The organism is Blautia sp. JLR.GB0024 (genome assembly GCF_037000545.1).
GTDB classification, from domain to species: Bacteria; Bacillota; Clostridia; order Lachnospirales; family Lachnospiraceae; genus Blautia; species Blautia celeris.
Window position 1 is genome coordinate 346,029 of record NZ_JBANBF010000002.1, and the last position, 230,686, is coordinate 576,714.

Annotated in this window: 219 protein-coding genes, 1 tRNA gene and 1 riboswitch (2 of these 221 only partly in view); of the genes, 164 read left to right on the forward strand and 56 right to left on the reverse strand. The window is 47.5% G+C overall.

Annotated features, from left to right (window positions below; all coding sequences use genetic code 11):
- The 7 genes from V8Q34_RS05655 to V8Q34_RS05685 all read left to right on the forward strand — a co-directional run.
- Positions 1-344: the 3' end of a LacI family DNA-binding transcriptional regulator gene (locus V8Q34_RS05655; protein WP_033142924.1), read on the forward strand. It extends 667 nt beyond the left edge of the window; the window shows 344 of its 1,011 coding nt (coding positions 668-1,011); its start codon lies off the left edge, out of view; the stop codon is at positions 342-344.
- Between the two features lie 143 nt (positions 345-487).
- A complete protein-coding gene (locus V8Q34_RS05660) occupies positions 488-1,753 on the forward strand; it encodes a 6-phospho-beta-glucosidase (RefSeq protein ID WP_033142923.1) in 1,266 nt (421 codons plus the stop codon).
- A 15-nt stretch (positions 1,754-1,768) separates the two neighbouring features.
- Positions 1,769-2,761, forward strand: a complete 993-nt coding sequence (locus V8Q34_RS05665; RefSeq protein WP_033142922.1) for an N-acetylglucosamine kinase — start codon at positions 1,769-1,771, stop codon at positions 2,759-2,761.
- Positions 2,762-2,780: 19 nt separating this feature from the next.
- Positions 2,781-4,121, forward strand: coding sequence for an extracellular solute-binding protein (locus tag V8Q34_RS05670; protein WP_227246873.1), 1,341 nt, complete (start codon positions 2,781-2,783; stop codon positions 4,119-4,121).
- Between the two features lie 28 nt (positions 4,122-4,149).
- The gene (locus tag V8Q34_RS05675) at positions 4,150-5,028 is read left to right on the forward strand and encodes a carbohydrate ABC transporter permease (protein ID WP_033142920.1); all 879 of its coding nucleotides are present in this window, start codon (positions 4,150-4,152) and stop codon (positions 5,026-5,028) included.
- Between the two features lie 11 nt (positions 5,029-5,039).
- Positions 5,040-5,876, forward strand: coding sequence for a carbohydrate ABC transporter permease (locus V8Q34_RS05680; protein WP_033142919.1), 837 nt, complete (start codon positions 5,040-5,042; stop codon positions 5,874-5,876).
- A 114-nt stretch (positions 5,877-5,990) separates the two neighbouring features.
- Positions 5,991-6,812, forward strand: coding sequence for a glucosamine-6-phosphate deaminase (locus V8Q34_RS05685; protein WP_335835046.1), 822 nt, complete (start codon positions 5,991-5,993; stop codon positions 6,810-6,812).
- On the opposite strand, the gene V8Q34_RS05690 is transcribed toward V8Q34_RS05685, so the two are convergent.
- Positions 6,786-7,088 carry an AraC family transcriptional regulator gene (locus V8Q34_RS05690; protein ID WP_335835047.1) on the reverse strand — a complete coding sequence of 101 codons (303 nt, stop codon included), beginning with the start codon at positions 7,086-7,088 and terminating at the stop codon, positions 6,786-6,788. The two genes, V8Q34_RS05685 and V8Q34_RS05690, sit on opposite strands and share 27 nt — an antisense overlap.
- Positions 7,089-7,094: 6 nt before the next feature.
- On the reverse strand, positions 7,095-7,625 hold the full coding sequence (locus tag V8Q34_RS05695; RefSeq protein WP_335835048.1) for an AraC family ligand binding domain-containing protein: 531 nt from the start codon (positions 7,623-7,625) through the stop codon (positions 7,095-7,097).
- A 202-nt stretch (positions 7,626-7,827) separates the two neighbouring features.
- Between V8Q34_RS05695 and V8Q34_RS05700 the strand changes: the two genes are divergently transcribed.
- Both V8Q34_RS05700 and V8Q34_RS05705 read left to right on the forward strand, forming a co-directional pair.
- On the forward strand, positions 7,828-10,914 hold the full coding sequence (locus V8Q34_RS05700) for a glycoside hydrolase family 2 TIM barrel-domain containing protein (protein WP_256129840.1): 3,087 nt from the start codon (positions 7,828-7,830) through the stop codon (positions 10,912-10,914).
- 162 nt (positions 10,915-11,076) lie between these two features.
- Positions 11,077-11,886, forward strand: coding sequence for a tyrosine-protein phosphatase (locus V8Q34_RS05705; RefSeq protein ID WP_227246868.1), 810 nt, complete (start codon positions 11,077-11,079; stop codon positions 11,884-11,886).
- A gap of 176 nt (positions 11,887-12,062) precedes the next feature.
- Here V8Q34_RS05705 and V8Q34_RS05710 read toward each other — a convergent pair whose 3' ends face one another.
- Both V8Q34_RS05710 and V8Q34_RS05715 read right to left on the reverse strand, forming a co-directional pair.
- Entirely contained in the window at positions 12,063-12,899 is an 837-nt protein-coding gene (locus V8Q34_RS05710; protein ID WP_052099644.1) for an alpha/beta fold hydrolase, read from the reverse strand.
- An 18-nt stretch (positions 12,900-12,917) separates the two neighbouring features.
- Entirely contained in the window at positions 12,918-13,502 is a 585-nt protein-coding gene (locus tag V8Q34_RS05715) for a sugar O-acetyltransferase (RefSeq protein WP_054350398.1), read from the reverse strand.
- A gap of 199 nt (positions 13,503-13,701) precedes the next feature.
- Between V8Q34_RS05715 and V8Q34_RS05720 the strand changes: the two genes are divergently transcribed.
- From V8Q34_RS05720 to V8Q34_RS05760, 9 genes are all read left to right on the forward strand, one after another.
- A complete protein-coding gene (locus V8Q34_RS05720) occupies positions 13,702-14,034 on the forward strand; it encodes a PadR family transcriptional regulator (RefSeq protein WP_148391949.1) in 333 nt (110 codons plus the stop codon).
- Positions 14,031-14,723 (forward strand): hypothetical protein, encoded by a 693-nt coding sequence (locus V8Q34_RS05725; RefSeq protein ID WP_335835049.1) that lies wholly within the window; start codon positions 14,031-14,033, stop codon positions 14,721-14,723. Before V8Q34_RS05720 ends, V8Q34_RS05725 begins: the two co-directional genes overlap by 4 nt.
- 357 nt (positions 14,724-15,080) lie before the next feature.
- Positions 15,081-17,687, forward strand: a complete 2,607-nt coding sequence (locus V8Q34_RS05730; protein ID WP_033142914.1) for an HAD-IC family P-type ATPase — start codon at positions 15,081-15,083, stop codon at positions 17,685-17,687.
- Positions 17,688-17,715: 28 nt separating this feature from the next.
- Positions 17,716-18,861 carry an AI-2E family transporter gene (locus V8Q34_RS05735; protein ID WP_033142913.1) on the forward strand — a complete coding sequence of 382 codons (1,146 nt, stop codon included), beginning with the start codon at positions 17,716-17,718 and terminating at the stop codon, positions 18,859-18,861.
- Positions 18,851-19,615 carry a TatD family hydrolase gene (locus V8Q34_RS05740; protein WP_033142912.1) on the forward strand — a complete coding sequence of 255 codons (765 nt, stop codon included), beginning with the start codon at positions 18,851-18,853 and terminating at the stop codon, positions 19,613-19,615. The genes V8Q34_RS05735 and V8Q34_RS05740 overlap by 11 nt, the downstream gene beginning before the upstream one ends.
- Before the next feature lie 182 nt (positions 19,616-19,797).
- Positions 19,798-20,379: a TetR/AcrR family transcriptional regulator gene (locus tag V8Q34_RS05745; protein WP_033142938.1), complete on the forward strand. Its 582-nt coding sequence runs from the start codon at positions 19,798-19,800 to the stop codon at positions 20,377-20,379.
- Positions 20,380-20,454: 75 nt separating this feature from the next.
- Positions 20,455-21,825 carry an alpha-amylase family glycosyl hydrolase gene (locus V8Q34_RS05750; protein ID WP_335835050.1) on the forward strand — a complete coding sequence of 457 codons (1,371 nt, stop codon included), beginning with the start codon at positions 20,455-20,457 and terminating at the stop codon, positions 21,823-21,825.
- A gap of 39 nt (positions 21,826-21,864) precedes the next feature.
- Positions 21,865-23,775: a 1,4-alpha-glucan branching protein GlgB gene (glgB, locus tag V8Q34_RS05755; protein WP_033142910.1), complete on the forward strand. Its 1,911-nt coding sequence runs from the start codon at positions 21,865-21,867 to the stop codon at positions 23,773-23,775.
- Between the two features lie 131 nt (positions 23,776-23,906).
- On the forward strand, positions 23,907-24,914 hold the full coding sequence (locus V8Q34_RS05760; protein ID WP_186971002.1) for a dipeptidase: 1,008 nt from the start codon (positions 23,907-23,909) through the stop codon (positions 24,912-24,914).
- A 60-nt stretch (positions 24,915-24,974) separates the two neighbouring features.
- Here V8Q34_RS05760 and V8Q34_RS05765 read toward each other — a convergent pair whose 3' ends face one another.
- From V8Q34_RS05765 to V8Q34_RS05805, 9 genes are all read right to left on the reverse strand, one after another.
- On the reverse strand, positions 24,975-25,625 hold the full coding sequence (locus V8Q34_RS05765; protein ID WP_335835051.1) for a thiamine phosphate synthase: 651 nt from the start codon (positions 25,623-25,625) through the stop codon (positions 24,975-24,977).
- Between the two features lie 136 nt (positions 25,626-25,761).
- Complete coding sequence (thiH, locus tag V8Q34_RS05770) at positions 25,762-26,922, reverse strand: 2-iminoacetate synthase ThiH (RefSeq protein WP_335835052.1); 1,161 nt, start codon at positions 26,920-26,922, stop codon at positions 25,762-25,764.
- A gap of 12 nt (positions 26,923-26,934) precedes the next feature.
- On the reverse strand, positions 26,935-27,705 hold the full coding sequence (locus tag V8Q34_RS05775) for a thiazole synthase (RefSeq protein ID WP_335835053.1): 771 nt from the start codon (positions 27,703-27,705) through the stop codon (positions 26,935-26,937).
- A gap of 16 nt (positions 27,706-27,721) precedes the next feature.
- Positions 27,722-28,372 carry a sulfur carrier protein ThiS adenylyltransferase ThiF gene (gene thiF, locus V8Q34_RS05780; RefSeq protein WP_335835054.1) on the reverse strand — a complete coding sequence of 217 codons (651 nt, stop codon included), beginning with the start codon at positions 28,370-28,372 and terminating at the stop codon, positions 27,722-27,724.
- Position 28,373: 1 nt separating this feature from the next.
- Positions 28,374-28,571: a sulfur carrier protein ThiS gene (thiS, locus tag V8Q34_RS05785; RefSeq protein WP_227210435.1), complete on the reverse strand. Its 198-nt coding sequence runs from the start codon at positions 28,569-28,571 to the stop codon at positions 28,374-28,376.
- Between the two features lie 70 nt (positions 28,572-28,641).
- A complete protein-coding gene (thiC, locus tag V8Q34_RS05790) occupies positions 28,642-29,949 on the reverse strand; it encodes a phosphomethylpyrimidine synthase ThiC (RefSeq protein ID WP_148391942.1) in 1,308 nt (435 codons plus the stop codon).
- Between the two features lie 93 nt (positions 29,950-30,042).
- Positions 30,043-30,151: riboswitch (TPP riboswitch) on the reverse strand.
- A 71-nt stretch (positions 30,152-30,222) separates the two neighbouring features.
- Entirely contained in the window at positions 30,223-32,220 is a 1,998-nt protein-coding gene (locus tag V8Q34_RS05795; RefSeq protein WP_335835055.1) for a glycoside hydrolase family 31 protein, read from the reverse strand.
- 130 nt (positions 32,221-32,350) lie between these two features.
- The gene (locus tag V8Q34_RS05800; protein ID WP_052099643.1) at positions 32,351-33,238 is read right to left on the reverse strand and encodes an AraC family transcriptional regulator; all 888 of its coding nucleotides are present in this window, start codon (positions 33,236-33,238) and stop codon (positions 32,351-32,353) included.
- Between the two features lie 83 nt (positions 33,239-33,321).
- Complete coding sequence (locus V8Q34_RS05805; RefSeq protein ID WP_335835056.1) at positions 33,322-34,362, reverse strand: threonine aldolase family protein; 1,041 nt, start codon at positions 34,360-34,362, stop codon at positions 33,322-33,324.
- 304 nt (positions 34,363-34,666) lie between these two features.
- Between V8Q34_RS05805 and V8Q34_RS05810 the strand changes: the two genes are divergently transcribed.
- Both V8Q34_RS05810 and V8Q34_RS05815 read left to right on the forward strand, forming a co-directional pair.
- On the forward strand, positions 34,667-35,710 hold the full coding sequence (locus tag V8Q34_RS05810) for a PDDEXK nuclease domain-containing protein (RefSeq protein WP_033142900.1): 1,044 nt from the start codon (positions 34,667-34,669) through the stop codon (positions 35,708-35,710).
- A gap of 110 nt (positions 35,711-35,820) precedes the next feature.
- Complete coding sequence (locus V8Q34_RS05815; protein ID WP_227210458.1) at positions 35,821-37,017, forward strand: MerR family transcriptional regulator; 1,197 nt, start codon at positions 35,821-35,823, stop codon at positions 37,015-37,017.
- Positions 37,018-37,091: 74 nt separating this feature from the next.
- Here the strand turns inward: V8Q34_RS05815 and hisD are convergent, their stop codons facing one another.
- The 3 genes from hisD to nhaC all read right to left on the reverse strand — a co-directional run bounded on the left by hisD (position 37,092) and on the right by nhaC (position 40,801).
- Positions 37,092-38,357, reverse strand: coding sequence for a histidinol dehydrogenase (hisD, locus tag V8Q34_RS05820; RefSeq protein WP_033142898.1), 1,266 nt, complete (start codon positions 38,355-38,357; stop codon positions 37,092-37,094).
- A 69-nt stretch (positions 38,358-38,426) separates the two neighbouring features.
- Positions 38,427-39,326, reverse strand: coding sequence for an acetamidase/formamidase family protein (locus tag V8Q34_RS05825; RefSeq protein WP_335835057.1), 900 nt, complete (start codon positions 39,324-39,326; stop codon positions 38,427-38,429).
- 26 nt (positions 39,327-39,352) lie between these two features.
- A complete protein-coding gene (nhaC, locus tag V8Q34_RS05830) occupies positions 39,353-40,801 on the reverse strand; it encodes a Na+/H+ antiporter NhaC (RefSeq protein WP_335835058.1) in 1,449 nt (482 codons plus the stop codon).
- Positions 40,802-41,245: 444 nt separating this feature from the next.
- On the opposite strand from nhaC, the gene V8Q34_RS05835 reads away from it, so the two are divergent.
- The 5 genes from V8Q34_RS05835 (at position 41,246) to V8Q34_RS05855 (ending at position 49,125) form a co-directional block, all read left to right on the forward strand.
- Positions 41,246-42,496 (forward strand): GTP-binding protein, encoded by a 1,251-nt coding sequence (locus V8Q34_RS05835; RefSeq protein WP_335835059.1) that lies wholly within the window; start codon positions 41,246-41,248, stop codon positions 42,494-42,496.
- Positions 42,497-42,526: 30 nt separating this feature from the next.
- The gene (locus V8Q34_RS05840; RefSeq protein ID WP_033144204.1) at positions 42,527-43,477 is read left to right on the forward strand and encodes a TIGR03943 family putative permease subunit; all 951 of its coding nucleotides are present in this window, start codon (positions 42,527-42,529) and stop codon (positions 43,475-43,477) included.
- Positions 43,478-43,511: 34 nt separating this feature from the next.
- Positions 43,512-44,084, forward strand: a complete 573-nt coding sequence (gene pth / locus V8Q34_RS05845) for an aminoacyl-tRNA hydrolase (protein ID WP_033144205.1) — start codon at positions 43,512-43,514, stop codon at positions 44,082-44,084.
- Positions 44,085-44,183: 99 nt separating this feature from the next.
- A complete protein-coding gene (mfd, locus tag V8Q34_RS05850; protein ID WP_335835060.1) occupies positions 44,184-47,753 on the forward strand; it encodes a transcription-repair coupling factor in 3,570 nt (1,189 codons plus the stop codon).
- A 97-nt stretch (positions 47,754-47,850) separates the two neighbouring features.
- Entirely contained in the window at positions 47,851-49,125 is a 1,275-nt protein-coding gene (locus V8Q34_RS05855; protein ID WP_335835061.1) for a peptidyl-prolyl cis-trans isomerase, read from the forward strand.
- A gap of 96 nt (positions 49,126-49,221) precedes the next feature.
- Here the strand turns inward: V8Q34_RS05855 and V8Q34_RS05860 are convergent, their stop codons facing one another.
- Positions 49,222-50,103 carry a LysR family transcriptional regulator gene (locus tag V8Q34_RS05860; protein ID WP_335835062.1) on the reverse strand — a complete coding sequence of 294 codons (882 nt, stop codon included), beginning with the start codon at positions 50,101-50,103 and terminating at the stop codon, positions 49,222-49,224.
- A gap of 108 nt (positions 50,104-50,211) precedes the next feature.
- On the opposite strand from V8Q34_RS05860, the gene V8Q34_RS05865 reads away from it, so the two are divergent.
- Positions 50,212-50,793, forward strand: a complete 582-nt coding sequence (locus V8Q34_RS05865; RefSeq protein ID WP_335835063.1) for a chromate transporter — start codon at positions 50,212-50,214, stop codon at positions 50,791-50,793.
- The gene (locus V8Q34_RS05870; protein WP_148391930.1) at positions 50,790-51,353 is read left to right on the forward strand and encodes a chromate transporter; all 564 of its coding nucleotides are present in this window, start codon (positions 50,790-50,792) and stop codon (positions 51,351-51,353) included. The genes V8Q34_RS05865 and V8Q34_RS05870 overlap by 4 nt, the downstream gene beginning before the upstream one ends.
- A gap of 16 nt (positions 51,354-51,369) precedes the next feature.
- On the opposite strand, the gene V8Q34_RS05875 is transcribed toward V8Q34_RS05870, so the two are convergent.
- From V8Q34_RS05875 to V8Q34_RS05885, 3 genes are all read right to left on the reverse strand, one after another.
- Positions 51,370-52,194: a PocR ligand-binding domain-containing protein gene (locus V8Q34_RS05875; RefSeq protein WP_335835064.1), complete on the reverse strand. Its 825-nt coding sequence runs from the start codon at positions 52,192-52,194 to the stop codon at positions 51,370-51,372.
- Positions 52,195-52,268: 74 nt separating this feature from the next.
- Complete coding sequence (locus V8Q34_RS05880) at positions 52,269-53,381, reverse strand: phosphotransferase enzyme family protein (RefSeq protein ID WP_335835065.1); 1,113 nt, start codon at positions 53,379-53,381, stop codon at positions 52,269-52,271.
- A 2-nt stretch (positions 53,382-53,383) separates the two neighbouring features.
- Positions 53,384-54,304 carry a nucleotidyltransferase family protein gene (locus tag V8Q34_RS05885; protein WP_103731218.1) on the reverse strand — a complete coding sequence of 307 codons (921 nt, stop codon included), beginning with the start codon at positions 54,302-54,304 and terminating at the stop codon, positions 53,384-53,386.
- Positions 54,305-54,606: 302 nt separating this feature from the next.
- On the opposite strand from V8Q34_RS05885, the gene V8Q34_RS05890 reads away from it, so the two are divergent.
- Positions 54,607-55,965, forward strand: coding sequence for an MATE family efflux transporter (locus tag V8Q34_RS05890; RefSeq protein WP_033142107.1), 1,359 nt, complete (start codon positions 54,607-54,609; stop codon positions 55,963-55,965).
- Between the two features lie 80 nt (positions 55,966-56,045).
- Positions 56,046-56,576, forward strand: coding sequence for a spore maturation protein (locus V8Q34_RS05895; protein WP_033142108.1), 531 nt, complete (start codon positions 56,046-56,048; stop codon positions 56,574-56,576).
- Positions 56,577-56,626: 50 nt separating this feature from the next.
- Here V8Q34_RS05895 and V8Q34_RS05900 read toward each other — a convergent pair whose 3' ends face one another.
- Positions 56,627-58,816: an ATP-binding protein gene (locus V8Q34_RS05900; protein WP_186970995.1), complete on the reverse strand. Its 2,190-nt coding sequence runs from the start codon at positions 58,814-58,816 to the stop codon at positions 56,627-56,629.
- A 302-nt stretch (positions 58,817-59,118) separates the two neighbouring features.
- On the opposite strand from V8Q34_RS05900, the gene hisZ reads away from it, so the two are divergent.
- The 9 genes from hisZ to hisE all read left to right on the forward strand — a co-directional run bounded on the left by hisZ (position 59,119) and on the right by hisE (position 65,532).
- Entirely contained in the window at positions 59,119-60,324 is a 1,206-nt protein-coding gene (hisZ, locus tag V8Q34_RS05905) for an ATP phosphoribosyltransferase regulatory subunit (RefSeq protein ID WP_033142144.1), read from the forward strand.
- Between the two features lie 123 nt (positions 60,325-60,447).
- Positions 60,448-61,098 (forward strand): ATP phosphoribosyltransferase, encoded by a 651-nt coding sequence (gene hisG, locus V8Q34_RS05910; protein ID WP_033142109.1) that lies wholly within the window; start codon positions 60,448-60,450, stop codon positions 61,096-61,098.
- Positions 61,099-61,101: 3 nt separating this feature from the next.
- Positions 61,102-62,154: a histidinol-phosphate transaminase gene (hisC, locus tag V8Q34_RS05915; protein WP_103731216.1), complete on the forward strand. Its 1,053-nt coding sequence runs from the start codon at positions 61,102-61,104 to the stop codon at positions 62,152-62,154.
- A 55-nt stretch (positions 62,155-62,209) separates the two neighbouring features.
- Positions 62,210-62,791 carry an imidazoleglycerol-phosphate dehydratase HisB gene (gene hisB, locus V8Q34_RS05920; protein ID WP_335835066.1) on the forward strand — a complete coding sequence of 194 codons (582 nt, stop codon included), beginning with the start codon at positions 62,210-62,212 and terminating at the stop codon, positions 62,789-62,791.
- A complete protein-coding gene (gene hisH, locus V8Q34_RS05925) occupies positions 62,788-63,393 on the forward strand; it encodes an imidazole glycerol phosphate synthase subunit HisH (protein ID WP_054350416.1) in 606 nt (201 codons plus the stop codon). The genes hisB and hisH overlap by 4 nt, the downstream gene beginning before the upstream one ends.
- Positions 63,390-64,115 (forward strand): 1-(5-phosphoribosyl)-5-[(5-phosphoribosylamino)methylideneamino]imidazole-4-carboxamide isomerase, encoded by a 726-nt coding sequence (gene hisA, locus V8Q34_RS05930; RefSeq protein ID WP_033142113.1) that lies wholly within the window; start codon positions 63,390-63,392, stop codon positions 64,113-64,115. The genes hisH and hisA overlap by 4 nt, the downstream gene beginning before the upstream one ends.
- Positions 64,109-64,867: an imidazole glycerol phosphate synthase subunit HisF gene (gene hisF, locus V8Q34_RS05935; RefSeq protein WP_033142114.1), complete on the forward strand. Its 759-nt coding sequence runs from the start codon at positions 64,109-64,111 to the stop codon at positions 64,865-64,867. Before hisA ends, hisF begins: the two co-directional genes overlap by 7 nt.
- A 3-nt stretch (positions 64,868-64,870) precedes the next feature.
- Complete coding sequence (gene hisI / locus V8Q34_RS05940; protein WP_033142115.1) at positions 64,871-65,209, forward strand: phosphoribosyl-AMP cyclohydrolase; 339 nt, start codon at positions 64,871-64,873, stop codon at positions 65,207-65,209.
- Positions 65,206-65,532, forward strand: a complete 327-nt coding sequence (hisE, locus tag V8Q34_RS05945; protein WP_227243907.1) for a phosphoribosyl-ATP diphosphatase — start codon at positions 65,206-65,208, stop codon at positions 65,530-65,532. Before hisI ends, hisE begins: the two co-directional genes overlap by 4 nt.
- Positions 65,533-65,630: 98 nt before the next feature.
- Here the strand turns inward: hisE and V8Q34_RS05950 are convergent, their stop codons facing one another.
- Positions 65,631-66,479 carry an AraC family transcriptional regulator gene (locus V8Q34_RS05950; protein ID WP_335835067.1) on the reverse strand — a complete coding sequence of 283 codons (849 nt, stop codon included), beginning with the start codon at positions 66,477-66,479 and terminating at the stop codon, positions 65,631-65,633.
- Between the two features lie 179 nt (positions 66,480-66,658).
- Between V8Q34_RS05950 and V8Q34_RS05955 the strand changes: the two genes are divergently transcribed.
- From V8Q34_RS05955 to V8Q34_RS06030, 16 genes are all read left to right on the forward strand, one after another.
- Positions 66,659-67,948, forward strand: a complete 1,290-nt coding sequence (locus tag V8Q34_RS05955) for an ABC transporter substrate-binding protein (protein WP_335835068.1) — start codon at positions 66,659-66,661, stop codon at positions 67,946-67,948.
- A gap of 27 nt (positions 67,949-67,975) precedes the next feature.
- Positions 67,976-68,860 carry a carbohydrate ABC transporter permease gene (locus tag V8Q34_RS05960; protein ID WP_052099558.1) on the forward strand — a complete coding sequence of 295 codons (885 nt, stop codon included), beginning with the start codon at positions 67,976-67,978 and terminating at the stop codon, positions 68,858-68,860.
- Between the two features lie 8 nt (positions 68,861-68,868).
- Positions 68,869-69,711: a carbohydrate ABC transporter permease gene (locus V8Q34_RS05965; RefSeq protein WP_033142118.1), complete on the forward strand. Its 843-nt coding sequence runs from the start codon at positions 68,869-68,871 to the stop codon at positions 69,709-69,711.
- Between the two features lie 15 nt (positions 69,712-69,726).
- Positions 69,727-71,049, forward strand: a complete 1,323-nt coding sequence (locus V8Q34_RS05970; RefSeq protein ID WP_033142119.1) for an alpha-glucosidase/alpha-galactosidase — start codon at positions 69,727-69,729, stop codon at positions 71,047-71,049.
- A gap of 29 nt (positions 71,050-71,078) precedes the next feature.
- Entirely contained in the window at positions 71,079-72,080 is a 1,002-nt protein-coding gene (locus V8Q34_RS05975; protein WP_148391924.1) for a Gfo/Idh/MocA family protein, read from the forward strand.
- Between the two features lie 29 nt (positions 72,081-72,109).
- The gene (locus tag V8Q34_RS05980; protein WP_033142120.1) at positions 72,110-73,147 is read left to right on the forward strand and encodes a zinc-dependent alcohol dehydrogenase; all 1,038 of its coding nucleotides are present in this window, start codon (positions 72,110-72,112) and stop codon (positions 73,145-73,147) included.
- A 172-nt stretch (positions 73,148-73,319) separates the two neighbouring features.
- Positions 73,320-73,940 (forward strand): hypothetical protein, encoded by a 621-nt coding sequence (locus V8Q34_RS05985; protein WP_103731210.1) that lies wholly within the window; start codon positions 73,320-73,322, stop codon positions 73,938-73,940.
- 237 nt (positions 73,941-74,177) lie between these two features.
- A complete protein-coding gene (locus tag V8Q34_RS05990) occupies positions 74,178-74,747 on the forward strand; it encodes a PduL/EutD family phosphate acyltransferase (RefSeq protein ID WP_033142122.1) in 570 nt (189 codons plus the stop codon).
- A gap of 266 nt (positions 74,748-75,013) precedes the next feature.
- Complete coding sequence (locus V8Q34_RS05995; protein WP_335835069.1) at positions 75,014-75,382, forward strand: hypothetical protein; 369 nt, start codon at positions 75,014-75,016, stop codon at positions 75,380-75,382.
- Complete coding sequence (locus V8Q34_RS06000; RefSeq protein WP_335835070.1) at positions 75,339-75,770, forward strand: hypothetical protein; 432 nt, start codon at positions 75,339-75,341, stop codon at positions 75,768-75,770. Before V8Q34_RS05995 ends, V8Q34_RS06000 begins: the two co-directional genes overlap by 44 nt.
- A 312-nt stretch (positions 75,771-76,082) precedes the next feature.
- Positions 76,083-76,985, forward strand: a complete 903-nt coding sequence (gene pfkB / locus V8Q34_RS06005) for a 1-phosphofructokinase (protein WP_103731208.1) — start codon at positions 76,083-76,085, stop codon at positions 76,983-76,985.
- A gap of 15 nt (positions 76,986-77,000) precedes the next feature.
- Positions 77,001-78,914, forward strand: coding sequence for a PTS fructose transporter subunit IIABC (locus V8Q34_RS06010; protein WP_033142124.1), 1,914 nt, complete (start codon positions 77,001-77,003; stop codon positions 78,912-78,914).
- 25 nt (positions 78,915-78,939) lie between these two features.
- Entirely contained in the window at positions 78,940-79,197 is a 258-nt protein-coding gene (locus tag V8Q34_RS06015) for an HPr family phosphocarrier protein (RefSeq protein ID WP_033142125.1), read from the forward strand.
- A 175-nt stretch (positions 79,198-79,372) separates the two neighbouring features.
- Positions 79,373-81,025, forward strand: a complete 1,653-nt coding sequence (ptsP, locus tag V8Q34_RS06020) for a phosphoenolpyruvate--protein phosphotransferase (protein ID WP_335835071.1) — start codon at positions 79,373-79,375, stop codon at positions 81,023-81,025.
- Positions 81,015-81,761, forward strand: a complete 747-nt coding sequence (locus V8Q34_RS06025) for a DeoR/GlpR family DNA-binding transcription regulator (RefSeq protein ID WP_335835072.1) — start codon at positions 81,015-81,017, stop codon at positions 81,759-81,761. Before ptsP ends, V8Q34_RS06025 begins: the two co-directional genes overlap by 11 nt.
- A 108-nt stretch (positions 81,762-81,869) precedes the next feature.
- Entirely contained in the window at positions 81,870-82,319 is a 450-nt protein-coding gene (locus V8Q34_RS06030) for a MarR family winged helix-turn-helix transcriptional regulator (protein WP_033142134.1), read from the forward strand.
- 63 nt (positions 82,320-82,382) lie between these two features.
- Here the strand turns inward: V8Q34_RS06030 and V8Q34_RS06035 are convergent, their stop codons facing one another.
- A complete protein-coding gene (locus tag V8Q34_RS06035) occupies positions 82,383-84,164 on the reverse strand; it encodes a DUF885 domain-containing protein (protein ID WP_335835073.1) in 1,782 nt (593 codons plus the stop codon).
- A gap of 126 nt (positions 84,165-84,290) precedes the next feature.
- On the opposite strand from V8Q34_RS06035, the gene V8Q34_RS06040 reads away from it, so the two are divergent.
- The 5 genes from V8Q34_RS06040 (at position 84,291) to V8Q34_RS06060 (ending at position 90,573) form a co-directional block, all read left to right on the forward strand.
- The gene (locus tag V8Q34_RS06040) at positions 84,291-85,607 is read left to right on the forward strand and encodes a hypothetical protein (RefSeq protein WP_335835201.1); all 1,317 of its coding nucleotides are present in this window, start codon (positions 84,291-84,293) and stop codon (positions 85,605-85,607) included.
- A gap of 19 nt (positions 85,608-85,626) precedes the next feature.
- Entirely contained in the window at positions 85,627-86,556 is a 930-nt protein-coding gene (gene trxB, locus V8Q34_RS06045; RefSeq protein ID WP_148391920.1) for a thioredoxin-disulfide reductase, read from the forward strand.
- An 81-nt stretch (positions 86,557-86,637) separates the two neighbouring features.
- Positions 86,638-87,918, forward strand: coding sequence for a galactokinase (locus V8Q34_RS06050; protein ID WP_335835074.1), 1,281 nt, complete (start codon positions 86,638-86,640; stop codon positions 87,916-87,918).
- Between the two features lie 1,670 nt (positions 87,919-89,588).
- Positions 89,589-89,930, forward strand: coding sequence for a PadR family transcriptional regulator (locus V8Q34_RS06055; RefSeq protein WP_227210455.1), 342 nt, complete (start codon positions 89,589-89,591; stop codon positions 89,928-89,930).
- Positions 89,923-90,573 (forward strand): hypothetical protein, encoded by a 651-nt coding sequence (locus tag V8Q34_RS06060; protein WP_335835075.1) that lies wholly within the window; start codon positions 89,923-89,925, stop codon positions 90,571-90,573. The genes V8Q34_RS06055 and V8Q34_RS06060 overlap by 8 nt, the downstream gene beginning before the upstream one ends.
- A gap of 686 nt (positions 90,574-91,259) precedes the next feature.
- Here V8Q34_RS06060 and V8Q34_RS06065 read toward each other — a convergent pair.
- The 7 genes from V8Q34_RS06065 to V8Q34_RS06095 form a co-directional block, all read right to left on the reverse strand.
- Positions 91,260-92,921: a sensor histidine kinase gene (locus tag V8Q34_RS06065; protein WP_335835076.1), complete on the reverse strand. Its 1,662-nt coding sequence runs from the start codon at positions 92,919-92,921 to the stop codon at positions 91,260-91,262.
- Positions 92,918-93,595, reverse strand: a complete 678-nt coding sequence (locus V8Q34_RS06070; RefSeq protein WP_033142724.1) for a response regulator transcription factor — start codon at positions 93,593-93,595, stop codon at positions 92,918-92,920. Before V8Q34_RS06070 ends, V8Q34_RS06065 begins: the two co-directional genes overlap by 4 nt.
- Before the next feature lie 10 nt (positions 93,596-93,605).
- A complete protein-coding gene (gene phoU / locus V8Q34_RS06075; RefSeq protein WP_033142680.1) occupies positions 93,606-94,277 on the reverse strand; it encodes a phosphate signaling complex protein PhoU in 672 nt (223 codons plus the stop codon).
- A gap of 1 nt (position 94,278) precedes the next feature.
- Entirely contained in the window at positions 94,279-95,037 is a 759-nt protein-coding gene (gene pstB, locus V8Q34_RS06080; protein WP_033142681.1) for a phosphate ABC transporter ATP-binding protein PstB, read from the reverse strand.
- Between the two features lies 1 nt (position 95,038).
- On the reverse strand, positions 95,039-95,902 hold the full coding sequence (gene pstA / locus V8Q34_RS06085; RefSeq protein WP_335835077.1) for a phosphate ABC transporter permease PstA: 864 nt from the start codon (positions 95,900-95,902) through the stop codon (positions 95,039-95,041).
- Complete coding sequence (gene pstC, locus V8Q34_RS06090; protein WP_335835078.1) at positions 95,895-96,728, reverse strand: phosphate ABC transporter permease subunit PstC; 834 nt, start codon at positions 96,726-96,728, stop codon at positions 95,895-95,897. Before pstC ends, pstA begins: the two co-directional genes overlap by 8 nt.
- Before the next feature lie 80 nt (positions 96,729-96,808).
- On the reverse strand, positions 96,809-97,753 hold the full coding sequence (locus tag V8Q34_RS06095; protein ID WP_033142684.1) for a substrate-binding domain-containing protein: 945 nt from the start codon (positions 97,751-97,753) through the stop codon (positions 96,809-96,811).
- A gap of 379 nt (positions 97,754-98,132) precedes the next feature.
- Between V8Q34_RS06095 and V8Q34_RS06100 the strand changes: the two genes are divergently transcribed.
- Positions 98,133-99,830, forward strand: a complete 1,698-nt coding sequence (locus V8Q34_RS06100; RefSeq protein ID WP_033142685.1) for an AAA family ATPase — start codon at positions 98,133-98,135, stop codon at positions 99,828-99,830.
- A gap of 65 nt (positions 99,831-99,895) precedes the next feature.
- Here V8Q34_RS06100 and V8Q34_RS06105 read toward each other — a convergent pair whose 3' ends face one another.
- The 9 genes from V8Q34_RS06105 to V8Q34_RS06145 all read right to left on the reverse strand — a co-directional run bounded on the left by V8Q34_RS06105 (position 99,896) and on the right by V8Q34_RS06145 (position 108,484).
- Positions 99,896-100,516, reverse strand: a complete 621-nt coding sequence (locus tag V8Q34_RS06105; RefSeq protein ID WP_033142686.1) for a V-type ATP synthase subunit D — start codon at positions 100,514-100,516, stop codon at positions 99,896-99,898.
- Between the two features lie 67 nt (positions 100,517-100,583).
- Positions 100,584-101,972, reverse strand: a complete 1,389-nt coding sequence (locus V8Q34_RS06110; protein WP_103731600.1) for a V-type ATP synthase subunit B — start codon at positions 101,970-101,972, stop codon at positions 100,584-100,586.
- A gap of 12 nt (positions 101,973-101,984) precedes the next feature.
- Positions 101,985-103,751 carry a V-type ATP synthase subunit A gene (locus tag V8Q34_RS06115; protein WP_335835079.1) on the reverse strand — a complete coding sequence of 589 codons (1,767 nt, stop codon included), beginning with the start codon at positions 103,749-103,751 and terminating at the stop codon, positions 101,985-101,987.
- Entirely contained in the window at positions 103,744-104,331 is a 588-nt protein-coding gene (locus V8Q34_RS06120; RefSeq protein WP_103731599.1) for a V-type ATP synthase subunit E, read from the reverse strand. The genes V8Q34_RS06115 and V8Q34_RS06120 overlap by 8 nt, the downstream gene beginning before the upstream one ends.
- Before the next feature lie 18 nt (positions 104,332-104,349).
- Entirely contained in the window at positions 104,350-104,658 is a 309-nt protein-coding gene (locus tag V8Q34_RS06125) for a V-type ATP synthase subunit F (RefSeq protein ID WP_033142690.1), read from the reverse strand.
- Between the two features lie 42 nt (positions 104,659-104,700).
- Positions 104,701-105,138 carry an ATP synthase subunit C gene (locus tag V8Q34_RS06130; protein ID WP_335835080.1) on the reverse strand — a complete coding sequence of 146 codons (438 nt, stop codon included), beginning with the start codon at positions 105,136-105,138 and terminating at the stop codon, positions 104,701-104,703.
- A 22-nt stretch (positions 105,139-105,160) separates the two neighbouring features.
- Positions 105,161-107,110 (reverse strand): V-type ATP synthase subunit I, encoded by a 1,950-nt coding sequence (locus tag V8Q34_RS06135; RefSeq protein WP_103731598.1) that lies wholly within the window; start codon positions 107,108-107,110, stop codon positions 105,161-105,163.
- A gap of 17 nt (positions 107,111-107,127) precedes the next feature.
- On the reverse strand, positions 107,128-108,168 hold the full coding sequence (locus tag V8Q34_RS06140; RefSeq protein WP_033142693.1) for a V0D/AC39 family V-type ATPase subunit: 1,041 nt from the start codon (positions 108,166-108,168) through the stop codon (positions 107,128-107,130).
- A 4-nt stretch (positions 108,169-108,172) separates the two neighbouring features.
- Positions 108,173-108,484 carry a hypothetical protein gene (locus V8Q34_RS06145; protein WP_033142694.1) on the reverse strand — a complete coding sequence of 104 codons (312 nt, stop codon included), beginning with the start codon at positions 108,482-108,484 and terminating at the stop codon, positions 108,173-108,175.
- 258 nt (positions 108,485-108,742) lie between these two features.
- On the opposite strand from V8Q34_RS06145, the gene trmB reads away from it, so the two are divergent.
- From trmB to V8Q34_RS06190, 9 genes are all read left to right on the forward strand, one after another.
- Positions 108,743-109,396 (forward strand): tRNA (guanosine(46)-N7)-methyltransferase TrmB, encoded by a 654-nt coding sequence (gene trmB, locus V8Q34_RS06150; protein WP_227211651.1) that lies wholly within the window; start codon positions 108,743-108,745, stop codon positions 109,394-109,396.
- Between the two features lie 79 nt (positions 109,397-109,475).
- Positions 109,476-109,619: a hypothetical protein gene (locus V8Q34_RS06155; protein WP_156120879.1), complete on the forward strand. Its 144-nt coding sequence runs from the start codon at positions 109,476-109,478 to the stop codon at positions 109,617-109,619.
- 70 nt (positions 109,620-109,689) lie between these two features.
- The gene (trxA, locus tag V8Q34_RS06160) at positions 109,690-110,007 is read left to right on the forward strand and encodes a thioredoxin (RefSeq protein WP_018595538.1); all 318 of its coding nucleotides are present in this window, start codon (positions 109,690-109,692) and stop codon (positions 110,005-110,007) included.
- Positions 110,008-110,173: 166 nt separating this feature from the next.
- Positions 110,174-110,246 (forward strand) — tRNA-Lys (locus V8Q34_RS06165).
- Positions 110,247-110,405: 159 nt separating this feature from the next.
- Positions 110,406-111,200: a SagB/ThcOx family dehydrogenase gene (locus V8Q34_RS06170; RefSeq protein WP_227243943.1), complete on the forward strand. Its 795-nt coding sequence runs from the start codon at positions 110,406-110,408 to the stop codon at positions 111,198-111,200.
- A 16-nt stretch (positions 111,201-111,216) separates the two neighbouring features.
- On the forward strand, positions 111,217-111,762 hold the full coding sequence (locus V8Q34_RS06175; protein ID WP_335835081.1) for a TetR/AcrR family transcriptional regulator C-terminal domain-containing protein: 546 nt from the start codon (positions 111,217-111,219) through the stop codon (positions 111,760-111,762).
- Between the two features lie 136 nt (positions 111,763-111,898).
- Positions 111,899-113,266: a radical SAM protein gene (locus tag V8Q34_RS06180; RefSeq protein WP_148391914.1), complete on the forward strand. Its 1,368-nt coding sequence runs from the start codon at positions 111,899-111,901 to the stop codon at positions 113,264-113,266.
- 28 nt (positions 113,267-113,294) lie between these two features.
- Entirely contained in the window at positions 113,295-114,266 is a 972-nt protein-coding gene (locus tag V8Q34_RS06185; protein ID WP_335835082.1) for a lysylphosphatidylglycerol synthase transmembrane domain-containing protein, read from the forward strand.
- Between the two features lie 94 nt (positions 114,267-114,360).
- Positions 114,361-115,386 (forward strand): SDR family oxidoreductase, encoded by a 1,026-nt coding sequence (locus tag V8Q34_RS06190; protein WP_103731595.1) that lies wholly within the window; start codon positions 114,361-114,363, stop codon positions 115,384-115,386.
- Between the two features lie 97 nt (positions 115,387-115,483).
- On the opposite strand, the gene V8Q34_RS06195 is transcribed toward V8Q34_RS06190, so the two are convergent.
- Together V8Q34_RS06195 and V8Q34_RS06200 are read right to left on the reverse strand one after the other, a co-directional pair.
- Positions 115,484-115,930 (reverse strand): GatB/YqeY domain-containing protein, encoded by a 447-nt coding sequence (locus V8Q34_RS06195; protein WP_033142700.1) that lies wholly within the window; start codon positions 115,928-115,930, stop codon positions 115,484-115,486.
- 357 nt (positions 115,931-116,287) lie between these two features.
- On the reverse strand, positions 116,288-116,926 hold the full coding sequence (locus V8Q34_RS06200; RefSeq protein ID WP_033142726.1) for a trimeric intracellular cation channel family protein: 639 nt from the start codon (positions 116,924-116,926) through the stop codon (positions 116,288-116,290).
- Between the two features lie 205 nt (positions 116,927-117,131).
- Here V8Q34_RS06200 and V8Q34_RS06205 point away from each other — a divergent pair, with 205 nt between their 5' ends.
- A complete protein-coding gene (locus V8Q34_RS06205) occupies positions 117,132-118,451 on the forward strand; it encodes a sodium-dependent transporter (protein WP_335835083.1) in 1,320 nt (439 codons plus the stop codon).
- Positions 118,452-118,538: 87 nt separating this feature from the next.
- On the opposite strand, the gene V8Q34_RS06210 is transcribed toward V8Q34_RS06205, so the two are convergent.
- Both V8Q34_RS06210 and V8Q34_RS06215 read right to left on the reverse strand, forming a co-directional pair.
- Positions 118,539-120,140, reverse strand: a complete 1,602-nt coding sequence (locus tag V8Q34_RS06210; protein WP_227243952.1) for a helix-turn-helix domain-containing protein — start codon at positions 120,138-120,140, stop codon at positions 118,539-118,541.
- Positions 120,115-121,941, reverse strand: a complete 1,827-nt coding sequence (locus V8Q34_RS06215) for a sensor histidine kinase (protein WP_335835084.1) — start codon at positions 121,939-121,941, stop codon at positions 120,115-120,117. Before V8Q34_RS06215 ends, V8Q34_RS06210 begins: the two co-directional genes overlap by 26 nt.
- Positions 121,942-122,133: 192 nt before the next feature.
- On the opposite strand from V8Q34_RS06215, the gene V8Q34_RS06220 reads away from it, so the two are divergent.
- From V8Q34_RS06220 to V8Q34_RS06245, 6 genes are all read left to right on the forward strand, one after another.
- Complete coding sequence (locus tag V8Q34_RS06220) at positions 122,134-123,399, forward strand: ABC transporter substrate-binding protein (RefSeq protein ID WP_442893846.1); 1,266 nt, start codon at positions 122,134-122,136, stop codon at positions 123,397-123,399.
- A gap of 84 nt (positions 123,400-123,483) precedes the next feature.
- Positions 123,484-124,341, forward strand: coding sequence for a carbohydrate ABC transporter permease (locus tag V8Q34_RS06225; RefSeq protein WP_033142728.1), 858 nt, complete (start codon positions 123,484-123,486; stop codon positions 124,339-124,341).
- A 10-nt stretch (positions 124,342-124,351) separates the two neighbouring features.
- A complete protein-coding gene (locus V8Q34_RS06230) occupies positions 124,352-125,206 on the forward strand; it encodes a carbohydrate ABC transporter permease (RefSeq protein ID WP_033142704.1) in 855 nt (284 codons plus the stop codon).
- Positions 125,207-125,229: 23 nt separating this feature from the next.
- Positions 125,230-126,339, forward strand: a complete 1,110-nt coding sequence (locus V8Q34_RS06235; RefSeq protein WP_033142705.1) for a glycoside hydrolase family 172 protein — start codon at positions 125,230-125,232, stop codon at positions 126,337-126,339.
- 10 nt (positions 126,340-126,349) lie between these two features.
- Entirely contained in the window at positions 126,350-127,585 is a 1,236-nt protein-coding gene (locus V8Q34_RS06240; RefSeq protein ID WP_335835085.1) for an ABC transporter substrate-binding protein, read from the forward strand.
- Between the two features lie 104 nt (positions 127,586-127,689).
- A complete protein-coding gene (locus tag V8Q34_RS06245) occupies positions 127,690-128,862 on the forward strand; it encodes an NAD(P)-dependent malic enzyme (protein WP_033142707.1) in 1,173 nt (390 codons plus the stop codon).
- Between the two features lie 97 nt (positions 128,863-128,959).
- Here the strand turns inward: V8Q34_RS06245 and V8Q34_RS06250 are convergent, their stop codons facing one another.
- Positions 128,960-130,021 (reverse strand): acyltransferase family protein, encoded by a 1,062-nt coding sequence (locus V8Q34_RS06250; protein WP_186970983.1) that lies wholly within the window; start codon positions 130,019-130,021, stop codon positions 128,960-128,962.
- Positions 130,022-130,227: 206 nt separating this feature from the next.
- On the opposite strand from V8Q34_RS06250, the gene V8Q34_RS06255 reads away from it, so the two are divergent.
- Positions 130,228-131,619, forward strand: a complete 1,392-nt coding sequence (locus V8Q34_RS06255) for a CapA family protein (protein ID WP_335835086.1) — start codon at positions 130,228-130,230, stop codon at positions 131,617-131,619.
- Between the two features lie 56 nt (positions 131,620-131,675).
- Here V8Q34_RS06255 and V8Q34_RS06260 read toward each other — a convergent pair whose 3' ends face one another.
- Positions 131,676-131,924, reverse strand: coding sequence for a hypothetical protein (locus V8Q34_RS06260; RefSeq protein ID WP_033142708.1), 249 nt, complete (start codon positions 131,922-131,924; stop codon positions 131,676-131,678).
- A gap of 136 nt (positions 131,925-132,060) precedes the next feature.
- Here V8Q34_RS06260 and cysK point away from each other — a divergent pair, with 136 nt between their 5' ends.
- From cysK to ybaK, 3 genes are read left to right on the forward strand one after another with little or no spacing between them, the layout of a single operon-like run.
- On the forward strand, positions 132,061-132,990 hold the full coding sequence (cysK, locus tag V8Q34_RS06265; RefSeq protein ID WP_186970982.1) for a cysteine synthase A: 930 nt from the start codon (positions 132,061-132,063) through the stop codon (positions 132,988-132,990).
- 20 nt (positions 132,991-133,010) lie between these two features.
- Positions 133,011-134,354, forward strand: coding sequence for an MATE family efflux transporter (locus tag V8Q34_RS06270; RefSeq protein ID WP_335835087.1), 1,344 nt, complete (start codon positions 133,011-133,013; stop codon positions 134,352-134,354).
- A 13-nt stretch (positions 134,355-134,367) separates the two neighbouring features.
- On the forward strand, positions 134,368-134,862 hold the full coding sequence (gene ybaK, locus V8Q34_RS06275; protein ID WP_054350442.1) for a Cys-tRNA(Pro) deacylase: 495 nt from the start codon (positions 134,368-134,370) through the stop codon (positions 134,860-134,862).
- Between the two features lie 95 nt (positions 134,863-134,957).
- On the opposite strand, the gene V8Q34_RS06280 is transcribed toward ybaK, so the two are convergent.
- Positions 134,958-135,572, reverse strand: a complete 615-nt coding sequence (locus V8Q34_RS06280; protein WP_033142712.1) for a GDSL-type esterase/lipase family protein — start codon at positions 135,570-135,572, stop codon at positions 134,958-134,960.
- Positions 135,573-135,837: 265 nt separating this feature from the next.
- On the opposite strand from V8Q34_RS06280, the gene V8Q34_RS06285 reads away from it, so the two are divergent.
- From V8Q34_RS06285 to V8Q34_RS06340, 12 genes are all read left to right on the forward strand, one after another.
- Positions 135,838-136,347, forward strand: coding sequence for a prepilin peptidase (locus V8Q34_RS06285; protein ID WP_186970981.1), 510 nt, complete (start codon positions 135,838-135,840; stop codon positions 136,345-136,347).
- Complete coding sequence (locus V8Q34_RS06290; protein WP_335835088.1) at positions 136,344-137,351, forward strand: hypothetical protein; 1,008 nt, start codon at positions 136,344-136,346, stop codon at positions 137,349-137,351. The genes V8Q34_RS06285 and V8Q34_RS06290 overlap by 4 nt, the downstream gene beginning before the upstream one ends.
- Positions 137,335-138,528: a CpaF family protein gene (locus V8Q34_RS06295; RefSeq protein ID WP_335835089.1), complete on the forward strand. Its 1,194-nt coding sequence runs from the start codon at positions 137,335-137,337 to the stop codon at positions 138,526-138,528. Before V8Q34_RS06290 ends, V8Q34_RS06295 begins: the two co-directional genes overlap by 17 nt.
- Entirely contained in the window at positions 138,518-139,255 is a 738-nt protein-coding gene (locus V8Q34_RS06300) for a type II secretion system F family protein (RefSeq protein ID WP_052099551.1), read from the forward strand. Before V8Q34_RS06295 ends, V8Q34_RS06300 begins: the two co-directional genes overlap by 11 nt.
- The gene (locus V8Q34_RS06305) at positions 139,245-140,480 is read left to right on the forward strand and encodes a type II secretion system F family protein (RefSeq protein WP_335835090.1); all 1,236 of its coding nucleotides are present in this window, start codon (positions 139,245-139,247) and stop codon (positions 140,478-140,480) included. Before V8Q34_RS06300 ends, V8Q34_RS06305 begins: the two co-directional genes overlap by 11 nt.
- Positions 140,481-140,521: 41 nt before the next feature.
- On the forward strand, positions 140,522-140,689 hold the full coding sequence (locus tag V8Q34_RS06310) for a Flp1 family type IVb pilin (protein WP_033142075.1): 168 nt from the start codon (positions 140,522-140,524) through the stop codon (positions 140,687-140,689).
- Positions 140,690-140,699: 10 nt separating this feature from the next.
- Positions 140,700-142,106: a DUF5702 domain-containing protein gene (locus V8Q34_RS06315; RefSeq protein ID WP_335835091.1), complete on the forward strand. Its 1,407-nt coding sequence runs from the start codon at positions 140,700-140,702 to the stop codon at positions 142,104-142,106.
- 24 nt (positions 142,107-142,130) lie between these two features.
- Positions 142,131-142,976 carry a TadE/TadG family type IV pilus assembly protein gene (locus tag V8Q34_RS06320; protein ID WP_335835092.1) on the forward strand — a complete coding sequence of 282 codons (846 nt, stop codon included), beginning with the start codon at positions 142,131-142,133 and terminating at the stop codon, positions 142,974-142,976.
- Positions 142,977-143,417, forward strand: coding sequence for a hypothetical protein (locus V8Q34_RS06325; RefSeq protein WP_186970975.1), 441 nt, complete (start codon positions 142,977-142,979; stop codon positions 143,415-143,417).
- Between the two features lie 12 nt (positions 143,418-143,429).
- Positions 143,430-143,855 (forward strand): hypothetical protein, encoded by a 426-nt coding sequence (locus V8Q34_RS06330; RefSeq protein ID WP_186970974.1) that lies wholly within the window; start codon positions 143,430-143,432, stop codon positions 143,853-143,855.
- Positions 143,856-143,916: 61 nt separating this feature from the next.
- Positions 143,917-145,290: a DUF6382 domain-containing protein gene (locus V8Q34_RS06335; protein WP_335835093.1), complete on the forward strand. Its 1,374-nt coding sequence runs from the start codon at positions 143,917-143,919 to the stop codon at positions 145,288-145,290.
- Between the two features lie 220 nt (positions 145,291-145,510).
- Positions 145,511-146,101 (forward strand): rhomboid family intramembrane serine protease, encoded by a 591-nt coding sequence (locus V8Q34_RS06340; protein WP_033142097.1) that lies wholly within the window; start codon positions 145,511-145,513, stop codon positions 146,099-146,101.
- 25 nt (positions 146,102-146,126) lie between these two features.
- Here V8Q34_RS06340 and V8Q34_RS06345 read toward each other — a convergent pair whose 3' ends face one another.
- Entirely contained in the window at positions 146,127-146,852 is a 726-nt protein-coding gene (locus V8Q34_RS06345) for a sensor histidine kinase (RefSeq protein ID WP_103732468.1), read from the reverse strand.
- Positions 146,853-147,013: 161 nt separating this feature from the next.
- Between V8Q34_RS06345 and V8Q34_RS06350 the strand changes: the two genes are divergently transcribed.
- Together V8Q34_RS06350 and V8Q34_RS06355 are read left to right on the forward strand one after the other, a co-directional pair.
- Positions 147,014-147,421, forward strand: coding sequence for an HIT family protein (locus V8Q34_RS06350; RefSeq protein ID WP_033142069.1), 408 nt, complete (start codon positions 147,014-147,016; stop codon positions 147,419-147,421).
- 20 nt (positions 147,422-147,441) lie between these two features.
- Positions 147,442-147,999 (forward strand): RNA polymerase sigma factor, encoded by a 558-nt coding sequence (locus tag V8Q34_RS06355; RefSeq protein WP_033142068.1) that lies wholly within the window; start codon positions 147,442-147,444, stop codon positions 147,997-147,999.
- Between the two features lies 1 nt (position 148,000).
- Here V8Q34_RS06355 and V8Q34_RS06360 read toward each other — a convergent pair whose 3' ends face one another.
- Complete coding sequence (locus V8Q34_RS06360; protein ID WP_033142067.1) at positions 148,001-149,068, reverse strand: undecaprenyldiphospho-muramoylpentapeptide beta-N-acetylglucosaminyltransferase; 1,068 nt, start codon at positions 149,066-149,068, stop codon at positions 148,001-148,003.
- 97 nt (positions 149,069-149,165) lie between these two features.
- On the opposite strand from V8Q34_RS06360, the gene V8Q34_RS06365 reads away from it, so the two are divergent.
- The 9 genes from V8Q34_RS06365 to V8Q34_RS06405 all read left to right on the forward strand — a co-directional run bounded on the left by V8Q34_RS06365 (position 149,166) and on the right by V8Q34_RS06405 (position 155,989).
- Positions 149,166-150,119, forward strand: a complete 954-nt coding sequence (locus V8Q34_RS06365; protein ID WP_335835094.1) for a DUF4367 domain-containing protein — start codon at positions 149,166-149,168, stop codon at positions 150,117-150,119.
- 26 nt (positions 150,120-150,145) lie between these two features.
- Positions 150,146-150,646: a DUF6147 family protein gene (locus V8Q34_RS06370; protein ID WP_335835095.1), complete on the forward strand. Its 501-nt coding sequence runs from the start codon at positions 150,146-150,148 to the stop codon at positions 150,644-150,646.
- A gap of 131 nt (positions 150,647-150,777) precedes the next feature.
- Positions 150,778-152,385: an MBL fold metallo-hydrolase RNA specificity domain-containing protein gene (locus tag V8Q34_RS06375; protein WP_033142065.1), complete on the forward strand. Its 1,608-nt coding sequence runs from the start codon at positions 150,778-150,780 to the stop codon at positions 152,383-152,385.
- A gap of 194 nt (positions 152,386-152,579) precedes the next feature.
- Positions 152,580-154,010, forward strand: coding sequence for a type I glutamate--ammonia ligase (gene glnA / locus V8Q34_RS06380; protein WP_335835096.1), 1,431 nt, complete (start codon positions 152,580-152,582; stop codon positions 154,008-154,010).
- 66 nt (positions 154,011-154,076) lie between these two features.
- On the forward strand, positions 154,077-154,349 hold the full coding sequence (locus V8Q34_RS06385; RefSeq protein WP_256139548.1) for a DUF6171 family protein: 273 nt from the start codon (positions 154,077-154,079) through the stop codon (positions 154,347-154,349).
- Positions 154,350-154,364: 15 nt separating this feature from the next.
- On the forward strand, positions 154,365-154,748 hold the full coding sequence (locus tag V8Q34_RS06390) for a DUF6483 family protein (protein ID WP_033142062.1): 384 nt from the start codon (positions 154,365-154,367) through the stop codon (positions 154,746-154,748).
- A gap of 86 nt (positions 154,749-154,834) precedes the next feature.
- On the forward strand, positions 154,835-155,158 hold the full coding sequence (locus tag V8Q34_RS06395) for a PadR family transcriptional regulator (RefSeq protein ID WP_256139550.1): 324 nt from the start codon (positions 154,835-154,837) through the stop codon (positions 155,156-155,158).
- A complete protein-coding gene (locus V8Q34_RS06400; protein ID WP_103731832.1) occupies positions 155,145-155,756 on the forward strand; it encodes a DUF1700 domain-containing protein in 612 nt (203 codons plus the stop codon). The genes V8Q34_RS06395 and V8Q34_RS06400 overlap by 14 nt, the downstream gene beginning before the upstream one ends.
- Positions 155,753-155,989, forward strand: coding sequence for a hypothetical protein (locus tag V8Q34_RS06405; RefSeq protein ID WP_054350468.1), 237 nt, complete (start codon positions 155,753-155,755; stop codon positions 155,987-155,989). The genes V8Q34_RS06400 and V8Q34_RS06405 overlap by 4 nt, the downstream gene beginning before the upstream one ends.
- A gap of 9 nt (positions 155,990-155,998) precedes the next feature.
- Here the strand turns inward: V8Q34_RS06405 and V8Q34_RS06410 are convergent, their stop codons facing one another.
- Positions 155,999-156,625 carry a response regulator transcription factor gene (locus tag V8Q34_RS06410; protein WP_298076441.1) on the reverse strand — a complete coding sequence of 209 codons (627 nt, stop codon included), beginning with the start codon at positions 156,623-156,625 and terminating at the stop codon, positions 155,999-156,001.
- A gap of 10 nt (positions 156,626-156,635) precedes the next feature.
- Complete coding sequence (locus tag V8Q34_RS06415) at positions 156,636-157,721, reverse strand: sensor histidine kinase (protein WP_335835097.1); 1,086 nt, start codon at positions 157,719-157,721, stop codon at positions 156,636-156,638.
- 201 nt (positions 157,722-157,922) lie between these two features.
- On the opposite strand from V8Q34_RS06415, the gene V8Q34_RS06420 reads away from it, so the two are divergent.
- Genes V8Q34_RS06420 through V8Q34_RS06430 form a run of 3 tightly spaced genes read left to right on the forward strand, consistent with a single transcriptional unit; the run spans position 157,923 to position 161,204 of the window.
- Positions 157,923-158,855, forward strand: coding sequence for an ABC transporter ATP-binding protein (locus V8Q34_RS06420; RefSeq protein WP_227211933.1), 933 nt, complete (start codon positions 157,923-157,925; stop codon positions 158,853-158,855).
- 11 nt (positions 158,856-158,866) lie between these two features.
- On the forward strand, positions 158,867-160,006 hold the full coding sequence (locus V8Q34_RS06425; RefSeq protein WP_103731828.1) for an ABC transporter permease: 1,140 nt from the start codon (positions 158,867-158,869) through the stop codon (positions 160,004-160,006).
- Positions 159,993-161,204 carry an ABC transporter permease gene (locus V8Q34_RS06430; protein ID WP_148391720.1) on the forward strand — a complete coding sequence of 404 codons (1,212 nt, stop codon included), beginning with the start codon at positions 159,993-159,995 and terminating at the stop codon, positions 161,202-161,204. The genes V8Q34_RS06425 and V8Q34_RS06430 overlap by 14 nt, the downstream gene beginning before the upstream one ends.
- A 53-nt stretch (positions 161,205-161,257) precedes the next feature.
- Here the strand turns inward: V8Q34_RS06430 and V8Q34_RS06435 are convergent, their stop codons facing one another.
- The 3 genes from V8Q34_RS06435 to V8Q34_RS06445 form a co-directional block, all read right to left on the reverse strand.
- A complete protein-coding gene (locus V8Q34_RS06435) occupies positions 161,258-162,367 on the reverse strand; it encodes an SLC13 family permease (RefSeq protein WP_033142053.1) in 1,110 nt (369 codons plus the stop codon).
- A gap of 8 nt (positions 162,368-162,375) precedes the next feature.
- Positions 162,376-162,627, reverse strand: coding sequence for a TIGR03905 family TSCPD domain-containing protein (locus tag V8Q34_RS06440; RefSeq protein WP_033142095.1), 252 nt, complete (start codon positions 162,625-162,627; stop codon positions 162,376-162,378).
- 184 nt (positions 162,628-162,811) lie between these two features.
- A complete protein-coding gene (locus V8Q34_RS06445) occupies positions 162,812-163,912 on the reverse strand; it encodes a hybrid sensor histidine kinase/response regulator (RefSeq protein WP_335835098.1) in 1,101 nt (366 codons plus the stop codon).
- A gap of 63 nt (positions 163,913-163,975) precedes the next feature.
- On the opposite strand from V8Q34_RS06445, the gene V8Q34_RS06450 reads away from it, so the two are divergent.
- The 38 genes from V8Q34_RS06450 (at position 163,976) to V8Q34_RS06635 (ending at position 203,983) form a co-directional block, all read left to right on the forward strand.
- Positions 163,976-166,645, forward strand: coding sequence for an ATP-binding protein (locus tag V8Q34_RS06450; RefSeq protein ID WP_335835099.1), 2,670 nt, complete (start codon positions 163,976-163,978; stop codon positions 166,643-166,645).
- Positions 166,614-167,660: a response regulator transcription factor gene (locus tag V8Q34_RS06455; protein WP_186970965.1), complete on the forward strand. Its 1,047-nt coding sequence runs from the start codon at positions 166,614-166,616 to the stop codon at positions 167,658-167,660. Before V8Q34_RS06450 ends, V8Q34_RS06455 begins: the two co-directional genes overlap by 32 nt.
- A 150-nt stretch (positions 167,661-167,810) precedes the next feature.
- The gene (gene urtA, locus V8Q34_RS06460; RefSeq protein WP_186970964.1) at positions 167,811-169,103 is read left to right on the forward strand and encodes an urea ABC transporter substrate-binding protein; all 1,293 of its coding nucleotides are present in this window, start codon (positions 167,811-167,813) and stop codon (positions 169,101-169,103) included.
- 31 nt (positions 169,104-169,134) lie between these two features.
- Positions 169,135-170,043, forward strand: a complete 909-nt coding sequence (gene urtB / locus V8Q34_RS06465) for an urea ABC transporter permease subunit UrtB (protein ID WP_186970963.1) — start codon at positions 169,135-169,137, stop codon at positions 170,041-170,043.
- 31 nt (positions 170,044-170,074) lie between these two features.
- Positions 170,075-171,199, forward strand: a complete 1,125-nt coding sequence (urtC, locus tag V8Q34_RS06470; RefSeq protein WP_054350756.1) for an urea ABC transporter permease subunit UrtC — start codon at positions 170,075-170,077, stop codon at positions 171,197-171,199.
- Positions 171,200-171,217: 18 nt separating this feature from the next.
- A complete protein-coding gene (gene urtD / locus V8Q34_RS06475) occupies positions 171,218-171,976 on the forward strand; it encodes an urea ABC transporter ATP-binding protein UrtD (protein WP_186970962.1) in 759 nt (252 codons plus the stop codon).
- Between the two features lies 1 nt (position 171,977).
- Entirely contained in the window at positions 171,978-172,664 is a 687-nt protein-coding gene (gene urtE, locus V8Q34_RS06480; RefSeq protein ID WP_186970961.1) for an urea ABC transporter ATP-binding subunit UrtE, read from the forward strand.
- Between the two features lie 21 nt (positions 172,665-172,685).
- Positions 172,686-173,009, forward strand: coding sequence for a P-II family nitrogen regulator (locus V8Q34_RS06485; protein ID WP_054350484.1), 324 nt, complete (start codon positions 172,686-172,688; stop codon positions 173,007-173,009).
- Positions 173,010-173,031: 22 nt separating this feature from the next.
- A complete protein-coding gene (locus V8Q34_RS06490; RefSeq protein WP_335835100.1) occupies positions 173,032-173,358 on the forward strand; it encodes a P-II family nitrogen regulator in 327 nt (108 codons plus the stop codon).
- A gap of 29 nt (positions 173,359-173,387) precedes the next feature.
- On the forward strand, positions 173,388-174,437 hold the full coding sequence (locus V8Q34_RS06495) for a formamidase (RefSeq protein ID WP_054350486.1): 1,050 nt from the start codon (positions 173,388-173,390) through the stop codon (positions 174,435-174,437).
- 27 nt (positions 174,438-174,464) lie between these two features.
- Positions 174,465-174,767, forward strand: a complete 303-nt coding sequence (gene ureA / locus V8Q34_RS06500; protein ID WP_186970959.1) for an urease subunit gamma — start codon at positions 174,465-174,467, stop codon at positions 174,765-174,767.
- Between the two features lie 16 nt (positions 174,768-174,783).
- Complete coding sequence (gene ureB, locus V8Q34_RS06505; protein WP_335835101.1) at positions 174,784-175,158, forward strand: urease subunit beta; 375 nt, start codon at positions 174,784-174,786, stop codon at positions 175,156-175,158.
- Complete coding sequence (gene ureB, locus V8Q34_RS06510; protein WP_186970957.1) at positions 175,155-176,876, forward strand: urease subunit beta; 1,722 nt, start codon at positions 175,155-175,157, stop codon at positions 176,874-176,876. Before ureB (V8Q34_RS06505) ends, ureB (V8Q34_RS06510) begins: the two co-directional genes overlap by 4 nt.
- Before the next feature lie 69 nt (positions 176,877-176,945).
- Positions 176,946-177,428, forward strand: coding sequence for an urease accessory protein UreE (locus V8Q34_RS06515; protein ID WP_054350487.1), 483 nt, complete (start codon positions 176,946-176,948; stop codon positions 177,426-177,428).
- Positions 177,425-178,114, forward strand: a complete 690-nt coding sequence (locus V8Q34_RS06520; protein ID WP_054350488.1) for an urease accessory protein UreF — start codon at positions 177,425-177,427, stop codon at positions 178,112-178,114. Before V8Q34_RS06515 ends, V8Q34_RS06520 begins: the two co-directional genes overlap by 4 nt.
- 15 nt (positions 178,115-178,129) lie before the next feature.
- Positions 178,130-178,735: an urease accessory protein UreG gene (gene ureG / locus V8Q34_RS06525; protein ID WP_335835102.1), complete on the forward strand. Its 606-nt coding sequence runs from the start codon at positions 178,130-178,132 to the stop codon at positions 178,733-178,735.
- Positions 178,736-178,737: 2 nt separating this feature from the next.
- Complete coding sequence (locus V8Q34_RS06530) at positions 178,738-179,565, forward strand: urease accessory protein UreD (protein ID WP_186970955.1); 828 nt, start codon at positions 178,738-178,740, stop codon at positions 179,563-179,565.
- A gap of 164 nt (positions 179,566-179,729) precedes the next feature.
- Positions 179,730-180,551 carry a prepilin-type N-terminal cleavage/methylation domain-containing protein gene (locus V8Q34_RS06535; protein WP_186971035.1) on the forward strand — a complete coding sequence of 274 codons (822 nt, stop codon included), beginning with the start codon at positions 179,730-179,732 and terminating at the stop codon, positions 180,549-180,551.
- Positions 180,552-180,708: 157 nt separating this feature from the next.
- Positions 180,709-181,971 (forward strand): AfsR/SARP family transcriptional regulator, encoded by a 1,263-nt coding sequence (locus tag V8Q34_RS06540; protein WP_256139562.1) that lies wholly within the window; start codon positions 180,709-180,711, stop codon positions 181,969-181,971.
- Positions 181,972-182,007: 36 nt separating this feature from the next.
- On the forward strand, positions 182,008-182,457 hold the full coding sequence (locus V8Q34_RS06545) for a hypothetical protein (protein ID WP_207727849.1): 450 nt from the start codon (positions 182,008-182,010) through the stop codon (positions 182,455-182,457).
- Between the two features lie 212 nt (positions 182,458-182,669).
- Positions 182,670-182,879: a hypothetical protein gene (locus V8Q34_RS06550; protein ID WP_033142048.1), complete on the forward strand. Its 210-nt coding sequence runs from the start codon at positions 182,670-182,672 to the stop codon at positions 182,877-182,879.
- The gene (locus tag V8Q34_RS06555; protein ID WP_335835103.1) at positions 182,869-188,943 is read left to right on the forward strand and encodes a VWA domain-containing protein; all 6,075 of its coding nucleotides are present in this window, start codon (positions 182,869-182,871) and stop codon (positions 188,941-188,943) included. The genes V8Q34_RS06550 and V8Q34_RS06555 overlap by 11 nt, the downstream gene beginning before the upstream one ends.
- A gap of 112 nt (positions 188,944-189,055) precedes the next feature.
- Positions 189,056-190,570 (forward strand): isopeptide-forming domain-containing fimbrial protein, encoded by a 1,515-nt coding sequence (locus V8Q34_RS06560; RefSeq protein WP_335835104.1) that lies wholly within the window; start codon positions 189,056-189,058, stop codon positions 190,568-190,570.
- 111 nt (positions 190,571-190,681) lie between these two features.
- Positions 190,682-191,584, forward strand: coding sequence for a class C sortase (locus tag V8Q34_RS06565; RefSeq protein WP_227244034.1), 903 nt, complete (start codon positions 190,682-190,684; stop codon positions 191,582-191,584).
- Positions 191,585-192,457, forward strand: coding sequence for a class C sortase (locus V8Q34_RS06570; RefSeq protein WP_033142044.1), 873 nt, complete (start codon positions 191,585-191,587; stop codon positions 192,455-192,457). It abuts the gene before it with no gap.
- Between the two features lie 46 nt (positions 192,458-192,503).
- Positions 192,504-193,484, forward strand: a complete 981-nt coding sequence (locus V8Q34_RS06575) for a DUF5979 domain-containing protein (RefSeq protein ID WP_335835203.1) — start codon at positions 192,504-192,506, stop codon at positions 193,482-193,484.
- Positions 193,485-193,498: 14 nt separating this feature from the next.
- On the forward strand, positions 193,499-193,999 hold the full coding sequence (locus tag V8Q34_RS06580) for a hypothetical protein (RefSeq protein WP_033142043.1): 501 nt from the start codon (positions 193,499-193,501) through the stop codon (positions 193,997-193,999).
- Positions 193,999-194,757 carry a hypothetical protein gene (locus V8Q34_RS06585; protein WP_033142042.1) on the forward strand — a complete coding sequence of 253 codons (759 nt, stop codon included), beginning with the start codon at positions 193,999-194,001 and terminating at the stop codon, positions 194,755-194,757. Before V8Q34_RS06580 ends, V8Q34_RS06585 begins: the two co-directional genes overlap by 1 nt.
- Before the next feature lie 12 nt (positions 194,758-194,769).
- Positions 194,770-195,561 carry a sortase B protein-sorting domain-containing protein gene (locus V8Q34_RS06590; RefSeq protein ID WP_033142041.1) on the forward strand — a complete coding sequence of 264 codons (792 nt, stop codon included), beginning with the start codon at positions 194,770-194,772 and terminating at the stop codon, positions 195,559-195,561.
- Positions 195,558-196,604 (forward strand): MucBP domain-containing protein, encoded by a 1,047-nt coding sequence (locus V8Q34_RS06595; RefSeq protein ID WP_033142040.1) that lies wholly within the window; start codon positions 195,558-195,560, stop codon positions 196,602-196,604. The genes V8Q34_RS06590 and V8Q34_RS06595 overlap by 4 nt, the downstream gene beginning before the upstream one ends.
- Positions 196,605-196,618: 14 nt before the next feature.
- On the forward strand, positions 196,619-197,143 hold the full coding sequence (locus V8Q34_RS06600) for a signal peptidase I (RefSeq protein WP_335835105.1): 525 nt from the start codon (positions 196,619-196,621) through the stop codon (positions 197,141-197,143).
- Between the two features lie 236 nt (positions 197,144-197,379).
- Complete coding sequence (locus tag V8Q34_RS06605; protein WP_181014420.1) at positions 197,380-197,553, forward strand: hypothetical protein; 174 nt, start codon at positions 197,380-197,382, stop codon at positions 197,551-197,553.
- A 28-nt stretch (positions 197,554-197,581) separates the two neighbouring features.
- Positions 197,582-197,926: a hypothetical protein gene (locus tag V8Q34_RS06610; protein ID WP_335835106.1), complete on the forward strand. Its 345-nt coding sequence runs from the start codon at positions 197,582-197,584 to the stop codon at positions 197,924-197,926.
- A gap of 173 nt (positions 197,927-198,099) precedes the next feature.
- Positions 198,100-199,830 (forward strand): dihydroxy-acid dehydratase, encoded by a 1,731-nt coding sequence (gene ilvD / locus V8Q34_RS06615; protein WP_103731540.1) that lies wholly within the window; start codon positions 198,100-198,102, stop codon positions 199,828-199,830.
- Positions 199,831-199,886: 56 nt separating this feature from the next.
- Complete coding sequence (locus V8Q34_RS06620) at positions 199,887-200,780, forward strand: dihydrodipicolinate synthase family protein (RefSeq protein WP_335835107.1); 894 nt, start codon at positions 199,887-199,889, stop codon at positions 200,778-200,780.
- Between the two features lie 77 nt (positions 200,781-200,857).
- Entirely contained in the window at positions 200,858-201,556 is a 699-nt protein-coding gene (locus tag V8Q34_RS06625) for a 5'-methylthioadenosine/adenosylhomocysteine nucleosidase (RefSeq protein WP_054350758.1), read from the forward strand.
- Positions 201,557-201,677: 121 nt separating this feature from the next.
- Positions 201,678-202,508 (forward strand): hypothetical protein, encoded by an 831-nt coding sequence (locus tag V8Q34_RS06630; RefSeq protein WP_335835108.1) that lies wholly within the window; start codon positions 201,678-201,680, stop codon positions 202,506-202,508.
- A gap of 125 nt (positions 202,509-202,633) precedes the next feature.
- A complete protein-coding gene (locus V8Q34_RS06635; RefSeq protein ID WP_033142035.1) occupies positions 202,634-203,983 on the forward strand; it encodes a glucose-6-phosphate isomerase in 1,350 nt (449 codons plus the stop codon).
- Between the two features lie 44 nt (positions 203,984-204,027).
- Here V8Q34_RS06635 and V8Q34_RS06640 read toward each other — a convergent pair whose 3' ends face one another.
- Entirely contained in the window at positions 204,028-204,294 is a 267-nt protein-coding gene (locus tag V8Q34_RS06640) for a hypothetical protein (RefSeq protein ID WP_033142034.1), read from the reverse strand.
- Between the two features lie 345 nt (positions 204,295-204,639).
- On the opposite strand from V8Q34_RS06640, the gene V8Q34_RS06645 reads away from it, so the two are divergent.
- The 3 genes from V8Q34_RS06645 to V8Q34_RS06655 all read left to right on the forward strand — a co-directional run bounded on the left by V8Q34_RS06645 (position 204,640) and on the right by V8Q34_RS06655 (position 208,971).
- Complete coding sequence (locus tag V8Q34_RS06645) at positions 204,640-205,335, forward strand: response regulator transcription factor (protein ID WP_033142033.1); 696 nt, start codon at positions 204,640-204,642, stop codon at positions 205,333-205,335.
- On the forward strand, positions 205,322-207,661 hold the full coding sequence (locus V8Q34_RS06650) for a sensor histidine kinase (protein WP_186970949.1): 2,340 nt from the start codon (positions 205,322-205,324) through the stop codon (positions 207,659-207,661). Before V8Q34_RS06645 ends, V8Q34_RS06650 begins: the two co-directional genes overlap by 14 nt.
- 197 nt (positions 207,662-207,858) lie before the next feature.
- Entirely contained in the window at positions 207,859-208,971 is a 1,113-nt protein-coding gene (locus tag V8Q34_RS06655) for an ABC transporter ATP-binding protein (protein WP_033142032.1), read from the forward strand.
- 47 nt (positions 208,972-209,018) lie between these two features.
- Here the strand turns inward: V8Q34_RS06655 and V8Q34_RS27515 are convergent, their stop codons facing one another.
- Positions 209,019-209,096: a DUF6783 domain-containing protein gene (locus tag V8Q34_RS27515; RefSeq protein WP_353963996.1), complete on the reverse strand. Its 78-nt coding sequence runs from the start codon at positions 209,094-209,096 to the stop codon at positions 209,019-209,021.
- Positions 209,097-209,210: 114 nt separating this feature from the next.
- On the opposite strand from V8Q34_RS27515, the gene V8Q34_RS06660 reads away from it, so the two are divergent.
- From V8Q34_RS06660 to V8Q34_RS06740, 17 genes are all read left to right on the forward strand, one after another.
- Positions 209,211-210,296, forward strand: a complete 1,086-nt coding sequence (locus V8Q34_RS06660; protein WP_033142031.1) for a PucR family transcriptional regulator — start codon at positions 209,211-209,213, stop codon at positions 210,294-210,296.
- 1,078 nt (positions 210,297-211,374) lie between these two features.
- On the forward strand, positions 211,375-213,663 hold the full coding sequence (locus tag V8Q34_RS06665; RefSeq protein WP_186970948.1) for a hydratase: 2,289 nt from the start codon (positions 211,375-211,377) through the stop codon (positions 213,661-213,663).
- Between the two features lie 1,423 nt (positions 213,664-215,086).
- A complete protein-coding gene (locus V8Q34_RS06670) occupies positions 215,087-215,761 on the forward strand; it encodes an RluA family pseudouridine synthase (RefSeq protein WP_335835109.1) in 675 nt (224 codons plus the stop codon).
- Between the two features lie 63 nt (positions 215,762-215,824).
- Positions 215,825-216,859: an AI-2E family transporter gene (locus V8Q34_RS06675; protein ID WP_335835110.1), complete on the forward strand. Its 1,035-nt coding sequence runs from the start codon at positions 215,825-215,827 to the stop codon at positions 216,857-216,859.
- Positions 216,860-217,050: 191 nt separating this feature from the next.
- Positions 217,051-218,292 (forward strand): ABC transporter substrate-binding protein, encoded by a 1,242-nt coding sequence (locus tag V8Q34_RS06680; protein WP_103731857.1) that lies wholly within the window; start codon positions 217,051-217,053, stop codon positions 218,290-218,292.
- Between the two features lie 186 nt (positions 218,293-218,478).
- Positions 218,479-218,787 carry an ATP synthase gene (locus V8Q34_RS06685; protein ID WP_033139168.1) on the forward strand — a complete coding sequence of 103 codons (309 nt, stop codon included), beginning with the start codon at positions 218,479-218,481 and terminating at the stop codon, positions 218,785-218,787.
- Positions 218,788-218,827: 40 nt separating this feature from the next.
- The gene (locus tag V8Q34_RS06690; RefSeq protein WP_103731858.1) at positions 218,828-220,864 is read left to right on the forward strand and encodes a V-type ATP synthase subunit I; all 2,037 of its coding nucleotides are present in this window, start codon (positions 218,828-218,830) and stop codon (positions 220,862-220,864) included.
- The gene (locus V8Q34_RS06695) at positions 220,861-221,337 is read left to right on the forward strand and encodes a V-type ATP synthase subunit K (protein ID WP_018593354.1); all 477 of its coding nucleotides are present in this window, start codon (positions 220,861-220,863) and stop codon (positions 221,335-221,337) included. Before V8Q34_RS06690 ends, V8Q34_RS06695 begins: the two co-directional genes overlap by 4 nt.
- Positions 221,338-221,413: 76 nt before the next feature.
- Positions 221,414-222,007: a V-type ATP synthase subunit E gene (locus V8Q34_RS06700; protein ID WP_033139166.1), complete on the forward strand. Its 594-nt coding sequence runs from the start codon at positions 221,414-221,416 to the stop codon at positions 222,005-222,007.
- A gap of 28 nt (positions 222,008-222,035) precedes the next feature.
- Positions 222,036-223,013, forward strand: a complete 978-nt coding sequence (locus tag V8Q34_RS06705) for a V0D/AC39 family V-type ATPase subunit (RefSeq protein ID WP_103731860.1) — start codon at positions 222,036-222,038, stop codon at positions 223,011-223,013.
- Positions 223,006-223,326 carry a V-type ATP synthase subunit F gene (locus V8Q34_RS06710; RefSeq protein ID WP_033139164.1) on the forward strand — a complete coding sequence of 107 codons (321 nt, stop codon included), beginning with the start codon at positions 223,006-223,008 and terminating at the stop codon, positions 223,324-223,326. The genes V8Q34_RS06705 and V8Q34_RS06710 overlap by 8 nt, the downstream gene beginning before the upstream one ends.
- Before the next feature lie 96 nt (positions 223,327-223,422).
- Positions 223,423-225,189, forward strand: a complete 1,767-nt coding sequence (locus V8Q34_RS06715; protein WP_033139163.1) for a V-type ATP synthase subunit A — start codon at positions 223,423-223,425, stop codon at positions 225,187-225,189.
- Positions 225,189-226,562: a V-type ATP synthase subunit B gene (locus V8Q34_RS06720; RefSeq protein ID WP_033139162.1), complete on the forward strand. Its 1,374-nt coding sequence runs from the start codon at positions 225,189-225,191 to the stop codon at positions 226,560-226,562. Before V8Q34_RS06715 ends, V8Q34_RS06720 begins: the two co-directional genes overlap by 1 nt.
- A gap of 68 nt (positions 226,563-226,630) precedes the next feature.
- Positions 226,631-227,314: a V-type ATP synthase subunit D gene (locus V8Q34_RS06725; RefSeq protein WP_033139161.1), complete on the forward strand. Its 684-nt coding sequence runs from the start codon at positions 226,631-226,633 to the stop codon at positions 227,312-227,314.
- A gap of 118 nt (positions 227,315-227,432) precedes the next feature.
- Positions 227,433-228,245, forward strand: a complete 813-nt coding sequence (locus V8Q34_RS06730; RefSeq protein WP_197064065.1) for a MerR family DNA-binding transcriptional regulator — start codon at positions 227,433-227,435, stop codon at positions 228,243-228,245.
- Between the two features lie 150 nt (positions 228,246-228,395).
- Complete coding sequence (locus tag V8Q34_RS06735; RefSeq protein WP_033139160.1) at positions 228,396-229,676, forward strand: MFS transporter; 1,281 nt, start codon at positions 228,396-228,398, stop codon at positions 229,674-229,676.
- A 32-nt stretch (positions 229,677-229,708) separates the two neighbouring features.
- Positions 229,709-230,515 (forward strand): epoxyqueuosine reductase, encoded by an 807-nt coding sequence (locus V8Q34_RS06740; protein ID WP_118593881.1) that lies wholly within the window; start codon positions 229,709-229,711, stop codon positions 230,513-230,515.
- Between the two features lie 2 nt (positions 230,516-230,517).
- On the opposite strand, the gene V8Q34_RS06745 is transcribed toward V8Q34_RS06740, so the two are convergent.
- Positions 230,518-230,686, reverse strand: the end of a protein-coding gene (locus V8Q34_RS06745) for a helix-turn-helix domain-containing protein (protein WP_335835111.1). The gene runs 1,034 nt beyond the window's last position; only the last 169 of its 1,203 coding nucleotides appear in the window; its start codon lies beyond the right edge, outside the window; its stop codon occupies positions 230,518-230,520.

Genomic DNA, 230,686 nt, shown 5'->3' on the forward strand with positions numbered 1-230,686 from the left:
ATGAGGGGTATCACGCCGTCAGGACCTGGCTTAGCGGGCACAGCAGGGAGGAGCTGCCGGATGCCATATACTTCGGAGCAGACAACACAGCCTTTGGAGGCATGATAGCTCTTGAGGAGGCAGGTATCCGGATTCCTGAGGATATCAAGATTGTAGGGTTTGATGATGATAAGCCCTGGGGCGTGGAGAAAAAACTGAAAAAGCTGACAACCATCCGTCAGCCTTTGTACGAAGTGGGGGCAAAGGCAGTGCAGATACTTCTGCAGCAGATACAGAATCCGGAGACGCCAAGACAAAAAGTTGTAATAAAACCGGAACTGGTGATCCGTGAGACAACAGAATGAATGATTAGGACAACAAGGAAAAATCCTTGTTTGTTCTTTCAGATAAATGTGGAACGATACACAACGAAAAAGCACATATTAGGAATGTGTTTTTTCTATCGGCAAATGTGGAACGCTACACAAAAATAAAGGAGGTCATAGTAATGGAGGGAATGAAATTTACAATCGTGGGGGCGGGAAGTTCCTACACACCGGAGCTGCTGGACGAAATGGCGATGAGAAAGGAACAGCTCCCGGTAAAAGAGGTCATGCTCTATGATATTGACGAAAAACGTCTGAATATTATGGAGGGATTCTGCAAAAGATTTGCAGAGAAACTGGGACTGGACGTGGAGATCCGGGCAACCACAAGCCTTGATAAAGCGCTGTACGGCGCGGATTTTGTGGATACGCAGATAAGAGTCGGAGGAAACAGACAGAGAGTAAAAGACGAGAAAATCCCTCTGCAGTACGATCTGGTAGGCCAGGAAACTACAGGTGCAGGCGGAATGATGAAAGCATTCCGTACAATCCCGGTCATGCTGGACGTTGCCAGAAAGATGGAGGAGCTGTCCCCGGAGGGCTGGCTCATCAACTATACCAATCCCACCGGATTAGTAACAGAGGCTGTCACCCGTTATACTAAGGCCAATATTGCGGGATTCTGTTCCGGAGGTATTTTCCCTAAGATGTGGGCAAAGCGTGCTCTGGGAATCCCCTATGAGCAGGTACAGTACGATTACATGGGACTGAACCACATGAACTTCATCAGCAATATAACAATAAACGGACGTCCTGTTACAGAGGCGGAATTTGAAAAAATAGCAGCACAGAATGATGACGTGGACCTGGAACTGATCAAACTGCTGGGTGTCATTCCGAGCCCGTATCTCCAGTGGTACTATCATACCAACGAAAAAGTGGCAAAATTCAAAGCGGCACCAAAGACTCGCGGTGAGTATGTGCAGGATTTGGAAAAAGATGTATATGCAGCATACGCGGATGAGACAAACTGCGACAAGCCGGAAGCTCTGGCAAAACGCGGTGGCGGCGGTTATTCAGAGGTGGCTATGGGATTTGTGAATGCTGTCTACAATAACGTGGATACTAAGATGGTAGTGAATGTGCCCAACAACGGGGCAATTTCCTTCCTGCCGGACAGTGCAGTGGTGGAAGTCGGGTGTCTTGTGAACAAGACAGGTATGCAGGCGCTGCATGTGACGGAGGTGCCGTCCATGTGCTGGGGACTGGTCGCAGCAGTGAAAAACTACGAACAGCTTGCCGTGGAAGCAGCCGTGGAGGGTGATGTAAGAAAAATGAAGCTGGCACTGCTGGCACATCCCCTAGTACGTCAGTGGGAGTATGTGGAGAAGCTGGTACCTGAGCTTCTGGAAGCCAACAAAGAATACCTGCCCCAATTTCATTTATAAGCCAGGAGGCACAGTATGAGATATGTATTGGGTATCGATCAGGGCGGCAGTAAGACACATGCTGTCATAGCAGACCAGGAGGGCAGGCTTCTGGGAATGGGAAAAAGTTATGGTGCATGCCATTCCAGCACCAGCCTGGACTATGCAGTGCAGGCAGTTGTACAGGCTGCTGACCAGGCCCTGTCAGAGTGCGGTCTGCAGAAAGAGGATGTGACGGCAGTTTTGGGCGGCCTTACTGGGATTGACTGGGATTATGAGGCTGAGCTTCTGGAAAATGAGATACGGAAATATTTTCCGAGGGCAGATGTAAAAATTGTGAATGACTGTATCATTGCCATGCGCGCAGCCACTAGAAAACAGCAGTGCGGAATACTCTGTGCGGGTTCAGGACTGAACTGTGCGGTGCAGAACGGCGAGGACTGTTTTGTTTATGGATTTTATATTCCGGATGAGTACCAGGGCGGTTGGAGTTTGGGGAAAAAAGCAGTGCAGGCTGTATTTGACGCTCATATGGGACTGCTGGAAAAGACGGAACTGACCCCCCGTCTTCTGGAACATTTTCAGGCACAGTCCGTGGATGAACTGCTTTATATGCAGGTAATGGGAAAAATCAAGAGCAGTGATTATCTGAATTTGCCCATCATCCTTGAGGAAGCCGCCTGCCGGGGAGACAGGACTGCAGGTAATATCTGGATTCAGTACGGAAAAAGGATAGTCGTTTATCTGGAAGCCCGCATGAGGAAAATGGGTATTTTGGAATGCGATACAGACATTGTGCTTTCCGGAAGTATCTTCAAATGTAAGTTTCAGGGATTTCAGGATGCAGTGGAAAGGGAAATATTGAAGAAAATGCCCGGAGCCAATGTCATTGCTGCCGAGTATGAACCGGTGATCGGAGCGGTGCTCATGGGGCTGAAGCGGATGAATAGGGTTCTGGCAGGTGGGATATACAGAAACATAGAGGAAGGCGCAGCCAGATTTCCGGTCAGGAGGCTGGAAAATATCTAATGGGAAAAGGAGAAAAGAAATGAAAGCAAAAAAAGTATTGGGGTTTGTATTAGCGGGAACAATGATCGCAGCATTAGCTGGGTGCGGCAGTACCGGAGGCACTGCGAAAGAAAAGACAGATACAGACAAGAAAGAGAGCAGCAAGGAATCAGGGGAAGATATCAACCTCACATTCTGGCATATCTGGCCGGACGCTGAGATGGGAGAGATTGTAGACAGCTATGTGGAGAAGTTTGAGGAAGAGCATCCAAATGTGCATATTGAAGCTGTTGCTACCCAGGAGGTGGAATATCAGAATAACAAACTGAAGGTTGCGGCAGCAACAGGTTCCCAGGGGGACGTATTTGTGTGTTGGGGCGGCGGATATGCAAAGAATTATGTGGAAGCCGGCAATGTGCTGCAGTTAGATGAGCTGATGGAGAAAAACAACACAAAGGACGATCTGCTGGAGGGTACCCTTACATACGGTACATACGATGATAAGGTGTACGGACTGCCGCTGAAACAGTGGGCTGGTGCACTGTTCTGCAACGAGGAACTCTTTGAAGAATATAACGTAAAGATACCGGAAACCTTTGACGAGCTGCTGGAGGCAGTGAAAGCGTTCCGCGCCGAGGAGGTGACCCCAATGGCACTGGGCGCAAAGGACGGATGGCATATCGGTATGATCCAGAATGCCCTTGCAGTGCGCACAGAGGGTGCGGATTACATGAACCGTGCGCTGCAGGGTGAGGAGACTTTAGATACAGAAGGTATTGTAAAGTCTGCGGAGCTGTTATGCGAACTAAATGAGGCAGGGGCTTTCCCTGAGGGAACCTTGGGCCTTGGGGCTGAGGAAGCACAGGAAGAATTTTATATGGGAATGGTACCCATGTACTACGGCGGAAGCTGGGTAGCATCAGGGTGCGACAGTGATGAAAACGATATCCAGGGGAAGATTAAAGCGGTACCGATGCCCACTGTAGACGGAGGCAAAGGCGGAGTCAACAGCTTCTCAGGCGGTGCTATTGATATGATCATGCTGAATGCCAATACAAAATATCCGGATATGGCTTATGAATTTGCTGTGGGTATTACGAAATATATGTCTGAGGAGGCATACAAGATTGGTGACAGCCTTCCAGCCTGGAAAGTGGATGTGGATGAGTCAGAGGTCAGCCCTACTTTAAAACAGATTGAAAATCTGATTAAGAATGCGGACGGATATGTGCTGGCCTGGGATACTTTCCTGGAAGGAACGGCTATAGAGAAACACTATGAACTGCTTCAGGGACTGATGGCAGGAACAACGACACCGGAGGAGTTCGCGGCAGGCATGCAGGAAGCACAGCTTCAGGTGAAAAAAGGAGATACCGAGTAAGTACGGAGAGGGAAAGTGAGGCAGTAGTATGGAACGAGCATTGAGGGATAAAAAAGCAATTTGTATTTTTGTACTGCCGGCACTCATATGGTTTTGTGCAATTGCATTGTTCCCGGTTTTCCAGTCAGCAGGCTACAGCCTGCTGGACTGGGACGGGGTGACAAAAGCAAAATTTATTGGTGCGGCAAATTATATCAAGATGTTCCAGGATCCATTATTTTTCAAATCCATCTGGAATTCTATTTTGCTGGCCGCAGCCTCTGTATTTATACAGCTCCCCGTTTCCATGATTTTGGCGCTGGTACTGGCAGGTGGTGTCCGCGGCGAGAATTTTTACAGGAACGCCTTTTTTGTTCCTGTCATAATCTCCGGCACGATCATTGCGCATTTGTGGCTGAAAATCTATCATCCGTCCTATGGCCTGTTAAATATGGGACTGGGAGCTGTGGGGCTGGACGCCCTCCAGAGGGAATGGCTGGGAGACCAGGGGACCGCGCTGCTTGCCTGCTTTGTACCTATGGTCTGGCAATATATAGGATATCACATGCTGCTGTTTTATTCCGCAGCGAAATCCATTTCACCGGAAATCATTGAGGCGGCCCAGGTGGACGGCGCGAGCCGGTTTCAGACAGCGGTCAGAGTCATTATCCCCATGATAGTGCCAATGATTAAAGCCTGCGTTATATTTGCCATCATCGGTTCGCTGAAATCCTTTGATTTAATATATATTCTGACAAACGGAGGGCCGGTCCACGCCTCAGAAGTACCGTCACTTCTCATGTATAAGAAGATATTTGTGACCAATGAATACGGGTATGCCAGTGCTATAGCTATTTTCATTATATTAGAGTGCCTTGTATTTACGTTTATCGTACAAAAAATATTTAATCATATCCAGAAAGATTAGGAGGGACCGGTATGAAAAGGAGAAGTTCAAAGCTAAAGAGAACCGGCACGGTGAAAACGATTGTCCTGTTATTTATTACCGTTGTCCAGCTGTTTCCACTCTACTGGATGTTTACTTTTTCCCTGAAGAGCAACCGCGAGATTTTCGGGGGAAATATAGTGGGGCTGCCGGAGAACTGGGAATGGGCCAACTACGCAAAGGTTTTTGAAAAAGCACATCTGGGCAGATATCTGTTCAACAGTACAGTTGTCACAGGACTTACCATAGCATTCACATTGATTTTATCAGCTATGGCAACCTATGCTATTGTGCGTTTAAAATGGAAGCTGAGTAAATTTGTGTATTTTATTTTCCTGACCGGTATGATGCTGTCCATACACGCAGTGCTGCTGCCGCTGTTCGTGAATATGAAGCCGGTGCTGGATACCTACTGGGCGCTGATCATTCCCTACGTGGCCTTTGCCATGCCTACAGCCATATTGCTAATGGTGGGGACCCTGGAGGCACTTCCAAAGGAATTGGAGGAGGCTGCCTTTATTGACGGAGCTAATATTTACAGGGTTTTCTGGCAGATCATCATGCCGCTGTTAAAGCCCATCCTGTCCACAGTTGCCATCCTTACCTTCCTTTCAGCATGGAATGAGATGATGTTGGCCATTGCATTTGTGAGCGGGGAAAAATACAAGACGATCACCGTAGGAGTCAACGACATGGTGGGAAAATATTCTACAAAATGGGGACTGATCGGCGCAGGTCTAACGATTGCCACCATACCCACGCTGTTTTTGTACGTTTTCCTGAGCAAGAACATTCAGAAGAGTCTGGCAATGGGGGCGGTCAAAGGATAGTAAGAGCAGAAAAGAGGAGAAAACATGAACAAAATGTGCAGATGCCCGTACGTACCCTGTAAATACAGGAATCACTGTACGGCTTGCATAATACATAACAAGGAGGAAAAAACATTGCCGAACTGTATGGAGGAAATTGCAGAAAGTTTGGGAGCATGTCTCCCAATCAGGATTCCAGCCACAGAAGTATGCCCGGATATGGAGGGTATGTCAAGGAGATGCGCGGAGCTGGTAAAAGAGTGCCTGGAGGAAAAGAAGGATGCACTGCTGTGCTTTCCTGCCGGCAGCACTGTGGTAAGGACTTGTGAGATACTGCGGGAGATGAAAGAAAAGGGTGAAATTGATTTTTCACAGGCCGAATTTGTTGCGTTGGATGAATGGCTGGATCTGGAGGATGAAAGGGAAAACTGTACAAATTTCCTGAAGAAGCATCTGTACGGCCCGCTGGGGATTCAGCCTGAGAAAATGCATTTGTTTGATATCCACGCAGCGAATTTTAAGGAGGAATGCAGCCGGATTGACCAGATCATATTCAGCCATGGCGGAATCGACCTTATGCTGCTGGGACTGGGCATGAACGGCCATCTGGGATTAAATGAGCCAGGAGGCAGTTTTGAGGATTATGCAAAAGTGGTAGAGCTTTCAGAGACAACCATGAATGTAGGGCAGAAATACTTTTCTTACCCAATGAAGCTGACCAGAGGAATCACCCTTGGTGTACACCACATGTTTGAGGCAAAGAAAGTGATCCTTCAGGTCTCCGGAAAAGCGAAACAGGATATTGTGAAAAAAATGTATAATACACAGCCCACGGAGGAGCTGCCGGGGACTGTCATGAAACTTCTGCCGGGAGGGCTTGTTGTCCTGGATGAAGACGCCGCGGGAGGAATAGAGGACCTGCTGGCGGAATCAGGTTTTCCTGTACCCGGCAGGTGACACCCCTGTCTGTTTCTTAAAAATCCTGCTGAAATACAGCGGATTGTCATACCCAACCAATGCCCCGATCTCACTGACCGTATAATCTGTGGTCTCCAGAAGTTCCCTGGCTCTGCGGATGCGGACGGAGGTGAGATACTGCAGGGGCGGCACGTTGGTGTACTGTTTAAAACTTCTGATAAACCAGCAGGTGCTCATATGCTGCTGTCTGGCATAGTCTTCGATTTTTATATCCCGGTAATAATTTTCATTAAAATAGTGGATGGCCTTTTCCATCTCCTTCTAAATCCTGTGCCGCTCCCCGGGGCCTTCGATCCGGTGGCGGCGTACCAGGAGCAGAAGCTGTTCCAAAAGGAGGGGGAGCAGATCCTCATAGGCCGGACGGAACACCTGAAGTTCCCGTATCATCTGGAAAAACAGGTCCCTGTATTCGGAAAAAACACCGGCATACAGAATTTGATTTTGTGCAAATCCGGCGGCATCCAGCAAGGCTTCTGCCCGGTACCCTGTAAAGTGTACCCAGAAGGCCTCCGGTTTATCTTTTCCATAGTAGACATACTCCTGTCGGACGAAGGGGCGCAGAAGGACCATGTTTCCCTCGCCCACTTCAATCTTTTCCTGGCCGAAAGTGAACCAGGCCCGCCCGGAGGCAATGTAGATAAGCTGGTAATCAGCCCGCCCTTTGGGCCTGAGCGTTGACATGGAAGGACGGGAGATGACCCGGTATATCCCGCTGCTGTTTATGCGCAGGGGGATCTGTGGGTTTTCCAGATCTGTTTCCGCATGGTTTAAATATCCGGTATTCACGTACATAGGCAGATGCTCCTTTGTTCCTTAAACTGCTTTTATTGATTGTATCATTTTGTGCATGTTTTGTCTAATACAGGATATGGATTTTGCTGTGACGTATTTTATAATAGGCAGTATGAGGTGACTTTTTGGCAGGCCTGCGCATTTCCTGCGCGGGCGCGGAACAGTTACAGTAAAAAATATATTTTCAGGAGGGCTATGACCAATGATTGTACCCAGATATTATGAGAACCTTCACATGCTGCACGAGAACACCATGCCGAACAGGGCTTACTATATCCCTGCAGGCACACAGAGAGACGATCTGTGTGAGAACAGAGAGAATTCCGACAGATTCCAGCTGTTAAACGGCAGCTGGAAATTCAAATATTTTGACAGCATCTATGACTTGAAAGAGGAATTTTTCAGAGAGGGATACCAGACGGGAAGCTTTGATGAGATTCCTGTGCCGGGATGCTGGCAGAATTTCGGATATGACAGACACCAGTATACCAACACACGTTATCCATTCCCCATGGACCCGCCGTATGTGCCTCAGGAAAATCCCTGCGGAGCCTATGTGCATACATTCACCTATGCAGAGGATGAAAATGCGCCCAAAGCTTACCTGAACTTTGAAGGCGTGGATTCCTGCTTTTATGTATGGATAAACGGCAGTTATGTGGGATACAGCCAGGTGTCACACTCCACAAGTGAATTTGACGTGAGCAGCTTTTTAAGAGAGGGTGAGAATACCCTGGCCGTTCTGGTTCTGAAATGGTGCGACGGCAGTTATCTGGAGGACCAGGATAAATTCCGCATGAGTGGTATTTTCAGGGATGTATATCTGCTGAAACGTCCCGCACAGGGAATCTTTGATTATTTCCTCACAACAGACATTGCGCCGGATGGAAAGAGTGCGTCAGTCGATGTGGCAGTGACTTATTTTAACGAGGCAGTTCCTGTAAAAATCTCTGTTTACAATGCAGAGGGCAGTCTGGAAGCAGAGAGCAGCCGGGTATCAGAGGACGGCAGGATCCGCATGACCCTGGAAAATCCGGTTCTCTGGAACGCGGAGGAGCCGTATCTGTACAAAGTAGTGCTGGAAGCTGCCGGAGAGGTTATCACAGACCGTATGGGTATCCGTGAAATCTGTACCAGAGACGGAGTGGTTTACATAAATGGAGTAAAGGTGAAATTCCATGGCACCAACCGCCACGACAGCGATCCTGTTACAGGGTTTGCCATCAGCCTGGAACAGATGAAAAAAGACCTGCAGTTAATGAAAGAGCACAACATCAACTGCATCCGTACCAGCCACTATCCAAATGCGCCGCAGTTCTATCAGCTCTGTGACGAATACGGATTCTTTGTTATTGACGAGGCGGACAATGAGAGCCACGGAACCGCTGATATCTATATGGAAGATGATTCCTGGGAGGAGAGGGCTTCCAGATGGAATCAGGCCATTGCGGATAACCCTGCATTTACGGAGGCGACTGTGGACAGGACACAGCGCTGTGTGCACAGAGATAAGAACCGTCCGTGTGTAGTGATCTGGTCCATGGGAAATGAATGTGCATACGGCTGTACTTTTGAGGCGGCACTGGCCTGGACAAAGGAATTTGACCATACCAGACTGACCCACTTTGAGAGTGCCCGCTACACATCCAAGGATAAAAAATACGATTATTCCAATATAGATCTTCACAGCCGTATGTATCCGGCTATTGAGGAGATCCACGACTATTTTGCAAAAAACCCGGATAAACCTTTCGTTATGTGCGAATACTGCCATGCAATGGGCAACGGCCCCGGAGATTTTGAGGATTATTTCCAGGTCTTCCAGCAGTACGACGGCGCCTGCGGTGGTTTTGTATGGGAGTGGTGTGATCATGCCATTTACATGGGCAAGACCATTGAAGGAAAGAAAAAATACGCGTACGGGGGCGACCACATGGAGTACCCGCAGGACGGCAACTTCTGTATGGATGGTCTGGTATATCCTGACCGCACACCGCATACAGGCCTGCGTGAATTCAAAAATGTACACCGTCCGGCCAGAGTAGTTTCTTTTGACCAGGAGAAGAAAGAGGCAGTTCTGCACAATTATATGGATTATGTAAACTTAAAGGACTACCTCTATATAACTTATACGGTAAACTGTGACGGAAGCATGATCGGGGAAGGATGCATCTGCCCGGATGACATGCCTGACATCAGCGCTCATGAAGAGGGTGTGATTGCCCTGGATTATGAGGTTCCGGAAGCAGGTAAATGTTACCTGAAGCTGGAATATCATCTGAAGAATGCCACAAGATTTCTGCCGGAAGGCTTTAAACTGGGCTTTGATGAGATTCAGCTCCAGACAAAGGATATGAGAAACCAGAAGGCAGTGAAGATTCTGGAAGTGACAGAGGAATCCGGAGAGGCGGGCAAAGAGGCAGGGCAGCCGCCTGTATTCAGCGTAGCCCAGGATGACAGGAATCTGTTCGTAAGCACAGACAAATTCTCCTATACTTATGACAAGCTGACTGGTCTCTTCTCTGAACTTAGTTATGTAAACTGCAAGGTTCTGGAGCGCCCGATGGAATACAACATCTGGAGAGCACCCACAGACAATGACAGAAATATTAAGAACATCTGGAGAAAAGCGAAGTACGACAAGATCGTGACAAGGGCTTACCGCACGGATTACACGGTTCTGGAAGAGGAAGTACAGATCCACACAGTTCTTTCCGTATCAGCAGTTATCATCCAGAGAATCCTGGATATTGATGCCACATGGACGATCCGTGCCAACGGAAGGATTGACGTGAAGCTGGATGTGAAGAAAGACCCGGAATTCCCGGAACTTCCGAGATTCGGCCTGCGCCTGTTCCTGCCCCGCGATATGGCGGACATCACATACTATGGACTTGGCCCTGTGGAGAGTTATCAGGATAAACGCAGAGCCAGCTATCATGATGAGTTCCATGCCGCCGTAAAAGAGCTGCATGAGGATTATATCCGTCCGCAGGAGAACGGCAGCCACGATGACTGTGATTATGTGAAGGCTGAGGGCAGCAGGATCAGCCTGGCAGCAGTGGGCGCAGATACCTTTGCCTTCAATGCGTCTGTATACACACAGGAGGAGCTGACGGAAAAGGCACATAATTATGAGCTGAAAGCCTCCCCCTACACAGTGTTCTGCCTGGACTACCGCCAGAACGGAATCGGCTCCAACAGCTGCGGACCGAGACTTCTGGAGAAGTACCGTTTTGTTGAAAATGAATTTACCTTTGCAATCAGCCTGCTTCCGGTGGTAAAATAAACAGAATAATTGAAAATATAAAATGGGGATGCGGCCGGCTCTCTCTGCGAGACAGCAGACAGGGCGGGCGGCAGCCCCATTTTCCTACGCGGGATTTTCTGATGCGGGCTGTTTGCGCACAGGAAACACAGGACAAAATGTTTATTCATGGAGGAGGATACTATGTGCAGCAGAATTGAAATGGAAGGCCCTGTTTATAATACACGGGATCTGGGAGGGTATACAGTAAAGGACGGCAGGACGATCAGACACTGCCGCCTGTTAAGAAGCGGTGCCCTTGGAAAATGTACAGAGTCTGATATCAGACAACTGACAGAGGAGTATGGATTGAAAACAGTGGTGGACTTAAGGACAAACGGTGAGAAGACAGAACTGCCGGACCCGGAGATAAAAGGGGTGGAATTCATACATAATCCTCTTTTAAGTGATGCCATGCTGGGAATCACCAGAGAGGGACAGGAGCAGGCGGACAGTCTTTCAGCCATGATCCTGGAACTGCTGAAGGAGGCGGAAAACCATCCAAAGGAAAACATGGAAAAAATTTATCTGGCTCTTGTCTCTGACGATTTTTCCGTCACCGGACTGAAGCATTTCTTTGATATCCTTTTAGCTCAAAAAGAAGGGGCTGTCCTCTGGCACTGCTCTGCGGGAAAGGACCGGGTAGGCACAGCCACAGCCCTTCTGCTGACTGCGCTTGGCGTGGAACGGGAAGTGATCATCCGGGACTATCTTCTGACAAATGGATATCTGGAACCGGAGACAGAAGCCATGGTCGCAAAAGTAGCTGCAAAAGTGCAGAATGAACGCATTCTCAATGGAATCCGCATTCTAAACGGCGCGGAGAGAAGTTATATAGAATCCATGTTCGCGGAGACGGAGAGACAGTGCGGAAGTACCGAAGCATTTTTGAGGGAGAGGCTGGGGATTACAGATGAGAAAACAGATATATTGAAGGAGATGTATCTGGAATAGAGGGCAGAAGGCAGATGTGTGGTACTTCTCACGTTTACGCCTGCCGGGAGAGGGCCAGCTTAATTAATAGGTACGGGTATTTGTCCGTTAGAGGTCAATTTGCGATAGGACGAATACCCGCTGTCACAACTCTTATGCATGGCGAGTGCAGTAAATACATAAAGTTTACTGCATGGTTATAAAAATTGAATTATGGATTCAGCTATGATATCAGGTGCTTCCCGGTGAACATAATGACCGCATGTTAAATCAATGAAATGGGCATTATCATTAGCGGAAAAATATTCCCTGTGTATTCTGCCCCATGCAGGTACTGCTTTCAAATTTGCCTTGTCATTTGACAGAAAGCACAGCAAGGGAACTTGAGGGGATTTTCCATTTTCAACTTTAACAGCATTTTCTTTTACATAATCTATTTCATCCATCATATTCTTACTCAGCAATTGTCTGGAAGTAATAACTTCCATTGCCTCCCGTTCCGTTTTATCCAATAGATTATTTTTCACGGCAGGATGGTTTTTAACCATAGCTGCTGCAAGCGGCCTGCGCAGAAGATGTCCAAACCGGGCCAGGAGAGGAAAGTATTTTGGTATCTCCATAATCCGATATACCTGAGGAACAGCCATGTCCAGTCCAAGGATGGCATAGACTTCATCCGGATATTTTTGAGCCCAGTATATAGCTTCCAAGCCGGAAAGGGAATGGGGTGCCGGAATAAATGGACCGGCTATATCTGCCTGCTTTAAAGCTTCCCTTGTTTCTTCCAGAATGGTGTCAATATCCCGCGGATGACTGGTCTGCCCGCTCCATCCATACCCCGGGCGTTCAACTACCACGATGTGGAGCCGGTCCTTCAGCAAATGCCATAACGGTTTAAAATCATATGTAGGACATTCCGTGCCGGAACCGGACAAGAATACAATTGGGTGATGCATTGCCGTGGTTGAAGGGGGTATAGAGAAGACGTGCATATATGTATCGTTAACTTTTACCATTTTGCCCGGAGCATTCATATTTTCCTCCTAATTGATTTAACAGTTTTCCCGTATCACTCTGCAGGGACTTCCCACAGCGACACTGTTGTCAGGAATGGATTTTGTCACAACACTTCCCGCGCCGATGACCACATTGCTGCCGATGGTCACACCGGGCAGAATCACAGCGCCGCCGCCGATCCACACATTATCACCGATAATGACAGGTGCCGTCCTGGTCTTGCAGAAAGAGAAACTGCCGTCCTCCTTTAAGGGGCCGAACCGGTCTGCCGCGTTGGTGGGATGAAAGGCTGTGTAAATCTGCACATTTGGGGCAATCAGCGCGTTATCGCCGATCTCAATTCTGTTGTCATCCAGAAAGGTGCAGTTCATATTCACTTCACAGTTATTTCCGAAATAAATATTGTTCCCGTAATCCACATAAAAAGGCGCGGTGATCCACAGATTGTCACCCCGGCTGCCCAGAAGACGGTTTAAGATGCGGTCCTTTTCCTCCAGATTCTCAGACAGAAGTCCATTGTACTCCCGAATTAGATTTTTAGCCAGGTGCCATTGGGCTAAAAGCTCCGGGTCACCGCAGTCGTACAGCTCTCCGGCCAGCATTTTCTCTCGCTCTGTCATTTCTCATCCTCCATAACCATCCGCCGTGGTATTTCAGCAGGGCGGTGATATTTTTCTGCGTTTTTTTAATTATAAGTGTTCTATATTCTTTAAGCAAGGAAAAACATTTCTTATAGATAATACATTGACACATTGCTACTATGTGGTACAATGTAGTTATACAAGGTACTAGGCGATACAAAGTAGAGGCGGTGAGAGAATGTATGACAAGTCACAGCTTATGAGGGGGACGCTGGAAGGGTGCATTTTAAAGATTATAAGTCTGGAGACAACGTATGGATATGAGATCGTGACAAAGCTACAGGGCTTTGGTTTTGGAGATATGAAGGAAGGTACTATCTATCCGCTTTTAGTACGTCTGGAGAAAAAGAAGATGATCTCATCCACTATCCGCCCATCCCCATTGGGTCCCAGCAGAAAATATTATTCACTCACAGAAAGCGGAAGGGAACTTCTTGGAGAATTTGAAACGTGCTGGCATCAGGTGACAGAGACGGTAGATTCTATTTTGAAGCAGGGGGTGAACATATGAATACAGGTGTAGAGGTTATTTTTCATAATCCTTATCTGAAAATCAGAAGGAACAATAAAGATGAAGCCGCAAAACTGGCAGGTCCTGACTGGAATGTATTAAATCTACTGATGAAAGCTTTAAGCCTGCCGAGGATTGGCTTATATGACCAGGAGCTCATTAAACGAGATTTGATTGCAATGGCAAAAGAGGCGCGGGAGAGAGGAGAGTCTCTGGCTGATATCATAGGAGAAGATCCAAAATACTTCTGTGATTCACTGGCAGAGAGCACTGGTGCAGCGACTGTCGGCGAGAAACTGCTGTACTGGCTGGAACTGTGTGTGAGTAATCTTTGGTTTTGGGCTATGGTTTTATTCCTCGAGTATACGCAAGAAAATGGAATCATGAAAATTCCGGTTGTATTTGGTTCTGTATATATGGCATTATTATTTTGCATCAGCGGAATCCAGATATTTGTGAGCAGTAAATACGTGTTTGGCAGAAGAATGCAGAGGATGGTTCCGGCAGCGGCAGGTTTTCTGGGAGCAGCACTATGTTGTCTGCCGCTGTATATTTTTAATGATCAGCAGGATTTGGTCTGGGAAATTCATGCCGGCATTGTGTTCGGCGTACAACTGCTGCTTTTTCTTTTGACAAAGCTTGTATTTTATATTCATATGTATCATGAGGCGGTGAAGGATGGCGGCTGACAGGAATATTTTACAAATTTATCATTGACAGTTCAAAAGCAATCGGTTATAGTATCCATTAATAAGAGGGAGTAGCTGGCGCCGTCGGCGTTTGCGATATCGTCAATCTCGATGGGAGAATATCCCGTCCGTATCGTGATGAAACAGCGAGACTTTTATTGCATGCTTGTTGTGCAGTAAAAGCCTCGCTTTTTTGCGTTGCAGGCCATGAAAAACCAATGGTTATGGCAGGGCATACGAGCAAAATGGTATGAAAGAGGTTTTTACAAAGCACACTAGAGATAAGCAGTACGTATCCACACATGGAACCATGGCAGCACGGCATGGGTTCCGCAAAAAACGTTTGGAGGAGAGCGAATGAAAGAATTTTATCAAATGTCGAGGACAGAGGCGCAGAAAACCATCAATGGAAGCACGCAGCCTCTGACAAACGAACAGATTAAGGCCAATCAGGAAAAATACGGCCCCAATGCTCTGTTGGAAGAAAAGAAAAAATCCATCCCGCAGATTTTTCTGGAGCAGTACAAAGATTTTCTTGTGATCATCCTGATCGTGGCAGCCATTGTTTCCGGTGTTCTGGGCGAAATGGAGAGTGCCATTGTCATCCTGGTGGTCATCACCATGAATGCCATTCTCGGAACAGTCCAGACCGTGAAGGCAGAGCAGTCTCTTGACAGCCTCAAAGCCATGTCAGGGCCTGAGGCGAAGGTCCTGAGAAACGGCGATGTGGCGAAGATACCCTCTGACCAGGTGACTGTGGGCGACATTGTCATGCTGGAAGCGGGCGACTATGTCCCGGCTGACGGACGGATCCTTGAAAATGCCAGCCTTAAGGTAGATGAGAGTGCCCTGACAGGTGAGAGCCTGGGCGTGGATAAGACGGAAGACCCCATCGAAGGCGAGGTACCGCTGGGTGACAGAACCAACATGGTATTCTCAGGAAGCTTTGTCTCTTACGGCCGCGGCTCCTTCCTTGTAACCTCCATAGGCATGGAGACAGAAGTGGGAAAGATCGCTAAACTGCTGAAAACCACTTCCGAGAAAAAGACACCGCTGCAGATGAACCTGGACCAGTTCGGCCAGAAGCTGTCCATCATAATTCTGGTTTTCTGCGGTATCCTGTTTGGAGTCAGTGTTTTCAGGGGAGAATCCTGGGGAGAGGCATTCTTGTTTGCCGTAGCGCTGGCTGTTGCGGCCATACCGGAGGCACTCAGCTCCATTGTCACCATTGTGCTTTCCTTCGGAACGCAGAAAATGGCAAGAGAACATGCCATTATACGTAAACTCCAGGCAGTGGAAGGCCTGGGAAGTGTATCTATTATCTGTTCAGACAAGACAGGTACCCTGACCCAGAACAAGATGACAGTAGAATACTACTATGTAGAAGGCCGTGAGATTCCCGCGGAAAATATTGACCTGGATGACCCGGCACAGAAGCAGCTTCTCCGCCACAGTATTCTCTGCAATGACTCCACCAACAAAAACGGCGAGGAGATTGGAGATCCCACCGAGACAGCCCTTATCAACCAGGGAGATAAGCTGGGACGCCCTGCGGAGGTGGTCCGCGACAAGTACCCCAGATGCAGCGAGGTGCCTTTTGACAGTGATCGTAAGATGATGTCCACCCTTCATAATTTAAGAGAGGGTGCCACCATGATCACAAAAGGCGCGGTGGATGTTCTGTTGAACCGTGTCTGTTCCATACAGAAAGATAGCGGGATAGTCCCCATCACAGAGGAAGACCGCAGAGCCATCGAAGAGCAGAACCAGAAGTTTTCCGGAAACGGACTCCGTGTTCTGGCATTTGCCTATAAACGGATGGAGGCCGGCACACAGCTCTGTGTGAACGATGAAGATGATCTGGTATTTCTGGGACTGATCGCCATGATGGACCCGCCGCGTGAAGAGTCCAGGGCCGCGGTTGAAGAGTGTATCAGTGCAGGCATTAAGCCTATCATGATAACCGGTGACCACAAGGTGACAGCAGCAGCCATTGCAAAACGTATCGGCATTCTGAAGGATGAATCCGAAGCCTGCGAGGGCGCTGTGATTGAAAATATGACGGACGAGGAGCTGCAGGATTTTGTGGAAGGTATATCCGTCTATGCACGTGTTTCACCGGAACATAAGATACGCATTGTCAGGGCATGGCAGGAGAAGGGAAATATTGTCTCCATGACAGGCGACGGCGTCAATGACGCCCCCGCTCTGAAGCAGGCCAATATCGGTGTGGCCATGGGCATAACGGGAACCGAGGTGTCCAAGGATGCCGCTTCCATGGTCCTGACGGATGATAACTTTGCAACCATTGTCAAGGCAGTGGAAAACGGAAGGAACGTTTACAAGAACATAAAGAGTGCCATCCAGTTCCTGCTCTCAGGCAACTTTGCGGGAATCCTGGCGGTACTGTACGCGTCCTTGGCAAATCTGCCCGTGCCGTTTGCGCCGGTACACCTGCTGTTTATCAACCTGCTGACAGACAGCCTTCCGGCTATTGCGCTGGGGCTGGAGCCTCACACCAAAGATGTCATGAAGGAAAAACCGCGTCCTATGAATGAATCCATACTGACGAAGGATTTTCTCTCCTATATCGGGACAGAAGGTCTTGTTATCGGTATCATGACCATGATAGGTTTTTACATCGGCTATCAGGAGAGCCCGCTCCTGGCCATGACAATGGCATTCGGAACCCTGTGTACCTCCAGGCTGGTGCATGGATTTAACTGTAAATCCGTAAGACCTGTTTTATTTACTAAGAAATTCTTTAATAATATTTACCTCATCGGTGCATTTGTGTTAGGATTAGTATTAATCACCTCTGTGCTGATGATTCCGGGGCTGCACAAAATTTTCAGCGTGCAGACATTGGATATGGCACAGCTTTTCACAGTGTACGGCCTGTCCATTGCAAACCTGCCGGTTATCCAGGCGCTGAAATGGGTACGTGCGAAACTGAAAAAGTAATCAAAGAGGGGAGAAGGAGAGGAGAAGTATGAACCTGAATAAAAAAGATATGAAGAATCTGATGCTTCTGATTCTGTTTGCAGTGGTTGTCTATGTGGGAATACAAAGGGCAGATGTACTGCTGGTCTTTGCACGTTTCATGGTAGGGATAGCCTATCCTTTCCTTCTGGGAGCCGCATTTGCCTTTGTACTGAATGTTCCCATGAGCTTTCTGGAAAAGAGACTTTTCGGAAGTGCCGAGAGTAAAGGAAAGATGAAAAAGCTGGGACGCCCGCTGAGTCTGATCCTCTCCCTCATTCTGGTGGTGGGCGTAGTGCTTGTAGTCATCCTTGTGGTTGTACCGGAAATGGGTCAGACCTTTATGAGTGTGAGTGCCAGCATAGAAGCCGCCATACCGAGGCTTCAGACTTGGGCTGTGGAAACCTTCCACAACAACAAACAGATTGCTGAGTGGATCCAGAACCTGGAATTTGACTGGAATTCCATAATCGGCACAGCAGTTGACTTCCTGAAAAACGGTGCCGGAAATGTGCTCAACTCCACAGTGGCAATGGCACGCACAGTGGTCAATGTACTTATGAATTTTTTCATCGCCCTTGTATTTGCCGTATATATCCTTCTGCAGAAGGAAAAGCTGACGGTGCAGGTTCAGAAAGTTTTCTACGCTTTTCTGTCTGCAAAGATGGTGAAAAAGGTTCTGGAGGTGTGTTCCCTCAGTTACAGGACATTTGCCAGCTTTGTCACCGGTCAGTGTCTGGAGGCAGTGATCCTGGGAACCATGTTTTTCGTATCCATGACCCTGTTTCGTTTCCCGTACGCTATGCTGATCGGTATACTGATTGCATTTACAGCGCTGATTCCCATATTCGGAGCGTTTATCGGCTGTGTTGTGGGTACCTTTCTGATATTGGTGGTGGATCCCATGAAGGGGCTGGCATTTATCGTGCTGTTTCTGGTGCTGCAGCAGATTGAGGGGAATCTGATCTATCCTCATGTAGTCGGGAACTCGGTGGGGCTGCCCTCTATCTGGGTGCTGGTGGCAGTGACCGTGGGCGGCAGTCTGATGGGTGTTGTGGGTATGCTGATCTTCATACCGCTTACATCTGTTGTGTACGCGCTGTTCCGCCAGACCGTTTACAAGAAATTGAAGGAGCGGAATATTCATGATATTTGAGACACATGCACATTACGATGACGAGGCGTTTGACGGGGACAGGGACAGCCTCTTAACCTCCATGGCGCAGCACGGAATCGGAACGATCATCAATGTGGGCGCCAGCCTGCGGGGTGTGGAGGATACGGTCAGGCTGACAGAAAAGTATCCTTTTGTCTACGGAGCAGTGGGCGTTCATCCCGACGAGGTGGGCAGCCTTGATGAGGAGAAAATAAAATGGCTCAGAAGCCTGTGTGATCTGGAGAAGATCGTGGCAGTGGGTGAGATTGGCCTTGACTATTATTGGGATAAGGAACATCATGAGGTCCAGAAAAAATGGTTTGTCCGCCAGATGGATCTGGCAAAAGAGACCGGGCTTCCCATTATTGTACACAGCCGTGATGCGGCAAAGGACACACTGGATCTTATGAAAGCAGAGAGGGCAGATAACCTGAAGGGCGTGATCCACTGCTATTCCTATTCTGTGGAACAGGCAAAGGAATACATGAACATGGGGTATTATCTGGGCGTAGGCGGAGTCGTCACCTTCAAAAACGGAAAGCGGCTGAAAGATGTGGTGGAATACGCACCGCTGGATTATCTTCTGCTGGAGACAGATGCCCCGTATCTGGCACCTGAACCCTACAGAAGACACAGAAACTGTTCTGTGTATCTGACTTATGTGGCGGAGGAGATTGCCAGGATCAAGGGCGTTTCCTATGAGACTGTGGTGGATGTGACCAGGGAAAACGCCAAAAAGCTGTTTGGTATATGATAGGGAGGAAGCGTCAGCCGTGAAGTCGGGCAGAGCGGCCTTAAACAAGAGGGTATTGTAAAAACGTATTTTACAACACCCTCTTGATTTTTTGTATACCGATTGGTATAATAATAGGCAGAACAAAGGATGAAAATAAAAAACAAAAGATAGATACAATGCAGAACAGCCGGGAGGCAGTTATGGATAATAAAGAATTGATATTAAAGTCGGCGCTTGATCTGTTTTATGCCAAGGGGTATGATGCGGTGGGCGTCCAGGAGATCGTGGATAAGGCCGGAATCTCCAAGCCAACTTTATATTACTATTTTGGAAGCAAGCTGGGACTTTTGCAGAATCTGCTGGAGACAGGATATCAGGAGTTTGAAAGCAGGCTGATCGATATAGCCAGGCCGGGGGAAAGCCTTCCGGGTGTGCTTTATCAGGCAGCGCGGACATTTTTTGACTATGCTGCGTCCAATCAGAAATTCTATTTATTCATGCTGTCTCTGTTTTATTCCGGAAGAGAGAACGAGGCCTATAAGACGGTTTCGCCCCTTATAGAGCGGTATTATAAGATCATTGTGAAGATATTTGAGGATGCATCCCCCCAATTGGGGAACATGCGGGGGCGGCAGGAATTATTTGCCGTGGGGTTTACAGGTGTGCTCAACCATCATATTATGACAGTGAGCTACGGGCTATCCGAAGAGGAAAGATTTGAAATTTCTGATGAGACCACATATGAGATTGTGCATCAGTTTATGTATGGGATATATTCGTAGTCAAGGAATGGCGTTCCTGCATGGTTTGTCTGGGCCTGCCGCATCGGGCAGAGCCGGAAAAGGAGGAAACGAAACATGGCAAAATGGTATGAAGAGGCAGTATTTTACCATATGTACCCTATCGGGATGACGGGCGCCCCCAGGGTGAATAGAGAAGAAGGTGTTGTACACCGCTTCGCGGAGCTGGAGAAATGGCTGCCGCACCTTGCGGACATTAAGGCAACAGCAATCTATATCGGACCTCTGTTTGAGTCCACCACCCATGGGTATGACACCAAGGATTATAAGACTGTGGACCAGCGGCTTGGTGACAATGAAGACTTTACCAGATTTGTGAAAAAGGCGCACGAGCTGGGAATCAGGGTCGTGGTGGACGGTGTGTTCAACCACACGGGAAGAGAATTCTTTGCCTTCAGGGACATCCAGCAGAACCGGGAGGGTTCCAGGTACTGCGGATGGTATAAGGGCATCAATTTCGGATGGAACAATCCCTACAATGACGGATTTTCCTATGAAGCCTGGAGAAACTGCTTTGAGCTTGTGAACTTAAACCTGCAGAACCCGGAAGTAAAAGGTTATCTTCTGGATGTGATAGATGAGTGGATCGATACCTTTGATATTGACGGCATCCGCCTGGACTGCGCGGATTGTCTTGACTTTGGCTTCATGGAGGAAATGCGCAGGCGCACAGGTAAGAAGAAAGAGGACTTCTGGCTTATGGGGGAGGTCATCCACGGAGACTACAGCCGATACATCCAGGACGGACAGAAAATGCTGCACAGTGTTACGAATTATGAACTTCACAAGGGCATATATTCCGGACACAATGACCACAATTACTTTGAGATCGCCCATACCATAAGACGGGAATTTGAGGAGAACGGCGGTATCTACAGGGGGATGAAGCTGTATTCCTTTGTTGACAATCACGATGTGGACCGCATTTACAGTAAAATCAATGTGAAGGAGCATATTTACCCCATCTATACACTGCTGTATACGCTTCCGGGGATACCATCCATCTATTACGGATCGGAATGGGGAATTGAGGGAAGCAAGAACAACGGCGGTGATGACGCTCTAAGGCCGGCCGTGGATATCAGGGAAGCCCTGGAAGAGCATAAGGATTCCGGGATCATGCTCTGGGTCAAGACACTGGGAGAAATGCACGAGAAGTATAAGACCTGCCTTGCAGAGGGAAGATACAGGGAATTGATGCTCACCAACAGGCAGTTTGCGTTTGTCAGATTTACAGAGGAGGAAGGTCTTGTCACGGCTGTGAACAATGACGAGAATCCGGCACAGGTGAGTATTCCGGTGCCGGTGGAGAATAAACGTTATGTAAACCTTTTGACACAAGAGGAAGTGGAGCCGGAGAACGGCAGGCTGAATTTTACCATAGAAGCAGCGGGAAGTGTTCTGCTGGAAATCCTGCAGCAGGGTTAAAGTGCTGTAAAATCAGAGGAAGACAAAGGGGAAGGACTTATGGCTAAAGGAAAAACAATGAGATTCTCGGAGATGGACCGCTATTTATTCGGGGAAGGAACACATTATGAAATCTATAAGCTGATGGGTGCACATCCCACAACACAGCGGGGCAAAGACGGCGTCTATTTCGCCGTCTGGGCACCTCATGCGGAATCCGTGTCCGTTGTGGGGGATTTCAACAAATGGGACCCCGATAAAAATGTGATGAAGTGTGACAATGACATGGGCATTTACCAGCTCTTTGTGCCCAAGGTGCGGGAAGGTGATCTGTACAAATTCTGCATCACCACATACAAGGGCAAGCTGCTCTTCAAGGCAGACCCCTATGCAAACTACGCGGAGCACCGCCCGGGTACAGCTTCCTGTGTATATGACATCACCAAATTCAAATGGGGAGATTCCGTCTGGATGAAAAAGCGCCTGGAATACAATGCGAAGAAGGATGCCATGTCCATTTATGAACTGCACCCGGGTTCCTGGAAGAAACACCCTTTAAAAGACGGGGATGAGGACGGATTTTACAATTACAGAGAGCTGGCCCATTCACTGGCTGACTATATCAAAGAGATGGGGTATACCCATGTGGAGCTGATGGGTATTGCGGAACATCCCTTTGACGGCTCCTGGGGATACCAGGTCACAGGTTATTATGCCCCTACATCCAGGTACGGTACGCCCGAGGATTTCCAGTATTTCGTAAATTACATGCACAAGAATAAGATCGGTGTCATTTTGGACTGGGTACCGGCCCATTTCCCGAAGGACGCCCACGGACTGGCTGATTTTGACGGAACCCCCACATATGAATATGCGGACCCAAGAAAGGGTGAGCATCCGGACTGGGGGACCAAGGTATTTGATTACGGCAAGAATGAGGTGAAAAATTTCCTCATCGCAAACGCGTTGTTCTGGATACAGGAATATCACATTGACGGACTCCGTGTGGATGCTGTTGCCTCCATGCTGTATCTGGACTACGGAAGAGAGGCCGGACAGTGGATACCAAACAAATACGGGGAAAATAAGAACCTGGAGGCGATCGAGTTCTTCAAGCACCTGAACTCCGTAGTTCTGGGCAAGAACAAGGGGGCTGTCATGATCGCGGAGGAATCCACAGCATGGCCCATGGTAACCGGCAAGCCTGAGGAGGGCGGCCTGGGATTCAGCTTAAAATGGAATATGGGATGGATGCACGACTTCCTGGAGTATATGAAGCTTGACCCATATTTCCGTAAATATAATCACCATAAGATGACGTTCTCCATGAGTTACGCCTACAGCGAGAACTACGTCCTTGTATTATCTCATGATGAAGTCGTGCATCTGAAATGCTCCATGATCAACAAAATGCCCGGTCTCGGACAGGATAAATTCGAGAATCTGAAGGCAGGGTACAGCTACATGTTCGGGCATCCCGGCAAGAAGCTGCTGTTCATGGGACAGGAGTTCGGTCAGTTCCAGGAATGGAGCGAGGCCAGGGAGCTTGACTGGTTCCTGCTGGCAGAACCGTGCCATCAGCAGCTTCAGGCTTACGTGAAGGAACTGCTTGCTTTATATAAGAAGTATCCGGCCCTCTACGCAAATGACGACAGCCAGGAAGGGTTTGAGTGGATCAATGCGGATGACGCCGCGAGAAGTATTTTCAGTTTTGTGAGAAAGTCGCCTACCGGAAGGAATAATCTGCTGTTTGTCATCAATTATACACCGGTTGCCAGAGAGGATTACCGGGTCGGGGTACCTAAGAGAAAACAGTATAAGCTGATCCTGAACAGTAAGGACCCTAAATTCGGCGGAGATACGCCGGTGGAGCAGACCGTTTACAAGGCTGTGAAGAAGGAATGTGACGGAAGGGATTACTCCTTTGGTTATCCGCTGCCGGCTTATGGGGTGGCTGTGTTCCTATATTAAAAATGATAATAAGTTAAGGGAAGGTGCGTTTCCGCTCAGTGGGAACGCGCTTTCTTAATATCTCATGGAATAAATCAATATACTGGTAGAAAGAAGCCCTCAATTTAAGAAGGCAGAAACGGAGTTTTATTATGCAGATTATAGATATGCACTGCGACACCATCAGCAAAATCCGCCAAATGGAAAAAGAGGGCAGTCCTGCTTCCCTCCGCCATAATTCCCTCAGTGTAGATTTGGAAAAGATGAAAAAGGGCGGCTATGCCCTGCAGACCTTTGCCATATACGTTAACTGGGAGGAGGAACCGGACGCAGAGGCGGCTGCCGGAGATATCCTGAAAATCTTTCAGCGGGAAATGCAGCGAAATGCTGACCTGATCTCCCAGGTCAGAACCTACAGTGAGCTGGAAGCAAACGAAAAGGCGGGTAAGATGTCAGCCCTTCTCTCCCTGGAGGAGGGCGCCATATTCCAGAACTCTCTGGATTCCCTCAGATGGTTTCACCGACAGGGCGTCAGAATGGCAACTCTTACCTGGAACTATGAGAACGATTTTGGCTTTCCCAACTGTATGGGGGACCCTCTTACGCAGAAGACCTGGAGCTGGGGTGATGACCGGGGACTGAAGAAAAAGGGCCTGGAGTTTCTGGAGGAGCTGGAACACCTGCATATCCTGGTGGATGTATCCCATCTGTCCGACGGCGGCTTTTGGGATGTGGCGGAACATTCCACCCGCCCTTTCCTGGCCAGTCATTCCAATGCAAGAGGCCTGGTAAAAGGTTCCGCCAGAAATCTCACAGACGATATGATACGCACCCTGGCTGACCGGGGCGGTGTGATGGGCCTGAACTACGCAGTCTCCTTCATGCGCCCCAACTGGAAACCCGGAGAAGCCGGCACAACAGTGGAAGAGATCGTACAGATGGCGTCCTATATTCTGAACGTCGGCGGAAGTGACTGCCTGGGTCTGGGCAGCGATTACGACGGCATCCTGGAACTCCCCGAGATCTCTGACTGCAGCCAGGTACAGCTTCTGGCAGAGCAAATGGAAAAACACGGCTTTACATACAGCCAGACAGAAAAGATTCTGGGAGGAAATGTGAGAAGGTTCCTGAAAGAAAATTGTAACGATTCAGCCGGCTGAATCGTTACGGTATTCGCCCATTAAAAATCGCTTTGTGATGGGGCCAATACCTGCTCTTATCTATACGTCCCACACCGAATTCCGCATGATTCCTGACATAACACAAAAACCTGCCGCCCCTGCTCCCAGCACGTCATCCACATGATCCGGTGTAATACCGCCAATGGCATATACAGGAATCCCAACCGATTCACAGACGTTTTTCAGAAAAGGCAGCCCTCTGGCAGCAAGTCCCTTTTTGCAGTCCGTCAGGAAAATATGCCCTGCCGTTACATAACCGGCCCCCATCTTCTCAGCAAAAATGGCCTCCTCCACCGAATGAACAGAAACACCGATCAGATCAAAATCCATAAGCAGCCTGCTCCTCTCATCAGAACCTGATAGACGTTCACTTTCGCCGGACTTTACACAGATATTATCCCCGCAAAACCTTGAAAAAGGCAGGTGGATACGAGGACAGCCAAGCTCCCTTGCCGCCTCTGCCCGGGAATGCAGAATACAGTCAACATCATATCGCCTGCATATCTTAAGCACCTTCATAGCCAGTTCTCTATATTCCCCGACTCCCAAATCTTTTTCTCTCAACACAATTCCTTTTGGCTTTTTAGCAGCCACCGTCTCGATCCGCTCCAGAAAATCCCCATCACAAATCAGCCGATTGGTAATCACCAGCATCTTATCAAATCTTAACCCATTCCTCATTTTACCCATAATACTACCTCTGCCAATTTGTGTGGAATAAAGCCAGCTCCCATATGGCAGTTTTCCTCCGCTTTTATTTAGTTTCCGTGATGACAGCAAGCATACAAAGGGATATCCACCCTGCCCGCTATACTACACCTCGCTGTTATACGAATACATAATCATTCATGACCACCTGCATTCCCCCGTCTCTGACAGCCCTGCAGACCTCCTCAACACCTCTGTCATCTGAAATCTCAAACTGGTCATCCCCCTTATCCTCCAGCTCCTCCACATGACTGCCGACTCCGGTACTTACCCCTGCAGAAATCTTAGTCGCTGCGATCGTGACCACATGATCCCGGAACTCAGCCCGTTCCCTGGTAGAAATCGTGATTCCGGCAAACGGCATAAAGAGTCTGTAAGCCATGATCACCTGAAGAAGCTGTGGTTCATGCACATCCTTAGGATTGATCTTATCATTATTAATGATCGGCCTGAGACGCGGGCAGGAAAACGCAATCTCAGCCTGCGGATATTTCCGCTGCAGATACCAGGCGTGCATCCCTGTAGCAAATGCATCCTTTCTGAAATCATCCAGCCCCAGAAGTGCCCCAAAAGCAACTCCTCTCATTCCGCCTTTCAATGCCCGCTCCTGCGCGTGAAACCGATAAGGGAAGATTCTTTTATGCCCGGCCAGATGCAGCGTCTCATACTTATGGGAATTATAAGTCTCCTGAAATACGGTCACATAATCAGCTCCGCATTTATGGAGATAGGCATACTCCTCACTGTTCATAGGATAGACTTCCAGTCCCACCATTTTAAAGTATTTTCTGGCAATCCTGCACGCCTCCCCCAGATACCTGACATCACTTTTTGCACGGCTCTCGCCGACCAGTATAAGAATTTCTTCCAGTCCTGTTTTGGCGATCGCAGCCATTTCCAACTCGATTTGCTCCGCGGTAAGCCTTGCCCTGCGGATATGGTTATGGCAGTTGAAACCACAGTAAATGCAGTGGTTTTCACAGTAATTGGAGATATAAAGCGGCGTAAAGAGATTTACACAGTTTCCGAAGTGTTTCCTGGTTTCAGCCCGCGCAGCCTGTGCCATCTCTTCCAGGAAAGGTTCCGCGGCGGGAGACAGAAGCGCTGCGAAATCCTCCGGTGTCCGTGTGTCATGGGACAGTGCAGCCAGTACGTGTGCTTCTGTATAACGGTGATAGTCATAGCTGTCCATGGCACTTATCACTTTATCCATAACATCAGAATCCAGAGCTTCCATACCCTCCATATATTCCATATGATTTGTTCTTGATGCAGTCATTTTTCCACCTCCTTATTGTTCCAGAAATCCGGTGAGCGGAGAGGAGGCGCTGGCTCTGCCGTTTACAACGCGCCCAAGGCCCGATAGGTATGCGGTACGTCCTGCTTCAATGGCTTTTTTAAAGGCTTCCGCCATGGCGGGTATGTCGCCGGAAGTGGCAATGGCTGTATTTGCCATGACTGCGGCAGCGCCCATCTCCATGGCTTCACAAGCCTGGGAAGGGCGGCCGATTCCTGCGTCTACAATAATGGGAAGGTCAATTTCCTCGATAAGGATTTTGATGAATTCCCTTGTGCACAATCCCTTGTTGGTACCAATGGGGGCACCTAACGGCATGATACACGCAGCTCCGGCATGTTCCAGGTCTCTGGCGGCGTTTAGATCAGGGTACATGTAAGGCATGACAATAAAGCCCTCTTTTGCCAGCATCTCTGTGGCGCGGATGGTTTCCTGATTGTCCGGCAGCAGGTATTTGGAGTCTCGGATGACCTCAACTTTAACAAAATCCCCGCAGCCCAGTTCCCTGGCGAGGCGGGCGATCCTTACTGCTTCATCCGCAGTTCTGGCCCCGGAGGTGTTGGGAAGGAGTGTTATGCTGTCCGGTATATGTTCCAGTATACTGGCAGTGCCGCTGTTGGCTCTGCGTACAGCCAGAGTAATGATTTCAGCCCCGGCATTTTTAACGGCAGCGTGGATCAGTTCCGGATTGTATTTGCCGGAACCCAGAATAAAACGGGAGTGAAATTCGTGTCCTCCCAATATAAGTTTGTCATCTTTTATCATGTCTTTTTCCTCTTTTCTATACGTCTTTTTCTCCGAGAATGAGCCGCAGTATCATATTGGCCTGATGTGCTGCACAGAGAGTGACTCTGGGAGCTGTCAGGCTTATGCCGGAGGCAATGTCACTGGTGCCGTCCCCGCAGAGATACAGGTTTTTCATCCTCTTTTCTGTATGTATGGAGTTGCTGCTCCCATAGCCGGCCATGCCCGAACCGGATACAATGAAAGTATCCGGACGGTGTTCCAGAAGATAGTTGACCAGCATGGCCTTATTTTCTGCCCGGTCAAATGCTTCACAGATGATCTTGTCATCCCTAAACAGGCGGTCTATATTGTTCTCTGTTACCTTAACTGTGTCGGTGCGGACTGAGATGTAAGGGTTGATCTCTGAGATTTCTTCTTTCAGCGCTTCTGTTTTATACCTGCCTAAATGCTTCATCCTGTAAATCTGCCGGTTCAAATTGCTGGGCTCCACCCGGTCAAAATCGATCAGGTGAAGACTTCCGATGCCGGTACGCGCCAGCATTACAGCCACATGGGAGCCCAGACCGCCGAGGCCGGCAATGGCGGCACCGGCATTCCGGAGTTTCCGGTGTATGGGGAGGGTATGGCGTTCTATAAGAACTTCCTCGATTTCGTCTTTGGACAGGATCGTATGTCTTTCTTTCAAATCAGCCGCCTCCTACAAAGCTGACAATTTCATAGGTATCTCCATCCTGAACGATGGTGTCAGCGTAACGGTTTTTGGAAAGAATATCACCGTTTCTCTCCACCGCGATGCGCTGCAGGGAATAGCCCTGTTCCACTAGGAGGGTTTCCACTGTACAGGGGGCAGTAAGATGAATGGCATTTCCGTTGATTGTTATCATTTGATATACCTCTTTATGTATGTGCTGTGTGACTGCTTAACAGGTCTTCGTATTTGCAGTGTTGCTTTTATCATTCGTCATAGATGCTGACAATCTCGCCTTCCAGGATACGGTTCATGTTCCTGACTGCGCAGAAATTACCGCACATGCTGCAGGTGTCCTCCTTTTCAGGCTTTGCCTCTGCCCGGTAGCGCCCGGCTTTTTCCGGGTCCAGACAGAGACGGAACATTTCTTCCCAGTCCAGTTTCTTGCGGGCTGTACTCATTTTATTGTCCCAGTCGGCAGCGCCTTTTACACCTTTAGCAATATCTGCGGCATGTGCTGCGATGCGGGAAGCTATAATACCTTCCTTTACGTCCTCCAGATTGGGCAGACGCAGGTGTTCCGCCGGGGTCACATAGCACAGGAAGGAAGCGCCGTAGGTGGCTGCAATGGCACCGCCGATGGCAGCGGTAATGTGGTCGTATCCGGGGGCAATGTCTGTCACCAGGGGACCCAGCACATAGAAGGGGGCACCCTGACAGAGTGTCTGCTGAATCTTCATATTGGCCTCAATCTGGTCAAGGGGCATGTGTCCGGGGCCTTCTACCATAACCTGTACATCCTTTTCCCAGGCGCGTTTTGTCAGCTCACCCAGAGTAATCAGCTCCTCAATCTGGGAAATATCAGAGGCATCCTGAATGCATCCGGGGCGGCAGGCGTCTCCAAGGCTCATGGTAATGTCGTATTCCCGGCAGATATCCAGAATCTCATCATAATGTTCGTAGAAGGGGTTTTCCTGGCCTGTCATTTCCATCCAGGCAAAGATAATGGAGCCCCCGCGGGAAACGATATTGGTCAGACGTTTGTTTCGTTTGAATTTTCCGGCAGTCTCTTTGTTGATGCCGCAGTGGATGGTCATGAAGTCCACACCGTCCTCGGCGTGCATGCGGACAATGTCAAGCCACTGCCGGGAAGTGATCTCTTTCAGGGGTTTGTGATAGTAGACTACAGCGTCATAGATGGGGACGGTTCCGATGATGGCAGGGCATTCTTTTGTCAGGCGTCTGCGGAAGGTGCGGGTATCCCCGTAGGAGCTCAGATCCATAATAGATTCAGCACCCATTTTTACCGCGTTGTTGACTTTTTCAATTTCCATGTCCATGTCTTTGCAGTCCCTGGAAATGCCCAGATTTACATTGATCTTCGTTCTGAGCATGGAACCAATGGCGTTTGGCTCCAGAGAGGTGTGTTTTTTGTTGCAGGGAATGATGACCTGGCCTTTGGCCATGAGAGCCATGAGTTCTCTGACATCCATCTGTTCTTTTTTGGCTGCCGATTCCATCTCTTTTGTGATAATGCCTTTTCTGGCAGCGTCCATCTGTGTTGTGTACTGCATGTAAATCTCCTTTCTGTGTGACACGGAAATGCCCGGAAGGAGATAGAAGAGGTGAAAAAAATGCACCCCTGATGGGGTGCACCAAATATTACATAAACTTCTGGTTCGCTTCCTACGCCGGCATTATCCGTATCAGGTTCTCAGGGTCGAAATCCGTTCGTATTTCCTCTCAGCCGACGCGTCAGCTCCCCTTGCGTATTCAATTGTTTTCAGGTATTTTTCCTGCCATAATCATATAGCGGCTGGAGAAAATTGTCAACACTGAATTTTATATTATATATTTTTGATCAGATATTCCTGTCTGCCATCCCGCAGAAATACAGGAAGGGTATCCATGGAAGCTTCCGCTTCGATCCACTGTCCGCCTTCCAGAATTTCACCCGTATGGGCATTGGTCCAGGTGCTGCCCTTAGGCAGATAGACCTTCCGCCTGAAGGCGTGGGGTTCCACAATAGGAGCTGCCAGAATGTCCGGGCCGTACATGTACTGGGTATCCAGTTCCCAGGTGTTTAAATCCTCCGGGAATTCATAGAACATGGTACGCATAACCGGAGCGCCTGTCTCGTGGGCCTCAGCCATAAGGCTTCTGGTATAATCCCGCATCATTTCACGGATCTCAATGAATTTCTTCATGATCTGGTAATTTTCTTCCCCATAACTCCAAATCTCATTGTCTGTGCCGGTTCCCTCAGTCTCCTCTCCGTCTGCTTTGTAGAGCGGTGTGCGCGGGAGGCGGTTGCCGTGAAGGCGCATAACAGGGCAGAAGGCGCCGAACTGGAACCAGCGGATCAGCAGTTCCTGGAAGTCCTTGTCATAAATGTTGCCGCCGTGGAAGCCGCCGATATCTGTTGTCCACCAGGGGATTCCGGAGAGCCCCATCTGCAGGCCGGCCACGATCTGGTTGCGGAAATCCTGATAGGTGGAGTGGATATCGCCGGACCAGATCAGGGCACCGTACTGCTGGCTTCCTGCCCATGCACAGCGCACCAGGTTCAGAACGTCCTCCTGGCCAGCTGCTTTCTGGCCTTCATAGAAGCCGCGGGCGTATTCTCTGGGGTAAATGTTTCCCTGCTGCATGACGCTTCCGGCATAGTAACGGTAGTTTTCGTAATCATAGGTGGTATATTCCGGTTCCGCTTCATCCAGCCAGAAGAGTTTGATTCCGTTTTCCCTGTAATTCTTTCTGCATTTCTCCCAGACATATTCTCTGGCCTCAGGGTTGGTGGCATCATAGAATACATTGTTGCCCTGGAAATCCATCTGGACGTTCAGGCCGTGTTCTGTCTGGACGAGAAGACCCTTCTGGCGCATCTCCTTGAAGTTCTCACTGCGCCAGTCGATCTGGGGCCACACGGATACCATAAGTTCCATTCCGTAAGAGCGCAGTTCTTCCGCCATGGCCTTGGGATCCGGGAAGAAATGCTCATCAAAACGGTAGTCTCCGCACCGCGGCCAGTGATAATAGTCAACCACAAACACATCCACAGGAATGCCCCGGCGGTGATATTCTCTGGCAACAGACAATACCTGTTCCTGGTTATGGTAGCGCAGTTTGCACTGCCAGAAGCCCAGTCCGCATTCCGGCATCATGGGAGCGCGCCCTGTCACCTGGCTGTACTGAGATTCGATCTGAGCGGGAGTGTCGCCTGCTGTGATCCAGTAATCCATTTTTTTGGTGCTGTCAGCCCGCCACTCTGTTACATTTTTGCCGAAGGAGACGCTGCCGATGGCGGGATTGTGCCAGAAGAAGCCGTAGCCTTTGCTGGATACATAGAAGGGGATGGATGCCTGGGAGTTTCTGTGGGCCAGTTCAATATTGCAGCCTTTCAAATCCAGGATGTCCTGCTGATATTGGCCCATGCCGTATATTTTTTCGTCCTTGTTGGCCTCAAAGCTGACCTTCAGACGGTAATCGCCGCCGATATAAGGGGAAAATTTACGGGCCCTGCGGATCAGGGCGCCGCCGCCGTCCATCTCTTTGAGCAGTATTTCCTTTTTGTCGTCAAAGAAGGTGACAACCGCCGCGCTGTTCCAGCCTCTTGTGTCAATGAGAGCGGAGATTTTGCCGTTTGTGATCGTGGCAGTTTCCTCGTCTGCCTGAATCTGTGTGTGTGACGGTTCCTGTTCTTTCAGGGCACTGCTTGAAAGGTCCAGGGGACCGGAGGGTACGGAAACAACTCTCAGGCTGTTTGCGCCCCATGCCATAATGCGGAGGGTTTCGCCGGCATTGTGGTATTCAATATAATTTTCGCTTTGGGTAAAGAATGACATAATTTTCCTCCTGTAGATAAATAAGTTGTGTAGCGCTCTGGCCGGACAATCACGGCTGACGTTCATTTTCCAGTATTATAAGATTATCCCGGGGAAAAAACATCTATTATGATGTCAGGGTATATTAAAATCATGTCATATTTCTAAACTGGCTGGGTGTCATTCCCGTTGCCTTTCGGAAAGATACGGCAAAGTAGTTGCTGCTGTCAAATCCTACAGCAAGAGCAATATCTATGACGGGAAGACCGGTCTCCCTTAACAGCGACATGGAACGGTTAATGCGGTAGCGGTTCAGGTAAGAGACAGGGGTGGAGCGGAAAGATTTTTTGAAAAAACGGCAGAACTGTTCCCTGCTCAGGGAGACGGATTTGGCAAGGGAATCAAGGTTTAAGGGGTTCTGGTAATTTTCATCAATGTATCTTAGAATCTTCTTTTTTCGCTCCTCATTTATATAGTCGGATGTGGATTTTATATTGTGCTTTTCTTCTTTTATCAGAAGATGAAATAAAATCTGGTAAAGGTATCCCTTGATCAGCAGTTCCCGATAGGGATGGGAGGCGTGATAGGCTGCTGTGAGTTCCCCGAGGAGATGCTGAACAGCCTCACATTTCAAATCCGTGCCGTATATAACATAGGAGGACACAAAGCTGTTCTCAAAGAACGGATTTAACTGTCCGGCCTGGATGGCATCCTGATTTTTACTGGAAATAAAGTCAGGGTGGAACACAATGGAGGTAAAACGGCAGGTTTGATCCCTGTATTGATAGGCACCATGAAGCTGGTTTGGGGGGATCAGTACAATGGTGTCTTTTCCGGCAATGATGGAAATGCCGTCTACCACCAGCTCCATCATGCCTTCTGTCACAAAGAGGATCTCTGCCTCTTCATGCCAGTGGTTGTAAAGGATCAGCCCGTTTTCGCAGTATTCCATGTCCTGATATACCTGAAGGGGAAATTCATGGCTTCCGTGGGCTGCTTGTTCTTTTAAATTATCATTGACGGCTGGATCGATATTCATATAAGGAGTCTCCTATAATAAAAAAAGGCATTCAGGATTAAGAAGCTTCCGGAATGCCTTTACATTAAGTTTAAGTTCAGGTGTTATCTGTTGAATTTGGCTGCCAGATCCTCAAACTCTGAGGCGAAATCCCTGACTGCATCCTCACTGGTTGCCCAGGAAGTACAGAATCTGAGGCAGGTGTGTTCCGAATCGGGTTTGCACTGGAAGGTGGTCAGGAATCTTTCGTTTACCGCTTCCGCCAGAGCATCCGGGAAGATAGGGAATACCTGGTTGGTAGGTGCCGGCGCCAGAAGCGGGATGCCTGCTTTTTCAAACACATCCTTAAGAATCTGTGCCATGGCAACACCTTTGCGTCCAAGCTCCAGATACAGCCCTTCTTTAAAAAGTTCCTCGAACTGAACGCCCATCATCCAGCCCTTTGCAAGGATTGCTCCGTGCTGTTTCATATTGAAGCGGAAATGGTCTTTAAATTCTTCTTTTACAATAACAAGAGCCTCGCCGAACATGGCGCCCACTTTCGTTCCGCCGATGTAGAAGGCGTCACATAAATCCGGCAGGTCCGGGAAGGTCAGGTGTGTCTCCTCCACAGCCAGGGCCATAGCCAGGCGCGCGCCGTCCATGTACAGATACAGGTCGTGGCGTTTGCAGAAGGCATACAGAGTTTCCAGCTCTTCTTTGGTGTAAACAGTTCCCACCTCTGTGGGATTGGATATATAAACCAGGCGTGGTTCCACCCAGTGTTCATTTTCATGTAATTTTAAGACAGGACGAATCAGGTCCGGTGTCAGTTTTCCGTCATCCGCGGGAATGGAAAATACCTTATGCCCCGTGGATTCAATAGCCCCGGTCTCGTGAGTGTTGATGTGACCGGTATCGGCACTTAAAACAGCTTCATATGGACGCAGAATATGGGAGATAAAAGTCAGGTTGGTGAGAGTACCTCCGGCGATAAAATGAATGTCCACGCTGTAATCCTCAAGTGCTTCCTGAATCAATTCCCTTGCGTTGTCACTGTGCTCGTCCAGTCCGTATGAATTGTTCTGGTGATAATTGATGGTTTCCAGCGCCCTGAGTATGTTAGGGTGCGCTCCTTCACTGTAATCATTCTGAAAACTATACATGGCAAAAATCCCCTTTTCCTGTATTTCTATCCGCATCCGAAGTCCGTTTTTCAGGCTCCGAATGACATGCTGCTGTTTCAAGCTACATTCTATCACACTTTGCAGGAAAAACAAATCATTTCGTTGAAAATGTCCGTTTTTGTTGATATAATGGGCGCAACGAGCCAAGTGGGAGCTTGCTCACATTTGGCGACTGCAGAAGATTGGGAACGCAGTTCGCAATATAATGGGCGCAACGAGGCAAGTTTTGGATGAACTGTTGGATTGATATAACACATTATGATGTTCATGAGGAGAGGTGTATATGGAAGAGACCGTAAATAAATTATTTCAAGATATAAATCATCTCATACAGGAGTCAAAAACAAAAGTAGCGGCCGTTGCTAATGCGGAAATCACAATATTATTTTGGAATATTGGAAATCGAATTAATGAAGATGTATTGGGAAACGCCAGAGCTCAATACGGAAAGCAGATAGTCGTGACGTTGTCACGACAATTAACAGCATATTATGGTAACAGTTATGATGAGAAAAAATTACGAAGGATGATGCAGTTTGCAAAAAGTTTTCCTTCGTTGGAGAATGTCGTTACACTGTCACGACAATTATCCTGGTCACATTTCGTTGCATTGATTCCTGTAAAAGATGATGTTGCACGAGATTTTTATGCGGAATTATGCAGATATGAAAAATGGAATGTCAGAACATTGCGGAAAAAAATAAGTGGCATGTTGTATGAAAGAACCGCAATCAGTTCAAAGCCAGAAGAATTGATCAGACAGGAGATTGCGGAACTAAAGAATAAAGATAAAGTGTCTCCGGATATTGTTTTTCACAATCCATATTTTCTTGATTTTACCGGATTAAGAGGTAATTTTAAAGAAAAAAACCTTGAAGAAATGCTGTTGACCGAACTGGAGAAATTTATAATGGAGTTAGGAACAGGATTTACATTTGTTGAACGGCAGAAGCATATGGTAATAGACGGTGAGGATTTTTTTCTGGACATGTTGTTTTTCAACAGGGCATTACATAGATTGGTAGCGGTAGAACTAAAACTCGGAAAGTTTAAGGCGTCGTATAAAGGACAGATGGAATTGTATCTGCGCTGGTTGGAAAAGTATGAAATGCAGGACGGCGAGGAAACTCCTTTAGGGCTGATTTTATGTACAGAAGGAGGAAACGAGCAAATTGAACTTTTACAGTTAGATAAGGCGGGCATTCGTGTTTCACAGTATTTGACTGTTTTGCCGGAAAAGCATTTGTTAACAGAGCAGATTAACAGAGCATTAGAGGAAGCCAGAGAACGTCAGGCAATGGAATATGATGATGAGTATGATGATTAACAAGCACTAAGAAATAAAGTTAAGTGTGAAATATAAAAGTGAAATTGAACCGCAGTGTGCATCTGCTGGCGCAGCGATCCGGGTGAGAAGAGAGGTGAGGTTGTATCAAAATAGGTGAGGTTTCAAAATTACTGCATATATCCCAGGATACAATCCGCTACTACATGGAGCTGGGCCTTCTGGTTCCCGGGAGGCATGGGAATCTGTATGATTTCAGTGAGGACAGTATTGAGGACATCCGCTGGATTCATAAGCTGAAGGAAATGGGATTCCTGTTGAAAGAGATCCAGAAAGTTTTGTCTCTGCGGCGCACTTCCAACTGGGTAGAACCCCAGGAAATAGCCGAGTACCTGATTCTTCTGGACAAAAAGAAAAAATCCCTGCGAAAGGATATTGAAAATATCGAAGATGAGATTGCGCGTATAGAAGAGGAAGAGAAATCCTTTGCCATCGAGACAGCAGGGGATAAAGTGCTAGTGGGCGCTCCCCTAAAAGCGTTGGAATACCTGCGCTGTCCTTTCTGCGGAGAAGCCTTTGCCGTTGAGCAGGTGCAGATGAACAGCAGATATATTTATAATGGAAAACTGGCCTGTTCCTGCGGATATGCCCTTGAGATCAGGGACGGGATCATTTTGTCACCCAGCGCGGCAGATGAAGCGGACGGGGGTGCGGATCTGGAGCGGGAAAAATATAAAGATCTTCCCGCATCTGTGGTGACGATGCTGCAGAGAAGCTATAACTTTCTCCTTCATCGTATTTCAGGGATGCAGCTCTATGACAGGGTGGTTATGGAGACGGATATCAATGAATTTTTTTATTTGTATACGCATTTTAGAAAAATAGAGAACCGTGTGCTGTTCATCATTACAGACCGTTATCCACAGGTGCTCAGAATGTACAAAGAGAGGATTGAGTACCTGAAGCTTGACCTTGACATTCTGTATATTGCCGATGGAAGCGGTAATTATCCTTTGAAAAAGGGAAGCGTGGATCTGCTGATCGACTATTTCAGCTCGAATTACAGAGAAACATGCCGCGGGGAATCTATGTCCGGCCGGATGCTGGAATATCTGAAGGAAAACGGCGAGATTATAGGCTGCTATTTCTCCGGAAAAAATGAAGAAAGATTATTTGATAAAAAACAGTTCCTTGAGGAAATGAAAGAGAATGGATATGCGCTTATAAAAGAGCGTACGATCGACTGCCCGGTGGAAGTCGGAAAAGGGAACCAGCTTTTACTGTATGAGAGCAAAACAGAGGAAAGTACAGCAGTACAAAAGACAGGCACACAAAAAACAGGCCGATGACCGGAAGAGGATTCTTCCGGTCATCGGCCTGTTTTTTTCCATCCTGCAAAAAGTTTATAGGATTTCAAGTCTTTTCAGGATTTCAGCCGTATGGCTGCAGCATTGGCATGTCCCGGGAAACCTTCCCCTTCCGCCAGGTGGGAGGCAAGTGCTGCAACCTGATGAGCAGCCTCCTTTGTCAGCCGCTGGGTCGTGCAGACCCTGGAAAAGGTACCGATCCAGACACCGCCGCTGTACCGGGCGGCCTTTCCTGTGGGCAGGGTATGGTTAATGCCGTTTACATAGTCACTGTATACAACAGCAGAATATTTTCCCATAAACAGGGAACCGTAATTCTTAAATTTATCCGTATAGGCCTCTGCACCGGCAAACTGCAACACCAGATGTTCCGGGGCAAAGGCATTGGCAAGACGGCATGCGTCATCCAGGGAGTCTGCCAGTATAACTTCACCGCAGGTGTTCCAGGAGGCGGATGCAATGTCCTCTGTCTCAAGCTCGGGAAGCTGCTTTTCCACCTGACGGATTACCTCAAGCCCAAGTGTCTTATCTGTGGTGATCAGCCGGGCAATCGCCTGGGAGTCATGTTCAGATTCTGAGAGAAGGTCCGCCGCGATGCAGGCAGGGTCTGCCTCCCGGTCAGCGATAACCAGAATTTCACTGGGGCCGGCCAGAAAGTCAATACCGATACGCCCGTAACACTGGCGCTTGGCCTCTGTCACATACTGGTTGCCCGGGCCTACGATCATGTCCACAGGTTCTATCTGCTCTGTTCCGCAGGCAAAGGCGGCAACCGCATGGGCACCGCTCAGCGCGTATATTTCACGGATCCCGGCAATATCCATGGCTACCAGGGTGGAAGGGTGGACACTGTCTGTCCCGTTGACGGCAGGCGTGCACATGGCAATTCTTCTCACATCTGCTGTCCGGGCAGTAATGCCCATCATCAGGGCAGTGGAGTACAGCGGATACCCGCCGCCCGGAACATAACAGCAGCAGGAGTCCACCGGAATGATCTTCTGTCCGAGAAAAATGCCCGGAGATATTTCATAATCGGAAAAACCGTGCAGGGAAGCCTTCTGTTTCAGGGCGAAATCCTCCAGACGCTGTGCCGTGGTTTTCAGGTCCTCGATCAATGCAGGGGAAGTAAGATCATAGGCCCGTCGGATTTCCTCCGGGGAAATGCGCAGGCTTGTGCGTGTATTTCCGTCAAATTGTGTATTGTATTCAATCAAAGCTCTGTCTCCCCTTGCGGAGACATCCCTGATAATGGCATGGACTTCGGCTTCCAGATTCTGTTGCTTCTGACGGTCCACAGGCTTTGCTTTTTTCAAATATTCCAAAAAAATCCCTCCCTTGCAGCTGGTTGTTACATCCAGTATACAAGAGAGGGAAATGCTTTGGCAAGCAGATTATTTCTGCCGGTATCCGTATGCCTCCAGATATTTTAAAGGGATGGACATACGCACCGTTTTGTTCGGATTTACAGTCTGGCAGATGGACAGGTCTGCAGCTATGGACTGGAGCATGATCGCCTCATCAGAGGTCAGTTCTGTTTCGGTTACCATGTAATCATGCAGGTACTCCACAGCTTTGGCCCAGGCCTCATCCACTGTTTTGCAGGAGGCAACAGCCATAACCTCTTTGTCAGTGACAACAATAGGGTATGGTTTCTGATGATCGGGGATCACGGTCAGTTTTAAGGTGACCTCACCTGCGATTTCCACACCGCAGCCTCCGATTTCCCCGTCGCCCATGCAGGCATGAAGATCACCCAGAGATAAAAGCGCACCTTCTGCAGCAACAGGGAAATAAATACTGGAACCTGTTTTAATCTGGGTACAGTCCATATTTCCGCCGTGGGAATCAGGTGTATCTGTGGGGATAGCCTGTCCTGCCGGGGCTACGCCGATGACACCGACCATGGGTTTTAAGTCAAGGGAAAGCCTGGGGCTGAAGCCGATCTTTCCGTTTCTTACCGGCAGACGTTTGACGGCAGGGGTTTTCACCAAATGAGCAAGGCAGCCAAATTCAGAATCAATTTCCGTTACGCCTGTGGGGGCGAGGGAGATATCCAGGATCTCTGCTTTCAGAGTATCCCCCGGTTTGGCGCCTTCAACAAAAATGGGGCCTGTGGCGGGGTTTAACTCATCAAAGAGCAGAGAGTCAAAGGAGCTGTCATCTGGGATCAGCCTGTCTTTAAAACAGTCATAGGTATGTACTGTGACGGTTTCACCGTTTTTAACTGTGAGAACAGGAGCGTGCTCTCTGCTCATGGTATAGATCACTTGGTCCCGGTTAAGATTTTTCATAAAGTTCCTCCAGAAAACAAACATTTTTATTCTTTAACAAGGCGTTTTTCCTTCTTTTCCACATACTGGTCAGAAGAAGGGTCATCCTCCAGCTTCATGATGGTCAGCCCTGTAAAGCCAAAGATGGCTGAGACGATAGGGCAGAGGATATTAAAGAAGCAGTAAGGCAGATAGGTCAGTGTGGGCACACCCAGGAAGCCGGACATGGTGGCACCGCAGGTATTCCAGGGGATGAGCGGGGAAGTGACAGTGCCGGCATCCTCCAGTACACGGGAGAGGTTCCTCGGGGCAAGTCCGCGCTTTCGGTATTCATCCTTGAACATTCTGCCCGGAATGGCAATGGCAATGCAGTGGTCTCCAAGGAGTACATTGCAGAACAGGGCAGAGATAATGGTGACAAGCACCAGTGAGCCTGTATTTTTGGCAAATTCCAGCAGTTTGTTGGCGATTACACTCATCATGCCGGTACATTCCAGTATACCGCCGAAGGACAGGGCGCAGATGATAAGGGAAACCGTCCACATCATGCTCATCAGTCCGCCTCTTGTGAGAAGTTCATCTACCATGGCATGGCCTGTCTCAACTACAACACCGTTCTGTACTGCATTGAACACAATGGATAAATCCTGATGCTGGAAGACAACCCCGCAGATCATACCGAGCACTGTTCCGGCGAAGAGACCGGGGATAGCCGGGACTTTTAGGGCAATCAGGACAATTACAATGACAGGTACCAGGAGCAGCCAGGGGGTAATGTTATAGTTGGCAGCCAGAGCGTCCAGGATTCCGTTGATCTGTCCGTGGTCTAACTCCTGTCCGGCAAAACGGAAACCGATGATACCGAAGCCCACAATGGAAATACCATAGGCAATGACAGTAGTGTACATCATATGTTTGATATGGTCTGTGAGTTTTGCGCCCGCAATGGCAGCAGCCAGGTTCGTGGTATCGGACAGGGGAGACATTTTATCACCGAAATAGGCACCGGATATAATGGCACCGCCTGCCAGACCGACAGGAATGTCCAGTCCCTTTGCGATTCCCACAAGGGCAATGCCGATGGTGCCCACAGTAGCCCAGGAACCGCCTGCAGCAAGGGAGACAATACTGCACAGGATCATACAGGCCACCAGGAAGAAGGCAGGCGTGAGAATCTGCAGCCCGTAGTAAACGAGTGCAGGAACTACACCGCCCACAATCCAGGTTCCAATGGTAGCGCCGATGATGATCAGCAGCAGCACAGCCTGCATAATACTTTTCAGCGATTCAATGGCCCCATCCTCCAAATCCTGCCAGGTGTAACCCAGAAAGACAATGGCAATAAATGCCGTAATGCAGGTACCCAGTATAAGCGGAACCTGAACATCCACCTTCAGCACAGACACAGAAAAAATCAGGATGATGACAGTCAGCACTACCGGTGTCAGAGCCAGGAGCAGGGTAGGCTCTTTCTTCACTTTTTCTTTTGCATTCATAAATCTTTTCCTCCATTCTTACTGAAAAACGCTTCAGCTTTTGATGAATTAAGACTATCATAGCCTGTAAAACCAATGTCAACAAGGAAAAAGAAGGATTTCATGGAGTATACTCCATATTTTGTATCAGAGTGTGTCGTAACGGTTCAGCTTGTCTGTACTGTTACAGCGTGTCAGAAAATTGCTCTTTTTCTGGACGAAAAAATCTTGCTAATTTCTATCAACATATGATAATATGATAAGAACGCAAAAGCGTTTTGGACAAATTCATGCACAGCAGGGGCGGAAGTGGTACTTTCGTCCCCTTTTACCGTGTTATGGTCGGGCAGAGAGATACCGGCCGTGGACGGATATGAAATTGGCTGGATCTACAGGCAGATAATAAGTTTCAGACATACTCAGATACAATATAAATAAAATTAATTTTGAAAGGATGAGACAGAGATGACAAAGATTGACATTTTTTCGGGTTTTTTGGGAGCAGGTAAGACAACTTTGATTAAAAAGCTTCTGAAAGAGGCATACAAAGGCGAGCAGGTAGTGCTCATTGAAAATGAGTTCGGAGAGATTGGTATCGACGGCGGTTTTCTGAAGGAGGCCGGAATTGAGATTCGTGAAATGAATTCCGGTTGTATCTGCTGTTCCCTGGTCGGGGATTTTGGGGAGGCTTTAAAAGAGGTGATTCAGAAGTATGAGCCGGACCGTATTATCATTGAGCCCTCAGGTGTAGGAAAACTATCCGATGTGATCAAAGCAGTTAAAAAAGTGGAAGGAGAGGTTGACATAAAACTCAACAGCTTCACAACACTTGTGGATGTTATGAAATGCAAAATGTATATGAAGAATTTTGGTGAATTTTTCAGCAATCAGATAGAGTATGCAGGGACTATTATCCTGAGCAGAACGGACAAAGCGGCAGAGGAGAAGGTAATCGCAGCCCTTCAGATAATCCGCGGATTGAATAAGTCGGCTGCAGTTATCACAACACCGATTGAAAAATTATCCGGGGCAAAAATTCTGGATACCATGGAAAATAACCGTTCTCTGGAAAAAGAGCTTCTGGAAGAGGAAGTATGCCCGGTATGCGGCGGACACCATGAGCATCATCATGAAGAGGAATGCGGTCATGAGCATCACCATGGAGAGGAATGCGGTCATGAGCATCACCATGGAGAGGAATGCGGTCATGAGCATCACCATGGAGAGGAATGCGGTCATGAGCATCACCATGGAGAGGAATGTGATCATGACCATCACCATGGAGAGGAATGCAGTCATGACCATCACCACGGAGAGGAATGCGGCCATGAGCATCACCATGAAGAGGAATGTGATCACGACCACCACCACACCGAATCCTGCGGCTGCGGTCACACCCATGGCCACCATGACCATGACCATCATCACCATCACGCAGACGAAGTTTTCACCAGCTGGGGACGCGAGACAGCCAAAACTTACACAGAAGAAGAAATCCATGTTATCCTGGAAGCACTGTCAGACGATGAGGAATACGGCATGATCCTTCGTGCAAAAGGAATGGTAGAAGGCAAAAACGGAAGCTGGATTTATTTTGACATGGTACCGGGCGAGGCAGATGTGCGTGAAGGTTCACCGGAATATACGGGCAGGATCTGTGTGATCGGCTCCAAGCTCAAAGAAAGCAGTCTGGAAAAACTTTTTAAACTGGCATAAGAACAAGCTCTAGGGAAAGGACGTGGAAAAATGGATGAAATTACAGTACCTATTTATCTCATGGCAGGATTTTTGGAGAGCGGCAAGACCTCTTTCCTGAATTTTACCATTGAGCAGGATTATTTTCAGATAGACGGCCCCACACTTTTGATCCTCTGTGAGGAAGGTGAGGAGGAGTTTGACAAACAGGCATTAAAAAAGAGCAGGACTTCTGTGGAAATCCTGGACAACCCCGAGGAACTGACGCCGGAGCGTCTTGTGGCATACGATGCATTTTACAATCCGGCCCGCATTATTATTGAATACAACGGCATGTGGCAGCTCAGTAAACTGGAAGAGATGGATATGCCGAAAGGCTGGGGAATCGTCCAGCACATTGTGACGGTGGATGCCAGCACCTTCCAGGTGTATATGAACAACATGAAATCCCTTTTTGTGGAAATGATAAGAAATGCGGACATGGTTCTTTTTAACCGCTGCGAGCAGGGTATGCCGCTGGCAACCTTCCGCAGAAGTGTGAAAGTAGTGAATCAAGCAGCAGAGATCATCTTCGAGGATGAGGAAGGCGAGATTGAAAATATTTTTGAAGATGAAATGCCTTTTGACGTAAACGCAGATATTATTGAGATCATGGACGAGGATTACGGCATCTGGTTCATTGACGCCATGGACCATCCGGAAACCTACAAAGGGAAAAAAGTTTCTTTCACAGGCATGGTTTTAAAATCCAGAGAATTTGCGAAAGATATGTTTGTGCCCGGCCGTATGGCTATGACCTGCTGTGCGGATGATACCACATTTATCGGCTATGTCTGCAAAAGCCCGGAAGCACGTTCTTTAAGAACAGGAAAATGGGTGAAGGTTGTGGCAGAAGTGGATTATGAGTATATGGACTTCTACAATAAAGAGGGTCCTGTGCTCACCGCAGTATCCGTGGAACAGACAGAGCCGCTGAAAGAAGAACTGGTATATTTCAACTAAAAAAGCGAGGAAATAACTAAGGAGAATCAACCACATGTATTTAATTGCAGGACTTGGAAACCCGGGAAAACAGTATGAGAGAACCCGCCACAATATGGGGTTTGATACCGTGGACGAGCTGGTTGACCGGCATAGGATTCCCGGATCAGGCATCCAGCACAAGGCAATGTACGGCAAAGGGATGATCGCTGGTGAAAAAGTGATACTGGCAAAGCCCCTTACCTATATGAACCTGAGCGGTGATTCTGTACGGGAGTTTATCAATTACTATAAAATAGACCCGGAGACAGAGCTGATCGTCATTTACGATGACATAGATTTGGAGCCGGGACAGATACGCATCCGGAAAAAAGGCAGCGCCGGAGGGCATAATGGAATGAAAAGCATTATCGCACAGCTCGGCACCCAGAATTTTTACCGTATCAAGGTGGGTGTGGGTGCAAAACCGGCAGGCTGGGATCTGGCTGATTATGTGCTGGGCCGCTTTTCCACCCAGGAGAGGGAGGAAGTGGATAAAGCCATCGGGGAGGCTGCGGATGCAGTGGAAGTGATACTCAGCGAAGGCATAGATGCTGCCATGAACAAATATAATGCAAAAAAGAAGTAATGATTCAGTCAATGGAATTGCAGCGGGTATCCGCCTATGAAAACCACTTTGCCATAGGGCGGATATCTGCATATAAATGCCGGGTAACAGGAGAGGGATATGCAAGCAGTCATACAGCCACTTTTAAATTTAAATGAATATCAGGAAATCAGAAGCCGCCTTCCAAAGAACAGGGGTGTTCTGCAGCTGTCCGGCTGCATTGAATCCCAGAAAGCCCATGTGATGTACGGCCTGTTTGAGGGCATGAGGCAGGACGGGAAGCGGGACAATACCAATTGTCTCATCATTGCCGAAAATGACCTGAAGGCAAAAGAACTCTATGAGGATTACCGTTTTTACGACAGGGAGGTGCTTCTCTACCCTGCAAAGGATCTGATTTTCTTCCAGGCAGATATCCACGGAAATCTGCTGACGAAACAGAGGATGCAGGTGATCGCAGCCCTTCTGCAGAAGAAAGGCGTGACCGTCATCACCAGTATGGGCGGCTGCATGGACTATCTGCTGCCGCTGTCCGTCATTGAGCAGCACGTGCTGCATTTTAAAAATGACAGTGTGCTGGACCTTCAAAAGCTGAAAAAAGATCTGATCAACATGGGATTTGAGTACAGCGCCCAGGTGGAAGCGCCGGGACAGTTTGCCATCCGCGGCGGTATTGTGGACCTGTTTCTTCTCACGGAGGAAAACCCTATTCGAATAGAATTGTGGGGCGATGAGATTGATTCTATCCGAAGCTTTGAGACAGAGAGCCAGCGCTCCATAGAAAATCTCGAGGAGATCACCATCTATCCCGCGGCGGAAATGGTGCTGACCCAGGAGGTACTGGAAAAGGGCTTAAAGGCCATTGAGAAGGAAAAGAATACATCTGTGAAAAAGCTCCGGGAGGCATTTCTCACAGAGGAGGCAGGCAGACTTAAAAACACGGTGGAGGAAGCGGTAAATGCCATGAAGGAGTTCGAGGACTTTGCGGCAGCAGAACACTTTATCCGTTATTTTTATAAGGAGCCTGTGACATTTCTGGACTATTTTGATGAGGATAATACCCTTGTATTCCTGGATGAGACAAACCGTCTTCTGGAAAAAGGGGAGGCTGTGGAGACAGAATTTCGGGAGAGCATGAAGAACCGCCTGGAAAAAGGCTACCTCCTTGCCGGTCAGACAGACCTGCTGTGCGGATGGAAAAAGGTGGTCTACCGTCTGAACCGGAAAAACTGTGTATCCGTCTGTACCATGGAGCAGCAGAAAGCAGACTGGGAAATAAACGGACAGTACCGCACAGTCACAAAATCTGTGAATTCCTATAACAACAGCTTTGAGCTGCTGGTTAAAGATTTGAAATACTGGAAGAAGAACGGCTACCAGGTGCTTCTCCTCTCCGGTTCCAGGACAAGGGCCCAGAGGCTTGCCCAGGACCTTCAGGAACAGGAACTCAACAGTTTTTACACGGAGGACATGGACAGAACCATATCCCCGGGCGAGATCATGACTGCCTACGGCCACGCAAAGCGCGGATTTGAATACCCGCTGATCAAATTTGTCCTGATCACCGAAACCGATATTTTCGGGCAGGAGAAGAAAAAGCGCAGGAAGAAGACTGAGTACAGCGGAAAGAAGATCCAGAGCTTTTCCGAACTGAATGTGGGCGACTATGTAGTCCATGAAAACCATGGCCTTGGTATTTACCGCGGCATTGAGAAGGTCACGGTAGACAAAATCGTCAAGGATTATATTAAGATCGAATACTCCGGCAGGAGCAATCTTTACATTCTGGCAACCCAGCTTGATATGCTGCAGAAATACGCCGGAGCGGATGCGAAAGCGCCGAAACTCAACAAACTGGGCGGTCAGGAGTGGAAGAAGACAAAGACAAGGGTAAGAGGCGCTGTAAAGAACATTGCCAAGGATCTGGTGGCGCTCTACGCTGCCAGACAGTCCCAGAACGGCTATCAGTACGGGCCTGACACAGTGTGGCAGAAGGAATTTGAGGAGATGTTTCCCTTTGAGGAGACGGAAGACCAGCTAAATGCCATTGATGCTGCAAAACACGATATGGAGAGCAGGAAGATCATGGACCGCCTGGTCTGCGGCGACGTGGGATACGGCAAGACAGAGATCGCCATCCGGGCAGCTTTCAAAGCCGTGCAGGAGAGCAAACAGGTAGTGTATCTTGTCCCCACAACCATTCTGGCACAGCAGCACTACAACACTTTTATCCAGAGAATGAAGGATTTTCCGGTCCGTGTGGACCTGCTCTGCCGTTTTAAAACACCGGCGGAGCAGAAGAAGACCATAACAGATCTGCAGAAGGGATTGGTGGACATTGTTATCGGCACCCACCGTCTTCTCTCAAAAGACGTAAAATACAAAGACCTGGGCCTTCTCATCGTGGATGAGGAGCAGCGATTTGGCGTGACCCATAAGGAGAAGATCAAAAGTCTGAAGGAAAATGTGGATGTTCTCACGCTGACAGCTACTCCTATTCCGAGAACCCTGCACATGAGCCTGATCGGTATCCGTGACATGAGCGTATTGGAGGAGGCCCCCATGGACAGAACTCCCATACAGACCTATGTCATGGAGTACAATGAGGAGATGGTCCGGGAAGCTGTCAGCCGGGAGATCGCCCGAGGCGGCCAGGTCTATTACGTTTATAACCGGGTCAATGACATAGATGAGATCACCAACCGTGTAGCAAAGCTGGTCCCGGAGGCAAATGTGGCATTTGCCCATGGACAGATGCACGAGCATCAATTGGAGAAAATCATGTATGGTTTTATCAACGGTGAGATTGATGTGCTTGTCTCCACCACCATCATTGAGACGGGTCTGGACATCTCCAATGCCAATACCATGATCATCCACGATGCGGACCAGATGGGCCTGTCCCAGCTCTATCAGCTCAGGGGCCGCGTGGGCCGTTCCAACCGCACCGCCTACGCATTCCTCATGTATAAGAGGAACAAAATGCTCAAGGAAGTGGCGGAAAAACGCCTTCATGCCATCCGTGAGTTCACGGACCTGGGAAGCGGCTTCAAGATCGCCATGCGTGATCTGGAGATCCGCGGTGCCGGAAACTTACTGGGCGCGGAGCAGCACGGCCATATGGAGGCAGTGGGATATGACCTTTACTGCAAGATGCTGAGTGAGGCGGTAAAGGAGGCAAAAGGAATCAAACAGCAGGAGGACTTCGAGACAACCATCGACCTGGATATGGATGCCTTCATCCCTCCCCGCTACATTCCAAACGAATACCAGAAGCTGGACATATACAAACGCATTGCCGGCATAGAGAACCAGGAGGAGTACGAGGATATGTTGGAGGAGCTCATGGACCGTTTCGGGGAGCCGCCGAAATCCGTACAGAACCTGCTGGCGATCGCCAATCTGAAGGCCCTTGCTCACAAAGTCTATGTGCGTGAGATCAAACAGAACGGCACAGAGGTGAAAATTTCCATGTTTGAGCGTGCAGAACTGGACGCTTCAGGATTCCCGGCTATTCTGGAAAAATACAAGAACAACATGACCATGCGTATGGAAGGCCAGCCATATTTCCTGGTATCTTTAAAGGGCCGCAGGCCAAAAGAGATTCTGGACGCTATGGATATATTGTCCGGTATTCTCCACGAATTTGAGGGGATTTTACAGGAAAAAGAGGAAAATCCCTTGCCCTGAACGGAAAAAAAGCTTATACTATAAAGCGTCGGCGCACCCTATGGCCGATGCTTTATCTCATACCCCTTGGGGAAACAGGAAAACACAGGAGGACTTTATGAATAAATTTACAAAAACTCTCGCCTGCGCGGGACTTGTAGTGGTTCTGGGAACCACAAGCCTTGCTGGCTGCGGGAAATCATTGGACGGAACGAAAATAGCTGCTACCTGCGGTGATGATAAAATAACTCTGGGAACGGCCAATATGATGCTTCGCATGACACAGGCACAGATGGCCTCATACTATTCCATGTTCGGCGGCTCCACAGCCGGAATCTGGGATCAGGAAGGCGAGGACGGCAAAACTTACGGTGAAAACACAAAAGACGACATGATGGACCAGATACATAACATGGTACTCTTAAAACAGCATGCCAAGGACTATGACGTGACCATCACAGAGGACGAGCAGAAAAAAATCGAAGAGGCAGCCAAGAAATTCATGGATGACAACGATGCAGACACCATTGCCAAGCTGGCTGTCAGCCAGTCTGATATTGAAACCATCCTGGAGTTCTACACCTACCAGGAAAAAATGTACGACCCCATGACTGCTGATGTGGACACCAACGTGGAGGATTCCGAAGCTGCACAGAGCAAAATAACCGTCTGCCAGATATCCATAGCCGGAACCCAGGATGAGGAAGGCAAAACCGTGGAACTGACCGATGAAGAGAAACAGGCCAAAAAAGACCAGGCTCAGGCCGTCCTTGACAAAATCAATGCCCAGGAAGACCCGGCAGCCGCAGATATGGATGCCCTTGCTAAAGAGGTGGACGAGAACCTGACTGCATCCACCAAAACCTTCGGCAGCGACGACACTGCCCTGGACGATAAACTCAAGGAAGCCGTTAAGTCCCTGACCGACGGACAGGTAGCCCCTGAAGTCATTGAAGGCGAGGACGCCTACTATGTTGCCCGCATGGATGCCACCTTCGACGAGGACGCCACTCAGTCCAAAAAAGAAAGCATCGTCACCGAGCGCAAACAGGAAGCCTACAATGACCTCCTGAAAGAGTGGGGCAAAGACACCAAGATAGACGTAGACAAAAAAGTCTGGAAAAAAGTAACCTTAACTGATTCCGACTCCTATACCTTCAAACAGCCCGAGACCACCGACACAGGTGACACCGGAGCCGCTGACACCGGCGACACCAACACAGGCGATACCGGAGCTACTGACACCGGCGACACCAACACAGGCGATACCGGAGCCACTGACGCCGGCGACACCAACACAGGCGATACCGGAACCGCTGACACCGGCGACACCAATACAGGCGATACCGGAGCCACTGACACTGACAACACCGACGCAGCAAACGCCGAGTAACACTATCTTTAAATACCGGGTAATCACTATCCACCGAATAACTAAAACTGCAGGGTCCAGCCAATCAACTGAACCTCTGCAGTTTTTTTACCGTCCTTATCGCCCTCCCATTTCCACAGCCATATCCATAAACCTCCTCCCCCCATCCGTCAAAAACTTATTCCTATGCCATACCACATAATGCACCCTCTCAAACCCCTCATCCTCAATCACCCTCTTACAAACCCTTCCCTCCGATATTTCCCTCTCCACCAGCATCTCCGGCAGCACTGCCACACCAATCCCTTTCTGCACCCCTTTAATGATCGCCTGCGTACTGGCGCTCTCCCAGAGAGGCTCCGGCGTCATCCCTCTCACTGCAAACACATGGTCCACCAGTGTCCTGCCCACGCTCCCCTTCTCCCTTGCAAGAAGATCATACTCCTTTAAATCCCTTACAAACACCTTCTCTTTAACCGCCAGCTCATGCCCCACAGGCACAATGAGCACCAGCCTGTCCTCTGAGAAAGCCCGTGTCTCCAGCTCAGGCTCGGAAATCCCCCCTTCGATCAGGGCAAGATCCAGCTCATTATTCAGCAGCCCTCTCTGCAGGTTCCCCGCATTGGAGATCATCACCTTAACCTTCATGTCCGGCCGCTCCCTGCAAAATGCACTTACCAGATCAGGCAGAAAAAAATTCCCGAGGGAAATACTTGCCCCCACCCGCAGCACACCAAACGCGTCCCCGTTCAGCAGTCCCTTTTCCATCATATCAAAGGACTCCACAATATGAAGTGCCTGTGCATAGAACTGCCGCCCGGCTTCCGTTACGAACAGCCTTCTGTTCATCCGGTCAAACAATCGTACCCCGTAATGCTGTTCGATCTCCTGGATCGTTCTAGTAACAGCAGGCTGTGTCATGTGAAGGGTTTTCGCTGCCTGCGTGATATTTTCCAGCCGGTAAACCTCCAGAAAAATCTTCATATGTCTTATCGTCATGTTTTTCCTCCGATTCATAACTAAAATGATATTATATCAATAAAATAATAGCATTTTACATATTGATACACAAGGGATATGATGAAGAAAAGGAGGCATTATAAGGAAATGGAAAAGACAGAGACAAAGAAAAAAAATCTGCTGCTGAAGTTGTTTTTCAGTACTCTGTATATCAGCAGTTTTACATTTGGCGGGGGATTTGTAATTGTCACATTTATGAAGAGAAAGTTTGTGGATGAACTCCACTGGATAGATGAGCAGGAAATGCTGGATCTGGCGGCGCTTGCCCAGTCCTCACCGGGGGCCATTGCCGTAAACGCCGCTATTTTAGTGGGCTGGCGTGTGTGCGGGTTTGCCGGGATGCTGACAGCGGTGCTGGGGACCATTCTTCCGCCCATGTTTATCCTGTCCGTTATATCGTTCTTCTATGCAGCATTTGCCAGCAATGTGTATGTGGCATTGGTGTTAAAGGGGATGCAGGCAGGTGTTGCCGCAGTGATCCTCGATGTGGTATGCGGATTGGGGAGCAATGTGTTCAAAGAAAAAAGCGGACTCAGCATTGGCATTATGGCAGCGGCCTTTGCAGCTACTTTCTTCTTTGACGTGAATGTCATTTATATCATTCTGACTGCCGGTATCATCGGGGCAGGGAAGGCATTATGGATATACAGAAAGGGGAAGACAGTATGATCTATATAAAGTTGTTTTTAAGCTTTCTTCAGGTGGGAATGTTCAGTGTGGGCGGCGGCTATGCGGCAATGCCCCTGATCCAGAATCAGGTGGTGGAGGCGCATAAATGGCTGACCATGGGTGAGTTTACAGATCTGATCACCATAGCGGAAATGACTCCCGGCCCTATAGCTGTCAATTCTGCCACATTTGTGGGAATCCGGATAGCCGGCTGGCAGGGGGCTGTCATCGCCACCTTTGGCTGCATTCTGCCATCCTGTCTGATCGTATCCCTGCTGGCCTGCATTTATTACAAATACAAAGGCGTATCTGCCATGCAGTCTGTACTGGCCTGTCTGAGACCGGCTGTGGTGGCCCTCATTGCGGCGGCAGGTATCTCCATACTGCGCGTGGTGCTTTTCGCGGGCTCAGGGATCAGCCTGCAAGCAGTCAACTGGGTCGGGGCGGGATTGTTTCTGGCAGCTTTTGCGGTGCTGCGAAAACTGAAATGGAATCCCATTTTGGTCATGAGCCTTTGCGGCGTCCTGAATCTGTGTATTGGGATCATAAGCGGAATGTGATGGAAACACAGGTCGATTATATCGTTTCCTTTTTCCTGTACTGCATGGGTGTCATCCCATAGGTCCGGCAGAAGGCCCGGGTAAAATAGTTCTGGTCCCCATAGCCGCAGGAAAACGCGATTTCTCCGATGCTGAGGGACGTACCCCGGAGGAGTCTGCATCCGTTTTCCAGACGTACCTGGCAGATATAGTCATGGATGGAAATGTGATAGGTTTCCCTGAATTTCCTGGTCAGGGAGGCCCGGCTGCAGAAAAACTGGCGGCAAAGGTCATCAATGGTGAGTTTCTGGTCATAGTGCTTTTGGATGTAGCTGTGCACTTCACTGACAAGCTCATTTTTAGACAGATTCATACGGTTGCTGAGTGTAATGTACTGGGCACAGACTTCCATGATGGTTACCAGAGAGTCAATAGTCCCCTGTTCCCGGACAGGAATGCCGGCAATGGCCTCCTTAAGGGCATTGGCATCGGTTACAAGGGGAAGGGCCATCTCATAAGGCGTCCGGTCTGCATCCGGTCCGGCCTCCAGCGTCTGTCCCATCATCAGATAACCGGTGAGGGTGCCGAAGCTGTACAGAGGGGCAACAGCCTCATAAAGTCCGAAATGACATTTATAGATATGGAGTTTTTCCTGTTCGCGCACACGTCCAAAGGCCATGGTATCATGTTCCACGCAGAGGCGTTTTCCCTCCGGATGCTTCTGGATCAGACCGCAGAAGCATCCCAGTTCCCTGGGATAGGCGGCAATTTCCCGGAAATTCGTATCATAAATGCTGATGCGGAAACCGGATATGTGATATAGCTCTTTCAGTATACGTTCAATAGACAGGGACTGCTCCATATGTTTTCTCCTTTGCATAAAAAAACTGGTGTAAAATCGGATTGTCCGTATCTTACGCCAGTTTTTTCTATTAGTCAAGTTCTGTTTACATATTTAGCCACGATCTTCTTCATTTCCTCCATCTTCCGTTCCATATCCGCCACAAGCGTGATCTGTGTCCTGCAGCGGTCCAGGTTGTGATGCTCCCTGTGGATGCGGAAATAGGTATCTCCGTTCAGATAATCTGTCAGGAAACGCATTCCGCACTCCAGGGTCAGAAGTTTGGCGGAGAACGGGAGAAGGCGGATCTCTTCATCTGTCAGGGATGCACCTGCCTCGGAGAGAAAACCGGCTGTGTAAGCCTCGAAGAGATCGAGATCCATAGAGACAAGAGAAAGATTCTGTTCATCCTCGTCAGCGGTGCTTGCGCCGAAACGAATGCTGTCACCGAAATCATAGAGCACGGAACCGGGCATAACGGTATCCAGGTCGATGACGCAGATTCCCTCGTCGGTATCATTGTCCATCATAATGTTATTTAATTTGGTGTCATTGTGGGTAACGCGCAGGGGAAGGCGTCCTTCCTTAATGGCGTCTACCACAACAGCACCGTCCGCCTTCCGGTCCAGGAAAAACCGGATTTCTTTTTCTACGGAGGCAGCCCGGCCTGCTTTATCTTCTGCCACTGCTTTTTCAAAGAGCTCATATCGGTTCACGGTATTGTGGAAATCCGCAATGGTCTCATGCAGCGTATCAGCCGGATAGTCAGCCAGCAGCTTCTGGAAATGTCCGAATGCTTTTGCCGCGTTGGTGAAGAGTACCGGACGGTCCACGGACTGGTGGCAGGCAGCATTTTCAATGAAAAGATAGCTTCTCCAGAATCCGCCGTCACTGTCCTCGTAGAGGAGCTTCCCGTCACGCGTGGGGACAAGTGTCAGTGTCTCACGCTCAGGGTCACCGCCCTGCTCCTGTATTTTTTTCCGGAGGTGGGAGGTGACGCCCTGGATATTCTCCATCAGGCCCTGAGGGTCTGTAAAAATAGTGGTGTTGACTGCCTGCAGAATGTAACGCACGGGAGGTTTTGTCTCCCGTCGGAAATACACGGCATAAGTGGCGTTAATATGTCCGCATCCAAATGGCTCCGCGTAGATAAAGTCTCCGTCAAAGAGGAAAGCTTTTACAATTTCGTTTTTGATCTTATCCAGCATTTTCATTCTCCTTTTCCGTTCCAGAGGGTTTCCGGGTATACGCCCTCGCCGATCATCTGCTCAATGAAAGCTACAATTTTTTCTTTATCCTCATGGTAGGTGACGCCATACCATTTGGCTGGGGTGTCCATAACCTTTACATCACATTTTCCGGCATCCATCAGCTCCTGAACCACGGAGGGCAGGAAAAATTCTTTTTTCGCAAGGCCGTCTGTGCTGTCTTTAAAGAACTTCTGCATCTGCAGTTCGATCTCACCGAATATATCAGGGGTAAAGCCCCAGCAGTTCATGGACACAATGCTGTTCTCATCAATGTCCGTCCAGCCCTGGCCCTCCTCGTAAAATTGTGTCTGTCCCTGGTTCCGCTGTATTTTGGTCCGCTCGGTAACCGTGGTCAGATATCCGTTGTCAGCAGTACACACACCTCTTGCCACGTGGCCGTTTTCCGTCAGGGTATTCCTGAGAAGGTAGCCGGCCATGCAGTAATGATATTTGGAGGTATCTTCGGGCTGTTCCAGGAAGAAATCATGAAGCAGCCTGAATGCTTCCCTTCCATAGAAATCATCCGCGTTGATGACAGCGAAAGGACCGTCCACCAGATTCCTGCAGCTCCACACCGCATGGGCTGTGCCCCAGGGTTTGGTGCGGCCTTCGGGAACCTTCACGCCCTCGGGAACCTCTGTGATCTCCTGGAACGCATATTCCACCGGAATGACTTTTTCCAGGCGTTTTCCCACGGTCTCACGGAATACATCCAGGTTTTCTTTCTTAATGATAAATACCACCTTGTCAAATCCGGCCTTGACGGCATCGTAGACGGAGTAGTCCAGGATAAATTCCCCGTGTCTTCCCACCGGATCAATCTGTTTCAGCCCGCCATATCTGCTTCCCATACCAGCCGCCATAATCACCAATGTCATCATATCTACCTTCTCCTTTTCCTTTCGTGTGCTTTGCTTTGTTAATTCTTATTATATCGAAAACAGGTATGGATTCTATGGAATTTCGTATCAAAATTAGCATTATCGGATAAAAAGAAGAATAGTGCTAATATCCAATGAGAGATAAAGGATTGCAGAAAAAAGATATATGGTTCATAATAAAAGACGGAACTGTCAGTCCCGAATAGCGGCAAAGTCAGGTGAAAAGCATGCAGACATGCCATGCTGTCTGCCGCAGAGATTCGGAAGGCTTACAGTGATATGCTAAAGAGGAGTTGTGAAATATGAGCAGTTTTGAGAAAGATCTATCTAAGGGAAATGTGGTAAAACAGCTGATCCTGTTTGCCGTCCCGTTTCTGGTGTCCAATATTATCCAGTCCTGTTATAATGTAGCGGATATGCTGATCGTGGGAAATTTCAGCGGTACGGTCAGTATGTCCGGCGTGAATATCGGAGGCCAGGTGACATTTATTCTGACGAATATTGTAGTAGGGCTCTGTACAGGAGGAACCGTACTCATAGCCCAGTATCTGGGGGCGCAGAAGAGGGAGGAGATGCGCAGGGCCGTGGCAACACTGATGACCACTCTGATCTGCGCCGCTGTCATCATTACCGTGGTGTCCCTTCTTCTGAAAACACAGATACTGGGGTGGATCCGCACACCGGAGGAATCCTTTGAGGAGGCCAGCCGCTATCTGACGGTGACTCTGACGGGTATTATCTTTATATTCGGCTATAATGTGCTGTCAGCAGTTATGAGAGGAATGGGGGACAGCAAAAGGCCCTTTTATTTTGTCCTGATCGCCTGTGTGACCAATATCGTCCTGGACCTGGTACTGGTGGCGGGCCTGGGATGGGGAGCCTTCGGTGCCGCGGTTGCCACCGTGATTTCCCAGGCGCTGAGTATGATCCTGTGCATTATCTATATGGTAAAGAACGGGTTTGTCTTTGATTTCCGCCCCTCCTCCTTCCGCATTTACAAACGGGAGCTGGAGATGATCTTTAAGATCGGCACGCCGGCAGCCATTCAGAATGGAGTGACCAGCTTTTCCTTTCTGATCATAACGGCACTGGTAAACTCCATTGGAGGTGTCAATGCATCCGCGGCCGTTGGTGTAGTGGGAAAATTCAACGGGTTTGCCATTATGCCTGCAGTGGCTATGGGAAGCTCCATTTCCACCATGTGTGCCCAGAATGTAGGGGCAGGGCAGTGGGACAGGGTGAAGAAGACCTGCAGAGTGGGAACCCTGGCCGCGGTGGTCTGCAGTTACCTTATTTTCATTCTGGTCAGAGTATTCCCGGAGGATATACTGCGGCTGTTTGACAGCAGCAATGCAGAGATGATAAAGATCGGTGTGGAATATATCAGTACCTTCAGCTTTGATTACCTGCTCGTGCCGCTCTGCTTCTGTCTGAACGGTCTTTTTATCGCCACAGGACACACCACATTTACACTGATGAATTCCATGCTCTCCGCGCTGCTTCTGCGGATTCCGGCCAGCGTGTTCTTCGGCAGTATTATGGGAATGGGAATCATGGGTGTGGGAATTGGTGCTCCGGCAGCTTCAGCGGGCAGCCTGGTTCTGATCGTGTGGTTCCTGCTGTCCGGAAGATGGAAGAAAAATGTGGTGAAAGGCGGCTGATCCGGAACGGCTGCAATACCGGTACTTTTTTGAGCGGCTTTCGCGTAAACTAGAAGAAAGACGGGACAGCCGGTGAGTGTATGAGGATTTTGCTCTTTTTGTCGGAAGTTATCATTCCGCTTATTCTGTTTTACATAGTGGGATTTGGAATCCTGATGAAATGTGATGTGTACGAGGATTTTGTGAAAGGTGCAAAGGATGGTCTGAAGACAGTTGTGCAGATTCTCCCCACCCTCATAGGTTTGATGGTGGCCGTGGGGGTTCTGCGGGCATCCGGATTTCTGGATATGCTGGGCGGACAGCTTGGCAGGCTGACCGGAGCAGTGGGATTCCCGGCCCAGCTTGTTCCGCTGACTATAGTGAAAATGTTCTCTTCCAGCGCGGCCACAGGACTGGTACTGGATATTTTCAAAGAATTCGGGACGGATTCCAGGATTGGATTGATTGCCTCTGTGATGATGTCCTGTACGGAGACTATTTTCTATACCGTCTCCGTCTATTTTATAGCTGCAAAGGTAAAAAATACCCGCTATACCATACCCGGCGCTCTGCTTGCAACACTTGCAGGCATTGCGGCCAGTGTATGGCTGGCGGGGATGATGACTGTGTAGACAGCCATGGAAAAACACATGTTACGGGTCCGGCATGCCGGGCTCCTTTTTTACGCCAGATATTTCTCCAGGATACGATACAGCTCCCGCAGGTCGATGGGCTTAGACACATGGCCGTTCATTCCGGCTTCCAGCGCCTGCTCCTTGTCCTCCGCGAATGCGTTGGCTGTCATGGCGATGATAGGAAGCTCCTGCAGATCCGGTCTGCCTGTACTGCGTATCTTTTGTGACGCTTCGTACCCGTCCATGACAGGCATACGGATATCCATCAGCACAAGGCTGTAATATCCGGGTGCAGAGGAGGTTACCATGTCCAGTGCCTCCTGCCCGTTTACTGCTGTGTCTATCCGGGCATTTGTGACGGAGATCAGTTCTTTGGCTATCTCCAGGTTCAGTTCATTGTCTTCCACAAGAAGAAGGCGGCGGTCTGAATAATCTGCCTGTTTCTCTGATTCGGTGGCGGACATAAAGGGAAGTTCCTTGAAGGGATCAGGCCGGAGGGTATGGGGAACATCCTTTTTAAAGGGCAGTTCAATATAGAAGGTAGTTCCCTCACCTTCCCTGCTTTCAACACGGATACTTCCGTTCATCATTTCCGCGATATTCTTGGTGATGGCCATGCCAAGGCCGGTTCCCTCCATATGGGAAGCTCTGGGCGCATCGGAGCGCTCGAAGGGCTGGAAAAGCCGCTGCAGAAACTCCGGTGACATGCCAATGCCTGTGTCGGAAAAGATAAAGCGGAACCGCACGGTATCATCCGAACCGGAGGGGATTTCCTGTACCTTCACGCGGATTCTGCCGCCCGGGTCCGTGAATTTTACAGAGTTTCCCACTATATTCAGGAACATCTGCTTGAACCGGAGCGGGTCGCCGATCAGGTCTTCGTGTTTGACTTCCTCCATATCCACAGTAAAGTCAAAATTCCCGCTGGCGATCTGGGGCTGGATGATTCCCGACAGAGTATCGAGCAGTTCCTTCAGGTTAAAACTTTCGCTGTTCAGTGTCAGCCTTCCGCTTTCAATTCTGGACATGTCAAGGACATCATTGATCAGAGAAAGCAGATGCGCAGAGGAGGAGGAAATCTTCTCAAGGCAGTCCCGTACTTTTTCCTTTTTATCAATATGGGCAAGGGCGATCCCCGTCATGCCGATGATAGCATTCATAGGCGTCCTGATATCGTGAGACATGTTGGACAGGAATACGGACTTCGCCTGATTGGCCCGTTTGGCTTCGTCCAGTGCTGCCTCCAGTTTCTTTTTGCTTATCTGCTCTTTGGCAAGTATCTCTTTGTTTTTTTCATCAATAATGCGCTGCCGTCCCGTAAAGTAAATCGTACAGAAACACAACAGCAGAACAACCGTCACCAGCACAGCGGCAATGATAAAATTCCGGAAAGAGCGGGTGGTGGTCTCCAGCACATTGGCCGGCACTGTGACCAGCAGGTACCAGGAGCTGTTGCCTACGGGCATATACACCAGATAATTGCGTTTGCCCATCCAGGAAAAGATCAGGGAACCGGATGCGCAGGCAGCCATGTCATTTCTAAGCTGAGTATCCGGCTTCGGTCCCTTCAGGTCGGACTGCGCCAGACTGTCCAGATAATTGTCTGTTATCATCATGGAGTATTCATAGTGCGGTTTCAGAAGGATATTTCCCTCTTTGTCTATGACCGTGGCATAGCTCTCTTCCGTATATACATTCAGAGCCAGAAGATATTCCAGCTCGTCAAAAGCAGGTGTCATGAAGATGCCCGCTATTTCTGAGGCGCTTTCCATGCTTTCCTCAAGTTCCACATAATATAAAAGTTCATCCCCGATACCAAAATTCACAATAGTCATGCTGTCATTATCAATGTATCCGGCTTTCTTTTCCTGAAAACTCAGGTCCTTCAGGCTTCCGGTGTCTCCGTCAACAGTCATGTACCCGCCCTCTTTATCCATGATACCGGCAGTACGGTATTTCCAGATATTCTGTCTGCCCTTGAAATAGTCAAGAATATCTTCCCGGCTGACATATCCGTTGCGGTTCGCAGCCTCCAGGCAGCTTTCCAGGACAGAAAAATATTTGCTGTTCATCTGATCGAAGTGAGCGTCAAGCTGGGTGCCGAATGCGGACAGATTGCTCAGGTTGTCCCTCTCCACACCGAGGCGTATCTGCTGGAAAAAATAGAAAGCGATAATAAGTACCAGAACGGCAGCAGTCGTGGTGCTCAGGATGAAAGTTTTCCGCTTCTTAAACATATAACCCCCGATTATTTTTTTAGCGGTGATTCCGCGTATTTACCTGTATTCAGTATACCATATGGGGGTGGGCGGTTGCAATGATATAAGAGGAAGGGTGTTTTTTTACATAAACATCCGGAATTTCTCAAAAAGCGTGTTGACAACTTTATAGTCAGATGTTACTATGGTAGCACGCTAAAGTGAACGAAGCACAATACATATACTTATAAGGCAGAGCATACATGACATTATACAGAATAAAGAGCAGCAAAAGTACAGCATACAGTATGAAAAATAACGCAGAAAGGCAGGGTCAGCAGATGAGATATTATGATAAGGTAACACCGGACGGAACAAAAGATTTGCTGTTTGGAGAGTGTGACCAGCGTTCTCAGGTGACAAAAACCCTGAAGGACCTGTTTGGAGCCCAGGGTTATCGGCGGGTGATGACACCTGCATTGGAATTTTATGATGTGTTTGGAAAGGCGGCAAAATATCTGCCAAAGGAGACCATGTACAAACTCACAGACCATAAGGGAAGGCTTATGGTACTGCGTCCCGATTGTACAGTGCCCGCGGCCAGATTGGCGGCTACCCGGTTAAAGGGGATGCCGATGCCGCTCCGTTTATTTTATAACCAGAATATTTACCGTATGTTCCCGGAATTGAAGGGAAAGAGTACGGAGATCAACCAGGTGGGTATTGAACTGATCGGCGGAGTGCCTCTGCGAAGCGACCTGGAAGTGGTAGAGCTGGCATCCAGAAGCTTGGATATCATAAGCGGAGGCAAATACCGCCTGGAGCTGTGCCATATCGGATACTTTAAGGCCATCATGGACAGCCTGGATGTGGATGAGGATACCAAGGAGGACATACGTTTCCAGATCGAACAGAAGAATTATGCCTCCCTCACAGACATGCTGGGAAAATACCAGGACAGCCGCGCTGCACAGGCGCTGTTGAAACTGCCGAGACTGTTCGGCGGGTCTGAGGTGTTTGAAAAGGCATATGAACTGTTTGATGAGAACGGTGCCCGTGAGAGCCTGGATTACTTAAAGGGTATTTATGAATATCTGCAGACACTGGGACTGGGAGATAAAGTGATCATTGATTTGGGCCTTGTGAACCTGGCAGAGTATTATACAGATCTTATTTTCCGGGGATATTTCCGGGGAATCGGGGAGCAGGTGCTGTCCGGCGGGCGTTACGATACGCTCATTAAGGAGTTTGGGGAAGACCACTGTTCTGTGGGCTTCTGCATCAATGTGGACCTGGCAAGCCAGAAGGTTCAGCCTATGCCGGAAGCCATACCGGAGGTTTTGGTGTTCGCACCGGATATGAAATATTTATCAAAAGCAGTCCACCATCGCAGGACACTGGAGGACCAGGGCGTGCTGACGGAGAACTGTGTTTTTGATACCATGGAAGAAGCCTTTGATTATGCGAAAATGAGAGGGATACCGAAAGTACACCTGGTGGGAGAAGATATCACAGTTTGTTTAACCCGTACAACTTCCGGCAAATAACCGAGTCATCCGGTTATTTATCCTGAGTTATCCTGAGAAAACAGGTACGGCCCGAGATAAGATGTGACCGCACTGTGCAAAATTACCGTGCGTGGATTGAAACAAACACTGGGAGGCAGAAAAATGAAACCAATTAGAATCGCCCTGACAAAAGGGCGTCTGGAGAGTAAAACAATAGATATGCTGGAGCGTTTGGGATATGACTGTACCAACGCGCGGAAAAAGGGCAGAAAGCTGATCATGCCCATAGGAAACGGCGAGATCGAGGTGGTGCTTGCAAAGGCTGCCGATGTGGTTACCTATGTGGAAAGCGGCGTCTGCGACATGGGTGTTGTGGGAAAAGACACCATTATGGAAAAGGGAGGCACCTTCTATGAAGTGGCTGACCTGGGATTCGGAAAATGCAGGTTTGCCCTGGCAGTTGTAAAAGGAAAGAACCTGTACGAGGGCTACCACAACCTGACCATTGCCAGCAAATACGTGAATGTGGCGAAGAACTTCTTCGAGCAGAAGAGTATGGATGTGGATATTGTAAAGATAGAGGGCAGTGTTGAGCTTGCTCCTGTTCTGGGGCTGGCAGATGCCATTGTAGATATCGTGGAGACGGGAACCACACTGAAAGAGAACGGCCTGGTGGTTGCTGAGGACGTATGCCCTGTAAGCGCCAGACTCATCGTAAATATTGCCAGCATGAAGCTGCGGAAAAAAGAGATCGAGTGTCTGATCGACAAGATGGAAAATGATGTGCAGAAGCGCAGGGAAAAGGAGGCGTAGACCATGGCATATACGATTCCGGAGAAGTTAAAACGGCTGGAGATATATGAACCGGTAACAGAGATATACGATATCCGCCTGGATGCCAATGAGAGCTTTCAAAATCTGCCGGATGATATCCGCAGGGATGTGCTGAAGGCTGTGGAGCAGGTGGAATTTAACCGCTATCCTGACCCCTTTGCCACAAAGCTCTGTGAGAAATTCGGACGTTTCTTTCACGTGAAGCCCGAACTTCTGACCGCGGGAAACGGTTCGGATGAACTGATCTCCCTTATTGTGCCTAATTTTCTGGAGAGCGGGGACACCATGCTGGTGGCCCTGCCTGATTTCTCCATGTACACCTTCTATGCGCAGATGAACAACATCCGTGTGGAAGCCCTGCAGAAGGCAGAGGATATGGTGACCAGTGCTGCGGATATTCTGGAACGGGCGAAAGCGAAGAATGCCAGGCTGCTTATATTTTCCAACCCCTGCAACCCCACATCCCTGAAGCTGTCCAGGGATGACATCATAACCATCATCGAGGGTACGGACGCCCTGGTGATCGTGGATGAAGCGTATATGGATTTTGCGGAAGGCTCTGTTCTGGACGTAATAGAAAAATACGACAATCTCATTGTGCTGAAGACATGTTCCAAGGCCCTGGGTCTGGCCGCCATCCGTCTCGGATTCGCCGCCGCCGGCAAAGAGCTGACAGATATCCTGCACGCTCTGAAGTCCCCGTATAATGTGAACTCTCTGACACAGGCTGTGGGTTGTGCCATTCTGGATCGTCCGGATTACATCAGGAGCTGTATCCGTTCGATCCAGAAGTCCAGGGATGAACTGTATCAGGAGCTTTTGGGGCTTAGAGAGAGAAAATCAGACATCCTGAATTTATATCCGACAACCACAAACTTCATTTTCATGAAGGTGAAAAACGCGGATAAAGTATTTGAAGAGATGAAAAAGAGGAGTATTTCCATCCGGTATATGAGCGGTTACCTGCGTGTGACTGCCGGAAGAAAAACAGAGAATGAAGCGGTTATCCGCGTGCTGGATGATCTGTTGAATTGAAAATAAACGGGTAACTGTTCAGCACTCTTACAGTTACAGGAAAGGAGGAAGCTGATTGAGAATCGGAGAGATTACAAGAAAGACAAAAGAGACAGACATCAGGCTTAGATGGAATCTGGACGGCACCGGCCGTTACATGGGAACCTGCAAAGTGGGTTTTTTTGACCATATGATGCAGGCTTTCTGTGTACATGGCGGATTTGATATGGATCTGGATATGAAGGGTGACCTGGAGGTTGACTGTCACCACAGCATTGAGGATCTGGGCATTGTTATGGGGCAGGCATTTGTCAAGGCTCTCGGAGATAAGGGTGGTATCCGCAGGTACGGCAGCTTCTTTATTCCCATGGATGAGACACTGGGATTCTGTGCCCTGGATATAAGCGGCAGGCCATTTCTGGTGTTTGACGCGGAGTTTGCAAATCCTTCTGTGGGAACCCTGGACTGCTGTATGGTAAAGGAGTTCTTCCGCGCGTTTGCTTTTAACGCCGGAATCACCCTTCATCTGAAATGTCCCTACGGAGAAAATGACCACCATAAGATTGAGGCTCTTTTTAAGGCCGCAGCGCACGCACTCAGGGAAGCGCTGGAACCAAATGGAGGAAAAATACTTTCGTCAAAGGGGATGTTGGCATGATAGCGATCATTGATTACGGGGCAGGCAATCTTTTCAGTGTGAAAAATGCCCTTGATTTTCTGGAGGAGGAGAGCATCATCACTGCAGACTGCAGGGAGATACGCTGTGCGGATGCTGTGATACTGCCGGGAGTCGGGGCTTTTCCGGATGCCATGCGTATGCTGAGAGAACAGGGGCTTGCAGAAGTCATAAAAGAGGAGGCACAGAAAAAGCCGCTTCTGGGCATTTGTCTTGGTATGCAGATGCTCTTTGAAAAGAGTTATGAGTTTCAGGAGACGGAAGGTCTTGGGCTGATACCGGGCTGTGTACAGCTTATTGACGGAGGGGGGTTAAAGATTCCCCATATGGGCTGGAATGACCTGACGGTCTTAAACCCCTGTGCCATGACGGAGAACATGCCAAAGGGCGCGTATGTATATTTTGTCCATTCCTTCCGCGCAGATACCGGTGATGAGAACATTTCCTGTTACACCATCTACAATGAGCGGATTCCCGCTCTGGTACACCGGGGGTATGTGTACGGCGCCCAGTTCCATCCGGAGAAAAGCGGTGCCGCAGGTCTGGAACTTTTGAAAAATTTCGCAAGGCTGGTGAGAAAATGATTATATTACCTGCAATTGATATAAAAGATAAAACATGTGTGCGGCTTGTAAAAGGTGACTATGCCACTGCGCATCAGGTGGCTGAAAGCCCTTATGAGACAGCTGACTCCTTCCGGGAAGCCGGTGCCGCCTGGATCCACATGGTGGATCTGGACGGAGCAAAGGACGGAAGGCCGGTCAATGAAGAGATCTTTGAGAAAGTGGCCGGGGAGTCAGGCCTGAAAGTGGAGGTGGGCGGAGGAATCCGCAGTATGGATACCATTGAACGGTTTCTGGAAAAGGGTATTTCCAGGGTCATTCTTGGTTCTGTGGCGGTCAAAGACCCCTCCCTTGTAAAAGAGGCGGTCCGTAAGTTCGGTGATAAGATCGCAGTCGGTATTGATGCCAGGAACGGTATGGTGGCCACAGAGGGGTGGCTTGAAAAGAGTGATGTTACATATCTGGATCTGGCACGGGCCATGGAATACGCCGGGGTGAAAACCATTATCTATACAGACATTTCCAGAGACGGGACACTTTCGGGTGTCAATACAGAGCAGCTTGGAAAGCTGAATGAGGCGGTATCCTGCGATATCATTGCCAGCGGCGGTGTCCGTTCCATTCAGGATATCCTGGACTGTAAAAAACTTAACTTATACGGGTGTATCTGCGGAAAAGCCGTTTACACCGGAGCGCTTGATCTGGCCTTGGCTATAGAAAAGGCAGGTGAGCAGACATGTTAGCAAAGAGAATTATACCCTGCCTGGATGTAAGAGACGGCAAAGTGGTTAAGGGCGTGAATTTTGTGGGTATCAAAGAGGTGGGAGATCCGGTGGAATGCGCCATTGAGTACGACAGGCAGGGAGCAGATGAAATCTGTTTTCTGGATATCACAGCGACCCATGAGGGAAGAGGAACTATGGTTGATGTGGTATCCAGAACGGCAAAACATGTATTTGTACCCCTCACAGTAGGGGGCGGCATCCGCACAGTGGAGGATTTCAGGGAAATCCTCCGTGCCGGAGCTGACAAGGTTTCCGTCAATTCAGCAGCAGTCAGGAATCCGGAGCTTATCAGGGAGGCGGCTGCCATATTCGGAAGTCAGTGCGTGGTGGCTGCCATTGATGCAAAAAGGGATGAGAAGGGCAAATTTAAGGTCGTGGTGAACGGCGGAAGGATAGATACAGGTCTGGATGCCATAGAATGGGCACAGAAGTGCCAGCAGCTTGGAGCAGGCGAGATTCTCCTCACGTCCATGGACACAGACGGATGCCGTGACGGTTTTGATCTGGAACTGACTAACGCAGTCTGTGACGTGGTGTCCATACCGGTCATTGCCAGCGGCGGCTGCGGTAAGCTGGAGCATTTTTCAGAGGTTTTCAGGGAGAGCAAAGCAGATGCGGCACTGGCGGCTTCCCTGTTTCATTTCCGGGAGCTGACTGTGGAACAGGTAAAAGAGCATCTGAGAGAACAGCAGATTCCGGTCAGGAGGTAGACGATGGATGTAGAACGTTATTTTCAAAAAAGTGAACTGATACCGGCTGTTGTGCAGGAGGCAGGTACCGGGGAGGTGCTGATGCTGGCCTACATGAACCGGGAAAGCCTTGAAAAAACATTTGAGACCGGATATACCTGGTTCTACAGCCGTTCCAGACAGGAACTGTGGAACAAGGGAGCAACCTCCGGCCACATACAGAAGGTGATTGATATCAAAGCAGACTGTGATGATGACACCCTGCTCATAACAGTGATCCAGACAGGCGCGGCCTGCCATACCGGTGCACACAGCTGTTTCTTTAAAGATATATGGAAAGAAAAAGGAGGACGCCCCTTATGATGGACGTAATAAAAGGCCTGTACGAAGTGGCCCTGGAACGGAAAAGCACAAAACAGGAAGGTTCTTACACCTGCTATCTCTTTGAACAGGGATTGGATAAAATACTGAAAAAATGCGGTGAGGAGTGCAGTGAAGTCATCATTGCAGCCAAAAACGGAAAAAATGAGGACACGGCCAACGAAATCTGTGATCTTCTTTATCATCTGATAGTCATGATGGTGGAGAGCGGAATCTCCATGGATGAGGTGGAGGAGATCCTGGAGCAGAGAAGACAGAAAATCGGGAATTTGAAAAAGTTCCATGTCAGTGACCATGAATCATAAATAGAAAACAGGCGGAGAAAACAAGGGGCGGCTGTCCCGGACCGTGCGTTATGCATAAGTCCGGGGCAGCCGCTTTTTCATGTCTGAAAGATGCAGGATCAGGGTGATTCGGTACGGCTGCGGATATTCTGGCGGTACAGCGACGGTGAAAGGCCTACGGAGCGTTTGAAAGCCCTGGAAAAGTAGTATTCGTCTTTCATGCCTACATAGGAACAGATTTCCCGGACCGTGTAATCTGTGCGTTCCAACAGGAGTTTAGAGCGCTGAATGCGCAGATCCAGAAGATAATTCTGGGCTGTAGTTCCCGTAAATTTGTGAAATATCTTAGAAAAATAACTGCGCTCCAAACCGACATGCTCCACAATGTCCTGAACAGTGATTGGATAGATATAGTTGCATTTTATATAAGATTTGGCTTTTCCTATATGTTCAAAGAGAACGGTCTGGTTCTCCTTCTGATATTTTCCCGAGAGACTGTAGGACTGTGCAATGTTGGAAAAGATGGAGTACATGAGGGACTGTATGGTAAAATCATTACAGAAGCCCACCGATTCCAGATGTTCTGCAAGTGTCCGGATGGATTCATCTATGGAATACTGTGGATGCAGCTTATGAACAGGAGACTGCCTGGAAAAGCCCAGCTGCTCCGTGAGGGTATCTGCACTGTCACCGGTAAAAGCCAGCCAGGAAAAATGCAGAGGATCTTCCGGCGAGGTTTGATAGCTGGCAAGCTGTGAGGGATATATGATAAACAGATCTCCCTGCCGGATGGGATAGGCAGCGCCCTCACATATATATGTTCCCCGGCCCTGCGTGATATAGTGTATCAGATATTCGGAGCGGGTATGCGGAGGCATGCGGAAATCCGGTGCACACTCCTCATAGCCGCAGTATTTCAAATTCACATCTCTCTGGATCTTTGAAGCGTAATATTCCTCAATTTTCATAAAAAATCCCCCTTATTTAAACAGTATAATACTATTATGCACAAAAAACAACATGAATCCATCATAAGGACAAGAGAGTGTATTTTGTTTTAAGGCAAATCTTTTATAATGGAATCATAAGAAATGCTGATGGAAACATGCAAAACAGAGAGAAGGTATTACCTAAGGAGGTAAAAAGTATGTTAAGAAGAAAAATGTTAGCGGCAGCATTGGCAACAGGATTGGCAGGGGCTTTGGTGCTTGGGGGCTGCCAGGGCAGCGGCAGCAAAGGAAAGACTGCTGATGGAAAAGACAGCGTGCGTTTTATGGTCGGGGGATCGGCAGCCGAGCTGGAACAGTATAAGAAGGCCGTGGATGCCTTCAATGAACAGAGTGAGGATGTTGAGGTAACATTTGTAGGCGTACCGGGGGACAACTACAATGAGAAGATCATGACACAGCTCAAGTCAAAGGAAGCTCCTGACTGTTTCTATTCAGAGGAAGCCTCTTATGGAGAACTGAATAAATCAGACATGCTTCTGGATATATCAAAATATCTGGATGAAAGTGATTCCAATCTGAAGAGAGAAGATGTGCCTGAAAATTTACTGGAAAACTATACGTTTGAGGATAAGGTGACAGGAGTTCCGGTGGACTGTAACCCTATGGTGATCTATTACAACGCAGACCTGTTTAAAGAGCTGAACATAAAATCACCGCAGGAATATGTGGATGAGGGCAAATGGAATTTTGAGGCGCTTCAGCAGGTATCAGAACAGCTCAGGGATGCTTCAAAGGTTGGGTTTGTATATGAGAACTGGTGGGGACCGCTTTACTCTTTCCTTTTTTCCGCAGAGGATCCTGTCTATTCAGATGATATGACAAAAGCAGAGTTCGGTTCTGAGCGGGCAAAAGCCGGCCTGACCTATCTGGACAGCAATATCAAGTCAAAAGCCTTTACCTTTGCAGGTTCTCTGACCAGTGGAGAGTCACCGGACACGCTGTTTGTATCAGGCCAGGCGGGGATGCTGTATGCGGGGCGCTGGTATGTGGCGGATTTTACGGATTTGAGTTTTGCATATGATGTAGCTCCGTTCCCGTACTATGAGGAACCCTCACAGGCAGTCTGCGCTATGCCGGCAACACCCATGGTCATAAATAAGAAGGCATCCAATCCTGATGCGGTGTGGGAGTTCGTATCCTTTTACTGCGGAGAACAGGGACAGAAGATCAGGATGGAAGGTCAGGGGAATGCAGTTCCCACAGTTAACGGGCTGGATGAGATCGTGCTGACAGGAACGCCGGAACATGCACAGACTTTCCTGGATGCTGTGGATATTGCACTGGTGTATCCAAAGGCAGAGGCGCTTCATCCGGGTATGACAGATTCTATTACAGGTGAAGTGGAAAAACTGCTGGTGGGAGAGCAGGATGTGGAGCAGACCCTGACAAATATCGTACAGACAGTCGATGATGAACTTCAGAAATAAGCAGGTATGTGGGGAAGGGATGGACATATGAAAAAAAGTAAACTGGAAAAATCCAGAAACAGATGGGGGATCGTGTTTATCCTTCCACAGCTCATTAGTCTGGTCTGCCTGGGAATCATACCTATTGTGATCGCATTTGTGCTGAGCTTCTTCGATTGGAATGGATTCAGTGCTCCGGTATTTACAGGATTCCAGAATTTTAAGGCAGTGTTTACAGATCCGGATACAGGGATTGCCATTAAGAACACCCTGGTCTATTCCGTTATCTACGTGCCATGTTCCATTGTGCTGTCACTGGGGCTTGCCATGCTGCTTAATAAGGCATGGGGGAAGATGTTCTACCGCGCCGTTTTCTTTCTCCCTCAGATTGTTACCTCTGTGGGAATCGCAGTGGTATGGTCCTGGATCTACCAGCCGCAGTTCGGTATTCTGAACATGATATTGAGGTTTTTCGGAATAGAGGGGAAGGAATGGCTGCGTGACCCATCCACTGCAATGGGGGCAGTCATTGTCATGAGTATCTGGTGGGGGCTGGGGTACAATATCGTGCTGTTTCTGGCCGGTCTTCAGAATGTCCCCAGGACGTATGTGGAGGCGGCAAAGATTGACGGCGCAAATGAGCGGCAGGTATTTTTCAATATTACAGTTCCGCTTATCTCACCTACCACACTGCTGGTGACTATCACTACAATGATAAATGCATTTCAGGTCTTTGACCAGATGTTCCTGCTGACATCCGGCGGGCCGGCAAAGAAGACGTATACCATGGCGATCCATATATATCAGACGGCATTCAAGAGCTATGAGCTGGGCAAGGCATCCACAGCGGCACTGATCCTGTTTTTCGTGGTTGTGGCTGTATCTGTGATACAGTTTAAGCTTTCTGACAAATGGGTTCATTACGGAGAGTAGGTGAGATTATGGCGAACAGAAAGAATAAACAAAAGAGATTTTATACCCTGCTGGTTCAGGTAATACTGGTATTCATGGCTGTACTTGCTTTATTTCCGTTTTTGTGGATGATCTCTACTTCCCTGAAGGGTTCAGAGGAGGCATTTGCCTATCCGCCGAAACTGATACCGGAAATCTTCCACTGGGATAATTATGAAAAAGCCATGACAGCGCTGCCTTTTGGAAAGGCATACCTGAACAGTCTGAAGCTGGCTGTCATCAATGTGACAGGTCAGGTGCTCACCTCCGCTATGGCGGGATATGCACTGGGAAAACTCAGGTTCCGGGGATCAGGGGTGGTGTTCGGCGGCTTTATAGCGGTCATGATGGTTCCATATACGGTAATATCCATCCCGCTGTTCCTGATCTTCAGCCAGTTAAATCTGATCGACACACATTTGTCCATTATTTTGATGACAGTTGCCTATATGCCCATGGGAGTATTTCTGTGCAGACAGTTTATTATGGCACTGCCCGATGAGCTGATGGAGGCAGGAATCATCGACGGTGCAAACTATGGTTCCATGTTTTTCAGAATCGTGCTTCCGCTTGTGAAACCGGCACTGGCATCTCTGGGAATCTTCTCATTTATGTGGAATTGGAACAGTTTCTATACACCGCTTATATTCTTAAATTCCCAGGAGAAATATACGGTGCCCCTGCTTCTGAATATGTTTAAGGGGAAATATACAGTGGACTGGTCGCTGATTATGGCTGCCTCCACAATTGCGGTGATTCCTGTGCTGGCAGTATACTTGTTTGCACAGAAATATATTATTGAAGGAATTACAATTACAGGAATGAAGAGTTAAAGACAGGAGGTAATTATGCCAAGAATAGCTTTTATGGGGGCAGGCAGCACAATATTTGCAAAGAGTGTGCTGGGCGACTGCATCCTGACACCGGAGATACAGGATCTGGAGATTGCGCTGCACGATATTGACCCGGTGCGGCTGGAGGATTCCAGGAAAATGCTGGAGAACATAGCCTCAAACGCGGGGCGCAAAGTGAGGATTGAGGCCCACGCTGACAGGAAACAGGCTCTGAGAGGGGCAAAATATGTTGTCAATGCCATACAGGTAGGGGGATATGATCCCTGCACAATTACGGATTTTGAGATTCCGAAGAAATACGGACTGCGCCAGACCATTGCAGACACCCTGGGGATAGGCGGCATATTCCGGGCACTCAGAACCATACCCGTGCTGGAGGAATTTGCTGCCGACATGATGGAAGTATGTCCGGATGCCCTGTTCATCAACTATTCCAACCCCATGGCCATGCTGACCGGATATCTGCAGACATACACGAAAATCAACACCATCGGTTTGTGCCACAGCGTGCAGGTCTGCATTCCCCAGCTCTTTAAGGCTCTGGACATGGAGGAACTGGTTCCGGAGGCAAGATGGGAGATTGCGGGCATTAACCATCAGGCATGGCTTTTGAAGGTTCAGGACGGCAGAGGAAATGATCTGTATCCGGAGATTAAAAAGCGTGCAGCGGCCTTTTTAAACGGCGAGGCTTCATATGACGCGGGCTGGGATAAGGTCCGTTATGAGATGATGCTGAGGTTTGGATATTACATAACAGAATCCTCTGAGCATAATGCGGAATATACGCCATGGTTTATAAAAGACAGGTATCCGGAGCTGATCGAGCGATATAACATTCCTTTGGATGAATATCCGAAACGCTGTATCAAACAGATCGGAGACTGGAAGCAGATGCGGGGAGAGCTGGTACAGAATGCGGAGATCAAGCATGAGAAGAGCCGCGAATTTGCATCGTTTATCATAAATTCTATGGAGAATGATGTTCCCTACCGCGTACACGGCAATGTCCGGAATACGGGCCTGATTCCCAACCTTCCCCCCAATGCATGTGTGGAAGTTCCCTGCCTGGTAGACAGGGATGGAATCCATCCCTGTTATGTGGGAAATCTTCCGGAACAGTGCGCTGCCATAAACCGTACGAACATCAATGTTCAGCTTCTGACGATCCAGGCCGCAAAATCCAGACGGAAAGAGGATATTTATATGGCGGCCATGATGGACCCCCATACAGCGGCGGAACTGTCCATGGATGACATCAGGGCAATGTGCGATGAAATGCTGGAGGCACACGGTTCCTGGATGCCTGAATACAGATAATAAACGTAAAAAGCAAGGAGATAAGTCAGATGGAGAAAGTATTGAGAGTGGGTGTGCTGGGCATGGGAAATATGGGAAAAGCCCATGCGCGCAGTATGATGAGAATGGAGAATGTTGAGATTGCAGGACTGTGTTCTTCTCCGGCAGATGATGCAGAGGCCTTTGCCCGTGAAAATCATCTGGACTGCGGGATTTATGATGACGGTTTCCGCATGATAGAGGAGGCAGACCTTGATGCACTTTATATCTGCCTGCCGCCTTTCGCCCACAGCGGACAGCTTGAAGCGGCAGCAGACAGGGGAATCCATGTATTTATTGAAAAGCCCATTGCCCTGGATGTGGAGAGAGGAAAATCCATGTCGGATGCAGTGGAGCGTAATCATATTGTTTCCCAGGTAGGATACCATATGAGATTTGGAAGTGCGGTCAGGAAATTTAAAGAGTATATGGAAAACGGTACTGCGGGAAAACCTACGCTTTACATGGCAGATTATGAGTGCAACAGCCTTCACGGGCCCTGGTGGCGTGATGTTTCAAAATGCGGCGGTCAGGTTTTTGAGCAGGTCATCCATTTGTATGATATGGGGCTTTATCTGATGGGGGATGCGGATTGTGTGAACGGACATATTGCGAATCTCTGCCATCAGGATGTGGAGGGTTATACCATTGAGGATACCAGTGTCTGCAGTATACATTTTAAAAATGGCGCTCTGGGTTCCATATGCGGTTCCAACTGTTCCGTAAAAGAACAGTGGAACGGCAGATTTCGGGTCATCTGTGAGCATATGACAGCGGATTTCACTGACCACAATCACGGTGTTTTTACTTTTACAGATGAGAAAGAGCCCCGTACAGAAACGGTTGCGGAGGAAGTGGATGCCACGTATCTGGAGGACTGCTGTTTTATAGACACTATACGGGGCAGAAGGGAAAATACGGCAGGTGTGCCGGAAGGTTTAAAAGGTCTGCGGCTGGTGAGCGCAGTGGTGGAATCATCAGGAAAAAACGGGGCATGTGTTGTGCCGGAATAAGAAAGAAATGACAAAAAGGAGAAGGTAAAATGACAGGAAAAGAGATTGTTTCAACAGAACCGAGAAAAGCATACCTCAGAGAATATGAAGATGTTCCGGTGAAAGAGAATGAGATTCGCGTGAAAGTAGAATTTGCCGCGGCAAAACACGGAACGGAGTTTACTCATTTCAGGGGTGAAGACCCATTTTTGGAAAATATTTTTGATGAAGAATATCTTCTTTTCAGAAAGAGCAAAGAGGCAGCAGAGAAACCATTTTTTATGCGCCCCGGAAATATGTGGATCGGTCATATCACAGAGATGGGAAAGGAAGTAAAGGGATTTGAAATCGGAGAGCGGATAGCCGGTTATGGCCCTCTCAAAAGTACCCACACCCTCAAGGCAGAGGAGGCATTTAAGATGCCGAAACGTATGACATGGAAGGAAGCTGTGTGCTATGACCCTGCACAGTTTGCCCTTGGAGGAATCCGGGACGGTCAGGTAAGGGTAGGAGATAATGTGGTGATCTCAGGTCTGGGAGCCATCGGCCTGCTCGCTGCACAGTTTGCAAGACTGGCGGGAGCGGCAATGGTGATCGTATGCGATCCTATTGAAAAGCGGAGAAATGTAGCATTGGAGAATGGGGCGGATCTGGCTCTCGATTCTTCCTCCGTGGATGTGGGATTTGAGATCAAGAAAGCAACCGGGAAACGTGGGGCTGATGTAGTGATAGAGACCAGCGGTAATTACCATGCGCTCCAGCAGGCGATCAGGGGTGTGGCTTATAACGGAAATGTAGCTGTCGTCGGATGGTATCACGAATGTCTGGGCGGCCTGAATCTCGGAAGGGAAGCTCACTTTAACCAGCCCAACATCATTATATCAAGAGCCTGCAGTGAACCGAACCGGGAATATCCCAGATGGAGCTTTGAAAGAATCTGTAACACCTGTTGGGATATGCTGGCAAAAGGTCTGCTGAAATGTGAAAATATTGTTGACCCGGTTGTGCCCATAGACAAGGCCGCTGAGACCTATATGAGTATTGACAGGAACCCGTCCAGCAGTGTAAAGATGGGAGTAGAATTTTAACTGAATAAAGTTGGCGTATAACGGCCGGCCGGAGACATCCTGCAGGCCGTTATTTTCATGTTTCCCTTCCCTCCGTTGGAAGATTGTGTTAAACTAGACAAAGAAAAAGAGTGAAAAGCTAAAAGTACCGGGATGTGCCCGGTCTGTGAGAGAACGATTAAGGGATAAAAAGATGAAGATTTTGAAAACGGCGGGGAAAGTCATAGCAGCACCTGTGCTTTTCTGTGTATTTTTGCTGGCAAGGTGTTTTCAGTTTTTTTTAAAGGTCTGTGGAGCTGTGGTAACATTTGTGTGCATTCTGGCAGCCGTGGTGCTGACCATCGGCGTGGTGGCACAGATTGCGCTGCAGATGCAGGGACGCGGTCCGGGGATCGCGGCGATCATCATCAGTGTCTTGGTGGCGGCTGTTCTGGCATACGTGCCGGGCGCCGGTGTAGGTGCTGTGATGGTTGTTCTGGAAGGTATCTGCAGCTGGATCATGAAGTTTTATAAAACAGCGCTGGAGAGCGTACATATTGTGCACAAAAAGACAGGATACAAATGGGCGGATTATGACTGGGACAGCAATAAAGTCTACAACAGTGTCAGGAATTCTGCCATTGGAGAGAGCGAGAGAAGGATACACTACTTTAAGGGTATCCACACCCAGGAGGAGTTAAAGCGGCGCGCCTGGGCACTGCTGAAGATCTACCAGCCGGACAACCGGTTTGGGGAGGATGAGATAACGAGAAGCATTATGGCGGAATATGATTATTTAAAAAAGAAGCTGCCCAAAAGCAGCAGCGAGGAGTGACAGCAGGCGCCTTCCGGCAGCAGTACACTTCGCCTCATGTACCGCGAAAAATGCAAAAAGTGCCAAAAGAATCCCTGCGGATGCGTTGACAAGCCTTTAAAAAAAGTTATAATAATAAATAGAGAATGTTAATTGCAACAGGAGTATGGTTGTTGTGTGTTTTGAATGTATGTATTCGTAACAGTTCAGCTGACTGAACCGTTATGAACAAATTAATTATTGTGTGGAGGATATGAAATGAAAGTATTAGTGGAAACATCTGCAAGACATTTACACTTATCCCAGGAACATCTGGAGATTCTGTTTGGCAAAGGCCATGAGCTGACTGTAAAGAAAATGCTGAGCCAGCCGGGACAGTTCGCATGTGAAGAAAAAGTTGAAGTGATCGGTTCCAAAGGCAGCCTGAAAATGTCTGTTTTAGGACCTGTAAGAAAAGATACTCAGGTTGAAGTATCCCTGACAGACGCAAGAAGCCTTGGCGTTGCTGCTCCTATCCGTGAGTCCGGCGATATCGCAGGCACAGGCGCATGTAAATTAGTTGGCCCGGAAGGTGAAGTAGAACTGACAGAGGGCGTTATTGCTGCAAAACGTCACGTACATATGACTCCGGAAGATGCTGAAAAAGCAGGCGTAAAAGACAAAGACATCGTTAAACTGGAAATCGAGTCTCCAAACGGAAGATCTCTTACATTCGGTGATGTAGTTGTACGTGTAAGCGCTTCTTATGCAACAGCAGCACACATTGATACAGATGAAGCCAACGCTTTGGCTCCTGGAAAAGAGTGCTACGGAGAAATGACGAAATAATCTGAGACTGACAGATCTGCGCCCGGTATTGACCGGGCGCTTTTTTTATAAAATTACTATTTACATTACCCTTGACAGAATCCCCCGGTTCTGTTACGCTGAGAACATATTCAAAACGAAAGCGTTCTGCTTTTGATTTCTTCGCAGTTTCTGCGGTTTTCCATTTTTAACAAATCTATAAAAGGAAGTGGGTGAGGCTTTGGGCGAAGTCTGTCTTTTTGTATTGTATTTTCCATTCTAAAAAGATATAATAAAGGGAGAAATGTATGGGAGACATTGCATATCAAAATAAAGATATTGCACTTAAATATTTCGGCGATGCACTGAAGAATAAAAAACTGACTGTATATGGCCTGCCGCATATAAAAATAAAGGATTCCAGGCCTACAAACCTTCCTGCTATAGAAGCCAATGAGTTAAGGATAGATAATCTATTTATCCTTGAGGACGATTCCTATGCGCTGATCGATTATGAGAGCACTTTCGGGATTCAGGACATCATAAAATATGTAAACTACATAGCCAGGATCTTGAAACGTTTTATCAGACAGGAAAAAGGCCGGAGATCAGGAAAAGGCAGAAAAGCAGGCATTGGTAGAGGAGACAGTAAGGCTGGCGCAGGAGATCCGGGATGAGGAGCAGCGCATGCAGGCCCTTGCCGGAATCCTTACCTTTGCGGATAAGATTTTAGACAGGGATTATGCAAAAAGGATCAAGGAGGTGATAGGCATGAATAAGGTTGAACAGTTATTTTTTGATGAAGGAGTTGAGATGGGTATTGCAAAGGGCATTGCCAGAGGCAGAGTAAAAGGTGCGGCAGAGGGCAGAGCGGAGCTGATCGGATGTATAAGAAAGAAGTTAAAAAAGGGCTATGCGGTGATTGAGATTGCTGAAGTACTGGAATTGGAGGCCTTATACGTCAGGAGAATAGCAGATCTGATACAAAATGAGCCCGAGGATTCTGATGTGGAGATTGCCGAGAAGCTGTTCCGGGAGGAGAGCGTGCAGCAGACCGCCGGATAAATCGGGAATGCTGATAAAATGTTATTATATGGTATAGGAAAGCCGAAGAAAGAAGATATTAATAGGGATATCTTTTTGCCTTCGGCTTTTTATATTGTCTTGAGGAAATACAAAGAATATAAATGACTGAGTATGAACGAATGTGGATATATATACTTGGATACACATTAAAATATTCAAAACTGTGCATATTGCACCAAAACGAGTCGCTATTTTCGTGAATTAATTTGATTGAATTTGAGCGAATATGGCTGTATAATACAGATAGTGAAAGAAAGAGATAACCGGAACAACCGGACAGGAGGGAAGCATATGATTTACACGGTCACATTCAATCCGTCACTGGATTATATCGTTTCCGTCGAGGATTTTCAGCTTGGTATGACGAACAGGACAGATTCCGAACTGCTGCTTCCGGGCGGCAAGGGCATCAATGTATCCACAGTGCTCATGAACCTGGGTATTGAGAATACAGCACTGGGATTTACCGCCGGATTCACCGGCGATGAGATCCGCAGGAAAGTGGAGGAGATTGGCGTGAAAGCGGACTTCATCCAGATAGAGAAGGGAGTCTCAAGGATCAATCTGAAGCTGAAATCCATTGACGGTACAGAGATTAACGGACAGGGGCCGGATATTGGGAAAGAAAAGGTGGAGGAGCTGCTTCGGCGGCTGGATGGCCTGAGTGAGGGGGATGTGCTTGTCCTTGCAGGCAGTATCCCGGCATCTATGCCGGATGATATTTACAGGGATATCATGAAGCGGCTCACCGGGAGAGGAATCATGATCGTGGTGGATGCCACCAGAGATCTGCTGGTCAATGTACTGGAGTATCACCCCTTCCTGATCAAGCCCAACAACCATGAACTGGGAGAGATATTCGGTACGGAGATCAAAACCAGGGAGGAAGTTCCCCCATACGCCAGAAAGCTGCAGGAAATGGGGGCTTGTAATGTGCTGGTTTCCATGGCAGGGCAGGGCGCGGTGCTGGCTGCTGCAGACGGAAGCTGCCATATGGCGCCTGCCCCAAAAGGGAGGCTTGTAAATGCAGTGGGAGCAGGGGATTCCATGGTGGCCGGATTTCTGGCCGGATGGATGGAAAAGAAAGATTATGTCCACGCATTTCATATGGGAATCGCGGCGGGAAGTGCCAGCGCGTTCTCGGAATACCTGGCGAAACGCGAGGAAATAGAAGCTGTCTATCAAACCATATAAAGGAAGGAAACGGGTATGAGAATAACAGATTTACTGGACAAGAGAAGTATTTCCCTGAATGGTGCCCCAAAAAGCAAGGAGGAGGCACTTGACCAAGTGGTCGCTCTGATGACAAAGAGCGGTAAGATCAATGACGAGGAGGCCTACAGAAAGCAGGTATATGCAAGGGAGGAGGAGAGCACCACAGGAATCGGTGAAGGAATCGCCATTCCTCACGGAAAATGTGACGCGGTTGACAGACCCGGCCTGGCGGCCATGGTCGTGAAGAACGGTGTTGACTTTGATGCCCTGGACGGGGAACCCGTGACTCTGATCTTTCTGATCGCGGCACCCAACACGGAAGACAATGTACATCTGGATGTGCTCAGCAAGCTTTCCGTTCTAATGATGGATGAAGATTTTTCAGACTCTCTCAGAAATGCAGGGTCTGTGGAAGAATTTCTGGAGATCATAGATAAGGCAGACGATGAAAAACCGGACATTGACCAGCGCCTGGCAGAACCCGCAGAGGAGCAGGGAGGGCAGGCTAAGATTCTGGCTGTTACCTCCTGTCCCACCGGCATTGCCCATACCTATATGGCGGCCGAGGGGATTGAGAAAGCAGCCAAGGCCAGAGGCTGTTTTGTCAAGGTGGAGACAAGAGGTTCCGGCGGTGCTAAAAATGTGCTGACAGACAGGGAGATCCAGGAAGCGGACTGCATCATTGTGGCCGCGGACGCACAGGTTCCCATGGACCGTTTTGACGGCAAAAAGGTGATTGAATGTCAGGTTTCAGACGGTATCAGCAAGGCAGACACACTGCTTGAGAGAGCGGTAAACGGGGATGCTCCTGTATACCACGCATCCGGTGCTGTGCAGAAGAGCTCCCAGACAAAGAGCGGCGGAAGTGTGGGACATCAGATTTATACACAGCTTATGAACGGCGTATCCCACATGCTTCCCTTTGTGGTGGGCGGCGGTATCCTGATCGCCATTGCGTTTTTGATCGACGGTTTCAGTGTGGATATGAATTCCCTGCCCATGGACCAGAGGGCGGATTTCGGTACCATCACACCGGTTGCAGCTCTGTTTAAAAGCATCGGCGGTACAGCATTTGCCTTCATGCTTCCGGTTCTGGCGGGATTCATCGCCATGGCTGTCGGTGACAGGCCTGCCCTTGCGGTTGGCTTTGTAGGCGGCATGATCGCATCCCAGGGACAATCCGGTTTTCTGGGCGCTCTGGCAGCGGGATTCGCGGCCGGTTATCTTATCCGTCTCCTTCGCAGGGTGTGTGATAAGCTTCCACAGGCCATCGAGAAGATTGCCCCGGTCCTGATCTATCCGGTTGTGGGGATTCTGGTTATGGGGCTGCTCATGACATTTGTGGTGGAACCCATCATGGGCGGTATCAACACAGCCCTGAACAATGGATTGACAAGTATGAGCGGTTCCAGTAAGATTATTTTAGGATTGATTTTGGGCGCCATGATGGCCATTGATATGGGCGGTCCTTTCAACAAGGCAGCCTATGTATTCGGAACAGCGTCCATCGCGGCGGGAAATTATGATATTATGGCAGCGGTTATGATCGGCGGTATGACACCTCCCTGTGCCATCGCTCTTGCAACACTGCTGTTTAAGAATAAATTTACGAGAGAACAGAGGGAGGCAGGCCCCACCAACTTTATCATGGGTCTGGCATTTATCACAGAGGGAGCCATTCCCTTTGCGGCTTCCGATCCCCTCCATGTGATTCCCGCATGTATGATCGGCTCCGGTGCTGCCGGGGCGCTGAGTATGCTCTTTAACTGTACACTGATGGCTCCCCACGGCGGAATCTTTGTTTTCCCTGTGGTTGGAAATGCGGTAATGTATCTGGTGGCGCTTGTGGCCGGAACTATTGTTTCTGCCGGGCTGCTGGGCGTTTTTAAGAAGAAAGTAAATGAATAAATAATCATAAAAGGAGAGAAAGATCATGAAAGAATTTAAGTACACCATCACAGACCCGGAAGGCATCCATGCACGTCCCGCAGGAGAGCTGGTTAAAGTTGCAAAAGGATTTGCCAGCAGCATCAAACTTGCAAAGGATGGAAAAGAAGGAGACTGCAAGCGGATTTTCGGTATCATGGGCCTTGGCGTGAAAAAAGGACAGGAAGTGACCCTGACATTCGACGGCGAAGACGAGGATGCCGCATATGAGGCAGTGAGCACATTTATGCAGGAAAATCTGTAATCAAAGCAAAATGAGTAAGAAATAGTTTAAAATACATTTGGGTAGGCAAGAAGCTGCTGCAGAGGAAAGCTGCAGCAGCTTTTTTCAGGTTACTGATCACACGCGGCTGTCCCGCCATGCACGGAGTGAACAGCAGCATTTTTCAGGCAGGAACATGTCAGAAAGGAGTACAGGGATGAAGGAATATAGAGGAAAAAGTGTATTTGGCGGTATTGCAATTGGAAAGATATGTGTATACCGGAAAGGGGAACAGCAGGTCAAACGCGTAAAGACAGAGGATACCGACGATGAGATGCAGCGCTACACCCGGGCAAAGGAGGAGGCAGTCAGTCAGCTGAAAGGCCTGTATGATAAGGCAGTAAAGGAAGTGGGGGAGGCGAATGCCGCTATATTTGAGATCCATCAGATGATGCTTGAGGATGATGACTATAATGAATCTGTCGAAAATATTATCAGGACACAGAAGGTCAATGCAGAGTACGCCGTCGCAGCGACCAGCGACAACTTTTCCCAGATGTTTGCCTCCATGGAGGATGAATATATGAGAGAGCGGGCTGCTGATGTAAAAGACATTTCCGAGCGTATCCTGGCAGTTCTGGGAGGCGGGTCGAAAAGTACGGTGAACACAGAGGAACCGGTGATCATCCTGGCGGATGATCTGGCGCCCTCCGAGACAGTGCAGCTTGATAAAGATAAGGTCCTCTCCTTTGTCACCGTCCACGGTTCCGTAAATTCCCATACTGCCATTCTGGCCCGTACCATGGGGATCCCTGCTCTTATCGGAACCGACATCCCTCTGGATGACCGTGTGGACGGAAAGCTTGCTGTAGTGGACGGCGCGGACGGCACAGTCTATGTGGACCCTGACCCGGAAATCCTTACTGAAATGCAGAAACGCCGGCAGGAGGAAGAGGAGAAAAAAGAACTTCTCCAGCAGTTAAAAGGAAAAGAAAATATAACGCTTGACGGTAAAAAAGTCATGCTATATGCTAATATTGGAAATATAAAAGATCTGGCTACTGTTGTACAGAATGATGCCGGCGGAATCGGCCTTTTCAGAAGTGAATTCATCTATCTGGAGAAGGAGGATTACCCCACCGAGGAGGAACAGTTTAAGATTTATAAAACGGTGGCTGAGACCATGGCCGGAAAGCGCGTGATCATCCGCACCCTGGATATCGGCGCCGACAAAAAATGCGGTTATTTTCATATGGATGATGAGGATAATCCGGCTCTGGGATACCGGGCCATCCGCATCTGCCTCACTCGCCCCCAGGTGTTCAAGACACAGCTCCGGGCTCTGTTCCGGGCTGCTGTCTACGGGAATCTGGCGGTCATGTATCCCATGATAACAAGCCTTTGGGAGATTAGGAGGATAAAGGAGATCGTGGAGGAAGTGAAAGTAGAGCTGGAGGAGCAGAATATGGATTACCGGATACCGGAACAGGGTATCATGATAGAAACGCCCGCAGCGGTCATGGTAAGCGCGGACCTGGCAGAAGAGGTGGACTTTTTCAGCATCGGCACCAATGACCTGACCCAGTATACCCTGGCTGTGGACCGTCAGAATCCACAACTGGATGCGTTCTATGATCCCCACCATCCTGCAGTCCTGGCCATGATTCGGATGACTGTGGAAAATGCCCACAGGGCAGGTATCTGGGCAGGAATCTGCGGAGAGCTGGGTGCGGACCTGACTCTGACCAGGGAGTTTCTGGCCATGGGAGTGGATGAACTCTCTGTTTCGCCCGGACGGATTCTCCCCATCCGCAAAATCGTTCTGGAGACAGATGTAGAAGAATACAAGAGGAAGAAAAATGCTGACTGAGAAACGTTTTGAAGAGATACTGAAGCTTCTGGATGAAAAGAAAAGTATAACGGTCACGGAGATAAAGGAAATGCTGAATACATCAGAATCCACCATTCGCCGTGACCTGACAGCCCTCGACCGGGCAGGAAAGCTGGTAAAGGTGTTCGGCGGTGCCGTGGCGGTGGATGCTGCGTTTACGGCTGCGGAGCCTTCCGTGGCCCAGAAAGTCGGTGTGAACAAGGAAGAAAAGCAGGCCATAGCCCGCTATGCCGCCTCTCTGCTGGTACCGGATGATTTTATCTATCTGGACGCAGGGACGACCACAGGATACATGATCGACTATGTCACAGAGAGATCCGTAACCTTTGTGACAAACGCGGTATCCCACGCACAGCGCCTGGCAGCCCTGGATTTCCGTGTCCTTTTGATCGGCGGGGAACTGAAGGGCACCACAGAGGCGGTAGTGGGAAATCAGGCAATCTTAAGCCTCCAGAACTTTCACTTTACAAAAGGTTTCTTCGGCACAAACGGAGTCAGCAGAAAAGCAGGCTACACCACACCGGACTGCAATGAGGCCCTGGTGAAGAAAACTGCCCTGGAACAGTCCGGAAAACGCTATATCCTGGCGGATGCGGCAAAGTTCGGGAATATCAGCTCTGTCACATTTGCACCCTTTGAATCTGCGGAGGTCCTGACCGACCGGGAACCGCCGGAATCTTTTGCAGGGTGCAGGAATGTTTTGAGCATTAAATAGATAGGGGGTATGTTCCATACGTGATTTCCTTTGATTATCAAAAGTTTTGATTGTTTTATATATATAAATCATATATAATAGAATCAAACATAACAAAGGAGTGATAAAGTGGAACCTTATGAAGTCTTTCATGACGTCCTGGTCAATCTTTTCCAGGAAATTATGGATATAGAAGAGAAGGCCCTTATTACTTCTGAATTCAAAGATATTTCCGTAAACGACATGCACATTTTAGAAGCAATCGGAGTGAACAGCGCCCGAAACATGTCATCCGTGGCAAAGACCCTGTCCGTGACCGTGGGAACCCTGACGATTGCCATAAACAGCCTGGTGAAAAAAGGATATGTGAACCGAGTCAGAAGTGAGGAGGACCGTCGGGTGGTGCTCATATCCCTGACAAAAAAGGGAGAAAAGGCCAATACCCACCATATGAAATTCCATGACGGAATGATTCAGGCTCTGATGAAGGACCTGGATGAAGAGCAGCAGAAAATACTGGTGAAGTCATTGCTGAATCTGAGAAAATTCTTTGATTCCTACAGGGATAAGAAAGAATAGAAATTTCAAAAATGCCGTAAGAACAGACTGCATCTCTGCAGACTGTTTTTACGGCATCTCTTTTTACTGTTTATATTCCATGAGCAGATATTTTTTCAAAACAGGAAACTGTGCAGGTCCCAGTTCCAGAATGTATCGGTGAAATTCCTTTAACTGGAAGGACTTCCCGGCAGCCGTCTGCGCTTCTTTTTTCAAATCCATAAAGTTCAGATATCCCAGATAGTATTTCAGATAATTCCCCGGATTTTCCACTATATACTGGAAGATTTCCCTGCAGGTATCCTGTGAGGCGATTCCGAAAGAGTTCAGTGTCTTTGTCACTGTCCCCAGGTCCCAGCCATGGTCATGGATGCCAATGTCCAGCAGAGAATAGAGGCAAAGGCTCACGGAGCGGTTCAGCCACAGAAGTTCCATCAGGGAATCATCCAGTTTCAGATATTCTGCGCCGTACCCATAGGACAGGGATTCCACGTAAGTGGCCCAGCCCTCCACATAACCGCCGAAACTCAGGAGATGCCGTATATCATCCGGTTCTGTTTTTCCGAAATACAATGTCTGGTACAAATGACCCGGAAATCCCTCGTGCGCCAGTGTAGTGAAGAGTTCCGCCTCGCTTACCTGACTGCTCTTGTTGATATAGATGATATTGGGACTCAGGGTATCGGCCGGTGGTGTGAGGTAAAAGGCAGGGCTGGAAAAGTTTTCCATGGATTCATGCACATATTTTACCTTGTAGGCAGGCTTTCCGCTGTCGGGGAAATCTTCGCAGATGGCTTTGTTCAGGTAATCAAGCATCTGTGCCGGCGTACTGCTGCAGGTTTCCGGCAGGGAGGAGGCATCTGCCAGCAATTTGGGATTGGATACGATCAGGCTCTGCATTTTTTTATAATCGGTCAGGAGTTGTGTGTAGAGCCGTTCTTCGATTTCCTTGATGGTCCTGTAATCCCCGGTTTCACTGCGGATCAGATATCGGTAGTATGATGTCCCTCCAGGGAGATTGGACAACCCTCCGGAATTTGTTCCGTTTCCCTTTAAGTCAGCCAGACCTTTGGCCAGGGACTGATAGGCAGGGAAGACACGTTTGGCCATGATTTTTTCATGCATTTTTATGTAAGAGTCAGCCTGCTTCTGAGTCATGGCTTTCCGGGAGACAAATCCCTTCATCTTATCCTTAAACATGGTGGAAAGATAATTGGCGGACAGGTCTTCTGTGAACGCATTGCACTGGGCAATGATGCGGTCCACGCTGGTATCACTCATAAACAGGCCTTCTTCTGCCTTTTTCTTTTCAAATTCCAGGATCTCGTCAAAATATCCGGTCATGGAGGAGAGAAGTGTAAAGTAATCCTTGATATCATCAGAGGTGCGGAAAGTATATTCCGCCAAAAGTACAGGAAGCTGGGACTGTATGCCCAGATTGGGGCTCAGCGGTTCCTGCAGCATATAATTATCTTTTATGGAAAGCTGTGTGTTAAAGTCAAGCTTCAGGATGTCGTAGGTGATACGGTTGTCTTTGGACAGCTCTTTGTAGGTGAACTTTTCCAGGTTTTTCTTGTACTCCTCCACGGAATCATAGCTGTCCTTTAGTTTATCCGGGTCCATGGAACCCAGCTTGATGGGATAATTCTTTATCCCGTATTTTTCAGGATAGGCCAGAGTATAATGGAGGTTTAAGGTGTTGGATTTCACCTCCTCGGTAAAAAGCTGATGTGTAAATTTTTCAAAACGGGCATCTTCTGTAAGAAAGCGGTCTTTTTGGGTATAAATAATAAGGAAGAGGAAGACAGCCAGGACAATAAAACCGGGGACCAGAAATCTCTTCTTGGAAGATAAGAATTTTTTCAAAAGATGCTCCTTGGATGATACTTGAGAACTCTTTAACAGTTTATGAAAAAATCAGGCATGTATGCGTATTTTCATTGTAAAAGGGCACGGGGATGTGATAAACTTTTGGTAGTGGATGTAAAGGAGGTGACTGGTTTGAAGAAGAAGTTATGTATGGTATGCCTGCTGGCAGCGTTTCTGACGGCGGGCTGTACACAGAACGGGCAGGAACCCGCGCCTGAAGATGAGGACGTGATGACACTGCCGGATGAAGAACAAGCAGATGAGGAGACAAAAGAAGAACAAAAAGAATACAGCGTGGAGCTTTCAGATAAACTCTCAGATTTTCAGTTTTCCATCAATGAGACGGTCTACGCACTTCCGGCAAAGCTGCAGGAGTGGAAGAATGCAGGCTGGACCTATGAGAAGGACAACGGCAAAAAAGCCCTTGATCCGGAATCTTTCCTGGAAGGTGAGACGCTGGACAGTGAGGGCGGTTCCCTTACAGTGGATATTGTCAACCTGGACGGGGAGAAGAAACTGCTTGGTGAATGCTATGTAGGCGGTGTACAGCTTGAGAGCGGGGAGGATGACAGCCGTGTCTACCAGCTTCCGGGAAAAATCAGGATGGGAACCTCCACTTTGGATGAAGTCACAGAGGCATACGGCATGCCGACGGACCAGTATGAAGAAAAGGATAATATCTACCTGACTTATGAATATGGAATTTACAAGCAGGCTGATCTTGTATTTGACGTACAGGATGAGATACTGTATAAGGCAGTGCTGAAAAATTACAGAGAGCCTGAGGACAGTAATGAAGAGGTAAGTAAAGAGACCCCGGCGGAGGTGCTGAGCTATCAGGCACCGGGAGCATTTCCGGAGGACATCATGGAGTTTGTGGTGCGGTATGGGGGAAATTTCTATAAGCTTCCGGCTCCGGTCTCAGAATTTACGAAGAACGGGTGGGAGATTTTGGAGGATGGTTCAGACAGCATTGTTAAGAGCGGCCGCCATGGTTATGTGACGCTGGAGCGTGACGGACAGACCCTGTATGCAGTGGTGAACAATTACGCTGATCTGGCAGTCCCTCTGGAAAACAGTTTTGTTATCAGCGTGCACGGCGACTTTGATGTCACCAAAGTATCTGTGGAGATTTACAGGGGAATCACCTTGGGTATGAGTGAAGAGACTATGAAAGCTCTGCTTGGTGATAATGTATATGAGACGGAGGAGCTGGACAATGGTGTTTCCTATTTTATCTACGCAGATGAGGCAAAACAGAATTACACCAGGATCTTTGTGGATAAGGACCTGAAGCTGGTCAGAGAAATAGAATTGTCCAACAGCCCGGACACACTTTCTGCGGCGGCCATCGGTACGCCAAAGGAAGAGCCGGACAGCGTGGATGCCGCGGCGATGTACGGGGATGACGATTTTCCCAGTGACGCAGGCGAAGAATAAAGAACAGAGGTAAAACAAAATGGAGCAGAAAATATACGACATCATCATCATCGGTTCAGGCCCGGCAGGGCTTTGTGCAGCGATTTATGCCAAACGGGCACAGCTTGATATGCTGGTCATTGAGAAAGATTTCTCCAGCGGGGGGCAGATGGTGAAGACCTACGAGGTGGACAATTATCCGGGACTTCCGGGGATGAGCGGCTATGATATGGCGGAAGCTTTCCGAGGCCATGCGGATAAACTGGGTGCGGTATTTGTCAGGGAGAATGTGAAAGAGGTACAGACAGCGGGTGAACTGAAGAAAATAATCACAAATAAAAACCAGTACCTTACAAGAACCCTTGTTATTGCGGCAGGTGCCCGGCACAGGACACTGGGAATCCCCGGTGAGGAGGAATTTTCCGGAATGGGTGTTTCCTACTGTGCTACCTGTGACGGCGCATTTTTCAAGGACGGGGTCACGGCTGTGATCGGCGGCGGCGATGTGGCGGTGGAGGATGCCATTTTCCTGTCCAGGATTTGTAAAAAAGTGTATCTGATCCACCGCAGAGATGAACTTCGGGCAGCAGGTATTTTGCAGGAAAGCGTAAAGGCTATTGAAAACGTGGAGATTGTGTGGGATACTATTCCGAGGGAAATCAGGGGCACAGACCAGGTGCAGAGTCTCGCGGTAGAAAATGTAAAGACAGGGGAGACGAAGGAGCTTGCCGTTGACGGTGTATTTATCGCAGTGGGTATCCTGCCTAACACAGAGGAATACGGCAGTCTTGTAAAATTAAACGAAGCCGGCTATATAGAGGCGGGAGAAGACTGTGCATCCAGCGTTCCGGGTATCTTTGCAGCCGGTGACATACGGACAAAACAACTGCGCCAGATTGTGACAGCAGCGGCAGATGGAGCCAACGCGGTGGATTCTGCCCAGAAATACCTGATGGAACAGAAATTATGAAAAAAATATAAGAAACATTCAGTCAGGTCCGGGCATTTACTGCACAGACCGTACAGCAGTATGATAAAGGAGGAATTACAAATGAAAAACATGAAGGTTCTGGCAGATGAAATACTCCAGGGAAAATACGATGAGATTCTGAAAGAGATCTATGTGGATGAAAGCGTTCTGGATTACCAGAGAAAACGTTATAAAAAGGCAATTGAAGAATTTGAGAAAATTTTTGGCGAGAGTGATGTGGAAATCTACAGCGCTCCCGGCAGATGTGAAGTCGGAGGCAACCATACAGACCATCAGAACGGCATGGTTTTGGCCACATCCATTAACCAGGACGCGCTGGCTGTTGTGGGCAGATCAGAGGATGGCATGATCCATGTGCTCTCAGACGGATATGAGATGGTGGATGTGGATGTCAATGATCTGGAAGAGCGTTACGATGAGGAGGGCACAACGGCTGCCCTGGTACGTGGTGTTGCAGCCGAGTTAAAGGCAAGAGGGTATGAAGTACAGGGGTACAATGCTTATATTGTCAGTGATGTTCTGATCGGTGCGGGCCTGTCATCCTCTGCAGCGTTTGAGGTTATCCTTGGAACTATCATATCCGGCCTCTTTAATGAAGGCAGTATTGATTCGGTTGTGATCGCGCAGACAGGACAGTATGCGGAAAATGTTTATTTTGGAAAACCATGCGGCCTGATGGATCAGATGGCATGTTCCGTAGGCGGTATGATCCATATTGATTTTAAAGAGCCGGGCAGTCCGGTTGTGGAAAAGGTCCCCTCAGATTTTGAATCTTACCAGTACAGCATGTGTATTGTGGATACAAAAGCTTCCCACGCGGATATGGGGGATGACTATGCATCTATCCCGGAAGAGATGAAAAAAGTGGCAAAATTCTTTGGAAAGTCGTATCTGCGCGAGGTTGAGGAGGATGACTTTTACAAACAGATCTCTGGTCTGAGAAGTGTGCTGGGAGACCGTCCTATCCTGCGTGCGCTTCATTTCTTTGAGGAGGAGAGAAGAGTTGAGGGAGAGGTAAAGGCTCTGCGAGATGGGGATTTCAAAGAATTTCTGGAATTGGTAAAGGATTCCGGCAACTCTTCCTTTAAGTATCTCCAGAATATCTACAACAGCACCAATGTGCAGAAGCAGGCGATGTCTATTGCGCTCGCTGTCAGTGATAAGATTCTGAGAAAGCATGGAGTATCACGGGTACACGGCGGAGGATTCGCCGGTACCATTGAAATTTTTGTGGAAAACAGTTTTGTGGATGAGTATAAGGCCAGAATGGACAGGGTCTTCGGAAAAGGTTCCTGCCAGATTCTGAAGGTTCGTCAGTCAGGCGGAAGAAGAGTTTTATAATGATCTGATTAGGTGCTGCACCGGATAAATCCCTGATAGGGAGTGTCCGGTGCAGTTTTTATATAGGGGATATGTTATGGGGGATTGAGGTGTAGGGATGATGGGGATATAGATTCAGGAATGAATTCAGGAGTAGATTCAGGAGCAGGTTCAGGAATAAGTTCAAGTATAGGTTCAGGTATAGCTTTCAGGAATAGATTCAGGTATAGGTTAAGTTAGTGTTTAGAGGGGGAATTCATGTAAGGAAAATAGAAATATGGTTTACACTGGTTTACGTAATTTTACTGTCGGGTTACATAACGAAATCTGGGACATGGGGATGCCGTCGAAGAGGGAAAATTGAAGAAAATAGTAGGATTTTTAAGACATAATTTTCAGAATATTCTCAATTGTAGAATATGCACAATGCTTGTCGAAAAAACCAACATTTACCACATTCCATCCTCAAAGTTATCCACACACAAAAATCCACAAAACCCTGTAAAAATGAAGTTATCCTCAAAGTTATCCACATTCTCCACAAAAATGTGTGTGGATTAATATGATTTACATAATAAAAGAAAGAACAAAGGTTTTGTACACTTGTGATAAAAAGAAGAATTTTGGGGAAAAGTGGGGAAAAGGGATTGACATTTTTGAAATCTATTATTTGACGAGGTGTGACAAAATATGCTAATATCCGGGAAAAACTGATGACATTTTCTGAAAATTGCTGGTTTCCATAAAACTGTGAGGTGACGGGTGTGGGAGAGTTATGGAGAGGGGAGTTGCGGGTGGCTCACGGACGGTGCGCAGGAGGTATCCGTGTGGGGAAAAAGTCAGGGGAGACAGGGGCCGCGAATAAGAGCAAGGAAGTCAGCCTGCTGATTTTAAATAGTAAAAACAAAAAGATATGGGAGGTTATATATAAAAGAAGACTTCTTCTAAATTATATGTAAAATAAGAAGAAAGCGAAGCCGGGTGCTGTCAGATTACGGACGAAAGCCGAGGAAGTGCCTTAAATTATATGTAAAATAAGAAAAAAACGAAGCCGGGTGCTATCAAATTACGGACGAAAGCCGAGGAAGTGCCTTAAATTATATGTAAAATAAGAAAAAAACGAAGCTGGGTGCTATCAAATTACGGATGAAAGCCGAGGAAGTGCCTTAAATTATATGTAAAATAAGAAAAAAACGAAGTTGGGTGCTGTCAAATTACGGACAAAAGCCGAGGAAGTGCTTTGGATTATATGTAAAATAAGAAGAAAGCGAAGCTGGGTGCTGTCAGATTACGGACGAAAGCCGAGGAAGTGCTTTGGATTATATGTAAAATAAGAAGAAAGCGAAGCTGGGTGCTGTCAGATTACGGACGAAAGCTGAGATGTAAAGTGAGAAGAAGGGAAGTCAGGCGTATTTAGATTAAATGAAAATGTCAAACTGTCTTTATGATTATCTATTTGGCAGGAAAAATATTGGTTATCCTTTGTAGTTGTCTACAAAAAAGAGAAGATGCACGGAAATTTCTTATATACCTGGATTGACGAGTATCCAACATAACAAATTACTACTGAGTGTCTACAGTAACAACTGCATTATAGATATTGTTTAGATAGAAGAATGCGATTGACAAAACAACTATCTTGCATTACAATGTAGCTAACTATATTGCAATGCAAGATAGGAGGTAAAGCGGTGATTTCTTCACAGATGTTGAAGGGGACTTTAGAGGGGTGTGTGTTGGCTATTATTGGGAAGGGGGAGGCTTATGGGTATGAGATTTCGGAGCAGTTGGGGGAGTATGGATTTGGGAAAGTGGCTGAGGGGACGATTTATCCGCTGTTGCTGAGATTGGAGAAGAATCAGTTTATACAGGCTACATTTCGGGAGTCTGAGGTAGGGCCCAGAAGGAAGTATTATTCTATAACGCAGGAGGGAAAAAAGGAATTCAAAAGATTTCTGGAGAGTTATATGGAATTATCCGGTGCAGTTTCCAGATTGTTGGATGATGTGAAAGGGGATTTAATAAATGAATAAACAAACAAAGCAGTTAATGAAGGAAAATAATGACTTATCTTTTCATCTGAAAGCAGCAGATAATAAAATTCTGACTGATATGGTAGTCTATATCCGAGGTGCGGATATCAGCGGATACCAACAGGAACTGGTCAGGCGTGATATTACACAGATGATCCTGGACGGAGAGCAGAGGGGGGATACCATGGAGGACATAATAGGCAGTGATTACAAGATATTCTGCGACAATGTTCTGAGAGAGGTTCCACATCTCACCCGTGCGGAAAAAGCTGTCTCCTTTTTAGGAACGTTATGCGTCGCCTTAGCAGTCCTGCTTGCAGTCCGCCTTCTTTTCGGTCTGTCAGACATGTTTGGAGACACCCCCACCTGGCCTTATATCCCCGTAACTACAGGTGCTATCATAAGTATGGTCATACTTTTATGCTCCGTCCTCCTTCTGTATAACGCCATCACCAGAAATTCCTTCAACATCAGTTCCCAAAACAACAAAAGAATTCCCGTACTTTTCGCAGCCATTATACTGGCCTGCATCTGTGCTGATTTCTTCCTGAAAACAGTCATTCTTTCCGTCCACATATCCATTGTCCTCATTGCCATCCTGCTCCTGCTCATCATCTATAAAATAACAGACACCATTAACTAAACCAAACTAAAACTAAAGCCTAACCTGTAGCCAAAATGTATCTAAAAATTAGTAAGCCACAATAAAATTGTAGTTATACAACAGCAATACAAATGCTGCATATGAATCCATTATAAGAATAGAATTGAAAATCTTAGTTTTCAGTATTTTAGTCGTTTTACAAAAACAGCATATACAACAACCAACAATTTTATAATATACATTTCAACCGCCTTAAACCAACAGATACTGACTTGCGGAACCCCAGACGGAATATTGGAGGAACGTGAATAGAGTTTCTTAATGAAAAACGGCCTCCGGGTGCGTGATGAAATTTGATTTCCGAATCAAATTTCAAGGATAGTTGAGCGGACTAATCATCAGATTAGTGCGCGGTTCTATCCGGTTCACGTACCCGGAGGCCGTTTTTCATTTAGAAACTCTTCACGTCCCGACTATTCCGTCTGGGGTTCCGCAAGTCAGTATCGTCCGCATAAGCCAAAGCAGGTCCCACAAGTCAGTATCGTCCGCATAAGCCAAAGCAGGTCCCACAAGTCAGTATCGTCCGCATAAGCCAAAGCAGGTCCCACAAGTCAGTATCGTCCGCATAAGCCAAAGCAGGTCCCACAAGTCAGTATCGTCCGCATAAGCCACAACAGATTTCACAAATCGGTATCCCCCGCTTAAGCAATAATACAGCAAAAAAGTCAACACTCCTTCCCCCACACCAGCCGAAACAAACTCCCTTCCCCCACACAACTCTCCAATTCCACCTGCGCCCCCAAATAAGCCGCCCCATGCTTCACAATCGACAACCCAAGCCCAGTGCCCCCAATCTCTTTGGAATGGCTCTTATCCACCCTATAAAACCGTTCAAACACCCTGGCCTGGTCCGTGGAAGGGATTCCGATGCCCGTGTCCGCAACAGATACGCTGATTGTATTCTTCCCATTCAAGACAGTGACAGTCACCTTCCCGTCCGGATGATTATATTTAATGGCATTATCGAACAGATTATAGAGAACTTCCTCCAAAATCGGCCTGGTAGTATTGAATACAGCATGTTCCCCCTCTAAGAAGAGCGAAACCTGTTTGCGTTTTGCAGGCTCCCGCAGCCGTTCCAATGTCTCTTTTGCCAGAGTATACAGATCTGTTTCCTCCTTTTGATAAGGAAGACACCCCTCATCAAGCTGTGATATCTTGATCACATCCCCGACTAAGGCAATCAGCCTCTGTGCCTCATCGAAAATCTTTCCGGCGAATTTATTGATGTCCTCCGGTTTCACAAACCCATCCTGTATGATTTCTGCAAATCCAGATATAGAAGTAAGCGGTGTCTTCAACTCATGTGACACATTGGCAGTGAATTCCCTCCGCAGATTTTCCCGCTGAATTTTTTCAGTTATGTCAACCAACAAAAGCACTGCGCCGGTCACTTCCTTATCTCGGAGCACAGGGTTGGCAATGACCTGGCAGAAGTTCTCACCAATCTGCAGATCGGAGGTGGTGTGTTTTCCGGATAGGACTGCATCCACGGTCTGCTGGAAGGATTCACTTCTGTTGAGAGAGAGAACGCTGGCATGTGCCTGTGCCTCTGTGGCATCCAGCAGATGCAGGGCGCTGGAGTTGTAGGAGAGAAGGTCAGTCTGGGCGTCAATGACTAAAAGCCCCTCACTCATATTTTCCGTGATGATGGAAAACTCCTGCTGCTGTCTTCTGGCATCTGAGAGCTGCCTGCGGATAGTGCGCTGTTGTTTGTTGATCTTTGTGAGCAGTGGTGATATCTCGTCGTAGGCCTCTGTGCGCTCCGGCTGATCCAGGTCCAGGCTGTTGATAGGTGAGACAATTTTCTTGGAAATGCGCGCAGCAAAAAGGGCGGAGAGCACTACCATCATGAGCAGCACATACAGCATGGGCTGTACCAGCTCTCCAATCAGGGCAGCTACAGTGTACTGGGTGCTGGATACACGGAGAATCTGGCCGTTTGAGAGCTGCTTGGCATAGTAAATTGTTTTTTCCGAAAGCGTATCGGACTGGCGTGTAGCCTTTCCGACGCCCTTTAGTTTTGCTGCGATCACTTCCTGGCGGTTGGAATGGTTCTCCATTTTAGAGGCGTCAGCCTTGTTATCAAAGAGAACACTGCCGTCCTCGGCGATGAGAGTGATTCTGGCGGATTCCGCAGGAAGATCATCTAAGGCGGTAATGCCCATGTTTTCCACAGAGATTGCCAGATAAGCAGTTTCAGATTTCAGTTCCTTTTCAATCTGGCTGCCGAAATAGTGATACAGAATGCCCATAATGAAGCCCAGTCCGATGACCAGCACAAGAGCAGATACAAGCATTATGGAGCGGAAGATTCGTTTTGTCATGCAGTTTTTCCTCCAATTTTATAACCCACTCCCCTTACGGTTTTGATACAGTCACCGGCGCTTCCCAGCTTTTGGCGCAGGGTGCGGACGTGGACATCAATGGTTCGGCTCTCCCCGTCAAATTCATATCCCCAGATGCGGTCCAGAAGCTGGGCTCTGGTAAATACGGTCTCCTGTTCCGACAGAAGGAGGCAGAGCAGTTCAAATTCTTTCAGGGTCAGGATGATCTCTGTGCCGTCCACCCGCACGATATGGCGCGAGGGGCAGACGTAGAGGGAGCCGAGGCGGTATTCCGGAATCTTTTCCTGTTCCTGGCTGCGGCGCAGCAGGGCACGGATGCGGGAAATCAGTTCCATCATCCGGAAAGGTTTCGGAATATAGTCGTCGGCTCCGTTGTCGAGTCCCAGTACCGTGTCATATTCACTTCCCTTTGCGGTCAGCATGATAACGGGAAGCTTTTTCGTGTCTCTGGATGTGCGGAGCTTTTTTAATATGCTCAGCCCGTCCTCCTCCGGAAGCATGATATCCAGGAGCACCAGGGAGGGGACAGCCACGGACATGGCATCCCAGAAGTCAGAGGGCCGTGCAAAGCCTTCCGCTTCCAGGCCCTGGCTGTTCAGGGTGTAAGTGACCAGTTCCCGGATATTCTCGTCGTCCTCTACAAGATAAATCAATTTATTCACCTCATTCTTTTTCCGTATCCAGATGATGTTCATCGCTTTTATGGATACCTGTTATGGAATATTGTACCCATTCTGCCACATTTACGGCATGATCGCCAATCCGTTCAAAATACTTGGCGGCCATGAGAATATCCAGGGCGGCCCTTGGGTCCACGTTATTTTTCCGAATCAGATCCAGCAGCTCGCCTTTTACCTTGTTGAAGAGGTCATCCACTATATCATCGGAGATGACCACAGATTCCGCCAGCTCCAGATCATTTTTAACAAATGCATCTACGCTTAAGGTTACCATGCGGATGGTAGCTGCCGCCATGTCATGAATCTGTACTTTACTGCTGATGCTGCTGCTGACAATATATGGAGCCAGGTCTGCAATATCTGCTGCCTGGTCACCGATGCGCTCCAGGTCGGAGATCATTTTAAGGGCAGCAGATATGATTCTCAGATCGCGTGCTACGGGCTGCTGCTGTAAAAGAAGGCGCATACAGATATTTTCAATCTCCCGCTCTTTCTCATCAATTTCACCCTCCATGGCAGCTACCTTTTTCACAACATCCCGCTCCGGCTGATCCAGTGCCTGGGCGGCCAGAGTGATGGCCTGTTCACACAGGCTTCCCATTTTGATCAGTTCTACATGAAGCTGTTCTAATTGTTTGTCAAATCTTGTGCGCATATCAACCAAACCTCCCTGTAATATAGTCCTCTGTGCGTTTATCCTTTGGCATTGAGAATATTTGTTCTGTTTCACCGTACTCCACAATCTCGCCCAGCAGGAAAAAGGCAGTTTTATCGGAAATACGGGCTGCCTGCTGCATATTGTGGGTAACCATGACAATGGTGTAATCCTTTTTCAGTTCCACTGCCAGGTCTTCAATCTTGGATGTGGATATAGGGTCAAGGGCGGATGTGGGTTCATCCATAAGGAGGACTTCCGGCTGGACAGCCAGCGCTCTTGCGATGCAGAGCCTCTGCTGCTGGCCACCGGACATGCCCAGAGCGTTCTGCTTCAGGCGGTCTTTTGTCTCATCCCAGATGGCAGCATCCCGCAGGGATCTCTCCACAATGTCATCCAGCTTTGCCTTGGAATGGATACCGTGGGTGCGGGGGCCGAATGCAATGTTATCGTAAATACTCATGGGGAAGGGATTGGGCTTCTGGAACACCATGCCTACCCTTTTCCGCAGCAGGTTTACATCCATTCTGCCGTAAATATCCTCGCCATCCAGTAAAATACTGCCCTCGATACGGCAGCCCTCAACCAGGTCATTCATGCGGTTCAGGGATTTTAAAAGTGTGGATTTACCGCAGCCGGAGGGGCCGATGAAGGCGGTGATCTTATTTTCCGGTATCTTTAAATTTATGTTCTTCAGCGCCTTAAAGTCTGTATAATACAAATCCAGGCTGCTGATGGATATCTTTTCCGTATTGTTCATATTACATTCCTTTCGCCAGTTTTTTGGCCAGAGTGCCGGAGATCCAGTTGATGGCCAGCACCAGCAGAAGCAGTACAACAGAGACAGCGTAGGCCTGGTCCATATACAGACCCTCTCTGGAGAGATTGTACATATGGACAGCCAGTGTGGAGCCTGAGGACATTACGCTTGATGGTACCTCAGCCACAGCTCCCGCGGTATAGATCAGAGCGGCTGTCTCGCCTACGATCCTGCCCACAGACAGGATAACACCGGCCAGTATGCCGGGAACGGCGCTGGGCAGTACGATGCGGAAGACGGTGCGCAGTTTTCCGGCGCCCAGGCCAAAGCTTCCCTCACGGAAGGAGTCCGGAACGGATTTCAGGGCCTCCTCTGTGGTCCGCATTATGAGGGGAAGGATCATGATAGACAGTGTCAGGGCACCGGCCAGCAGAGAATATCCCCATTTTAGTGTGGTCACAAAGAAGAGGGCGCCAAACAGTCCGTATACGATAGAAGGAATACCGGACAGGGTCTCTGTGGTAAGGCGGATGATCTCCACGAATTTGTTCCCGCGTTTGGCGTATTCCACCAGATAGATGGCAGAGAAGATACCAAGGGGGACAGCAATCAGCAGAGATAAAAAGGTGATGACCAAGGTATTGATAATGGAGGGCATCATGGACGCGTTCTCCGACGTATATGTCCAGGCAAAGAGTTCCGGTTTCAGATTGGGAACCCCGTTTATTAAAATATAGGCAATTAAGAAAAACAGGACGGCAAAGGTAACGGCAGCGCAGAGCATCACCAGCAGCATAAGGATAAATGAGCCGGGGGTGCGCTTGTACTCTCTCAGTTTCTGCCGCAGGTTATGATTATTATGCATGGCGGTTCCTCCGATTGAGCAGGGCTACACAGAAGTTGATCAGCAGAATGAAGACAAACAGGACCACACCTGTGGCGATCAGCGCTTCCCTGTGCAGGTCTGCTGCATAGCCCATTTCCAGTACAATATTGGCGGTCATGGTGCGGACACCCCGGAGGATACCCCTGGGCATTCTGGGCTGATTGCCGGCGATCATGACAACCGCCATGGTCTCACCGATGGCACGGCCAATCCCCAATACCACGCCGGCAATGACACCGGATTTGGCAGCAGGGAGCACAATGGCAAAAATACTCCTCTCATGTGTGGCACCAAGGGCCAGCGCCCCTTCGTAGTAGGTGCGCGGAACAGAGCGCAGTGCGGATTCACTGACACCTATGATAGTGGGCAGTATCATGATTCCCAGTAAAATAGAGGCGGTCAGCATACTGTTTCCGTTTCCTTCCCGGAACATGCCGCGGATCAGAGGGACAAGCACCACAAGACCGAAGAAGCCATACACGACAGATGGGATTCCGGCCAGCAGTTCCGTAGCTGATTTTAAAAACGGGTATATTTTTTTCGGGCAGTATTCAGCCATGAAGATGGAGGTCAGGATGCCTATGGGCACGCCTATGACAATAGCTCCGGCTGTCACATAGATACTTCCCATGATCATAGGGAAGATACCGAATATGTTGTTGCCCGGTTTCCAGCGCTCTCCTAATAGGAAACTGAAAAAGCCGATTTCCTTCATGGCAGGTATGCCGTTTACAAAAAGGAAGAGACAGATTAAGGCAACTGCGAATATGGATGCGCAGGCAGCTATAAAAAAGACTGCCTGCATTACTTGTTCCTTACGCTTATTTTGTTTGCAAAACGGGTTGTGTTTTTTCATACTTTCTAACCTCGGATAGGAGTGTGGGATCAAAGGGCTTCATCCCAGGCCAGAGCATCTCCGGTGAAGATGGATTTTACCTGGTCAGAGGTCATTTCATCGGTGGGGTTGCTATTGTTCACAATAACAGCAATACCGTCCAGGGCAATGACTGTAGGGGTCAGGCCAGCGTCCAGTTCAGAATCTTTCAGTTCTCTGGAAGCCATTCCGATATCACACACACCATCAATGGCATTCTGCATGCCGGTGGTGGAATCACTTGTCTGAATCTCAATCTCCACATTGCTGTTCATCTCCGCGTAAGCTTCTTTCAGCTTCTCCATGACGGGAGATACAGAGGAAGAACCTGCAATGACAACCTTGCCGGATGCGCCGTTTGATGCGTAGGCTTCTGCGCTGTCCAGGGGGATGTAGTTGTTGTCAGCCACTACAGCCTGGCCTTCTTTACTCAGAATGAAGTTGATGAAGTCCTGTCCGGCTTCACTGAGACCTTCTTTTGCCGCAATATTGAAAGGTCTGGAAATTTTGTAGGTGCCTGCTTTAATGTTTTCCGCTGTGGCTTCTGTACCGTCAATTTTTAAAGCTTTCACTGTATTATTTAAAGAGCCGAGGGAAATGTAGCCGATGCTGTACTCATCCTGTGCTACACTGGACATCATGACAGAGGTGCTGTTTGTGATGTTTGCCTCCTCAGTTGTCATATCCATCTTTTCACCGTTTACTTCCTCTTCAATGCCGAACAGTTCAACAAAAGCACCGCGTGTGCCGGAACCGTCTTCCCTGGATACCACTGTGATGTCATTGGTGCTGTCCCAGTCACCTGATGTATCTTTTGAGCCGCTGTCGGCAGTTCCTTTATCAGATTCTGTACCGGATGCGGCCTCTGTGCTGTTTCCTGCATCTTCATTTCCGCCGCATGCTGCAAGTCCGAATACCATTACACCGGCGAGTATAACTGCTGCTAATCTTTTCATAGTTTTGATCTCCTTTTTCCTCGAATTGTAACTGTTCAGTACCCTCACAGTTACAAGCAAAAATCCATGCAGAATCGCCGTTGGCGATGGGATTTTTGTTTGGCTGCTGAATACTTTCTCACGGTCAGCACAGTAAATGTGCAGACCTGCTGAACAGTTGCCTAGAATTATCTATTTATTTGTCCTTGTTACGAATTTCAGTATATAGGGGGAAAGTAAAATACAAAATCTTGATTTTGTTAAATGTAAGTAAAGTTAAATAAGAAATATTTTGAAATGTAAAATGTTAAATGAAGCATAAATGCTATAATTACAGAAAATATGTGCTATAATCTTTTTATGGAACTGCAAATTGTAAAGACTGCTGCAGGAGGTCTATATGGATAAAAGCAGGAAGATTCTCCCGGTGGGAATCAGTGATTTCAGGAAAATTATAGAAGAACAGTATTATTTTGTAGATAAGTCACTGCTCATAAAAGAGATCATAAATTCAGGAGCAGAAGTAACGCTTTTGACAAGACCGAGACGATTCGGAAAAACCCTGAATATGAATATGATAAAATTATTTTTTGAAAAATCTGAGGAAGAGACGGCAAGTCTGTTCCAGGGACTTAAAATATGGCATTGTGAGGATACGGAAAAATACAGGTGTGAGCAGGGAAAATATCCGGTAGTATTTTTAACGCTAAAGGATATAAAATGTGACAGTTGGGGTGAAACTTACGAAAAATTGAAGAATATGATCCAGTTGGAGTATAATCGCCATGCATATTTGCTGCAGAGTGAATGTCTGACGAAGTTTGACCGGCAGTATCTGGGACGTATACTGAATATGGATGCTTCAGATGCCGACTGGCAGGATTCCTTAAATCGACTGACCGGATATTTAAAAGCTCATTATAAAACACCGGCAATTCTTCTTATTGATGAATATGATGTCCCTATACAGCAGGGGCATATGCTGGATTATTACGATAAAGTTATAAATTTTATGAGAAATTGGCTTTCAGGAGGCCTTAAAGATAATCAAAACCTAAAATTCGCTGTGTTAACAGGGATTCTTCATATTGCACAGGAGAGTATTTTCAGTGGTCTGAATAACCTGGATGTGTATACCGTACTGGATAAGACTTACAGGGAATATTTTGGTTTTACACAGGAAGAAGTGGATGAGATTGCTGCGTATTACGACTGCAAAGAGAAAAGCGGGGAGTTACGAACATGGTATAATGGCTATAATTTTGGCGGAATAGATATCTATAACCCATGGTCGGTGGTAAAATATATCCGTGCCGGAAATAAACCGGCGCCTTACTGGCTGTCCACAAGCAGTAATGATTTTGTGCACAGGATCATTGAAAGAAGTTCTCCTGAGACCGAAGATGCCTTAAAAAAGGTTATGGATGGCGGATACCTCATGACTTCACTTAACACACAGGTAGTATATCCGACAGTTTATGATAATCCGGATAATATCTTCAGTTTTCTGGTCATGACAGGATATTTGAAAGTCAATGCATTGGAGGAATTGGAATATGGTGAGGATTATGTTCTGTGTATTCCAAATGAGGAAATAGCTTGTGTTTATAAAGAGGAGATACTGTCAGTATTCGATGTGCAGAATGAGGGGATAATACGATACTCTGCCCAACTGCGGAGAGCACTGTTTACAGGGGACTTGGGACAGCTCGACGAACTGCTCCATAAGATAATAAAATGTTCAGTCAGCTTTTATGACATACATGAAAGCTTTTACCATGGATGGATGCTGGCCCTGACAAGTATGTTTTATGATACTCATTATGTGCGTTCCAACAGGGAATCTGGAAAAGGTCGGTACGATATTATGATGGAACCTAAAAGTGCTCGTTTTCCGGGGATTATCCTGGAATTTAAGGTATTGACTGAGAACAGGGCAAAAGAGGTGGAAGAAAAGCTGCATCAGTTAGCAGAGAGTGCCCTTCAGCAGATAAATGAATGTGATTATGAAGCAGAGTTAAGAGACAGAGATTGCAGGAGCATTATAAAATATGGTATTGGATTTTATAAAAAGGAGTTTTCAATCGTAAAAGGATGATTTCTATATGATTAAAATAGGGGCGGCCGGCGTGCATTTTCCGCACTTCCGGCCGCTTTTCTTATTTACCCTTTCTGCTGCATCCTCTTGATCACCTTCAGACGGGTAAATTCTTCTCTCTCTTTTTCCTCCAATGCATTGGAAATAGATTTTGTCAGATCCTCAAATTTGGGGATTGTGATATTTTTCAGCGCGTTGGCGCGCTTCTGTGTTTTCTTAATATTGATAGCCAGCCTGTAGGCGGAATTTTCCACCATGGACAGGCGGATGGTGAGCTGCTTTACCTTCTCAAAGGCCGCTTTCGCTTCATCCAGGGAGGCTTTAGTGCCGTAGTAGGCATATGTGGGCGCCCCCGAGGCCGGATCAGACTGTACCAGGGGGATTTCTGTTCCCATGACACTTCTGGTCTTGATGCGGATGGAATCCTCCACAGGCACGGTGCGGGATATCTCCTGCACATTGCTGATGCCGATTTCCATGTTGGCCTTCTGGAGTGCTGCATAGGCGGTGCGGAAGGTGATATCGATCTGGTCCTGGATATCCTTGGCCTGGTCGATCAAATCCATCAGCTCACGGATGAGAATATTCCTCTTCTTGTCCATCAGGTCAAAGCCCTGCCTGGACAGCGCCAGGGAATTCTTGGCTAATATGAGATTACCTTTGGTTGGAAAGGTATTTGGATCCATAACATCACCCTTTCTGTGTTTTCAATCCATGTTCGGTCGATGCTCTTGTTTTTGGTGATTTCCTTGTTTATGATTCCTCTTCCGAAGGATGATAATACTGATCCAGAATCTTGGTGTCGATACGGTCCAGTTCGTCTCTCGGAATCATGCCCAGCAGTTTCCAGCCCAGGTCAAGGGTTTCCTCAATGCTGCGGTTCTCATCTGGTCTTTGGCCTACAAAATTGTGTTCAAAGGCATCACCGAATTTCAGGTATTTCTTATCCAGAGGTGAAAGCTCATCCTCACCGATAACAGAAGCCAGCGCCCTTGCGTCTCCCACCTTGGCATAGCAGGAGAAGAGCTGATTGGCGACGTCCTGATGGTCGCCTCTTGTGTAGCCTTCACCGATACCGTCCTTCATAAGCCTTGACAGGGAGGGCAGTACATTGATAGGGGGATAGATGGCCTGTCCGTGGAGCTGCCGCTCAAGAACGATCTGTCCTTCTGTGATGTAGCCGGTAAGGTCAGGAATGGGGTGTGTGATATCATCATTGGGCATGGTCAGGATCGGTATCTGTGTAACAGAGCCAGTTCCGCCTCTTACAATGCCGGCGCGTTCATACAGGGTTGCCAGCTCACTGTACAGGTATCCGGGATAACCCTTTCTGGAAGGAATCTCGCCTTTTGAGGAAGAAACTTCACGCATGGCCTCCGCAAAGGAGGTGATATCTGTCAGGATAACAAGAATGTGCATTCCTTTTTCAAATGCCAGATACTCCGCAGCGGTCAGTGCCACTTTCGGGGTGATCAGTCGTTCCACAACCGGGTCATTTGCCAGGTTCAGGTACATGACCACATGGTCTGCAACACCGCTCTCCTCAAAGGTGCGGCGGAAAAATTCAGCAACGTCGTATTTGACACCCATAGCGGCAAATACAATGGCGAATTTTTCATTGCTGTCCCCGCCAAGGGAAGCCTGCTGTACGATCTGAGCTGCAAGCTGGTCGTGAGGAAGGCCGTTTCCTGAGAAAATAGGAAGCTTCTGTCCTCTGATCAGGGTGGTCAGGCCGTCAATGGCCGAGATACCGGTCTGGATATAGTTACGGGGATATTCCCTGGTTACCGGGTTCAGGGGAAGTCCGTTGATGTTGGTGCGGACTTCCGGCATAACAGGACCCAGGCCGTCAATGGGTTTTCCGATGCCGTTGAAGGTTCTTCCCAGGATATCAGCGGAGAGCTCCACCTCCATGGGATGGCCTGTGAGTTTTGTGTGGGTGTTCAGAAGGGACATGTTTTCCGTGCCCTCGAACACCTGGATCACTGCTTTGTCTTCATATATTTCTACAATTCGGCCCAGCTTTTTGGAACCGTCGTCCACCTTGAACTCCACAATTTCATCAAAGGAGGCATCGCGTACGCCTTCCAATACAACCAGAGGTCCATTGATTTCGCTCAAGCCGAGATATTCTATTGCCATAATCGTTCCTCCTTATGCATTCTTTTCCATGACGGTATTGTAGAAGTCGTCAACAGCCTTCATGTAATCGTCAATAAGTTCCAGCTTGTCATTGGGAACATCATATTTGATGGATATGATCTTCTCAAATATATTCTCCCTGCGGAGCACGGACATGGGCATACCCATGGCGATCAGGCTTCGGCAGCGTTTGTATAGGTACAGGATGACTTCCATCATCTTAAACTGCTTATCCAGGGACACGCAGGTGTCGTCAGGATGGAAGGCGTTCTGCTGCAGGAAGCCCAGACGGATGACTCTGGCAATCTCCAGCGTCAGCTTCTGGTCATCCGGGAGCACATCGCTTCCGATCAGCTTTACGATCTCCATCAGGCTGCTCTCCTGGTTCAGGATAGCCATCATGCGGTTTCTGTCATCCACGAATTTGGGTGATACATTCTCACTGTACCAGTGGGACAGATCCCCCAGATACTCGCTGTAGCTGGTGAGCCAGTGGATAGCAGGGAAATGTCTGGCATAGGCCAGGGATTTATCAAGACCCCAGAAACAGCGCACGAAACGTTTGGTGTTCTGGGTGACAGGCTCGGAGAAGTCACCGCCCTGGGGTGATACGGCTCCGATAATGGATACGGAACCCTCCGTGCCGTTTAAGTTCTGCATCATGCCTGCCCTCTCGTAGAATGCGGAGAGGCGGGAGGCCAGATAAGCGGGGAAACCTTCCTCGGCGGGCATTTCCTCCAGACGGCCTGACAGCTCACGAAGGGCTTCAGCCCACCTTGAAGTGGAGTCTGCCATGATCGCCACATCATATCCCATATCCCTGTAGTATTCCGCCAGGGATATGCCTGTGTAGATGGAAGCCTCACGGGCTGCCACGGGCATGTTGGAGGTGTTGGCGATCAGCGTGGTACGTGCCATGAGGGCATTGCCGGTCTTGGGGTCATGGAGCTTTGAGAAGTCTTCCAGAACCTGGGTCATCTCGTTGCCGCGCTCGCCGCAGCCGATGTAGACAATGATGTCCGCATCTGACCACTTGGCGATCTGGTGCTGTGTCATGGTCTTTCCTGTTCCGAAACCTCCGGGAACGGCTGCTGTGCCGCCTTTTGCAATGGGAAACAGGGTATCCAGGATACGCTGTCCTGTCACAAGAGGTATCGTAGCCGGGTAACGCTTGTTTGTGGGGCGCGGAATACAGATCGGCCATTTCTGCGCCAGTTTGAGGGGATACTCACTGCCGTCGGCAAGCTGGACCACTGCCAGCACATCGGTTACGGTGTAAGCGCCGTCTTTTACCACCTTGGATACAATGCCTTCCACCTGAGGCGGAACCATGGATTTATGCACAATGGACGGGGTTTCCTGCAGCTCCGCGATGATGGTGCCGCCGTGGACTTCCATACCGTCCTTGATAGTCATGTGTACGTCCCATTTTTTTTCTGTGTCCAGGGAATCTACCTGCATACCGCGGGAGATATATTTACCGGACTGTTTGGCAATCACGGAGAGTGGACGCTGGATACCGTCGAAAATATTGTCCAGGATTCCGGGGCCGAGCATAACGGAAATAGCGTCACCTGTGGCTGTTACCGTTTCCCCCGGCTTTAAACCGCTGGTTTCCTCGTAAACCTGAACAGTAGTGGTATCCTTTTTCAGAGAAATAACCTCGCCGACCAGGTGTTCCTTTCCCACGTATACCATTTCCGACATCTTGAATCCTGTATTACCTTTCAGATAAATGACGGGACCGTTGATGCCATAGATAATTCCTGTTCTATTCATGTAGCAGTCCTCCGTCAAAATTAAATTCTTCTTTTTCGCTTTCGTATAAGGTTTTAAATGTGTGGTCGATCAAAATATTCTTAGCCGGAATCACAGCGCGGACACCTCCCATGAAGGGAGTCTCCGAGATGTGAAGGGAAGTCCCGCATCTGGCCGCCAGTGTTTCCAGCAGGGAAGAATCCGCAGGGGTCAGATAGATCTGTACCTCATCCTCACCGGCAATGGTAAGGGCCTCCCGGATCTTTTCTTCCAGCCAGACCAGGTATTCGGGGCTGCTCATGAAAGTCTCCAGTTTATTTCTGACCTCCACAAACAGTACCTCACGCAGTTCCTGCTGTTTTTTTGACAGACGTCTTTTGATGTGAAGCTGCTCCGCAGACAATGCCTTGTTGATCTCGCGTTTTGCGTTCTCTGTCTCCAGCTTTAACTGGTTGCCGGCATTTTTCTGTTTATCTTCTTTATGTTCAGCGAGCATCTGGGAGAGGGCAGCTCGGTATTCTTCCAGAGCCTTTTCAGACTCATCCCGTGCGCTTTCCATAGATACTTCGTAGAAATGCTGCAGTTTTTCTTCGGTTGTCATGTCATTCACCTTCTTTATCTATAATTTCAAACCGATCGCCTCATTGACATAAGAGAGAATAAAATCTGGTGCACGGCCGGTACCATGTCGGTCGGGGATTTCTATAATGAGCGGCAGACGATGGTTCAGCCGCATGTCGTCAATGATATCGGGAAACTCTCTGCCGAACTTTTCCGTCAGCAGGATGATGCCGTTTTCCTTGTTGGCAATGGCGTCCTCCAGAGCTCTCCTGAGCTCCTCGCGTTCATGCACCACAACACCCTCCACGCCTGCAAGCCGCATGCCTGTATAGGTGTCAATATTATCGCTGATCAAAAACATTTTCATAATGCATCAGTCTCTTTTCTTTATCAAAATATAAGGCAGCCCTTATCCCAGTTTACCTAAGATCATGAAGGAGATGATCAGTCCGTACAGAGCAATACCTTCTGCCATAGCTACGAAGATCATGGATTTACCGAACAGGGAGCCATCCTCGCTGATAGCACCTAAAGCAGCGCTTGCGGAGGAGGCAACAGCGATACCGGAACCGATGCCGGAAAGTCCTGTAACCAGTGCGGCGCCGATGTAGCCAAGGCCCGTTGCGAGGCCTGCGGATGCTGTGTCAGTGGCAGCGCTTACGGAAGCGGTTCCGCCGATCGTGACGATGGAAGCCACTAAAAGGGTTCCGAAGAAGAAGAAACAGTTGACTCCCAGTGATTTTTTGTAGCGTTTTTTATTTTTCTCTCCCAGGAAAAAGTATCCGAAGGGAACAATGATGCTTAAGATCAGTGCGGCTGCTATAGTAAATTGAATTAATGTTGTCATAATAATGAATCCTCCTTAGGTTTTATGCATTTTTGTTTTCTCTTTTTACGCGCTTTAAGAATGGGTGGAATTCCCTGCCGCTGCCTTTGTAGAAGCGGCTGAACATCTCATAATATTCCAGACGGAGTACCTGGATACCTACGATCAGGCCCTCCATTGCGCATACGAAAGCATTGCCCAGCACGATGACCAGCCAGTTGATGCTGCCCCCGCTCTCAGCGCCCGCCAGCATGAGCACAACGCCCATCATGGCTGCATGGCTGACAGCAAATGCGCCGATACGGACGAAGGAAAGGGTGTTGGAGAGATAACTCAGCATGACCTCGAACAGTTCAAAGAAGCTCTGAACAAAGAACATGACCTTTCCGCCCTCCACAACGGGCTGTTTTTTCTTGATGATTCGCGTCAGCGGCTCTTTCAGCATGATCAGTATAAGCGGCACGCCGAACATAATGACCAGGATCGCGGTTGCCGGAAGGGAATGACCCGTCAGGTACAGCAGGATCATAACGGTCAGTGCCCCGTAGAATACAAGGCCGCAGACGGCATTCTGGTCAAACAGGATATTTTCCGTATCATGGCACCTCACCGCGTTGATGATGTGGAAGATCATGGTCAGCAGTATGAGGAACATACCAAAGACGATCGCCACGATGAACACGGTGTTCATGTTGCCAAGGCCCGGTACATTGGTCATGGCATCCACAGGCCGCAGCCATATGGGTGACAGCACATCCTCAAATCCGAAGATGCTGCCGAACATGAAGCCAAAGAAAGTGGAGAAGATACCGGCTGTGCCGATGATGGCAGCCAAATCCATTTTCTTAAATTTGTACAGCAGAAAACCGCCGATCGCCAGCAGAAGCCCCTGTCCCACATCACCGAACATGGCGCCGAAGATGAAGGAATATGTGATGGCCACAAACATGGTGGGGTCCATCTCATTGTAGGCGGGAAGGCCGTACATTTTAACATACATCTCAAAGGGTTTGAACACCTTGGGATTTTTCAGTTTGGTAGGCGGCTGTGTGCGAATATTGTTCTGGTCATCCTCGATGATGCAGAACAGCCTGGCATCGTCCTCAATGTCTTTTTGGAAAGCCAGGGCATCCTTCTCAGTCATCCATCCGCAGAGAATGTAGAAGGTCTCCTGATGCTCCTTGACGCAGGCAGCAACCTTTCTCACGTCAAAGTTGGTGGAGAGGGCACTTAAAGCCTCTTTTGCGGAGAGTATGGCGGATGCGTCGTCGCGGAGCATCAGCCGTATCTCTTCCTGGCAGGAAGCCATGTGTTTGTCCAGGGTCTCCAGCTTCATTTTCAGCTCCCTGTGTATGGCCTGAGGCGTGCCGTGGTAGTAATCCTTTTTCAGATAGATTCTTTCAAAATGCATGGAAGAGAAAATCGCGTCCACTTCCTCCATCTTGGTCCAGGGCACGAAATAGACGCCCCATACATATTCATCCTCATGGCATGGATAAAACCAGGTATCCATACCATCATAGACATACTCTTTGAACTTGTTGTAATATTCCTTCGCGATCCGGCCGAATCGGACCTGGACAAAACGGTAGTGCACCAGTTTATCCACATCTTCCGGCAGGTTCAGGAAGGGGGTGATTCGGTTTAAGTCTTCCACAACTGCCGTCCGCTGTGCCTTCAGGTCATCGCATTCTGCATTGATGTCTGAGAGCTTCTGGCTGAGGGAGTCAATAAGACCGGTGGCTTCATCCAGGGAAATATCCCTGACAGGCACATCCTCTGTGTTCTGCAGCAGCCCTGCAAACTCTGTGGCCTTGTTCAGAAGCTCCTTATAGGGGTTGATCTGAATATAGGGGGACAGGTGCTGCACCTGCGTCAGCTGTGCCATGGCATTTTCCAGATGGATTTCATACTTAGCCAGGTATTCGTTGACAACTCTGTCAATGTCAGACTTCGGACCGGTAATGCTCAAGAATTTCATTTTCTCAATCATGTCAATTACCTCCGAGGTTAGTTTTTGTGAATATAATCCAGCGTCTCAGCCGGGGACAGTCCGTAGCGGATACACTCTATGGCAGTGGTGAGCCGGTCTACTTCGTGTTCCTTGTGATAAAAATAGGAATAGATCATAATAACTGAGTGCGGATATTTTCTTGCTTCTGATTCCAGGATGTTCCTGAGATTCAGAGTGTAGTATTCTTCCAGGTTCTCCGGCGCAAGTTCCGGATAACGTTTTTTATAAGCAGTAGTATCCAGCACGCGGCGGAATTCTTCATTGTCCGCTGCCTCAACCAGTGCGGTGATCTCTTTGTGGGAGAGCTTATAGTGCACAGGTATGAGCAGTGCGTAGATATCAGCCGGGGCCATATGGTAATACCTGCGGGAACGGTAGATCCACTGCAGGTTGAGCATATCGAATTTATTGCCGTAGGCTTTGATGATCTCTTGCAGATCTCTTTTTTTGAACAGCTTATCTTTCACTGACCAGATATTTGCAAAGTAATACTGGTCCAGCGCCATGCCGTAATCAAAAAGGAGCGGTGTATATTCTTCCCCGATTTTTGACAGAGGAGAGTAATATTCCGTACCTTTCAAACTGTTTACAAATTCTTCAATTGTATTTGCTTGGGTAAGCTTTTCCAAATCCAGTTTGGAATGCCGGTCAAAGAAATCTTTGAACAGCGACAGATCCAGCCCTTCCCGGGTCTTGTCAAACACCCTTCTGAGGCATTCCTTCATAACGGCGATCTCGTACCGCTTAAAGTACAGAGCCATAAAGGTGCGCTGGGAGGGATTGGCGAATTTGTAAATCTTAGCAAAGTTCTGATGGATCGTGTGGGTAAGCAGCTTCTCGATGTCACCCCTGTGGAGGGAGTTTTCATCCAGGTCAGTCCACAGTTCTTTGAATCCGGGCTGCTTTTTTAAGTAGGCAACCACCTGGGGAACAGATTCCAACTGAGAAATTTCCTGATACTGCTTTTCCGTCATGAGCTTGCTCTGCATGGCACGGATCTTGGTTGAAAGACCGCTGTAAGATAACAGGGTTCCCATAACATCACATCCTTAATATTTTGTCATACAGTTTCTGAGCCATCTCTTCGTGATGCGCTTCATAATACTTTTCCATTTTATGCAGGATTTCATCCGTCTCCGCCTTCTGGTTTTCCAGTTCTTTCTCCATGCTGACCTCCAGGTTCCTGCGGATGGACTCCAGTTCTTTGGCAGTCTGCCGGTCTACTTCCTCGTCAAAGGCTTTGATCTGGGCATCATTTTCTTCGGAAAGCCTTTTTTTCTGGACGGCAACGTCCTCCATGATCCGGGAAGCTGCGGCTTCTATTTCTGCCAGTTTGCTGATAACATCTTCCATAGATTTTCCTCCTTGTGTCTTCTTTATATCATACACCTTTTTCAGAAAAAATCCATAGAAATCTTCATAATTTTTAAGCTAATTTATACAAAAGATATAATTATTATGGTGGTTTTTCTCGTGTTTTTTGGCGAATTTTGCGGTAATCTTTGACAAAACAAAAAGTTTTCAGTTATACTGAAGGAAGGCGGAAAAAGCCGGCTCTGGGGCCGGCGTGCTTCGTCTGCAAGAAAGACAAAGAGAAAGGCTGGATATAAAATGCGTTTGAGAAACATACCCGGGGCAAAGGATGCCATTGCCGAGAGCGCTTATGTGATACAGAATCCTCAGGAAAATGCAGGAAAGTGGCATGAGATATTTCAAAACGGAAATCCTGTCCATATAGAGGTCGGCATGGGAAAAGGCCGTTTTATCATGGATATGGCGGCGAAAAATCCACACATTAATTATGTAGGGATTGAAATGTACGACAGCGTTCTTCTGCGGGCGCTCCAGAAAATGGAGGAGCGGGAAACAGAGGCAGAGGCGCTGAAAAATCTGTTTTTCATGAGAATGGATGCCAGGGAGCTGCCGCTTGTATTTAATCGGGGAGAAGTGGACAGAATATATTTAAACTTTTCCGATCCGTGGCCCAAGGAGCGCCACGCAAAGAGAAGGCTCACTTCAAGGCAGTTTCTGGAGCGCTATGACGCTGTTTTGGCAGAGGACGGCACAGTGGAGTTCAAGACAGACAACAGAGACCTCTTTGATTTCTCTGTGGAGGAGGTAAAGGAAGCCGGCTGGAAACTATTGGCCTGCACTTATGACCTGCATCACGATGAGGAACTGAGCCGGGGAAATGTCATGACTGAGTACGAGGAGAAATTTTCCTCTATGGGGAATCCCATACACAAGCTGGTCACAGCCAGATAGGGATGCAGAAGCCGGGTTTCGGTCCGGGATTTTCGTCATATGATATAGAGAAGCAGTTTTACCTGAAAGGAAGTATCCTATGGCGAAGAAGAAAAACATGCAGAACTCCCTCTTTGAATGGGCATATACAAACAGGAAAGCGGGCAGCAAAACTGCTGATATTTTAAAATCAGTCGGAGAAGTGGAGAAGCTTTTAAGTTCAGCTGGAAAGAAGAAAAAGTGATCTAATGGGGAAAAACAGTAAAAACTACTATAAGAAAGCGTAAGAGCGCTTAACCGGAAAGGAGAAAATCATGGTTGAAGTGATTACGGAACAGAATTTTGACAAGGTTGTGATGGGGGCGGATCTGCCTGTACTGGTGGATTTTTATGCAACCTGGTGCGGCCCGTGCAAACAGATGGCACCTGTGATCGAGGAGCTGTCAGAGGATCTGGAGGGCAAAGCCCTCTTCGGCAAGGTCAATGTGGATGAAAATATCAATCTCGCGCAGAGATATAAAATCATGCAGGTCCCGACCTTTCTGTTCGTCAAGGACGGTAAGGTGATGAGCCGGGAGACCGGTGGAATCAGCAAGGAAGAACTGGCAGAGGAACTTGGGGTGTGGCTGTAAAGCCGCCCCCGGCCTGCGGCCGGCAGTCGAAAAAAGGCAGAAAATGCGTTAACGAACTGCAGTGTTACATGTATATGATAAAAAACATAAAAAAATGTAAAAAAGATACTTGCATTTTTCCAGTATATCGCTTATAATATGTCTTGCGTTACAAAATAAAGCGTATGCGCCTTTAGCTCAGTTGGTAGAGCAGTAGACTCTTAATCTATTTGTCCAGGGTTCGAGTCCCTGAAGGCGCACTAAAAAGCACTGTTTTTGCAGAGTTGGAGCTGCGGGGACGGTGCTTTTCTTTTCGTGTTCTGCCCAGCGCTGCGTAGAGTCCGGGTTTGGAAACGGATTGTGCAGATGCAGGATCTTTGTTATAATATAGAGCAAAAAGGACTGGGAGGATGATGGGTATGAAGGATGAGACAAAATATAAGATCATGCAGAACCGGGAACTGCTGAAAGCCTACAATGTTTCCGATGTCAATGCTGAGGCCACAGACCAGGAACAGAAGCTTGCAGCAGCGCCTTATGTGAAGGATAAAAGGGGCGGAGAGATCATAACTCTCACAACGGATTTTGACGGCATTGCAGGCAGTATGGACCTGTACGGGCTTCTTAAGAACAGGGTGAGCCGGAGAAAATACAGCAATGAGGCGCTCACGTTAAGAGAACTGTCTTTTCTTTTATGGGCAACCCAGGGGATCCGGAAAGTGGTGGGGAAGAATAACTTTGCCACATTCCGTAATGTTCCGTCAGCCGGTTCCCGCCATGCCTTTGAGACCTACCTGTTTGTCAGTCATGTGGACGGGCTTGACAAGGGGATTTACCATTATCTTCCCATGGAACATGCGCTGGAAGTGTGGGATGGGAGGCAGGATTTTGAGGAAGAACTGACCCATGCGCTCTGCGGGCAGCGATTTGCGGCGTCTGCGCCTGTGACTTTTGTATGGAGCGCGGTTCCATACCGGATGGAGTGGCGGTATGGCCTGAAGGCTCATAAGTATATCCTTCTGGACGCAGGGCATGTGTGTGAGAATCTGTACCTGGCATGTGAGGCTGTCGGCTGCGGAACCTGTGCTATCGGCGCCTATGACCAGGATGCCCTTGACGAGCTTCTGGGCTTTGCCCCGGGGCCCTCCGCCGAGACTGATTATGAATGTGCCGTGTATGCGGCAGGTGTGGGTAAGGCTGTTACGGAGGAGTAGGCAAAGGGGGAGTTTTATGTCGGAATCGTATATTACCAAAAATGCCCTGGCTGCGTCCATGAAAAAGCTTATGGAGGAACGGGATTTCTCCAAAGTGACTGTGGCTGATATCTGTGAAGGCTGCGGGATGAACCGGAAGAGCTTTTATTACCATTTTAAAGACAAATATGAGCTGGTGAACTGGATCTTTTATGAGGAGTTCCTGAAAAACATGGATGTGAGCTGCTATAAGACATCGCGCGATATCCTGGAAGATCTGTGCAAATATTTTTACAGGGAGAGAACCTTTTATGAAAATGCGCTGATGGTGGAGGGGCAGAATTCTTTCAGGGAATACCTGTTTGAGAGCATGCTCCCGGTGATCAAAACCCAGACAAAAGATCTGTTCCGGGACAGAGAATACAATCTGTTTTTTGTGTATTTCTTTTACGAGGCGTTTTTGGCTGCTATTATAAGCTGGCTGCGTGACGGTGAGAAGATACCGCCGGATGAGTTTCTGAGACAGCTTCATGCCATCCTCATAACGCTGGCAGAAAATTTCATAGAGGAGAGCAGAGAGTGAGAGCGGGCCTGATAAGGCCTGCTTTTTTTAGACATTTTTCGCGGGGTGTCCCAAAATGTGACAGTGTGAAAATTGTGACCAATGACGGATAATTACCGGGGCCATATAATCATATTCATACAAGGAGGGATTATGTATGAGTAAAATAACACACGCAGCTACAAGAGCGGCTTTCGGAACTGCCATTGACGGAGTTCTGAAGTATGTCAGCAGGGACAGGAAAGAGCATATGATGAAGCTGGTGGACCTGTCTGAGAAATTTTTGGGAGACACCTTCCGCCAGCAGACTTATGATGGTGCCAGAAACCTGATCCTGGAGGATGGGAAGTGGATGCAGTTCATTGACAGGGCACTGAGCGAGCTGGACCCTCATGTGCTGAAGACGACTGCGCTGAATCTGGGATTTGAGGCGGGATTTGCAGGGTTTAAGAAGACCAGGGAGCTTTCAGAGAAGCTGGATACCAACATACCCTGGATCATTCTCATGGACCCCACAAGCGCCTGCAATCTCCACTGTACGGGGTGCTGGGCCGCAGAGTACGGCAATAAACTGAATCTGACATTTGAGGATATGGACAGCATTATCACCCAGGGAAAAGAACTGGGGATCTATTTCTATATGATGACAGGCGGGGAACCGCTGGTGCGCAGAAAGGATATTATCCGTCTGTGCGAAAAGCACAGTGACTGTGCATTCCACGCTTTTACAAACGCCACGCTGATAGACGAGGAATTGTGCAGGGAAATGCAGAGGGTAGGGAACCTGTCTCTGTCTATCAGCCTGGAGGGATTTGAGGAGGTCAACGACGGAAGAAGAGGACAGGGTATCTACAAAAAAGTGCTGGATGCCATGGATCTGCTGAAAGCCCACGGGCTTATCTTCGGAACCTCTATCTGTTATACCAGGAACAATGTGGACGTGGTAAGCTCAGATGAGTTTTTGGATCTGATCATTGAAAAGGGCTGCCGTTTCACCTGGTATTTCCACTATATGCCGGTTGGAAATGACGCAGCCACAGAACTGCTCCCCACTCGGGAACAGAGGGAATATATGTACCACAGGGTACGCGAGATCCGAGCAAAAGAGGGAGGGAAACCTATTTTTGCCATGGACTTCCAGAATGACGGCGGGTATGTGGGAGGCTGCATCGCAGGGGGAAGGTTCTACTGCCACATCAATCCCAACGGAGATATGGAACCCTGTGTGTTTATCCATTATTCGGATGCCAATATACACAATAACACCCTGCTTGAATGTTTTCAGCAGCCCATTTTCCGGGCTTACCGCCGGGGCCAGCCTTTCAATGAAAATCACCTGCGCCCCTGCCCCATGCTGGAAAATCCGGAATGCTTAAAAGCCATGGTTGAAGAAACAGGCGCCAGATCCACAGACCTGCAGTCCCCGGAGAGCGCGGAGCATCTGTGCGAAAAATGTATGCCTTATGCAAAGGATTGGAAGGATAAGGCAGACGAACTGTGGGAGAACAGGAAAAGCAGAGGTTAATCAGGCGAAATTGCAAGTGGTGAGGCAAATGGCAAAAAGAAAATATATAAAATATGGCATAGTGGTTTTGATAACAGCTCTGCTGGTGTTTTATTTTCGTGATTCCTGGGGAGAAACTGCCCGGGAGATCATGCATACTCCCTTAAAAAATGTTCTGGCCGTCACGGGTCTCTCCACTTGCTTTTTCTTAATAGATGGGAGAATCATACAAATGCTGGCAGGGCGCACAAAACAGGAATTCTCTGTGCGGCAGGGAATCGGCTGTGCCTTCTACTGCGCACTTTTCAGGATGGTTACGTTCGGAAGCGGTACAGCCGTGGCCGAGGTGTTTTATCTGAACAAGAAAAAAGTATTGCCCGCAAAGGCCAGTTCCGCTGCGGTCGTGCAGTACACGGCCCAGAGAATCGCAGTCGGAGTCTACGGTACTGCGGGCTTTCTTTTTTTCTCTCTGAAGAACAGACAGCTCCTGGGAAAATACCATACATATCTTCCTGCCGGAATCGGAATCTGCATTCTGATCGCAGCCGTGCTGCTGACCATCAGTGTATCGAAAACCGCAGCAGGATGTATCTTTCAAGCAGCGGATAGAGCAGCCGCAAAACACCCCAAATGGAAGGAAAAGCTTGAAAAAGCCAGAGAGCAGACGGAAATTCTCCAACAGGAAACAAGAGATCTGTTTCTCTATGACAGAAAAAGGCTGGCTGAAATTTTTCTATGCAGTCTTGCGAAAATGACATGCTGGTATCTGATTCCCTGTGTCATGCTCTGCGGACAGAACGGAATTTCCTTTGACACAGTGCTGCCTCTGACTGCAGTTTCTTACATGCTGTCAGGCGTGATTCCCGTGCCTGGGGGCTTTGGGTCTGTGGAAGGCATATTTTATCTTCTTTTTTCACCTCTGACCGGACAGGGAGCGGTATTGTCCGCCATTCTCATATTCCGCTTCGCAGTGACATTTTTTCCGGCCCTTATAGGTGCCTTCGTCTTTTTTACCGAGTAATGCTTGTGTGCCGCGGTTTCCCGGGATATAATAAAACTTACAGACCGGGTGTACATCAAACCGGTAATTTTATGATTCGGGAGGACAAAGAGAGATGAGAGTGCTATTTATCGGAGGCACCGGAACCATCAGCATGGCGATCACCAGAAGGCTGCTGACAGAGGGACACAAAGTGTACCTGCTGAACCGGGGAACACGAAACGGGGAGCTGCCTCCGGGAGCCATCGGGCTTACGGGAGATATTGAGGATGAGGAGCAGATAGGCAGGCTTACAGAGGGCATGAAATTTGACGTGGTGGCAGACTTCATAGCATTTGTGCCGGAGCACGTAGAGCGTGATTACAGGATGTTTAAGGGAAGGACCGGACAGTATATATTCATAAGCTCCGCGTCCGCATACCAGAAGCCCCCTTCTGACTACAGAATGACAGAGGGAACCCCGCTTGCCAACCCAAAATGGCAGTATTCCAGGGACAAGATCGCCTGTGAGGCGTTTCTTATGGAGAAATACAGGGAAGAAGGATTTCCCGTGACCATAGTACGTCCAAGCCATACTTATGACGAGCGCAGCATCCCTATGGGACTTCACGGCGACAACGGAAGCTACCAGGTAGTCAAACGGATCAAAGAGGGAAAACCGGTACTGATACCGGGAGACGGAACATCACTTTGGACGGTTACCCACAACTCCGATTTTGCAAAAGGCTTTGTGGGCCTTATGGGAAACATCCATGCCATTGGCGAGGCTGTACAGATCACCTCAGATGAGACCCTGACCTGGAACCAGATCTATCAGACAGTTGCGGACGCACTGGGCGTACCGCTTCATCCGGTGCGCGTCTCCAGTGATTTTCTGGATGCTTGCAGCGATTATGACTTCAACGGCAGCATGATGGGGGATAAATCCAACTCCGTGGTATTTCTAAATGACAAACTGAAACGCCTGGTACCCGGCTTCACAGCCGTAAAACGCTTCGACCAGGGTGTCCGGGAAAGCCTTGCCTACATTGCATCCCATCCGGAATGCCAGAAAGAGGACCCGGAATTTGACGCCTTTTGTGACCGGGTAGTGGAAGCTCTGGAACGTGCAAAAGACTACGTGAGAAAAGGAATCTCATAAAACAAGGGACAGACATACCGGATAATTGTAAAATCACCGGTACGTCTGTCCCATTTTCTTCCTGATCCATAACCATTCGGCCGCCTGAACAGCTGCCTTAATTCATCATACTTCCCAACACCTGGTTCACCAGCTTGCCGTCTGCGATTCCCTTTACTTTCGGCATCAGGACTTTCATGATCTTACCTTTATCCTTACCGGTAGGAGCCTCAATCTCCAGCTCTTTCAGTACACCGGCGATCACTTCCCTGATCTCCTCCTCATTCAGCATTTTCGGAGCAAATTCCTCATAGACAGCAATACGCTTTGTACACTCATCAATAATTTCACTTCTATCTGCAGGAGTCATTTCCAGAGTTTCTTTTGTCTGTTTGATCTCTTTTAACACCACTTCATTCTCTTCCGCCTCAGTCAGGTCTTCTCTCTTATCAATGGCTTTATTTTTCAGAGCTGACAGCAGCATGGACAAAGAATCCTTACGTTCTTTCTCACCGGCTTTCATAGCAGCGACCATGGCTTTTCTTACTTCATCAATTTTACTCATTGTCGGAATCTCCTTTTCATTTTTTATAACGCGCAAAACCTATCACGTTCCCGTCCATTAGTATACCACTATCATTTCCCTCTTTCCACATTTTTATTTATAATGTCAGACGGTGAGAGTCGTCAAGATGTTTTTATCTTTTTATCTTTTATACCTCCCGCAGATGGTGTCAGGGATGTCGGGGCGGTGTCTTCCTTTGACAGACATTGCGGCAGTGAACCGGAAAATCCACCGTTTACGGAAACTTAGGCGCGACGGCTCTTCCGGAGCGTCTTAGTTGCAGTTAACGGTTAGTTGGAGGCGAACGGAGCTGGCTGTCAAAGGAAGACACCGCCCCGGCATCCCGTCCGCCCTTCTTCATCTAACCCGCAGCAAATTCCACCTAAAATAAGCCGCCAGCAGCCGAATCACCACCGTAACGATCAACCCCAAAATAACCCCCGCCGGCTCCCCCATAGAATCCCTGCACACAACGCATACGATTCCGCCGGCAATAGAAGCACACGCATAAATCTCCCTTACCAGAATATAAGGCGTCTCCCCTGCCATAATATCCCTCAGCACACCCCCGCCGACACCTGTGAGCACACCCACAAACACAAAAAAGAACGTATTATTATCCGTCACCACACTGGCTGCTGCCTGAATCCCCACCACCGTGAAAATCCCCAGCCCCAGAGTATCACACAGCATCATCACGTTATCATAATACTTATTCTTAGCCCTTGATTTAAGAATCTCCGGATTCGTATAAGTAATAGCAAAAAGCAATGTAGAAGTCAGTATGGCAAAAAGCACATACACCGGCTTGGCAAATGCGGTAGGCGGAGTGATTCCCAATATAATATCCCGCATCATACCACCGCCCACCGCCGTGGTAGCTCCCAGAATATTAACCCCGAAGATATCCATTTTTTTCTCAATGGCGATCATTGCCCCTGATGAGGCGAAAGCCACTGTGCCTATTATTTCCAGTACAAAGATAAAGGTATCCATATTTTCCCCTTTGAAATATATTTTATTATCCATTATACGGCATATATGTAAAAAAATCGTCAGAAACAGAGCTGATAAAACTGGATTTGACTTTTCCTCCTGTCTTTGATACATTAAAGCTACATACTTCAAAAAGCTAACGCATCAACCGGTCAGGGGACAAAAGCTGGCTGCCCCGGTACCGGATCACACGGAGGAAAAGAAAATGCAGAAACACAATAACGGCAGCTTCACCAATTCCCTGGGCTTTGTACTGGCCTGTGTGGGCTCTGCGGTGGGGCTTGGGAATATATGGATGTTCCCATACAGACTGGGAGAATACGGCGGCGCGGCTTTCCTGATCCCGTATCTCTTCTTTATCTGCCTGTTCGGTTTTGTCGGCCTGTCGGCTGAGTTTGCCATAGGGCGCCGGGCGGGAACAGGTACCCTTGGCTCTTACGAATACTGCTGGGAATCCAGAAAGAAGGGAAAGATCGGAAAGGTACTGGGCTGGATTCCGCTGTTAGGTTCTCTGGGGATCGCCATCGGCTATTCCATCATCATCGGCTGGGTGCTCCGCTTCCTGGCAGGCTCTGTGACAAATACAGTGCTCACAGAGGATTCCGCAGAATTTTTCGGACAGGTAACAGCCAATATGAAAAACCTGCCCTGGCATGGTCTTGTCATTGCCATTACCGTGATCATCCTGATCACCGGAGCGGTGAATCAGATTGAGAGGGCGAATAAGATTCTGATGCCCCTGTTTTTCATCCTTTTTGCCATTCTGGCGGTGAGAGTGTTCTTCCTGCCGGGGTCCCATGAGGGGTACCGTTTCCTGTTCGTGCCCAAATGGGAGGCGCTGGCGAAGGTGGATACCTGGGTCATGGCTATGGGACAGGCGTTTTTCTCATTGTCTATCACAGGTTCGGGCATGATCGTTTACGGCTCCTACCTGAGCAAAAAGGAAGATATCCCCAAATCTTCCATACAGACAGCAGTCTTTGATACCATTGCGGCCATGCTGGCAGCCCTGGCTATCATGCCGGCTGTGTTTGCCTTCGGGATCGAGCCATCCGCAGGTCCGTCCCTGATGTTCATTACGATACCGAATATCTTCAAGCAGATGCCCATGGGCCGGCTTTTTGCCGTGATCTTCTTCCTCTCTGTATGCTTTGCGGGCATCACATCCCTCATCAATATGTTTGAGGCGGTGATCGAGAGCTGGCAGCAGAAGTTCAGCCTGCAGAGGACAAAAGCAGTTGCCCTCTGCGGCGGTGTTGCACTTGCAGTAGGGCTGCTTCTGGAGGAGGAGTCTAAGGTGGGGCACTGGATGGATTTTATCACCATCATCATCGTGCCGTTCGGAGCCGTGCTGGGAGCTGTTTCCATCTACTATGTCCTTGGATTTGACAAGATTAGGGAAGAGTTGGAGGAGGGCAGGAAAAAGCCCCTTCCGAAAGCCTTTAAAGTGGCTGCAAAGTATCTGTACGTGCCCCTGGCAGTCATTGTATTTATACTGGGCCTCATCTATAAAGGAATCGGATGACGCTCCTGTCATAATGTAAAATTATAGTAACTGTTCAGTCAGGTCTGCGCATTTACTGCGCTGACCGTGCAAAAGAGTAGTTACAAATTATATTTCGGAATGCTGTTCTCTGTACGCGGAGGGCGACATTCCGATTTTCTTTTTAAAGCTGTTGCTGAAATAATACTGGTTGGCATATCCGCACCGGCTGCTGATCTCCTTCAGGGACAGGGTGGAATTTTTCAGGTACTGGCAGGCAGCTTCTATTCTGAGGGCAGTGATGGTGTCGCTGATACTCTGCCCATACACTTTTTTAAAGAGAGCGCTGAGATAAGCAGGGCTTACATTGGCATGTCCGGCAATGTCACCTAAGCAGAGGGTATTGTCCTCATAATTTTCCCTGATGTAGCAGAGAACCAGCTCACAGACCTGGTCATGGTAGGTCTGCAGCGAGGTGTCCAGCTTCTCGCATACCTGGAGACAGAGATGGTTCATCCATTTGAAAAATTCTTCGTAAGTGTGAAACAGTTCAAAGTGGTTGTAAACGGAAATAATGTCATTTTCCAGGTCACCGGTGTCAATGTTCAGCTCATACAAGAATTTCAGGATACGGCCCAAAAGGGAGTAGATCCTTATGAACACAATGTTCTTGGTCTGGTATTTCAGTGACACCTCCTGAAAGAATCCTCTGAGCCACTCTTCAATGGCAGGGGCGTTTTTCTGACAGAGGAGGCGGATCAGCTCCTCCTCCTTTGACTCGGAGAAAGAGAAGAGGCTGAACTCCCGTCCGAGAGCCTCCCGGGCATCAAAAATATTTTTATGAGGAAAGAAAAACCGGTATTTCAGCGCATGGGAGGCATTTTCGTAGGAGATATGCAGATCCCAGAAATCCTCCACCACAGTGCCGATGCCCACGTTCAGGGAGAACACCCCTTCCCGGTACTTCTCCATCAGGCCTGCAACAGCCTTGTGGGCGGCCTGAAGGAAATGCCCGGGACTGTTGGTGTTCTGGGCAAGTATGGCGATGATGCCGTTAAATTCCTTCACAAAATAAACCTGCCCGAAGCCTTTGCACTGTTCTCCTAACAGATCGCAGACATTTAGGAGCTCGATCTGGTACTGAGTGATGCCCAGCTCGTCTTCCGCCTGGGAGGCGTTTTCTACCTCCAGCTTCAGCACATTAAAACAGGAAAAGTCAAGGTTTAAGTTCAGGTATCCCGGATAGCGCCCCAGATGTCCGGCCGCGTCCTTGCCGGAATAGTGAAGAAGGTCCGAAAAGAATTTTTCCGTCATCAGAGGGCGGCTCTGCTCCACAAGCTCCCGGTTGTGCTGCTCCCTGTCAATGGCAGTGAAGGCGTTGCGTATTTTCTCTGTCAGGTAGCCGTAGTCCAGAGGTTTTTCAATATAGTCGCAGACACCCAGGCGGATGGCGCGTTTGGCGTACTCGAATTTGTCATAGGCACTGATGAGAATGATCTTCACCAGGGGATTGACGGACAGGGCAAGGCTGCTCATGGAAATGCCGTCCAGGTTGGGCATCTCAATATCCGAAATGATTAGGTCCACAGGGGCGCGCCGCATAGATTCAATGGCGGAATCCCCGTTGTTCTCCACATGGACCACCTCCGCATCCAGAAGCTCCCAGTCTATATTTCTTACAATGCCCTCTGCGGAGAGCGCATTGTCATCCACAATCATTACTTTCTTCATCGCTGTCCTCCATCTGTTCAAATGTGATCACAATTTCAGTTCCCTCGTTGAGTCGGCTGTCCACTCGGACGGTTCCGTTGCCGAAGGAGGGACTGGAGAGTCTCTTGTTTACGTTTCCAATGCCGAAATGTTTCTGATAGTCAACCGTCCTGTTTTCCAGTGTGGTGCGCAGATCCTCAAGCTGCCTGGGGGCAATGCCGGCTCCGTTGTCGGTTATGGTGATGATGACCGTATCATCCCCGTAAGAGACATCCAGGGAAATGTGCACACAGGGGGTCTGCCGGGAAATGCCGTGCTGGATACTGTTTTCCAGGAAAGGCTGCAGGGTAAAGCGGCATATGAGGAAGTTCTGGATGCCGTCCTCCGCCCGGATCTCCCAGCTCAGGCTGTCCCCGTGGCACAGCTTTTCCATTTCCAGATACAGACGCGCGATCTCAAGCTCATCCCGGATGGCGATCAGATCCCCGGACTTGCGCAGGGTGAGCCTGTAAAAGCGGGTCAGGTCTGTGATCATCTCATCCGCGGTCTTAAGGCGGTCCAGGCTGATGCAGGTCTTGATGGAACCCAGAATGTTGTAGAGAAAATGCGGGTTGATCTGAGACTGGAGAAGCTGGTATTTCAGCCGTTCCTCTGACAGGGAGAGTTCCAGGATGGAATCCATGTTCTGATTCAGGGATTCCTGCATGTTCTGGAAGGTGATCCCCAGCCGGTCTATCTCGTCATAGGAGGAGGGAGACTTTGCCGCGGAAACCAGCTCCGGTACCGGGGAAGGGGTATTCTTTCCGAGATGAAAGGATTTCATGGCAAGGGAAAGCCTCTTCAGCCGTTTGGTCAGATTGCCTGAGATCATAATGATGACAAGGACCGTAAGCGGCAGGGATACCAGCAGGGTAAATACAAGGGTCTTTAACAGAATCTGTGTGTTTTTCCGTATATAGCTGCCGGGAATCTCCGTAACGTGATACCAGCCGTTGTCCAGCCTGGCAGTGTGGTAATTGATATCCCCGGCCTTTTGTGTTTCCGCCTCATCCCGGGAGATCAGGTCCAGGGTATCCTGATCCAGGACCGTGCCGCAGAGGGACGTATCGCTGTGTGCCATGATGGTGCCGTCCTCCGCTGCCAGATAGCTTGTGATATCCGTATCGCTGAATGTGTCCGCAAGGGCATCGGAGAACTCAGCCGGGTCTATGAGGATCGTGTAGGCATACTCCGTGGCTCCCGTTCCCTGGTTGCGCAGGAGGCGGCAGCAGACGATCACATCCCTGGCTGTATAGCCGTCTGACAGGATGAAAGGGATCTGCATATCCGGATGATAGAACCAGATAGAATCCGTTCCGGGATTGAGCCGTTTCTGCCGGGGGATACGGAAGCTCTCCAGATCCTCCAGAGGGTAAAAATAAAGCCCCTCCCCTGCCCCTGTCTGCTCCCGGGGCAGAAATATGGAAATATGGTAATAGCCGAATGTAGTCTTGAACATGGAGATATCATTTCTCACACTGCCGAACACAGACAGGGACTGGGTGGATGAGCTGTCCGTCTGTGACAGGGTATACATATCATACTGAATGGAATCCGCCACATTTTCCGTCTGCCGTATGCGGTCATTCATCTGTACATTGAGCTGGTCATCCGCCAGGAGGGCAGAGCTCATGATCTTATCCTCAGCAATCTGATAGGTCACATGGTAGAAGATAAAACCAAGGGTGCCCAGGGGCAGCAGGGTGCAGACCAGAAAGGCCAGCAGCAGTTTTGCCTGGAAATGGGAAAAGACGGACCGTATTCTGTCAGAAATTTTTTTCATACCTGACTCCTTCTTCATATATTTTAATGGTTCCCATTATAAAACACGGATAATCCCCATTTCAACAGAGATAAAAATAATATAAACGAATCAAAAAATATTGTATTTTGAAAAACAGATATCTTTGGTATTTTTATGCTATCAAAAAACAATGCAGACGGCACGAAAGAGAATGCCGGAAATGGAGGAATTATGAAAAAGACAGTTAGTATTCTACTTACAACAGCTTTGGCAGCCGGTATGCTGGCAGGCTGCGGCGGCAATTCCAGCGAGACGAAAGGGGAGGGCAGCAACGCAAAAAAAGGGGATTATGACCTGACCCTCTACAGCATCAACACCACAGACCCCGACTTTGACGACTGGCTGAAAAATGTGGAGGATGCCACAGGGCTGAAGATCAATGTCATTGCAGCTCCTACGGATTCCGACACCCGCCAGCAGAAGATAACCACCATACTCTCCACAGGCGACAGCAGCGTGGATATCATTGAGATCAACGATGAGATGAGCGCTTCATTCAAGAACTCCGGCTGGCTGGAAGGCTTAAACGACACAGTTATGACAGAGGATATCCGCGGCGAATTTCCCCAGGGCTACCTGGAGGATATGATCACAGATAAAGACGGAAATATTATCGGTGTGCCGGGCTACTCCGGATATCTGGCTTTCTGGGTGAACCAGGAGATCATGGATGAAGTGGGCATTGCATCCATTGACACAAAAGAGGATTTTGTGAAATACATGGAAGCTGTCTCAGGGGACGGCAGATACGGCTACGGCGGTTCCTGGGAGAAGACCTATGTCTTCAATGAGATTGCCCAGTTTGTCAACATGTTCGGCGGTGATTATTTCGATTGGACCAACCCTGCCAACAAAGAGGCGATCCAGTTCCTGCATGACATGGTGCAGAACGGACAGACACCCATTGACCAGATCGCTGACAAATACGAGCAGATGAATCCAAAGGCCAATGACGGCAAATACGGAAGCTGGTTCATGTGGGGCCTGGGAACAGACTATGAGAAGGCAGATATGCTGGGCGCAGACAAGATCCATATGGCAATGGTACCGGATTTCAGCGGAAAAGGCCAGCGCGCCATCTTCACGGATTCCTGGAGCTATGTTCTGAACAAAGCATCCGAGAACAAAGAGGCAGCAGTCAAATTCCTGGAATATATGGCGAATGAGGGCGGTATGGAAGCCTCCTACAAGGCATTTGACCGTTATCCCGCCAGAGCTGACGTGGCTGCGAAGGTGGTTCCGGACACAGATCCTGCAAAGGAAATGTACAGCAGATACGCAGAGGAATGCAATGTGGCAGGACGTCCCATGCTTCCCCAGACCATGGAATTCATCACAGATATGGGAACTATTTACCAGTCCTGCATGAAGGATGAGATCACAGTGGACGATTTCGGTAAGAAAGCACAGGAGCTTGTGGATAAATACAGTAAATAATGTCAGGCACAGGCACCGCAGCGGATCCCATCCCGCGGTGCCTTTTTGAGAGGAGGAAGCCAATTGACCATCAGTAAGAAATCAATGAAATGGATACCGTGGATCCTGATCCTGCCGGTTATCCTGATCCGTGGGTTCACAACCCTGTACCCCATCGGGGCAACCCTGAAAAACAGCCTGTTTGACATTAAGGTGCTGTCAGGTGTCAATGAATTTGTAGGACTCAGCAATTATATCAATGTGTTTAAAGACCCCAAGATCATTTCCTCGATCAGTTTCACCGTGATTTTCGTGGTGGTATCCATGGTCTTCCATGTTGTCCTGGGAGTGGCGCTGGCTCTTATCCTGAACATGAAATTTAAGGGGCGCCGGTTTTTGCGGACGATCGTGCTGATTCCCTGGGCCATGCCCGCTGTCGTGATCGGTATGGCAGCCAAGTGGGGATTTAACAATGACTATGGCATGATCAATGATTTTATCCGCCGGTTCGTGTCGGATTTCCAGTTTAACTGGCTGATCAATACAGGGTCCGCCAGGGCTGCGGTGATCGCCATGGACCTGTGGAAGGATCTGCCGTTCTTTGCCATACTGGTACTTTCCGGCCTGCAGTTTATTTCCGGGGATATCTATGAGGCAGCCAAGGTGGACGGGGCAAACGGCATACAGAGCTTTTTTAGGATCACGCTTCCTCTGATCACACGCAATGTGATCACCCTGTGTATTCCCTTTACTCTGTGGAGGCTGACCACCTTTGATCTGGTGTATGCCATGACATCAGGAGGACCGGGGGAGGATACGTCCCTGATCGCTTACCGGATCACCATGGAGGCGTTTACCAACCTGAACGTAGGGTACGCGGCAACGCTGGCGGTGATGCTGTTCCTTGTGATGGCGCTGTTTTCCTGGTTCAATATAAAGGTTATGAACAGGATGTCTGATTAGGAGGATGAACATGAGAGATACCAAGAAATACAGAATTTACAGAGGCTGCGTGACAGCCGGCAGATGGCTGCTGTTTGCAGTCGTGGCTTTCCTCATACTCTTTCCGGTGTACTGGATATTTATTTCATCCATCACACCGCCGGGTGAGCTGTTCCAGACACCCATTCAGTATCTGCCGAAACATCCCACGCTGGAAAGCTATCAATTTTTGATTGAAAATGTAGGATTACTTGCTAAAATAGGAAATACAGTATTGATCGTAGGTGTGACACTGGTTGTCAGCACAGTGCTGTGCGCCATGGCTGCCTATGGTTTTTCAAGGTTCCAGTCAAAGGCTGTCAGCATCGCGTTCGCGTTCATCATTGCGACCATGCTGATTCCTGAAGTGGTGACTGCAAGACCTTTATATGAGTTCATGCGGAAGGTTGGGCTTTATGATACATATCCGGGGCTTATCATTCTCTATATCAGCGCTGTGATTCCCTTTACCGTGCTGATCCTCAGGAATTTTGTGTCGGAGATACCGGTATCCTTGGAGGAGGCCGCGGCCATTGACGGGGCAAGCTTTTCCCAGAGACTCTTTTTAGTGGTCCTGCCGCTTATGAAGCCGGCCATTGCCACTGTATGCATTATCAACTTTATCACATGTCTGAACAACTTTTTTACACCGTTATACTATTCAAACGGTATCCAGGTGCTCTCCGTGGCCATCGTGCAGCTTCCCCTCCGGGACAATATGTACGGCGTACCGTGGGATCTGGTAAGTTCCATGGGATGGATCATTCTTCTGCCTATCATTCTTTTTGTGGCAGTGTTTGAGAAACAGATCATGGATGGAATCATGGCAGGCGGAGTGAAAGCTTAGAGAAGGAACAGGGAGGAAAAAATATGTACGATTATTTGGGCGGAAGTCTGGGAACACTGGCTTATGCAAAGCACGGAAGGAGCAGGGCCATTAACGCGGAGAACCCCACAGGGGAAAAGGGAAAGGGCGGTATGGCGGCAAGCCATCTGGGAGCATCCAGAAAGGGCAGCCCGTGTCTGCACCATATCGGCAGCGGGGAGACGGTCACACTGGCTGAGATAGAAGGGCCGGGAGTGATCAATCATATCTGGGTCACAGTGACGGATAAGACGACGGAGGCGGACTGTTTTGTGCTCCGGGACCTGGTGCTGCGCATGTACTGGGATGATGAGACGGAGCCGTCTGTGGAAAGTCCTCTCGGAGATTTCTTCTGCTGCGGGTTCGGAAGGGAATGTATCGTCAATTCCGTTCCCATGGCAGTGGTGCCAAGCCGGGGGATGAACTGCTATTTCCAGATGCCTTTTGGCAGGAAGGCCAGGATCACCCTGGAGAACCAGCACGCAAACCCCATCCCCGCCTTTTTCTACCAGGTGGATTACTGTCTCTATGATACGCTACCTGAGGATATTGCGTATTTCCATGCCAGGTGGCGGCGGGAGAGGATGACCAGGCTGCAGGAGGATTACGTGATCCTGGATCAGGTGAAGGGAAAAGGCCACTATGTGGGTACGTATATGGCGCTGACCACACTGGAACGTTACTGGTGGGGAGAAGGGGAGATCAAGTTCTATCTGGATGGAGATGAAGACTATCCCACCATCTGCGGCACCGGGACGGAAGACTATTTCGGAGGCTCCTGGAGCTTTGCAAAGCAGGTGGACGGCAGGACGGTGGAGCAGAATTACTGCACCCCGTATCTGGGATATCCCTACTATTCCGCCCATGATACGGCAGTCCATAATCTTTACCACAATGATGACTGCCCGCCTATGAGAGGCTTCTACAGGTGGCATATTCAGGACCCCATCTGCTTTGAGGAGGATCTGCGGGTGACCATACAACAGATAGGTGTGGGCCACAGGGGATTGTTTGAGCGCCAGGACGATGTGGCAAGTGTGGCATACTGGTATCAGGCAGAGCCTCACAATCCTTTCCCTGCCCTGATGAAGAAAGAGGAGCGCTGGCCCAGATAAGGTGTAGAAGGTGAAAAAATATATATTGGGGATTTTATTGGGAGTAGGTATTTTATGCGCCGGGTGCGGCGGGAAGGACCATAAGGTACAGGAGGTACCTGCGGATGAAAAAGCGTACGGGGAAGAGATCACACTGATGCATCCGGACGCGGACAAGGCGGAATTCAGGCAGTATATAGAGGCGGCAGAGAAGGAGCTTGACATGAAGATCCATCTGCTTGCCAGTCCCATCAATGCGGATAACCGCCATGCCAGGATCTCCACCATCCTCTCATCCGGGGATGATTCAGTGGATGTGATCGCTGTGAATGATGAGATGATCAATGAATTTAAGTATCAGGGGTATCTGGAACCTCTGGGGGATGATGTGATGACAGAGGAGATCTGTGCCTGCTATCCTCAGGACTATATGGAGAAAATCGCCATGGCAGAGGGGAAGGTGTATTCAGTCCCCTACATGATGGACCTTATGGTTTTCTGGGTCAATGAAAAGTTTCTGGACAAGGCAGGCATTGCGGCTGTGACAAGCCGCGGGGATTTTGAGAAGCTTCTGGACGGCAGATACGGGTATGGTAACTACGGGTACGGAAGTGCCTGGGAGACTACTTATGTCTACAATGAATTGTCACAGTTCATCAACATGTTCGGAGGGACATACGGGGACTGGAAGGATGAAAATACAAGACAGGCACTGGTGTTTTTACACGATATGGCCGAAGCGGACAAGACGCCCAGGGAGCAGCTTGTGGACCAGTATGAACAGATGGAGCAGAAATTCATACAGGGAAAGTACGGAGCCATTTTCATGTACAGCGGGGCCATGGACACCTTTTTAAGGGCAGGCGTGTACGGGAATGACAAAATCCATGCAGCGCCCATGCCTTTATTCAAAAAGAACGCCACAAATGTGGCAACATGGCAGTATGTGCTCAACAAGGCCTCTGTCCACAAGGAGGCGGCAAAGAAGTTTTTATCCTATGCGGCAGGGTATGAAGGAAGCGCTGCCTATGCGGAGCACATGAAGAAGCTGCCTGCACGTCTTGACATTATCCTGGAGGGAAATCTGGACATTCCGGACCTGGATATCCTGAAAAAATACGCGGAGGAGCTGGAACTTAAATCACGCCCCCTGTCGAAGACACCTATGAAGGACATTAAGGCCATAGGGGAACTTTTCCAGAAATATATCACGGATGAAATCAGCCTGGATGAATTCTGTCAGCGGGCAGAAAACGTGTTGCCCTGAGGCTTTTCTTATGCTAAAATAAAAGCGCACGCAGCCCGGGAAATTCTGCGGCTGCGGCTGTACAAGCAAACAACATGAGATTCCATAGGAAAAGGAGATAAATCATGAACGCAAAAGAATTCGCTTTAAAACAGCATGAGGAATGGAATGGCAAGATTGAAGTGATCAGCCGTGCAAAGCTGGAGACCCCGGAAGATCTGGCAGTGGCTTACACACCAGGTGTAGCTGAACCGTGCCTGAAGATCGCTGAGGATGTAGATTTATCCTATAAGTATACAAGACGCCACAATATGGTAGCAGTTGTGACCGACGGAAGCGCAGTTCTCGGTCTGGGCGACATCGGACCTGAGGCAGGTATGCCGGTTATGGAAGGAAAATGTGTGCTCTTTAAAGAATTCGGAGATGTGGATGCATTTCCTTTATGTATCAGAAGCAACGATGTGGATGAAATCGTAAATACCGTCCGCCTGCTGGCAGGAAGCTTCGGCGGTGTGAACCTGGAAGATATCTCTGCACCGCGCTGCTTTGAGATAGAGAGAAAGCTGAAAGAATGCTGTGATATCCCTATCTTCCACGATGACCAGCACGGAACGGCCGTTGTCACTGCTGCGGCAATGCTCAATGCTTTAAAACTCACAGGCAGAAAACTGGAGGACATCAAGGTAGTCACATCAGGTGCGGGAGCAGCCGGAATCGCCATTATTAAGCTGCTGGTAAGCCTGGGACTGAAGACTGTCATCATGTGCGACAGAAAAGGCGCCATCTATGAAGGACGCGGCGACTTAAATGCCGAGAAAGAGGAGATGGCTAAGATCAGCAACCGCGGCATGGAAAAAGGCAGCCTGGCAGATGTACTGAAGGGCGCTGACGTATTTATCGGTGTCTCTGCGCCGGGAACTGTGACAGAGGAGATGGTTAAGACCATGGCTCCTGATCCGATTCTCTTCCCAATGGCAAACCCGGTACCGGAGATCATGCCGGACCTGGCAAAGGCAGCAGGCGCAGCCGTTGTGGGAACAGGAAGAAGCGATTTCCCCAACCAGATCAACAATGTTCTGGCATTCCCGGGTATCTTCCGCGGTGCGCTGGATGTGAGAGCAAAGGACATCAACGATGAAATGAAGGTGGCAGCAGCGTATGCCATCGCCGGTCTTATCGACGAAAAAGAGCTGAACGCAGATTACATTATCCCGAATCCTTTTGACAAACGTGTGGCAAAGGCAGTTGCCGAGGCAGTGGCAAAAGCAGCCAGAGACACAGGTGTGAGCAGAATCTAAATCACGTTCTGCAGGATTTTTATCATCATGAAGCAAAGAGCTGCATTTCCGGCATCCGTATGGATATGGGAAATGCAGCTCTTTTCTGCGCATGTGATCACGCGGAGAGTCCTTTTTTTATCTTTCTGCCGAAACCGGCAGATTTTCCTGTAAAATGCCCCGAATTCTTTCCTGACCCGTCTCCGAAGAAGGAGGGAACAGGAAAGGAGGAAACCTTTGTCACGAAACGGTTCGGCCCGTCCATGGACAGAAGCCATGAGAGTGTCAGGCAAAAAACGATCAGCAGAATGCCCTGCCAGATTTCCGACACGGATTCCAAAAGTGGCGTGGCGCTCAGCACACTGTATACAAGGCCATGGAACAGATAGATAGGCATGGTACGCTGCCCGAGTCTGGAATAGCCGTGGGGTTTCCTGGAGATTATGGTGCTTATGAGGAAAACGGCCAGGAAGGACACACCATAGCAGGCCAGCCTTACCAGAATCCCTTCCCCGTACCCTGTGTCCATCTCCTCGTAGGAATATCTTCCGTAAAAGATTTTCGGTGTCAGGTGCACCCGGAAAGTAAGGACAAGGGCCAGGCAGCCTCCCAGATAGAGGGAAAACACGGCCAGCAGCCTGCCGGCTTTTTCTTTAATCTTCTCAAACCAATCCCTTTCAAAATGGTATCCCGCCAGGAAGAAGGGGAAGAATACCAGGATCCTGGGAATACTGAAAAAGTTATCAAGCTCCGTCATCCCCACCAGCAGTCCTGCAGTGACAGCGATAAATATGTGCCCCGGGATTTTTTTCAGATAAGGGGTAACCAAGCGCCAGAAAAACAGGGCCATAATGTACCACAGGGAGAATTTCGGTCTTGCAAAGTACAGACCCGTTTCCTTATGTATGATGAAAACATATAAAAAATAATAGATGAGTTCATAGACAAAATAGGGTATGACCAGCTTCTGCACCAGCTTTCCAAAGCTTATCTCTCTCTTGGAAAAGTAGCCGGATATAAAAATAAAGGCCGGCATGTGGAAGGAAAAGATCATCCATTTCAGTCCTGATAAAAACACATTATTGTCATAACACGGTTCTATAAAATGCCCCACTACTACCAGAACAATGAGAAGGGCTTTGTAATTATCGAAAAAGTAATCACGGTTTTTGGTTGACATAATAACACCTCTGACCTTTACGGATAAGATTCACAGTCTCGTTTTGTATGATACACCGTATGGAAAACAGGTGCAAATAGAAATTTGGGCCTTTTTTCCACTCACTGTTGGATAAATTTACATAGAAATAGAATTGTGTTTTACAGAATATTTGTTATAATGGTTGTATGCTTTCCAAATCGAATCAGGCAGAAAAGGGTGAATATATGAACGAAGACGAAAAAAGAGAAATCGAGAGAAAGAAAAGAATTCAGGCCCGTGAAGCAAGACGACGTCAGCAGGTGATGAAGCAGAGAATGATTCTTGCGGGGGCTGCTGTTTTAATATTGCTGGTCATCATTGTGAGTGCTGCAGTCGGCAGCCACAAGAAAAAAGTAAAGCAGGAAGAGGAGATCAAAGCTGCCCAGCAGAAAAAAGCGGAGGAAGAGGCTAAGAAAGCGGAAGCAGACAGTGAACTGCATTTCCTGGCGGTGGGAGACAATATCCTGCAGGATGCCCTGCTTGAAGTGGGAAAAGAAAATGAGGAGAACTGGAATTACGATTCTCTGTATGAGAAGGTGGCAGGAGATATCCAGGCAGCCGATCTGGCAGCGGTCAGCCAGGAGACACCTCTGGTCAATGACCACAAGGATGTGTCGGGAAGCGGGCTTATGGGAACACCCCTTGAAGCAGGTGACGCGCTGGCGAAGGCCGGATTTGACATTGTGACACAGGCAACCAACCATGCATTTGATAAGGGGAAGCCGGGGATCTTAAATTCTGCTGCATTCTGGCAGACCCAGCATTCCGATATCCAGCTTCTTGGCATCCATGCGGATGAGGCGGACGCGGAGAACCGTGTGAAAGTCATTGAGAAGAAGAACATGAAGATCGCTGTGATGAACTACACGTACGGGGTGGATGAGGAGGCTGGCTTTTCTGAGGCGGATTCCTTTATGATTGATGTCTACTCTGAGGACAAAGTAAAGGCAGATGTGGAAAAAGCAAAAGGAGAAGCTGATTTTGTCATGGTATTTCTCCATGCGGGAGCTGAGTATTCAGAGGAATTTTCCGATACGGCAAAGCAGAGGATAGATTTCCTGGCAGAGCAGGGAGTGGACGCGGTGATCTGCAGCAATCCCCATGTTCTGCAGTCTTACGGCATGATGCCGCGGCAGGATGGAAAAGAGATGCTGGTTTACAGCTCGCTGGGCAATTTTGTTTCCGCGGATAATCAGGTCAAAGGTCTCATCGGAGGTATGGCGGACATTACCCTGAAAAAGGACGGCAAGACCGGGGAAGTGACAGTCAGTGATTACAAGATGATACCGCTTGTGATGCACTATGACAGTGAAAAGAAAAACTGTGCGGTGTATAAGGTTTCAGATTACACAGAGGACCTGGCAAAAGCACATGGCATCCATCAGGAGACAGAGGAGACTTTTACTCTTGACAGCATCCGGGAGCTGGCAGCCAAGTATGAGGCCCCGCAGGCGTTTTCCCTGTCCGGGCAGACCGGTTCTGACGGAACAGAGACGGAAATAAAAGGAAAAGGCGTATCAGATAAAGATACGGACAATAAAGAGGACAGCACTTCAGGTGAGAAAGATAAAACCTGAACTTAGGGCGGAGATGTGTAAAGATACACAGCTCCGCCCTTTATACGGGAAACGGATTATTCTTCCGTATATTGTTCAGGAGAGAAGGGATAGACTTCTTTATAGGATTCCAGCTCTGCCTGGCTGGTGGGCGGTTTGTACATCAGCCCTGTCATCTCCATAGCTGCCTGACCGTCAAGGTCATCGGAGGAGCTGGATTCCACATGGTAGGTATCCCTGCTGCCTCCCTTTCCTCCATTGCCGCTTCCCTGGCCTTTTCCGCCTTTGCCGCCGCCTCTGTGGCAGTTTTCAGAATTATCTTTCATTTCGCACATCTCCTTTCACCGTTTCTCTTAGTATGTGCGAAAAACACGGGAAAATGCATTGACAAACAAAACAGGCATAGTCTATGCTTTTATCTGATGAAGAGAAACGGAAAAAATGTTAAGGAGTGGTCCCAATATGGAAAATATTAAAAAAAGCGCTGCGCAGCTTATCGGCAATACGCCTCTTATGGAGCTGTGTAATTATGAAAAAAAATATGAACTGCAGGCGCGGGTAATCGCGAAACTGGAGTACTTCAACCCGGCGGGCAGCGCAAAGGACAGAGTTGCCCTGAGCATGATCGAAGAGGCAGAGCGGGAAGGAAAGTTAAAGCCCGGAGCCACGATCATAGAGCCGACTTCGGGTAATACGGGTATAGGCATTGCCTCCGTAGCTGCCGCCAAGGGCTACCGCGCGATTCTCACCATGCCGGAGACCATGAGTGTGGAGCGGCAGAAGCTGCTTAAGGCTTACGGAGCTACAGTGGTTCTCACAGACGGCAGCAAAGGGATGCAGGGCAGCATCGAGAAGGCAGAGGAGCTTAGGAAGAGCATTCCCGGCTCTGTCATTATGGGGCAGTTTGACAATGAGGCCAATCCGGCAGCCCACGAGGTATCCACAGGACCGGAGATTTACAGGGATACAGACGGGAAAGTGGACATCTTTGTAGCCACGGTGGGAACAGGGGGAACCCTGACCGGCACAGGCAGATATCTGAAAAAGCAGAATCCCGCTGTTCAGATCGTTGCGGTTGAACCTGCGGAATCCCCGCTTTTATCAGGAGGGCAGGCCGGGGCGCACGGCATTCAGGGTATCGGGGCTAATTTTATTCCCGCTATTCTGGACAGGGATATTTATGATGAGGTGATCTGTGTCACCACAGAGGACGCCTATAAAACAGGCAATGACATTGCAAAGTGCGAGGGAATTCTTGTGGGAATCTCCTCCGGCGCTGCTGTGTGGGCAGCCGCACAACTGGCAAAGCGCCCTGAAAATGCAGGAAAAAATATAGTGGTTCTGCTTCCGGATACGGGAGACCACTATTTATCCACAGCCATGTATGACTAAAGTAAAGGACTGACTAAAATATGAAACAGACAGAAAATATCATGGGAACGAAAAAGGTCCTCCCTCTTCTCGTTTCCATGTCCATACCGCCCATGGTATCCATGATGATCCAGGCGCTTTATAATATTGTGGACAGCATGTATGTGGCGAGGGTCAGCGAGGATGCCCTGACGGCAGTCTCCCTGGCTTATCCCCTTCAGAATCTGATCCTGGCAGTATCCGTGGGCTTTGGCATCGGCCTGAACGCCTGCGTTGCCAGGGCGCTTGGGGCGAAGAACGTGGAGGAGACGGAGGCCACCGCAGCCCACGGCATTGTGCTGACAGGCGTGCACAGTGTTCTTTTTATACTGATTGGCCTTTTATTGGTCAAACCTTTTATAGGAATGTTCACTGACAATGCCCGGATTTATAAGATGAGCTGTGAGTATGCAGGCATTGTGCTCTGCTTTTCTTTCGGAAGCATGTATCATCTCTTTGCAGAGAAAATCTTCCAGTCCGTGGGAAATATGGTATTTCCCATGTTCTTTCAGGCCATCGGTGCAGTGTTAAATATTATCCTGGACCCGATTATGATCTTCGGCCTGCTGGGATTCCCCGCCATGGGCGTGAAGGGGGCGGCTGTTGCCACTGTCACGGCACAGATCACGGCCGGAATCATCGCCATGGTCTGCTATCTGAAGAAATGCACCCAGGTAAAACTGGACTTTCACGGCTTTCATTTTGACCGGGAGATCATAAAGAAAATATATATGGTTGGTATTCCCTCTGCCATTATGATCTCCATGCCTTCCTTGCTTGTGGGGGCGTTGAACTCCATACTGGCGGCATTTTCCGGGACAGCCATCGCTGCGTTTGGGCTTTACATTAAGATCCAGTCCTTTGTGTACATGCCGGCCAACGGCGTTGTGCAGGGAATGCGCCCCATTATGAGTTATAACTACGGCGCGGGCAGCAGAAAGAGGATGATGGAGACACTGAAAAGCAGCCTGCAGGTGGCAGGGGCCATTATGCTTCTGGGAACCGTACTTTTTCTGGCCTGCCCCGGGTGGATCATGAAGCTGTTTGACGCCGGGGATGAGATGATGCGGCTGGGGGTTCCCATGCTGCGGATCATCAGCCTTGGTTTTGTGGTGTCCACAGTGGGATGCGTGCTCTCCGGTTCTTTTGAAGCGCTGGGACAGGGCCTCCATTCTCTTCTCATATCCATGCTGAGGCAGCTTGTGATCATTGTGCCGCTGTCTGCCCTGTTCTGCAGAATATGGGGCATATACGGCGTATGGGTGACCTTTCCGCTGGCAGAGCTCATTGCAGCCGCGGCCGCAGTGGTTCTATTTAAAAGGTTCATGAAGAAACTAAAAGTTTAGGAGGGCAGTCAAAATGGCAAAAAACAAGGACAAAGAAGTGAAGACAAATGCCATGAGAATCCTGGATAAGAATAAAATTTCCTATGAGACCATCACCTACGAGTGCGACGAGTTCATAGACGGTCTGCACACGGCAGAGAAGACCGGCGCCCCCGTGGAGCAGTCCTTTAAAACCCTGGTGGCGCAGGGGAAAAGTAAGGAATACTATGTACTGGTCATCCCCATCGCGGAGGAAGTGGACTTAAAAGCAGCGGCCAGAGTGCTGGGAGAAAAGTCCATTGAGATGATCCATGTAAAAGACATCACAGCAGTGACGGGATATGTTAGGGGCGGATGCAGCCCCCTTGGCATGAAAAAGAAGTATAAGACCATCATCCAGGAGAGTGCAGAGAAATACAGTGAGATCTATGTGAGCGGCGGAAGGATCGGCTCCACCATAAAGGTAAACCCGGTGGATTTGGCCCGGGCAGCCGGGGCGGAGTTTGCCGCGTTTACGGTAAAAGAGTAAAAAAATAGAACTGTTGCGGAATATTGAAGCACCTGTATGGATGGGGTTTCAACATTCCGCGACAGTTCTTTTGCATTTGAGCAAAGGAGCAACGCTTACAATTTAAAAGCATTTCTGACGATTTCCGCCAGAATCTTCTGTCCGAGGACGGTCAGGTGGATGCCGTCTGTGGTGATGGCGTCGTAACCGTGCTTCTCGATTTCCTGTTCCAGAGGCTTCTGCAGCGGGATGAAATGCGCACTGTAATTTCTGGCAAGCTTGCGGATATTTTTGGACATTTTGTGCTGCCAGGGAACCCAGTCATCGTATTTTCCCTGTTTCGGAAAAATAAACGGTTCCAGTGTGATAACTGCTGCTGTGGTCTCTCTGGACAGATCAAACAGCATTTCGTGGTAAGCCCGGATACTGTCCTCCAGCATATAGAGCTTCTCCTGCTCTGAGACATCAGCCTGTACAATAAGGCCCACATCATTGATCCCTACCAGGATGCTTACATAATCCGGGTGGTAGGAAATGCAGTCCCTCTGCAGTACACCGGCAATTCGTTCTGTGATATTGCCGTCCACACCCTTATTCAAAACCCGCCAGTTGGGGTCAGTTCCTGTAATATAGGCCGCGAACTCGCTGACATATCCGTCTCCCAGAGGATTGTCAGATGTCATTCTGCCGGCATCGGTAATGCTGTCTCCTAAAAATACAATGATACCCATAGCGATTCTCCTTCGGCATATAACCATTTTCAGGCCATCTGATTGTATAATATACTATTTTAACTGAAAATGACCGTTATTGCAAATAGTAATTTTGTGAAGGGTTGCCAAAAAGACGTTTTGGTTATTTTTTCTATGGACAAGAGGTGCCGGGAAGTATATAATCATTTTCAAGCTAAGTCGTTAGCTTTTCTGTTTTAATCAGCCGTTCGGCAGATGGATTCCACGTTGATCACAAAAGTAAATAGTGAAGAGAGGTGTTTTTATGTCTTTAGAGACAGGTATGGCACTGTTTTTTTCCGCCGGGGCAGTCTGCACGGATTTATTCCTGGAAAAAGTGCCGAACAGATGGATCGTTCTGGGGCTTGCGGCAGGCGCAGTATGCCAGGGGCTGCTGCACGGCGCAGGCGGAATCCCATTTTATCTGGGCGGGGTATTCCTGCCTCTGGTTCTGCTGTTTCCGCTGTTCTGCTTCCGTATGATGGGGGCGGGTGACATCAAGCTTATGGCTGTCATGGGCGGAATCCTGGGAAGCTGCGGTATCCTGAAAGGGATGTTCTGTGCCTTTATTCTGGGCGCTGTTTTATCTTTGGCATTTCTTATTTCCTGCGGGAATCTGCAGGAGCGTTTTTCTTATTTTTTCCACTATCTGAAAGTTTGTAAAGAGAAGCATTGCCCTGTACCATACAGGAGGCAGGGCGCGCAGGCGGAGAATCTGCACTTTACCGTGCCGATACTCTTGGGAATCATGCTGTATGCGGGAGGTTTTTGTTGAGAAAGAAGATATTGGCAGTCTGCGATGAGGAGGCGTCTTATGCCTGCAGCTTCACCGCATGGCTGGAGAGGAAGGGGCACTATCCCTTTGAGTTTATTGCTTTTACCGGGGCGGATAAGGTCTGCAGCTATGCCAGGCAGCATTCTGTGGAGCTGCTGCTGGTTGCGGAGGGGACCATGTGCCCTGAGATCAGGGAGCTGCCTGTGGGCAGGCTTGTGATTTTGGACGAGGAGAACGGCACAGCGCCGGAAGAGCTGCCCGCTGTGTCAAAGTACCAGTCCTGCAAAAGAATCATGCAGGAGGTAACAGCCCTCTATGGGGAGGAAGTACGGTCAGAGGAAAGCGGGGCTTCTCCGGGAAGGAAGATGCACATTCTGGGAGTCTATTCCCCTCTGGGCCGGACGGGCAAAACTTCTTATGCGCTTGCGCTGGGCCAGATACTGGCAGTACGGTATTCTGTTCTCTTTCTGAACCTTGAAGCCTACTCCGGTTTTGAGGACCTGCTTTCCTGCAGCTTTGAGCGGAACCTGGGAGATTTATTTTACTGCATAAGGCAGAAGAAAGGCCAGCCCGCAGTACAGCTTGCCGCAATGGTGCGGGAGGCCGGGGGTATGCACTATGTTCCTCCGGTCACCATCCCGGAGGATGTGGAACAGGTGACACAGGAAGAGTGGCAGGTCCTGTTCGAGGAGCTGAGACTTTACAGCACATATCAGGTGCTTCTCCTTGATTTTGGCACAGGGGTCAGCCGGGCGTCAGGGCTGCTGGATGAATGCAGCAGAATCTATATGCCTGTTCTGCAGGACCGGATTTCCGCGGCGAAGCTTGCCCAGTATGAGACATGGCTGAAAACTGCGGGAAGAGAGGATGTACTGGAAAAGACAAAGAGGCTTCTCCTGCCGCCGGTGGACGGGGAAGGGGAGATGCCGTGGCCGGAGTGCCTTACCTCCGGAAGATTTGGAGATTATGTGAGAAAGCAGGTGCAGGATGGAGGCATTTTCTGAGCTTAGGAGCCGTCTGATGGAAAGGCTGGACAGCATGTGGGAGAGTACGGATGAAGAGGTGATGGAGCTTATTGACAGCCTGATCATGGAGGAGGGAAGAATGCTGGGCCTGAACCTTGGGCAGAAAAGCGCACTGCGGCAGGAACTGTTCTGCTCCGTCCGGAAACTGGATGTCCTGCAGGAGCTATTGGAGGATCCCGGCGTTACGGAGATCATGGTGAATGGCTGGCAGCACATTTTTGTGGAGCGGGAAGGAAAGCTCTCCCCCTGGGGGAAACATTTTACATCCCCGGAAAAACTGGATGATGTGATACAGCAGATCGCCGGAAGGTGCAACCGGGTCATCAATACCCTGCACCCTATTGTGGATGCCAGACTGGAGAACGGTTCCAGGGTCAATGCGGTCATAGCACCCGCGGCGCTGAACGGCCCAATCCTCACCATCCGCCAGTTCCCGGAGGAGCCTGTCACTATGGAGCGGCTGCTGTCCCTGGGAAGTGTGACCGAGAAGGCACTTAGGCTGCTGATCCCTCTGGTGCATGCCAAGTACACGATCCTCATCGGAGGGGGAACCGGGGCAGGGAAGACAACTATGCTGAATGCACTGTCCGCCTTCATTCCCGGGGATGAGAGAATCATAACCATTGAGGACAACGCGGAGCTGCAGATACAGGGGATTCCCAATCTGGTCAGGCTGGAGTGCAGGGCAGCCAACATTGAAGAGTCGCAGGAGATTTCCATGGCAGACCTTCTCAAGACCGCACTCAGAATGCGGCCTGACCGGATCATCGTGGGCGAGGTGAGAAGCGACGCGGAGGAATTGCTGCAGGCTGTCAATGTGGGGGCTGAGGGCAGCATGTCAACCATCCACGCCAATAGCTGCCGCGATATGGTCACAAGGCTGGAGACATTGGTTCTCATGGGAATCAATCTTCCGCTTCCGGCTGTCAGGAGGCAGATCGCGGCAGGGTTTGATCTGTTTGTCCACCTTGGCAGGCTCAGGGATAAGAGCCGCAGGCTGCTGGAAATCTGCGAGGTAGACGGGATGAATGAGGATGAAGTGCTGCTGCACCCCCTGTTTCTGTATGAGGAGGATCAGGGCCTGGTGCAGAAAGGGAAGCTGAAACACAGGGAAAAATTAGAAAGGGCGGGGATCATACTTGAAGATGGACTATGAACACTACAAACTGACAATTCTGGAATGGGCCAGATATCTGGGGGAGAGCGTACTTATCTGTGTGGTGATAGATGCGCTCTGCTACCAGAGCCTTATCACCTTTTTATTCATGCTGCCCATTCCTTTCTGGTATATCAGGCAGAGGAAACGCCAGCTTCTGATGCTGCGGCGCAGGAGGCTTCACCATCAGTTCAGGGATGCACTCAACGCTCTGGGAGCCGGTATCTCAGCGGGTTATTCACTGGAAAACGCGGTTCTGGAGGCGGGAAAGGACATGAACCGCATATACGGTCCCGACAGGGAGATCTCAAGAGAGATGGCGTACATGGCAGCGCAGATGCGTGTCAGTGTTCCCGTGGAGAAGCTGTTTTATGATTTGGGGAGCAGAAGCCAGGTAGAAGATATCCGCAGCTTTTCCGAAATCCTGGCACAATCCAAACGCATGGGCGGCAATATGCGGGAGACTATACAGAACTGTGTCAGTATCATGGAGGACAAGATTGACGTGAAAAAAGAGATTGACGCCATGCTGGCCGCAAGGAAAATGGAGCAGAACATGATGAGTTTCATGCCTGTGGGAATCATCCTCTATATGCGCCTGACATCGCCAGGATTTATGGATGTCCTGTATCACAATGCGGCAGGGGTCTGTATCATGACGATTTGTCTTGGCTGCTACGCAGCCGCATTTATCTGGGGCAGGAGGATTGTGGAGATTGAAGTCTGAAAAAATCTTTTCCGGAGAGAGAAAGGTCCTGGCTGCCGGAATCGCCGTGGTCCTTCTTGCAAACGCCGCCGGACTTACCCTGTACATCCTGGAAAAGAGGTCAGGTGACAGGGAAAACACGGAGTATCTGGAACGGCGTGAATTCGGTCAGGGGGATTATGAGGAGAAGCTGACTGTAAAGTCAGAGAAGGGAAACCAGGATATCACAGTACAGGTTCGCGAAAAGGAGTATGGAGAGGAAGAGGCAGAAGAAATCATTGAGCAGGTAAAAGAGGAGATGGACGCTCTGATTCGGGGAGAAAACAAGAGCCTGAACAAAGTGCAGCATCCGCTTTATCTGCCGGACCGCAGCCCTGATTTCCCGGTAAATCTGTCCTGGAGCACAGACGCGCCTGAGATATTGGATTGGGAAGGGAAGATAGGGGAAAATGCTGCAGAAGGAGGCACCGGCGTGAAGCTTACCTGCGACCTGAGTCTGGGGGAGGCAGAGGGGCGGTGGGAGAAAGAAGTCACCGTTTACCCGGAGCTGGTATCCCATAAGATAAAACTGGAAAGGGAGATACAGAGGGCAGTGGATGCGCAGAATCCGGCCTCCGGGGATAAGGTAAAACTCCCGAAAGAAGTGGATGGAACCAAGGTCATTTTTCGGAAAGAACAGAGCGGAAACGGATTGCTCATATCTTTGTTCGGCACCTTGCTGGGTCTGCTGATCCTGCCGCTGTACAGAGAGAAAGAAAAGGAAAAAGAGAGAAAGAAAAAGGCCGAAATGCAGGCAGATTACCCTGATATTGTGAACAGAATACTGCTGTTTCTGCAGGCCGGTCTGACCGTGCACAGTGCCATGGAGAAGATCGCAAAAGACTATATAAATACCTGCAGAATATACGGCAGAAAGAGGCGTCCGGCGTATGAAGAACTGGTGGAAACCTACCGCGAAATGGAGGGCGGAATGGCAGAGGTTCAGGCATATGAACGGTTTGGAAACCGCTGTGATTCACCGGAATATAAGGTCCTTTCCGTGCTTCTTGTCCAGAATCTGAAGAAGGGAAACCGGGGAGTTCTGGCACTTCTTGAGCGGGAGTCTGCAGCCGCTATAGAGGAGCGGAAACGAAAGGCGAAAATATGCGGTGAACAGGCGTCTGCAAAGCTTTTGGGGCCTATGTTCATACAGCTTGCACTGGTAATGGCACTGGTTATGATTCCCGCTTTTTTAAGCTTTTACTAGAGCATAACAGGGTAAAAATGTGTGGAAAGGGGGTGATAAATATGAAGGTATTCAGGGAGTTTTATGAGGATGAATCAGGGATCACGGTGATTGAAATTGTGCTCGTGTTAGTGGTTCTTATAGGGCTTGTCATCATCTTTAAAAAGCAGCTTACCAGTCTGATACAGAGTATTCTGTCCAAGATCACAAGCCAGAGCAACAGTATTTAGAGAGGTTGTTATGAGACAAAAGGGAAGTATGACCATTGCCATGTGTATGATGCTCTCTGTCATGCTTGGAATCGTGGCGGCAGGCATAAAGCTCTGCAGAGAACAGTATGCCCGGGTACAGGCCGTGAATGCGGCAGATACGGGACTGTATTCTGTATTCTCCGAGTATGAGAGGGATCTTCTGGAGGAGTACGATTTATTTTTTCTGGACAGCGGTTACGGCAGAGGAGCCATTGATGCATACCATGTGGTACAGCAGATGGAAAACTCCATGGCTCTGACTTTAAAAAGCGGCATCCGGGGAAGCAGGCAGGAGAGCTGTTCCATTACAGGATACAGACTGGCCACGGATAATGCGGGGGAGGCATTCTGTGCGCAGGCGGCAGAAGCTGTCAGGGAACATCTGGGCACAGCGGCTGTCAAACGCCTGAAGGAGTATTTAGGCAATACCAAAGAGGTGACAGAACAGCAGCAGGCGCAAAAGGATGCCGGTGCGCCTCCTATGCCTGAGGCGCAGACACCGGAGGAAACCGCACAGGAGAATACGGATGCGCCGCAGATCACCCCGGAAAATAATCCCCTGGAAATCATCAAACGAATACGGTCCATGGGGATTCTGGGTCTGGTTCTTCCGGATGATGCAGTGATTTCCGAAAAGGAAGCAGATGTTTCCGTTTTCACTTCAAACCGAAATCTGCAGAAAGGCATGGGAGATATAAAAGGCCGGGAATCCGGGGGAGTTGATAAACTTTTCCTTCAGGCGTATGCCATGAATAAGCTTGGAACCTACAGGGAACCGGGAAATCCGGGAGCCCTTGACTACCAGGTGGAGTACATTGTGGGAGGCAGAGGCAGCGACAGGGAGAACCTGAAGAAGACGGTAAACAGGATTTTACTGCTTCGGGAGGCAGCCAATGCGGCGTACCTCTATACAGACCCGGAGAAGCGGGCACAGTCCGGTGCGCTGGCTGCGTCCCTGTGTACTGCGCTGCTGATACCGGAGGGTGCTTTCGTTGTGGAAAAACTGCTGCTTCTGGGATGGGCTTACGGAGAAAGTCTTCTGGATGTGCGTCAGCTCATGGCAGGCGGAAAAGTCCCCCTGGTTAAGACCGGTGCAGGCTGGCAGTTAGAGCTTTCCAATATCGGACAGATATTTACCATGCTGCAGGAGGGACAGGCAAAGAATACTTCCGGGCTGGATTATAACGATTACCTGCAGATACTGTTGTTTGCATCCTCGGGACACAGCCTGGCATTCCGCTGCATGGATATGATAGAGCAGAATATACGGCTCAAACCCGGAAAAGAAAACTTCCGTATAGACTCCTGCATGGAATGTCTGGAGATGGAAACCCGTTTTTTAAGCCCATCGGGAAACCAATGGACAGCAGTCAGAAATTACGGATACGATATGTAAAAAGCAGAAAAGGGAGGGGAGCAGATGCCCGATGTAAAAGACAGACAAAGATGTAATAGAAAGGATTGGTACTCTCTTCAGCAAAAAGGCAGTCTGACACTGGAAAGCGCGGCAGTGCTCCCCCTCTATTTTCTTGCAATGGTGATGCTGGTCAGTATGATGGATATCTTCCGGATACAGACAATTCTGGTATCTTCTCTGAGTCAGAGTGCCAAGGAGCTGGGGATGTATGCCTACAGCATAGACGGGGAGAGCAGATCACCGGTTGGTGCCGTGACAGACGCGGCATGTATTGTTTATGCCTCAGCGGAGGTTCAGAAGAGAGTAAAAGGCGAGAACCTTACGGGAATTGTGGGAAAACAGGCAGGGATTACACTGCTGGGGTCATCATACAGGGATGGCATCGTAACATTGAAAGCAAATTATCTGTACAAAAGCCCTGTGTCGCTCTTTCCGGTTTTTCCGGTGAAGATAGAAGCTGCCGCCGCCGCACAGGCCTGGCTGGGATATAACGGGAACAAATACGGCAATACGGATGACAGTCCCGGCGGGGAGATGGTATATGTGACAGACTATGAAAGTGTATATCACACATCAGCGGACTGTACCCATATAAAACTGGCGGTAAAGCACGTGGGGATGCAGAGTGCAGTACAGGGAAGAAACGAGTATGGGGATAAATACTACCCCTGTGAAAAGTGTATGAGAGGACATGAGAAGGATGGGTTTGTATACATTACAGACAAGGGGAACCGTTACCACAGTGACAGCGCATGCGGCGGCCTTTCCCGCCATGTGCGGTTCATGAAAAAATCCGAGGCGGACAACAGAAATCTCTGTTCACGCTGCGGACAAAAACAGGGGGATTAGATGACAGAAAAGATAACAGCAGGTATTTTTCTTGCATTTATGGGGTGGGAAGATTCGAGAGGGAAAACGGTTTCTATCCGGAAGATTCTTTTATTTTTTGCGGGCAGCCTTATCTGTACAGCCTTAAAAATAAAAGAAGTTCCGGGGGAACTGTGGGATGTGTCACGGGATGTTATGCTGGGCAGTCTGCCCGGTATCTCTCTTTTGCTCTGTGGGAAACTATCCGGCTGGGCTGTGGGCAGCGCAGATGGAATCATTGTATTGGTGCTTGGAATCTATCTGGGCTTCTGGCAGGTTTTAAGTGTACTGTCGGGCGCGTTTTTAACGGCTGTTATGGCTGCCGGATTCTTACTGGCAGTGAAGAAAAAAGACAGGAAGTATGAGATACCGTTTATTCCCTTTTTATTTGCCGGGATGATGTTTAGCATTATCACAGGATGATACAGGAGAGATATGGATAGAAAAGACAGAAAAAAATTCGTATGCAGGGGGAGTTATACGCTGGAAGCGGCCTGCATCAGCGGTGTTTGGATGCTGACAGTGTTTGCGGTTCTGCTGTTGCTGACAGGAACCATAAAAAGAGGAGTATACACAGCAAAGGCATATGAGGCGGCTGTGGCAGGCAGCACGGAGGCTGTGCGCAGGCAGGGAGACGGGTTGGAAACTGCCCAGGAACGGCTTGCAGGTGAAAACGGAAATTATTCTGTAAACGGCAGCAAAAGGGAGATTACAGTCAATTATGAGGAATATGTGAAATATCCTTTTGCAGGTCTGCAGTGGCATATACAGGGCAATGCAAAAAGTAAAGTGATCCGCCCGGTGTCCTTTATCGGGAAGGTGAGAAGTGTGAGAAAATGGAAGGAAGAACTGATGGATTAAGCGGCGAGTTCCGGATGAAACAGAAAAAAGTACGGTTGTTCCGGGAAAAGGGGGAAAGAAAATGCAGGCAGAGTACAGAAGAGAGATGAATCACAGCTATCTGGTACTGAAGGCAGGCGGTACAGTAAATCCGCAGGGATATGAGATAAAAATGCTTCTTCATAACCAGCCGCCGGGACTGCTTCCCCTCTCTGTGCGTTATATAGACGGAGAACCCCTGTTTTATTATGAGGTGACATCCAGACAAAGCATCTTTGTGATGTATGAGGCGAAGAAGTTCGGAAGGGGGGATTTGGAACAGATATTCCGGGCCGCCGCGAACATAATGGAGGGATTGGAGGAATACCTGCTGGATGTAGGAACAATACTGTTCAATCCCAAATATATTTATATGGATACAGAACGGCAGCACCTTTATTTTTGCTGCTTTCCTGCAGAACGGAATCAGGAACAGAGCGGCATATTAGAGCTTACAGAATACATCCTTCCGAAAATAGACCATAAGGATGCAGGTGCCGTTGTTCTGGGATATGGAGTATACCGGGAGAGTGTGGAGACCGGAACGGGAGCAGATGAGATCCGCAGAGAACTTAGGAAAGTATCCCGGGAATCTGTAAAAGAAGAGGAGTACAGGGAGAAAAGGGTGTGCGCAGAGCAGGAGTTCAGTGGAGAGCCGGTGATGACAGAGGAGAAGAGAAAACAGGCTCTGGATGCCTTTTTTGAGGAGGAGGAAGACGTGGAGGAAAAACATCCGCTTTTAAATGCCGTGGGGTGTATTTTTACACTGGCGGCAGCAGCCATATGTGTCTATCTGCTTCTTCATTATGAGATTGCCAATGCGCTGCAGGTCTGCATAGGAATAGCAGTGGCGGCATCGGCTGCCGCTGTGGCTTTCGTTATGTTCCGGCTGAAGAACAAAAGGGAAGAGAAAAAGAAGCAGAAGCATGAGTTGGACCGGTTAGAAGCATGGGGATGGGAGCGGGATACCGAATATGAAAGAGAAGAGGAGAGGAATACAGAAAAACAGGAAGATAACGGCAAAAAAGAGAAGGATATAAAGCCGGACGATTTTGAGTCCTGCGGACCGACGATTCTTCTCTCAGCGGGGAAACGAAATGATGAAAATGCGTGTTTGCTCTGGGAGGAGGAGGGAAATCAAAAGCGGTTTGTGCTTGATAAAGAGATTGAGATCATTGGAAAGCTAACAGCAGCGGCGGATATATGTCTGAGACATCCTGCGGTAAGCAGGATACATGGCAGAATACGCAGAGAAGAAAATGATTTTTTTATATCGGATTTAAATTCAAAGAACGGTACCCTTTTAAATGACAGAATCCTGGAACCGGAGCAGGAATATTTGCTGCATAATGGTGACAAGATAAGTATTGCGGGAACGGAGTTACAGTATCTTAATTTTCAGAATAAGAGGGCCTGAATGGCTTATTTTAAACTGCACAATTGGAAGTATATGGTTGCGTTAACCTGGGAAAGAGCTTATAATGAAGCTATGTCCTGCAGGCAGGGAGTGATGAGTGGTTTGTGGTTATCGCAGGGCTGAGAACTATATCAGATAAGAAGAAAAAGGCAGGTAGTGCATGGTGGATTACAGTTACTGGAACCAGAGGCCGGAATCCGATTTCAGACGGTTTTTAAGGATGCGGAAGAGTGTTTTGATGAACACGATCATGATAGCGGTCAATGTTCTGGTGTTTCTGTTGACTGAAATAACAGGGTCATCACTGGACAGCAGGCATCTTATAAACTGGGGAGCTGCGTATACACCCTTCATAGAACAAGGGCATGAATATTACCGGCTTTTCACCTGTATGTTTCTTCATTTCGGACTGGCTCATCTGGGGAATAATATGTTGGTGCTTGCATTTCTCGGTGACAGCCTGGAAAGGGAAGTTGGCAGAATACGCTATCTTCTTATTTATCTGATTGGCGGAATCGGTGCCAGCTATATTTCTTATTACGCAGAGATAAGAGGAGGGGAGGCGGTAGTCTCCGCAGGTGCTTCCGGAGCGGTGTTTGCCGTGATTGGAGCACTGATTTATGTGGTGATGAGAAATAGAGGAAGACTGGGGAACTTTACAACAAGGCAGTTGGTATTCCTGGCTGCGCTTACACTTTATCACGGATTTACAAGTGCAGGAGTAGATAATGCAGCTCACTTTGGCGGGCTTTTATGTGGATTTGCTCTTGGGATCATTCTTTATCACGGAAAGAAAAGGCTGCCTTCATAGTGAAAGGCAGCACATTTTTGTGTGATTAGCTGATGGGAAGAACTACTTTGAATGTGGTACCTTCACCGGATTTTGATTTGAAGGAAATAGTGCCTTTGTGAGCGCTGACGATGCGCCTGCAGATAGGCAGACCGAGACCGGTACCTTCCTGTTTATGCGTGATAAACGGCTCAAACAGGTCGTCCTGATATTCAGAAGGAATACCGTTACCGGTATCCGATACCGTGAAGATGATGGATTCGCCGTCTGACTGTATGGCGCAGTAAATATGTCCTTCTGTTTCAATCGCGTCTGACGCGTTTCTTATCAGGTTGAGAAAAAGTTGACGAAGTTTAATACCGTCAGCTTTTATAACGGGTATTGGAGATAGTTTCTGCAAATCTATAGTGATATGCCGTTCATTCAAAGCCGGGGTCACAGATTCAATTACTTCGCAGAATGTATTATATATGTTGGAATTCTGCAGATTCAGTTTTTCAGAGTTATTGAAGGCGGATAATTCATTGAGAAGTGATTTTAGAAAATCCATATTCTCCATGATTTTTTGCCAGTAGTTATCCTGTATAAGTTCAGGATGCCGTCCTTCCAGTAGCTGCATAAAGCTGTTAATCAAAGTGACAGGATTTCTTATTTCATGAGAAACCTGGGAAAGCATAAACTGATGCTTCATTTTTAATTGCTGATAAAGCATCTTATAATCAGCAGTTTCGGGCATCCTGGTGCTCTGGTCAGTGCCGGATTGTATCGTCATTAGGTGTCCCCCCCTGTTCTTTCTTTACGTTGATAGTGTAGCACTGTTACTGCCAAATATCAAATAATTTCATAACCTAAAAAGCGCCAAAAAACGACAAACTAATGACAGAATGCCGTCGAAATGAGCCGGCAAAAGCAGCACAGAAAGGAGAAATAAATATGTCGGATTGTATTTTTTGTAAGATTGCAAACGGCGAGATTCCGTCTGCAACGCTCTATGAGGATGAGGACTTCCGGGTCATACTGGATCTGGGACCAGCAAACAAAGGACATGCTTTAGTTCTGCCGAAACAGCACTATGCCAATCTCTATGAAATTCCGGATGAACTGGCAGGTAAAGCGATGGTGCTTGCAAAGAAAATAATCACCAGAATGAGGGATGTTCTCGGCTGCGATGGTTACAATGTTGTGCAGAACAACGGGGAAGCAGCAGGCCAGACTGTTTTCCATTTCCATATCCATCTGATTCCGCGCAGCGTTGGGGACAATGCTGGGATTACATGGACGCCGGGCGAATTAACAGAGGAGGATAAGCAGGAAATCCTTGAGAAGTTTTCAATGGATTAGACTTCAGGAAAAGGGTTGAGATGACAGAAGAAAAATTTCGTGAAATCTTTCGTCAATATTATCGTTTAGTTATGAAAGCGGCATACTGCGTTTTATTTGATGCAGACCTTTCACAGGATATCTGCCAGGAAACATTTCTAAAGTTTCTGGAAAAGGTGGACACTGTGGATAAAACACGTTATGCGGAGTGGCTTACAGTCTGTGCAAGAAGAAAGGCAATTGACTTTTGCAAGAAAGCCTATCAGGTACATGAAGTAGTTACGGCTGACCGTGCCGAAAAAGAAGATACGGATAAAATGGCACAAAGGAGTGACAGCGGAGGAAAGCGCACCGGATTTTATAATGATGATATGGCGCAGATGATGGTGCACAAAGAATTTACCGGTACGATTCTGAATTCTTTAAAAGCAAAGAATACGGACTGGTATGAGATTATGGTAAGAACACATGTCATGGGAGAAAACGATGAAGAGATTGCCTGCGCTCTTGGTATCACCATAGGAAATGTGCGTACCAAGAGACACAGGATGATGGAATGGCTGAAGCAGAGATTTCAGTCAGAATATGAATCACTATGATTTATTTGTTCACGGCCTGTTCAAAAAGCCGGACGATTTCTTCAATAGAATCTGTCAGCTTGCTTTTTGACATGGCATCCGCATAAGAGGCGCGGTTTTTATAGAGGGAGTGAATGGTCTCAAGGAGTTTTTCATTTGTGATCTCTTCCTCTTCCAGAACTACACTGTAGCCCATACGTTCAAAAGAACGGGCATTCAGTATCTGGTCACCGCGGCTTGCACGGGCAGAGAGCGGAATCAGGAGATTTGGCTTTTTCAATGCACTCAGTTCACAGATGGCATTGGCGCCGGCTCTTGAAATGACAACATCCGCAAGGGCAAACAGATCGGCAAGCTCCTTTTTGATATATTCATACTGTACATAGCCTTTTGTGTTTTTTAATGATTCGTCCAGTTTTCCTTTGCCGCACAGATGGATCACCTGGAAAGTTTTAAGCAGTTCAGGAAGGACTGCACGGACGGCATCATTAACGGCTGCAGCGCCAAGACTTCCTCCAATGATCATAATAACCGGTTTGTCTTTTGTAAAACCGGTAAATTCCAGAGCCCTTTCGGGGCTTCCTTCCAGCAGTTCCTGCCGTATAGGAGTTCCGGTCAGCACAGCCTTGTTGGCTGGCAGTTCAGACACGGTCTCAGGAAAGTTGCAGCACACTTTTGTGGCAAAAGGAATGGATATTTTATTAGCCAGACCGGGTGTCATGTCAGATTCGTGGATAAAAGTGGGAATTTTCCTCCTGCTCGCCGCGATCACCACAGGAACGGTAACAAAACCGCCTTTGGAAAAGACAACATCGGGTTTTAACTGCTTCATAAGTTTTTTAGCTTCCGCAAAGCCTTTCATAACTTTGAATGGGTCAGTAAAGTTTTTGACATCAAAATAGCGTCTTAATTTACCGGATGCAATCCCATAGTAAGGGATGCCCATTTCTTCTATCAGTTTTTTTTCGATTCCTTCATAGGAACCGATGTAAGAAATGGTATAACCAAGTTCCTTTAGGCGGGGAATCATTGCAATATTGGGGGTAACGTGTCCGGCAGTACCGCCGCCGGTAAGTACGATATGTTTCATGGTGTCCTCCTGCTCATTCAAAATAATAGTTAAAAACAAATACTATAAGATAATATGATACACTTGTCAGGAAAAGTCAAGGAAAGATAGGAGTTTCATGAGTAAATTGGACGAAAAGCAAATTGAAAAAACACATAAGTCTGCGGCAGGCCAGGAAGACAAAACGTTTGAGGAATGGGTCAGCCAAAGAGTCCTTGATGAAACCGCAGACATGATAAACGGGTTAGAAAACGACCCGGACTTAGATGATTTTGAGCCCTCCGAGGAACTGTTCCAAAAGATAGTCGGAATAGCAAAGGAAAGGGGTCTCCTGGCCGAAGATGATGAGACAACTGAAGACGAGGCAGATCAGATTGTTGAGAAAATAGAACTTTCAGATGATGTAAAAGAAAAGGTACCTGTAGAAACCATTCCAGCTAAAGATGAAATCCATAATAACGAAAATGGAAAAGTGGTTGGGTTCAATCACCGCAAGCGTATGGCAGTAAAATGGGTTGCTATGTTAGCTGTAACGCTGTTGGGAGTATTTGGGGTGTCTATGAGTAGCCAAGCAAATAGAGCATACGTTATGCAGAAGGCGGATGAATTGTTTGGCAATGATGTTAATACCAAGGTGAAAAGTACAGATGATGTTTTAATAAGTGACTCTAAAGAAGAGACTGATAGGCAAGAAATCGAAAAAGAATTAAAAGTTACTATGCCTATCTTTTATTATTTACCAGACGGTATGGAATATATAAAATATAATATTGATGACGATGCACAAGCTGCTTATTTACAATATCAATTTAAAGGAAAATATGTTTATATGCATATTTTGGCAAACACCAATGATACAAGTGGAATTTACAGAAATGATAAAGGTGTATTTGAAAAAAAAATAACCAGTGATTGGGTCAATATTGATGCAGAGTTGTGGAGAATTGAGGAGGAGGGGGATGAAGAACCCACTTATCTAGTACAATGGGACTATAAGAATTCATATTATTGTATATTTGGAAAAATGTCTGAAAAGGAAATAGAGGATATTGTAAAAGATGTTATATATTAATTTAGAAAATAGGAGAGCGTAAAAAAATGAGTAAAAATAAAAAACATTTAAAGAAAATATTAGGTATGTTTTTAGCATTATCAATTATAATGTCATTTAATGCAACGACTGTAATGGCTGAGGGATTTGATGATTTAGGAAAGGTGGTTGATGGGTCAGAGTTAACAAATAAAAGTATGTCGGAAGATATTCAGGATACTATGACTAGAGGTAATATATTAGGCCAGGGAGTGGCTAGGATATCTAATTTGGGAAATTCTACGGTAAATGTATATGGCTCAACCATTGCCTATGTAACATGCGATAAATTAATGATGAAATTAACCTTACAAAGATATTCTGGAGGGTCATGGAATAATGTACAAACATTTGAAAGTTCAGCGTACAATGATTCTACATTAACAAGAAGTTATAATGTTAGTGTTGCAGGAGGATACTACTATAGAGTAAAAGGCGCCTGTCAAGCTAAAAAGGGAAGTACAACTGAGTCAAAAACACCAACAACAGATGGTATTTGGATCGACTAAATATAAAGATGTTTTAAGTCTTATATATTATAAAAATAATAAAATAATCTGAAAAGTTCTATTAAACTCCCCCCCTTTACGGTATAATGAAAGTAACCATACTTTTATATAACCGCAAAGGGGGTTCTTTTATGAAACTGACTTTTATAGGTGCGACTCATGAGGTTACGGGAAGTTGTTATTTCCTGGAGGCGGCGGGGAAGAAGTTTTTGGTGGACTGTGGAATGGAGCAGGGGCCGGATCAGTATGAAAACCAGGAGATTCCGGTGGCATTGTCCGAGGTGGATTTTGCACTGCTGACCCATGCCCACATTGACCATTCCGGCAATTTCCCGCTGGCTTATGCAAAAGGATTCCGGGGACCTATTTATGCGACAAATGCTACCTGCGACTTGTGTGACATCATGCTTCGTGACAGTGCGCATATTCAGATGTTCGAGGCTGAGTGGCGTAACCGCAAGGGACAGAGAAACGGACAGCCTGATTTTGTACCGGCGTATACCATGGAGGATGCTCTGAATGTGATCAAACAGTTTGTGGGGTGTGAATACAGCAGAAAAATCCAGATTGCAGACGGTATACAGGTAAGATTTGTGGATGCCGGGCATCTTCTGGGGTCCTCAAGTATTGAGATTTGGATAACAGAGGAGGGCGTGGAGAAGAAAATCGTGTTCTCCGGAGACATCGGCAACCTGGACCAGCCGCTTATAAAGGATCCGGAATATCTGGACAGTGCGGATTACGTGGTCATGGAATCCACCTATGGGGACAGGAGTCACGGCGAACGGCCGGACTACGCCAGGGAATTGGTGAAAATTCTGAAAAGAACCTTTGACAAGAACGGAAACGTGGTGGTGCCTTCCTTTGCTGTGGGCAGAACTCAGGAGATGCTGTATTTCCTCAGACGAATCAAAGAGGAGAATATGCTTCCGGAATACCCGTATTTTGATGTCTATGTGGATAGCCCCCTGGCTGTCCAGGCTACCAATATTTTTAAGGAGCATTATACAGACTGCTACGACGAGGAGGCTATGGCGCTTATCGAGAAAGGTATCAACCCCATTGCATTTCCGGGGCTGAAACTCTCCATAACCAGTGACGAATCAAGAGCCATCAATATGGATGACAGCCATAAGGTCATCCTGTCAGCCAGCGGCATGTGTGACGCGGGACGTATCAAGCATCATTTGAAACATAATCTCTGGAGGCGCGAATCCACCATTGTATTTGTGGGATACCAGGCAGTCGGCACGCTGGGACGCGCGCTGCTGGAGGGGGCTACGGATGTGAGGCTGTTCGGTGAGGAAATCCATGTCTGTGCTGATATCGTGAAGCTTCCGGGAATCAGCGGCCATGCGGATGACGCGGGGCTGATGCGCTGGGCGTCCTCCTTCAAGGAGAAGCCAAAGCGTGTCTTCGTGACACACGGGGATGACCAGGTATGCGATTTGTTTGCGGAAAGACTGAAAAATGAGCTGGGATACGATGCCATGGCGCCCTTCAGCGGCACAGAATTTGATATGCTGGCGAATGAATTTGAGAAGGAAACGGTTGGAATTGTTATCAAACACGCGAAGGAGAAGGCAAAAGCCCGCAAGGCTTCCGGTGTTTATGCAAGACTTCTTGCAGCAGGACAGCGGTTAATGACGGTTATCCGTCATAATGAAGGCGGCGCAAATAAGGACCTGGCGAAGTTTGCAGATCAGATCAATTCCATGTGTGATAAGTGGGACCGCTGACTGCCGGGAAGCGGCGATAAAACTATTGTAACTGTTCAGTACCCTCACAGTTACGAGCAAAAATCCATGCAGAATCGCCTTCGGCGATGGGATTTTTGCCTGGCTGCTGAACGTGTTCTTACGGTCAGCGCAGTAAATGCGCAGACCTGCTGAATAGTTACAAACTATTTTACAAAAAGAATGGGGGATTTAAAATGAAAACAAGTGAAGACGTGAGAAAACTGTGTGAGGAAAAGCAGATCCGTATGATAGACTTTAAAATGACGGATTTAAACGGACGCTGGCGTCATGTGACAATTCCGGTGGAACGTTTTGATGATGACATTTTCGTCTATGGAATCGGTTTTGACGGTTCTAATTACGGTTATGCTCCTATAGAAAAAAGTGATATGGTATTTATTCCGGACCCGGATACTGCCACAGTAGACCCATTTGCCGAGATTCCCACACTGACTATGTGCGGAAATGTCTGCACCATAGGGGAGGATGAGAATCGGCCTTTTGATCAGTATCCCAGGAATGTGGCCCTCAAAGCAGTGGAATACATGAAGGAAGAGCATATTGCTGACCGTATGGTGATTGGACCGGAGTTTGAATTTTATCTGCTGGACCATGTGAGTTATAATATGACACCACAGAAGTGCAGTTACAGTATTGATACCAGGCAGGCGGAGTGGAACAGCGGCATAGACAACGGACAGAACAGCGGCTATCAGGTTCCGTATCAGGGCGGCTACCACGCGGCAGCTCCCCAGGATGTGGGATATAATCTCAGAAGTAAAATGTGTATGCTTCTTGAGGACTGGGGCGTAAAGGTAAAATATCATCACCACGAGGTCGGCGGCCCGGGCCAGATGGAGATTGAGGTAGAGCTGGGCGATATGGTGGATATGGCAGATAAGACCATGATCGTAAAATATGTTCTGAAAAATGCAGCAGCCTCAGAAGGCAGAACCGTTACCTTCATGCCGAAACCCATTTACAAAGAGGCCGGAAACGGTATGCACGTGCATATGCTGCTCATGAAGGACGGGGCTCCCATTTTCTACGACAAAGACGGATATTCAGGACTGAGTGATACAGCGCACTATTTTATCGGCGGTCTGCTCAGACATATTGCGTCCCTGTGCGCGTTTACCAACCCCTCCACCAACTCTTTCAAACGCCTCGTACCCGGTTATGAAGCGCCTGTGACCATCGGATATGCAACATCGAACAGAAGTGCTGTCATCCGTATTCCGGCTTATGCCAAGAAACCGGAGGCCAAGAGGTTTGAACTGCGCAACCCGGATGCCACAGCAAATCCGTATTATGCCTATTCCGCCATCCTCATGGCAGGACTGGACGGAATCAGGAATAAGATAGACCCGCGCGAGCACGGATGGGGACCGTTTGACTGCAACCTGTATTCCCTGTCCCCTGAGGAGCAGAAGAAGATACAGAGTCTTCCACGTTCCATGGGAGAAGCACTGGACGCTCTGGAGAATGACCACGATTACCTGACAGCAGGCGGTGTCTTCCCTCAGCGTCTCATTGATATCTGGCTGGAAAGGAAGAGGAAGGAACTGCAGGAGATCGAGCAGATTCCAAGCCCCTCAGAATTTAAATATTATTATGATCTGTAAATAGACAGCATCACAGGCGGGATCCCGTTAAAATCCCGCCTGTGATAAAGGAGACGGAGGTACAGCATGGAGAACACGGGTAACCAGTCCAGGCGCTTCTGCAGAAAATGCCTTCTTCAGGACATGGATGAAGGACAGTATTTTGATGACATGCGCAGATACATAGATAATCTGGATGAAGATCTGAAGGTATCTTCACAGCTCTATGATGAGCGGCTTGCCTTCTGCAGAAAATGTGATAACTTAATAAGCGGAATGTGCAGAGTCTGCGGCTGTTTTGTGGAGATGCGCGCTGTTATGAAGAAGAATGGTTGTCCGGGGATTCCGAAGAAATGGTGAGAAGGAGGAGCCAGCATGAAGTTTGAAGAAGATTATGTCATGAGAATGATAAAGGATATGGTGAAAGCATTGGCCAGTGTTGTTTTCGGAAAGAGATTTACGGAATATGAAGTGGAGGAGGAAAAAGCCGACGACACGGATTTTCTCTACCGTGACATTATTGAGATGGCAGACAGGGGAAAGATCAACGAGGCGGAAAACATACTTCTCACGGATATGGACCGGACGGACAAAAGATACATGGAAATGGCCATGAGCTTTTATCTTCATATCAACAAATACACAGATGAGTTTCTGTCAGCCAACGGCTACAGCCGCCAGGAAATCCTGGACGGGGTGGAGGCATTGGCTGAGGCAAACGGCATCAAAGGACTGGACGGACTGTCTGACGGATTATAAGTCAGATCGTCCGTTTTTTTTGTGCATATACCCCTTGACACATTATACTATGTAATGTATAGTATAATGCATAAGGAGGCGATACCATGGACACACAGCTAAAAAAAGGTTTTCTGGAATTTTGTGTTCTTGCTGCACTATACAGATCGGATTCCTATGGATACCAGATCATAAAAGACATATCCGTTTGTATTGAGATATCAGAATCGACGCTGTATCCCATATTAAAGCGTCTGGAGGCAAACGGATGCCTGGAGACATATTCTGTGGAGCACAACAGCCGTCTGCGCAAGTATTACAGGATAACAGAGGCAGGGAAAGAACATATCCAGGAGTTTTTAAATGACTGGCAGCAAGTGACAGACATATATGAATTTGTGAAGGGAGCGGTTGAACATGAAGAAGGATGAATTTTTAAGCAGTCTGGAACGGCTGCTGCGGAGCTTGAAAAGGGAGGAACGGAACAGATTCCTGTCCTACTACGCGGAAATGATCGAGGATTACATGGAGGACGGATGTGAGGAGGAGGATGCCGTACAGCGGATCGGAAGTCCCGGTGAGATTGCACAGGAAATCCTCTCTGACAGGGAGACGCAGCCGGCACGGCCCACACCCACATGGATGAAAATAGGTGTGATCGTTCTGCTGATACTTGGCTCACCTCTCTGGGGAAGCCTGGTCCTGGTTGCTATCTGCTGCGCACTGGCTGTTGTGATCATGGTAATGAGTGCCTATGTGATTATCTGGTGTATTCCCTTTATATTCGGGGTATTTTCTGTATCCAGTCTGGTCCTGGCTGTAGTCAGTACGGTGGGTTCCGTGATAATAATGTTCCGGGACACAGCCACCGGTACGGTGCAGATGGGAGTCGGAATCCTGCTTGCAGGCATCTTTTTGGTGACAGCACTGCTTACCTTGGAACTGGGCAAGAGATTTGTAGGTGTAACGAAAAAATTCAGCAGATGGCTTGCAGGTCTGTATCAGAAAAGGAGAGGTGTCAGAGCATGAATATAAAATCATTAAAAAGTAAAATCCTTCTGGCCGGCATTATTTTCATGCTGGTCGGTACCACAGTAGGACTGATCGGTCTCGGTATGACCGGATTTGAACCGGATAGACTGATGAAATGGAAAGAGGGCAGATGGTACCAGACCGTTAATTATACAGACGATAACTTCTGGATCGGTATCAGACTCAAGGACGGGAGTTTCTACATCACCAGTTATACTGCTTTTGACTGACAGAGATGATCAGTTATCCATATTTTTATAGTAAAACACGGCAAGCTGTGTTCTGTCACGCAGGCTCAGCTTGTCTAATATCGCACTCAGATAATTCCGCACAGTGCCCTCACTGAGATAGAGGCTCTGTGCGATTTCTTTGTTGTTCAGGCCTTTTGCCACCAGCTCTATGACATCCATTTCCCTGTCCAGAATCCCGTATTTGCCAAGATCTGTTCTCTGCGGCTTTCCCATCATTTTAGGGATTTTCGTGACGATCTCGCTGCCGAACACACTCTGTCCGGACATGACAGAGCGCAGGGCAGGGGCAATGGTCTCAATATCCTGTTTTATCAGATACCCCTTGGCACCGATACGCAGCGCGCGGATAATATATTCGTCGTCAGAGAAGGTGGTCAGAAAAAGAATCCTGGCATCCGGGTGCTTTTCCAGTATCTCCGCGCCGGCGTCCAGCCCGGAGCAGCTTCCCATCTGAATGTCCATGAGCAGAATGTCGGGCTGTATTTCTTCATACAGGCGGACTGCCTCCTCTCCGCTGCTGCCGGAGGCGCACACCTCTATGCCCGGTTCTGCCTGCAGGATCGTTTTCAGCGAAATGCAGACAAAGGGATCGTCGTCAACAATAATAATTCTCATAAATAACACCTCACATCTGATTTTTCATGGTATGTCCCTGTTTGGGGATGGAAATAAATATGCGGAAACCGTTCTGCACCTCTGTCCTGAAAATGCCGTGAAAATCTTCCACCCGCTCCCTCATATTCATAAGCCCGATTCCCCCGGCCCCTGCCGCTGTCCCCTGTGTTCCGTTATCTCGGATGATAACCTGATAGAATCCGGGATGTTCCAGTACAGACAGAGAAGCCTCCGTAGCATTGCTGTGCCGGGAGATATTGGACAGAGCCTCCCGGACAATGGTGATAATACAGTATTTCAGTTCCTTCCGTTCAATCTCGGCATTGTAATTCAGGGTTACAGGACAGAAAGTGAATTCCTCTGCCAGCCGGGTGAGTACCATGCGCAGGTCCACAGATTCCTCATGCAGATTGTGGACGCTGCTGCGCACATTGTTCATGGCATCATCCAGTGTGGATTTGACAGCAGTAAGCTGCGCGGCCAGCTCCTTCTGTTCCTTCCATATAACCTGCATGGCACTGATCTGGAAGAGGGAGCGTGTCAGGAGGTGCCCCACATTGTCATGGATTTCCCGGGCGATCCTGTTTCGCTCTGTCAGAGTCGCAAGCTGGATCTCATACTCCTGCTTTTCCAGAAGCTCCTTGTTTTTCTGTTCCAGATGCAGAGATTCCTCCCGGGTGCTGTCCTGGGAGAGATGGAACTGTGCCATCATATTTTCATATTCCATGGTCAGCCGGGACAGATACAGCGCCAGCACCCCTGTGAACAGAAAGAGGAAAAATGCCGGCAGTGTGAAGTTATGAAAATGATACAGGTATAAAGGCACCCATGCGAACCGCAGGTACCATTTCCCGGATCTCTCACAGTCGTAGAAAAACAGCGGAAGAAATAATGCCAGTTCAGGAAGGAAGAGGGAGAGCACAAGACACCCGCCGCAGAGATATTCCAGCGGCCGTTCCCTGTCAAAATAGGAAATGAGGGCAGATACGCTGACGGATAAAAGCAGCAGGGAGATAAGGGAAATATCCACAGGCTGCCCGATGAGATTCATGGTACAGAATAAGAAAATAAAACACTTGTTCAACAGCTCTCTCATATATCCCTCTCCTCTTTGCAGACTCGCTCACTTCTGTGCTTGTATTTAGAGTGTATCACAGGAATGGGCAAAAAGTAAGGTGCAGCAGGAAGAAATGACAAATGTCATGTACAGAGGCCTGTATTCATGACAACGCTCACTGTCTCCGGCAGCAGATACCTGTTAGAATGAAGTCAGATAAGAAAAAGGGAGGATTAACCTATGATCATAGAAGTGAACAATCTCGTAAAACGATATAAAGACCTGGTAGCCCTGGACCATTTTGAGCTTCATGTTGAACAGGGTGAGATATACGGCCTGCTCGGGCCAAACGGCAGCGGCAAGACTACAGCGATCAACTGTATGCTGTCTCTGCTGAAATACGACAGAGGGGAGATCCGGCTTTTCGGTGAACCCATGGCACCGGATAACCGGGCAGTAAAGCATCGGATCGGCGTTGTCATGCAGAATGTGGCGGTTTTCAACGAACTGACTGTATATGAAAATATAGACTATTTCTGCGGCATGTATGTCCCTGAAAAGACAAAGCGGAAAGCCCTGGTCGAGGAAGCTCTGGAATTTACGGATCTGAAAGACTTCAGAAAGTTTCTGCCCAGAAAGTTAAGCGGCGGTCTTTTAAGGCGTCTGAACATTGCATGCGGCATAGCACACAAGCCGGAGCTGATCTTTATGGATGAGCCGACAGTGGCCGTTGACCCCCAGAGCAGAAACAGCATTCTGGAAGGCATCAAAAAGCTGAATAAGAACGGCGCTACCATTATTTACACCACACATTACATGGAAGAGGTGGAGCAGATATGTTCCCGCATTATGATCATGGATAAGGGCAGGGAAATCGCCTCCGGCACAAAGGAGGAGCTGAAAGGCCTCATCCGCACAGGGGAGAAGATAACTGTGGAGGTGTCCGAGCTGGCACCGGATATCCTGGAAAAAATCCGGAAAGCAGAGGGGGTCCTTAACGCGGAATATGAGGGAAATCTTCTGCAGGCACAGTGTGAGAGCGGCGGTCACAGCCTTATTACGCTGCTGGATATCCTCAAAAAGAATAAAATCTATTTCGGCAGAATATTCTCAGAGCCGCCGACCTTAAATGATGTCTTTCTAGAAATTACGGGAAAAGAGCTGAGGGATTAGGAGGGATATATATGTTCTGGAATATTTACAGCAAACGTTTACTGAGCTGCTTACGGAACAGAGACCAGCTTATATGGATTTGGGCCTTTCCGCTGATTCTGGCCACTCTGTTTTATTTTACCCTGTCATCCGTGGGGGAGGCAGATAATCTGAAAGCCATACCCACAGGTGTGGTCACAGACGCGGCATATGAGGCGGACCCCATGTTCGGCCAGGTGCTTGATCAGGTGGGCAGCGGGGAGGATGCGCTTCTTAACATAACGGAATACACCCGGGAGAATGAGGCGGACAGAGACCTGGAGACAGGCAAGATCGCCGGATATATCCTGCTTCAGGACAATACCCCGAAGCTTATGGTAAAGCAAGACGGAATGAACCAGACCATACTGAAGAGCTTTTTGGACCGCTATGTGCAGACAGAGGGAAATATAAAGGCGATCATGGAGAAAAATCCGGACTACAATCTTAACTGGGAGGAGATCATGGGCGGGGCTTCCCTGACAGAGAATATGTCACTCTCCTCACAGCCCTATTCCCCCATCCTGAATCCTTACTACGGCCTGATAGCAATGGTATGCATGTACGGTGGGATGCAGGGCCTTATGAGCATCACCTATCTGCAGGGTAACCTCTCTCCTCTCGGAGCCAGACGTATGATGGCGCCTCTTAGCAGGATCCGGGTGATCTTCTGTGATATGACAGGAAGCATAACCGTGCATATGATGAGCCTGCTGTTTCTTCTGTTTTACATTACAGTGATTCTGAAGGTGGACTTTGGAAACAAGCTGCCGCTTCTTGTTCTGACCTGTTTTGTTGGCTCCATTCTGGGCGTAGCATTCGGCACGGCGGTCAGTTGTCTGTCAAAGCTGGGAGAGAGCATGAAGGTGGGCATACTGGTATCTGTTACCATGCTCTGCTGCTTCGGTGCAGGTATGATGGAATCCAGTATGAAGTACCTGATAGACCAGAAGTTTCCGGTCATCTCCTGGCTGAACCCTGCAGCGAGAATTTCGGATGCATTATACTGTCTGTATTATTTTGACGACTATCAGAGATACGGTCAGAATATAGCGGTGATCATGGCTATGTCGGCTGTTCTGCTGCTGTTGTCAGGCGTATCATTAAGGAGGCAGAGTTATGAGAGTATTTAAGGCGTGTCTTTTGGTAATAAAGCGCAGAATGGTTACATTTGCCACCTATTTCGCTATATTTATCGGCCTGTCCATTCTGCTTTCACAGTTTTCTAAGGAGAGCTTTAACAGCGGATTTGAGGAGAGCCGTCCGGAATTTACCGTGATAAACAGGGACGGGGAAACCCCATACACGGAAAAAATGATGGATTTTCTGAAGGAACACGGAACCTATGTGCCCCTGGAGGATAGTATGGAGGCCCTCAAGGATGCCAGGTTCAACGACGCAGTCAGTTATATCCTCATTATACCGGAGGGATTCCAGGATGCCCTGCAGAAGGATAAACCCATAAAGCTCCTGGAAAATATGACACAGAATTCCGCGTCAGGCTATCAGATGAGTAGTTATGTCAACCAATATTGGGATTATATAAGAACATGGGAAAAAATAGGGGGGAATCCTGACAAAGAGAAGACAGCAGATAAAGTTCTGGAACTGCTGGGAACCGGCGCTAAGGTGGAAAAACGCCAGTATCTGAAAACGCAGCCCGTATCTGCCGGTTATCAGGCCCAGTATCAGGTGGCGCCGTATATCATACTTGTCATCTGTGTACTCTGCATCACATCTATTTTTCTCAGTTTCCAGCGCTCAGATATCAGGATGAGAAATATGTGCGGGCCTCTGAAACCATTCACACGGCTGTGGCAGATGGGGCTGGGATGTGCCAGCGTGGGAATCGTATTTTGGATACTGCTCACCATAGCCGGGTTTATCATATATTATGACTCGGTGAAGGAAATGGATATCAGAATAACCGCACTGATCCTTCTGAACAGCTTTGTCATGCTTCTGTTAGCCATGGCGATTTCTGTGCTGGCTGCGCTCTTTGTGAGAGATGCCAACACCCAGAACGCTGTTGCCAATATACTGGCGCTGGGCCTGTCATTTCTTGGAGGAGCCTTTGTACCTACCAGCATTATGGGGGAAAGCGTGCTGAAGTTTGCAAAATGCCTGCCTGTGTACTGGTATGAAGAATGTCTGAACGAGATCAGCGGTCTTACCGGCTTCGGTATGGAGAACCTGATGCCTGTGTGGAAATGCATGGGGATATTGATGGGATTTACCGCAGCCATCCTCTGTATCACTTTAGCTGTCAATAAGCAGAAGAGCGGCGCTGAGGAGTCCTTTGGAAGCAACAAGACGGAAATAGAATTATAGCCTCTAAGCGGGCATTTTGAAACAGCCGGAGTTCAGCGATGAAGTCCGGCTGTTTAAAGGATACAGGCAGCCGCCAGAAGAAGGAGCAGCCCGCCCGCATTCAGGGAAAGGAACAGCAGCAGGTAGGATTTTAAATCAGCCTGTTCTGTTTTCAGATAAAATTTCAGGGATATAAGGCTTGCAAGGGAGGCAATGGGAGTTCCCAGGCCTCCCAGATTTGTTCCCAGAAGGAGGGCCTTCCAGTTCTCTGTAAAAGAGGACAACAGTACAGCAGCAGGCACATTGCTGATAACCTGGCTGGAAAGTACAGCAGTCAGCATCCCGTTTTTTTCCATCAGCCCGGACAAAAAGGCACGCACTGCCTCCATCCTTCCCAGATTTCCGGAAAAGATAAAAAAGCAGATAAAAGTGGCAAGCAGAAAATAATCCACACTCCGAAACAGATCCCTGGAGAAAAGCAGCATACATGCAAGCACACACAGGGTCAGAACCTGATAAGACAGAACATGGAAAATGGTCAGCAGACACATAAGGAAAAGTACGGCAAAGACAGCCAGAAGCCGCGGCTGTTCCAACGGTGAAGACTCCTTAAAATACACCCTTATGGGTTCCCTGCGCACAAAGCAGATGCAGAACAGAAGCAGCACCAGACTGATAGCGGCAAAGGGGAGCATGGTAAGGAAAAAGCTGCCCATCCCCAGGTCATATCTGGAACAGAGGTAAAGATTCTGCGGATTACCGGGCGGAGTTGCCATACTTCCCAGATTGGCGGCAATGGTCTGCAGCACAATGACAGGTGAGGTATACCTGTCCTGTTTTATAATATGCAGCACCAGTATGGTGAACGGGACAAAGGTGAGGAGCGCCACATCGTTTGTGATCACCATGGAGCTGAAGAAGGGGAGCAGGACCAGAACCAGTGCAAGTCCCCGCATGTGGTTCTGTGCTCCCAGAAGCTTTTCCGCCATTATACGGAAAATACCGCATTTCTGAAAGCCTGCCGTCACTGCCATGAGACAGAACAGAAGGCAGAGGGTACGAAGGTCTATGTAACCTGCATAAGCTTTATCTGGCTTCACGGCAAGCATGGAGAGCAGGGCAAAAAGGAGAGAGATGCAGAATACAGTCTCTCCCCTGATGAGTTTTTGAAAATAAGATTTCATATTTCAGTTTACGCATTCTGTGCCTTGATGGATTCCAGAGCCAGTGCAAGCTGATCCGGGCAGGAAGTGCCGCGTCCGCCGCAGTCGGTTCCTTTCAGGCGTTCGATGACTTCGTTAACCTTCATTCCCTTTACAAGGCTGGCAATTCCTTTTGTATTGCCGTTGCATCCCCCATTGAATTTTACAGATGCGATGGTGTCTCCGTCCAGCTCGATCTCGATAGAACGTGAACATACGCCTCTTGTCTTATATACAGTCATGATATATTCCTCCATTCGTATTATCTGCGGATAATTATAGCAGATATGAGAGGAAAAGAAAATAGGGGATTTTGGCTTGCATTTTACAAAACACTCTGCTAATATAATATCGATAAAGCACAAAACATCGAAGGAGATGAATCTCCCTGTTTTGTGCTTTTTTTCTGCTCAGAGAAAAGCGGCGTTACGGTTCTCTGTGCGTCCGGCAGCAAAGCAGTTTCCGGGGAAAATGCAGTGTCACAGCTGCCCCGCGATCTGGTTCGCCGCTTATGGAAACAGAGCCCTCATGTGTCCGCATGATGCGCTCCACGATGGTAAGGCCCACACCGGTTCCCTCAAATTGGGAGGTATCGTGCAGGCGTGAGAAGACCTGAAACAGCTTTCCGGCATTTGCCTGATCAAAGCCCGCGCCATTGTCCTTCACAGTCACCGTAAGTCCGGAGGCATCTTCCGTGCAGGATACTGTTATTTCAGCAGTCTCCCGGCGCCGTGTGAATTTAATGGCATTGCTGAAAATGTTCTGGGCCAGCAGTTTCATAAGCGCAGGATCTGCATTCAGAACAGGTATCTCTTTCACAGAAATGAGAAATTTACGCCCAGGTTCAAGCCCGGTGAGTTCCTCACAAGTGTTGAGGAACAGTTCTGCAAGGTCTACCGGCTGCATATGGGACTCCACTTGTCCTGTGCGGGAGAGCTCTAAAAGACGTTCCGCCATTTTTAGAAGCTGTTCGCATTTTTCATCCAGCAGGCCTGCAATGACAGCGGCCTCACTATTCTCCCGGACGGGGCAGGTATCTGTCAGCATGGCGGCAAGCTGTCTCAGTACCAGGAGCGGAGATTTTAGATCATGGGAGATATTGTGACAGAACTGGTCCAGCTCATGATAGGCATCCTTCAGCCCTTCAGACTGGCTGACGATTCGGATTTGGTTTTTCACCCTTGCCAGCAGTTCCAGAGGCCGGAAGGGTTTGGACACATAATCCTGCCCTCCGGCCAGAAAACCTTCCTGTATACTTTGCTCATCATCGCTGGCTGTGACAAAGACAACGGAAATATCCTCATATTCTTTCTTTGTGCGTATGGCCCTGCACACCTGGAAGCCGTCCATACCTTCCATAGACACGTCCAGAAGTACAATGGAGGGTCTCTGCCTTTTGATGAGGCGCAGGGCATCCCTTCCGTTCAGGGCAACGCGGATAGGATACCCCAGTTCTTTGAGGATGGTTCCGGCATTTTGCAGATGTTCAGGTACGTCATCCACAATCAGAATATTTATAGGGTTCATAAGCAGGACCTTCTTTCTTTTAAAATAATAATATTATAGATTGCAGAAGGAGATGATGCAACTGTGAAGAAAAAATTAGTAAAACAAAAAACACTCAATACGATGATCTTTTTGGTTCTGCTGCTGGTGCTGGTGTTCGTCATCATCAATACTGTTATCCTCAGGCAGTACATGCACAGGGAAGTGAAAGCGGAGAGGAACAAGTCCCGTTGTGAAATGCTGTGCCGTGAGATTCTTGACGCATCCGACAGCATGACCAATGAGATGCGCTGCTTCGTGGTTACCGGAAATGTAAAATACCTGGACAATTACTGGAAAGAGCGATACGTGACAAAATCACACGATGACGCCATAGCCAAACTGGAAAAGACAAATCTCACGGAAAAAGAGAGGGAAATGCTCACAGATATTAAAAGTAATCTGGATCTTCTCATGAATGTGGAGATACGCGCTATCCGTCTTGCAACAGACGCGGGCCATATAGACGCGGCACTTCCGCAGACTGTTAACAGTTATGTGCTGAATATAGAGGACAGCCGTATGGATGAAGAGCAGAAAGCTGATAAGGCAAAAGAAATCCTTTTTAACGGAGACTATACTTTTGAAAAAGAAACTATACGCCAGAGAATAGAAAAATTTCAGGAAGTCATTCAGACACGCCAGGAGAAAGAACTGACTGTTTCAGAACACAGGACCGACATTGTACTTGGTATTCAGGAAATACTGCTTCTTATTATTTCCGCCATCCTGATCCTTATATTTATACTGGTATACCGATACTTTACTCTGCCGGTTGTGCACTATTCCCATCAGCTGGAGACCTACCGCGGCAGCAGTGAAGAAAACCCTGTCCTGCTGAGCCCGGAGGGATCTTCAGAGCTCCGTATGTTTGCCAGAAAATTCAATGAGGTCAGCCGCGGTATGCAGGAGGCATCCAAAGCCAAAAGCGAATTTCTGGCCAGCATGAGCCATGAGATCCGGACACCCCTGAACACCCTGTCGGGTTACCGCTTCCTTCTGGGCCAGACAAAGCTGGATGCAGAGCAGCGGGAATATGTGGAGGCCATGGAGAAGGCGGATATCCTTCTGCAGCAGAATATCGGAAATGTACTGGATTATTCCAGATTATCAGCGGACATGTCCCGCCTAGAGCGGACAGAGTTTGATATCTGGGAACTGCTTGACAGTCTGGAAACCATCTTTAAGTACCGGGCGGAAGAGAAGGGTCTGTATTTGAGAATGACAAAGAGTGAGAACCTGCCCCGGTTTGTAAAAGGAGATATGGGAAAAGTCAGGCAGGTGCTGACAAATCTCATAGGAAATTCGGTTAAGTTCACAGCAAAGGGAGGCATAACGGTGCAGGCTGAAAAATCCTCCTCCGCATCCTTCCGCGCTGAGGGAGAAGCCCTCAAATATTATGATTTCCTCAATGAATCCATGAAAAAAGACGGAAGGCTGTTCTGGCTCACAATCACAGTGGCGGACACCGGAATTGGGATACCGAAAGAAGATTGGGCACGTATTTTCCGGCCTTTTGAACAAAGTGAAAGAAACACCTCCAGAAAATACGGGGGCACAGGACTTGGCCTTTCCATATGCAGAAAGCTGACACAGATCATGGGCGGACAGATTTATCTGACAGAACGCAGTGCAGGGAGCTGCTTTGTAGTGAAGATACCGCTCAGGACCGCCGATACGGACTGCATACCGGAGCACATACTTGATGACGGTACGCTGTTTCCCCAATATCCTCAAAGAAAAGTGCTTCTGGTGGAGGATAATGCCATTAATCAGAAGATGGAGAAAAAAATTCTGGAGCTTTTCGGTCTGCAGGTCCATGCAGCCTCATCAGGCAGTGAAGCCATGAAAAAATGTGCGGAGGAGGAATACGAACTGATTTTTATGGACATTCACATGGAGGATACGGATGGCTATACAGCGGCGGCCAGAGTCCGCAGCTTCGGTAAAAATATGATCACACCCGTCATTGCGCTGACTGCTGACGTGGAAAAGGAGAATCTGCGCAGATGCCTCTTGGAAATGGACGGTTATGTGCTGAAACCCATACACGCCGGAAAACTGCCTGCTGTTCTGAAAGAGTTTTTGGGGGCCCCTGCTGCGTTCATCCGTTCAGAACATACTTACCCCAGCAGGGAGGAGGAGATGATGCAGGACATGAGGCGGCAGTTTTTCAAATACCATGAGGCAGATATACGGCAGCTTGTATCCCTGGCAGCAGAAGACAACCGTGAAGCCCTGAAAAAGAAAGCACATATGCTCAAAGGACTGACGGCAGCGCTGCAGATGGAACTTTTGAATAAAAGGATAGTATGTCTGGAACAAATGCTGCATGAAACAGCAGAAAAAGAAGTACTGGAGAGACAGACAGGGGCAATTGCAGAGGAATACAGAAAGGAATACCAAAATTCCGCATCCCAACAGTCTTTGTCTCATTTGGCAGTTCCCCAAAATGCGGAGGAAAATGCGGAGGAATACAGATCAGCTGCATTTGAGCTGTGCAGAATGTTGGAATACGCCGATTTCGCAGCGTTGGAGTTCTGGAAACAAAAGGAAGAGATATTCAGAGGCAATATGGAAAGAGAGACATTTGACCGCCTGCAGAGCAATATGGAGCAGATGAAATTCCAGGCAGCGTTAGGGATACTGAACAGTTGTGAAGAGAGAAAGGAAGGGATAGACAATGCAGAAATATCAGGTGCTTTTTGTGGATGATGACAGAGCTGTCGGTTATATTGTATCCAGGTTCAGAGTATGGGAAAATTCTGATTTCAGTCTGAAAAGCATTGCCAGCAGCAGCGCAGAAGCATTAAAGCTCATGGAAAAAGAATCCTATGACCTTGTCATAACAGACATACGCATGCCGGGCATGGACGGCCTGGAACTTATCCGGACCATAAAGGAGCGATACCGCAGAACCATATGCATTATTTCCAGTACCTACAGCGATTTTGAGTATGCCAGGGAGGGGATGCGTCTTGGCGCCGCAGATTACATCTCCAAGCCCCTTACGGACAAAAAAATGGAGGAGGGCCTTGCGCATGTAAAAAACATTCTTGACGAGGAACGAAGCCGGAGCACAGTGGGCGCGGATCTCTTCATGGCCATGGACCAGGGACTGGAAAACAGGCTGCTGGACTTCATATTAGACGGCAGGGAAATACCTGAAAAACTGTGGAAGAGCGCAGCGGCAGGCATTGAAGCCAGGTATCCCGGACAGCCGGAAAAGCTGGCCTGTGTATTGGAATATTTTCTTCAGCGTATAAAGGAACAGATACAGAAAAAATACCCCTGGCTCCAATATTTTATAGACAGGGAAAACAAACTGGATGCAGACAGCTGCAAAGAGGAGTTTGCTGCATCGCTTCAGGAAATATCAGATTTGGCCGGCCGTTTTCAGCTCTCCGCCCAGGACAGCACCCTGAACCGGATCTGCACTTCTCTGTCCTCCCACATCGGTGAGGCTGATGCACTGGACAAAACAGCAGAGGAGGTGGAACTCAGCAAAGATTATATCCGTGTATTGTTCAGAAATAAAACAGGCATTGGGTTCAGCAAATATATGACTATGATGCGCATGGAATACGCAAAAGAGCTCCTCAGAACCTCAAACCTGAAAATATACGAGATTGCCGAGGCCTGCGGTTATGCTGCGATTGACTACTTTGCAAAGCGCTTCAAAGAGTACACGGGAGCAGCCCCGATTCAGTATAGAAAAGAAATTTTGTAAGGTAAAATACCGGAAATGTCAGGTAGTATTTATCCGATTTTTTCCGTATAGTATGGGTGTAAGGAAAAAAAGAGAGAGAAGCAGTTGACAATGCCGTCATCCCCTGTAAAGGAGATGGCGTTTTTTGTTATTTAGAAAGGAGAAGATCATATGAAAAACAAATATTTGAAAAGTGCAGCATCAATTATGATTGCAGGCTCCATGTTATTTGGCCTGACAGCCTGCAGCGGAGGCGCCATAGCAGAAGCAGGCAGCAGCGGTGAGACTTCCTCAGGTGAGACCGCCTCCTCCGGTGATACGGTTAAGGTGGGAATCCTTCATTCCCAGAGCGGAACCATGGCTATGGCAGAGAAGCCTATGATAGAGGCTGCACAGATGGCTATTGATGAAATAAATGAGGACGGTGGTGTCCTTGGAAAACAGATAGAATACGTTCTGGAGGACGGTGCATCCGATGCGGCGGTATTCGCAGAGAAAGCCACAAAGCTTCTGACAAAGGATAAAGTAGCCACAATCTTCGGATGCTGGACCAGCGCCAGCCGCAAGGCAGTGCTTCCCGTTGTGGAGAGCAATGACGGCCTTCTCTGGTATCCGGTGCAGTATGAAGGACTGGAATCCTCCCACAATATTATGTACACAGCACCATGCCCCAACCAGCAGGCTATCCCGGCAATGGATTATCTGATGGAGAACTGCAAAGGAGATGACGGAAAACTTAAGGTATTCCTGTTCGGTTCTGACTATGTATATCCCAGAACAACCAATACCATCATCAAAGCTATGCAGAAGGACTACGGCTATGAAGTCGTAGGTGAGGAATATATCCCCCTAGGCTATACAGACTGTTCCACTGTCATAACTAAGATTCAGGAAACAAAACCTGATGTGATCATTAATACCATCAATGGCGACTCTAATGTATCCTTCTTTAAACAGTACAAAGATGCAGGACTTACCCCGGACCAGATCCAGACCATGTCCTTTTCCTGTTATGAAGAAGATATCCGTGGTATGGGCGCTGAATACGCAGAAGGACATCTCTTTGCATGGAATTATTTCCAGTCTGTTGACACAGACGCGTCCAAAGCCTTTACAAAAAAATTCAAAGAGCTGTACGGAGACGACAAAGTCACCGGAGACCCGGTTGTCAATGCCTACGAAGGTGTGTATCTGTGGAAAGCGGCAGTGGAAAAAGCAGGTACATTTGATGTGGAACCTGTGATCGAGGCGTGCGAGAGCGGAGAAATTGAGGCCGAGACTCCGGAAGGTCTGATAACTATTGCAAAAGGAACGACCCACCACTGTCTTCAGAAGGTACTGGTAGGAAAATGTGATGCAGACGGTCAGATTCAGACCCTTTGGGAGACGGAGGACAGGGTTGAGCCAGATCCGTGGTTAAAGAACTACGACTGGGCAGAAGACCTTAATGTAGAAACAGAATAACAATGTCTGTAATCAGAGAGGAGGGAGACAAATGGATTTGTTTTTTATGCAGCTGTTCAATGCTTTGAGTGTGAGCTCAATACTTTTGCTGGCATCTCTGGGCCTTGCCATCACCTTTGGCCTGATGGGCGTCATCAATATGGCTCACGGTGAATTCATCATGATTGGCGCTTATGCAACTTATGTGGTTCAGAATATTTGGAAGCAGATTTTCCCGGAGTCCATGTTTAATTGGTATTTACCGGCGGCCATACTCGTGTCCTTCCTGTTCACGGCGCTGCTGGGAGTTCTGCTGGAGCGCGTCATCATCTGCCGGCTGTACGGCAGGGCGCTGGACAGCCTTCTGGTCACCTGGGGAATCAGCCTTGTGCTGCAGCAGTTGGTACGGTCCATCTTCGGACCGGCCAACGTGAGCGTTTCCTGCCCGTCCTTTCTGGACAGGAACATCCATATTTACGGCATGTTCTCCATGTCCTGCAAACGCCTGTTTATTTTCGGACTGGCAGTTATATGCTGCAGCCTCATTGCATTTCTTATGTACCGGACCAGGCAGGGTCGGAATGTCAGAGCAGCAATGCAGAACCGCCCCATGGCTGCCAGCCTTGGTGTAAATACAGCAGCCTGTGATATGATCACCTTTGCTGTAGGATCCGGATTTGCGGGTGTTGCAGGATGTGCCATCACGTTTCTGGGCAGCATTGGTCCTACTGTAGGCCAGTCCTATATAGTAGACAGCTTTATGACAGTTGTAGTAGGCGGCGTGGGAAGGATTGTGGGATGCATTACAGGCTCTGCTGTTATCGGTGTGGGCGGACCCGTGTTTGAATTCTTTACAAGTGCATCCCTGGGAAAAGTCCTGATCTTTATTGTAGTGATTATAATACTTCAGTTCAGGCCAAAAGGTATCTTTTCTATCAGCAGCAGGGCGCTGGATGAATAAAATGTCAGAAATATTTGGAGGTGACAAAATTATGGAGAATAACAAAACAGCGGGAAAGCCGCGGTTTAAAGTAAAAGGTGACACGGTACTGATCACTTTGATTTGTATATTTCTGGCTTCCGCTCCCTTCTATATGTCAGCGTTCCGTACAAATATGCTGGGCAAATATATGTGTTTTGCCCTCATAGCCCTTGGTATTGGCATGATTTGGGGGCAGACGGGAATCCTGAGCCTTGGGCATGGAGTATATTTTGGACTTGGGGCTTACTGTATGGCAATGCACCTGAAATTGGAGGCATCCGGCGGGGCGCTCCCGGATTTTATGGCATGGAGCGCACTGAAAAAACTGCCGGCTCTCTGGAAACCATTTGCCAGTCCGGTATTTACCATATTCTGTGTGATAGCAGTTCCTATGCTGGTGGCAGCAGTTATCGGCTCCCTTACGTTCCTGAACCGAATCCGGGGCGTGTACTTCTGCATACTGTCCCAGGCCCTTGCCTATGCTCTTGCTACATTTCTCATTGGGAGACAGGAGTATTTCGGAGGTTCCAATGGTTTGACTAACTTTACCACCATTTTCGGCATGACCATTCAGTCACCGGAAGCAAAGCTCATACTTTTTTATACGACTCTTGTGGTATTGATACTGGCTTTCCTGCTGTGCCGTTTTCTGGTCAGCAGGCGTGTGGGCAGAGTGCTTCTGGCAGTTAGGGATGCAGAGAACCGGGCGAGATTCACAGGCTATTCCCCGGCAGTGTACAAAGTTTTTGTCTACTGTCTGTCTGCAGTCCTGGCAGGAGTGGCCGGAGCACTGTATGTGCCGCAGGTGGGAATCATCTCCCCATCCGACATCGGTATCTCCCCGTCCATTGAGATGGTGATCTGGGCAGCTGTAGGAGGCAAGGCGTCTCTTGCGGGGCCTGTTCTGGGGGCCTTGGTCATTAACTTTTTGAAAAGCCTTATATCAGAACAATTTCCGGCTTTCTGGCAGTTTTTCATGGGCGGCATTTTCATTCTGGTGGTACTCTTTCTCCCTAAGGGTCTTATATCTATTAAGGATGTTCCCGGAAGAATCAGGGCCGGAGTGCAGGCCGCGAAAGAAAAAAGCGGCGGCAGTGCGGAAAAGCAGAAAAAACAAAAAGAAGTCACAGTCTGAGACAGGAGGTGCAGTAAGATGGCAAAACCAGTTCTGGAAATTCAGGATGCCAGTATTTCCTTCGGGGATTTCAAGGCGGTCAGGCATGTGTCCACAACCATCTGTGAGAATGAGATTCGTTTTCTTATAGGTCCAAACGGTGCGGGCAAGACGACGCTGCTTGATGCCATATGTGGAAAGAATAAACTTTCCGGCGGCGATATCATTTACCATGACAGAGGGCGCAGCTATGACCTGCCAAAAATCAGGGAAAATAAAATCGTAAATATTGGTGTAGGACGGAAATTTCAGGCTCCCAGTGTGTTCTCAGGAATCACTATTTACGAAAATATGGAGCTGGCGGCAGTGGAGAACCGGGGGCTTTGGGCATCCCTGAGCAGCCGCCTGCTGCCTGAGACCAGGGAGCGGATAGACGAACAGCTCCGATTTATCGGACTGTATGAGCTGAGGAACGAATACCCGTCTGTCCTGTCACACGGACAGAAGCAATGGCTGGAAATCGGAATGCTCTGTGTCTCCCGCCCCCGGCTCATGCTTCTTGATGAACCGGTTGCAGGCATGGGAAGAAGAGAGACGGAGCGGACAGCAGAACTTTTGAAAATTATACAGAAGGACTGTACCATTATCGTAGTGGAGCATGACATGAAGTTCGTGAAAGAAGTGGCTTCCTGGGTGACAGTACTCCATGACGGTGAAATCCTCTGTGAGGGAACTATGGATGAAGTGCAGAACAACCAGCAGGTCATTGATGTGTATCTGGGAAGGGGAGGTGAATAATATGCTGGCATTAGAACAAGTGACTGCCTCCTATGGCGGCAGCCGTGTACTGTTCGGCGTTGACATAAAGGCAAAAAAGGGAGAGATCACCTGCCTGGTGGGAAGAAACGGCGTGGGAAAAACCACCACTGTAAAATCCATCATGGGTCTTGTAAATACACCGTCAGGCAGCATTACCCTGGACGGGAAAAATATTTTTAAAATGCCCACTTACGCAAGGGCAAAAACAGGAATCGGCTATGTGCCCCAGGGAAGAGAGATATTTCCTCAGCTTACAGTCCGGGAGAATATTCTTCTGGGTATGGAGGCCAATAAAAAAGTCCGTGAAATACCGGAACATATTTTTGAAATATTCCCCATTCTGAAGGAATTTCTGGACAGAAAAGGAGGAGACCTTTCCGGCGGCCAGCAGCAGCAGCTTGCCATTGCAAGGGCCATTGTCTCCAACCCTAAGGTGCTGATTCTGGATGAGCCTACAGAGGGAATCCAGCCCTCCGTGATCTGGGAAATCGGCAGAACCATCACCAAACTGAAGGAGTATATGGCGGTCCTGATGGTAGAGCAATATCTGGAGTTCGTACTTGAGGTCTCTGACAAATGCTATGTTATGGAAAAAGGCCGTATCCAGATGAGCGGCAAAACAGAGGATCTGGATAAGAAAAAACTGCAGGAAATGCTTGCAATGTAGGACAGAGGGAGGTTGCGGCAAATGAAAATGATACGTGCAGTCATAAGGCCGGAAAAGACAAGAGAAGTATTGGATGCGCTGGAGGAGCAGGGTTTTGTTTCCATTACAGAGATGGATGTGTATGGAAGAGGAAAGCAAAAGGGAATCACCATAGGTTCCGTAAAATATGATGAGCTGCCTAAAACCATGCTTTTTATGATTATAGAAGATAGGGATGAAAAGCAGGTATGCACCACCATTATGGATGTGGCAAGAACCGGATACGGCAACAATGGGGACGGGCGCATATTTGTCCTGCCTGTTGAGCGTGCCTATACCATCAGTACCAGGCAGGAAGGGCTGTAGCCTGACCGGGAGGAGAGTGCATATGAAAGAGATTATTGTCATCATAAGGCCGGCCATGGCGGAGGCTACCAAAAAAGCACTGGAAGCCGTGGGACTTCCGGCATTTACCGGCAGAAAAGTCTTAGGCAGGGGAAAAGCGGCAGTTAACATAACACAGAGCGACCTTACAGTGGTGAAATCAGACAGAGTGCCAAAACGTATGTTTATCATTGCGGTAAGGGATGAAGACGCGGATAAAGTGATCCAAGCGGTTACTTTAGTCAACAGCACAGGAATGCCGGGAGACGGAAGGATTTTTGTGCTGCCAATAACAGACACTTATAGAATCAGTGCAGGGCAAAAGCTCTGACACGGAATACATTTTAAGGAGGAATCAGTATGGGAAGTATTGGAAGTATGAACAAACCAGGCAATGGATTTTTAGCGGCAGCCGTCCAGTTTCCGGCACCAATCGTCAATTCCAGAGCGGACATTGACCGGCAGGTGCAGGAAATTGTCAGAACACTTCATGCCACAAAAGCCGGCTATCCGGGCTGCGAACTGATTATTTTTCCTGAGTACAGCACCCAGGGACTGAACACATCAAAATGGCTGACCGATGAATTTCTATGCGATATTCCGGGAAAGGAGACTGAGATTTTCGGGCAGGCCTGCAGGGAAGCAGGTGTATACGGTGTCTTCTCTATTATGGAAAGGAATCCTGATCCGGATAAAAATCCTTATAATTCTGCAATCATCATTAACCCGGAAGGAGAAATCTGCCTGCATTACCGCAAACTTTTCCCCTGGAATCCTATAGAACCCTGGTATCCGGGAGATTTGGGAATGCCCGTATGTGACGGCCCGGGAGGTTCCAAACTTTCCGTGTGTATCTGTCACGATGGCATGATTCCTGAACTGGCCCGGGAGGCAGCATACAAGGGATGTAATGTATATATCCGCATTTCCGGTTACAGCACCCAGGTAAATGACCAGTGGATTCTCACAAACCGATCCAATGCATGGCAGAACCTTATGTACACAGTATCTGTCAATCTGGCCGGATATGACGGGGTGTTCTACTATTTTGGTGAGGGACAGATCACCAACTATGACGGTACGGTACTGGTACAGGGGCAGAGAAACCCCTATGAAATCGTTACGGCTGAGATTTTTCCGGAAAAGGCAGATGCAGCCAGAAGGGAATGGGGACTGGAGAATAACATTTACAATCTGGGACACAGAGGCTATGTGGCATACCCGGGCGGACAGCCGGATACCCAGCTCACTTACATCAAGGATTTGGCAGAGGGAAAATACTGCCTGCCGTGGGAGGATGAAGTGGAGATTAAAGACGGCTCTATTTATGGTTATCCCACAACGGGAGGAAGATTTGGTACAGAGCCCTATGATGACCCTCATAAGATACACAGCTATACAGGCAAATGAGAAATGCAGCAAAAGGAGGTTTCTGAAATGCGATTAACACCCAAGGAACAGGAAAAACTAATGCTCCACACAGCCGGAGAGCTTGCCGCCAGCCGGAAAGCGCGCGGTGTAAAGTTAAATTATACAGAGGCGGTTGCCTACATCAGCTCTGAGCTTATGGAATATGCCAGAGACGGCAGAAATGTTGCAGAGTTAATGTCCCTGGGCAGAAACCTCCTCACCAGGGATGACGTTATGGACGGCGTAGAAGATATGATACATGAAGTACAGGTTGAAGCCACATTTCCGGACGGAACAAAACTGGTTACAGTACACAGCCCAATCCGGTAAAGAGGAGGAAAAAAACGTGAAGATAGGAGAAATCATGCCGAAACACAGGGATATTATACTGAACAAAGATAAACCTGTCCTGGAGATATCTGTGACGAATACAGGGGACCGGCCCATCCAGGTGGGTTCACACTATCATTTCTTTGAGGTAAACAGATACCTGGTATTTGACCGTGTAAAGACATACGGATTTCACCTGGACATTCCCTCCGGCACGTCCGTGAGATTTGAACCGGGTGAGACAAAGAGCGTTTTCCTCACCTCCATGGGTGGTTCCGGGCGCGTCTTCGGTCTGAATGATCTTACTTGTGCCCAGGTTACAGAAATCAGTAAAATAGCAGCTATGGATAATGCTGCAAAAAAAGGATTTCTGAAGGAGGCAGAAAAATGAGCACTATCATATCTGGAAGAAATTACGCAATGATGTACGGTCCCACAACCGGTGACAGAGTCAGACTTGCAGACACCAGCCTGGTCATTGAAGTAGAAAAAGACTATACCCATTACGGGGATGAGATAAAGTTCGGCGGCGGCAAAACGATCCGTGACGGTATGGGGCAGTCCGTGAAGGCAGCCAGAGAAGATGGCTGTCTGGATCTTGTCATTACCAATGCCCTGATCGTGGACTATACAGGAATCGTGAAAGCAGATATCGGTATCCGTGATGGTAAAATAGCAGGAATCGGCAAGGCGGGAAATCCGGATATCATGGACGGCGTTACGCCGGGGATGACTGTGGGGGCGTCCACAGAAGCCCTGGCAGGTGAGGGGATGATCGTTACAGCCGGAGGTATTGACAGCCATATACATTTTATATGTCCCCAGCAGATTTTATGTGCCCTGTATTCCGGTGTGACAACTATGATCGGAGGCGGCACAGGCCCTGCAGATGGAACCAATGCAACCACCTGTACCCCGGGTCCCTGGAATCTGGAAATGATGCTTAAGGCAGCGGAAGAATACCCCATGAATCTGGGATTTTTGGGAAAAGGAAACTGTTCCGATGAAAGGCCTTTGGCAGAGCAGATAAAAGCCGGTGCAATGGGGCTGAAGATCCATGAAGACTGGGGTGCGTCTCCGGCAGTCATAGACCACTGCCTGAACATTGCTGACCTCTATGATGTGCAGACAGCCATTCACACAGACACCCTGAATGAGGGCGGATGCGTGGAAGACACCATACGTGCCATTGCCGGCCGTACCATACATACTTACCATACAGAAGGCGCAGGGGGCGGTCACGCACCTGATATCATTAAGGCGGCTTCCATGCCAAACATTCTGCCGTCCTCCACCAATCCCACAATGCCTTTTACTGTGAACACACTGGATGAACACCTGGATATGCTGATGGTATGCCATCATCTGGATAAGAAAATACCTGAAGATGTGGCATTTGCGGATTCCCGCATCAGACCGGAAACCATTGCGGCAGAAGACGTTCTGCATGACCTGGGAGTATTCAGTATGATGAGTTCTGATTCCCAGGCCATGGGACGCATCGGTGAGGTAATAACCAGAACCTGGCAGACTGCAGGAAAGATGAAGGATGAGCGCGGCCCTCTCCCGGAAGATATGGGAAATGAAAACGACAATTTTCGGGTAAAACGCTACATAGCCAAATACACCATCAATCCGGCTGTAACACATGGTATATCCCAATATACAGGCTCTGTGGAAAAAGGAAAGATGGCAGATCTGGTCATCTGGAATCCTGCTTTTTTCGGAGTAAAACCTGACATGATCATCAAAGGCGGAATGATCATCGCATCAAAAATGGGCGATGCCAATGCATCCATACCGACAACAGAGCCTGTCATGTATCAGCCTATGTTTGCCGCTCACGGAAAAGCCAGATTTTCCTGCTGTGCTACGTTTGTCTCCAAGGCGGCTGTAAAAGAAGGGATAAAGGAAAAATACGGACTGGAGAAACAGATTCTCCCTGTCTCCGGCTGCCGCAGCATCAGCAAAAAAGATATGGTTTTTAATGACAAGACCCCTGTCATAACAGTAGATCCTGAGACATATGAAGTCACTGCAGATAAAGTCCCCCTTACTTCCAAACCTGCAGAAGTGCTTCCCCTGGCTCAAATGTACCATTTATTTTAATCCAAGCAGCAAAGCGGATTCCGAATATCGGCTTTGACTGCCACGAAGTAAAAAGGAGGATGCGAGAAAATGATGTTATGCCAGCAAATTTTAGGAAATATCGGGGATTCCGGTTTCAAGGGCAGGAAAATCGACTATGTGGACATTGAGTGGTACGAAGCCTTCAAAAGAATCCACCGCAAGACAACAAGGGATGGTACGGAGATAGGGATTCGTTTGGATGACAGGATTCTCACAAGAGGCATCCGCCAGGGAGATGTTCTGTGGGAGGAAGGAGAAAATGTAATTGCAGTGAACATTCCGGACTGCGATGTCATTGAAATATGGATAATGCGAAACCATCCGGGAATGACAGCGAAAGTATGTTATGAAATAGGAAACCGCCATGCATCCCTGTTTTACGGCAGGGACAGGAACAGCTTTATCACACCCTACAGTGAATCCATGCTCCGCATGCTGAACCAAATGCATGGCATAAGTGTCACGGTCAGACGGGCGAAACTTGACTTTGACAGAAGAATTTCCGCCGGAGTCAGCGCCCATGTCCATTGAGTGGGGATAAGGATTTCCTGCTGCTTCAGATCAATGATGCTTTATTTCCCATCGGAGGCTACTCTCATTCCTATGGTCTGGAGACATATATTCAAAAGGGGATTGTTTGTGATATGGCTTCAGCTGACGCCTATATCCGGCAGAATATCAGAACAAACCTTTTGTATCATGAACTGCTGCTCATAAGGCTGGCCTGGGAATATGCAGACATGGATGATCTGGAGGCCCTTTTGGGACTGGAGGAAATTGCAGAGGCCAGCCGCAGTCCAAGGGAAATCCGGGAGGCCAGCCGCAAATTAGGATCCCGCTTTTTGAAAACCACTGCAGGACTGGACATTTCCTATAGAAGCAGCATTTTCCAAAGATACACAGAGGCGGCAGAGGAGCGTGTCAGTCATCCCTGTGCATATGGTGTTTTCTGTTCGGCAGCAGGGATAGAAAAAGAGCCTGCCATATATCACTTCCTTTATGCGCAGATATCAGCCATGGTCACAAACTGTGTAAAAACAATACCCTTAAGCCAGAGCGCAGGGCAGCAGCTGCTGAACAGCATGACTGACATATTTACAGAGATTACCGGCAGAGTGGGAGAACTTACAGAGTCTGATCTATGTATATCCGCGCCGGGATTTGCTGTCCGGAGTATGCAGCATGAGTGTCTGTATTCAAGAATTTACATGTCATAGATAGGAGAAAGATATATGTCATACGTGAAAATAGGTGTAGCAGGGCCGGTAGGTTCAGGTAAAACGGCATTGATCGAAGCCTTGACAAGAAAACTTGCATCGGATTACAGTGTTGGGGTGATTACAAATGATATTTATACCAAGGAGGACGCGGAATTTCTCAGCAGAAATTCGGTCCTCTCCCGGGAACGGATTATTGGAGTGGAGACCGGAGGATGTCCTCATACTGCTATTCGGGAGGATGCTTCCATGAATCTGGAAGCAGTGGATGAGATGATGGAGAGGTTTCCGGATATTAACCTGCTGTTCATTGAAAGCGGCGGCGACAATCTCTCTGCAACCTTCAGCCCGGAACTGGCGGATGCCACCATATTTGTCATCGATGTTTCAGAAGGAGATAAAATCCCGAGAAAAGGCGGGCCTGGAATTACACGGTCAGATCTGCTTGTCATCAACAAGATAGATTTGGCCCCCTATGTAGGGGCAAGCCTGGAAGTCATGGAGCGTGACTCTGAAAAAATGCGGGGAGGACGGCCTTTTCTCTTCACAAACATCCGCTCAGGTGAACATGTGAATCAAGTGGCTGCCTGGATCAGAAAAAATGTACTTCTGGAGGAATAAATATGGCAGCAGCATCACTTACAGCAACCGGATTTTATGAGAACAGAAGCGGAGGAAGCTTTGGGCGCAGGTCAGAGTTGTACCTATCCTCCTGCATGCGCGGGGAGAAGGCGGTTCTGGACGAAGTGCATTTTACGGCGCCATTTAAAGTGATGGAGCCATTTGACGGTGAAAAGGGTGAGCTGAAGGTTATGATATTAAGCGCGTCTCCGGGAATTATGGAAGGGGATGTACAGGCACAGCATTTTCATGTGGGCAGGGGAACAAAGCTGGAGGTCTCCTCTCAGGCCTTTGAGAAAATCCATAAGATGAAAGATGGATGTGCCAGACGCCATATTCGTATCTGTCAGGAAGCAGATTCCTTCTTATATTATATGCCCCAGCCGGCAATCCCTTTCAAAAATTCTGCATTTGATAATATTGTTGAGGTGAAGCTGCAGAATAAAACTTCTCAGTTTATTTTTCAGGATATACTCTCCTGTGGGCGGACCGCTTACGGGGAAAGGTTTGATTATCAATATTATCATTCCCTGGTTCAGGTATGGCGGGAAGACAGACTGATCTACAGAGACAACACAAGATATGCGCCTGATATATTATGCATGGAAGAAACAGGCATGTACGAAGGATATACACATCTGGCCAGTTTGCTTCTGTGCGGCCTGCAAAAAGACAATGAGTGGGCAGATAAGGTCAGAACTATATTGGAAACCACAAAAGATGTGGAAGGCGGTGTATCTTTCCTGGCATCAGGTGATGCCACAGTACGTATCCTGGGCAGACAGGCACAGCAGCTTCAGGAATTATGTAAACTTATAGTTGGGGCTTAATAAAATATTAAGAATATGAGAAATGGGCATTTTAGATATAAAGTGCCCATTTTTTACGTTATAGTCATACAGAAATCATTGACAGAGACAAACCTTTAGTAATATGATGGGAATATAAAAAATATTGGCAAATTATGCCCGTAAAAGGAAAGGCTGAAAATAAAATGCTGCAAAAGAAAAAGAAGAATCAGGGATTTACCCTGGTGGAATTAATTGTAGTAATTGTAATTATTTTGATACTTGCTGCAGTGGCAGTGCCTTCCATTACACGTTACGTGCAGAAGTCCAAGATCGCCAAATGTGCGAATCAGAGACATGAACTGGCGACGCAGTTTCAGATTATGGGGACGGATGTACCGGAGCTGGCAGTGTGTACCTTAGAAAAAGACGCAGAGATGATTTTAGGAAAAGATGTTTTAGATTATATGGTTGAGAAAGGATACTGTTCGCAAGACATAACAGTTTGTCCTGTGTATAATGAAAAATATGAGCTTGATATATCTGTAGAGAATGGCCAGCAGCATGTAGAGTTTATATGTCAATGTGTTGATAGCGTTAAGGGATATGTTTCTACGTGCTCTAAGTATTATAATGAACTTACCCATAACGGAAAAGACTACATTATTAGAGATAAACTAATTGAAAAAGTCATGGAAGAAAAAGGGGGATTTATGAAGGTGTCAGGTGTTATTAAGAACAAAACATCTTTTGCCTCCAATAAAGAAGAATTGTATTGGAAACCCTATTTCTTGTCAAAAGATAAAATGATATTGTTTGCCACTGCGGATAATACTGCATCAAACTCACAATGGAAAGCCAATCTGCTTTATATAGATGGAGAGGTATATCAGAGCACAGCAATAGATAAAGGCAAAGCAGCACCGACAGTAATTGCGGATATATATAATGTAAATAAAAAAGATGAACCACAGTATGCTAGTATGGAAGCTTATCTTAAAGCAAAAGGGTTTGAAAAAGTATCGTAATTGAAATGACAGATTCATATGGAAAATCAACACCATATTTGGGTGATTGAACGGCACTTTTGTCGACGCATAAACCATTGACAAAAGATAGTACAAACTTTAGAATTAAAAATAATGATATGATAGGGCAATAAAACGAGCGGAGGCGTGCAGACAAATGGGAGAGAGTATGATAGAAGAAAAATTACCGGTGTTAAAAGTGCACATGTTGGGAGGCTTCTCCATGGAATATGGCGGCAAGCCCATATCCTTCCGCAGGAATACAGCAACCAAGTCCATGAAGCTGCTTCAGATACTGCTCCACTGCGGTGATGAAGGAATAGCGAGAAGCAAACTGCTGGAAAACTTATATGGAAGAGAAGAACTGGCTGATGTAGCCAACAATTTAAGGGTGACTTCCCACCGCCTCAAGAAAATGCTGGTGGATGCAGGCCTTCCCGAATATGATTATATCCAGATAAAGTCAGGCATATACCGCTGGTCAGGCCCAATGGAAGTTGAAGTGGATGCCCTGGTATTTTCCAACCTTGTGGATTTGAGTGAAAAGGAAAACAACGAAGATAAAAAAATCCAGCTCTTAAAAGATGCGTGTGAAGTATACCACGGAGAATTCCTTCCGGGCCTGTCCGGTGAGGATTGGGTACTTCTTGAAAGCGTTCAGTATAAAAAGAAATACACACAGGCTTTGGGACAAATATGCGATACTCTCATGAAACAGCGTGAATATGAAACGGTACTGGATTTATGTGAAAAGGCAAGTGAGCTGTATCCTTTCGATGAATGGCAGTCTGTTCAGGTAGACTGTCTCATGGCTCTGAACAGATATAAAGAAGCAATTCAGCTCTATGAAGATACTGCGAAACTGTTTTTTGAAGAGCTGGGAATCAGTCCTTCAGAAAAAATGATGAACCAGTTTAAAGAAATGAGCGCCAAGATGAGCCACAAACCACAGGCACTCAATGAAATCAAGGGCGGCCTGAAAGAAGAAGAGGAAGAGGAAGGGGCATTTTACTGCAACCTGCCGAGTTTCCGGGATGGCTATCGTCTGGTAAGGCGAATCATTGAGCGGAGCGGCCAGTCAGTGTACCTTATGCTGTGCACAGTAACAGACGGAAAAGGACATCCAATGGAAAATAAAGAGAAATTGGCTGCTATGACCGATGAACTGTATGACGCGATCAAACATTGTCTGCGCAGGGGGGATTCCTTTACAAAATATAGTCCCACACAGTTTTTGATTCTGCTGGTGGGCACGAATCAGGAAAACTGTTCTATGATTTTTGACCGCATTTCCCGCTATTTTGCCAGAGAACATAAATCATGGGAACAATATCTGGAATACTATGTATCATCTATAGCTGATGTGGAGAATGATAATTCCAGAATAAGTTTCCGAAGCAACGGGTTCCACTGGGATTAACAGAAAAGACCCGGAAATGACTGGAGAGTGTGGACTATGAACAAAGAAGAGGGTTTAAATATAAATATATCGGCGCCTAACCTGATTAGTGTCTGTGTTGATACCAGTGACCGGGGCGAGTTTTCCGGGCGTCTATACCAGTGCTACAGCGAAGAGCCACGGTGCTTTGAAAATGTGGTGCAGCTGCTGCATCTCATGGATAAGCTCTATGACTGCATCAGCTACCCCCAGGCTTCCACAGAGAGCCGCAGTTTTATAAAAAGGGATAAAGAACCAATACTCAAATTACAGAAGAAAATACCTCAGGAAACCATTCTAAAGCAAAAAGGCAGTGTCGCAACCTTTGCCATATATGTCCAATACAGGCAGAATGCTACGTGGCAGGGTGATGTACTCTGGATGGAAAGAGGGATAAAACAGCATTTTTACAGTGCATTAGAGCTGATCAAACTCATAGACAGTGCACTTGGAGAATATGAAATCTGACACAATTGTGCCGCCGGTAATCCGGCGGTATTTTTTTGCCCTTTTTTCATAAACTTCACAGAATCTTCATAGAACCATTACACAAGAAGAAACATTGAAAAATATTTTGAAAAAAGTAATGGATGTAATGCTTTGCGTAATGCTCCTTTCAGTACAATAAGAACAAAGTTAAGCAAGAGTCGAAAAAATAACCCAAAGGAGGCGAGAATGTTGTGAGTGGCAAAACCATTAAGAAGGATAAAGGAACTTTTATAGTAAAGGTTCATGAATGTCAGAATGCCACATGGCAGGGCAGTGTCCTGTGGGTAGAAGAACAGCAGGAGCAATATTTTCGCAGTGCATTGGAGTTATTGAAACTGATAGACGGAGCAATATCCGGAATAGAAGAAAAAATAGTAGAAGGAGGAAGCCATGAAAAGTAATATAAAGAAAAGAGTATTAGCAGTTGTACTTTGCATGGTCCTGATGCTGAGTACTGGCATATCTACTATGGCAGATGGTGAGGTAGCAGCAGGAACTCCCGCACCGGAGAGCGGAGCCAGTCAGGAGCCTGCAGCAGCAAGTGTTGAGGGAGAAGCAGTTGAAGGAGAAACAGTTGAAGGAGAACAGACACCTGCAGAACAATCTACGGAAACACAGGAAGAGACACCCACTGAACCCAGCGCAGCAGAAAGCAAAGACGAACCGGCTGCAGACATAAACAGCGTATCTGGTGTAACAGAGCTGGTCGGCAGTAATGGAATTCAGAATGAAGCATCTGAACAGGAAACAGAAACAGATTTGACAGAACAGGAACCTGAAGTTGAAATCGTATCAGAGGCAACAGAATTAAAACAAGAGTTCACAGATGAAGCAGGAAATGTTACACAGCGTGTAATTGCAAATATACCGGAAGGTGCATTTCAGGCAAACGCTTCTGAAATAACCATGGAAGTTAATTATCTGGACGAAGCTGCAGAAAATCACGTAAAAGAACTGATGACAGCAGCACTTCCGGAGAACGAAATCCTTGGTGATTACATACTTTATGATATTAAGTTTAAAGTAAACGGAGAAGTAACAGAACCTCAGAAAGCAATTGCTATTACATTTGAAGGCAGCGGACTTCATATCGAAGACACAAAGAAAGCAAATGTTTTCTACCTCGATCCGGCTGACCCGGAAGTGCAGGATGATAAGGATGAAATCGTAGAGATCACTCAGAAGAGTGAAATGATTGAAAACCTTCAGAATGCAGGACAGAGCATTGAGAATATTGATGAGTATGATCTGTCTGAGATTTCTGTAAAGGAAGATGGGACAGCAGATCAGATTCTGATGGAGGGAAGGATTTCTACAGTTTATGGTTGTTATGTAGAGAAGACCCCGGTTCAGGTTTTAGAGTATTCAGATGATGATGTAACCATTAATGTAAATGCTTATACAGAAGATGCGATACCGGCTGGTGCTTCTTTAAAAGTTGTTCCGCTTCGTTCCGATAATGAAGAGACTGAGGAAAAGTATAAAGAGGTTGAAGAACAACTTAATAAAAAAGCAGAGAATGAAGAATACGACATCGCAGGATTCTTAGCTTATGATATAAGCTTTATTAATGAGATTGGAGAAGAAGTTGAGCCGAATGGAGATGTAAAGGTTACTATAAATTATAATCAAGAGGCTATTCCTGAAGGGATGGAGGAGGATTCTAATCTTGATGTTACGGTAATGCATCTCGAAGAAAATAATACAGGTGACGTTAAAGCAGTAGTTGATATGGCTGTAGATACAAGTAATGTAGTTACGGTAGAAACTACAGATGATGCAAAAGTGAAGAAAGCAGAATTTGTAACGGACAGTTTCTCAGCATATACCATTACATGGAAAAGAAGCTATTATAAAGCAAAAGTGACAGCACATTATGGCTATATGGACGGTTCTGCTTTTCGAGAGTTTCCTGATAGCTTTATAACAGGGATTAGCTCTGCTTTTGATGATATAAGTAGTACAACTGTAGTTGATTTGAGAGATGAAAGACACTTAGGAAACGTTGAAGGATATAGCTTTAAAGAGATTAGATTAGATAATGCAAACGATGGAACTTTAGCAAATTATTTGAAGAGAGGAGATAATACCTATCAGCTATATTTCTCTAAGGATAATAAGGGATATACGTTTTGGACTAATCTTGAGTATTCAGGTAATGAAAAAGATATCTACTATATTTTTACAGAGAATTCTGACGACGCAGGTGATATTGCAGAGCCAGTACCGTCAGTAGCTAAGAGAGCAAATCAGGTAGATGAGAAGAACAATAATTATAATTTAGAATTAGATGTGTCAAGCTCAATTGGTAGCATAACTGATAAAGCAAAACTCGATGTATTACTTATTATTGATAGGTCAGGTAGTATGGATAATGATGATAAAATGAGTGATGCTAAAGTAGCTGCGGAAAAATTGTTGAGTACTTTGCATGATAACAATAGTTTGAATCTTCAGTATTCGCTAGTCTCTTTTTCCGGAAAAAGTAATGATGGAAGAGAAAGTAATGCTTCAATTGACCAACCCTGGACACAATCTGTTTCAGATATGTATACTGCAATTAGAGCCCTAAAGGCTAATGATGGAACCAATTATCAAGCTGCATTTAGAAAAGCTAAATCACTATTAACGGATAGTAAAGTACGAAAAAGTGCAAGCCAAGTAGTGATTTTCCTGACAGACGGTTTACCAACATCTTATATTGGTGATAGTAGCAGTACTGGAACGGCTACAAACTACTACGATGTTGAGAATGCACGGTCGGAGCTTCAGACATTATCTGGCGTTGAGTATTTTTATGGTATTGGTTTTGGTTCGGCATTTGAGGAGTTGAGCGGAACTGGATATAACGTGTTAAAAGCATTGACAGAAGGCGGAACGGTTAAAATTGGAAAAAGTGATATAAGCTGTTCGGGAGCCCCAGCATCTATTGAAAGAAAGATGTTTAGTGCAGGCAAATTAGAGGATTTAAATGATGTGTTTTCATCTATTGCTTCTACAGTTACAAAAATAGCTTGTAAAAATGTAACTGTTACAGATACGTTAAGCCAGTATGTGGAATCCTCCGATACTACAACATATCGGCTGAGGATTACGAGAAAGGCTGATAAAACCGTAGTAGTCGAAACGAATGAAGAGTTGTGGAGTCAATCCACAACTACGCCGGTAATTACTGGAACAGCGGGATACAATAAGACGCAAGATGAATCTAAAGAGAATAATCATATCCCATTGAATTTAGCCGGTTTGACTGGAACAAAACTTGCTACTAATGGAAAGACGATAACTTGTATATTACCATCGGATTACGAATTGAGTCCAGATTATACATATACACTTATCATTAATGACGTTGATGTTTCAGAACAGGCATTCAAAGATTATAAAGACAACAATGGATACAATGCAGTAGGGCAGACAGATACAGGGACTTTTTCTAGACAGGAGGGATTCTTCTCAAACGATAACGATAAAGCAAAAATGACATACACGGTAAATGATGTGCCAAAAGAAGTTATGTTCCCACATCCAGTTGTTCAAATTGTAGGAAATGCCTCACTTGTTTTTGAAAAAGTTGATCAGGATGGAAATCCTCTCGCAGGAGCAACATTCGCATTGTACAATAAACCGGAACAAGAGGGTGAAGAGCTTGGTGAACCAATCAAAAGTGAAATCATATCTGGTGCGGATGGCAAAATTGTAATTGAAGATCTAGAAGATGGCACGTATATTTTAAAAGAAACTGCACCGCCTGATGGTTACCTGGTAACAACAGATACATGGACGGTTCAAGTTAAAAAAGGTGTAGCAATATTATTAAACAAAAGTGGCGATGAAATAACTAAAATCACAAACTGGAGCTATAGCCAAGGACTGAATAAAGATAAGAAAGTACAGCTTAATAATTGGGATGAACGGACTTATGATATTACACTTAGTGCATCTTCTCTCATTACCAGTGTTACTGAAGAAAGCCAACAGCCTATAGATGTAGTTATGGTATTAGATACGTCTGGCAGTATGCGCTGGGATTGTGAGTATGATCAGCTCTATGCTTCCCAGAAGATAAAAGACTTAGATGCAGGAACGTATTATTTGCATGAGAATGGGATATGGTATCAGATATGGAAAAGTGGACAGTACTGGAAAATAAAATACCATAATTATTCTGGTAATGCAGGTACGATACGAAATAATCAAGATGCTGCTGATACGTATTCATACGGGATTACAACTGAAAAGAGATATACAATATATAAAGAAATTGCAAGTCCTACAACCAGAATCGATGCACTCAAGACAGCAGCTTCAGGATTTATTGATCAGTTAGCGGCGAAATCACCGGGTAGCCAAGTTGCAATTGTTCCATTTGCCAGTGGAGTTGGTACTGTAACAGACTTATCAAATGTTGGGTTAAACCAAAGCGAATTAACAGCGGCTATCAACGAATTGGTGGCAGATGGCGCAACACAAACAAGTGATGCGGTGGAAGAAGCGTATAATATCATTAAGAAGGCACAAAACCCCACGTTAGCTACTTCATCAAATCCTAAGTATGTAATTGTTTTGACAGATGGCGCCGCGAACGAGGGATATAAAGATGATGCTGTAGTATATGCAGATAAATTAAAGAATACCCAAGATGGAAACGCAGGAGTGTTCACAATTGGATTTGGTTTAGATTCAGAGACTTCTGAATGGCTTTCCCAATTAGCAAGTAAGGCTGGTTGGAATTATACAGCAAATAATGCCAATGAATTAATTAATGCTTTTGATTTCATTATAGATGCGACAACTACTGGAATAACAATACCAAACGCTGTAATCAGAGACTATATAGATCCTAGATTTGAAGTAGTGGAGAGTAGTCTTCCGGATGGGGCCACGTTAGGAGTAGATGACAATGGAAATCAATACGTGGAATGGAAAACAAGTATTTTACCAAGTTCCGAAGATTCAGACGGTAACAGTGTCCCAGGTTGGAGAGCAACATTTACTGTAAAAGCAAAAGATGATTACATTGGTGGAAATGCAGTTAAAACCAACATGGAGGGTTCTGGAATTATAATTGGAGATAAGACGATTCCATTTATCAATCCTACAGTTAATGTTAAAGCTACACTTGATACTAGTCCATACGAAGTTACCATATATAAAGGTGATACTATACCTGTTTATACAACGCAGACAGGCGATGAAACCATTCAAAGTAAGATGGCTAGTATTGACAAATGGTTTGTAAATGAATATGAAGGTGTATCAGCAGATAAGTTTACATTCAAATGGTATTCGGATAAAGAGTGTACCCAGGAAGTGAACATATCAGAATTAGCGTCACCGGAGAACAGTGTTGTATATTATTTAAAGGTAACTTACAATGCGGGCGATCATACAGAAGAAAGCGATGCCAACACTATAGAACCAGGTGATACTGTATCACATCATGCAGGTGAAATTACAACAGGTGATGCGATAGATGACAACATTGTAGAAGCAACAGATACCTATACTGTAAATGTAATATCCGGTAAGCTTCAGCTTATTAAGAAATTGGAGCAAGATGCAACTAACGACCAAATATTTAGTTTCATTGTTGAGAAAAAGAATGATGATGAAACTTATACTGAAATGGCTACAGTAGAAATCAATGTACCAGAAGGTACAGAAGCAGGTATGGAAGTTAGCCCATCAGAAAATGAACTGAAGAAATTAGAAGGACTTTCACGTGGAGAGTATAGGATTAGAGAGAGTGATACAGATGGATACACGTTGTTGTATGCCTCTATAGGAACTGATACGAACACAGAATGCAGTTTATCTTCAGATGTAAAGGCAGCAACCTTCAAACTAGGATACATTATTAATAAAACAGATGAAAACGTCATTAAGAATAATTATACTTATGATGCAAAAGATGGCGGTGTCCTGGGAGTTGCAATATTTACAAATGGAAAAGTTGATAATTGGCAGATAGTTAAGAAGAGTTCATCAGAAGGTGAAACATCTCTATGGCTGCCTGATGCAGAGTTTACACTTACGGCATCTAATTTAAAAAGTGCAGATGATAAACCACTTGTCTATAATGGAAAATCTAATGTAAATGGTATTATAGAATGGAAGTTAGTCGATAAGCCAGTAGCTTCGGCAGATTTTGAACCAGATACTTATATATTAGAAGAAACGAAGGCCCCAACTGGATATATGGTAAGTGGTGATAAATGGACAATCACAATTAATTATAAAGGCGGAAAGCCGATAATTAAATGTGGTGATGCTGTAATAAGTAGTGATTCAACAATAGCAGCAGGAATTTATACTTATGTATATGAGAATACCCCTATATATCAATTGCCAAGTACAGGGGGAAAAGGAATTTATTGGTATTCGATTGGTGGTATGTTGCTCATGATGGCAGCTGCACTAATCTTATATAAAAACAAAAGCAGGGGGGTGCTGAAGAGTTAAGACATGAAGAAGCTTTTCAGCGGTCCCGGTACCGCGAAAAATATAACGTATAGGAATTAGTATACGAAAAGCAAAATTGGGCAAAGGCCAAAAAAGAAAAGGGGACAGAATTATGAAAAAAATTAGAAAGATTTTTGCAGTGTTATTATCACTGGCAATGGTGCTCGGAATGAGCATGACGACGTTTGCAGCTGATCCAGAAAAACCTACGGAGAGTGACAGCGCTTTAGTCACAATTAATGATGTTGAAGCGGGAGCTACTTTTACAGCTTATCAGATTATTGATGCGAAGTATGATACTAATGGTTTTAATAGTTATGTATGGGCAGAGGGCATTAATGTAAATGATACAATAAAAGAAAACGAGAAAGTGATAGATGCCAAAACACAGATAACAGATTCTATGATTACCGATTTGGCTAAAGATCCAACTGGATTATATAAAATGGACAATTTTAATCCGACAGTTGATAAATTAACAGTTGGTACATGGATGATTTTAGTAACACCTCCAACAGAGAATCCAGATAAAGTATATAATCCAATGATTGTCAGTGTTTATTATTCAGTGTCTGGTTCTGATAATACAATGGAAAATATTCCAGTAAGTGCAAAGGACAATTGGAAATTAAATACCACAGATGCATATGCAAAATCAACGAAAATTACAATTGAAAAAACAATAACAGATCCCACAGAAGAGAAACAGGAAGTTGGTAAGAAAGTTGGCTTTACTGTTAAAGGTACAATTCCTTCCTATAGCAGTGAATATAAATCAGCTAGATATGATATTACTGATACAATAATAAATGGATTGGAATATACTGCAGATGCACCTATTGTAAAAGTAAATGGCGTACCGCTTACAAATGGAACAGAGTATGAGTATAGGCCTGGAAATGGAACGTTTACCATTTCATTTAAAAGTGATTATATTTTAGGTTTAGCAGCAGCAACAGAAGCAGAACGGGCAGTAGAGATTACATATTCAGCTAAAGTGACTGAAGATGCAATTACCGTAGTTGGTGAAAATGAGGTTACTGTAAATTATACAACTAAGCCTGGTGATGACTCTGGCGCAAAGAAAGATACTGAATATACCTTTACTTTTGCATTGGATGGATTACTTAAGAAAGTTGGTGAAGGTGATGAAGTAAATGGCCTTGCTGGTGCTGAATTTACACTTTATAGAAGTTATGAAAATGAGGTGTTAAGTGATGTGTTTGGTAGTATGACAACTACTAAGGATGGGAAATTTGATATTGAATTCAAAGGTTTAGATGGTGATTTATCATATTACTTAAAAGAAACAAAGGCACCAACTGGATATACAATAAATGATACAGTATATAAAATTACATTTGGTGAAATTATTAAAGATAAAGATGGTAAGGTTATATCTTATGATGTGACAATACTTGATACTGTAACAAATCAGGAAGTGACCTCCACAATCAGTTATGGTAAGCCAGCAGAGACACCGGCTGTTACAGTTTTAAATACAGGTATTGGTTCCCTCCCATCCACAGGTGGAATCGGTACAACAATCTTCACAATCGGCGGATGCCTCATCATGATCGTAGCAGCAGGCCTGTTCTTCGCAAGCCGCAGAAAATCTGCAAAATAATTAATGATAATTCATTATAATTATCATCAACAATTCTAAGCAACAACTAAATGCCGGGGCGGTCGGCCCGCCCCGGCATTTTAGAAAAATACAACAATAAGGAGAGTCCGGATGAAAAAAAGATCGCACATAATCATTGTTTCCCTTCTGTTTTTAGCCGGTTTGTCCTTGCTGCTGTATCCCCTCGTATCCAATCAATGGAATAACTACAGACAGAGTAAACTGATCAGCAGTTATGAAGAAGTGGTAAATGAAAAAAGCGCAGCAGGTGAGATCGACTATAAAGCCGAGGCAGATCGCGCCACAGCTTATAACAACGCCCTTCTTCCCAGTATCCTCCCAGACTCCTTTGCCGTAGCAGAAGCCTCCGAGGAGGAAGATGACGAATATATGTCTTGTCTTAACCTCTCCGGTAATGGTATGATGGGATATGTAGAAATTCCTAAAATCAACGTGAAAATACCTGTATTTCACACCACGGATGATGAGGTGCTTCAGAAAGCAGCGGGCCATCTGGAAGGAAGTTCACTTCCCATTGGAGGTAAGAGCACACATTCTGTAATCTCTGCCCACAGAGGACTGCCAAGTGCAACATTGTTTACCGACCTGGACAAAATGAAAGAGGGGGATCACTTCCTTCTGTATATACTGGATGATATCCTCTGCTATGAAGTGGATAACGTTTCAGTGGTAGAACCCGAGGAGACCGATGGTCTGGCAGTGGAGGAAGGAGAAGATTTAGTTACCCTTCTTACCTGTACCCCTTACGGAGTGAACAGCCAGAGACTTCTTGTACGCGGACACCGTGTTCCTTATGAGGAGACAGAGATGGAAGAGACACCAACTTCCCTTCTGACCGGAGTAAGCATGCACACAAGCTATTTATTCTGGGTGATCGTAGGTCTGGCAGTGACAGCAGCCTTTGTTATATTCCTCTACCTCCGCGAGAAGAAATTAAGGAAAAAGCTTAATTCTGATGAAAAACAGGAGAATGAGGAGCTGACGGACAAATAAATGAAGAGAAAAATTTCAACCATTCTGTTCGGATTATTATTTCTGGCAGGGTTTGGCATCCTGGTTTATCCAACCGTTTCCAACCAATGGAACACATACCGCCAGAGCAAGCTTATAAGCAGCTATGAAGAAGTTATTAGCGATATGACACCTGAGGATTTTACAAAAGAATGGGAAGCCGCAAGAGCCTTTGATGCAGCTTTGACACAGAATAACCTGTACGGTGATGTATTCGGCGAAGACAAAGAAGAACTGCAGAACACAGAATACTGGAAAGTTCTTAACGTTAACAAGGACGGCGTGATGGGATACCTTTCCATCCCCAAGATCAACATAAAGGTAGCCATCTACCATGGCACCGGAGATGACGTTCTCCAGACAGGAGTAGGGCATCTCAACGGAACCAAATTACCGATCGGAGGCGAGAGTACACACAGTGTACTGGCGGCCCACAGAGGTCTTCCGAGCGCCAGGCTTTTTACAGATATTGACCAGTTAAAACGCGGAGATTTATTTTACATCCACGTGCTGGATGATACATTAGCTTATGAGGTCGACCAGATCCTCACCATGATAGACAAGGACGACAGGGAAACCCTGGACGGCGCAATGGCCATTGAAGAGGGCCAGGACTATGTAACATTGTTTACTTGCACTCCATACGGTGTCAACTCCCACAGACTTTTAGTCCGCGGGCATCGGGTACCGTATACCGGAGAGGAAGAGATAGAGAGCACACCGGTTCAGTCCATGCTGAAAGCAGTACAGAATTATTACATGTTATATCTGATACTTGGATTGTCGGTGACATTACTGGTGATACTTTTAATGAAATTCCTGTTCAAGCCACGAAAAAAAAATAAGAAATCATAAAGTGGTCAATAGGGAATGAGTTTTCAGAGGAGGGTAAAATGTGAAGATGAAAAAGACAATAAAAAAAGGAAGTGCATTGGCTCTGGCTCTGGCATTGATGCTTTCCGCAACGATTCTGCCTAAGGTTTATGCAGCCTTTGGTATTGATACAGAGAAAAGCTGTTCCCTGACCTTTGAACTGGACGGACAGTATGAAGAGCTGAACAGTCTGATCATTCCCATTCATTTATACAGAGTGGCAGATGTAGAGGAAAATGGTGAATACAAAGTATTGGCCGGATATGAAGATTTGGATCTTGCATCCATAAGCAATAAGACAACAGCCGAAGACTGGGAGAAGCTTGCAGGAAAAGCATCCGAACTGGTAGAAAAGCTTGCAGCCGCCCCGACTGCTGAGGTACAGATGCAGAAACCTGAGGGCAGCGATAAATCCAAAGGCGTTGCCGGAGACCTCTCCACAGGTATGTATCTGGTTGTTGCGGAATCTGTACAGTCACCGGAGTATACATATGATTTTACCCCGTATCTGATCTCCCTGCCGAACAACTATTACAGCGAGACAGAGGATGACACCTGGGTATATGATGTGACTACCGGATTAAAACCGGCACAGACAGAGCGTTACGGGGATTTAGTCATTGAAAAGACCCTTACTGCATATAACGCCACTTTAGGCGGAGCAGATTTCATTTTCCGGGTAGAAGCAGAGAGGGATTATGAAGTGGTATACAGCAACGTGGTATCCATCTCCTTTGACGCACCGGGAACAAAAAGTGTAAAGATAGAACATATTCCGGCAGGTGCTTCTGTTACGGTAACAGAGGTATACAGCGGAGCAAGTTATGAACTGACTTCCGACGGGACACAGCAGACAGTGATCACTGCAGATGAATCGGTTGGTGTTTCATTTGAAAATACCTATGACCATCGAAACAACGGCGGCAGCAGTGTAGTCAACCGGTTTACTTACAATGAAGGTGACTGGGATTGGGAACAGCAGAAAGATAGTACAGGTGAGCAGGAGTAAAGGAGGATGGAGCGATGAAGAAGAAATTCAATAAGAAAAGCCTTTGTCTGGCAGCAGCAGCTCTTGCCCTCACCGCAGGTATATCCGTGAACAGCGCCATGGCGTACTTCACCACCTATACAACGGCAGCAGGTGATGTGACCATCAGTCTTGGTTCCACCGTGACGATTCCGGAGGAGAAGGTCAGCGACTGGACAAAGCATATTGTGATCAAAAATACAGGAGATTATGAGTGCTATGTCCGTGTGAAAGTATTTGCAGGAGAAAAATATCAGGACGGACTTGTATATCAGGGCAGCCAGAAGTGGTCTCCCGGAGAAGAGGATTACTACTATTACAGTGATATTGTTCCGGCAGGCGGTGAAACGGAGGAACTCCAGGTTAAGATTGATTCCAAAGACAGTGAGGAGGAATTTAATATTATCGTGGCCCAGGAGTGTACCCCGGTATTATATGACGATGAAGGCAAACCCTATGCAGACTGGAATGCAAAACAAGAGGAGGTTGGTGAATAATGAAAAAGAAGAAAAAATCCTTTTCTGTGAAACCAGTTATCCTTCTCTCAGCAGCAGCCCTGTTATTGCTGGGCAGTACAGTCGGAAGTGCACGTGCGGCACTTACCTATTACAGTGAAAACTATTCTGTGCAGATGAGCACATCAAACATTGGTGTAAGCCTCATAGAAAATGGTGACAAAATCAGCTACAGGGACTATAATGAAAACGATGAGTGGAATGAGAGCACAGGAACTCTTTTATCCGATCTGAAGAAAGAGAAGCTGGTACTGGGCAAGACATATGATGAGAAGCTCAGCGTTACGAACAGCGGCTCCATAGACAGCTATGTGAGGGTTATCCTCTATAAGAGCTGGTCAAAAGGCGAAGGAGAAAATGCAGTCAAAGACACAACGCTTTCCCCCGCACTGATCGACCTGAACCTGACCGGCAACGGCTGGACCGAAGATAAAAATGCATCCACAAAAGAACGTACGGTTCTGTACTATAACAGCATTCTTCCGGCAGGAGAAACCACTCCCGAGTTCGCAGACACACTGCGGATTGACCCGGCGCTTGGCAAGAAGGTCACAGAACATGAGACAATTGATGAAAATGGTTACAAGACCATCACCACGGTTTACGATTATGACGGTTACAGTTTCCAGGTGGAAGCCGAAGTGGATGCTGTTCAGACACATAATGCACAGGATGCCATCAAGAGTGCCTGGGGTGTAGACGTAGATGTTGCAGCAAACGGAGATATCAGCTTACGATAGGAGGTACAGAATATGAAAAAGAAAATTTTGTGCCTTATCATGGCAGCAGTCATGACCGTAGGCACCGCGGCAACCGCATATGCAGAAGATTTTAAAAGTGATAAAGACTGGCAGGTTGATTTTGACGGAGACAAGATGAACAGTAATTTCAGTTCTAAGGAAATGGCTGAGGAGATTTATGGAATCCTCCCCGGCGATACCATGGAACTGCAGGTTAAGATAAAGAATTCCGGAGAGGAACAGACCGACTGGTATATGTCCAATGAAGTTCTGAAAAGTCTGGAAGAGGGAAGCAAAGCAGAAGGCGGAGCTTACACATATGTTTTGACCTATTATGATCCATCCGGTGCGGAGGCAGTCCTCTATGACAGCGAAACCGTAGGCGGCGAGGGCACGTCCTATGTTGGCAAAGGTCTGGAACAAGCCACGGATTCCCTGGATGATTTCTTCTATCTGGATAGGCTGGATGCAGGAAAAGCCGGTTCTGTTCACCTGAAGGTTATCTTAGACGGTGAGACACAGGGCAATGGCTATCAGGATACACTGGCTCGTCTGCAGATGAATTTCGCAGTAGAGAAAGTAGCTCCTTCCACGGTAACCGTAAAAGGTAAAGACACTGTGGTAAGAAAGACCGTTACAGGCGAATCTAATACAGTGAAGAAGACGATCACCCGTCCTAAGACAGGAGATACCACCAATATCCTCCTTTTCAGTACAGCGGCATTAGTCAGCGGATTGGTACTGCTGCTTCTGGGAATCGCAGCCATGAAAAAACGCCATGAGAAAGGGGAGCTGAAGTCATGAAGAAGTTGAAAATGATTCTGACATCTTTGCTTACTGTCTGCATGCTCTTTGGCTCATCTGTGATCAGCGTTTTTGCGGCAGATGGAGAATACACCTATACAGCAACCTTCTATGCAGGCAATCAGGGTACATTTTCCGGGATTGACGGATTATCTGTAGTAAGTACAGGGACACCGGTGATTGATGCACAGGGTGACAGGGTTGTGGTAAGCGGCCTGAAATTAGGTGATAAAGTATCCTTTGATGTACAGAACGGTGATGTTGCACTGGGAGATTCCAGTAAATATTATGTAAAAGGTGTCCGGATAAGCGGACGTGACAATAATTCCCTTGAGACCTCCGGATTTTATGTAAATGGTGACAGAGATTTTGTTGTCGCTTACGGAATTCAGGGCGACATGGTTGGTTATACTGTTAATTATCATGATGAAGAAGGAAACGAACTGGCACCGAGCCGTACCTATTACGGCAATGTGGGAGACAAACCGGTAGTGGCTTACCTGTATGTGGAAGGTTATACACCGCAGGCTCTGGCACTGACCAAGACACTCTCCTCCAATGAAGCACAGAATGTATTTACTTTCGTATATACACCGGTAACCACAGAGACCATCACCGTACCCGGCGAGACAACAACCGTCACAACCGTTATACCCGGAACCACCACAACAGAGACAACTGTTGTAGAGACTCCGGCAGCAGGTACTCCGGCAGGCACAACAGGAACCACCGGAACAGAGGGAACAGCCGGTACAGAAGGCACCGCAGGTGAAGCCGGAACAGCCGGTACTGAGGGAACCGAAGGTACGGCAGGAGCCGGAACAGACGAGGGAACTCAGGTTATAGAGCCGAATGAAGTGCCGCAGGGCAACCAGGAAGTTGTCGATTTAGATGAGGATGAAACACCTCTGGCTGACAATCCGGAAGAGACCAAAGAGAAAGTAAAGAAGGGCCTTCCCCTTGCAGCCGGCATCGCGATCGGAGTCGGAGCAGTTGCAGCTCTTTCCGCATTAGCAGTATTTCTGATTAGACGACGCAGATGAAAGGATAACTTGTTTTGAGCAGAAAGAAGAAAAAGGATAGGAAAAGCCCAGTGTCTGCAATTTGCAGTGCACTGGGCACTGTTTTATTAGTAAGTCTGGTGCTTGTCTGTCTTCCCATTACAGCAACCAGGCTTTTTGGCTATGATGCATATTCCGTGGTAAGCGGAAGCATGGAGCCGGCAATCCCCACAGGAAGCCTGGTGTATGTACAGGAGACAGCACCGGAGGACATGAAGGAAGATGATGTGATCGCGTTCTATGGCGCAAAGGATTCCAATGCCATTATCACCCACAGGGTAGTGGAGAACAAAGTGGTCATGGGTGAATTTATCACCAAAGGCGATGCCAACAAGACGGAGGATATGAACGCAGTCCCCTACAGCAACTTTATAGGGAAAGTGGTATATACCATCCCTATTCTGGGAAGGGTCGCTCAGGCCCTGACAAGTACAATGGGAAAGATCATTGCAGGCGGTGTGATTGCGGCAGCACTGGTTTTGGAAATCATAGCATCTGTTATCCGCAGACGCGAATCATAACGGTTTCCGTGGTGTTTTTTGTCCTGTCTGTTATTTTATACCATTACAAAAAACTCCTCTATGAAAATATGATTCAAATAAAGTAATGCGTGTAATGCTTTTGGTAATGCCGCTTAAAGTATAATACGAATAACAGAAGCAGAGACCTGAATGGTTATTGATATTAACACGGTGATCCATTTATACAGCTTGTAACAATACCCAACGGACGAGATAAAACTATAGTGAGGGCTAAAATGGCAAAAGAAGCAGAAACCTTTGTAATTAAAATAGACGGCAGCAGAGATGCCACATGGCAGGGTGAAGTTACATGGGCAGAAGAAAAGAGTGAAAAGCACTTTCGCAGTGCACTTGAATTAATAAAATATATAGACGGAGCCTTAATACAGGCAGCGTCAGATAAGAAATAGTTATAGTGACAGGGGAAAGGGGTGCATTATGGGATATAAAAGATTAGAAAAGAAAATCTTGCCTCTCATATTATGCATAGCGATTGCCCTTGGAAATATTACTATTGCTCATGCAGGACAGGACACGCTTTCGGCTGATCCTGTAAATCGGCAGACGGAAGAGGCAGCCCCTTTGAAAGACCGGGAGCAGACCGGTCAGGCAGAAGAAGACGGCACTCGAACAGTCATCATCAATGGGGAAGAGGTTCCATTGAGTGAAGGGGAGAATATAACGAAAAATGACAATACAGGCCTGATTTATGTAGGCCTTTTTGCAGGCATCCTGGTCCTTGCTGGTGCCAGGGAATATGTAGTCAGAAAACGTATCAAGTAATTTTGTTAAAATACCTCCTTTATAAAACAAGTACAAAAGCCGCAGGATGAAGAAAATTCTTTGTCCCGCGGCTTTTGTGCCGCTGTCACCCAATTAACAGTAGTCAAACCCTTCAAAAAGTTGTAATATGTAAGCATCAAATAATCTATTAAAGAAGGGATACATAACACACCATGAACCACAAACAAAAAAGCGCCCCCCAGCGCCTTCTCTGGTCCCAGTTCGACGCCCTGCAGATGGGCTCCGGATGGGATGAGGAGGACATTAAGAAACCTCAGATCCTTCTGGAGGATGTCTTCGGTGACAGCCACCCCGGCAGTACCCATCTGTCGGGCCTCATGGAGCAGGCAAAATACGGAGTCTTCGAGAAAGGCGGCTATCCGGCCCAGTATCACACCACAGATATCTGTGACGGATGTGCCCAGGGCCATGACGGGATGAACTACATCCTGGCATCCCGCGAAGCGATCTGTGATATGATAGAAGTACACGGTTCCGTGTACCCATGGGACGGCATGATCCTCTCCGCCTCCTGTGACAAATCCATTCCTGCCCAGTTAAAGGCAGCAGCCCGCCTGGACATGCCCACCATCTTTATTCCCGGCGGCAGCATGCGCCCGGGACCGGATATGACCACATCGCTGGTTGCGGGGGATATTTCTCTGCGCCAAAAGCGTGAGGGCGCAGTGACAGAGCAGGAGATCAGAGACTATAAGCTCACAGGCTGTCCGTCCTGCGGCGCCTGTACTTTCCTGGGGACTGCCAGTACCATGCAGTGTATGGCAGAAGCCCTGGGCATGTCACTTCCGGGAACTGCTGTTATGCCGGCCACCATGCGGGATATTTTTGCTTATTCCAGAAAAGCGGGCCGTATGATCATGGAACTGGTTGAGCGTGAGATCACAGCGGGCAGTATCATGACAAGGGAAGCATTTGAAAATGCCATCATCATTCACAGCGCCATAGGCGGCTCCACCAATGCGACCATCCATCTTCCCTCCATTGCAAGGGAGCTGGGAATCATATTGGAACCGGAACTTTTTGATGACCTGAACCACAAAGTACCGCATATCGGCAACATCAATCCAAGCGGACAGCACCTGACAGAATCCTTCTGGTTTGCCGGAGGAATCCCCATGGTTCAGCTTTATTTAAAGGACATGCTGCATCTGGACGTCATGACCGTTACCGGCAGAACCCTGGGTGAGAATCTGGAGGAGCTGGAGAAGGACAATTTCTTTGCCCGCAACCTGGGCTATCTGCATAATTACGGCCTGGAACGTGACCAGGTCATCTTCCCTGTGGAGAAAGCGGAGGAAAAGGGTTCCATAGCTATTTTAAAAGGCAATCTGGCACCGGAAGGCGCAGTTATCAAATACTCCGCCTGTGTGGAATCCATGCGGGAGCACAAAGGCCCTGCAAAGGTCTACAACCGTGAGGAGGACGCTTACCAGGCCGTCGTAGATGGTGAGGTAGACCCGGGCGATATCCTTGTTATCCGCTATGAAGGTCCGAGAGGGACCGGCATGCCGGAAATGCTCATGACCACAGAGGCTATTGTCTGTGATGAGCGTCTGAACGGCACGGTTGCCCTGGTGACAGACGGACGCTTTTCAGGGGCAACGAGAGGTGCCGCCATCGGCCACGTCTCCCCGGAAGCGGCAGCAGGAGGCCCGCTGGCCTTTATTGAGACGGGGGATATTCTGGAGTACAGTGTACAGAACAGAAGTCTCGACGTAGTCGGAATTCAGGGACAGGAACTCTCCGGGGAAGAGATCGAGGCTGTTCTGAAAAAACGTTCCGAATCCGGCATTCTGCCCCGTCCGAAGAGAAAGGGTTTGTTTGGCCGTTATACAAGCCACGCCATGTCTGCCATGAAGGGCGCAGGATACGAAGAGATATAATAATGCGGCAGACCGCAACAGGATTAATCAGATAAAAGAGAGGACATAATTAATTTATGAATGCAAAATGGATCACGCCGGCAGTGACGGCATTGGATGAAAACGGACATATTGACATAGAGGCCAACAAAAGAATCTATGAACATCTGATACAGGGAGGAATTGACGGAATTCTCATCTTCGGCAGCATCGGTGAGTTTTTTGCCCTGCCCATGGAGGAAAAGCGGAATATGGTGCGTGAGGCTGTGGCGTACATTGCACACAGGGTAACCGTCTATATAGGAACCTGCAGTATGGAATTTGAGGAATGCGTGGAGTTTTCTAATTTTGCTCTGGAAGCAGGGGCAGACGGAGTTATGGTGATCTCTCCGTATTACTTTAATCTGCCGGACAGTGCAGTGGAAAACTTTTATGACAGCCTTGCCGACCGTGTGAACGGACCTGTTCTTCTGTATAATTTTCCGGACAGGACAGGATATGATCTGAAGCCCCAGGTGGTACTGAACCTGGTACGCAGACATAAAAACATCGTTGGGATCAAAGATACCGTGGGAACCATGGGACACACCCGTGCGCTCATACAGACAGTGAAGAAGGAATTTCCTGAGTTTTTAATATATTCCGGATTTGATGAATTTTTTGCCCATAACGTACTGAGCGGTGGTGACGGGTGTATTGCAGGCCTGTCAAACTTTGCCCCTGCTGTTGCTTCCGGCTTCGCAAAAGCAGCAAGGGAGAACGATCTGGAGGCACTTCAGGTTTATCAGCAGAAAATAGATGGACTGATGGCCATCTATGATGTGGCAGAACAGTTCATACCCATTATAAAAAAGGCAATGATACTCTGCGGCGTGGATATGAATCCCGGCTGCACAGCGCCTCTGCTGGCCGCTGATGCGTCTGAAACAGAACGGATAGAGGAAATCCTGAGGAACGCCTCAATCCTTTGAAAATGGGGCATATAGAGGCTTACAGAGGGACCGGGTGTACCCCGGCATATATAATATCGACAGAAAGGAACTTAGCAATGAGACATATAGGAATCATAGGCGCCATGGAGGAGGAAGTGGCGATCCTGAAAGAGAAGATGACAGATGTAACAGTGGAGAAAAAAGCCTCCATGGAGTTTTACAGCGGCAGATTAAACGGTAAGGAGGCAGTGATCGTACGCTCCGGAATTGGCAAGGTAAACGCGGGAATCTGTACCCAGATTCTGGCGGATGACTTCCATGTGGATGCCGTCATCAACACCGGCGTGGCAGGCTCCCTGCGGGCGGAGATCAACATCGGTGATATTGTCCTCTCCACAGACACCCTGCAGCATGATATGGACGCCAGGGAGTTCGGCTATCCCATCGGCCAGGTGCCCAGAATGGATACGCTGGCATTCCCGGCAGATGAGACTCTGCGCAGCCTGGCAGCGGAGGTATGCCGTCAGGTCAATCCCGATATCCAGGTATTTGAGGGCCGCGTGGTGAGCGGTGACCAGTTCGTAGCCAAAAAAGAGGTGAAAGACCAGATCATAGAGAACACAGACGGATACTGCACAGAGATGGAAGGCGCGGCCATCGGACAGGCGGCATATCTCAATCAAATCCCCTATCTGGTGATAAGAGCCATCTCCGACAAGGCTGACGACAGCGCCCATATGGACTATCCCGCCTTTGAAAGAGAGGCCATCCGCCACACGGTAAATCTGGTGGAGAGCATGGTTAAGAGGCTGTAGAAAGGCGCCTTTTGTCACCATTTGACGCACGATTTTTGTTTTCAAAATGCCCGGGTTGCTATATAATGAATGCCATAAAGAGCGTGCTTTCTGCGCGCCGAAATAGTGAGGAGGATTTACTGTGCACTTATTTTATTATGGCACCTGGCTGATGGGGTTACTGAGCCTTTTCAGCGTACTGGCAATCTACGGGAGCAACAGAAGAGTAATCCGGGACCTGAAAAATGTTCCGGCGATAAAAGACAAATGGCTGCAGCAGTTTCTGCTGGAATATCAGAGAAACGTAAAAGACGATTCAGCGATACATAACCCCGCTGTGTATCTCACAAGGCGGATGAGAGGACGAAAGATAGGACCGATAACCCTTCGGCAGATGAAAGGGGTATCCTGGTGTACTTTTGTCCTCTCTTTTTTAGCCGCGGGAGCAGGGGCGCTGTGGATCAGAAGGACAGGCCTTGAGCGGATCTCTTTTCCGGTCATCACCAGAGAATTTCCGGCTATGGGGCTTCTGGCGGGCAGCGCGGCGGTTATGGGTATCGCACTTCTTCTGCTGCGCATGGTGATATCCATGGGGTTCCAGGAGGAGGTCATTGAGACAAACCTGTTGGATTATATGGAAAACCAGAGAGGCGATAGCCAGAAGGTAGTTCAGATAGAACCTGTCCGTCAGAATACCGGATCTAAGGCAGCCAAGGCGGCCAAGGCAGGAAAGACAGGCAGAAGGGCAAGGGTAAAGGCAAAAGAGCAGGAACAGCTTCAGCAGGAACAGCGGCTGAGAGCCCAGAAGGAACGGGCCATGTCAGACCGCAGGGGTCAGGACAAAGATCCGAGGGCCGAGAAGGTGGAAGAGCGCATCCGGGAAGCGGCAGCCACGGATGAACGGTACAGCCATCTCCTGAACAAAGAGGAGGAGGCTATCGTCAAAGATGTGATAAAGGAATTTCTAACTTGATAAACCTCCCATCATTTGCTAAACTATATTTGTTGAGTGACAACGTTCAAGTTGAGTTGGACATGCTGCCCTGATAAGTGTCAGGTCAGCTTCAGGCAAACGACAGGAAAAAGGAGAAGAGAGCAATGGGAAACAAAGTTACATTTGATTATTCAAAAGCCGCTGACGTTATCCGCGAAGAAGAAGTAACAGCAATGCAAAAAATGGTGGAAGCGGCCAAAGAGACCCTGGTATCCAGAAACGGCCTTGGAAATGACTTCCTGGGATGGATCGACCTTCCGGTAGATTATGACAAAGAAGAGTTCGGCCGCATCAAGAAAGCAGCGGAGAAGATTAAAAATGATTCCGATGTTCTGCTTGTGATCGGTATCGGCGGTTCCTACCTGGGAGCGAGAGCTGCCATCGATTTCCTGAACCATCCATTTTATAACAATCTTACAAAAGAAGCCCGTAAAGCTCCGGAGATCTACTATGTAGGCAACAACATCAGCGGCGCATATGTAAAAGGCCTTGCTGAGGTGATCGGAGACAGAGACTTCTCCATTAATGTCATTTCAAAATCCGGTACAACAACAGAGCCGGCAATCGCTTTCCGTGTGTTCAAAGAGATGGCAGAGAACAAATACGGAAAAGAAGAGGCAGCAAAAAGGATCTATGCTACAACAGATAAAGCCAAGGGCGCATTAAAGACCCTGGCAGCAGAGGAAGGATATGAGACCTTCGTAGTTCCGGATGACGTGGGAGGACGTTTCTCCGTGCTGACAGCCGTTGGACTTCTGCCTATCGCAGTGAGCGGTGTTTCCATTGATAAGCTCATGGAAGGTGCAGCATCCGGAAGAGAACTGGCACTGAATACTCCGTATGCGGAAAATGACGCGCTGCAGTATGCGGCAGTCCGCAACATTCTTCATAGAAAAGGCAAATCCGTTGAGATTCTGGCTGACTATGAGCCTACCCTCCACTATGTTGCAGAGTGGTGGAAACAGTTATATGGTGAGAGCGAAGGTAAGGATCAGAAGGGCATCTACCCGGCATCCGTGGACTTTACCACAGACCTGCACTCCCTGGGACAGTTTATCCAGGATGGCTCCAGAATCATGTTCGAGACTGTTCTTGCCATCGAAGAGCCCAAAGAAGACCTTGCCATCAAAGAAGCAGAGAATGACTTAGACGGCCTGAACTATCTGGCCGGAAAAGGCATGGACTTCGTAAACAAGAGCGCCATGAACGGAACAATCCTTGCCCATACAGACGGTAATACCCCGAACCTGATGGTTAAAATCCCGAGACAGGACGAGTTTTACCTTGGACAGTTGTTCTATTTCTTTGAATTTGCCTGCGGTATCAGCGGTTACCTGTCAGGTGTGAACCCCTTCAATCAGCCGGGTGTTGAGAGCTACAAGAAGAACATGTTCGCACTCCTTGGAAAACCGGGATACGAGGACAGAAGAGAAGAGTTACTGAAAAGACTGTAAGGAAAGAAAGGCCCGCCCGGGAACTTCCGGGCGGGCTGTTTTTCTCATCCCTCTTCAATGACCTGTATTTCCAGATAATCAAAATCCAGCACTTCGATAAAATTATCCTGGTTGAAGCGCGCCTTTGCATGCTTCTGGAAATCCTTGATATTCACATCCAGCCACAGGGGCTTTTCCAAATCGAACTCATAACAGATGGCGTCCAGACAGTGAAATACTTTCTTGGTGCGGTTCATGTCTGTCTCATCACATATGACGGTGCTCTTGACCACATGTGTGTCTTTATAAATGGTTCCCATCAATCGAAACATAGTAAAATTCCTTTCCCTTGCATTTGTCTAATTCGTATTATTATAAAAAAGAATGGAGGATATGTAAAGCGATCTTGAAAGAATTACTGTTATTTTAGAAAATACCAGAAGTTTCCATTTTGTTAATGCTGTATGGCTGTGAAACGTTCATTATCTGTATATTTGAAAGGAAATCTTTAAGTTTTTCTTAATTTTCCGGAATTTGCGTTCGTTTTTTACGGTAAATGTCGAAACAATGGTATAATAAATCTACAGCAGTGACGCCACGTCCTGAGATGATTCAGGGCACAGGTATCCCGGAAGGATGCCGGTGCTGGATGCAAAATAATGACAAGAGGTGTTAACATGTTCAGGATACTTGTTTGTGATGATGACAGAGAGATTGTGCATGCCATAGAGCTTTATCTTTCGGAGGAGGGGTATGAGGTACTGTGTGCCTATGATGGAATGGAGGCTGCGGAAGTGGTGCGCAGGGAGAATGTGCACCTGCTGATCGTGGATATCATGATGCCGAAAATGGACGGCATACAGGCAATCACACAGATTCGCAGATTTTCAACGATTCCCATCATCTGCCTGACAGCCAAAACAGAGGATGAGGATAAGATAGCCGGGCTCAACGCCGGAGCGGATGATTATATGGAGAAGCCATTCAATCCCCTGGAGCTGATCGCACGGGTAAAGTCCCAGCTCAGACGCTATACAGAACTGGGAAATATGCCGAAAGGGCAGGACAAACACATTTATTTTTCCGGGGGACTGGTGGTGGATGACGACACCAAAGAGGTGACCCTGGATGGTAAGGGAGTGCGGTTTACTCCCATTGAATATAATATTCTTCTGTTTCTTTTAAAAAATAAGGGGAAAGTATTTTCTATTGAGCAGATCTATCGTAATATATGGAATGAGGAAGCTATCGGTGCTGACAACACGGTGGCAGTACATATCCGCCATATCCGGGAGAAGATCGAACTGAATCCGAAGAACCCGAGGTATCTGAAAGTAGTCTGGGGAGTGGGATACAAAATTGAAAATATTTAGAGGCAGAAAAGAGAAAAAACCCGGCAGGAATAGGCGTCCGTTCTGTTATCCAGGGACCCTGATCCTGCATTTTTTATTTGCAGTGATCGTGATGATCTACATTATCATTGCCGACTATTATCAGGTATGGCAGGATCCGGGCTGGCTTGCGGGGGAGACACCTCCTTACTACAAGACCAGGGATTATGCCCAGAATGTAAAGAATGAGATGTCAGAGCTTATTGACTATATACGCCTCAGAATGAATTTTGAGACAGACGGGAAGTATGACCCTGACAAGCAGGTAGACATTCTGGAATATGCCGAGCAGGGAATCATAAGCGGCAGCAACACTAACGGTTTGGCGTACACCCTGCAGCAGCTCTATGACTGGAGTGAGCAGAAGGAGAGCTACAAGTGGTGGAAATCCTATATCCGGGAAAATGAGAAGAATCTGTACAGTGTAAGTGAGCTGAAGGAGATCAAGGGAACCCTGGATGAACTGTATACGCCTCAGGGCTATGACAGCATTCTGGAGTTTGTCATGTCGGAGCAGAACCTGAGGCGTGCAAGCGAAGTACACTGCGCCTCCGAACTGGCTGTGTGCCTGTTAAAAATTGACGCTGAGATGCCTCAGTATGTAAAGGACAAGGAGAGATTCAAAGCGGAGAACACCAATATTAAGTACAGGTTTGAGAATGTGGAGACCGGCCTGGTGTACACTAACTGCACCTTGGAAGAAGAGAAGCAGAATTCCGCCAGACTTCTGTTCCAGGGAGATACTTTTTTCCTGGATACAGATGTACCTCTGTCCTATGAGATGAAATATGACATCATAAAAAAGCTCAACGAGGATATTTCGGATACGGAAAATATCACCCTTTCCGTCTGGATTGACAGGACATTTGCAGCAAAGGATTATCTGTGGGGCGGCAGCCAGTTTTATCACAAATGGTCCTGGTTCATCCGTACCTTTCCGAAAGGCCTGATCTTTTCCGCTGCCGTTTTCTTCATTTCCCTTCTGGCACTCTGTGTGATGACAGTGAAAAGGGCAGGGCAGGAAAGGCGGCTGAGCAGGTATTTTGACAAGATCTCCATAGAATTTCTGCTGGTACCCATGGGTCTGCTTCTGTGTCTGGCGGCAGTGATCGTAAAACGCAGCATGGAGGAGATCCTTCCGCCTCCCCGGGCAACAGGCAATGTGGTGATGCTCTTATTTATTTATGTGTTTCTTTTGGTGGGAGTCCTGAGTATTGTGCGCAGGGGGAAAATGGGGACTCTCGGCAGGGGCAGCATAGTATCCCAGATCATCGGCAATTACAGGGCCGGCATCCGGGGCGGTAAGAAGGCGGCCTTTGCTCTGGCGGGATTTGTCCTCTATGTGGTGCTGAGCTTTCTCTTGTGCCGCGGAGGGACAGTGGGAGCTGTAATACTTGTTTTTATGAACCTCTACGCAGGAGGCCATATTCTGAGGGAGATAAGCGCAAGGGAGCAGATGCTGGACGGTGTGCGGAAGATTTCCGATGAGGATTTTACATATAAAATACCAACAGAGAATTTAAACCGGATAAACGCGGAGATAGCGGACAACATCAACCGGATCGGCGACAATCTGGAAAAAGCCGTCCAGGAGAGTGTGCGCAATGAGCGCAGAAAGACGGATCTGATCGCCAATGTCTCCCACGACTTAAAGACACCCCTCACATCCATCATCAGTTACATCGGCCTTCTGAAGCGGGAGGAGATACAAAATCCCAAGATCGAGGAGTATGTGGATGTGCTGGACAAGAAGACAGAGCGTCTGAAGATCCTAATGGAGGACCTGGTTGAAGTCTCCAAGATCAACTCCGGCAATTTCCATATCCAGCCCGAGCAGATAGACTTCCGGGAATTCCAGCAGCAGGTACAGGGGGAATTCTTTGAGCAGCTCCGAAGCCGCGGGCTGCAGACCGTGAACAGCATGCCTGAGGAGCATGTGTATATCTGCGCCGACGGCAGGGCTTTGTGGCGAGTCATGGATAACCTGTACGGCAATATTGTCAAATACGCCTTTCCGGGAAGCCGGGTATATGCGGACATGAAGGCAGATGAAAAGAAAGTCACCTTTTCCCTGAAGAACATATCCAGCCAGCCCCTGAACATCGATGCGGATGAGCTGACCGAACGGTTCATCCAGGGGGATGAGTCCAGGAGCACAGAGGGCAGCGGCCTGGGACTTTCCATTGCCAAGAACCTGGTAGAGCTTATGAACGGGAGGTTCGAGATCTATCTGGACGGAGACCTTTTCAAGACAACCATCATATTTCCCGTGAAACCCGCGAACTGCAGGCAAAATATGGAGAAATGATATCCATTGTGCAAGTTGTATATTGAAGAAAAGAAAATTCGGTAAATTGCCAATAGGGTGTATTTTCTTAGAGATGATAACAAAGACTTTATTTAATCTTTGTTTAATTGAACCATGGTAAAAAACCGGGTGTCAGTGTTATACTTGTAACAGTTAATCAAAGCAAAGAGACGCGTAACAATTAGGAGGAAATGAAAATGGCAAGCTTATCATTACAGCATATTAACAAAACATATCCAAACGGATTCGAAGCAGTAAAAGATTTTAACCTTGAAATCGCAGATAAAGAATTCATCATCTTCGTAGGTCCTTCAGGTTGTGGTAAATCTACTACACTTCGTATGATCGCAGGTCTGGAAGAAATTTCAGGCGGTACATTAAAAATCGGTGACAAGGTTGTAAATGATGTAGAACCTAAAGACAGAGATATTGCAATGGTATTCCAGAACTACGCTCTGTATCCGCATATGACCGTATATGATAACATGGCATTCGGTCTGAAACTGAGAAAAGTTCCGAAAGACCAGATTGATAAAATGGTTAAAGAAGCAGCTAAGATCCTTGACCTGGAGAAACTGTTAGACCGTAAACCGAAAGCTCTTTCCGGTGGTCAGAGACAGCGTGTTGCTATGGGACGTGCTATCGTGCGTGAACCTAAAGTATTCCTGATGGACGAACCTCTGTCAAACCTGGATGCTAAACTTCGTGTACAGATGCGTACTGAGATCTCCAAACTGCATGAGAGATTAGGTGCAACCATTATCTACGTAACACATGACCAGACAGAGGCTATGACACTTGGTACAAGAATCGTTGTTATGAAAGACGGTATCGTACAGCAGGTTGATACACCTCAGAACTTATACAACGCTCCGAAGAACCTGTTCGTAGCAGGATTCATCGGTTCTCCTCAGATGAACATGATGGATGCAGTATGCCACGTAAAAGGCAATGAAGTTGAACTGGAAATCGGCGGAACTACAATCGCTTTACCTGCTTCCAAGAGAAAACCGCTCATCGACGGCGGCTATGACGGAAAGACAGTTGTTATGGGTATTCGTCCTGAGCACGTATACGATGATGAAGCTCGTATTCAGGCATTCCCGGGCAGCGTAATCGAAGGTAAGATCACTGTTTACGAATTACTTGGTGCTGAGGTTTACTTATACTTTGACACAGAAGGATTCCCGATGACAGCAAGAGTTAATCCGCGTACAACAGCCAGAACAGGCGATGTTGTTAAATTCTCACTGGATCTGGAAAAGATTCACGTATTCGACAAAGAAACAGAACAGGTTATCACAAACTAATTGTTATGAAAAGATACAGACTGCCGCGGATTTATCTGCGGCAGTTTTTATATAGGAAAAGCTGCCAGCCTAGAGCGTGTTTGAAAATTGCTTTCGCCAAGCTGTACGTCACAGATTGTCGGAATGAATTTTCAAACAGGCTCTAGTGTACGAAAATAAAAAATTGAAATTTTGTCGAAAATACGTTATAGTAATTGATATATTAGTATTTTTGATAAGTGTGCAGAAGGAGAATAACTATGATTTCAAGCCAGGTGATACAGAAGACATTAGAAGAATTGAGAACCATAACGAGGATAGATCTCTGTGTTATGGATGTGGATGGAAAGGTAAACTCTACTACATTTCCGGTTGAGAATGAAGATTTCGGTGATGTGTCCGGCTTTGTGGAATCAATGGCGGACAGCCAGGTAATGAAAGGCTACCATTTCTTCAAGATTTATGACGGGCAGTCTGTGGAGTTTATTCTGATCGCAAAAGGCGGCAATGAGGATGCCTATATGATTGGCCGCGTGGCTGTTGCGGAGATTCAGAATCTGATCGTGGCTTACAAAGAGCGTTTTGATAAGTCAAATTTTATCCAGAATCTGATCCTCGACAATCTGCTTCTGGTAGATGTATACAACCGTGCAAAAAAACTGCATATCCCGGTGGAAGCCAGGAGAGTAGTGCTTCTGGTCGAGACCAAAAATGAGAAGGATCAGGATGCCATTGAGATTCTGAAAAACCTGTTTGTGTCCAGAACAAACGATTTCATCACAGCGATTGATGAGAAAAATATCATCATTGTTCGGAATCTGGAAGAGACTGACAATTACGAATCCATTGAGAGCATTGCCAAGATGATCGTGGATATGCTCAATGCTGAGGCTATGTCCCAGGTGCGCGTGTCCTACGGCAATATCATCAATGAGATCAAGGATGTATCACGTTCTTATAAAGAAGCGAAGATGGCTCTTGACGTAGGTAAAATATTCTATGTGGAGAAGACCATTGTGGGATACAACAATCTGGGAATCGGCCGTCTGATCTACCAGCTTCCCATGCCTCTGTGTGAAATGTTCATGAAAGAGGTATTCGGAGGCAAGCTGCCGGAATCCCTGGATGATGAGACTCTGAACACCATCAACAAATTCTTTGACAATAATCTGAACATTTCAGAGACATCCCGCCAGCTCTTCCTGCACAGGAATACACTGGTGTACAGACTGGAGAAGATTCAGAAGAGCACAGGACTTGATATCAGGGTGTTTGACGACGCACTGACATTCAAGATCGCGCTGATGGTTTCCAGCTATATGGAGTTTATGAAAAAACAGGATTAACGATTCAGCCGGGCCCCGCACTTACTGCCCGGACCTGATATAAGAGAGCTGCCGCGTGCCGCGTAAGTACGTTCTCTGCCGTAGTCATTTTGTCTATACAGGCCCATGACTGCAGCAGGGAGCAGATCTTGTGGCATCCGGCAGCTTTTTTGCTGTTGTGAAGGAAAGTACAGATAAATTGGAAGAAACCTTTGGTTTTAGTATGTATATTAAGTAAGTGAGCCTTGGTTTTGGCTACACTTTACAGATAAAAAGCAGGGAATCTTTGGTATTAGTCTGTAAATTAAGTAAGCGCGCCATGGTTTTTGTCACACTTTACAGATAAAAAGCAGGGAACCTTTGGTTTTAATACGTAAACTAAGCAAGTGAGCCTTGGTTTTGGTCACACTTTACAGATAAAAAGCAGGGAAACTTTGGCTTTAATACGTAAATTAAGCAAGTGAGCCGTGGTTTTGGTCACATTTTACAGATAAAAAGCAGGGAAACTTTGGCTTTAATACGTAAACTAAGCAAGTGAGCCTTGGTTTTGGTCACACTTTACAGATAAAAAGCAGGGAATCTTTGGTATTAGTATGTAAACTAAGCAAGTGAGCCTTGGTTTTGGTCACACTTTACAGATAAAAAGCAGGGAACCTTTGGTTTTAATACGTAAACTAAGCAAGTGAGCCGTGGTTTTGGTCACACTTTACAGATAAAAAGCAGGGAATCTTTGGCTTTAATACGTAAACTAAGCAAGTGAGCCTTGGTTTTGGTCACACTTTACAGATAAAATGCAAAGAGCCTTTAGATTTTATACATAACTTATGGATTTTAACGGCCCATTTATCTGTTCTATATACGATAAGAAAAACTTTTGCGTCCATACGTACATCAGGAAATCTTGCCGGCAGCCTTTTATCTTTACAGATCATCAAATATTCCGATGTTTTCCTGAGAATGTGCGAACGACAAAGGCACTGGAATTAAATAAAGTGATAGAGAGATAAAATACTTGCATTTTAGCGTGATAATGCGTATAATAGAAAAGAACTGTATAAGTGTATACAATGATACAAAACGGTGACAAGGAGGATCAATCATGGTAAAACTTTACGATGGCGGTGTCTGGTTGGTGAATGGAACTGAGCTTGTGGAAGACGGTCCTGAAGCGGCAGCAGCAGTTGCACAGATGACAGGTGCAGCGTCTCTTGACAAAGAAGAGGCATCCAGACAGACAATGGCTTACTCTATCTTGGAAAAGCATAATACATCCGGAAATATGGATGATTTAAAAATTAAATTCGATAAACTGACATCCCACGATATTACATTTGTTGGGATCATTCAGACTGCAAGGGCTTCAGGGCTGGAAAAATTCCCAATCCCCTATGTACTGACAAACTGCCACAACTCTCTCTGTGCAGTGGGCGGAACCATCAATGAGGATGACCACATGTTTGGTCTGACCTGCGCAAAACGCTACGGCGGAATGTATGTGCCGCCCCATCAGGCAGTTATCCATCAGTTTGCCAGGGAGATGCTGGCAGGCGGCGGAAAAATGATTCTGGGATCGGACAGCCATACCCGATACGGTGCTCTGGGAACCATGGCTATGGGTGAGGGCGGTCCGGAGCTGGTGAAGCAGCTTCTGGGCAAGACTTATGATATACACAGACCGGAGGTTGTGGGCGTTTATCTGACCGGAAAGCCGATGCCGGGCGTAGGTCCCCAGGACGTTGCGCTGGCTATCATAGGTGCAGTGTTTGCCAACGGTTATGTTAAGAATAAAGTCATGGAGTTTGTAGGCCCGGGCGTTGCCGAACTCAGCGCTGATTTCCGTATCGGAATTGATGTTATGACCACAGAAACGACCTGCCTCTCTTCCATCTGGACAACAGACGATACCATTAAGGACTTCTATGAGGTTCACGGAAGAGCCGGGGAGTATAAAGAGCTGTCTCCCGGTGCAGTGACTTACTATGACGGAATGGTCTATGTGGACTTAAGCCGGGTGAAACCCATGATCGCCATGCCGTTCCACCCAAGCAACACCTATACAATAGAAGAACTAAATGCGAACCTGATGGATATTCTGGATGACGTGGAGAAAAAGGCACAGGTGAGCCTGGACGGCAAGATTCCGTTTACCCTGAAGGATAAAGTACATAACGGCAGACTGTATGTGGAACAGGGAATCATCGCCGGATGTGCGGGCGGCGGGTTTGAAAATATCTGCGATGCCGCTGATATATTAAGAGGTTCCAGCATCGGTGCGGATGCCTTTACTTTAAGTGTATATCCGGCCAGTACACCGATTTACATGGAGATCGCCAAGAATGGTGTCCTGGCAGATTTGATGCAGACAGGTGCTGTGGTCAAGACTGCTTTCTGCGGACCGTGCTTCGGCGCCGGGGATACACCTGCCAACAATGCCCTCAGTATCCGCCACTCTACCAGAAATTTCCCGAACCGTGAGGGCTCCAAGATCCAGAACGGACAGATTTCTTCCGTTGCACTGATGGATGCCCGTTCCATAGCAGCCACAGCAGCAAACAGGGGATATCTGACCTCGGCAGCGGACTTTGATGTTAAATATACAAAACCCCGCTATTTCTTTGACAAAACGATTTACGAGAACCGCGTCTTTGACAGCAAAGGCAAAGCCGACCCGGACACAGAGATACAGTTCGGACCGAATATCAAGGACTGGCCTGAAATGCCGGCCCTCACAGAGAACCTGGTACTGAAGGTGGTTTCTGAGATTCATGATCCGGTCACCACAACAGATGAGCTGATCCCATCAGGTGAAACATCATCCTTCCGCTCCAATCCTCTGGGACTTGCCGAATTTACCCTCTCCAGAAAAGACCCTGAGTATGTACCGCTTGCCAAGGAAATCCAGGCTGCGGAGAAGGCCAGAGAAGCCGGAAACTGTCCGCTGGAAGCTGTACCGGAGCTGAAGTCCGTATGGGAGAAGCTGAAAACGGTATGCCCTGACATGGACAGCTCCAATACAGGTATCGGAAGCACTATCTATGCCGTAAAACCAGGCGACGGTTCGGCCAGGGAACAGGCTGCGTCCTGTCAGAAGGTACTGGGCGGATGGGCCAATATCGCCAATGAATATGCCACCAAGCGTTACCGTTCCAACCTGATCAATTGGGGTATGCTCCCCCTTCTGGTCCCGGCTGGCAGCCTGCCGTTTAAAAAAGGCGATTATCTGCTTCTTCCGGGAATCAGAAAAGCTGTTGAGGAGAAGGCTGAAGAAATCAAGGTTTACGTGGCAGGAGATTCCTGCAGGGAATTCACAGTGAAAATCGGTGATCTGACAGATGATGAACGAGAGATCATTCTGAAAGGCTGTCTGATCAACTACTACAGAGGTTAACATAAATACCGTACGGCACAGGATTTATCCGACAAAACCAGATATTTCTGGATTGGAGGATAAAATAATGTGTCGCACGGTGTTTTATTTTGGCAATTTTCAATGTTCAGAATTATTATGCTTTTCGTAAATTGTGTAGTAAATTCATATAAAAATATATAATTTACAGCTTAATAATGTTAAAAATATAACTTATAAAAAAACAAAACTTTTTTCAAAAAATATATTGACAAATAAAACAACCCATGGTAATATATAACCATCAAAAGAAAACACCAACACATTACTACATAACCAATTCTTAAACATAGAGAAGATAAATCTTTTTTAGGAAGTTGGCTACAAGGTACAAAAGATAAAACATTATATCTCCTTAAAGTGTATGGAGAATACATAATAGGAATCAGAGTAATGTTAAAACGTACTACGTATGAGAGATCCATAAAGTACAAAAGAATAACAGTACCAAGGATAAAAAGTAATGTAAAAGGTGTTATTTGAAATATTGATAAGGAGGTATATTCCATTGGAAATAGCGAATATCAATTATCAATATGAGAGTGGTAAGGCATAGTTCCCTAGAGAAAGACCTAACTACATAAAGACCGAAGAAGAATCCTATTAAGAGGATAAAAAAGCGGTTAGGTGATATATCAAAAAGTGCCCTCATATTGAACAATTACCACAAAAGTAATAAAAAGGTTTCAAAATATATGTAAAGAAATATATTTTGAAAGAACAAAGTATTTATACATCATTCAAAGATATAAAAAATGCAGAAGATATAATAAGTTGTATTCGTTGAGATTAGCCTGTTGTATTTAAAAGTTCTTGAAAAAGAAGTAAATTATTTTATATCCCGAAGAAATGTATAAAGAAATGTTTTGAAAACAAAATAGCCCGAACTATTTGTTTAGAAGCTTTTTATTATCCATAATAGATTTGATATGAACTTTCAATAAATCTTATCAGACACCGGAATTTAAATATCCAAGAAGAGTGAAGACCATTTCAGAGAAGGCTTTATCAGAGTCCATAAAGGGATTTGGGTAGAACATTCAGATAAGAAATGAAAGGAAGCTCAAAGAGATTACGAATTCAGAGTGAAAGATTTATAAATAGGGAATGAGAAGATTAAAAGGAAGTATAGAAGAATAAGGAAAGAACAAAATAACAGTATTCATTCCGGATTTTTTATCAATACTAAGAAAAAGAAAGGAATAAAAAAATTGAATAACGCAGATCATTAGAACAACCGTTGTATCCGATAATAGAAGATATGACGGTTGTTCATTTTTGCCCATCCATGCTATAATACTCCCAGGCAAGTTATCCCTCTCCACCCACGCCCCGGCCCCGCTGCCCTGCATTCTCCGTCCCTTCAGCCAACAAAATAAATTTAGAAAAAGGAATTTAAACAACCATGAAAACACCCCCCATCCCCCAAATCATCCTACACGAAGACCCCCACATCCTAATCTGCCACAAACCCCCCGGCCTTCCTGTCCAATCCAAAAAAATCAACACCCCGGACCTGGAATCCTCCCTCCTCACCTACCTCATCTCAAAAGGCGAGCCTCCTTATTTGGCTGTTATCCACCGCCTCGACCAGCCCGTAGAGGGTATCCTGGTCTTTGCAAAAAACAAAGCCGCAGCCAAAGACCTAAACGCCCAGGTCCAGAACGGAAGTATGGAAAAATACTACCTTGCCGCTGTCAGCGGCATACCGACGAAAAAAGAATCCCGTCTTGAGAACGAACTTATAAAAGATGCTAAAACCAACACCTCCAGGGTGACAAAACAAAAAACACCCCAAAGTAAAAAAGCCATTCTGGAATACCGCGTATTAAAAGAAGCAGAGGATTGTTCTCTTCTCGAGATCCATCTTCTGACAGGCCGTCATCACCAGATCCGTGTCCAGATGGCATACGCCGGCCATCCTCTGCTGGGGGATACCAAGTACAATCCTCAGGCAGGAAAAGAAAAGGAATGGCAGTACATCGCGCTGTGCGCATACAAATTAATTTTTACCCATCCAAAGACAAAGAAAAAAATGGAATTCCAGGTAAAGCCCTCTGGAAATTTTCCTATAGTATAGGTAAGAAAAGTTCACACATACTGTTAGAGGAGAACGAAAAAGATAAGGTATGGTGAGCAGAAGATGAGATGGAAGAAAACGGGTATAACAGTGGGAGTCATTGCAGGTGTATTTCTGGTCATGAAATACGCGGTACCTGTGATGCTCCCATTTCTTTTAGGCTGGCTTCTGGCACTCGCCATACTTCCGGCAGCCAGGTGGCTGGCACGGCAGAAACTCTGCAGAAAACTGCATTTTACAGAAGGCGGTGTGGGCGCAGTGCTGATTCTGCTTCTCTCCGTGGGAGGCATTCTTGGGGTTATGTGGCTTCTCCAGGCTCTGTCTGCACAGATCAGCAGGCTGATAGCGTTCTATCCGGTAATAAAGAGAGAATTCTGCCAGATCATAGGCCAATGCTGCAGACAGGTGGAATACACGGTGGGAATTCCGGCCCGGGAGAGCAGCCAGTATATTTATATGCAGCTCAGTAATATCAGCAGTTCCTTTTTAGATGGTAGTCAGTCCATGGAGGCTGCGGTCGGCTCCATGAAAAAGTGCGTGGTCCTGGTGGGCGGCCTGATTCTGTGCGTAGTATCCGCGGTTTTGATTCTGCAGGAGCACGGGGAGTGGAAAGAACGGTTTTCCGCCTGGCCTGTTTTTGTTAAGGCGAAAGCCCTATTCAAGAACTTAAAGAGCGGAATTGCGGAATATTTCAAAGCACAGATCAAAATTATGGGAATCATTATCCTCCTCTGTATTGCCGGATTGTTCTTATTGGGAACGCCTCATTTTATCACTGCAGGGCTGGCGCTGGGACTTCTGGACGCACTGCCCGTTCTGGGAACAGGTACATTTCTTGTCCCCGCGGCGCTTGTCCTTGCCTTAAGAGGAGACGCGGCCGGTGCAGTCGGCTGTATTGCCCTTTATCTTGTCACAAGCTGCGTCAGGCAGTTTCTGGAGCCCCGCCTGATAGGAAAGAAGGTGGGGGTATCGCCTCTCCTTGTCCTGTTATCGGTATATCTGGGGCTGTTTTTGTACGGAGGAGCCGGTTTTTTGCTGGGACCGCTCTCTGCTCTGGTAATATACGGGATTTTACGTGAATGGAATCTTCTTGATTAGAGCGTGTTTGGAAACTTTATAGATAATATGAATAGAAAAGTTCCTGAAATTTTTACGAAATTATTACAAAAAGCATATGGACTAATAAGTAGTTTCGTGTATAATGGAAACGTAGTTAATAGGAAGAGAAATGCATGTAAAAATCTGGTAAAGCCGTACACAGGTATGGCGTGAACCTTGGAGGAGAGGGCATGAAACGTACAATGGTTGCTTTATTATGCATCGCGCTGGCAGCGGGTTCCCTGGCAGGATGCGGTGGTAATAAGGATAAAAAAGAAGTACCCGTAAACACAGAGGCAAAGGCGGAAGACAAGCCGGAAGTGGGCAGCAAGGGGGACCCTCAGAAAGAAGAAGATACAGAAGAGGAACAGAAGGAAGAGGAAAAAGATAATACAGAAGTTTCCGGTGAGAATGAGAACAGCCAGGACGCAGAGGAAGAGAACGAGGCAGACATGTCTGAGGACCTGACTATGACCACTCTGAAAAGCAGTGCCGGAACCATTGATTATACATCCCTGGAAGGTCTGGAGCTGGAGGCCGGCGGTCATATAGCAGTGGTGGTTAAGAGCACAAAGACAGGCTACTGGGTCACTGTAAAAAAAGGCATGGAAGCAGCCGTCAAAGATTTAAATAAAAAACTGGAATATAAAGGTGACGATAAGATAAAACTATCCTTTGAAGGGCCGTCCGATGAGACTGATGTGGAGAGCCAGATCAATATTATCGACGCGGTTCTGGCTGAGAATCCAAATGTTCTCTGTCTGGCAGCCATAGATATGGAATCCTGTCAGGCCCAGCTTGAAACAGCAGAGGAAAACGGAATCCCCGTGGTTGTGCTGGATTCCGGTGTGGTGACCGGCACCGTAGATTCCGTGTGCTCCACAGACAACAAGGCAGCAGGCGCTGACGCAGCGAAAAAACTTGCGGAAGCTGTGGGCAGCAGCGGAGAGATCGCTGTTATGGCCCATATCGAAAGCTCTGAAAGCAGCCAGGACAGAGTCAAGGGATTTACAGATGAGCTCACAGCCAATTACCCGGATATTAAGATTGTTAATCTCTCCTATGAAAATGAGGAGACACCGGTCAGGGAGATGGCAGCAAAAGTGCTGGAGGATAATCCGAATCTGAAAGGATACTTCTGTACCAATCAGGTCACTGCGGATGATGTTCTGGAAGCGCTGAAAGAAGCAGAGAGAGAAGAAATTGCCGTAGTGGGGTTTGATGCCGGCAAGACCCAGAAAGAAGCGATCAAGGACGGAAGAGAGGCCGGAGTTATCGCACAGAATCCGTATGGCATGGGATATGCCACCGCAGTAGCAGCAGCCAGGGCTTGGCTGGGGCTGGAAAATGATTCCTTTATCAATCCGGGATATCAGTGGATCGATGCTGCCAGCCTGGATGATGAGAAGCTGAAGAACTACTTATACGAGTAAGATAAAGTCAAATTAAACAAAGACATTCGGGGAGATTGTGTAAATTCTATACAATCTCTCTTTTTTTGTCGGGATTACCAAAATAAGGCAACTTTTTTTCGTGTAATTCGGTTAAAAATATTGTGAACAAATTGACAAATTGCATAATTCATAGTAATATTTAAACTATGTGAAGGTGGTGATACTGTGATAGAAGGAACAATCAAAGAAATCCGGGATGCGGAGCAGGAGGCAGCAAACATCGTTGCGGATGCAAAGCGCCAGAGTGAAAAGATTTCTGAGGAGGCAAAACTGGCTTCCGAAAAATTGTATTCCGATATGATTTCCGAAGCGCAGCAGAAGGCGAAAAAATTAAGAGACTCTGCTGAAACATTTGGAAAACAGCAGACGGACGAGGCCCTTTTGGCGGCTGGAAAAGAAATCGAAAAGCTGAAGAGCGCGGCAAAAAGCCGGGAAAAAGAAGCGGTTGATTTGATTATTTCCGAATTAATCTGAGAGGAAGAAAAAGAAAACGAGTTAAAGGAGGGATGAGAGTATGGCAGTAATGCAGATGCAGCGAGTCAGTATCTGCGCGCTGAAAAGGGACCGGAAGGCCATCCTGGAAAAGCTGCAGACCATGGGCGTCATGGAAATGACCCAGGTATTAGACGATGAGTCAGGCTTTGAAAAGATGGATACCCAGGGGGCCAGAAACACTTTTGAGAAAAAAGCGAACCTGGCGGATTTAGCACTGGATATCCTGCAGGAATATGCACCGGAGAAAAAATCCCTGCTGTCCAGTCTGGAAGGAAAAAAACTGATTGAAAAAGAAACTTACAACCAGGTAGCGGTTCAGAAGGAAGAAATGATGGACATTGCTTCCAGAATAACCGGCTGGCAGAAAGAAATCGCGGAGTGCCGTGCAAATATCCAGAAAATGGAGAACCAGATCGAAGCACTGGCTCCATGGATGAGCCTGGATGTGCCCATGAATTTTGAGGGTACCGGTTCAACCAGCGCACTCATCGGTGCTATTTCAGGCGAAATGACACTGGAAGCGGTTTACAGCCTGATCGCGGAGTACGCTCCCGAGGCTGAAGGCGTGGATGTGACAGTCCTTTCTGCGGACAGAGATTCCACTTATATTGTTGTGCTGTGTCTGAAGAAGAACGCACAGCAGGTGGAGGATGCGCTGCGGCAGGGCGGTTTTGCTAGGCCATCTCAGATCGTCAGTGAAATACCGGCGGTCGAAAAAGAACACTTGGAGGCAGAAATCAGTGCGCTCCAAAAAGAAATTGAGGGATGTCAGAAGCATATTACTGAATATGGGGACAAGCGCGCAGACCTGCGTTTGATTTCTGACTATTTCCGTACAAGAGCAGAGAAATACGAACTCCTGGGACAAATTCCACAGTCCTCCAGGACCTTTTTTGTAAGTGGGTATATACCTAAAAAAGCGGTTCCCGCAGTGAAAAAGGCAATGGAAGAGGGCTATGATCTGGTCTTTGATGTGGAGGAGATACAGGAGGATGAGGAAGCCCCGGTGCTTCTGAGCAATAACGCATTTTCACAGTCTGTGGAGGGCGTTTTGGAATCCTACGGTCTGCCGAAAAAAGGCGAGGTTGACCCGACGACAATCATGTCGTTTTTCTATGTATTTTTCTTCGGTCTGATGCTGTCTGATGCGGCATACGGACTGATCATATTCCTGGCATGTTTTATTGTACTGAGAAAGTACCCGCGCATGAGCCAGGGCATGCATAAGGCGCTGAAAATGTTCATGTACTGCGGTCTTTCCACTTTAGTGTGGGGTGTACTTTTCGGAGGATACTTCGGAGATGCCGTGGACGTGGTCGCGCGAACCTTCTTCCATGTGGATGTACCGGACGGCGGACTGATCAAGGCAGCCTGGTTCGTTCCGCTGAACGACCCAATGCGTCTTCTTATGTACGCAATGCTGTTTGGTGTGATCCATCTGTTCATGGGACTGGCACTGAAAGGATACATGCTTCTGAAAGATAAACAGTACATGGATTTCTTCTGTGATGTTATTATCTGGTATGTATTTCTGATCGGTTTGGTTATGATGCTGCTTCCAAGCAGTATCTTTGCATCCATCTCCCAGCTTCCGGAAGGAACTTTCCCACCGGCAGTTTCGCAGATCGGAAAGGTCATGGCGATCGCAGGAGCGGTAGGACTGCTTCTTATGTCAGGGCGTGCGAACAAGAATATCGCTCTTCGTCTGGCACTGGGCGCGTATGATATTTACAATGTAACAGGATGGCTGAGTGATGTGCTGTCTTACTCCCGTCTGCTTGCTCTTGGTCTGGCAACAGGTGTTATCGCATCTGTGGTAAACCAGATGGCAAGTATGCTGGGCGACGGTATCATTGCCGCTGTCGGTTTTATAGTGATTTTTATTGTGGGCCATTCACTGAATCTGGCTATCAATCTTTTGGGCGCATACGTGCATACAAACCGTTTACAGTTTGTCGAGTTTTTCGGCAAGTTTTATGAGGGTGGAGGAAGACCTTTCAACCCATTTAAATTAACTACGAAATATGTAGATGTTAAGGAGGAAACTTATTTATGAGTCAGTTAGGAATTGTTTACGCATTACTTGGTGCAGCATTAGCAGTATTATTAGCAGGTGCAGGTTCATCTATTGGTGTAGGTATTGCCGGTCAGGCAGCAGCAGGTGTTGTTACAGAAGATCCCAGCAAATTCGCTAAGGTTCTTATCATGCAGCTTCTCCCAGGTACACAGGGTATCTACGGTCTGCTGGTTGGTTTCATCACACTTTCCAAGATCGGTCTGTTAGGCGGAGGTATGCTGGATTTAACACCGCAGCAGGGCTTACTGGTATTAGCAGCTTGTCTGCCGATCGGTATCGTTGGTCTGATCTCCGGTAAATATCAGGGAATGACATCTGCAGCAGCTATCGGCATCGTTGCCAAGAAACCGGAACAGTTCGGTAAAGCTATGCTTTTCCCGGCCATGGTTGAGACATACGCAATTCTTGCTCTGCTGATTTCCATTCTTTCTGTAACGAACCTTTCCTTCTAATTAAAATATGGAGAGAAGTCCCGGCATGGGACAGAAATTACAGGACAGAATAGAAATAGTAAAGGAGAGCTAAAGAATGACTGGATTAGAAAAAATGAAAAGCCAGATTCTGGATGAAGCAAAAAGCTCCGCGAATGATATCATCGACCGTGCGCAGAAGAGCGCAGAAGCAGTTAAGCAGGAGATGAGAGACAAAGCGGAAGCAGAATGCGGACGTATCTCCCAAAAAGCGGATGCTGATGTTGAGAATATCAAGGAACGTGCCCTTTCCTCCTGCGACCTGCAGAAGAGAAAAGCACTTCTGGAGGCAAAGCAGGAAGTAATCTCTGATGTACTGGAGAAAGCTTACGATACACTGCTTACAGCAGACGACGAGACATATTTCAACATGCTCCGCAAAATGCTGGACAAATTCGTTCTGGCTCAGGAAGGGGAAATCTGTTTCTCACCTGAAGATTTGAAGAGAATGCCGCAGGGTTTTGAAAAAGAAATTTCGGACATAGCTGAGAAAAAGGGCGGAAAACTGGTTCTTTCCAAAGAACACAGAAATATCCGTGGAGGCTTTGTCCTGATATATGGTGGAATCGAAGAAAACTGTACCTTTAAGGCCATGTTTGATTCCAAGAGAGGTGAACTTTCCGACAAAGTTCATGCATTATTATTTTTGTAAGCGATAACCGCAAGAAGGAGGAATTATCTTGATTGATACAAAATATACCTATGCGGTTGCGCGAATCCGTGCGCTTGAGACGGCGTTATTCACTTCTGCCACTCTTGACCAGCTCATGGCCTGCCAGACAGAGGAGCAGTGCCTGCAGCTTATACAGGAAAAGGGTTGGGGCGGCGCGGATACGCCGGTGAATGCAGAGGCAATATTGACCAGGGAGCAGGAGAAAATCTGGGAGAATATCAGGGATCTGGGTGTTGATATGTCCGTCTTTGATGTACTTTCCTATCCCAATATGTTCCACAATCTGAAGGCAGCCATCAAGGATGTGTGCACGGAGGAGAACGGCAAGTCAATGAACATCTACTATGATGACACTGCCATCTCCCCGGATGAAATGCTGGAGATCGTGCGGAGCAAGGATTTTTCCAGACTTCCCAAATATATGGCTGGCGCTGCAAAAGAGGCTTATGAGACACTGCTTCACACAAGGGACGGACAGCTCTGCGACGTCATTGTGGACAAGGCAGCCCTTGAGGCGATCTATGCAGCAGGCAAGGAAGCAAAGGACAGCATTATCAAGGATTATGCGGAGTCTACCGTTGCCATAGCTGATATTAAAATCGCTGTGCGTTCACAGAAAACCGCAAAAAATCTGGATTTTATGAAGCGCGCGATGGCGGAATGTGAGTCACTTAGTGTGGCACAGCTTTCCAAGGCGGCAGTGAGCGGCATTGATGCCATTGTGGAGTATTTGTCGGGAACTGCTTATGCGGAGGGCGGTAAGGCCATTGCAGAGTCCATGTCCGCGTTTGAACGCTGGTGTGACAACCGCATGATGCAGACCATGCAGCCTCAGAAATATCAGTCATTTTCAGTGGGACCTCTGGTTGCCTATGTGCTTGCCAGGGAGAACGAGATCAAAACGGTACGAATCATTTTGTCCGGCAAACGCAGCGGGCTTTCGGATGATTCTATCCGGGAAAGGGTAAGGGAAATGTATGTATAAGATTGCAGTTGTGGGCGATTACGACAGTATTTACGGGTTTGCTACACTGGGTCTGGATATATTCCCGGTAACATCCCGAAAAGAAGCTGAAGAAAAACTGGAGCATCTGGCAGCCAGCAAATATGGGATCATCTATATCACAGAAGCGCTGGCAGCAGAGTGCAAAAAGACGATTGATAAATTTCAGGAACAACTGCTTCCCGCCATTATCCTGATCCCCGGTGTTTTCGGAAACACGGGTGAAGGTGTGCAGGGAGTGAAATTATCCGTGGAGAAGGCTGTTGGCTCGGATATTCTTTTCAGCAATAATTAAAAGGTCCGGTATGCGGCAGCACGCCGCAGCACCCGGAATTTGAGCGGTAAAATACCGCAGATACGAACTAATTTAGAAAGCAGGTGATTCGTTCCGATGAGCAAAGGTACGATTAAAAAAGTTGCAGGACCGCTGGTTATCGCGGAAGGCATGAGAGACTCGAATATGTTCGACGTTGTCCGTGTCAGTAACCAGCGTCTGATTGGTGAGATCATCGAGATGCACGGTGATGAAGCCAGTGTTCAGGTATACGAGGAGACATCAGGTCTTGGACCGGGCGAGCCGGTTGAGTCCATGAATGCGCCTCTTTCCGTAGAACTTGGACCAGGTCTGATCACAAGTATTTACGATGGTATCCAGCGACCGCTGGATGAGATTATGAAGGTGTCCGGCACCAACTTAAAGCGTGGTGTTGAGGTTCCTTCCCTTAAGAGAGATAAGAAATGGAACTTTGTTCCTACTGTTAAAGTGGGGGACGAGGTACAAAACGGTGATATTATCGGTACGGTACAGGAGACCATCGTTGTTAATCACAAGATCATGGTTCCTTACGGGATAAACGGTAAAGTAAAAGAAATAAAAGCCGGTGAATTTACGGTGGAAGAGATCGTTGCTGTTATCGAGACCGCAGACGGTGACAAGGAAGTTGGCATGATGCAGACATGGCCGGTTCGTAAAGGCCGTCCGTATCTGAAAAAGCTGCCGCCGGAGATGCCTCTGGTAACAGGACAGCGAGTTGTTGATACTTTCTTCCCCATCGCCAAAGGCGGTGTTGCAGCCGTTCCGGGACCTTTCGGAAGCGGCAAGACAGTGATCCAGCATCAGCTTGCAAAATGGGCTGAGGCTGACATCGTGGTTTACATCGGATGCGGCGAGCGTGGAAATGAGATGACAGACGTTCTGAACGAGTTCCCGGAACTGAAGGACCCGAAGACAGGACAGTCTCTGATGGAACGTACCGTTCTGATCGCCAATACCTCCGATATGCCTGTTGCGGCACGTGAGGCTTCTATCTATACAGGTATCACCATCGCGGAATATTTCCGTGATATGGGTTACTCCGTAGCCCTGATGGCAGACTCCACATCACGCTGGGCCGAGGCTCTTCGTGAGATGTCAGGACGTCTGGAAGAGATGCCCGGTGAGGAGGGTTACCCTGCATACCTGGGTTCACGTCTGGCACAGTTCTATGAGAGAGCCGGACACGTGGTTTCTCTCGGCAGTGACCACAGAGAAGGCGCGCTTTCCGTTATCGGTGCCGTATCTCCTCCGGGTGGTGATATTTCCGAGCCGGTATCCCAGGCAACCCTGCGTATCGTTAAGGTATTCTGGGGTCTGGATTCCGCACTTGCTTACAAGCGTCATTTCCCGGCGATCAACTGGCTGACCAGTTACTCTCTGTATCTGGACAATATGGCTGACTGGTTCAATGAGAAGGTTGCTCCTGACTGGATGGAAGACCGTCAGAAGATGATGAGCCTTCTGCAGGATGAGGCTGAACTGGAAGAAATCGTTAAGATGGTAGGTATGGATGCACTCTCCGCAGGCGACCGTCTGAAAATGGAGGCTGCGCGCTCCATCCGTGAGGACTTCCTGCATCAGAACTCCTTCCATGAAGTAGATACCTACAGTTCTCTGCAGAAACAGTATCTGCTGATGAAACTGGTTATCGCATTTTACGAGCAGTCCAAGGAAGCGCTTGACAAGGGTGCTAATATCCAGGGGCTGATCAAGATGGATGTCCGCGAAAAGATCGGACGTTTCAAATATGTGACAGAAGACAAACTGGACAAAGAATATAAGGCAACAATGGACGAACTTGCTGCTGATATTGCCAATGTATTTGGGAAGGAGGACTTCTAATGCCGAAAGAGTATAGAACCATACAGGAAGTTGCCGGCCCTCTGATGTTGGTGCGCGGTGTTGAAAATGTACATTTTGATGAATTAGGTGAGATTGAGCTGGCAAGCGGTGAGACACGCCGCTGCCGTGTACTTGAGATCAACGGAAGTGATGCCCTGGTACAGCTTTTTGAGAGCTCCACAGGTATCAACCTGTCAGACAGTAAGGTGCGTTTCCTGGGACGAAGCATGGAGCTGGGTGTGTCTGAGGACATGTTAGGCCGTGTATTCGACGGTATGGGACGCCCGATTGATGATGGTCCTGAAATCCTTCCGGATGAGAGACGTGATATCAACGGTCTGCCTATGAATCCGGCTGCCAGAATGTACCCGGAAGAGTTTATTCAGACAGGTGTATCCGCAATTGACGGTCTGAACACACTGGTACGTGGTCAGAAGCTGCCTATCTTCTCCGCATCAGGTCTTCCTCATGCGCAGCTGGCCGCTCAGATCGCAAGACAGGCTAAGGTTCGCGGTACCGGTGAGAACTTCGCCGTTGTATTTGCCGCTCTTGGTATTACCTTTGAGGAGTCCAACTTCTTTATTGAGAGCTTTAAGGAGACAGGTGCCATCGACAGAACCGTTCTGTTCATCAACCTGGCAAATGACCCGGCTGTAGAGCGTATCGCAACACCTAAGATGGCGCTTACCGCAGCAGAGTATCTTGCATTTGAAAAAGACATGCACGTACTGGTAATCCTGACAGATATCACAAACTACGCAGATGCCCTGCGTGAGGTTTCCGCAGCCCGTAAAGAGGTTCCCGGACGCCGTGGATATCCCGGTTACATGTACACAGACCTTGCAACCATGTATGAAAGAGCAGGACGTAAGAAAGGAAGTAATGGTTCCATTACCATGATTCCGATCCTTACCATGCCTGAGGATGATAAAACCCATCCGATCCCTGACCTTACCGGATATATCACAGAGGGTCAGATCATTCTGAGCCGTGAGCTTTACAGAAAAGGTGTAACACCGCCCATCGATGTTCTGCCGTCCCTGTCACGACTGAAAGATAAAGGTATCGGTGAAGGCAAGACACGTGCTGACCATGCGAACACCATGAACCAGCTTTTCGCCGCTTATGCCCGTGGTAAAGAGGCAAAAGAGCTGATGACCATCCTTGGTGAGGCAGCACTTTCTGATATTGACCTTATCTATGCAAAATTCGCGGATGCTTTTGAGGCGGAATACGTTTCACAGGGTTATACCAGCAACCGTGATATTGAGGAGACACTGCGTATCGGCTGGAAGCTGCTCTCTATTTTACCGAGGAGTGAGCTGAAACGTATTGATGATAAGTTCCTTGATGAATATTACGGTAAACAATAATGCCGGCCGGCAGCAGGCTTAAGATGCCTGCTGTCCCTTTAGAAAATGCATAGAAAGAGGTGATTGTCTTGGCATCTACCCAGGTAAATCCTACCAGAATGGAACTTACCAAGCAGAAGAAAAAGCTGGTCACAGCCATCAAAGGCCACAAGCTTTTGAAGGACAAACGTGATGAGCTTATGCGTCAGTTCCTGGATCTGGCAAGAGAAAATATGGCTCTGCGCCTGAAAGTGGAAGAGGGTATTAAAGAGGCTAACAAGAACTTCGTGATCGCAAAAGCCGGCATGTCCGAACAGACACTGAACACAGCGCTGATGGCACCGAAACAGGAAGTATATCTGGATGCCGGCAAGAAGAATGTCATGAGTGTTGACATTCCTGTCTTCCAGTCCCAGACCAGAACCGCAGATGCAAATGACATCTATTCCTACGGTTTTGCCTTTACTTCCGGTGACCTGGACGGCGCGGTGAAATCTCTGGCAGACATCCTGCCGGATATGCTGAAGCTTGCGGAGATTGAGAAGTCCTGCCAGCTTATGGCTTCCGAGATTGAGAAGACCCGACGCAGAGTAAATGCTCTGGAACACGTTATTATTCCGGAGACACAGCAGAATATTAAATATATTACCATGAAGCTGGACGAGAGCGAGAGAAGTACGCAAATCCGTCTGATGAAGGTAAAGGATATGATGCTTGAAGAAGCACATCATTATAAGGAAAAGGACAGAGAACGCGCATACGGCGCGGGCTGATATGTCTGATGGAAGAATCCTGTTTCCCGGGAGAACTGACACATGGTCAGTCCGCTGGGAGACAGGATTTTTTTAATTTACTGGAAAAATTTTACATTACTTGAAAGAAGGAATTAATTTGGAGAAGAGATATTCGATAGGGGAAATAAGTCACATAACAGGTGTTTCCAAAGATACGCTGCGCTATTACGACAGAATTGGTGTCTTTAAGCCGGAATATGTAGATCCTGATAATCAGTACCGATATTATACATACAGCCAATTTTGGTATCTGGACATTATCACATGCTGCCGAAGGCTGCAGATACCGTTGGAACGCGTGAAGTCAGTTTTGGATCTGCATGATAACGAAAAGATTGTGGAGATGCTCAAGGAACAGAGGCAGGAGGCACAGAGGCAGAGTGAGTATTACGCCAGAGTGGTGGATGATATAGACTGGTACACAGAACAGAATAAACGGCTTAGAGAGATGGGGAAGGATAAGGAAATCAGAGTAAAGCATCTGCAGCAGAGACGTGTTATTTATGGGAGAAATAAGGAAGATGAAGCAGCTTATCATATTAAATTACAGGAGGCGTGCAGAGACGAGATTTCGCATATGGAATCAATTAAAAGAAACTACGGATATGTGTTGAATGGCAGTAAAATTCGTGAAAATGTGTTTCATCAAATGGGAGAATATATTGATATCCGTGTGGATGAATACCGTTTTGCGTCCAAAGAAAATATCCTTACAATTCCGGAAGGGGAGTATGCTTGCTTTACTACAGAAGTCAGAGGGAATTTTGCGGATTTCGGAATACTTGTAAACTGGCTTGACAAGCATGGGTATTCCCCTGATTTTGTCATAGCCGACGAGGCAGGGCTCCAGCTTTTTGCGTATAATCAATATTTTTACCCGTGTGAGATAAAGGTTTTACTTTCCTCTTGACCTTGGAGCGGCTCAAAGGTTTATGCTGAGTATAACAAAAAGGATATATAGTGCCGGCTGAAAAAAAGCTATAGTATCCGGTTAAATGAAGAAAAGAAGTTTTGATATAGGTATGGGTTCTTTATGAACCGGTGAAAGGGGGACTTTTTTATGGATGTAGCCAATCTCACACCAAAACAAAGACGGGTGAAACAAATATGGGGAATGCTGGCGCTGTGTATCTGCGGTGCAGCAGTTTATGAACTGCCATATCTGAGTTGGTCTTATTATGATGCAGCAGTAGAATTTTATAGGGTTAGTAATGCACAGATGGGGTACTTAATGACGATGTACGGTTTGGCATGCGTTATTTCTTATCTGCCTGCAGGATGGGTTGCAGATAAATTCCAGGCACGGCATTTGATCGCAACAGCGCTGGTATCAACAGGTATTTTTGGCTTGATTCTTACATTCAGGCCGCCATATGTTGTGTTGATGATCTGTTATGTCTGTTATGGATTTACCACAACTATTCCGCTATGGAGTGCTATGATGAAGGCCACTAGAGAGCTGGGGGATAGTTCCGAGATGGGGCGCCTTTATGGATTTCTGGAAGGGGGAAGAGGTTTTGTACCTGTTTTGTATGGTGCTGTCATCATTCCCATTTTCTCCTATCTGGGAGAGGGGGCAGGAGGATTCAGGGCGATATTGATATATTTTGTTATTCTGGATTTTGTCTGTGCTTTCTTCGCGCTTGGGGCAATCCGTAAACTGCGTCCGGATGAAGAAGAAACACAGGAAACCGAGACAAAGCATAAGCATTCTTTTGCCGAGTATCTGGATATGATGAAAAATAAAAATTTATGGCTGCTTACACTCTTGATGTTCTGTTGTTTTATGATATATGAGAGCTACAGTTATATTACTCCATATCTTACTAACTTTTTTGGTGTGAGTGAATCCCTTGGGGCAATGATAAGTCTGATCAAATCCTACGGACTGGCCGTTTTTGGGGGAATTGCGGCCGGATTTGTGGCAGATAAGATTCATTCCAATCCAAAGGTGATCGGAATCGGATTTTCACTTATGGTGATCGGAATCGCTACTTTCTTTGTAGTACCGGCAGAGCCGAAACTGCTTGGAATTGCAGCGGTCACAATTCTCATTATCAGTCTGGGTTTGTTTATGGTCAGGGCATTGTATTTTGCTGTTATTGATGAGATAAAGATTCCGCTGAAATATACGGGTATGGCGGTAGGATTTGCCTCTGTAATAGGTTGTCTTCCTCAGATTTTTATATACTCTATCACAGGAAACCTTTTGGACGCATTTCCGGGGATTCGGGGATACAGATATATGTTTGCATATGAATTTGCAGCTGCGCTGATAGGGGCAGTACTGGCATTTACTCTATATAGAAATATAAAAAAAGAAAACAGCAAAAACGCCTGAGAGCGCTGTATGCAGCAGAAAGGAGTATGGGTATGGATAACCATATAATGACAGAGTTAATAATTAACAAGGCGATTGCATTTGGAGCAGCAGCAGCAGGTATTGCTAATATTCGGGATTTAAAAACAGCGCCTGCATTTTTAATGATGCCGCAGAGACCTCATATTGACCGGGTGGGGGCAGTAGAGAATACGACGGGCCTTCCGGAAGGGGTTGTGGACTGGAAAGATGAAATGCATTCTGTTTTAGTGATCGCATATGAACACCCGGAGGAGAAACCGTATCTGGACTGTTGGCTGGATGGCAAAAATCCGCCTGGAAATCTGGAACTTATCAAAATTAATAAAAAGTTAAAGGAATACATAGAGTGTGAAATGCCGGAAGTCACAGCGAGACCTCTGAACTATTATGTGGAAAAGGGCGGTGTCTGGCTTAAAGACTCCGCAGTTGTGGCAGGACTGGGCGTAGTAGGAAAAAATAATCTGCTTATTACAAAAGAGTATGGGCCGAGAGTACGGCTTAGAGCTATGTTTTTGAGCGCTGATCTGCCATCTACCGGTCCTATTGACTGGGACCCATGTGACGGATGTGATATGCCGTGCAGAAAAAGCTGCCCCCAGAATGCTTTTGGTTCTGTTATTTATAAGGCCGGTGAATACGGTGGGCTGACAAAACTGCCGGGGCGGGATGGCAGTTACAGTTTGCTTACTTGCGACAGGCAGATGGCAGAGGATGAAGATAATGAGATAAAGACACCTACTGAGGTGCCGGATTACGGAACAGCAGATTCCATAATTAAATATTGCAGAGAATGTGAGCTGAACTGCCGGATTAAATAATGTTAAAAGGCGTCCCTGTACTGTCTGGGCGTCATGCCCGTATATTTTTTAAAGACAGAAATATAATGGCTCTGGCTGGAAAAAGACAGTATCATGCTGATCTCTGAAATAGAATACTGAAACACAGTCAGCAGAGACTTTGAGGTCTCCACCCGTTTCCGGTTCAGGTAT

Bases quoted from the DNA above. Each gene is read 5' to 3' on its own strand.
- V8Q34_RS05660 (WP_033142923.1), top strand. From the start codon at position 488: ATGGAGGGAATGAAATTTACAATCGTGGGGGCGGGAAGTTCCTACACA.
- V8Q34_RS05665 (WP_033142922.1), top strand. From the start codon at position 1,769: ATGAGATATGTATTGGGTATCGATCAGGGCGGCAGTAAGACACATGCT.
- V8Q34_RS05670 (WP_227246873.1), top strand. From the start codon at position 2,781: ATGAAAGCAAAAAAAGTATTGGGGTTTGTATTAGCGGGAACAATGATC.
- V8Q34_RS05675 (WP_033142920.1), top strand. From the start codon at position 4,150: ATGGAACGAGCATTGAGGGATAAAAAAGCAATTTGTATTTTTGTACTG.
- V8Q34_RS05680 (WP_033142919.1), top strand. From the start codon at position 5,040: ATGAAAAGGAGAAGTTCAAAGCTAAAGAGAACCGGCACGGTGAAAACG.
- V8Q34_RS05690 (WP_335835047.1), bottom strand. From the start codon at position 7,088: ATGGAAAAGGCCATCCACTATTTTAATGAAAATTATTACCGGGATATA.
- V8Q34_RS05695 (WP_335835048.1), bottom strand. From the start codon at position 7,625: ATGTACGTGAATACCGGATATTTAAACCATGCGGAAACAGATCTGGAA.
- V8Q34_RS05700 (WP_256129840.1), top strand. From the start codon at position 7,828: ATGATTGTACCCAGATATTATGAGAACCTTCACATGCTGCACGAGAAC.
- V8Q34_RS05705 (WP_227246868.1), top strand. From the start codon at position 11,077: ATGTGCAGCAGAATTGAAATGGAAGGCCCTGTTTATAATACACGGGAT.
- V8Q34_RS05710 (WP_052099644.1), bottom strand. From the start codon at position 12,899: ATGAATGCTCCGGGCAAAATGGTAAAAGTTAACGATACATATATGCAC.
- V8Q34_RS05715 (WP_054350398.1), bottom strand. From the start codon at position 13,502: ATGACAGAGCGAGAGAAAATGCTGGCCGGAGAGCTGTACGACTGCGGT.
- V8Q34_RS05720 (WP_148391949.1), top strand. From the start codon at position 13,702: ATGTATGACAAGTCACAGCTTATGAGGGGGACGCTGGAAGGGTGCATT.
- V8Q34_RS05725 (WP_335835049.1), top strand. From the start codon at position 14,031: ATGAATACAGGTGTAGAGGTTATTTTTCATAATCCTTATCTGAAAATC.
- V8Q34_RS05730 (WP_033142914.1), top strand. From the start codon at position 15,081: ATGAAAGAATTTTATCAAATGTCGAGGACAGAGGCGCAGAAAACCATC.
- V8Q34_RS05735 (WP_033142913.1), top strand. From the start codon at position 17,716: ATGAACCTGAATAAAAAAGATATGAAGAATCTGATGCTTCTGATTCTG.
- V8Q34_RS05740 (WP_033142912.1), top strand. From the start codon at position 18,851: ATGATATTTGAGACACATGCACATTACGATGACGAGGCGTTTGACGGG.
- V8Q34_RS05745 (WP_033142938.1), top strand. From the start codon at position 19,798: ATGGATAATAAAGAATTGATATTAAAGTCGGCGCTTGATCTGTTTTAT.
- V8Q34_RS05750 (WP_335835050.1), top strand. From the start codon at position 20,455: ATGGCAAAATGGTATGAAGAGGCAGTATTTTACCATATGTACCCTATC.
- glgB (WP_033142910.1), top strand. From the start codon at position 21,865: ATGGCTAAAGGAAAAACAATGAGATTCTCGGAGATGGACCGCTATTTA.
- V8Q34_RS05760 (WP_186971002.1), top strand. From the start codon at position 23,907: ATGCAGATTATAGATATGCACTGCGACACCATCAGCAAAATCCGCCAA.
- V8Q34_RS05765 (WP_335835051.1), bottom strand. From the start codon at position 25,625: ATGGGTAAAATGAGGAATGGGTTAAGATTTGATAAGATGCTGGTGATT.
- thiH (WP_335835052.1), bottom strand. From the start codon at position 26,922: ATGACTGCATCAAGAACAAATCATATGGAATATATGGAGGGTATGGAA.
- V8Q34_RS05775 (WP_335835053.1), bottom strand. From the start codon at position 27,705: ATGATAAAAGATGACAAACTTATATTGGGAGGACACGAATTTCACTCC.
- thiS (WP_227210435.1), bottom strand. From the start codon at position 28,571: ATGATAACAATCAACGGAAATGCCATTCATCTTACTGCCCCCTGTACA.
- thiC (WP_148391942.1), bottom strand. From the start codon at position 29,949: ATGCAGTACACAACACAGATGGACGCTGCCAGAAAAGGCATTATCACA.
- V8Q34_RS05795 (WP_335835055.1), bottom strand. From the start codon at position 32,220: ATGTCATTCTTTACCCAAAGCGAAAATTATATTGAATACCACAATGCC.
- V8Q34_RS05800 (WP_052099643.1), bottom strand. From the start codon at position 33,238: ATGAATATCGATCCAGCCGTCAATGATAATTTAAAAGAACAAGCAGCC.
- V8Q34_RS05805 (WP_335835056.1), bottom strand. From the start codon at position 34,362: ATGTATAGTTTTCAGAATGATTACAGTGAAGGAGCGCACCCTAACATA.
- V8Q34_RS05810 (WP_033142900.1), top strand. From the start codon at position 34,667: ATGGAAGAGACCGTAAATAAATTATTTCAAGATATAAATCATCTCATA.
- V8Q34_RS05825 (WP_335835057.1), bottom strand. From the start codon at position 39,326: ATGAAAAATCTTAACCGGGACCAAGTGATCTATACCATGAGCAGAGAG.
- nhaC (WP_335835058.1), bottom strand. From the start codon at position 40,801: ATGAATGCAAAAGAAAAAGTGAAGAAAGAGCCTACCCTGCTCCTGGCT.
- V8Q34_RS05835 (WP_335835059.1), top strand. From the start codon at position 41,246: ATGACAAAGATTGACATTTTTTCGGGTTTTTTGGGAGCAGGTAAGACA.
- V8Q34_RS05840 (WP_033144204.1), top strand. From the start codon at position 42,527: ATGGATGAAATTACAGTACCTATTTATCTCATGGCAGGATTTTTGGAG.
- pth (WP_033144205.1), top strand. From the start codon at position 43,512: ATGTATTTAATTGCAGGACTTGGAAACCCGGGAAAACAGTATGAGAGA.
- mfd (WP_335835060.1), top strand. From the start codon at position 44,184: ATGCAAGCAGTCATACAGCCACTTTTAAATTTAAATGAATATCAGGAA.
- V8Q34_RS05855 (WP_335835061.1), top strand. From the start codon at position 47,851: ATGAATAAATTTACAAAAACTCTCGCCTGCGCGGGACTTGTAGTGGTT.
- V8Q34_RS05860 (WP_335835062.1), bottom strand. From the start codon at position 50,103: ATGACGATAAGACATATGAAGATTTTTCTGGAGGTTTACCGGCTGGAA.
- V8Q34_RS05865 (WP_335835063.1), top strand. From the start codon at position 50,212: ATGGAAAAGACAGAGACAAAGAAAAAAAATCTGCTGCTGAAGTTGTTT.
- V8Q34_RS05870 (WP_148391930.1), top strand. From the start codon at position 50,790: ATGATCTATATAAAGTTGTTTTTAAGCTTTCTTCAGGTGGGAATGTTC.
- V8Q34_RS05875 (WP_335835064.1), bottom strand. From the start codon at position 52,194: ATGGAGCAGTCCCTGTCTATTGAACGTATACTGAAAGAGCTATATCAC.
- V8Q34_RS05880 (WP_335835065.1), bottom strand. From the start codon at position 53,381: ATGCTGGATAAGATCAAAAACGAAATTGTAAAAGCTTTCCTCTTTGAC.
- V8Q34_RS05885 (WP_103731218.1), bottom strand. From the start codon at position 54,304: ATGATGACATTGGTGATTATGGCGGCTGGTATGGGAAGCAGATATGGC.
- V8Q34_RS05890 (WP_033142107.1), top strand. From the start codon at position 54,607: ATGAGCAGTTTTGAGAAAGATCTATCTAAGGGAAATGTGGTAAAACAG.
- V8Q34_RS05895 (WP_033142108.1), top strand. From the start codon at position 56,046: ATGAGGATTTTGCTCTTTTTGTCGGAAGTTATCATTCCGCTTATTCTG.
- V8Q34_RS05900 (WP_186970995.1), bottom strand. From the start codon at position 58,816: ATGTTTAAGAAGCGGAAAACTTTCATCCTGAGCACCACGACTGCTGCC.
- hisZ (WP_033142144.1), top strand. From the start codon at position 59,119: ATGAGATATTATGATAAGGTAACACCGGACGGAACAAAAGATTTGCTG.
- hisG (WP_033142109.1), top strand. From the start codon at position 60,448: ATGAAACCAATTAGAATCGCCCTGACAAAAGGGCGTCTGGAGAGTAAA.
- hisC (WP_103731216.1), top strand. From the start codon at position 61,102: ATGGCATATACGATTCCGGAGAAGTTAAAACGGCTGGAGATATATGAA.
- hisH (WP_054350416.1), top strand. From the start codon at position 62,788: ATGATAGCGATCATTGATTACGGGGCAGGCAATCTTTTCAGTGTGAAA.
- hisA (WP_033142113.1), top strand. From the start codon at position 63,390: ATGATTATATTACCTGCAATTGATATAAAAGATAAAACATGTGTGCGG.
- hisF (WP_033142114.1), top strand. From the start codon at position 64,109: ATGTTAGCAAAGAGAATTATACCCTGCCTGGATGTAAGAGACGGCAAA.
- hisI (WP_033142115.1), top strand. From the start codon at position 64,871: ATGGATGTAGAACGTTATTTTCAAAAAAGTGAACTGATACCGGCTGTT.
- hisE (WP_227243907.1), top strand. From the start codon at position 65,206: ATGATGGACGTAATAAAAGGCCTGTACGAAGTGGCCCTGGAACGGAAA.
- V8Q34_RS05950 (WP_335835067.1), bottom strand. From the start codon at position 66,479: ATGAAAATTGAGGAATATTACGCTTCAAAGATCCAGAGAGATGTGAAT.
- V8Q34_RS05955 (WP_335835068.1), top strand. From the start codon at position 66,659: ATGTTAAGAAGAAAAATGTTAGCGGCAGCATTGGCAACAGGATTGGCA.
- V8Q34_RS05960 (WP_052099558.1), top strand. From the start codon at position 67,976: ATGAAAAAAAGTAAACTGGAAAAATCCAGAAACAGATGGGGGATCGTG.
- V8Q34_RS05965 (WP_033142118.1), top strand. From the start codon at position 68,869: ATGGCGAACAGAAAGAATAAACAAAAGAGATTTTATACCCTGCTGGTT.
- V8Q34_RS05970 (WP_033142119.1), top strand. From the start codon at position 69,727: ATGCCAAGAATAGCTTTTATGGGGGCAGGCAGCACAATATTTGCAAAG.
- V8Q34_RS05975 (WP_148391924.1), top strand. From the start codon at position 71,079: ATGGAGAAAGTATTGAGAGTGGGTGTGCTGGGCATGGGAAATATGGGA.
- V8Q34_RS05980 (WP_033142120.1), top strand. From the start codon at position 72,110: ATGACAGGAAAAGAGATTGTTTCAACAGAACCGAGAAAAGCATACCTC.
- V8Q34_RS05985 (WP_103731210.1), top strand. From the start codon at position 73,320: ATGAAGATTTTGAAAACGGCGGGGAAAGTCATAGCAGCACCTGTGCTT.
- V8Q34_RS05990 (WP_033142122.1), top strand. From the start codon at position 74,178: ATGAAAGTATTAGTGGAAACATCTGCAAGACATTTACACTTATCCCAG.
- V8Q34_RS05995 (WP_335835069.1), top strand. From the start codon at position 75,014: ATGGGAGACATTGCATATCAAAATAAAGATATTGCACTTAAATATTTC.
- pfkB (WP_103731208.1), top strand. From the start codon at position 76,083: ATGATTTACACGGTCACATTCAATCCGTCACTGGATTATATCGTTTCC.
- V8Q34_RS06010 (WP_033142124.1), top strand. From the start codon at position 77,001: ATGAGAATAACAGATTTACTGGACAAGAGAAGTATTTCCCTGAATGGT.
- V8Q34_RS06015 (WP_033142125.1), top strand. From the start codon at position 78,940: ATGAAAGAATTTAAGTACACCATCACAGACCCGGAAGGCATCCATGCA.
- ptsP (WP_335835071.1), top strand. From the start codon at position 79,373: ATGAAGGAATATAGAGGAAAAAGTGTATTTGGCGGTATTGCAATTGGA.
- V8Q34_RS06025 (WP_335835072.1), top strand. From the start codon at position 81,015: ATGCTGACTGAGAAACGTTTTGAAGAGATACTGAAGCTTCTGGATGAA.
- trxB (WP_148391920.1), top strand. From the start codon at position 85,627: ATGGAGCAGAAAATATACGACATCATCATCATCGGTTCAGGCCCGGCA.
- V8Q34_RS06050 (WP_335835074.1), top strand. From the start codon at position 86,638: ATGAAAAACATGAAGGTTCTGGCAGATGAAATACTCCAGGGAAAATAC.
- V8Q34_RS06060 (WP_335835075.1), top strand. From the start codon at position 89,923: ATGAATAAACAAACAAAGCAGTTAATGAAGGAAAATAATGACTTATCT.
- V8Q34_RS06065 (WP_335835076.1), bottom strand. From the start codon at position 92,921: ATGACAAAACGAATCTTCCGCTCCATAATGCTTGTATCTGCTCTTGTG.
- phoU (WP_033142680.1), bottom strand. From the start codon at position 94,277: ATGCGCACAAGATTTGACAAACAATTAGAACAGCTTCATGTAGAACTG.
- pstB (WP_033142681.1), bottom strand. From the start codon at position 95,037: ATGAACAATACGGAAAAGATATCCATCAGCAGCCTGGATTTGTATTAT.
- pstA (WP_335835077.1), bottom strand. From the start codon at position 95,902: ATGCATAATAATCATAACCTGCGGCAGAAACTGAGAGAGTACAAGCGC.
- pstC (WP_335835078.1), bottom strand. From the start codon at position 96,728: ATGCAGGCAGTCTTTTTTATAGCTGCCTGCGCATCCATATTCGCAGTT.
- V8Q34_RS06095 (WP_033142684.1), bottom strand. From the start codon at position 97,753: ATGAAAAGATTAGCAGCAGTTATACTCGCCGGTGTAATGGTATTCGGA.
- V8Q34_RS06100 (WP_033142685.1), top strand. From the start codon at position 98,133: ATGGATAAAAGCAGGAAGATTCTCCCGGTGGGAATCAGTGATTTCAGG.
- V8Q34_RS06105 (WP_033142686.1), bottom strand. From the start codon at position 100,516: ATGGATCCAAATACCTTTCCAACCAAAGGTAATCTCATATTAGCCAAG.
- V8Q34_RS06110 (WP_103731600.1), bottom strand. From the start codon at position 101,972: ATGGCAATAGAATATCTCGGCTTGAGCGAAATCAATGGACCTCTGGTT.
- V8Q34_RS06115 (WP_335835079.1), bottom strand. From the start codon at position 103,751: ATGAATAGAACAGGAATTATCTATGGCATCAACGGTCCCGTCATTTAT.
- V8Q34_RS06120 (WP_103731599.1), bottom strand. From the start codon at position 104,331: ATGACAACCGAAGAAAAACTGCAGCATTTCTACGAAGTATCTATGGAA.
- V8Q34_RS06125 (WP_033142690.1), bottom strand. From the start codon at position 104,658: ATGAAAATGTTTTTGATCAGCGATAATATTGACACCTATACAGGCATG.
- V8Q34_RS06130 (WP_335835080.1), bottom strand. From the start codon at position 105,138: ATGACAACATTAATTCAATTTACTATAGCAGCCGCACTGATCTTAAGC.
- V8Q34_RS06135 (WP_103731598.1), bottom strand. From the start codon at position 107,110: ATGATTGAGAAAATGAAATTCTTGAGCATTACCGGTCCGAAGTCTGAC.
- V8Q34_RS06140 (WP_033142693.1), bottom strand. From the start codon at position 108,168: ATGGGAACCCTGTTATCTTACAGCGGTCTTTCAACCAAGATCCGTGCC.
- V8Q34_RS06145 (WP_033142694.1), bottom strand. From the start codon at position 108,484: ATGGAAGATGTTATCAGCAAACTGGCAGAAATAGAAGCCGCAGCTTCC.
- trmB (WP_227211651.1), top strand. From the start codon at position 108,743: ATGCGTTTGAGAAACATACCCGGGGCAAAGGATGCCATTGCCGAGAGC.
- V8Q34_RS06155 (WP_156120879.1), top strand. From the start codon at position 109,476: ATGGCGAAGAAGAAAAACATGCAGAACTCCCTCTTTGAATGGGCATAT.
- trxA (WP_018595538.1), top strand. From the start codon at position 109,690: ATGGTTGAAGTGATTACGGAACAGAATTTTGACAAGGTTGTGATGGGG.
- V8Q34_RS06170 (WP_227243943.1), top strand. From the start codon at position 110,406: ATGAAGGATGAGACAAAATATAAGATCATGCAGAACCGGGAACTGCTG.
- V8Q34_RS06175 (WP_335835081.1), top strand. From the start codon at position 111,217: ATGTCGGAATCGTATATTACCAAAAATGCCCTGGCTGCGTCCATGAAA.
- V8Q34_RS06180 (WP_148391914.1), top strand. From the start codon at position 111,899: ATGAGTAAAATAACACACGCAGCTACAAGAGCGGCTTTCGGAACTGCC.
- V8Q34_RS06185 (WP_335835082.1), top strand. From the start codon at position 113,295: ATGGCAAAAAGAAAATATATAAAATATGGCATAGTGGTTTTGATAACA.
- V8Q34_RS06190 (WP_103731595.1), top strand. From the start codon at position 114,361: ATGAGAGTGCTATTTATCGGAGGCACCGGAACCATCAGCATGGCGATC.
- V8Q34_RS06195 (WP_033142700.1), bottom strand. From the start codon at position 115,930: ATGAGTAAAATTGATGAAGTAAGAAAAGCCATGGTCGCTGCTATGAAA.
- V8Q34_RS06200 (WP_033142726.1), bottom strand. From the start codon at position 116,926: ATGGATACCTTTATCTTTGTACTGGAAATAATAGGCACAGTGGCTTTC.
- V8Q34_RS06205 (WP_335835083.1), top strand. From the start codon at position 117,132: ATGCAGAAACACAATAACGGCAGCTTCACCAATTCCCTGGGCTTTGTA.
- V8Q34_RS06210 (WP_227243952.1), bottom strand. From the start codon at position 120,140: ATGAAGAAAGTAATGATTGTGGATGACAATGCGCTCTCCGCAGAGGGC.
- V8Q34_RS06215 (WP_335835084.1), bottom strand. From the start codon at position 121,941: ATGAAAAAAATTTCTGACAGAATACGGTCCGTCTTTTCCCATTTCCAG.
- V8Q34_RS06220 (WP_442893846.1), top strand. From the start codon at position 122,134: ATGAAAAAGACAGTTAGTATTCTACTTACAACAGCTTTGGCAGCCGGT.
- V8Q34_RS06225 (WP_033142728.1), top strand. From the start codon at position 123,484: ATGAAATGGATACCGTGGATCCTGATCCTGCCGGTTATCCTGATCCGT.
- V8Q34_RS06230 (WP_033142704.1), top strand. From the start codon at position 124,352: ATGAGAGATACCAAGAAATACAGAATTTACAGAGGCTGCGTGACAGCC.
- V8Q34_RS06235 (WP_033142705.1), top strand. From the start codon at position 125,230: ATGTACGATTATTTGGGCGGAAGTCTGGGAACACTGGCTTATGCAAAG.
- V8Q34_RS06245 (WP_033142707.1), top strand. From the start codon at position 127,690: ATGAACGCAAAAGAATTCGCTTTAAAACAGCATGAGGAATGGAATGGC.
- V8Q34_RS06250 (WP_186970983.1), bottom strand. From the start codon at position 130,021: ATGTCAACCAAAAACCGTGATTACTTTTTCGATAATTACAAAGCCCTT.
- V8Q34_RS06255 (WP_335835086.1), top strand. From the start codon at position 130,228: ATGAACGAAGACGAAAAAAGAGAAATCGAGAGAAAGAAAAGAATTCAG.
- V8Q34_RS06260 (WP_033142708.1), bottom strand. From the start codon at position 131,924: ATGAAAGATAATTCTGAAAACTGCCACAGAGGCGGCGGCAAAGGCGGA.
- cysK (WP_186970982.1), top strand. From the start codon at position 132,061: ATGGAAAATATTAAAAAAAGCGCTGCGCAGCTTATCGGCAATACGCCT.
- V8Q34_RS06270 (WP_335835087.1), top strand. From the start codon at position 133,011: ATGAAACAGACAGAAAATATCATGGGAACGAAAAAGGTCCTCCCTCTT.
- ybaK (WP_054350442.1), top strand. From the start codon at position 134,368: ATGGCAAAAAACAAGGACAAAGAAGTGAAGACAAATGCCATGAGAATC.
- V8Q34_RS06280 (WP_033142712.1), bottom strand. From the start codon at position 135,572: ATGGGTATCATTGTATTTTTAGGAGACAGCATTACCGATGCCGGCAGA.
- V8Q34_RS06285 (WP_186970981.1), top strand. From the start codon at position 135,838: ATGTCTTTAGAGACAGGTATGGCACTGTTTTTTTCCGCCGGGGCAGTC.
- V8Q34_RS06295 (WP_335835089.1), top strand. From the start codon at position 137,335: ATGGAGGCATTTTCTGAGCTTAGGAGCCGTCTGATGGAAAGGCTGGAC.
- V8Q34_RS06300 (WP_052099551.1), top strand. From the start codon at position 138,518: ATGGACTATGAACACTACAAACTGACAATTCTGGAATGGGCCAGATAT.
- V8Q34_RS06310 (WP_033142075.1), top strand. From the start codon at position 140,522: ATGAAGGTATTCAGGGAGTTTTATGAGGATGAATCAGGGATCACGGTG.
- V8Q34_RS06315 (WP_335835091.1), top strand. From the start codon at position 140,700: ATGAGACAAAAGGGAAGTATGACCATTGCCATGTGTATGATGCTCTCT.
- V8Q34_RS06320 (WP_335835092.1), top strand. From the start codon at position 142,131: ATGCCCGATGTAAAAGACAGACAAAGATGTAATAGAAAGGATTGGTAC.
- V8Q34_RS06325 (WP_186970975.1), top strand. From the start codon at position 142,977: ATGACAGAAAAGATAACAGCAGGTATTTTTCTTGCATTTATGGGGTGG.
- V8Q34_RS06330 (WP_186970974.1), top strand. From the start codon at position 143,430: ATGGATAGAAAAGACAGAAAAAAATTCGTATGCAGGGGGAGTTATACG.
- V8Q34_RS06335 (WP_335835093.1), top strand. From the start codon at position 143,917: ATGCAGGCAGAGTACAGAAGAGAGATGAATCACAGCTATCTGGTACTG.
- V8Q34_RS06340 (WP_033142097.1), top strand. From the start codon at position 145,511: ATGCGGAAGAGTGTTTTGATGAACACGATCATGATAGCGGTCAATGTT.
- V8Q34_RS06345 (WP_103732468.1), bottom strand. From the start codon at position 146,852: ATGACGATACAATCCGGCACTGACCAGAGCACCAGGATGCCCGAAACT.
- V8Q34_RS06350 (WP_033142069.1), top strand. From the start codon at position 147,014: ATGTCGGATTGTATTTTTTGTAAGATTGCAAACGGCGAGATTCCGTCT.
- V8Q34_RS06355 (WP_033142068.1), top strand. From the start codon at position 147,442: ATGACAGAAGAAAAATTTCGTGAAATCTTTCGTCAATATTATCGTTTA.
- V8Q34_RS06360 (WP_033142067.1), bottom strand. From the start codon at position 149,068: ATGAAACATATCGTACTTACCGGCGGCGGTACTGCCGGACACGTTACC.
- V8Q34_RS06365 (WP_335835094.1), top strand. From the start codon at position 149,166: ATGAGTAAATTGGACGAAAAGCAAATTGAAAAAACACATAAGTCTGCG.
- V8Q34_RS06370 (WP_335835095.1), top strand. From the start codon at position 150,146: ATGAGTAAAAATAAAAAACATTTAAAGAAAATATTAGGTATGTTTTTA.
- V8Q34_RS06375 (WP_033142065.1), top strand. From the start codon at position 150,778: ATGAAACTGACTTTTATAGGTGCGACTCATGAGGTTACGGGAAGTTGT.
- glnA (WP_335835096.1), top strand. From the start codon at position 152,580: ATGAAAACAAGTGAAGACGTGAGAAAACTGTGTGAGGAAAAGCAGATC.
- V8Q34_RS06385 (WP_256139548.1), top strand. From the start codon at position 154,077: ATGGAGAACACGGGTAACCAGTCCAGGCGCTTCTGCAGAAAATGCCTT.
- V8Q34_RS06390 (WP_033142062.1), top strand. From the start codon at position 154,365: ATGAAGTTTGAAGAAGATTATGTCATGAGAATGATAAAGGATATGGTG.
- V8Q34_RS06395 (WP_256139550.1), top strand. From the start codon at position 154,835: ATGGACACACAGCTAAAAAAAGGTTTTCTGGAATTTTGTGTTCTTGCT.
- V8Q34_RS06400 (WP_103731832.1), top strand. From the start codon at position 155,145: ATGAAGAAGGATGAATTTTTAAGCAGTCTGGAACGGCTGCTGCGGAGC.
- V8Q34_RS06405 (WP_054350468.1), top strand. From the start codon at position 155,753: ATGAATATAAAATCATTAAAAAGTAAAATCCTTCTGGCCGGCATTATT.
- V8Q34_RS06410 (WP_298076441.1), bottom strand. From the start codon at position 156,625: ATGAGAATTATTATTGTTGACGACGATCCCTTTGTCTGCATTTCGCTG.
- V8Q34_RS06415 (WP_335835097.1), bottom strand. From the start codon at position 157,721: ATGAGAGAGCTGTTGAACAAGTGTTTTATTTTCTTATTCTGTACCATG.
- V8Q34_RS06420 (WP_227211933.1), top strand. From the start codon at position 157,923: ATGATCATAGAAGTGAACAATCTCGTAAAACGATATAAAGACCTGGTA.
- V8Q34_RS06425 (WP_103731828.1), top strand. From the start codon at position 158,867: ATGTTCTGGAATATTTACAGCAAACGTTTACTGAGCTGCTTACGGAAC.
- V8Q34_RS06430 (WP_148391720.1), top strand. From the start codon at position 159,993: ATGAGAGTATTTAAGGCGTGTCTTTTGGTAATAAAGCGCAGAATGGTT.
- V8Q34_RS06435 (WP_033142053.1), bottom strand. From the start codon at position 162,367: ATGAAATCTTATTTTCAAAAACTCATCAGGGGAGAGACTGTATTCTGC.
- V8Q34_RS06440 (WP_033142095.1), bottom strand. From the start codon at position 162,627: ATGACTGTATATAAGACAAGAGGCGTATGTTCACGTTCTATCGAGATC.
- V8Q34_RS06445 (WP_335835098.1), bottom strand. From the start codon at position 163,912: ATGAACCCTATAAATATTCTGATTGTGGATGACGTACCTGAACATCTG.
- V8Q34_RS06455 (WP_186970965.1), top strand. From the start codon at position 166,614: ATGCAGAAATATCAGGTGCTTTTTGTGGATGATGACAGAGCTGTCGGT.
- urtA (WP_186970964.1), top strand. From the start codon at position 167,811: ATGAAAAACAAATATTTGAAAAGTGCAGCATCAATTATGATTGCAGGC.
- urtB (WP_186970963.1), top strand. From the start codon at position 169,135: ATGGATTTGTTTTTTATGCAGCTGTTCAATGCTTTGAGTGTGAGCTCA.
- urtC (WP_054350756.1), top strand. From the start codon at position 170,075: ATGGAGAATAACAAAACAGCGGGAAAGCCGCGGTTTAAAGTAAAAGGT.
- urtD (WP_186970962.1), top strand. From the start codon at position 171,218: ATGGCAAAACCAGTTCTGGAAATTCAGGATGCCAGTATTTCCTTCGGG.
- urtE (WP_186970961.1), top strand. From the start codon at position 171,978: ATGCTGGCATTAGAACAAGTGACTGCCTCCTATGGCGGCAGCCGTGTA.
- V8Q34_RS06485 (WP_054350484.1), top strand. From the start codon at position 172,686: ATGAAAATGATACGTGCAGTCATAAGGCCGGAAAAGACAAGAGAAGTA.
- V8Q34_RS06490 (WP_335835100.1), top strand. From the start codon at position 173,032: ATGAAAGAGATTATTGTCATCATAAGGCCGGCCATGGCGGAGGCTACC.
- V8Q34_RS06495 (WP_054350486.1), top strand. From the start codon at position 173,388: ATGGGAAGTATTGGAAGTATGAACAAACCAGGCAATGGATTTTTAGCG.
- ureA (WP_186970959.1), top strand. From the start codon at position 174,465: ATGCGATTAACACCCAAGGAACAGGAAAAACTAATGCTCCACACAGCC.
- ureB (WP_186970957.1), top strand. From the start codon at position 175,155: ATGAGCACTATCATATCTGGAAGAAATTACGCAATGATGTACGGTCCC.
- V8Q34_RS06515 (WP_054350487.1), top strand. From the start codon at position 176,946: ATGATGTTATGCCAGCAAATTTTAGGAAATATCGGGGATTCCGGTTTC.
- ureG (WP_335835102.1), top strand. From the start codon at position 178,130: ATGTCATACGTGAAAATAGGTGTAGCAGGGCCGGTAGGTTCAGGTAAA.
- V8Q34_RS06530 (WP_186970955.1), top strand. From the start codon at position 178,738: ATGGCAGCAGCATCACTTACAGCAACCGGATTTTATGAGAACAGAAGC.
- V8Q34_RS06535 (WP_186971035.1), top strand. From the start codon at position 179,730: ATGCTGCAAAAGAAAAAGAAGAATCAGGGATTTACCCTGGTGGAATTA.
- V8Q34_RS06540 (WP_256139562.1), top strand. From the start codon at position 180,709: ATGGGAGAGAGTATGATAGAAGAAAAATTACCGGTGTTAAAAGTGCAC.
- V8Q34_RS06545 (WP_207727849.1), top strand. From the start codon at position 182,008: ATGAACAAAGAAGAGGGTTTAAATATAAATATATCGGCGCCTAACCTG.
- V8Q34_RS06555 (WP_335835103.1), top strand. From the start codon at position 182,869: ATGAAAAGTAATATAAAGAAAAGAGTATTAGCAGTTGTACTTTGCATG.
- V8Q34_RS06560 (WP_335835104.1), top strand. From the start codon at position 189,056: ATGAAAAAAATTAGAAAGATTTTTGCAGTGTTATTATCACTGGCAATG.
- V8Q34_RS06565 (WP_227244034.1), top strand. From the start codon at position 190,682: ATGAAAAAAAGATCGCACATAATCATTGTTTCCCTTCTGTTTTTAGCC.
- V8Q34_RS06570 (WP_033142044.1), top strand. From the start codon at position 191,585: ATGAAGAGAAAAATTTCAACCATTCTGTTCGGATTATTATTTCTGGCA.
- V8Q34_RS06575 (WP_335835203.1), top strand. From the start codon at position 192,504: ATGAAAAAGACAATAAAAAAAGGAAGTGCATTGGCTCTGGCTCTGGCA.
- V8Q34_RS06580 (WP_033142043.1), top strand. From the start codon at position 193,499: ATGAAGAAGAAATTCAATAAGAAAAGCCTTTGTCTGGCAGCAGCAGCT.
- V8Q34_RS06585 (WP_033142042.1), top strand. From the start codon at position 193,999: ATGAAAAAGAAGAAAAAATCCTTTTCTGTGAAACCAGTTATCCTTCTC.
- V8Q34_RS06590 (WP_033142041.1), top strand. From the start codon at position 194,770: ATGAAAAAGAAAATTTTGTGCCTTATCATGGCAGCAGTCATGACCGTA.
- V8Q34_RS06595 (WP_033142040.1), top strand. From the start codon at position 195,558: ATGAAGAAGTTGAAAATGATTCTGACATCTTTGCTTACTGTCTGCATG.
- V8Q34_RS06605 (WP_181014420.1), top strand. From the start codon at position 197,380: ATGGCAAAAGAAGCAGAAACCTTTGTAATTAAAATAGACGGCAGCAGA.
- V8Q34_RS06610 (WP_335835106.1), top strand. From the start codon at position 197,582: ATGGGATATAAAAGATTAGAAAAGAAAATCTTGCCTCTCATATTATGC.
- ilvD (WP_103731540.1), top strand. From the start codon at position 198,100: ATGAACCACAAACAAAAAAGCGCCCCCCAGCGCCTTCTCTGGTCCCAG.
- V8Q34_RS06620 (WP_335835107.1), top strand. From the start codon at position 199,887: ATGAATGCAAAATGGATCACGCCGGCAGTGACGGCATTGGATGAAAAC.
- V8Q34_RS06625 (WP_054350758.1), top strand. From the start codon at position 200,858: ATGAGACATATAGGAATCATAGGCGCCATGGAGGAGGAAGTGGCGATC.
- V8Q34_RS06635 (WP_033142035.1), top strand. From the start codon at position 202,634: ATGGGAAACAAAGTTACATTTGATTATTCAAAAGCCGCTGACGTTATC.
- V8Q34_RS06640 (WP_033142034.1), bottom strand. From the start codon at position 204,294: ATGTTTCGATTGATGGGAACCATTTATAAAGACACACATGTGGTCAAG.
- V8Q34_RS06645 (WP_033142033.1), top strand. From the start codon at position 204,640: ATGTTCAGGATACTTGTTTGTGATGATGACAGAGAGATTGTGCATGCC.
- V8Q34_RS06655 (WP_033142032.1), top strand. From the start codon at position 207,859: ATGGCAAGCTTATCATTACAGCATATTAACAAAACATATCCAAACGGA.
- V8Q34_RS06660 (WP_033142031.1), top strand. From the start codon at position 209,211: ATGATTTCAAGCCAGGTGATACAGAAGACATTAGAAGAATTGAGAACC.
- V8Q34_RS06665 (WP_186970948.1), top strand. From the start codon at position 211,375: ATGGTAAAACTTTACGATGGCGGTGTCTGGTTGGTGAATGGAACTGAG.
- V8Q34_RS06670 (WP_335835109.1), top strand. From the start codon at position 215,087: ATGAAAACACCCCCCATCCCCCAAATCATCCTACACGAAGACCCCCAC.
- V8Q34_RS06675 (WP_335835110.1), top strand. From the start codon at position 215,825: ATGAGATGGAAGAAAACGGGTATAACAGTGGGAGTCATTGCAGGTGTA.
- V8Q34_RS06680 (WP_103731857.1), top strand. From the start codon at position 217,051: ATGAAACGTACAATGGTTGCTTTATTATGCATCGCGCTGGCAGCGGGT.
- V8Q34_RS06690 (WP_103731858.1), top strand. From the start codon at position 218,828: ATGGCAGTAATGCAGATGCAGCGAGTCAGTATCTGCGCGCTGAAAAGG.
- V8Q34_RS06695 (WP_018593354.1), top strand. From the start codon at position 220,861: ATGAGTCAGTTAGGAATTGTTTACGCATTACTTGGTGCAGCATTAGCA.
- V8Q34_RS06700 (WP_033139166.1), top strand. From the start codon at position 221,414: ATGACTGGATTAGAAAAAATGAAAAGCCAGATTCTGGATGAAGCAAAA.
- V8Q34_RS06710 (WP_033139164.1), top strand. From the start codon at position 223,006: ATGTATAAGATTGCAGTTGTGGGCGATTACGACAGTATTTACGGGTTT.
- V8Q34_RS06715 (WP_033139163.1), top strand. From the start codon at position 223,423: ATGAGCAAAGGTACGATTAAAAAAGTTGCAGGACCGCTGGTTATCGCG.
- V8Q34_RS06720 (WP_033139162.1), top strand. From the start codon at position 225,189: ATGCCGAAAGAGTATAGAACCATACAGGAAGTTGCCGGCCCTCTGATG.
- V8Q34_RS06735 (WP_033139160.1), top strand. From the start codon at position 228,396: ATGGATGTAGCCAATCTCACACCAAAACAAAGACGGGTGAAACAAATA.
- V8Q34_RS06740 (WP_118593881.1), top strand. From the start codon at position 229,709: ATGGATAACCATATAATGACAGAGTTAATAATTAACAAGGCGATTGCA.